The sequence below is a fragment of the Paenibacillus sp. JNUCC-31 genome, assembly GCF_014844075.1.
Taxonomy (GTDB): domain Bacteria; phylum Bacillota; class Bacilli; order Paenibacillales; family Paenibacillaceae; genus Paenibacillus.
On record NZ_CP062165.1, the window covers coordinates 6,168,714 to 6,399,399 of the forward strand.

General features: G+C 45.5%; 236 protein-coding genes and 1 pseudogene (2 of these 237 only partly in view). 207 read left to right on the forward strand and 30 right to left on the reverse strand.

Annotated features, from left to right (window positions below):
- From fliR to JNUCC31_RS27545, 74 genes are all read left to right on the forward strand, one after another.
- Positions 1 to 334, forward strand: partial view of a flagellar biosynthetic protein FliR gene (gene fliR, locus JNUCC31_RS27180; RefSeq protein ID WP_192266306.1) — the end only. The gene continues 455 nt to the left of window position 1, outside the view; the window shows 334 of its 789 coding nt (coding positions 456-789); its start codon lies off the left edge, out of view; it ends in the stop codon at positions 332 to 334.
- A gap of 23 nt (positions 335 to 357) precedes the next feature.
- Positions 358 to 1,440, forward strand: a complete 1,083-nt coding sequence (gene flhB / locus JNUCC31_RS27185) for a flagellar biosynthesis protein FlhB (protein ID WP_192266308.1) — start codon at positions 358 to 360, stop codon at positions 1,438 to 1,440.
- Positions 1,441 to 1,465: 25 nt separating this feature from the next.
- Positions 1,466 to 3,499 (forward strand): flagellar biosynthesis protein FlhA, encoded by a 2,034-nt coding sequence (flhA, locus tag JNUCC31_RS27190; protein ID WP_192266310.1) that lies wholly within the window; start codon positions 1,466 to 1,468, stop codon positions 3,497 to 3,499.
- Positions 3,496 to 4,842, forward strand: a complete 1,347-nt coding sequence (gene flhF / locus JNUCC31_RS27195; RefSeq protein ID WP_192266312.1) for a flagellar biosynthesis GTPase FlhF — start codon at positions 3,496 to 3,498, stop codon at positions 4,840 to 4,842. Before flhA ends, flhF begins: the two co-directional genes overlap by 4 nt.
- Positions 4,839 to 5,726 (forward strand): MinD/ParA family protein, encoded by an 888-nt coding sequence (locus tag JNUCC31_RS27200; protein ID WP_192266314.1) that lies wholly within the window; start codon positions 4,839 to 4,841, stop codon positions 5,724 to 5,726. The genes flhF and JNUCC31_RS27200 overlap by 4 nt, the downstream gene beginning before the upstream one ends.
- Positions 5,727 to 5,759: 33 nt before the next feature.
- Positions 5,760 to 7,199, forward strand: a complete 1,440-nt coding sequence (locus JNUCC31_RS27205; RefSeq protein ID WP_192266316.1) for a chemotaxis protein CheB — start codon at positions 5,760 to 5,762, stop codon at positions 7,197 to 7,199.
- A gap of 33 nt (positions 7,200 to 7,232) precedes the next feature.
- On the forward strand, positions 7,233 to 9,305 hold the full coding sequence (locus tag JNUCC31_RS27210) for a chemotaxis protein CheA (RefSeq protein WP_192266318.1): 2,073 nt from the start codon (positions 7,233 to 7,235) through the stop codon (positions 9,303 to 9,305).
- A gap of 42 nt (positions 9,306 to 9,347) precedes the next feature.
- Positions 9,348 to 9,809, forward strand: a complete 462-nt coding sequence (locus JNUCC31_RS27215; RefSeq protein WP_192266321.1) for a chemotaxis protein CheW — start codon at positions 9,348 to 9,350, stop codon at positions 9,807 to 9,809.
- Positions 9,810 to 9,846: 37 nt separating this feature from the next.
- Positions 9,847 to 10,440, forward strand: coding sequence for a chemotaxis protein CheC (locus tag JNUCC31_RS27220; protein ID WP_157284312.1), 594 nt, complete (start codon positions 9,847 to 9,849; stop codon positions 10,438 to 10,440).
- A complete protein-coding gene (locus JNUCC31_RS27225) occupies positions 10,433 to 10,930 on the forward strand; it encodes a chemotaxis protein CheD (RefSeq protein WP_192266323.1) in 498 nt (165 codons plus the stop codon). The genes JNUCC31_RS27220 and JNUCC31_RS27225 overlap by 8 nt, the downstream gene beginning before the upstream one ends.
- Positions 10,931 to 10,934: 4 nt before the next feature.
- Complete coding sequence (locus JNUCC31_RS27230) at positions 10,935 to 11,378, forward strand: hypothetical protein (RefSeq protein ID WP_192266325.1); 444 nt, start codon at positions 10,935 to 10,937, stop codon at positions 11,376 to 11,378.
- A 15-nt stretch (positions 11,379 to 11,393) separates the two neighbouring features.
- Positions 11,394 to 12,182: a FliA/WhiG family RNA polymerase sigma factor gene (locus JNUCC31_RS27235; RefSeq protein WP_192266328.1), complete on the forward strand. Its 789-nt coding sequence runs from the start codon at positions 11,394 to 11,396 to the stop codon at positions 12,180 to 12,182.
- A gap of 67 nt (positions 12,183 to 12,249) precedes the next feature.
- Positions 12,250 to 13,656 (forward strand): flagellar assembly protein A, encoded by a 1,407-nt coding sequence (locus tag JNUCC31_RS27240; RefSeq protein ID WP_192266330.1) that lies wholly within the window; start codon positions 12,250 to 12,252, stop codon positions 13,654 to 13,656.
- Positions 13,657 to 13,708: 52 nt separating this feature from the next.
- The gene (locus JNUCC31_RS27245; RefSeq protein ID WP_192266332.1) at positions 13,709 to 14,023 is read left to right on the forward strand and encodes a hypothetical protein; all 315 of its coding nucleotides are present in this window, start codon (positions 13,709 to 13,711) and stop codon (positions 14,021 to 14,023) included.
- 64 nt (positions 14,024 to 14,087) lie between these two features.
- The gene (locus JNUCC31_RS27250; protein ID WP_192266334.1) at positions 14,088 to 14,660 is read left to right on the forward strand and encodes a hypothetical protein; all 573 of its coding nucleotides are present in this window, start codon (positions 14,088 to 14,090) and stop codon (positions 14,658 to 14,660) included.
- A 3-nt stretch (positions 14,661 to 14,663) separates the two neighbouring features.
- Entirely contained in the window at positions 14,664 to 15,293 is a 630-nt protein-coding gene (locus JNUCC31_RS27255; protein ID WP_192266336.1) for an endolytic transglycosylase MltG, read from the forward strand.
- Between the two features lie 275 nt (positions 15,294 to 15,568).
- Positions 15,569 to 16,267, forward strand: coding sequence for a 30S ribosomal protein S2 (gene rpsB, locus JNUCC31_RS27260; protein WP_047842496.1), 699 nt, complete (start codon positions 15,569 to 15,571; stop codon positions 16,265 to 16,267).
- A 118-nt stretch (positions 16,268 to 16,385) separates the two neighbouring features.
- Positions 16,386 to 17,036 (forward strand): translation elongation factor Ts, encoded by a 651-nt coding sequence (gene tsf, locus JNUCC31_RS27265; protein WP_062326078.1) that lies wholly within the window; start codon positions 16,386 to 16,388, stop codon positions 17,034 to 17,036.
- Between the two features lie 229 nt (positions 17,037 to 17,265).
- Positions 17,266 to 17,994, forward strand: a complete 729-nt coding sequence (pyrH, locus tag JNUCC31_RS27270) for a UMP kinase (RefSeq protein ID WP_024630245.1) — start codon at positions 17,266 to 17,268, stop codon at positions 17,992 to 17,994.
- Positions 17,994 to 18,548 (forward strand): ribosome recycling factor, encoded by a 555-nt coding sequence (gene frr / locus JNUCC31_RS27275; RefSeq protein ID WP_192266339.1) that lies wholly within the window; start codon positions 17,994 to 17,996, stop codon positions 18,546 to 18,548. Before pyrH ends, frr begins: the two co-directional genes overlap by 1 nt.
- A gap of 88 nt (positions 18,549 to 18,636) precedes the next feature.
- Positions 18,637 to 19,404 (forward strand): undecaprenyl pyrophosphate synthase, encoded by a 768-nt coding sequence (uppS, locus tag JNUCC31_RS27280; protein ID WP_192266341.1) that lies wholly within the window; start codon positions 18,637 to 18,639, stop codon positions 19,402 to 19,404.
- A 16-nt stretch (positions 19,405 to 19,420) separates the two neighbouring features.
- The gene (locus tag JNUCC31_RS27285; protein WP_192266343.1) at positions 19,421 to 20,215 is read left to right on the forward strand and encodes a phosphatidate cytidylyltransferase; all 795 of its coding nucleotides are present in this window, start codon (positions 19,421 to 19,423) and stop codon (positions 20,213 to 20,215) included.
- Positions 20,216 to 20,282: 67 nt separating this feature from the next.
- Positions 20,283 to 21,422 carry a 1-deoxy-D-xylulose-5-phosphate reductoisomerase gene (locus tag JNUCC31_RS27290; RefSeq protein ID WP_192266346.1) on the forward strand — a complete coding sequence of 380 codons (1,140 nt, stop codon included), beginning with the start codon at positions 20,283 to 20,285 and terminating at the stop codon, positions 21,420 to 21,422.
- 113 nt (positions 21,423 to 21,535) lie between these two features.
- A complete protein-coding gene (gene rseP / locus JNUCC31_RS27295; RefSeq protein WP_192266348.1) occupies positions 21,536 to 22,807 on the forward strand; it encodes an RIP metalloprotease RseP in 1,272 nt (423 codons plus the stop codon).
- A 62-nt stretch (positions 22,808 to 22,869) separates the two neighbouring features.
- Entirely contained in the window at positions 22,870 to 24,324 is a 1,455-nt protein-coding gene (proS, locus tag JNUCC31_RS27300) for a proline--tRNA ligase (RefSeq protein WP_192266351.1), read from the forward strand.
- Positions 24,325 to 24,477: 153 nt separating this feature from the next.
- The gene (locus JNUCC31_RS27305; protein WP_192266353.1) at positions 24,478 to 28,797 is read left to right on the forward strand and encodes a PolC-type DNA polymerase III; all 4,320 of its coding nucleotides are present in this window, start codon (positions 24,478 to 24,480) and stop codon (positions 28,795 to 28,797) included.
- A gap of 257 nt (positions 28,798 to 29,054) precedes the next feature.
- Positions 29,055 to 29,516, forward strand: coding sequence for a ribosome maturation factor RimP (rimP, locus tag JNUCC31_RS27310; protein WP_062326086.1), 462 nt, complete (start codon positions 29,055 to 29,057; stop codon positions 29,514 to 29,516).
- A gap of 123 nt (positions 29,517 to 29,639) precedes the next feature.
- Positions 29,640 to 30,737, forward strand: coding sequence for a transcription termination factor NusA (gene nusA, locus JNUCC31_RS27315; protein WP_062326087.1), 1,098 nt, complete (start codon positions 29,640 to 29,642; stop codon positions 30,735 to 30,737).
- 26 nt (positions 30,738 to 30,763) lie between these two features.
- The gene (gene rnpM, locus JNUCC31_RS27320) at positions 30,764 to 31,072 is read left to right on the forward strand and encodes an RNase P modulator RnpM (RefSeq protein ID WP_192266356.1); all 309 of its coding nucleotides are present in this window, start codon (positions 30,764 to 30,766) and stop codon (positions 31,070 to 31,072) included.
- Positions 31,062 to 31,391 carry a L7Ae/L30e/S12e/Gadd45 family ribosomal protein gene (locus tag JNUCC31_RS27325; RefSeq protein ID WP_379378510.1) on the forward strand — a complete coding sequence of 110 codons (330 nt, stop codon included), beginning with the start codon at positions 31,062 to 31,064 and terminating at the stop codon, positions 31,389 to 31,391. The genes rnpM and JNUCC31_RS27325 overlap by 11 nt, the downstream gene beginning before the upstream one ends.
- Positions 31,384 to 33,963, forward strand: a complete 2,580-nt coding sequence (gene infB, locus JNUCC31_RS27330) for a translation initiation factor IF-2 (RefSeq protein WP_192266358.1) — start codon at positions 31,384 to 31,386, stop codon at positions 33,961 to 33,963. Before JNUCC31_RS27325 ends, infB begins: the two co-directional genes overlap by 8 nt.
- Positions 33,964 to 33,988: 25 nt before the next feature.
- Positions 33,989 to 34,348, forward strand: a complete 360-nt coding sequence (gene rbfA / locus JNUCC31_RS27335) for a 30S ribosome-binding factor RbfA (RefSeq protein ID WP_079346932.1) — start codon at positions 33,989 to 33,991, stop codon at positions 34,346 to 34,348.
- A gap of 19 nt (positions 34,349 to 34,367) precedes the next feature.
- A complete protein-coding gene (locus JNUCC31_RS27340) occupies positions 34,368 to 35,345 on the forward strand; it encodes a DHH family phosphoesterase (RefSeq protein WP_192266360.1) in 978 nt (325 codons plus the stop codon).
- Entirely contained in the window at positions 35,339 to 36,262 is a 924-nt protein-coding gene (gene truB, locus JNUCC31_RS27345; RefSeq protein ID WP_192266363.1) for a tRNA pseudouridine(55) synthase TruB, read from the forward strand. The genes JNUCC31_RS27340 and truB overlap by 7 nt, the downstream gene beginning before the upstream one ends.
- Before the next feature lie 68 nt (positions 36,263 to 36,330).
- On the forward strand, positions 36,331 to 37,269 hold the full coding sequence (locus JNUCC31_RS27350; protein WP_416234333.1) for a bifunctional riboflavin kinase/FAD synthetase: 939 nt from the start codon (positions 36,331 to 36,333) through the stop codon (positions 37,267 to 37,269).
- Between the two features lie 159 nt (positions 37,270 to 37,428).
- Positions 37,429 to 37,698, forward strand: coding sequence for a 30S ribosomal protein S15 (rpsO, locus tag JNUCC31_RS27355; RefSeq protein ID WP_056700672.1), 270 nt, complete (start codon positions 37,429 to 37,431; stop codon positions 37,696 to 37,698).
- Between the two features lie 256 nt (positions 37,699 to 37,954).
- A complete protein-coding gene (gene pnp, locus JNUCC31_RS27360; protein WP_192266365.1) occupies positions 37,955 to 40,057 on the forward strand; it encodes a polyribonucleotide nucleotidyltransferase in 2,103 nt (700 codons plus the stop codon).
- A gap of 222 nt (positions 40,058 to 40,279) precedes the next feature.
- Positions 40,280 to 41,275, forward strand: coding sequence for a polysaccharide deacetylase family protein (locus JNUCC31_RS27365; RefSeq protein ID WP_192266367.1), 996 nt, complete (start codon positions 40,280 to 40,282; stop codon positions 41,273 to 41,275).
- 98 nt (positions 41,276 to 41,373) lie between these two features.
- Complete coding sequence (locus tag JNUCC31_RS27370; protein WP_192266369.1) at positions 41,374 to 42,657, forward strand: M16 family metallopeptidase; 1,284 nt, start codon at positions 41,374 to 41,376, stop codon at positions 42,655 to 42,657.
- A complete protein-coding gene (gene dut / locus JNUCC31_RS27375) occupies positions 42,617 to 43,063 on the forward strand; it encodes a dUTP diphosphatase (RefSeq protein ID WP_192266371.1) in 447 nt (148 codons plus the stop codon). The genes JNUCC31_RS27370 and dut overlap by 41 nt, the downstream gene beginning before the upstream one ends.
- 228 nt (positions 43,064 to 43,291) lie before the next feature.
- Positions 43,292 to 44,191 carry a dipicolinate synthase subunit DpsA gene (gene dpsA, locus JNUCC31_RS27380; RefSeq protein ID WP_192266373.1) on the forward strand — a complete coding sequence of 300 codons (900 nt, stop codon included), beginning with the start codon at positions 43,292 to 43,294 and terminating at the stop codon, positions 44,189 to 44,191.
- A complete protein-coding gene (locus tag JNUCC31_RS27385) occupies positions 44,188 to 44,784 on the forward strand; it encodes a dipicolinate synthase subunit B (protein ID WP_192266375.1) in 597 nt (198 codons plus the stop codon). Before dpsA ends, JNUCC31_RS27385 begins: the two co-directional genes overlap by 4 nt.
- Before the next feature lie 418 nt (positions 44,785 to 45,202).
- Positions 45,203 to 46,420, forward strand: a complete 1,218-nt coding sequence (dapG, locus tag JNUCC31_RS27390; protein WP_192266377.1) for an aspartate kinase — start codon at positions 45,203 to 45,205, stop codon at positions 46,418 to 46,420.
- A gap of 47 nt (positions 46,421 to 46,467) precedes the next feature.
- On the forward strand, positions 46,468 to 47,343 hold the full coding sequence (gene dapA / locus JNUCC31_RS27395) for a 4-hydroxy-tetrahydrodipicolinate synthase (protein ID WP_192266380.1): 876 nt from the start codon (positions 46,468 to 46,470) through the stop codon (positions 47,341 to 47,343).
- Between the two features lie 476 nt (positions 47,344 to 47,819).
- On the forward strand, positions 47,820 to 49,499 hold the full coding sequence (locus tag JNUCC31_RS27400; protein ID WP_024630273.1) for a ribonuclease J: 1,680 nt from the start codon (positions 47,820 to 47,822) through the stop codon (positions 49,497 to 49,499).
- Positions 49,500 to 49,725: 226 nt separating this feature from the next.
- Complete coding sequence (locus JNUCC31_RS27405) at positions 49,726 to 50,487, forward strand: ClpP family protease (RefSeq protein ID WP_192273378.1); 762 nt, start codon at positions 49,726 to 49,728, stop codon at positions 50,485 to 50,487.
- A complete protein-coding gene (locus JNUCC31_RS27410) occupies positions 50,484 to 50,714 on the forward strand; it encodes a YlzJ-like family protein (RefSeq protein ID WP_192266382.1) in 231 nt (76 codons plus the stop codon). Before JNUCC31_RS27405 ends, JNUCC31_RS27410 begins: the two co-directional genes overlap by 4 nt.
- A 90-nt stretch (positions 50,715 to 50,804) precedes the next feature.
- Positions 50,805 to 53,543 carry an FtsK/SpoIIIE family DNA translocase gene (locus JNUCC31_RS27415; RefSeq protein WP_192266384.1) on the forward strand — a complete coding sequence of 913 codons (2,739 nt, stop codon included), beginning with the start codon at positions 50,805 to 50,807 and terminating at the stop codon, positions 53,541 to 53,543.
- A 189-nt stretch (positions 53,544 to 53,732) separates the two neighbouring features.
- A complete protein-coding gene (gene sleB / locus JNUCC31_RS27420; protein WP_192266386.1) occupies positions 53,733 to 54,563 on the forward strand; it encodes a spore cortex-lytic enzyme in 831 nt (276 codons plus the stop codon).
- Between the two features lie 128 nt (positions 54,564 to 54,691).
- Positions 54,692 to 55,972: an EF-P 5-aminopentanol modification-associated protein YfmF gene (yfmF, locus tag JNUCC31_RS27425; protein ID WP_192266388.1), complete on the forward strand. Its 1,281-nt coding sequence runs from the start codon at positions 54,692 to 54,694 to the stop codon at positions 55,970 to 55,972.
- 3 nt (positions 55,973 to 55,975) lie between these two features.
- On the forward strand, positions 55,976 to 57,256 hold the full coding sequence (gene yfmH, locus JNUCC31_RS27430; RefSeq protein WP_192266390.1) for an EF-P 5-aminopentanol modification-associated protein YfmH: 1,281 nt from the start codon (positions 55,976 to 55,978) through the stop codon (positions 57,254 to 57,256).
- 1 nt (position 57,257) lies between these two features.
- The gene (ymfI, locus tag JNUCC31_RS27435; protein WP_192266391.1) at positions 57,258 to 58,028 is read left to right on the forward strand and encodes an elongation factor P 5-aminopentanone reductase; all 771 of its coding nucleotides are present in this window, start codon (positions 57,258 to 57,260) and stop codon (positions 58,026 to 58,028) included.
- Between the two features lie 120 nt (positions 58,029 to 58,148).
- Entirely contained in the window at positions 58,149 to 58,412 is a 264-nt protein-coding gene (locus tag JNUCC31_RS27440; RefSeq protein ID WP_024630281.1) for a DUF3243 domain-containing protein, read from the forward strand.
- A gap of 198 nt (positions 58,413 to 58,610) precedes the next feature.
- Entirely contained in the window at positions 58,611 to 59,378 is a 768-nt protein-coding gene (locus JNUCC31_RS27445; RefSeq protein WP_062326108.1) for a DUF3388 domain-containing protein, read from the forward strand.
- Positions 59,379 to 59,444: 66 nt separating this feature from the next.
- On the forward strand, positions 59,445 to 60,518 hold the full coding sequence (locus JNUCC31_RS27450) for a helix-turn-helix domain-containing protein (RefSeq protein ID WP_192266392.1): 1,074 nt from the start codon (positions 59,445 to 59,447) through the stop codon (positions 60,516 to 60,518).
- Positions 60,519 to 60,555: 37 nt separating this feature from the next.
- A complete protein-coding gene (locus JNUCC31_RS27455; RefSeq protein ID WP_228469813.1) occupies positions 60,556 to 60,756 on the forward strand; it encodes a hypothetical protein in 201 nt (66 codons plus the stop codon).
- A gap of 153 nt (positions 60,757 to 60,909) precedes the next feature.
- Positions 60,910 to 61,401 (forward strand): YajQ family cyclic di-GMP-binding protein, encoded by a 492-nt coding sequence (locus tag JNUCC31_RS27460; RefSeq protein WP_017689115.1) that lies wholly within the window; start codon positions 60,910 to 60,912, stop codon positions 61,399 to 61,401.
- 322 nt (positions 61,402 to 61,723) lie between these two features.
- Positions 61,724 to 62,311, forward strand: a complete 588-nt coding sequence (gene pgsA / locus JNUCC31_RS27465; RefSeq protein WP_192266393.1) for a CDP-diacylglycerol--glycerol-3-phosphate 3-phosphatidyltransferase — start codon at positions 61,724 to 61,726, stop codon at positions 62,309 to 62,311.
- Positions 62,312 to 62,417: 106 nt separating this feature from the next.
- The gene (locus JNUCC31_RS27470; RefSeq protein WP_192266394.1) at positions 62,418 to 63,674 is read left to right on the forward strand and encodes a competence/damage-inducible protein A; all 1,257 of its coding nucleotides are present in this window, start codon (positions 62,418 to 62,420) and stop codon (positions 63,672 to 63,674) included.
- Positions 63,675 to 63,910: 236 nt separating this feature from the next.
- Positions 63,911 to 64,975, forward strand: a complete 1,065-nt coding sequence (gene recA / locus JNUCC31_RS27475; RefSeq protein WP_062326113.1) for a recombinase RecA — start codon at positions 63,911 to 63,913, stop codon at positions 64,973 to 64,975.
- A gap of 323 nt (positions 64,976 to 65,298) precedes the next feature.
- A complete protein-coding gene (locus JNUCC31_RS27480) occupies positions 65,299 to 66,036 on the forward strand; it encodes a regulatory protein RecX (protein ID WP_192266395.1) in 738 nt (245 codons plus the stop codon).
- Between the two features lie 310 nt (positions 66,037 to 66,346).
- Entirely contained in the window at positions 66,347 to 67,888 is a 1,542-nt protein-coding gene (gene rny, locus JNUCC31_RS27485) for a ribonuclease Y (protein WP_062326115.1), read from the forward strand.
- Between the two features lie 169 nt (positions 67,889 to 68,057).
- Positions 68,058 to 68,852: a TIGR00282 family metallophosphoesterase gene (locus JNUCC31_RS27490; RefSeq protein ID WP_024630289.1), complete on the forward strand. Its 795-nt coding sequence runs from the start codon at positions 68,058 to 68,060 to the stop codon at positions 68,850 to 68,852.
- A gap of 117 nt (positions 68,853 to 68,969) precedes the next feature.
- On the forward strand, positions 68,970 to 69,230 hold the full coding sequence (locus tag JNUCC31_RS27495) for a stage V sporulation protein S (protein WP_019005392.1): 261 nt from the start codon (positions 68,970 to 68,972) through the stop codon (positions 69,228 to 69,230).
- Positions 69,231 to 69,321: 91 nt separating this feature from the next.
- The gene (locus tag JNUCC31_RS27500) at positions 69,322 to 70,308 is read left to right on the forward strand and encodes a dipeptidase (protein WP_192266396.1); all 987 of its coding nucleotides are present in this window, start codon (positions 69,322 to 69,324) and stop codon (positions 70,306 to 70,308) included.
- 224 nt (positions 70,309 to 70,532) lie between these two features.
- Entirely contained in the window at positions 70,533 to 71,105 is a 573-nt protein-coding gene (gene pduL / locus JNUCC31_RS27505) for a phosphate propanoyltransferase (protein WP_062326117.1), read from the forward strand.
- 311 nt (positions 71,106 to 71,416) lie between these two features.
- Positions 71,417 to 72,973, forward strand: coding sequence for a tRNA (N6-isopentenyl adenosine(37)-C2)-methylthiotransferase MiaB (gene miaB, locus JNUCC31_RS27510; RefSeq protein WP_192266397.1), 1,557 nt, complete (start codon positions 71,417 to 71,419; stop codon positions 72,971 to 72,973).
- 258 nt (positions 72,974 to 73,231) lie between these two features.
- Positions 73,232 to 73,696, forward strand: coding sequence for a YlbF/YmcA family competence regulator (locus JNUCC31_RS27515; RefSeq protein ID WP_379378566.1), 465 nt, complete (start codon positions 73,232 to 73,234; stop codon positions 73,694 to 73,696).
- Between the two features lie 412 nt (positions 73,697 to 74,108).
- Complete coding sequence (locus JNUCC31_RS27520) at positions 74,109 to 74,534, forward strand: PaaI family thioesterase (RefSeq protein WP_192266399.1); 426 nt, start codon at positions 74,109 to 74,111, stop codon at positions 74,532 to 74,534.
- Between the two features lie 58 nt (positions 74,535 to 74,592).
- Complete coding sequence (locus JNUCC31_RS27525) at positions 74,593 to 75,396, forward strand: NUDIX hydrolase (protein WP_192266401.1); 804 nt, start codon at positions 74,593 to 74,595, stop codon at positions 75,394 to 75,396.
- 63 nt (positions 75,397 to 75,459) lie between these two features.
- Positions 75,460 to 76,029, forward strand: a complete 570-nt coding sequence (locus tag JNUCC31_RS27530) for a cysteine hydrolase family protein (RefSeq protein ID WP_192266404.1) — start codon at positions 75,460 to 75,462, stop codon at positions 76,027 to 76,029.
- A gap of 193 nt (positions 76,030 to 76,222) precedes the next feature.
- Positions 76,223 to 77,677 carry a nicotinate phosphoribosyltransferase gene (locus JNUCC31_RS27535; RefSeq protein WP_192266406.1) on the forward strand — a complete coding sequence of 485 codons (1,455 nt, stop codon included), beginning with the start codon at positions 76,223 to 76,225 and terminating at the stop codon, positions 77,675 to 77,677.
- A 422-nt stretch (positions 77,678 to 78,099) separates the two neighbouring features.
- Positions 78,100 to 79,119 (forward strand): acrylyl-CoA reductase family protein, encoded by a 1,020-nt coding sequence (locus JNUCC31_RS27540; protein WP_192266408.1) that lies wholly within the window; start codon positions 78,100 to 78,102, stop codon positions 79,117 to 79,119.
- A gap of 125 nt (positions 79,120 to 79,244) precedes the next feature.
- Positions 79,245 to 79,748, forward strand: a complete 504-nt coding sequence (locus JNUCC31_RS27545) for a hypothetical protein (RefSeq protein WP_228469267.1) — start codon at positions 79,245 to 79,247, stop codon at positions 79,746 to 79,748.
- A 41-nt stretch (positions 79,749 to 79,789) separates the two neighbouring features.
- On the opposite strand, the gene JNUCC31_RS27550 is transcribed toward JNUCC31_RS27545, so the two are convergent.
- A complete protein-coding gene (locus JNUCC31_RS27550; RefSeq protein ID WP_192266413.1) occupies positions 79,790 to 80,308 on the reverse strand; it encodes a MogA/MoaB family molybdenum cofactor biosynthesis protein in 519 nt (172 codons plus the stop codon).
- 169 nt (positions 80,309 to 80,477) lie between these two features.
- Between JNUCC31_RS27550 and JNUCC31_RS27555 the strand changes: the two genes are divergently transcribed.
- Complete coding sequence (locus tag JNUCC31_RS27555; RefSeq protein ID WP_192273380.1) at positions 80,478 to 81,614, forward strand: CobW family GTP-binding protein; 1,137 nt, start codon at positions 80,478 to 80,480, stop codon at positions 81,612 to 81,614.
- A 68-nt stretch (positions 81,615 to 81,682) separates the two neighbouring features.
- A complete protein-coding gene (locus tag JNUCC31_RS27560) occupies positions 81,683 to 82,018 on the forward strand; it encodes a four-helix bundle copper-binding protein (protein WP_192266416.1) in 336 nt (111 codons plus the stop codon).
- A gap of 136 nt (positions 82,019 to 82,154) precedes the next feature.
- On the opposite strand, the gene JNUCC31_RS33570 is transcribed toward JNUCC31_RS27560, so the two are convergent.
- Positions 82,155 to 82,331 carry a hypothetical protein gene (locus JNUCC31_RS33570; protein WP_228469268.1) on the reverse strand — a complete coding sequence of 59 codons (177 nt, stop codon included), beginning with the start codon at positions 82,329 to 82,331 and terminating at the stop codon, positions 82,155 to 82,157.
- 48 nt (positions 82,332 to 82,379) lie between these two features.
- On the opposite strand from JNUCC31_RS33570, the gene JNUCC31_RS33575 reads away from it, so the two are divergent.
- The 6 genes from JNUCC31_RS33575 to JNUCC31_RS27585 all read left to right on the forward strand — a co-directional run bounded on the left by JNUCC31_RS33575 (position 82,380) and on the right by JNUCC31_RS27585 (position 87,437).
- On the forward strand, positions 82,380 to 82,541 hold the full coding sequence (locus JNUCC31_RS33575; protein ID WP_228469269.1) for a hypothetical protein: 162 nt from the start codon (positions 82,380 to 82,382) through the stop codon (positions 82,539 to 82,541).
- A 111-nt stretch (positions 82,542 to 82,652) separates the two neighbouring features.
- The gene (gene argS / locus JNUCC31_RS27565) at positions 82,653 to 84,383 is read left to right on the forward strand and encodes an arginine--tRNA ligase (RefSeq protein WP_192266418.1); all 1,731 of its coding nucleotides are present in this window, start codon (positions 82,653 to 82,655) and stop codon (positions 84,381 to 84,383) included.
- A gap of 4 nt (positions 84,384 to 84,387) precedes the next feature.
- Entirely contained in the window at positions 84,388 to 85,446 is a 1,059-nt protein-coding gene (locus tag JNUCC31_RS27570; protein ID WP_192266421.1) for an ATP-binding cassette domain-containing protein, read from the forward strand.
- Entirely contained in the window at positions 85,443 to 86,153 is a 711-nt protein-coding gene (locus JNUCC31_RS27575; protein ID WP_192266422.1) for a hypothetical protein, read from the forward strand. The genes JNUCC31_RS27570 and JNUCC31_RS27575 overlap by 4 nt, the downstream gene beginning before the upstream one ends.
- Before the next feature lie 103 nt (positions 86,154 to 86,256).
- Positions 86,257 to 86,808 (forward strand): hypothetical protein, encoded by a 552-nt coding sequence (locus JNUCC31_RS27580; RefSeq protein WP_192266423.1) that lies wholly within the window; start codon positions 86,257 to 86,259, stop codon positions 86,806 to 86,808.
- Positions 86,808 to 87,437 (forward strand): YdcF family protein, encoded by a 630-nt coding sequence (locus tag JNUCC31_RS27585; protein ID WP_228469786.1) that lies wholly within the window; start codon positions 86,808 to 86,810, stop codon positions 87,435 to 87,437. The genes JNUCC31_RS27580 and JNUCC31_RS27585 overlap by 1 nt, the downstream gene beginning before the upstream one ends.
- Before the next feature lie 72 nt (positions 87,438 to 87,509).
- On the opposite strand, the gene JNUCC31_RS27590 is transcribed toward JNUCC31_RS27585, so the two are convergent.
- From JNUCC31_RS27590 to JNUCC31_RS27610, 5 genes are all read right to left on the reverse strand, one after another.
- On the reverse strand, positions 87,510 to 87,683 hold the full coding sequence (locus tag JNUCC31_RS27590; protein ID WP_192266425.1) for a hypothetical protein: 174 nt from the start codon (positions 87,681 to 87,683) through the stop codon (positions 87,510 to 87,512).
- 25 nt (positions 87,684 to 87,708) lie between these two features.
- Positions 87,709 to 88,473, reverse strand: a complete 765-nt coding sequence (locus JNUCC31_RS27595; protein ID WP_228469270.1) for a DUF4097 family beta strand repeat-containing protein — start codon at positions 88,471 to 88,473, stop codon at positions 87,709 to 87,711.
- Positions 88,474 to 88,496: 23 nt separating this feature from the next.
- Entirely contained in the window at positions 88,497 to 89,183 is a 687-nt protein-coding gene (locus tag JNUCC31_RS27600; protein ID WP_192266427.1) for a TetR/AcrR family transcriptional regulator, read from the reverse strand.
- Positions 89,184 to 89,366: 183 nt separating this feature from the next.
- Positions 89,367 to 91,463, reverse strand: a complete 2,097-nt coding sequence (locus JNUCC31_RS27605; protein WP_192266428.1) for an ABC transporter ATP-binding protein — start codon at positions 91,461 to 91,463, stop codon at positions 89,367 to 89,369.
- A gap of 12 nt (positions 91,464 to 91,475) precedes the next feature.
- Positions 91,476 to 93,221: an ABC transporter ATP-binding protein gene (locus JNUCC31_RS27610; protein ID WP_192266429.1), complete on the reverse strand. Its 1,746-nt coding sequence runs from the start codon at positions 93,219 to 93,221 to the stop codon at positions 91,476 to 91,478.
- Between the two features lie 530 nt (positions 93,222 to 93,751).
- On the opposite strand from JNUCC31_RS27610, the gene JNUCC31_RS27615 reads away from it, so the two are divergent.
- Together JNUCC31_RS27615 and JNUCC31_RS27620 are read left to right on the forward strand one after the other, a co-directional pair.
- The gene (locus JNUCC31_RS27615) at positions 93,752 to 94,048 is read left to right on the forward strand and encodes a HesB/YadR/YfhF family protein (protein ID WP_192266431.1); all 297 of its coding nucleotides are present in this window, start codon (positions 93,752 to 93,754) and stop codon (positions 94,046 to 94,048) included.
- 71 nt (positions 94,049 to 94,119) lie between these two features.
- Positions 94,120 to 94,569, forward strand: a complete 450-nt coding sequence (locus JNUCC31_RS27620; protein WP_192266433.1) for an NUDIX domain-containing protein — start codon at positions 94,120 to 94,122, stop codon at positions 94,567 to 94,569.
- A 125-nt stretch (positions 94,570 to 94,694) separates the two neighbouring features.
- Here JNUCC31_RS27620 and JNUCC31_RS27625 read toward each other — a convergent pair whose 3' ends face one another.
- The 3 genes from JNUCC31_RS27625 to JNUCC31_RS27635 all read right to left on the reverse strand — a co-directional run bounded on the left by JNUCC31_RS27625 (position 94,695) and on the right by JNUCC31_RS27635 (position 96,846).
- Positions 94,695 to 95,210 (reverse strand): ADP-heptose synthase, encoded by a 516-nt coding sequence (locus JNUCC31_RS27625; RefSeq protein WP_192266435.1) that lies wholly within the window; start codon positions 95,208 to 95,210, stop codon positions 94,695 to 94,697.
- Positions 95,211 to 95,398: 188 nt separating this feature from the next.
- On the reverse strand, positions 95,399 to 95,842 hold the full coding sequence (locus tag JNUCC31_RS27630; protein WP_192266437.1) for a DUF441 domain-containing protein: 444 nt from the start codon (positions 95,840 to 95,842) through the stop codon (positions 95,399 to 95,401).
- 5 nt (positions 95,843 to 95,847) lie between these two features.
- Positions 95,848 to 96,846 (reverse strand): YpdA family putative bacillithiol disulfide reductase, encoded by a 999-nt coding sequence (locus JNUCC31_RS27635; protein WP_192266439.1) that lies wholly within the window; start codon positions 96,844 to 96,846, stop codon positions 95,848 to 95,850.
- Positions 96,847 to 97,024: 178 nt separating this feature from the next.
- On the opposite strand from JNUCC31_RS27635, the gene JNUCC31_RS27640 reads away from it, so the two are divergent.
- The 5 genes from JNUCC31_RS27640 to JNUCC31_RS27660 all read left to right on the forward strand — a co-directional run bounded on the left by JNUCC31_RS27640 (position 97,025) and on the right by JNUCC31_RS27660 (position 100,823).
- Positions 97,025 to 97,618 (forward strand): DUF2087 domain-containing protein, encoded by a 594-nt coding sequence (locus tag JNUCC31_RS27640; RefSeq protein WP_192266441.1) that lies wholly within the window; start codon positions 97,025 to 97,027, stop codon positions 97,616 to 97,618.
- Positions 97,619 to 98,168: 550 nt separating this feature from the next.
- Positions 98,169 to 99,194, forward strand: coding sequence for a ribosome small subunit-dependent GTPase A (gene rsgA, locus JNUCC31_RS27645; protein ID WP_416234464.1), 1,026 nt, complete (start codon positions 98,169 to 98,171; stop codon positions 99,192 to 99,194).
- Positions 99,195 to 99,250: 56 nt separating this feature from the next.
- On the forward strand, positions 99,251 to 99,589 hold the full coding sequence (locus JNUCC31_RS27650; RefSeq protein WP_079346840.1) for a L,D-transpeptidase: 339 nt from the start codon (positions 99,251 to 99,253) through the stop codon (positions 99,587 to 99,589).
- A gap of 187 nt (positions 99,590 to 99,776) precedes the next feature.
- Positions 99,777 to 100,316: a GNAT family N-acetyltransferase gene (locus JNUCC31_RS27655; protein WP_192266444.1), complete on the forward strand. Its 540-nt coding sequence runs from the start codon at positions 99,777 to 99,779 to the stop codon at positions 100,314 to 100,316.
- A gap of 354 nt (positions 100,317 to 100,670) precedes the next feature.
- The gene (locus JNUCC31_RS27660; RefSeq protein WP_192266446.1) at positions 100,671 to 100,823 is read left to right on the forward strand and encodes a hypothetical protein; all 153 of its coding nucleotides are present in this window, start codon (positions 100,671 to 100,673) and stop codon (positions 100,821 to 100,823) included.
- Positions 100,824 to 100,946: 123 nt separating this feature from the next.
- Here JNUCC31_RS27660 and JNUCC31_RS33580 read toward each other — a convergent pair whose 3' ends face one another.
- Positions 100,947 to 101,186: a hypothetical protein gene (locus tag JNUCC31_RS33580; protein ID WP_024630323.1), complete on the reverse strand. Its 240-nt coding sequence runs from the start codon at positions 101,184 to 101,186 to the stop codon at positions 100,947 to 100,949.
- Between the two features lie 423 nt (positions 101,187 to 101,609).
- Between JNUCC31_RS33580 and JNUCC31_RS27665 the strand changes: the two genes are divergently transcribed.
- From JNUCC31_RS27665 to JNUCC31_RS27720, 12 genes are all read left to right on the forward strand, one after another.
- Positions 101,610 to 101,930, forward strand: coding sequence for a hypothetical protein (locus tag JNUCC31_RS27665; protein WP_192266449.1), 321 nt, complete (start codon positions 101,610 to 101,612; stop codon positions 101,928 to 101,930).
- 55 nt (positions 101,931 to 101,985) lie between these two features.
- Positions 101,986 to 105,990, forward strand: coding sequence for a type VII secretion protein EssC (essC, locus tag JNUCC31_RS27670; RefSeq protein WP_192266451.1), 4,005 nt, complete (start codon positions 101,986 to 101,988; stop codon positions 105,988 to 105,990).
- A 16-nt stretch (positions 105,991 to 106,006) separates the two neighbouring features.
- Positions 106,007 to 106,837 carry a hypothetical protein gene (locus JNUCC31_RS27675; RefSeq protein WP_192266453.1) on the forward strand — a complete coding sequence of 277 codons (831 nt, stop codon included), beginning with the start codon at positions 106,007 to 106,009 and terminating at the stop codon, positions 106,835 to 106,837.
- A gap of 6 nt (positions 106,838 to 106,843) precedes the next feature.
- On the forward strand, positions 106,844 to 107,392 hold the full coding sequence (locus tag JNUCC31_RS27680) for a WXG100 family type VII secretion target (protein ID WP_192266456.1): 549 nt from the start codon (positions 106,844 to 106,846) through the stop codon (positions 107,390 to 107,392).
- A gap of 195 nt (positions 107,393 to 107,587) precedes the next feature.
- The gene (locus tag JNUCC31_RS27685) at positions 107,588 to 107,863 is read left to right on the forward strand and encodes a WXG100 family type VII secretion target (protein ID WP_017689071.1); all 276 of its coding nucleotides are present in this window, start codon (positions 107,588 to 107,590) and stop codon (positions 107,861 to 107,863) included.
- A gap of 156 nt (positions 107,864 to 108,019) precedes the next feature.
- Positions 108,020 to 110,110: a serine/threonine-protein kinase gene (locus JNUCC31_RS27690; RefSeq protein ID WP_192266458.1), complete on the forward strand. Its 2,091-nt coding sequence runs from the start codon at positions 108,020 to 108,022 to the stop codon at positions 110,108 to 110,110.
- A 33-nt stretch (positions 110,111 to 110,143) separates the two neighbouring features.
- The gene (locus JNUCC31_RS27695; protein ID WP_062326150.1) at positions 110,144 to 110,896 is read left to right on the forward strand and encodes a vWA domain-containing protein; all 753 of its coding nucleotides are present in this window, start codon (positions 110,144 to 110,146) and stop codon (positions 110,894 to 110,896) included.
- A gap of 10 nt (positions 110,897 to 110,906) precedes the next feature.
- Positions 110,907 to 111,749: a hypothetical protein gene (locus JNUCC31_RS27700; protein ID WP_192266461.1), complete on the forward strand. Its 843-nt coding sequence runs from the start codon at positions 110,907 to 110,909 to the stop codon at positions 111,747 to 111,749.
- Positions 111,750 to 111,940: 191 nt separating this feature from the next.
- Positions 111,941 to 112,747, forward strand: coding sequence for an SDR family oxidoreductase (locus tag JNUCC31_RS27705; protein ID WP_192266464.1), 807 nt, complete (start codon positions 111,941 to 111,943; stop codon positions 112,745 to 112,747).
- Positions 112,748 to 113,185: 438 nt separating this feature from the next.
- On the forward strand, positions 113,186 to 114,364 hold the full coding sequence (locus tag JNUCC31_RS27710) for an IS110 family RNA-guided transposase (protein WP_192266466.1): 1,179 nt from the start codon (positions 113,186 to 113,188) through the stop codon (positions 114,362 to 114,364).
- Between the two features lie 177 nt (positions 114,365 to 114,541).
- Complete coding sequence (gene hrpB, locus JNUCC31_RS27715) at positions 114,542 to 117,058, forward strand: ATP-dependent helicase HrpB (protein ID WP_192266468.1); 2,517 nt, start codon at positions 114,542 to 114,544, stop codon at positions 117,056 to 117,058.
- A 711-nt stretch (positions 117,059 to 117,769) separates the two neighbouring features.
- A complete protein-coding gene (locus tag JNUCC31_RS27720; protein WP_192266470.1) occupies positions 117,770 to 118,372 on the forward strand; it encodes a general stress protein in 603 nt (200 codons plus the stop codon).
- Between the two features lie 137 nt (positions 118,373 to 118,509).
- Here JNUCC31_RS27720 and JNUCC31_RS27725 read toward each other — a convergent pair whose 3' ends face one another.
- On the reverse strand, positions 118,510 to 118,920 hold the full coding sequence (locus JNUCC31_RS27725; RefSeq protein ID WP_192266472.1) for a YidH family protein: 411 nt from the start codon (positions 118,918 to 118,920) through the stop codon (positions 118,510 to 118,512).
- Between the two features lie 65 nt (positions 118,921 to 118,985).
- Between JNUCC31_RS27725 and JNUCC31_RS27730 the strand changes: the two genes are divergently transcribed.
- From JNUCC31_RS27730 to JNUCC31_RS27750, 5 genes are all read left to right on the forward strand, one after another.
- Positions 118,986 to 120,140: an acyltransferase gene (locus JNUCC31_RS27730; protein WP_192266474.1), complete on the forward strand. Its 1,155-nt coding sequence runs from the start codon at positions 118,986 to 118,988 to the stop codon at positions 120,138 to 120,140.
- Between the two features lie 315 nt (positions 120,141 to 120,455).
- On the forward strand, positions 120,456 to 120,830 hold the full coding sequence (locus JNUCC31_RS27735) for a replication termination protein (protein ID WP_192266476.1): 375 nt from the start codon (positions 120,456 to 120,458) through the stop codon (positions 120,828 to 120,830).
- A gap of 2 nt (positions 120,831 to 120,832) precedes the next feature.
- The gene (locus JNUCC31_RS27740) at positions 120,833 to 121,840 is read left to right on the forward strand and encodes a Gfo/Idh/MocA family protein (protein WP_192266478.1); all 1,008 of its coding nucleotides are present in this window, start codon (positions 120,833 to 120,835) and stop codon (positions 121,838 to 121,840) included.
- Between the two features lie 530 nt (positions 121,841 to 122,370).
- Positions 122,371 to 123,657 (forward strand): MFS transporter, encoded by a 1,287-nt coding sequence (locus JNUCC31_RS27745; RefSeq protein ID WP_192266480.1) that lies wholly within the window; start codon positions 122,371 to 122,373, stop codon positions 123,655 to 123,657.
- Positions 123,658 to 123,767: 110 nt separating this feature from the next.
- On the forward strand, positions 123,768 to 124,451 hold the full coding sequence (locus tag JNUCC31_RS27750) for an ArsR/SmtB family transcription factor (protein WP_192266482.1): 684 nt from the start codon (positions 123,768 to 123,770) through the stop codon (positions 124,449 to 124,451).
- 158 nt (positions 124,452 to 124,609) lie between these two features.
- On the opposite strand, the gene JNUCC31_RS27755 is transcribed toward JNUCC31_RS27750, so the two are convergent.
- Positions 124,610 to 125,176 (reverse strand): TraR/DksA C4-type zinc finger protein, encoded by a 567-nt coding sequence (locus JNUCC31_RS27755; protein ID WP_192266484.1) that lies wholly within the window; start codon positions 125,174 to 125,176, stop codon positions 124,610 to 124,612.
- A 206-nt stretch (positions 125,177 to 125,382) separates the two neighbouring features.
- On the opposite strand from JNUCC31_RS27755, the gene JNUCC31_RS27760 reads away from it, so the two are divergent.
- The 11 genes from JNUCC31_RS27760 to JNUCC31_RS27810 all read left to right on the forward strand — a co-directional run bounded on the left by JNUCC31_RS27760 (position 125,383) and on the right by JNUCC31_RS27810 (position 133,538).
- A complete protein-coding gene (locus tag JNUCC31_RS27760) occupies positions 125,383 to 125,760 on the forward strand; it encodes a DivIVA domain-containing protein (RefSeq protein ID WP_062326163.1) in 378 nt (125 codons plus the stop codon).
- A 61-nt stretch (positions 125,761 to 125,821) separates the two neighbouring features.
- The gene (locus JNUCC31_RS27765; RefSeq protein ID WP_192266486.1) at positions 125,822 to 126,256 is read left to right on the forward strand and encodes an Rrf2 family transcriptional regulator; all 435 of its coding nucleotides are present in this window, start codon (positions 125,822 to 125,824) and stop codon (positions 126,254 to 126,256) included.
- 35 nt (positions 126,257 to 126,291) lie between these two features.
- Entirely contained in the window at positions 126,292 to 126,789 is a 498-nt protein-coding gene (locus JNUCC31_RS27770) for a metallophosphoesterase family protein (protein ID WP_192266488.1), read from the forward strand.
- 231 nt (positions 126,790 to 127,020) lie between these two features.
- Positions 127,021 to 127,935 carry a sugar phosphate isomerase/epimerase family protein gene (locus tag JNUCC31_RS27775; protein ID WP_192266490.1) on the forward strand — a complete coding sequence of 305 codons (915 nt, stop codon included), beginning with the start codon at positions 127,021 to 127,023 and terminating at the stop codon, positions 127,933 to 127,935.
- Positions 127,932 to 129,104 (forward strand): Gfo/Idh/MocA family protein, encoded by a 1,173-nt coding sequence (locus JNUCC31_RS27780; protein ID WP_192266492.1) that lies wholly within the window; start codon positions 127,932 to 127,934, stop codon positions 129,102 to 129,104. The genes JNUCC31_RS27775 and JNUCC31_RS27780 overlap by 4 nt, the downstream gene beginning before the upstream one ends.
- Positions 129,105 to 129,202: 98 nt before the next feature.
- Positions 129,203 to 130,300 carry a Gfo/Idh/MocA family protein gene (locus tag JNUCC31_RS27785; protein WP_192266494.1) on the forward strand — a complete coding sequence of 366 codons (1,098 nt, stop codon included), beginning with the start codon at positions 129,203 to 129,205 and terminating at the stop codon, positions 130,298 to 130,300.
- A gap of 264 nt (positions 130,301 to 130,564) precedes the next feature.
- Positions 130,565 to 130,819, forward strand: a complete 255-nt coding sequence (locus JNUCC31_RS27790; protein WP_228469273.1) for a hypothetical protein — start codon at positions 130,565 to 130,567, stop codon at positions 130,817 to 130,819.
- Between the two features lie 259 nt (positions 130,820 to 131,078).
- Complete coding sequence (locus JNUCC31_RS27795) at positions 131,079 to 131,597, forward strand: P-loop NTPase family protein (protein WP_192266499.1); 519 nt, start codon at positions 131,079 to 131,081, stop codon at positions 131,595 to 131,597.
- A gap of 224 nt (positions 131,598 to 131,821) precedes the next feature.
- On the forward strand, positions 131,822 to 132,058 hold the full coding sequence (locus tag JNUCC31_RS27800; RefSeq protein WP_192266501.1) for a DUF3977 family protein: 237 nt from the start codon (positions 131,822 to 131,824) through the stop codon (positions 132,056 to 132,058).
- A 228-nt stretch (positions 132,059 to 132,286) separates the two neighbouring features.
- Positions 132,287 to 132,892: a hypothetical protein gene (locus JNUCC31_RS27805; RefSeq protein WP_192266503.1), complete on the forward strand. Its 606-nt coding sequence runs from the start codon at positions 132,287 to 132,289 to the stop codon at positions 132,890 to 132,892.
- Between the two features lie 139 nt (positions 132,893 to 133,031).
- Complete coding sequence (locus JNUCC31_RS27810) at positions 133,032 to 133,538, forward strand: HIT family protein (protein ID WP_091033306.1); 507 nt, start codon at positions 133,032 to 133,034, stop codon at positions 133,536 to 133,538.
- Between the two features lie 374 nt (positions 133,539 to 133,912).
- Here the strand turns inward: JNUCC31_RS27810 and JNUCC31_RS27815 are convergent, their stop codons facing one another.
- Positions 133,913 to 134,338: an exosporium protein C gene (locus tag JNUCC31_RS27815; protein WP_192265041.1), complete on the reverse strand. Its 426-nt coding sequence runs from the start codon at positions 134,336 to 134,338 to the stop codon at positions 133,913 to 133,915.
- Positions 134,339 to 134,834: 496 nt separating this feature from the next.
- Here JNUCC31_RS27815 and JNUCC31_RS27820 point away from each other — a divergent pair, with 496 nt between their 5' ends.
- Both JNUCC31_RS27820 and JNUCC31_RS27825 read left to right on the forward strand, forming a co-directional pair.
- Complete coding sequence (locus tag JNUCC31_RS27820; RefSeq protein WP_192266505.1) at positions 134,835 to 135,707, forward strand: DUF6602 domain-containing protein; 873 nt, start codon at positions 134,835 to 134,837, stop codon at positions 135,705 to 135,707.
- A gap of 638 nt (positions 135,708 to 136,345) precedes the next feature.
- Entirely contained in the window at positions 136,346 to 136,864 is a 519-nt protein-coding gene (locus JNUCC31_RS27825; protein ID WP_192266507.1) for a hypothetical protein, read from the forward strand.
- Here the strand turns inward: JNUCC31_RS27825 and JNUCC31_RS27830 are convergent.
- Together JNUCC31_RS27830 and JNUCC31_RS27835 are read right to left on the reverse strand one after the other, a co-directional pair.
- A protein-coding gene (locus JNUCC31_RS27830; RefSeq protein ID WP_416234334.1) for an IS5 family transposase occupies positions 136,795 to 137,558 on the reverse strand; the annotation gives its coding sequence in 2 pieces (ribosomal slippage) (positions 136,795 to 137,214 and positions 137,217 to 137,558; 762 coding nt in all). The genes JNUCC31_RS27825 and JNUCC31_RS27830 overlap by 70 nt on opposite strands.
- Positions 137,559 to 137,976: 418 nt before the next feature.
- Positions 137,977 to 138,740, reverse strand: a protein-coding gene (locus JNUCC31_RS27835; protein ID WP_416234334.1) for an IS5 family transposase whose coding sequence is annotated in 2 segments (ribosomal slippage) — positions 137,977 to 138,396 and positions 138,399 to 138,740 — 762 coding nt in all. Because the reading frame shifts where the segments join, the coding sequence is not laid out codon by codon here.
- 94 nt (positions 138,741 to 138,834) lie between these two features.
- Between JNUCC31_RS27835 and JNUCC31_RS27840 the strand changes: the two genes are divergently transcribed.
- The 3 genes from JNUCC31_RS27840 to JNUCC31_RS27850 all read left to right on the forward strand — a co-directional run bounded on the left by JNUCC31_RS27840 (position 138,835) and on the right by JNUCC31_RS27850 (position 141,277).
- Positions 138,835 to 139,161 (forward strand): helix-hairpin-helix domain-containing protein, encoded by a 327-nt coding sequence (locus JNUCC31_RS27840; RefSeq protein WP_192266509.1) that lies wholly within the window; start codon positions 138,835 to 138,837, stop codon positions 139,159 to 139,161.
- A 271-nt stretch (positions 139,162 to 139,432) separates the two neighbouring features.
- Entirely contained in the window at positions 139,433 to 139,975 is a 543-nt protein-coding gene (locus JNUCC31_RS27845; RefSeq protein ID WP_192266512.1) for a GrpB family protein, read from the forward strand.
- A gap of 342 nt (positions 139,976 to 140,317) precedes the next feature.
- On the forward strand, positions 140,318 to 141,277 hold the full coding sequence (locus JNUCC31_RS27850; protein WP_192266514.1) for an IS30 family transposase: 960 nt from the start codon (positions 140,318 to 140,320) through the stop codon (positions 141,275 to 141,277).
- Between the two features lie 53 nt (positions 141,278 to 141,330).
- Here JNUCC31_RS27850 and JNUCC31_RS27855 read toward each other — a convergent pair whose 3' ends face one another.
- A complete protein-coding gene (locus tag JNUCC31_RS27855; RefSeq protein ID WP_192266516.1) occupies positions 141,331 to 142,644 on the reverse strand; it encodes a transcriptional regulator in 1,314 nt (437 codons plus the stop codon).
- A gap of 224 nt (positions 142,645 to 142,868) precedes the next feature.
- Between JNUCC31_RS27855 and JNUCC31_RS27860 the strand changes: the two genes are divergently transcribed.
- The 4 genes from JNUCC31_RS27860 to JNUCC31_RS27875 all read left to right on the forward strand — a co-directional run bounded on the left by JNUCC31_RS27860 (position 142,869) and on the right by JNUCC31_RS27875 (position 147,061).
- Positions 142,869 to 144,095, forward strand: coding sequence for a M20 metallopeptidase family protein (locus JNUCC31_RS27860; protein ID WP_192266518.1), 1,227 nt, complete (start codon positions 142,869 to 142,871; stop codon positions 144,093 to 144,095).
- Between the two features lie 29 nt (positions 144,096 to 144,124).
- Entirely contained in the window at positions 144,125 to 144,964 is an 840-nt protein-coding gene (locus JNUCC31_RS27865) for an enoyl-CoA hydratase/isomerase family protein (protein ID WP_192266521.1), read from the forward strand.
- The gene (locus JNUCC31_RS27870) at positions 144,954 to 145,790 is read left to right on the forward strand and encodes an enoyl-CoA hydratase/isomerase family protein (RefSeq protein ID WP_192266523.1); all 837 of its coding nucleotides are present in this window, start codon (positions 144,954 to 144,956) and stop codon (positions 145,788 to 145,790) included. Before JNUCC31_RS27865 ends, JNUCC31_RS27870 begins: the two co-directional genes overlap by 11 nt.
- A gap of 62 nt (positions 145,791 to 145,852) precedes the next feature.
- Complete coding sequence (locus tag JNUCC31_RS27875; protein ID WP_192266525.1) at positions 145,853 to 147,061, forward strand: L-serine ammonia-lyase, iron-sulfur-dependent, subunit alpha; 1,209 nt, start codon at positions 145,853 to 145,855, stop codon at positions 147,059 to 147,061.
- A gap of 322 nt (positions 147,062 to 147,383) precedes the next feature.
- On the opposite strand, the gene JNUCC31_RS27880 is transcribed toward JNUCC31_RS27875, so the two are convergent.
- The 3 genes from JNUCC31_RS27880 to JNUCC31_RS27890 form a co-directional block, all read right to left on the reverse strand.
- Positions 147,384 to 148,013 (reverse strand): IS3 family transposase, encoded by a 630-nt coding sequence (locus JNUCC31_RS27880; RefSeq protein ID WP_228469275.1) that lies wholly within the window; start codon positions 148,011 to 148,013, stop codon positions 147,384 to 147,386.
- Between the two features lie 1,075 nt (positions 148,014 to 149,088).
- Complete coding sequence (locus JNUCC31_RS27885) at positions 149,089 to 149,790, reverse strand: ABC transporter permease (protein ID WP_192266529.1); 702 nt, start codon at positions 149,788 to 149,790, stop codon at positions 149,089 to 149,091.
- Positions 149,787 to 150,740, reverse strand: coding sequence for an ABC transporter ATP-binding protein (locus JNUCC31_RS27890; protein ID WP_192266532.1), 954 nt, complete (start codon positions 150,738 to 150,740; stop codon positions 149,787 to 149,789). Before JNUCC31_RS27890 ends, JNUCC31_RS27885 begins: the two co-directional genes overlap by 4 nt.
- 142 nt (positions 150,741 to 150,882) lie before the next feature.
- Here JNUCC31_RS27890 and JNUCC31_RS27895 point away from each other — a divergent pair, with 142 nt between their 5' ends.
- A complete protein-coding gene (locus JNUCC31_RS27895; RefSeq protein WP_192266534.1) occupies positions 150,883 to 151,557 on the forward strand; it encodes a response regulator transcription factor in 675 nt (224 codons plus the stop codon).
- Positions 151,558 to 151,571: 14 nt separating this feature from the next.
- Positions 151,572 to 152,636: a HAMP domain-containing sensor histidine kinase gene (locus JNUCC31_RS27900; RefSeq protein ID WP_192266536.1), complete on the forward strand. Its 1,065-nt coding sequence runs from the start codon at positions 151,572 to 151,574 to the stop codon at positions 152,634 to 152,636.
- A gap of 210 nt (positions 152,637 to 152,846) precedes the next feature.
- Here JNUCC31_RS27900 and JNUCC31_RS27905 read toward each other — a convergent pair whose 3' ends face one another.
- From JNUCC31_RS27905 to JNUCC31_RS33590, 3 genes are read right to left on the reverse strand one after another with little or no spacing between them, the layout of a single operon-like run.
- On the reverse strand, positions 152,847 to 153,818 hold the full coding sequence (locus JNUCC31_RS27905; RefSeq protein ID WP_192266539.1) for a tyrosine-type recombinase/integrase: 972 nt from the start codon (positions 153,816 to 153,818) through the stop codon (positions 152,847 to 152,849).
- Positions 153,815 to 154,327, reverse strand: coding sequence for a tyrosine-type recombinase/integrase (locus tag JNUCC31_RS33585; protein ID WP_323374400.1), 513 nt, complete (start codon positions 154,325 to 154,327; stop codon positions 153,815 to 153,817). The genes JNUCC31_RS27905 and JNUCC31_RS33585 overlap by 4 nt, the downstream gene beginning before the upstream one ends.
- Entirely contained in the window at positions 154,213 to 154,473 is a 261-nt protein-coding gene (locus tag JNUCC31_RS33590; RefSeq protein ID WP_228469276.1) for a hypothetical protein, read from the reverse strand. Before JNUCC31_RS33590 ends, JNUCC31_RS33585 begins: the two co-directional genes overlap by 115 nt.
- Before the next feature lie 340 nt (positions 154,474 to 154,813).
- On the opposite strand from JNUCC31_RS33590, the gene JNUCC31_RS27915 reads away from it, so the two are divergent.
- From JNUCC31_RS27915 to JNUCC31_RS28150, 49 genes and pseudogenes are all read left to right on the forward strand, one after another.
- Positions 154,814 to 155,467, forward strand: a complete 654-nt coding sequence (locus tag JNUCC31_RS27915) for a lysozyme inhibitor LprI family protein (RefSeq protein WP_192266541.1) — start codon at positions 154,814 to 154,816, stop codon at positions 155,465 to 155,467.
- Positions 155,468 to 155,677: 210 nt separating this feature from the next.
- On the forward strand, positions 155,678 to 156,055 hold the full coding sequence (locus JNUCC31_RS27920; RefSeq protein ID WP_192266543.1) for a hypothetical protein: 378 nt from the start codon (positions 155,678 to 155,680) through the stop codon (positions 156,053 to 156,055).
- 362 nt (positions 156,056 to 156,417) lie between these two features.
- Complete coding sequence (locus JNUCC31_RS27925) at positions 156,418 to 157,551, forward strand: DUF3626 domain-containing protein (RefSeq protein WP_192266545.1); 1,134 nt, start codon at positions 156,418 to 156,420, stop codon at positions 157,549 to 157,551.
- A gap of 190 nt (positions 157,552 to 157,741) precedes the next feature.
- On the forward strand, positions 157,742 to 158,257 hold the full coding sequence (locus tag JNUCC31_RS27930; protein ID WP_192266546.1) for a phosphotransferase-like protein: 516 nt from the start codon (positions 157,742 to 157,744) through the stop codon (positions 158,255 to 158,257).
- Between the two features lie 115 nt (positions 158,258 to 158,372).
- On the forward strand, positions 158,373 to 159,014 hold the full coding sequence (locus JNUCC31_RS27935; RefSeq protein WP_192266548.1) for a hypothetical protein: 642 nt from the start codon (positions 158,373 to 158,375) through the stop codon (positions 159,012 to 159,014).
- 582 nt (positions 159,015 to 159,596) lie between these two features.
- Entirely contained in the window at positions 159,597 to 160,064 is a 468-nt protein-coding gene (locus JNUCC31_RS27940; protein ID WP_192266550.1) for a hypothetical protein, read from the forward strand.
- A gap of 65 nt (positions 160,065 to 160,129) precedes the next feature.
- The gene (locus JNUCC31_RS27945) at positions 160,130 to 160,432 is read left to right on the forward strand and encodes a hypothetical protein (RefSeq protein ID WP_192266551.1); all 303 of its coding nucleotides are present in this window, start codon (positions 160,130 to 160,132) and stop codon (positions 160,430 to 160,432) included.
- Complete coding sequence (locus JNUCC31_RS27950) at positions 160,429 to 160,623, forward strand: transcription initiation factor TFIIIB (RefSeq protein ID WP_079413157.1); 195 nt, start codon at positions 160,429 to 160,431, stop codon at positions 160,621 to 160,623. Before JNUCC31_RS27945 ends, JNUCC31_RS27950 begins: the two co-directional genes overlap by 4 nt.
- Positions 160,624 to 160,826: 203 nt before the next feature.
- The gene (locus JNUCC31_RS27955) at positions 160,827 to 161,390 is read left to right on the forward strand and encodes a phosphotransferase family protein (protein ID WP_192266553.1); all 564 of its coding nucleotides are present in this window, start codon (positions 160,827 to 160,829) and stop codon (positions 161,388 to 161,390) included.
- 382 nt (positions 161,391 to 161,772) lie between these two features.
- Positions 161,773 to 161,898 (forward strand): annotated as a pseudogene (locus JNUCC31_RS33595) (GNAT family N-acetyltransferase); the annotation flags it as partial.
- A 202-nt stretch (positions 161,899 to 162,100) separates the two neighbouring features.
- On the forward strand, positions 162,101 to 163,186 hold the full coding sequence (locus JNUCC31_RS27965; protein ID WP_228469277.1) for a CHAP domain-containing protein: 1,086 nt from the start codon (positions 162,101 to 162,103) through the stop codon (positions 163,184 to 163,186).
- Positions 163,187 to 163,249: 63 nt separating this feature from the next.
- On the forward strand, positions 163,250 to 163,822 hold the full coding sequence (locus JNUCC31_RS27970) for a hypothetical protein (protein ID WP_192266556.1): 573 nt from the start codon (positions 163,250 to 163,252) through the stop codon (positions 163,820 to 163,822).
- A 125-nt stretch (positions 163,823 to 163,947) separates the two neighbouring features.
- Positions 163,948 to 164,943, forward strand: coding sequence for a serine hydrolase domain-containing protein (locus JNUCC31_RS27975; RefSeq protein WP_192266557.1), 996 nt, complete (start codon positions 163,948 to 163,950; stop codon positions 164,941 to 164,943).
- 209 nt (positions 164,944 to 165,152) lie between these two features.
- Positions 165,153 to 165,683, forward strand: coding sequence for a GNAT family N-acetyltransferase (locus JNUCC31_RS27980; protein WP_192266559.1), 531 nt, complete (start codon positions 165,153 to 165,155; stop codon positions 165,681 to 165,683).
- Between the two features lie 49 nt (positions 165,684 to 165,732).
- On the forward strand, positions 165,733 to 166,236 hold the full coding sequence (locus tag JNUCC31_RS27985) for a GNAT family N-acetyltransferase (protein WP_192266560.1): 504 nt from the start codon (positions 165,733 to 165,735) through the stop codon (positions 166,234 to 166,236).
- 37 nt (positions 166,237 to 166,273) lie between these two features.
- Entirely contained in the window at positions 166,274 to 166,696 is a 423-nt protein-coding gene (locus tag JNUCC31_RS27990; RefSeq protein ID WP_192266562.1) for an NUDIX hydrolase, read from the forward strand.
- A gap of 311 nt (positions 166,697 to 167,007) precedes the next feature.
- Positions 167,008 to 167,235: a hypothetical protein gene (locus JNUCC31_RS27995; protein WP_192266564.1), complete on the forward strand. Its 228-nt coding sequence runs from the start codon at positions 167,008 to 167,010 to the stop codon at positions 167,233 to 167,235.
- 45 nt (positions 167,236 to 167,280) lie between these two features.
- Complete coding sequence (locus JNUCC31_RS28000; protein ID WP_192266566.1) at positions 167,281 to 167,754, forward strand: GNAT family N-acetyltransferase; 474 nt, start codon at positions 167,281 to 167,283, stop codon at positions 167,752 to 167,754.
- A gap of 49 nt (positions 167,755 to 167,803) precedes the next feature.
- Positions 167,804 to 168,583, forward strand: coding sequence for a class I SAM-dependent methyltransferase (locus JNUCC31_RS28005; RefSeq protein WP_192266567.1), 780 nt, complete (start codon positions 167,804 to 167,806; stop codon positions 168,581 to 168,583).
- A 71-nt stretch (positions 168,584 to 168,654) separates the two neighbouring features.
- The gene (locus tag JNUCC31_RS28010; RefSeq protein ID WP_192266569.1) at positions 168,655 to 169,140 is read left to right on the forward strand and encodes an NUDIX hydrolase; all 486 of its coding nucleotides are present in this window, start codon (positions 168,655 to 168,657) and stop codon (positions 169,138 to 169,140) included.
- Between the two features lie 15 nt (positions 169,141 to 169,155).
- Positions 169,156 to 169,578, forward strand: a complete 423-nt coding sequence (locus JNUCC31_RS28015) for a GNAT family N-acetyltransferase (RefSeq protein WP_192266571.1) — start codon at positions 169,156 to 169,158, stop codon at positions 169,576 to 169,578.
- 32 nt (positions 169,579 to 169,610) lie between these two features.
- Entirely contained in the window at positions 169,611 to 169,808 is a 198-nt protein-coding gene (locus JNUCC31_RS33600; RefSeq protein WP_228469278.1) for a hypothetical protein, read from the forward strand.
- Between the two features lie 15 nt (positions 169,809 to 169,823).
- Positions 169,824 to 170,246 carry a DUF1801 domain-containing protein gene (locus JNUCC31_RS28020; protein ID WP_192266573.1) on the forward strand — a complete coding sequence of 141 codons (423 nt, stop codon included), beginning with the start codon at positions 169,824 to 169,826 and terminating at the stop codon, positions 170,244 to 170,246.
- Positions 170,247 to 170,278: 32 nt separating this feature from the next.
- On the forward strand, positions 170,279 to 170,710 hold the full coding sequence (locus JNUCC31_RS28025) for a GNAT family N-acetyltransferase (protein WP_192266575.1): 432 nt from the start codon (positions 170,279 to 170,281) through the stop codon (positions 170,708 to 170,710).
- Between the two features lie 231 nt (positions 170,711 to 170,941).
- Positions 170,942 to 171,343 carry an NUDIX hydrolase gene (locus JNUCC31_RS28030; RefSeq protein ID WP_192266577.1) on the forward strand — a complete coding sequence of 134 codons (402 nt, stop codon included), beginning with the start codon at positions 170,942 to 170,944 and terminating at the stop codon, positions 171,341 to 171,343.
- Positions 171,344 to 171,506: 163 nt separating this feature from the next.
- The gene (locus JNUCC31_RS28035; RefSeq protein ID WP_192266579.1) at positions 171,507 to 172,061 is read left to right on the forward strand and encodes a GNAT family N-acetyltransferase; all 555 of its coding nucleotides are present in this window, start codon (positions 171,507 to 171,509) and stop codon (positions 172,059 to 172,061) included.
- A gap of 29 nt (positions 172,062 to 172,090) precedes the next feature.
- Positions 172,091 to 172,963, forward strand: a complete 873-nt coding sequence (locus JNUCC31_RS28040; protein ID WP_192266582.1) for a hypothetical protein — start codon at positions 172,091 to 172,093, stop codon at positions 172,961 to 172,963.
- 56 nt (positions 172,964 to 173,019) lie between these two features.
- The gene (locus tag JNUCC31_RS28045) at positions 173,020 to 173,826 is read left to right on the forward strand and encodes a GNAT family N-acetyltransferase (protein WP_192266584.1); all 807 of its coding nucleotides are present in this window, start codon (positions 173,020 to 173,022) and stop codon (positions 173,824 to 173,826) included.
- 27 nt (positions 173,827 to 173,853) lie between these two features.
- Positions 173,854 to 174,132 (forward strand): hypothetical protein, encoded by a 279-nt coding sequence (locus JNUCC31_RS28050; RefSeq protein ID WP_192266586.1) that lies wholly within the window; start codon positions 173,854 to 173,856, stop codon positions 174,130 to 174,132.
- A gap of 542 nt (positions 174,133 to 174,674) precedes the next feature.
- Entirely contained in the window at positions 174,675 to 175,739 is a 1,065-nt protein-coding gene (locus JNUCC31_RS28055) for a polysaccharide deacetylase family protein (protein WP_192266588.1), read from the forward strand.
- Positions 175,740 to 175,965: 226 nt separating this feature from the next.
- Positions 175,966 to 176,763 carry a phosphotransferase gene (locus tag JNUCC31_RS28060; RefSeq protein WP_192266591.1) on the forward strand — a complete coding sequence of 266 codons (798 nt, stop codon included), beginning with the start codon at positions 175,966 to 175,968 and terminating at the stop codon, positions 176,761 to 176,763.
- A 29-nt stretch (positions 176,764 to 176,792) separates the two neighbouring features.
- The gene (locus JNUCC31_RS28065) at positions 176,793 to 177,254 is read left to right on the forward strand and encodes a GNAT family N-acetyltransferase (protein WP_192273384.1); all 462 of its coding nucleotides are present in this window, start codon (positions 176,793 to 176,795) and stop codon (positions 177,252 to 177,254) included.
- Between the two features lie 21 nt (positions 177,255 to 177,275).
- Positions 177,276 to 177,644 carry an NIPSNAP family protein gene (locus tag JNUCC31_RS28070; protein ID WP_192266593.1) on the forward strand — a complete coding sequence of 123 codons (369 nt, stop codon included), beginning with the start codon at positions 177,276 to 177,278 and terminating at the stop codon, positions 177,642 to 177,644.
- 74 nt (positions 177,645 to 177,718) lie between these two features.
- Positions 177,719 to 178,378: a DUF4367 domain-containing protein gene (locus JNUCC31_RS28075; RefSeq protein WP_192266595.1), complete on the forward strand. Its 660-nt coding sequence runs from the start codon at positions 177,719 to 177,721 to the stop codon at positions 178,376 to 178,378.
- 229 nt (positions 178,379 to 178,607) lie between these two features.
- Positions 178,608 to 179,144 (forward strand): GNAT family N-acetyltransferase, encoded by a 537-nt coding sequence (locus JNUCC31_RS28080; protein WP_192266599.1) that lies wholly within the window; start codon positions 178,608 to 178,610, stop codon positions 179,142 to 179,144.
- 218 nt (positions 179,145 to 179,362) lie between these two features.
- Positions 179,363 to 179,917, forward strand: a complete 555-nt coding sequence (locus tag JNUCC31_RS28085) for a GNAT family N-acetyltransferase (RefSeq protein ID WP_192266602.1) — start codon at positions 179,363 to 179,365, stop codon at positions 179,915 to 179,917.
- Between the two features lie 61 nt (positions 179,918 to 179,978).
- Positions 179,979 to 180,455 (forward strand): GNAT family N-acetyltransferase, encoded by a 477-nt coding sequence (locus tag JNUCC31_RS28090; RefSeq protein WP_163760404.1) that lies wholly within the window; start codon positions 179,979 to 179,981, stop codon positions 180,453 to 180,455.
- Positions 180,456 to 180,626: 171 nt separating this feature from the next.
- Positions 180,627 to 181,562, forward strand: coding sequence for a cysteine synthase A (cysK, locus tag JNUCC31_RS28095; RefSeq protein ID WP_192266604.1), 936 nt, complete (start codon positions 180,627 to 180,629; stop codon positions 181,560 to 181,562).
- A gap of 71 nt (positions 181,563 to 181,633) precedes the next feature.
- Positions 181,634 to 182,692 (forward strand): alpha/beta hydrolase, encoded by a 1,059-nt coding sequence (locus tag JNUCC31_RS28100; RefSeq protein ID WP_192266606.1) that lies wholly within the window; start codon positions 181,634 to 181,636, stop codon positions 182,690 to 182,692.
- A gap of 79 nt (positions 182,693 to 182,771) precedes the next feature.
- The gene (locus JNUCC31_RS28105; RefSeq protein ID WP_192266608.1) at positions 182,772 to 183,725 is read left to right on the forward strand and encodes a GNAT family N-acetyltransferase; all 954 of its coding nucleotides are present in this window, start codon (positions 182,772 to 182,774) and stop codon (positions 183,723 to 183,725) included.
- Positions 183,726 to 183,747: 22 nt separating this feature from the next.
- Entirely contained in the window at positions 183,748 to 184,272 is a 525-nt protein-coding gene (locus JNUCC31_RS28110) for a DinB family protein (protein WP_192266610.1), read from the forward strand.
- Positions 184,273 to 184,656: 384 nt separating this feature from the next.
- Positions 184,657 to 185,115: a DUF1648 domain-containing protein gene (locus JNUCC31_RS28115; protein WP_228469279.1), complete on the forward strand. Its 459-nt coding sequence runs from the start codon at positions 184,657 to 184,659 to the stop codon at positions 185,113 to 185,115.
- Between the two features lie 120 nt (positions 185,116 to 185,235).
- Entirely contained in the window at positions 185,236 to 185,871 is a 636-nt protein-coding gene (locus JNUCC31_RS28120) for a hypothetical protein (RefSeq protein WP_192266615.1), read from the forward strand.
- A gap of 61 nt (positions 185,872 to 185,932) precedes the next feature.
- Positions 185,933 to 186,412: a GNAT family N-acetyltransferase gene (locus JNUCC31_RS28125; protein ID WP_228469280.1), complete on the forward strand. Its 480-nt coding sequence runs from the start codon at positions 185,933 to 185,935 to the stop codon at positions 186,410 to 186,412.
- Positions 186,413 to 186,461: 49 nt separating this feature from the next.
- Positions 186,462 to 186,974 (forward strand): DUF6886 family protein, encoded by a 513-nt coding sequence (locus JNUCC31_RS28130; RefSeq protein ID WP_192266618.1) that lies wholly within the window; start codon positions 186,462 to 186,464, stop codon positions 186,972 to 186,974.
- 47 nt (positions 186,975 to 187,021) lie between these two features.
- Complete coding sequence (locus tag JNUCC31_RS28135) at positions 187,022 to 187,786, forward strand: HAD family hydrolase (protein ID WP_267132532.1); 765 nt, start codon at positions 187,022 to 187,024, stop codon at positions 187,784 to 187,786.
- Positions 187,787 to 187,959: 173 nt separating this feature from the next.
- Entirely contained in the window at positions 187,960 to 188,508 is a 549-nt protein-coding gene (locus JNUCC31_RS28140) for a glutathione peroxidase (RefSeq protein ID WP_192266620.1), read from the forward strand.
- A 167-nt stretch (positions 188,509 to 188,675) separates the two neighbouring features.
- Positions 188,676 to 189,536: an AraC family transcriptional regulator gene (locus JNUCC31_RS28145; RefSeq protein ID WP_192266621.1), complete on the forward strand. Its 861-nt coding sequence runs from the start codon at positions 188,676 to 188,678 to the stop codon at positions 189,534 to 189,536.
- Positions 189,537 to 189,593: 57 nt separating this feature from the next.
- Positions 189,594 to 190,382, forward strand: a complete 789-nt coding sequence (locus JNUCC31_RS28150; RefSeq protein ID WP_192266622.1) for an acyl-[acyl-carrier-protein] thioesterase — start codon at positions 189,594 to 189,596, stop codon at positions 190,380 to 190,382.
- Positions 190,383 to 190,473: 91 nt separating this feature from the next.
- On the opposite strand, the gene JNUCC31_RS28155 is transcribed toward JNUCC31_RS28150, so the two are convergent.
- Positions 190,474 to 192,750 carry an FAD-dependent oxidoreductase gene (locus JNUCC31_RS28155; protein WP_192266623.1) on the reverse strand — a complete coding sequence of 759 codons (2,277 nt, stop codon included), beginning with the start codon at positions 192,748 to 192,750 and terminating at the stop codon, positions 190,474 to 190,476.
- Between the two features lie 145 nt (positions 192,751 to 192,895).
- On the opposite strand from JNUCC31_RS28155, the gene JNUCC31_RS28160 reads away from it, so the two are divergent.
- The 11 genes from JNUCC31_RS28160 (at position 192,896) to JNUCC31_RS28210 (ending at position 206,028) form a co-directional block, all read left to right on the forward strand.
- Entirely contained in the window at positions 192,896 to 193,663 is a 768-nt protein-coding gene (locus tag JNUCC31_RS28160; protein WP_192266624.1) for a helix-turn-helix domain-containing protein, read from the forward strand.
- A 204-nt stretch (positions 193,664 to 193,867) separates the two neighbouring features.
- Positions 193,868 to 195,661 (forward strand): sensor histidine kinase, encoded by a 1,794-nt coding sequence (locus tag JNUCC31_RS28165; protein ID WP_228469281.1) that lies wholly within the window; start codon positions 193,868 to 193,870, stop codon positions 195,659 to 195,661.
- Positions 195,662 to 195,845: 184 nt separating this feature from the next.
- Entirely contained in the window at positions 195,846 to 196,697 is an 852-nt protein-coding gene (locus JNUCC31_RS28170) for a response regulator transcription factor (protein WP_192266628.1), read from the forward strand.
- A gap of 172 nt (positions 196,698 to 196,869) precedes the next feature.
- Positions 196,870 to 198,186, forward strand: coding sequence for an ABC transporter substrate-binding protein (locus tag JNUCC31_RS28175; RefSeq protein WP_192266630.1), 1,317 nt, complete (start codon positions 196,870 to 196,872; stop codon positions 198,184 to 198,186).
- A gap of 267 nt (positions 198,187 to 198,453) precedes the next feature.
- Positions 198,454 to 199,335, forward strand: a complete 882-nt coding sequence (locus tag JNUCC31_RS28180; RefSeq protein WP_192266632.1) for a carbohydrate ABC transporter permease — start codon at positions 198,454 to 198,456, stop codon at positions 199,333 to 199,335.
- A 17-nt stretch (positions 199,336 to 199,352) separates the two neighbouring features.
- A complete protein-coding gene (locus JNUCC31_RS28185; RefSeq protein ID WP_228469282.1) occupies positions 199,353 to 200,249 on the forward strand; it encodes a carbohydrate ABC transporter permease in 897 nt (298 codons plus the stop codon).
- Between the two features lie 443 nt (positions 200,250 to 200,692).
- A complete protein-coding gene (locus JNUCC31_RS28190; RefSeq protein ID WP_192266634.1) occupies positions 200,693 to 201,871 on the forward strand; it encodes an IS110 family RNA-guided transposase in 1,179 nt (392 codons plus the stop codon).
- Positions 201,872 to 202,083: 212 nt separating this feature from the next.
- The gene (locus JNUCC31_RS28195; protein WP_192266636.1) at positions 202,084 to 202,329 is read left to right on the forward strand and encodes a hypothetical protein; all 246 of its coding nucleotides are present in this window, start codon (positions 202,084 to 202,086) and stop codon (positions 202,327 to 202,329) included.
- A 159-nt stretch (positions 202,330 to 202,488) separates the two neighbouring features.
- Positions 202,489 to 203,088: a nitroreductase family protein gene (locus JNUCC31_RS28200; protein ID WP_192266638.1), complete on the forward strand. Its 600-nt coding sequence runs from the start codon at positions 202,489 to 202,491 to the stop codon at positions 203,086 to 203,088.
- Positions 203,089 to 203,237: 149 nt separating this feature from the next.
- Positions 203,238 to 204,869 (forward strand): S-layer homology domain-containing protein, encoded by a 1,632-nt coding sequence (locus tag JNUCC31_RS28205; RefSeq protein WP_228469283.1) that lies wholly within the window; start codon positions 203,238 to 203,240, stop codon positions 204,867 to 204,869.
- Positions 204,870 to 205,062: 193 nt separating this feature from the next.
- Positions 205,063 to 206,028 (forward strand): NAD(P)/FAD-dependent oxidoreductase, encoded by a 966-nt coding sequence (locus JNUCC31_RS28210; protein WP_192266640.1) that lies wholly within the window; start codon positions 205,063 to 205,065, stop codon positions 206,026 to 206,028.
- Between the two features lie 97 nt (positions 206,029 to 206,125).
- Here JNUCC31_RS28210 and JNUCC31_RS28215 read toward each other — a convergent pair whose 3' ends face one another.
- Positions 206,126 to 206,317 carry a hypothetical protein gene (locus JNUCC31_RS28215; RefSeq protein WP_192266642.1) on the reverse strand — a complete coding sequence of 64 codons (192 nt, stop codon included), beginning with the start codon at positions 206,315 to 206,317 and terminating at the stop codon, positions 206,126 to 206,128.
- 173 nt (positions 206,318 to 206,490) lie between these two features.
- Between JNUCC31_RS28215 and JNUCC31_RS28220 the strand changes: the two genes are divergently transcribed.
- The 6 genes from JNUCC31_RS28220 (at position 206,491) to JNUCC31_RS28245 (ending at position 211,461) form a co-directional block, all read left to right on the forward strand.
- Positions 206,491 to 207,891 (forward strand): FAD-binding oxidoreductase, encoded by a 1,401-nt coding sequence (locus JNUCC31_RS28220; protein ID WP_228469284.1) that lies wholly within the window; start codon positions 206,491 to 206,493, stop codon positions 207,889 to 207,891.
- Entirely contained in the window at positions 207,888 to 208,448 is a 561-nt protein-coding gene (locus JNUCC31_RS28225; protein WP_192266646.1) for an MFS transporter, read from the forward strand. Before JNUCC31_RS28220 ends, JNUCC31_RS28225 begins: the two co-directional genes overlap by 4 nt.
- A gap of 107 nt (positions 208,449 to 208,555) precedes the next feature.
- Complete coding sequence (locus tag JNUCC31_RS28230; protein WP_192266648.1) at positions 208,556 to 208,909, forward strand: DUF3243 domain-containing protein; 354 nt, start codon at positions 208,556 to 208,558, stop codon at positions 208,907 to 208,909.
- Between the two features lie 280 nt (positions 208,910 to 209,189).
- A complete protein-coding gene (locus JNUCC31_RS28235) occupies positions 209,190 to 209,756 on the forward strand; it encodes a hypothetical protein (protein WP_192266650.1) in 567 nt (188 codons plus the stop codon).
- 156 nt (positions 209,757 to 209,912) lie between these two features.
- Entirely contained in the window at positions 209,913 to 210,770 is an 858-nt protein-coding gene (cyoE, locus tag JNUCC31_RS28240; protein WP_192266652.1) for a heme o synthase, read from the forward strand.
- Between the two features lie 208 nt (positions 210,771 to 210,978).
- Entirely contained in the window at positions 210,979 to 211,461 is a 483-nt protein-coding gene (locus JNUCC31_RS28245; protein ID WP_192266653.1) for a tetratricopeptide repeat protein, read from the forward strand.
- Positions 211,462 to 211,495: 34 nt separating this feature from the next.
- On the opposite strand, the gene JNUCC31_RS28250 is transcribed toward JNUCC31_RS28245, so the two are convergent.
- Complete coding sequence (locus tag JNUCC31_RS28250; RefSeq protein WP_192266654.1) at positions 211,496 to 212,371, reverse strand: LysR family transcriptional regulator; 876 nt, start codon at positions 212,369 to 212,371, stop codon at positions 211,496 to 211,498.
- A gap of 164 nt (positions 212,372 to 212,535) precedes the next feature.
- On the opposite strand from JNUCC31_RS28250, the gene JNUCC31_RS28255 reads away from it, so the two are divergent.
- The 3 genes from JNUCC31_RS28255 (at position 212,536) to JNUCC31_RS28265 (ending at position 217,510) form a co-directional block, all read left to right on the forward strand.
- On the forward strand, positions 212,536 to 213,483 hold the full coding sequence (locus JNUCC31_RS28255; protein ID WP_192266655.1) for a DMT family transporter: 948 nt from the start codon (positions 212,536 to 212,538) through the stop codon (positions 213,481 to 213,483).
- Positions 213,484 to 213,682: 199 nt separating this feature from the next.
- Positions 213,683 to 214,708 carry a substrate-binding domain-containing protein gene (locus JNUCC31_RS28260; protein WP_192266656.1) on the forward strand — a complete coding sequence of 342 codons (1,026 nt, stop codon included), beginning with the start codon at positions 213,683 to 213,685 and terminating at the stop codon, positions 214,706 to 214,708.
- A 255-nt stretch (positions 214,709 to 214,963) separates the two neighbouring features.
- Positions 214,964 to 217,510, forward strand: coding sequence for a beta-mannosidase (locus tag JNUCC31_RS28265; RefSeq protein WP_192266657.1), 2,547 nt, complete (start codon positions 214,964 to 214,966; stop codon positions 217,508 to 217,510).
- Positions 217,511 to 217,710: 200 nt separating this feature from the next.
- Here the strand turns inward: JNUCC31_RS28265 and JNUCC31_RS28270 are convergent, their stop codons facing one another.
- On the reverse strand, positions 217,711 to 219,705 hold the full coding sequence (locus JNUCC31_RS28270) for a beta-galactosidase (protein WP_192266658.1): 1,995 nt from the start codon (positions 219,703 to 219,705) through the stop codon (positions 217,711 to 217,713).
- A 193-nt stretch (positions 219,706 to 219,898) separates the two neighbouring features.
- Here JNUCC31_RS28270 and JNUCC31_RS28275 point away from each other — a divergent pair, with 193 nt between their 5' ends.
- Positions 219,899 to 220,750, forward strand: a complete 852-nt coding sequence (locus JNUCC31_RS28275; protein WP_192266659.1) for a helix-turn-helix transcriptional regulator — start codon at positions 219,899 to 219,901, stop codon at positions 220,748 to 220,750.
- 161 nt (positions 220,751 to 220,911) lie between these two features.
- On the opposite strand, the gene JNUCC31_RS28280 is transcribed toward JNUCC31_RS28275, so the two are convergent.
- Both JNUCC31_RS28280 and JNUCC31_RS28285 read right to left on the reverse strand, forming a co-directional pair.
- Positions 220,912 to 221,586: a hypothetical protein gene (locus JNUCC31_RS28280; RefSeq protein ID WP_192266660.1), complete on the reverse strand. Its 675-nt coding sequence runs from the start codon at positions 221,584 to 221,586 to the stop codon at positions 220,912 to 220,914.
- A 42-nt stretch (positions 221,587 to 221,628) separates the two neighbouring features.
- A complete protein-coding gene (locus JNUCC31_RS28285) occupies positions 221,629 to 222,150 on the reverse strand; it encodes a zinc metalloprotease (protein WP_192266661.1) in 522 nt (173 codons plus the stop codon).
- Between the two features lie 227 nt (positions 222,151 to 222,377).
- Between JNUCC31_RS28285 and JNUCC31_RS28290 the strand changes: the two genes are divergently transcribed.
- From JNUCC31_RS28290 to JNUCC31_RS28310, 5 genes are all read left to right on the forward strand, one after another.
- A complete protein-coding gene (locus JNUCC31_RS28290; protein ID WP_192266662.1) occupies positions 222,378 to 223,055 on the forward strand; it encodes an SOS response-associated peptidase in 678 nt (225 codons plus the stop codon).
- Positions 223,056 to 223,237: 182 nt separating this feature from the next.
- Positions 223,238 to 224,368, forward strand: a complete 1,131-nt coding sequence (locus tag JNUCC31_RS28295) for an NADH-dependent flavin oxidoreductase (RefSeq protein WP_192266663.1) — start codon at positions 223,238 to 223,240, stop codon at positions 224,366 to 224,368.
- A gap of 159 nt (positions 224,369 to 224,527) precedes the next feature.
- Entirely contained in the window at positions 224,528 to 225,295 is a 768-nt protein-coding gene (locus tag JNUCC31_RS28300; protein ID WP_192266664.1) for a DeoR/GlpR family DNA-binding transcription regulator, read from the forward strand.
- A gap of 19 nt (positions 225,296 to 225,314) precedes the next feature.
- Complete coding sequence (locus JNUCC31_RS28305) at positions 225,315 to 225,773, forward strand: OsmC family protein (protein WP_192266665.1); 459 nt, start codon at positions 225,315 to 225,317, stop codon at positions 225,771 to 225,773.
- Positions 225,774 to 225,831: 58 nt separating this feature from the next.
- The gene (locus tag JNUCC31_RS28310) at positions 225,832 to 226,422 is read left to right on the forward strand and encodes a DUF2062 domain-containing protein (protein ID WP_076289671.1); all 591 of its coding nucleotides are present in this window, start codon (positions 225,832 to 225,834) and stop codon (positions 226,420 to 226,422) included.
- Here the strand turns inward: JNUCC31_RS28310 and JNUCC31_RS28315 are convergent.
- The gene (locus JNUCC31_RS28315; protein WP_192266666.1) at positions 226,400 to 227,329 is read right to left on the reverse strand and encodes an AEC family transporter; all 930 of its coding nucleotides are present in this window, start codon (positions 227,327 to 227,329) and stop codon (positions 226,400 to 226,402) included. The two genes, JNUCC31_RS28310 and JNUCC31_RS28315, sit on opposite strands and share 23 nt — an antisense overlap.
- A 214-nt stretch (positions 227,330 to 227,543) precedes the next feature.
- Here JNUCC31_RS28315 and JNUCC31_RS28320 point away from each other — a divergent pair, with 214 nt between their 5' ends.
- The 4 genes from JNUCC31_RS28320 to JNUCC31_RS28335 all read left to right on the forward strand — a co-directional run.
- On the forward strand, positions 227,544 to 228,626 hold the full coding sequence (locus JNUCC31_RS28320) for a lactonase family protein (RefSeq protein WP_192266667.1): 1,083 nt from the start codon (positions 227,544 to 227,546) through the stop codon (positions 228,624 to 228,626).
- A 423-nt stretch (positions 228,627 to 229,049) separates the two neighbouring features.
- On the forward strand, positions 229,050 to 229,682 hold the full coding sequence (gene hxlA / locus JNUCC31_RS28325) for a 3-hexulose-6-phosphate synthase (protein ID WP_192266668.1): 633 nt from the start codon (positions 229,050 to 229,052) through the stop codon (positions 229,680 to 229,682).
- A gap of 4 nt (positions 229,683 to 229,686) precedes the next feature.
- Entirely contained in the window at positions 229,687 to 230,250 is a 564-nt protein-coding gene (gene hxlB, locus JNUCC31_RS28330) for a 6-phospho-3-hexuloisomerase (protein ID WP_192266669.1), read from the forward strand.
- Between the two features lie 287 nt (positions 230,251 to 230,537).
- On the forward strand, positions 230,538 to 230,686 hold the beginning of the coding sequence (locus JNUCC31_RS28335) for a winged helix-turn-helix transcriptional regulator (protein WP_192266670.1). 211 nt of this gene lie beyond the right edge of the window; only the first 149 of its 360 coding nucleotides appear in the window; its start codon is at positions 230,538 to 230,540; its stop codon lies beyond the right edge, outside the window.

Consider the following 230,686-nt stretch of genomic DNA (forward strand, 5'->3'; position numbering starts at 1 on the left):
TCCGTTGTCGAATGCATTTTTTCTGCGATTGGCGGATGGGAGTATTGCTGAATTTTTGGTGCGTACATTGGGTGAATCTTTTATGTTGGCTTTTCAGATGTCTGCACCGATTGTAGTTGCCTTATTTTTGACGGATGTTGGATTGGGATTCTTGGCGAAGACAGCTCCACAATTCAATGTCTTTGCCGTCGGAATGCCGCTTAAGGTACTTGTTGGGCTTGCTATTTTGCTTTTGCTGGTTCCCAGTTTCGCCTTTGTGTTTAGTCAATTGTTCGAAGTGATGTTCAGATCCATGGAAAAATTGCTTGGGACCATTGGACAAAGGCCGGGCTGAGTGAAACGGAGGACAAGATTCAAATGAAATATCAACTCGACCTCCAGATGTTCGCAGGGGAAAAGACAGAGAAGGCTACACCGAAAAAGAGACAGGATACGCGAAAAAAAGGACAGGTTGTCAAAAGTATGGAGCTGTCCGGTGCATCCATTCTGCTATTCACATTTTTGATTATGATGATGTTCAGTGACTTTTATAAAGAACGAATGGTTCGACTGTTTACAGATATCTTCATTAATCGGCTGAGTATGGAGGTCACCGGGGAGAACGTTGTGGCATTAATGATGCGTTATGGCATCGAAGTGATGCTGTTGTTAGCTCCTGTTTTGCTCGGTGCGGCACTTGTTGCATTAATCGTCAATTACATGCAGGTTGGCTTTCTGCTTGTGGGAGAGGGTTTGAAGCCGAAACTGGAAAAGTTGGATCCGATCAAAGGGTTTAAAAACATTTTTTCACTTCGCTCGTTGGTGGAGTTTGCTAAATCCATTATGAAAATGTCGATTATTGGATACCTCGTTTATAGCACAATTCGAGGAGCACAGTCTGATATAGCAGCTCTGTCTCATTTTTCACTGGATGCCATATTGCACTTTGCAGCTTCGCTGACATTGAATTTGGGCATCAAGATCGCGGTAGCTCTGTTGGTGCTTGCTGTACTTGATTATATGTATCAGAAGTACGATTACGAGAAAAACATCCGTATGTCCAAGCAAGACATCAAGGACGAATACAAAAAAATGGAAGGTGACCCGCTGATTAAAGGCAAGATCAGGGAGCGTCAGCGTCGTATGGCTGTTCAGCGGATGATGCAGGAAGTTCCCAAAGCGGATGTAATCATTACGAACCCGACACACTTTGCCGTTGCGCTTAAGTATGAAGGGTCCGAGATGGAAGCACCGCAGATTATAGCCAAAGGTCAGGATTATGTTGCCTTGCGTATTAAGGAAATTGCCAAAGAGCACGGTGTCATTACGATGGAAAACAAGCCGCTGGCACGGGCATTGTTCCAGAGAGCCGAGATTGGCGACGCCATACCGGCTGATTTGTTTCAAGCGGTAGCTGAAGTGCTGGCTTATGTATATAAATTAAAGGGCAGAACGAAATAACAAGGGATCGGAGGCCGTACATTCATTGAAAACAAAAGATATTGCTGTCCTTGCGGGTATCATCGGCATCGTGTTGATGATGATTCTCCCGATCCCAACCTGGTTGTTGGACATGCTGCTCGTCATCAATATTTCACTTGCACTGATGATACTGCTTGTTGCAATGAACAGCAAAGAAGCATTGCAATTTTCCATCTTTCCTGCATTATTGCTGATCACGACGTTGTTTCGATTAGCACTAAACATATCGACAACGAAACTGATTCTGGGACAAGGAAATGCAGGATCTGTTGTGGCCACCTTTGGTAGCTGGATTGCCGGTGGGCAGATTGCAATCGGATTTATTGTGTTCCTGATTCTCGTCGTTGTTCAATTTATCGTTATAACAAAGGGTTCTGAGCGTGTAGCTGAAGTAGCCGCACGATTCACCCTTGATGCGATGCCTGGTAAACAGATGAGTATCGACGCCGATTTGAATGCTGGTCTGATTAATGAGCAGCAGGCGCGTGAACGTCGTTCCAAAATTGAACGTGAAGCAGATTTTTACGGAGCCATGGACGGTGCGAGTAAGTTTGTAAAAGGAGACGCTATAGCGAGTATCATTATTCTCCTAATCAATCTGGTTGGCGGCTTTATTATCGGAATGACAGTTCATGGTCTTGCTTTTGCCGATGCGCTGTCCACCTATTCCGTGTTAACCATCGGGGATGGATTAGTAAGCCAGATTCCTGCACTCCTCATATCTACAGCAGCAGGTCTTATTGTAACAAGAGCATCATCGGAAGGGAATTTGGCCGATGACATTACGGGGCAATTGTTTACATACCCGATGCTCCTTTATATTGTAGCTTTTGTAATAGCAATGCTTGGATTTTTCACACCGATCCATGTCATTACAACGTTGCCCCTTGCAGGTGTGCTGGCCTTTTCTGGGTGGAGGATGCAGAACAACCTGAATCAGAAGCAAGTGGCAGAGGAACAGATGGAAGAGGAGCAGCAGATTGAAGAAGTGAGAAGTCCAGAGAGTGTAATTAATCTGTTACAAGTTGACCCTATTGAGTTTGAATTTGGTTATGGTTTAATTCCTCTGGCTGACAATCAGCAGGGCGGAGACTTATTGGATCGGATCATTATGATCCGCAGACAGTGCGCTCTTGAACTGGGGTTAGTTGTCCCAGTTATCCGAATTCGGGATAACATCCAATTAAGACCGAATGAATATGTCATCAAAATCAAGGGTAATGTTGTTGGTGGCGGGGAACTGTTGTTAAATCATTATCTGGCCATGAGCCCAGGATATGAAGAAGAATCAGTTACAGGGATCGAAACGACAGAGCCAGCTTTTGGACTTCCTGCCTTATGGATTGACGAGGTAACCAAAGATAGAGCTGAACTTGCAGGATATACGGTCGTCGATCCGCCTTCCGTTGTAGCAACGCATCTGACTGAATTGATTAAGAAGCATGCCCATGAGTTACTTGGCAGACAAGAAACCAAAGCACTTGTGGATAATCTCAGAGAGAACTATGCGGCGCTTGTGGATGAACTGATCCCTTCTGTTCTGTCCATCGGTGATATACAGAAAGTGTTGGCCAAGCTGTTGCGTGAGAAAGTTTCCATTCGTGATATGGTTACTATCTTTGAGACATTGGCTGACTACGGAACGTATACCAAGGACCCCGATGTACTGACGGAATACGTGAGACAATCCCTGTCTCGTCAGATTACCCAGCAGTTCTCCCAAAAAGGTGAGACACTTAGAGTGATTACTGTTGGACCAGGGCTGGAGAAGAAGATCGCTGAGAGTGTGCAGCAATCTGATCAAGGAAGTTATCTTGCACTGGACCCAGCTTCAACACAAAGTGTATATCAAAAATTGACTGAACAGGTCAACCGACTGATTCAGTCGGGCCAACAGCCTGTTGTATTAACTTCTCCAACCATTCGTATGTATCTGCGTCAGGTGATTGAACGTACCATGCAGGATATACCAGTGCTTTCCTATAGTGAGTTGGAACCGAATGTTGAAATCCAAAGTGTCGGGGTGGTGAACTTATGAGAGTAAAACAATACGTTGTTGAGACCATGCCCGAAGCTATGCTTCAAATTCGCAAAGACCTGGGAAGTGATGCCGTCATTCTGTCCACCAAGGAAATTAAGGTGGGCGGTATGTTGGGAATGTTCCGCAAAAAAAGGATTGAAGTTGTCGCAGCAGTGGACAAGGAAGAAAAGAAACAACCAACGAAGCAAGTGCAAAACCAATTTACTCCGGTCCCTCGCGCTTTTGTTCCTGAAGCCTATCGACAAACGGCTCGTTCGTTTGTCGCTGCTTCTGACGATTCGGTTGAGAATATCGCTGATAAAAAAGTGCAAGAGGAACCTAAGGATGCCTCAGCCGTGTCTGAATTAAGTAAAATCAGTTCAGACACGAGCAACGGCATGTCTTCTTCGAGCTTCGAGCATAAACCGCGACCGCAAGGGGCGGATTTTTCGGGTTCATCTGCCGCGGGGCAGCAAGGGGCCAATTCGCAACAAGAGCAGCTGATGTCTGAACTTCAGGACCTCAAATTGATGATGACCAAGCTATCCAGACAAGGCGCTTCCACTGACCCATTACCCGAAGAGTTTCATGTGCTGAGACAACGGTTGACAGAACAGGACGTATGGACAGAAGTGTGGGAATCCTGGTTTGATGCTGTCCAGATGCAATTCTCTGAACAAGGGTTAAACGAAGTAGAAGCATATCAAGCAATTCAGCGCGAAATATCACATTTTTTGGAACAACGGATTGAGGCAGGCATTATGCCGACCACACGTATTGTGTATGTTGCAGGTCCTACCGGGGTGGGTAAAACAACAACCATTGCCAAGCTGGCTGCTGAACAGATGTTCAACAAGCAGCGCAAGGTAGGGTTTATAACCTCAGATACGTATCGTATATCTGCGGTAGAACAACTTAGAACCTACGCATCCATCTTAAATGTACCGCTTGAGGTCGTACAATCCCCTGGGGACACACAACGTGCAATTTCCCGGCTTCAGGAATGTGATCTGATCTTCATGGATACCGCCGGAAGAAACTACAGGAACGAATTACTTGTTTCAGAATTGCAAAGCCTGCTTGCTCCTGTTGAAAATAGTGAAACCTTTTTGGTCTTGAGCATGACCTCCAAAAGTGCCGATATGATTCAAATTACCGAACATTTCAGCAAGTATGGACTGGACAAGGTGATTTTCACGAAGATGGATGAGACAGGAAGTTGTGGTCCGATGTTTAACTTATTACATCGTTTTCCACTCAAGCTTGCTTATGTGGCTAATGGACAAAATGTGCCGGATGATCTTCTTAAGCCTGATGCAGAATCATTGACCAGACAGTTACTGGGAGAATATGCACAATGAAGGACCAGGCAGCCTCACTCAGAAATATGGTCTCTATGCCTAACGCAGCGAATGAGATGCAACGTGATCAACGCTCTTCCAAAATCATAACCGTTGCCAGTGGAAAGGGCGGGGTTGGTAAATCCAATTTCACACTGAATTTTGCACTGACTTTGCAGGCGCTGGGGCAAAAGGTACTCGTATTTGATGCGGATATAGGGATGGCTAATATCGATGTTCTTATGGGAACTTCTTCTTCCTATAATCTGTACCATTTGTTATACCGACAGAAATCCATACAGGAAATCATACAACTTGGTGCAAGTGGGTTGCCCTATATCGCCGGAGGTTCGGGGATGAAAGAATTGTTCTCATTATCAGATCGTGATCTGGAATTCTTCGCGGAACAAGTAGAAGAGATTGCTCAGGAGATGGATTATGTCATTTTTGACACGGGAGCCGGACTTTCCAGAGAAAACATGAAATTTATCGGTGCAGCCGATGAGTGCCTAATCATAACCACACCTGAACCGACTTCAATAACCGATGCTTATGCTTTAGTCAAAGTTATGCATGGCCAGGAGAATGCTACACCCTTTCGGATGATCGTTAACCGGGTTGAAGACCAGCAGGAGGCGGAACGGGTTGCGGATAAAATAGCTGGAGTGGCAAAAAGGTTCTTGCAGACCGATATCCCGCTACTTGGATATATTTCTGAAGATGCTCAGGTTGTAAAGGCAGTCAAAAGGCAAGTGCCATATAGTCTGGCCTATCCGAATGCCAAAGCGTCCAAGGATATAGAGAAACTCGCACTTCGCTATTTGGCTGCACCTTCTACTACGGGATCCGGAACCTTAACAGGAATCAGAGGGTTTATGAAAAAATGGCTAAAACGAACAACATGATTTCTGAATAAAGGAAGCAGGGGTGGAAACAACATGGCGGTGTATCAAGTATTGGTTGTCGATGATTCCGCTTTTATGCGTAAAATCGTTTCAGATTTAATTGAAGCGGATTCGGAGTTTAAAGTTACGGCAACAGCATCAAACGGCAGGGAAGCGATTCAAAAAGTCATAGATTTGAAGCCTGATATCATCACAATGGACGTAGAAATGCCAGAAATGAACGGGTTGGACGCCTTAAAATCGATCATGAAACAGTCTTTCGTTCCGGTAATTATGCTTTCGGGTATCAATGAACAGGGCATGAAAGAGACGATCATGGCACTTGAGGCTGGTGCATTTGACTTCATTCGTAAGCCATCGATTGTGCATGATCAGGATATTGCACAAGTAGGTAAAGCTCTGGTGGAACGGATGCGGGCGGCTATGGATGAAATCAAGCGAAAAGCTGAGCGTGAAGCATCCCTGAAGAAGCGGGATGAATCGCAAAGTAACTTGATGCATCCGTCTAAAGGAATACAGGCAGAGATACCAGCATCAGACCGACAAATGAATAGGAAAAAAACGATAGAACCGGGTCTGCCGAGCACACGACTTGGGAATGGCAAAACAGAACCTTTGCCAGCTAGAACGAAGCAGATGAGTCCACCTCCGACGAACCAAAGTGCGGGCCGTCCGGATAAGAAGCTGGAACCCTTGCGCAATGCAAAACGAGCAGCGGATACTAACGCAGAGAAACTAGAAAAGCCAAGCAAGCCTGTGCAACTTCCCAAAGAAAAAAGTTTTCCCAATATATCAAGATTGGCAGAACATGAGACAGCCGCAACTTCTTCGTTACCATCCAAAGAGATTGCCAAAGCAAGTCCGTCTCATAAGGGAGCAGGAGGAACGGATGGATCATTTAACAAACTTGTGGCCATTGGTTGTTCAACTGGGGGGCCAAGAGCGCTCAAGACTTTGCTGGAGCAACTACCAGGTGATTTACCGGCGCCGGTCATTATTGTTCAGCATATGCCGCCCAATTTTACCCGATCGCTTGCGCAACGACTGAATACGTTCAGTGAATTGCACGTCGTAGAGGCAGAGGAAGGCATGGTTCTCCGAAAAGGAACGGCCTACATTGCCCCTGGTGGTTTTCATATCAAAGTCAGTAAAACAGCAGATGGTAGGTTTACCGTAAAGCTGACGGAAGAAGAACCGGTAAATGGACACAGGCCTTCGGTGGATACAATGTTTGAGTCACTGTTGCCATATACATCATTGCAGAGACATCTGGTTTTACTGACAGGTATGGGCAGTGATGGTGCTCGTATGATGAAAAAATTGTATGAAGCAGGTGTCACATCTACCTTTGCCGAGAATGAAGAAACTTGTGTCGTGTATGGTATGCCGCGCTCTGCTGTGGAATTGCAATGCGTGCGCCATCTTCTGCCACTGCAGGAGATTGCGCCTAAACTTGTTCAAGCTGTCAAATAAACGGAGTGTAACTTATGGAGGAGGTGCCTCACAATGGACATGAATCAGTATTTATCTATGTTTATTGATGAGTCTAATGATCATCTGCAGTCCCTTAACGAAAATATGCTTCAACTCGAAGGCAATCCGGAGGATCTGGGAATTGTTCAGGTCATTTTCCGTTCAGCTCATACGTTGAAAGGTATGGCTGCTACAATGGGCTTTGAGGATCTGGCATCACTGACACACAAAATGGAAAATGTACTGGATTTAGTACGTAACGAAAAGTTGAAAATGCAGGATTTCATATTTGATACTCTGTTCAAGAGTTTGGATGCTTTGGAAACAATGGTTCAGGATATTACTGGAGGTGGAGAGGGTAAAGCGGATGTCTCCTCCATTGTTGCTTCGCTCCAAGCCATTGAGAATGGTGAATGGACGGGGGGGAACGCTCCAGCAGCAGATGCAAACCAATCACCAAACACATCAACCCCAAGCGCGGTTGAATTGGACGAGTTCCAGTACTCCGTATTGGATCAATCCATAGCTGAAGGCCACCGTGTGCTCTATATTGAGGTTCTTGTCAGCGAGCAGAGCCAATTAAAGGGTGTACGTGCATATATGGTCTTTGATCTGTTAGAACGATCAGGAGAAGTGGTCAAATCGTTCCCAACAGTTCAGGATATTGAGCAAGAGAAGTTCGAGCGCAGTTTTTCGTTGTATTACATAACGACCAAAGAGGCGCAGGAACTTGAAAAAGGTATTATGAGCATCTCTGAAATTGAAAGTGCCAAAGTCATTCAACTGGATCAAGAAACTCTACAGCAGATGACTAATCAGGCCGCTGCAGCAGTTGAAGTAGCAGATGCACCTGTTCCTGCACCAGAAGCTGTATCACTGAATACGAAAGATTCATCAAAAGATGAAGCAAAGCCGGTAGCTTCCAAACCAGCGCCACCTAAACAAGCAGCGGCACCTTCACGCACCATTCGCGTGGATATTGAACGTCTGGATGTACTGATGAACTTGTTCAGCGAACTACTAATCGATCGTTCCCGTCTGGAGCAATTGGCCAGTGAGACAGGCAACAATGATTTATCGGATACGGTAGCTCATCTGAGCAGAGTCAGTACGGATTTGCAAAATATTGTACTGAAATTGCGGATGGTTCCCGTGGATACCGTATTCAACCGTTTCCCGCGCATGATTCGTGATCTGGCCAAAACACTCGATAAAAAGATTGATCTGGTAATTACAGGTGCCGAAACGGAACTTGATCGCACCGTTATTGATGAGATTGGTGATCCACTGGTTCATTTACTTCGTAACGCCGTTGACCATGGTGTGGAATCGATCGCTGAGCGCGTAGCAGCAGGCAAACCAGAGATGGGAACAGTTAACCTTCGTGCCTTCCATAGCGGAAACCATGTATTTATTGAGATTGAAGATGACGGTAAAGGAATTTATCGGGACAATCTTTTGAAAACAGCCGTCAAGCGTGGAGTCGTAACTGAAGAACAAGGTGCCAAGATGAGCGACGATGAAGTAAACCAGTTGTTGTTCGCACCAGGATTCAGTACTGCAGACAAAATCTCGGATATCTCTGGCCGTGGAGTAGGCTTGGATGTTGTAAAATCCAAAATTACATCCCTTGGTGGTAATGTAACCATTCATTCGACACCAGGTAAGGGTACCAACTTCTCGGTTCAGCTTCCATTGACGCTGTCCATTATTGCTGCGATGCTTGTTCGTCTTGGATCTGAAAAATACGCTGTTCCGTTGTCCTCCATTGTGGAGACAGCTATTGTTCAGCGACAACAAGTGCGCAACATTCATGGAAACAAAATGATCACATTCCGTGAATCATTAATTCCATACTTGTCCTTGAGTGAAGTTTTCGGAGTGCCTGATTTCAATGATGCAGATGAGCAAGAAACCGAAATTGTCGTGATTCGCAAAGGTGAACGTCTTGCAGCTGTTGCAGTTGAAGAATTTATCGGGCAAAGTGAGATCGTGCTTAAATCAATGGGTACTTATCTTCCTTCCATTGAGGGGATTTCTGGAGCAACCATTCTAGGAGATGGACAAGTCGCTCTGATTCTTGATCCTAATGCATTTATTAAATAAGCATGCAAGCTAAGACTTACATTTAATAGGGAGGTTTTTTACATGGAAGAAGAGTTGAAAGTCATTGTCTTTAAATTAGGTTCCGAAGAGTATGGTATTGAGGTAGACAAGGTTCAGACCATTGAACGCATGATGCCCATTACCCGTGTTCCCAAAACCCTTTCCTTTGTAAAAGGAGTTATTAATTTACGTGGTGTAGTTATACCTGTAATTGATTTGCGTGGTCGCTTCTCTTTGCCAGAATCAGAATACACGGATCAAACTCGTATCGTCATTGTAGGTGTAGATGATATGCAAGTTGGCTTTATCGTTGACTCTGCCAATGATGTCATTGACATCAAGCGTGATGCTATTGATACCCCCCCTGAAGTGGTGGGTGGAGTTAAAGCAAGATACCTGCGTGGGGTTGCCAAGCTGGAGGATTCACGCTTGTTGATTATGCTGAACTTGCACGAAGTATTAAATAAAAGCGAGATTGTTCAGCTGGAAAGCATTGAGGGCTAACACCGTGGAACTGTTCAACCGATTTGAGGGATTCCAAATGGATGTGCTCAAAGAGGTCGGTAACATTGGGGCAGGCAACGCTGCAACGGCGTTGTCTCAGCTTCTCAATAGACCGATTGATATGGGTGTACCAACAGTACAAATGCTCCCTTTTGAAGAAGTGGCTGAAACAGTCGGTGGAGATGAACGCATCGTTGTTACTGTATTTCTTCGTGTAGAAGGCGAAGCACCAGGTAATCTGTTCTTTATGATGACACCTGAGGCTGCCAGAATGCTGCTGAACCGTCTTGCTGGTTTTGATCTGAAGGAAGGCCTCACCTTCACTGATATGGAACAATCGGCTTTATCTGAAATCGGAAATATTTTGGCGGGATCGTACCTTTCTTCCTTGGCTGATTTCACGAAGTTATCCATGTATCCGACCGTTCCTGGACTTGCGATCGATATGGCAGGTGCTATTCTCAGTTATGGTTTGCTGCAGTTTGGGGAAATGGGCGACGATGCATTATTGATTGACACTTCTTTCTTTGAAGGCGAAGATCAGGTAGAGGGTCAATTTTTCCTGATTCCGGATCCGCCGTCATTTGCAAAGATATTTGAATCTTTAGGGGTGCCACTAAATCATGATTGAGGACAAAAGCGTCGTTAAAGTCGGTATGGCGGATTTGAACATTGCTCATCTTCCCGGCGTAATCCGTACGACTGGCTTAGGCTCTTGTGTAGGATTAACCATGTATGATCCGCACTTAAAGCTTGCCGGAATGGCGCATGTGATGCTCCCCACTTCAGAGATTGCCCGGGAAGGGAATTTGAACAAAGCCAAATATGCAGATACAGCATTGCCGGAATTGTTACAAAGAATGATACAGCTGGGTGCATCTCGTTCACGTATTGTGTCTAAAATGGCTGGAGGTTCTCAGATGTTTGCCTTCTCCGGGGCAGGGGACACGATGCGGATCGGACCAAGGAATGCGGACTCTTGTCGGGAATGGTTAGGAAAGCTGGGAATTCCTCTTCTTGCCGAAGATACGGGTGGGAATTATGGAAGAACCATTGAAATGGACTGTGAAACTGGACTTTTGACTATTCGAAGTGTCCAAATGGGTGTAAAGGAACTATAAGACGATGATAGGAAACTACCGCATTAATCTTGGAGCAGGCATAGTCGGATTTATTCTGACTTTTTTTGTAGCATACAGCAGCAATGTGTTGACGACCAGTTTAATTCGCGGGTTAATCGGCTTTGTAGCCTGGTTTGTCCTTGCTTATGGTTTACGCTGGGGACTGGGATTGCTGCTGAACCCTTCATCAGAGGGGAATGGATATGGTTATGATTCACCGGGCGCTCAAGAACTAAGAGGTTCACAGGTGGACATCAAACTCGAAGACGATGGACAAGAGCTGAACGACTTGCTCAAGAGTGGACAGAACGCCTCCTCTGGGGATACGCTTCCACCATCTGAGACGAAAGCTCCAACGGGATTCGCCCCTTTGGATCCGCCTAAACTTGTCCGGACCAAAGATCCGGAGGAGTTGGCGCAGGCCGTTCGTCACCTGACAGACAAATAAGGAGGGTGAAAGCAATTGAACGAGCGTAAAGCTTCACATTTGAACCACGCCGATTTGTGGGAAAAGTGGAAAGAACATGGAGATCTGGAAGCCAAGAAAAGTTTGATCGAAAAGTATTTGCATATTGTAAATTATGTATCCGGGCGTTTAGCTGTTGGTCTGCCCAAAAATGTTCCCAAAGATGATCTTGAGAGCAACGGAGTTATGGGCTTGATTGATGCTCTGGAGAAATTTGATTATGAACGCGGTTTGCAATTTGAAACGTATGCATCCTGGCGGGTACGTGGGGCAATTCTTGATGGCTTGCGTCAGGGAGACTGGGTGCCTCGTTCCGTACGGGAGAAAGCAAAACGGATTGAAGATGCGTACCAGCAGTTGGAGCAGACCTATTTACGTTCCGTTAGTGACGAAGAAATGAGTCAGTATCTGGACGTATCCACAAAAGATTTTCAACATATGCTTCAGGAAGTAGCTGTCATGTCACTTTGTTCCCTGGAAGACCCGATCCGCGAAGAAGAGTCTGAAACCCGACTCTCATTAATGATCGATGAGAAAGCCAAAAATCCGGATCATAAAGTGAATGAATTTTATTTGAAGGAAGCTTTAGTGCAGGGACTTGATAAATTGACAGTCAAAGAGCGAACAGTAGTTTCTCTTTTATATTATGAGGATCTGTCTCTAAGTGAAATCGCCGAGGTTATGTCCCTATCTCCGTCACGTATTTCTCAATTGCACTCGAAGGCAATCTTGCGGTTACGTGGAACGCTGGATAAACAGAAAGACTTACTTATGCGTAAAGATTAATAGATGAATAGAGAGCTTTAATATACGGATTTTGGGGAGTGGAAAGTCTAAAGGAGGAAGAAATGCATTGACACAACAAACTGTTTTGGAACAGTGTTTGAGCATTGTTTTATCAGATGATAAAAGTACGGCCTACCTTGAATTTTCCAAACAGGAAGAAGATTTTACCTGCACACTGGATGAGCTCGAACAATATATGGGGAGCCAGGGGATTAAGTATGGTATGTTGCGCGATGCAATGCTCGCTTTTGTAAGTCATCCAGAAGCATATGTAAAGGCTCAGTACAAAATTGCCGAAGGGATTAAACCAGTGCAGGGAACGGATGGATTTATCAAGGTACTGGTAGGGATGAATGACAATGAACGGCGGCCTTTGGAAGCTGAAGATGGAAAAGTCGACTACAAAGAAGTAACCCGCTTAAACAATGTTCGATCAGGCCAGATTATTGCGGAACGGATTCCTCCAGTAGATGGTACGGTAGGCAGGGCTGTCACAGGAGAAGAGATTCCATTTCGGCCTGGGAAAGAAGCCCGCTTCAAGGTTGGGAAAAATGTTGTAGTTGACCCTGAAGGATCTGCAATGTATGCCGCTCTGGATGGATTGGTGACCAAGACAGATGGCAACAAATTGAATGTCTTTCCCGTATATGAAATCAATGGCGATGTCGATTATAACATTGGCAACATTGATTTTGTGGGTACGGTTGTCATACGTGGTAATGTACTTACCGGATTTAAGATAAAAGCAGCGGGCGATATCCGTGTAGTCGGCGGTGTCGAGGGAGCGGAGCTGGAAGCAGGTGGCTCTGTCGAAATTTCCGGCGGCATTATTGGCTATAACAAAGGGTTAGTACAAGCTGGACATAACGTGAAGTGTACCTTTATACAAGAAGGCAATGTCGATGCCTCTGAAAATGTTATCGTCTCCCAAAGCATTATGCATTCCACTATTCGTGCAGGAAATGCAGTGATTTGTGAAGGTACAAAAGGACTTATCGTCGGCGGGTCGATTCAGGCTGGCGAAAACGTCTCAGCACGCGTTGTCGGCAACAGCATGTCTACTGTGACTTCCATTGAAGTAGGAGTATTGCCAAAACTCCGTAATGAGCTGACCGACTTGCGCAAGGAAGTCAGGGAGCAAATGGATGCCTTGGATAAAACGAAGAAAGCATTGACATTGCTGGATCAGCTAGCTGCAGCAGGGCAATTGAGTCCGGACAAAATGTCCATGCGCATCAAGCTGAGTGCTACACAAAAATCTGCGCTTCGTCTTAGTGAGGAGACGAAAACACGTATCTTTGAAATCGAGAAGGTACTTGAAGATACAAGCAGGGCTCGTGTTGATATTCATAAGATGATTTATGGTGGCTCTAAAATAGTTATCGGCAGATACACCAAATTTATTAAAGATCCGGTAAGTCGAATATCTTTTTATTATCATGATGGGGATATAACGATGGTCCCGTTCATTTAAGTACAGCATTCAAGCACATGAAGAAATCCATCCGATACCGTGAGGTGAGCGTATGAGTTTCAAAGCGGTTGAGTTGCAGATTGCCGTACCTAGAACAAGTGAGGCAGGGCGTTATCAGAGTGAAACCCAGCAGAGACCGGTTACGGACCAGAGCTTGCTTGCAGAACAAACAGCCAAAGAAGCAAATGAGGCAAGGCAGCGAAGCGAGGCGCTGGATGAAACAGCACACACTAATGTACGCGATGGTCAATCCAAAAACAAAGAGCAGCAGAACGGCTCCAATGAGGCTGAATCTGCTTTAGTGCAGGAGACTATCAAACCTGCCGAACATCCATACAAAGGAAAACATATTGATCTGTCGTTGTAATGGATGAATTGTGACTGACATGAAATCTTGAGCACGACGGCTGCATTAAAGGAGAGAACCCAATTTGTCACCATGGATCATTATTGTCATATTAGGAGCCTGCGCAATCGCATATGCACTTATCATGCCCAAGAAAGACAAGGTGCAGGGGCCTGGGCAACACCTGGTGCAAGAGATGGAGTCCACGCTTGAGCATTATATGGCTGAGATAGAAAACGACAATGATGCGCTAATCCAGCGTGTTGCTGAAATGAAGGGCGAAGCCGCTGCAGCAGATCAGCGAATGCAAACTCAGCTTCAGGAATTACAGCAGAGATTGGCTGAACTGGAAAACAGAAAAATGATAGAAGCGGAAATGCATGCCAATGCCGCTTCGATTCACAATTCAAGCGGGTTGCAAGCCCAAGCGCTTGTAGATAGTGTAAGATTTGAGTCCGCACCAGAGGTTGCAGAAGCAAATTTGCAGGTTGTTGAGCCAGAGTCTCCCCCTGTACGTGACTCTATTAAGGAACGTTATGCAGATCTGTTTAATTTATACGCCGAAGGTAAATCTGTGGATTCCATTGCCAAGCAGACAGGCATACAACGTGGGGAAGTGCAGCTGATCTTACAGCTGGCAGAACGGGAGGAGAGCTAACAGATGGACAAACGCTCTCTATGGATTGGACTTGGAAGTGGCATGATTGTTGGAGCAGTGCTGCTACAGCTTGCAACGGTGGGGCAGAATGCGTTGTCTGAGAGCAATCTCGATCCGGAGGAAGTCACAGCCAATCTGACGAAGGAACAGCTTGAAATGGCTGCGAAGAGTATGGATATGAAGTTGGTAGGTACAGAAGATGAGCTGTATACCGAAACAGAGTGGGTAGAGAAGAAAAAGCAGGAAAGCAGCGAACTGCAGGGAAAAACGGCAACAACACCCGAGGCGGCAAAGTCGGCTGAGAAACCAGAGCAACCGGAGAAGCCGCAGCAACCAGCCGCTAACGAAGATGACGCACAGAGCAAAGTTAGTCAGCCAAAGACAACGGAACCGTCGACACCAAGCAGTCCTCAATTGGAAAAAGTGTCCTTCAAAGTCCGTCCAGGCAATAGTCTAGCCATAGTGGCAGGGAATTTGGAGAAAGCCGGTATTGTTGATAACGCTGAGGCTTTTATAAAGGCAGGCAGGGCAGAGCGAATTAACACTAAAATACAAGTAGGCACATATGCGTTGGAAAAGGGTGAAAGCTTCCAATCGATTATCGCCAAGATTACAAAAGAACCGTCAAGCTGAGTACGCTCAGGCAGGACGGTTTTTTATATCGTTCGTGACAAGCCTTGCGGGTCTTCAAGGAACATGAATGTAGTCCTTACAGTTAACTTTCAGGTGCATGGTATTTTAGTTTGAAAGATTGTTGCATCAGGCATTCACTTATGCTATATTAGATAACGGTGTTAAAACACACGCATGTGCTAATTTTGTTGAGGGTGCTTTCCTGATGGAGAGTCTTGGCGAAAAATGATGCCGGCGGAGGACACAATAAAAACCATATTAGGAGGTGTGTGAAGATGGCAGTAATCTCCATGAAGCAGCTTCTTGAAGCTGGGGTACACTTCGGTCACCAAACTCGTCGTTGGAACCCAAAAATGGATCGTTATATCTTCACTGAAAGAAACGGAATTTATATCATTGACTTGCAAAAGACAGTGAAAAAAGTCGAAGAGGCTTACAACTTCGTTAAAGGAATCGCAGGAGAGAATGGTACAATTCTTTTCGTGGGTACGAAAAAACAAGCTCAAGATTCCGTTAAAGAAGAAGCTGAACGCGCTGGTCAATTCTACATTAACCAACGTTGGCTCGGCGGTACCCTGACTAACTTCCAAACAATTCAAAAACGTATCGATCGTTTGAAACAATTGGAAGCTTGGGAAGAAGACGGTACATTCGCTGTATTGCCTAAAAAAGAAGTAATCTTGCTTCGCAAAGAGAAAGATCGTCTGGAGAAATTCCTCGGCGGTATTAAAAATATGAAAGGCCTGCCAAGCGCCCTCTTCATTATCGATCCACGCAAAGAGCGTATCGCTGTTGCTGAAGCTCGCAAATTGGGTATCCCAATTGTAGGTATCGTTGATACCAACTGCGATCCGGACGAGATCGATTATGTTATCCCGGGTAATGACGACGCGATCCGCGCTGTTAAATTGCTGACAGGTAAAATGGCTGACGCTGTAATCGAAGCTAACCAAGGCGAAGAAACTTCCGCTTAATAGATTCGAACATAACGAATGAAATTAAATGAAAAGGGTGGTTGGTAGGTGGATAACCTCTCACTGCCCTTTTTTTAGAGTGTACGTACAATTACTTATTTTTTGGAGGGAATTAATAATGGCAGTTAATGCGAGTGCAGTAAAAGAACTCCGTGAAAAAACGGGCGCAGGTATGCTCGATTGCAAAAAAGCATTGGAAGAAGCAAACGGTGACATCACGAAAGCAGCTGAACTGCTGCGTGAAAAAGGTCTGTCAGCAGCAGCTAGCAAAGCTGGCCGTGCAGCAACTGAAGGCGTTGTAGAATCTTACATCCACGCAGGTGGACGTATCGGTGTATTGGTAGAAGTGAACTGCGAAACTGACTTCGTAGGTAAAACAGACCAATTCAAAGATTTCGTTAAGGACATTGCTATGCAAATCGCAGCAGCGAGCCCGAAATTTGTTACTCGTGAAGAAGTTCCTACAGAAGAGCTGGAAAAAGAGAAAGAAATCTTGAAAGCTCAAGCTTTGAACGAAGGCAAACCAGAAAAAATCGTTGAGAAAATGGTTGAAGGTCGTATCGGTAAATATTACGAAGAATTCTGCCTGTTGGAGCAAACCTTTGTTAAAGATCCTGACAAAACAATCTCCCAACTGTTGAACGAAAAAATCAGCCAAATTGGTGAAAATATCTCCATCCGTCGTTTCGTTCGTTATGAACTGGGTGAAGGTCTTGAGAAAAAAGTAGACAACTTCGTAGAAGAAGTTATGTCCCAAGTAAACAAATAAGACGGTTTTCAAACCGGCAAGCAGGAATGATTTTCGAAGATATAAGAATGATGAAACTTCGAAGCGCTACTCCCTTATATCCCAGGAAAACATTGCCTTACCGGATGAACGTTTTTCCTAAAAGAGCGGAACACAGCTGTGTTCCTTTCTTTTTAAGCAGGAGGCCATGCGCGAGAAGTTTTGTTGGTTGAACGCCGAAGGTGTTCAATTCAAAGTGGAGGGTGAACAATTGGAACAGCCAGTATTTAAACGTGTTGTCTTGAAAGTCAGCGGAGAGTCTCTTTCCGGTCAAAACGGCTACGGTATTGATGCAGAGACGATCTCGTCGATTGCCCAGCAGGTAAAAGAAGTGGTTGAACTTGGTGTACAGGTTGCTATCGTATGTGGCGGGGGAAACATTTGGCGCGGAATTGCTGGTAGCGAAAACGGCATTGATAGAGCAACTGCGGATTATATGGGCATGCTGGCGACGGTAATGAACTCGCTCGCACTGCAAGATGCACTGGAACAGATCGAAGTGCCTACACGCGTACAGACATCAATTGCCATGCAACAAATTGCAGAGCCTTATATTCGTCGTAGAGCTATTCGTCATCTGGAGAAAGGCCGGGTCGTTATTTTTGCAGCAGGTACAGGTAACCCGTTCTTCTCCACCGATACAACAGCAGCACTGCGCGCAGCAGAGATCGAAGCAGAAGTCATTTTGATGGCCAAAAATAAAGTCGATGGTGTATACTCAGCAGATCCGTTTAAAGACAGCACCGCTGTCAAGTTTGATCAGTTGACTTACATGGATATACTTAACAAAGATCTTGGTGTAATGGACTCAACGGCGTCCTCGCTTTGTAAGGACAACAACATTCCGTTGATCGTATTTGCCATTACAGAACAAGGTAACATCAAACGTGTTGTTCTTGGTGAACGCATCGGGACAATCGTTAAAGGGAGTGTAGATTAATGCCACAAGCGGTTAAAAAACATGCCGAAGAACGTATGGATAAAGCGATTCAAGCGTTACGACGTGATCTTGCCACTTTGCGTGCAGGTCGTGCAACTCCGGCTCTTCTCGACCGGATTCAAGTGGAGTATTACGGTGCAATGACTCCGCTCAACCAATTGGCTAATATCAGTACACCGGATTCCCGGACATTGATGATCCAGCCGTGGGATAAATCCTCCATGGGGGACATTGAGCGTGCAATTATGAAATCCGATCTTGGCCTAACGCCAGCGAACGACGGAACTATGATTCGTCTGTCCATTCCAGCACTTACGGAAGAACGCAGACAAGAACTTGTGAAGTTGACGAAAAAGTTCGGTGAAGAAGGTAAAGTAGCGATTCGTAATATTCGCCGTGATGCGAATGATGATATCAAAAAAATGGAGAAGTCAGACATTTCCGAGGATGAGTCCCGGAGACATCAGGATGATATCCAAAAATCGACCGACAAGTATATTGCTGAAGTCGACAAGGTACTCGCTGCCAAAGAAAAAGAAATTATGGAAGTGTAAGACAAGCGCAGCCCCTCCAATACGGTGGGGTTTTGTCTCTTTTTCAAGCTTCAGGTGAAGAAACTTCAGGGATTTTGGAGGAACAGGAATGATCAAACGGGTTCGGTCGTGGTGGAATGGGGCTGACAAGCAGGAAACGCTGACTATATCCGAGGATAATATCCCGCAGCACGTCGCCATCATCATGGACGGCAATGGACGATGGGCCAAACGTTTGGGCCTCCCACGAATAGCTGGTCACCAGAATGGGATGAAGGCGGTCAAACGTGCGACCATCGCGGCGGATGAACTGGGCATCAAATATCTGACGATGTACGCTTTTTCAACAGAAAACTGGACACGTCCAAAAGAAGAAGTGGATTTTCTGATGCGACTTCCGCAAGAATTTCTGGCGATAGAGCTGGATGAACTTATAGAAAAAAATGTACGTATTCGCATGATGGGGCAAGAAGAGCATTTGCCTTCTCATACCATTAATGCCTTGCGTGAAGCAATCCGTCTAACGGAACATAACACAGGGCTTGTTTTGAATTTTGCAATGAATTATGGAAGTCGCCATGAAATGACAGACTGTGTCAAACAGATCGCTCTGCAGGTAAAGTCGGGGAACTTATCGGCAGAGGACATTACACCTGAGCTCATTGACAGACATATGTTGACTGCCAATATGCCTGATCCGGATTTGCTGATTCGGACGAGTGGAGAGTTAAGGCTGAGTAATTTCATGCTTTGGCAGCTTGCATACAGCGAATTATGGTTTACGGATATATACTGGCCCGAATTTGGCAAAAAGCATCTGCTTGAAGCAGTAGCCGAATATCAGCGCAGAACAAGGCGTTACGGCGGTTTGAAATAGATGGAGGATGAAGCCGTTGAAACAGCGATTAACGACAGGAATCATAGCAGGTGTGTTGTTTTTGGGTTTTTGCATGCTGGGCGGACCCTGGTACCACGGCCTGGTATTGCTTATGGCTCTCATCGGTTATTATGAATTTGTAAAAATGACTGGGGTACAGCCTTTTTCGGGTGTAGCCCTGATCGGATATGCTGGCATTTTTGCGATTGTGTTTCCTTGGGAAATGGTATGGGAAGCAAGGCCTTTAACGATGTTCCAGATCGGCTGGCTTGTGATGCTTTTATTGATGACGGCCTCTGTAGTCACTAAAAATAAAATTCCTGTAAATACAGTAGCTATGCTGTTTCTGGGAGTATTGTATATAGGCATTGGTTTTTATTACATTGCAGAATCCAGACATTTGCATCACGGATTGTTCTGGACATTTCTTCTACTGGGCTCCATATGGGCAAGCGATGCGGGTGCCTACTTTGTAGGGAAACTCATCGGGAAAAACAAGTTGTGGCCCTCAATCAGTCCGAACAAAACAGTGGAGGGTGCAATAGGTGGCATTGTCATTGCGATTGTGACTTCTGTTGTTTTTGCATGGGTGTCAGACGGCTTGTTAACTTGGCAAAGGGCAATATGGATTGGTCTAGCATGCGCCGTGGTGGGACAGATGGGAGATCTGATTCAATCTGCTTACAAGCGTGTGTACAACATCAAGGATTCCGGTACCCTGCTCCCGGGGCATGGTGGCATTCTGGATCGGTGCGACAGCTGGATCGTTGTTTTTCCATTCGTACATATACTAATGCTTCTGCCCTATTAAAGATAATTGCAAGCCAATGTCGAGTGATTTGTCACAGGCATTCGGATAAATAAAGATGAGGTGCAGCATGAAAAAAATTTCGATTCTCGGGTCAACCGGTTCCATTGGAACCCAGACACTGGATGTAGTCGATATGCATCCTGAACGCTTCCAAGTAGAAGGATTGGCTGCTGGTGGCAATATAGATCTGCTGATTGAGCAAGCGAAGCTCTACAAGCCCAAAAAGGTGTCCGTTGGCTCGAAAGAGCTGGCAGAGACGGTAGCTCCGCACTTGCCTGCTGGAACGCAACTTTTTTATGGCAAAGAAGGACTAGTGGAAGTTGCTGCTGGAACGGATGCAGATACAGTTGTTACTGCTGTAATGGGGAGTATCGGGCTTGAATCGACCTTGGCTGCAATCGATGCGGGCAAACAGATCGGGTTGGCTAACAAGGAGACGCTGATTACAGCGGGACATATTGTTACTGCGAGAGCCAATGCAAAGGGAGTTCCCATTTTACCGGTAGATAGTGAGCACTCGGCTATTTTTCAATGTTTAAATGGAGAACCGCGTGAACGCTTGATGGGCATTACACTTACAGCCTCTGGTGGATCATTTCGTGATCTGACTCGCGAGCAGTTAAAGGAAGTTACGGTGGAAGACGCACTCAAACATCCCAACTGGTCCATGGGCTCCAAAATCACGATTGATTCAGCAACGATGGTGAACAAAGGTCTCGAAGTCATTGAAGCGCACTGGCTGTTCGGTCTTTCTTATGATCAGATTAATGTACTGCTTCATCCGGAAAGTATTATTCATTCCTACGTGGAGTTCAAGGATACGAGTATTATTGCGCAGCTTGGCAATCCGGACATGCGTGTTCCCATCCAGTATGCATTGACCTATCCAGACCGCTTGCCATCTCCTGCACAGCGTCTGTCTTTGGCACAAGCGGGCAAATTACACTTCGGTGAAATGGATATGGAGCGGTTCCCTTGTTTAAGAATGGCATACGAGTGTGGTAAAATGGGTGGGACCGCGACAACAGCTTTTAATGCAGCCAACGAGGTTGCCGTAGCCCGTTTCTTGCGTAAAGAGATTTCATTCCTTAAAATAGAGGATATTATTGCTTCTGTGCTGGAAGCACACCGCAATGTAGACGAGCCTGATTTGGCTGAAATTGCAAGATGTGATCAGGAGAGTCGTCAACTTGCGTCTCGTCTGTAATCTCTTTTTTCGAAACAAAATGGAAGAAGTGATTCTCTTGTGCGGCATCAGAGAATAATGATAATCTAAAGGGACAGACTGCGGTTCGTGCCGTGAAGGAGGATGGATAGGGATTGGAAACCATACAAGTGGTATTTCTAACGGTGCTCATGTTCTTTGTCATCGTGACGGTTCATGAATGGGGGCATTATTATTTTGCCAAGCGCGCCGGTATTCTTGTACGGGAATTTGCGATCGGTTTTGGTCCCAAATTATTCTCATATAAAAGAAACGAGACCCAGTTCACACTGCGCTTGCTGCCATTTGGCGGATATGCACGTATGGCAGGGGAAGATCCGGAACTGGTAGAGATTCAGGAAGGTCAGACTATTGCCGTAAGATCGGCTGATGACCAAGTGAAATTGATCTACCTTGATCAGTTGGATAACCGTAAAAATGTTATTCGTGGTGAAGTGATCTCCATCGATATGGAGAATGCATTAAAACTGCAACTTGATGTGGATGGCGAAGTTCAGCAATATCGGATACACCCGCAAGCCATGCTGGTAAGTCGTGGCAAGCAAACCCAGATCGCACCGAAAGATCGCCAATTTGGCAGTAAAACGGTGGGTCAACGGGCAATGGCCATTTTTGCTGGACCACTCATGAATTTTATTTTGGCATTTGTATTGTTTGCGGTCTATGCCCAAATGGCTGGAGTTCCGGTTGAAAATCCGAAAAATCTGGAAATTGGTGAAGTGCTCGAAGGTGGAGCTGCCTACCAGGCGAACCTGCAAAAGGGAGATATCATTGAAACCATTAATGGTACTGCTATTGGTACAGATTCGCAAAAAATGGTGACGATGATTGCTGATTCCAAAGACAAGCCAATGGAATGGACATTGCGTCGGGGGAATGAAACGTTTAATATAACGATCACCCCTCGTGCCGTAGAAGGTCAAGAGGGTGGTAAGGTCGGAATTGTACCCACATTGCCAACCCGATCTGTTGGATTTGTGGAAACCTTTAAGGTTTCGGGAATTGCGATGGTCGATACCACCAAAGTGATCTTTGAAGGCTTTAAACATCTGATTAATCAGTTCAACATGGATGACATAGGTGGCCCGGTTCGTACATTTGAGGTCACAGGCCAAATCGCGAAGCAGGGGATTGAACAGTTGACAAGATGGGCAGCAATCTTGAGCCTGTATCTTGGTATTTTCAACCTGTTACCGATTCCGGCGCTGGATGGTAGCCGTCTTGTATTCCTTGGTATTGAAGGATTGCGGGGCAGACCGGTTGATCCGAACCGGGAAGGCATGGTCCATTTTGTTGGATTCGCCATGCTGTTTGTACTGATGCTGGCTGTAACATACAATGATATACTACGTTTGATTAACGGATAATTATGGTTTGACTACGCTCTGATCGTTCAGAGATAGTCGTTATGGGAGGACGCTGGAGTCTTATGTCAAAGGAAAATGATAAACAGTTCGTGACTGAAATTACACCTCAGGGTGAAGATTTCTCACGCTGGTACATTGATGTTATTAAAAAAGCTGATCTCATGGACTATTCACCCGTGCGCGGATGTATTGTTTTCAAACCAGACGGCTTCGAAATTTGGGAGCATATCAAAGATGAGATGGACCGCCGTTTCCGAGAAACAGGTCATCGTAATGCCTACTTCCCAATGTTCATTCCCGAGAGCTTTTTCCAAAAAGAAAAAGAGCATGTGGAAGGATTCAATCCTGAACTGCCTTGGGTAACAGAAGCGGGCGGTGAGAAGCTGGAAGAGCGTCTGGCGATTCGTCCAACTTCGGAAACCATCATTGGTCACATGTACTCCAAGTGGATTCAGTCCTATCGTGACTTGCCGGTGCTTATCAACCAGTGGGCTAACGTGGTACGCTGGGAGAAGAGAACCTTGCCATTCCTTCGTACGAGTGAGTTCCTGTGGCAAGAGGGGCATACGGCGCATGAGACAGAGGAAGAAGCACGTGAAGAGACGATGAAAATGCTGGAAATCTACCGCGAAGTGGTGGAAGAATATCTGGCGATTCCCGTCATTACAGGTCAGAAAACAAAATCAGAGAAATTTGCGGGTGCTGTAGATACTTTCTCCATCGAAGCGATGATGAAGGACGGACGTGCAGTTCAGGCCGGAACTTCTCATTATATGGGTACGAATTTTGCAAAAGCATTTGAGATCCAGTATCTTAGTCGCAACAACGTGTTGGAACTGGCTCACACCACTTCATGGGGAACAAGCACGCGTCTAATCGGTGCGTTAATCATGGTTCACGGAGATGACCGTGGTCTTGTGCTTCCTCCTAAAGTTGCACCAACACAAGTGGTTATGATTCCGATTGGCCCGCCAAAAACACGTGATGCTGTTGTAGGTCGTGCGGATGAATTGTTCGGTGAACTGAAACAAGCAGGAATTCGTGTGAAAATGGATGATCGCAGTGATGTTCGCCCAGGCTGGAAATTCAACGAATACGAGATGCGAGGTGTTCCGATCCGTCTCGAAATCGGTCCGCGTGATATGGAAAACGGTGTATGTGTACTCGTTTCCCGGATCACAGGAGAGAAGAAAGTCGTAGAACAAGCCAATCTGGTGGAAGAAATCCAGGCGATGCTTACTCAAGTTCAGGCGGATATGCTGCAACGGGCTCGCACCTTTATGTCGGACAACTTCTACTCGGTGGATACACTGGATGAGATGAAAGAACTGATGGAAAATAAACGCGGGTTCACACTGGCTGGCTGGTGCGGTTCAGAAACTTGCGAAGATAAAGTAAGAGAAGTAACAGGTGCAACAAGCCGGAACATTCCGTTCCAGCCTGCGGAAGAAAAGCATACGTGCCTGGCTTGTGGTGAACAAGCGAAACACACGGTAGTGTTTGCAAGAGCGTACTAAGTCAGGAAGACTTGACTAACAGCACTTATTCACCGTAAGACGTAAGAAATGGAGAGCTTCTGTCGGATAAAATGAGTCGGTGCGGGTTCGGATCGGGGACATTTTTGAATGCAGAGGCTTTTTCTGTTTTAAGGGGGTTTAAGGAGGAACACGATGAGTGGATTCGAGGAGAAGAGAAAACGGTTTGAGTTGTTGATGAAACAGACAGAGCTTCCGGCTGGCCTAGTAGAGCCCTACTTTTTGGATGGATGGATTGAACGGGTGGAGACAAGTCGCAGCAACCGTGACTGGACGATAGTAATTGCAAAGGATACCTTGGTTCCTGCTCCAATCTATCGCACATTTTGCCTGCACATCCAGGAGAAAATGAATCATATTTCCAAGATTACGTTTGGTTTTAAATATAATGAGCAGGTCGAGATTAGTGATATTGTCAGCGAGTATTGGAACTTGTTCCTTGAATGGGTTACCCGGGAGATCCCGTCTGTTAACGGTTGGATGAATCGTACGAAGTTTGAATGTGAGGCGGATCTGCTTCAATTGACCATGAGTGATACCATGTCGCTCGAGCTTGCGAAGAAGAAACAGATCGATCAGGCTATAACCGCCTTTTATGACAAGTATTTCCAACTGCCCTTGCGCGTCAAAATGCTGGTTGGTGAGGTTGGAAGCAACAAAGAGGCGATGGAGCAATTCCAGCTCAAGAAACGGGAAGAAGAGCTTCAAGTCATCGAACAGATGATGAGTGAAGTGGACTCGGAAATACCTGAAGAGGAAGATCAGGGCGATGTTCGCTTGCAAATGGGATATGAGATTAAGGAACCACCTGTACCCATGCAGGAAATTCAGGATGAAGAGAAAAAAGTTACTTTACAGGGTACGGTCTTTGGTCTGGATCGCAAGGAATTGCGGAACGGGAATACCTTGTTTACTTTTTATCTGACGGATTTCACCGATTCCATGCAAATGAAGATGTTTGCCAAAACGAAAGAGGATGTCAAAATCCTAAGCCTGTTGGCTAATGGTAAATGGGTGAAAGTGCGTGGCCGTGTAGAGTATGATCGGTTCATGCAAATCCCGGAACTCGCCATGATTCCGTCGGATTTGGTGGAAGTAAAAGCACCCCCATCCCGCAAGGATAATGCAGCTGAGAAACGGGTTGAATTCCATCTGCACTCCACTATGAGTACAATGGACGCTGTAACTTCGATCGACAAATATGTAAAGACTGCAGCGGAATGGGGACACAAAGCTATCGCGGTAAGTGATCATGGCGGTGTGCAGGTGTATCCGGAGGCGTCCAAAGCGGCCAAGAAAAACGGAATTAAAATGATCTACGGCCTTGAGGCCAATGTGGTGAACGATTCGGTTGCTGTTGTTATGGCACCGCAGCCGTTGGAACTTAAGTCGGCGACATATATCGTCTTTGATATCGAGACCACAGGTCTGTCAGTGACCCAGAACAAGATTATCGAGATTGCGGCAGTGAAGATGGAAGACGGTAAAGAGGTAGACCGTTTTGCTACGTTTGTAAATCCGCATGAGCGCATTCCATATAACATTCAGCAGTTGACTAACATTAATGATGAAATGGTGAAGGATGCACCTGAGCTGGAACCGGTTATCCGTGATTTTGTACAGTTTGCCGGAGATGGCGTATTGGTTGCGCATAATGCGCGATTCGATATGGGATTTATTCAGGCGTCGCTAAAACAGCTTGGTATGCCTGAGCTTCCAAATCCTGTCCTTGATACGTTGGAACTGGCGCGGTTGTTATATCCAAAAATGAAGAACCACCGTCTGAATACGCTGGCGGATAAATATAAAGTAGCACTGGAAAGTCATCACCGGGCAATTGATGATACGATCGCGCTCGCAGGCATACTGAATGGATTGGTTAATGATGCTGCCCAGCTGAAAGGTTTGACCATGCTGGATCGGCTGAACGATTACGTCGGCGTTGATCTTTCGAATACGCGTCCGTTCCATTGCGGAATCTATGCTTTGAACGATGTCGGCAAAAAGAATCTCTATAAACTGGTATCACTTTCTCATACGGAGCATTTCAAACGGGTGCCTTGTATTCCAAAATCGAAGCTGATCAATTTGCGAGAAGGTCTCATTATTTTATCCGGTTGTGAAAAAGGTGAGTTTTTCGAGGCTGTGCTCAACAAATCACTTGAAGAGGCGGAAGAAATAGCTCATTTCTATGACATTCTGGAGATCCAGCCTCTGACGATGTATATGCATTTGGTGGACAAAGGGCTGGTGGCTACACCTGAAGAGTTGAAGCTCGCTGTTCGTAAAGTCGTCGACATTGGTGAAAAATTGGGGAAACCGGTCATAGCCACAGGGAACGTGCATTATCTGGAGCCGCGCGACAAGCTATATCGGGATATCACCATTCACGGAATTACAGGATTCAGCCCGCTCAAAGATCAACGCAAACCGGATGCTCACCTAAGAACGACGGATGAAATGCTGGAAGAGTTCCAGTACCTGGGCCAAGAGAAAGCCTACGAAGTTGTCGTTACGAATACGGTGGAATTGGCTGATCGATTTGAAGAAATTAAACTGTTCCCGGACAAGCTGTTTACCCCGATTCTGGAAGGCGCGGACGATGAAATCCGTAATACCTGCTATAATACCGCCAAGTCGATTTATGGTGAAGAACTGCCGGAAGTCATTGTGGCACGACTGGAAAAAGAATTGAAGCCAATTATCAAATACGGTTTTTCTGCCAACTATCTGATCTCGGAACGTTTGGTTAAAAAATCGAATCAGGATGGCTATCTTGTCGGCTCCCGGGGTTCAGTAGGTTCGTCTGTAGTTGCTACTTTTCTGGGTATTTCCGAAGTTAACCCGTTGCCAGCACACTATATTTGTGTGAATCCGGAGTGCAAGCACAGTGAATGGTTCCTGGACGGCAGTGTGCCGAGTGGATTTGACCTTCCTGAGAAAGAATGTCCTGATTGTGGAGGCCGATTAAAAGGCGAAGGGCAAGATATTCCGTTTGAGACCTTCCTTGGTTTTAAAGGGGACAAGGTTCCCGATATTGACTTGAATTTCTCGGGTGATTATCAGCCACATGCCCATAACTATACGAAGGTGCTTTTCAGTGAAAAGAGTGTATTCCGTGCGGGGACGATTGGTACGGTCGCTGAGAAAACGGCGTTTGGTTTTGCCAAGAAATATGAGGAAGAACATCATAAGAAATGGCGCGGGGCTGAGCTAAACCGTCTGGCTTCGGGTTGTACCGGGGTTAAACGTAGTACAGGACAGCATCCCGGTGGTATTGTCGTTGTGCCGGATTATATTGAAGTGGAAGATGTAACACCTGTACAGTTCCCGGCTGATGACGTAAACGCGGAGTGGAAGACAACACATTTTGACTATCACGCCTTCGAAGAGAACTTGCTGAAACTCGATATTTTGGGTCATGATGATCCTACTATGATGCGGATGCTGCAAGATTTGACGGGTGTCGATCCAACCACCATTCCGATGAATGATCCTAAAGTCATGAGTATGTTCAACTCGACGGAGGCGCTGGGGGTTACGCCGGAGCAGATTCGTTCGCCAGTTGCCACTTTTGGTGTACCGGAGATGGGGACGAAATTCGTACGTCAGATGCTTGTTGAATCCCAGCCTTCATCTTTTGCCGATCTACTCCAGATCTCCGGTTTGTCTCACGGTACGGGGGTATGGCTCGGTAATGCACAAGATTTAATCAAAAATGGAACATGTAACATCAAAACGGTGATTGGTTGCCGGGATGATATCATGTTGTTCCTGATTTATAAGGCCGGTATGGACGCCAGTCTTGCCTTTAAAATTACGGAGAGTGTGCGTAAGGGTCGTGGTTTGCCGCAAGAATGGATTGATGAGATGAAAAATTGCAAGGTGCCGCAATGGTACATTGATTCCTGTCTGAAAATCCAGTACATGTTTCCGAAGGCCCACGCGGCCGCATATGTTATCTCGGCAGTACGCACAGCGTACTTTAAGCTGTATCACCCGATTGAATATTATGCGACATATTTCACAGTCCGTGCGGATGAGTTTGACATTGAACTGGTATGTCAGGGATATGAGCCCATCTATCGGAAGATCGTAGAGATTGAGCAATTAGGTTTCCAGGCACCACCAAAAGAAAAAAATATGCTGCCTGTTCTTGAGATGGCTCTGGAAATGGCAGCACGCGGATTCTCGCTCAAGCCGATTGATCTGTATCGTTCGGAAGCGACCAAGTTTATTGTTGATGGAAATTCACTGATTCCTCCTTTTTCAGCATTGGGAGGAATCGGAGATAATGCTGCACGCAATATCGCAGCAGCAAGGGAGCATGGCGAATTCCTGTCGATCGAAGATTTCCAACAGAAGTCCAAAGCGAGTAAAACGATTGTGGAGCTGTTAACAGGCATGGGATGCTTCCGTGGTTTGCCGGAAAGCAATCAATTATCACTGTTCTAAAATGGCAATTGGAGCATCCAGTCAAGGTTTGTCATCTGAATACGTAAATTTTTCTTCATTAGTGGTTAAAATAGCAGAGTGATCGCTTACTTGTCACTATTACCAGACTATGTTATAATTTTTGAAGTGAACGAGATAGTACGAATTTCTAAAGAGTGGGGAAACCCACTCTTTAGTCTTTGGTATACAAGAATCTTGGGTAATGAAGAAATTGCCAGTCATTTTGCTGGTGTAACCTAAGTTGGAGGTTATCGGTTTTGAGCACAACGAACATTAAATCTACCGTGGAAGAAATGATCCAACCCTACTTGAATGAACAAGGCTTCGAGCTGGTTGACATCGAATACGTCAAAGAAGGCAGCAACTGGTTTTTACGGGTGTATGTCGACAAAGAGGGTGGCATCGACATCGATGATTGCGTCTTGATCAGCGAAAAGCTGAGTGCCAAGCTGGATGAGAACGATCCGATTCCGACCATCTATTTCCTTGAAGTGTCTTCTCCCGGTGCGGAGCGTCCACTGAAAAAACCGGAGGATGTTGCCAAATCCGTAGGCAAAAACGTATTTGTTACAACCTACGAGCCGGTAAATGGAATAAAGGAATTTGAAGGCAAGCTGCTTTCTTTTGATGACGGGGAACTTGTGATCGAAGCAGGCAAGAAACAGCATGCCATTCTTTATGACAAGGTAGCGAGTGCGCGCCTGGCCATACTGTTTTAAGTGCCTTGTTCACTTTATTAATGAAAAAGACACATCTCACGATAACGGCAAAGTGCTCATGAGTTCAGAGCCTTTCGCCGTTTTACGTATGAGATGCCATGTTTGAAAGGGGGATCAACATTCATGAGTATGGATTTTATTGAAGCAATGAATGAATTGGAGCGGGAAAAAGGGATCAGCAAGGATGTGCTGTTTGAAGCGATCGAGGCGGCATTAATCTCCAGCTACAAGCGTAATTTCAACACCGCCCAGAATGTGCGTGTTGATATGAACCGTAATACGGGAGTGATTCGTGTATATGCCCGTAAATTGATTGTGGAAGAAGTCCTGGATTCACGTACCGAAATTTCATTGCCTGCTGCACGGGAAATCAACCCACACTTCCAGCTGGAAGATATTGCGGAGATTGAAGTTACGCCGCGTGATTTCGGACGTATCGCAGCACAAACTGCCAAACAGGTAGTTACCCAGCGGATTCGTGAAGCCGAACGCGGCCTGATCTACAACGCTTTCGTAGATAAGGAAGAAGACATCGTTACGGGAGTGGTGCAGCGTCAGGATTTGCGCAATATCTACATCGATCTGGGCAAAATCGAAGCGGCTTTGCCGCTGACCGAATTGATGCCGAACGAGAAGTTTGTTCATGGTGACCGCATTAAGGCGTACATCACCAAGGTCGAGAATACGACCAAAGGGCCGCAAATCATTTTGTCCCGTACTCATCCGGGCTTGTTGAAACGTCTCTTTGAACTGGAAGTACCTGAGATTTTTGACGGTGTAGTTGAGATTCGCTCCGTCGCACGTGAAGCGGGTTTCCGCTCCAAGATTGCCGTTCATTCCCGCAATGAGGAAGTCGATCCGGTTGGATCGTGTGTAGGTCCGAAGGGAATGCGCGTGCAGACCATTGTGGGTGAGCTGCGCGGTGAAAAAATTGACATCGTTCGTTTTTCCGACCAGGTAGACGAATATGTGGCTAATGCACTTAGTCCTTCCAAAGTGTTGGAAGTTCAAGTATTCGAGGAAGAAAAGATGGCTCGGGTAATCGTTCCCGACTATCAGCTGTCCCTCGCCATTGGGATCAAAGGCCAAAATGCCCGATTGGCAGCCAAATTGACCGGCTGGAAAATCGACATTAAGAGCGAGAGCCAGGCGGAACAGGAATTCGGCAGAGAGAAAGATTCTTCTTCGGAAATGCATCAAGATTCCGTCTCCGTCGACTAAAGTAAAGCACGGGGGGGCGCTAATGTATGAAAACAAAAAAAGTGCCGTTACGCAAATGTGTGGCGTGTCAGGAAATGATGCCCAAAAAGCAGCTGATCCGTATCGTTAAAACGCCAGATGATGAAGTGCTGATCGATTTGTCTGGCAAAAAATCCGGACGTGGCGCTTATTTATGCGGCAAAGAGTCCTGTTTTAAACTTTCACTCAAAAACCGGTCTCTGGATCGAGCGCTAAAGGGCAAGGTTTCACCGGAAATTTACGAGCAATTGGCAGCTGATTTCGTCGCAGTAGAGGATGAATTCATAGCCGCACAGGAGGGAGAACATGATGAATGATAAAACGCTGTCTTATCTGGGACTCTCCATGCGTGCAGGCAAACTTGTAACAGGTGAAGAAATTGTGCTTAAAGCGATCCGTTCTTCCGAAGCTAAAATGGTTATTGTTGCGGGTGACGCCTCGGCCAATACACAGAAGAAATTTCGCGACAAATGCGGGACATATAAAGTTCCACTGGTGATCGGATTTGACCGGGATAGTCTAGGTTCAAGTATCGGTAAAGAAACGCGGGTTGTTCTTGCAGTAACGGATCGAGGGTTTGCAAAAATGATCTCCAAGCAAGTCGGTATAATGTCGGAGGTGGAGTATATTGAGTAAACAGGAAAACAAGGATAAATTGCGGGTTTATGAATATGCGAAGTCCCTTAATATGAGTAGTAAAGAAATTATAACCATTCTTAAAAAGCTGGATATTCCCGTAAACAATCATATGAGTGTCATGGAGAATGGTTCAGTCGGTAAGGTGGAACAATTTTTTAAAGATATAAAATCCACTGCCGCTTCCAAACAAAGCAACGAAGCAAAATCCGTTGCTACTTCGTCAGTGCGCAGTGACAAAACAGTGGACAGCAACAAACCGGCCGGCGGAGTGAACACGCCGAAAAGCAATAACACATCCGGTAGTCCCGTACAAACAAAAATACAACAGGAAAAGCAGGTAGGTATGAACAATAGACCAAATTCCAACAATAACAACGGCTCCCAAAGACCTAGCGGCCAAGACAGCCGCAACAGAACAAACTCTTCCCAAGGCTCAAGCCAAGGAGGACAATCCAGTAATCGCCCAAGACCAGCTCAAGGTGGACAAAGCAGTACAGCATCCCGTCCGCAAAGTACGGGTCAGCGTCCAGCGAACAGCGGTGGCGGACAAACAAGAAGTGCAGGCCCGAACAATGGTGGAAACACTGGCACTGGCGGCAACCGTACTGGTGCCCAAGGACAGAGCTCGGGACAAGGCCAACGCAGAGGCGGCCAAGGCAATTCCGGCAACAACAACAGTGGCAACCGTTCGAACAGCGGTGGCGGTGGACGTCGTTATGACGACAACCGTGGCGGCAACTTCCGCGGTAATCGTGGTGGCAAGAACAATCGCAACAGAAATCAACAACAGTACCAACAACGCGAGAAAATTGATAACACACCTAAGAAAATCATCGTACGTGGTGACATGACGGTTGGTGAAACAGCGAAATTGCTTCATAAAGATGCTTCCGAAGTAATCAAAAAACTCATCGCAATGGGTGTTATGGCGACGATTAACCAAGAGCTTGATATCGAAACCATTCTGCTGCTTGCTGGAGAATTCGGTGTTGAGGTCGAAGTGAAAATTGTCCTTGAAGATGACCGCTTCGAAACACTGGAAGAGAATGATGATCCTGCTGACTTGCAAGCTCGTCCACCGGTAGTTACGATCATGGGTCACGTTGACCATGGTAAAACAACATTGCTCGATGCGATTCGTTCAACGAATGTAACGGGCGGAGAAGCAGGCGGTATTACACAACATATCGGTGCTTATCAAGTTGAAATTAACAATAAAAAGATCACGTTCCTGGACACACCGGGTCACGAAGCATTTACCGCTATGCGTGCACGTGGAGCACAGGTTACGGATATTACAATTATTGTTGTAGCGGCAGATGACGGTGTTATGCCACAAACCGTTGAGGCGATTAACCATGCCAAAGCAGCGGGGCTGCCAATTATCGTAGCTGTCAACAAAATCGACAAGCCGGGTGCAGATCCGGATAAAGTAAAACAGGAATTGACAAACTATGAACTCGTTCCCGAAGAGTGGGGTGGAGATACCATCTTTGTTAACGTTTCGGCGAAGCAAAGAATGGGTCTGGAAGGTCTGCTTGAAATGATTCTGCTCGTTGCAGAAGTGAACGAGTACAAAGCGAACCCGGACAAACGTGCCCGTGGTACAGTGATCGAAGCCGAGCTGGATAAAGGACGTGGCCCAGTTGCCCGTATTCTCGTACAGCACGGTACACTGAAAGTCGGAGATGCTTTTGTTGCAGGTAACTGCTTCGGTCGCGTACGTGCGATGGTGAACGACAAAGGTCGCCGTTTAAAAGAAGCTGGACCTTCAACACCTGTAGAAATTACGGGTCTGACTGAGGTTCCAGGGGCGGGAGATCCGTTTATGGTGTTTGAAGATGAGCGTAAAGCGCGTTCCATCGCAGACAAACGTGCCATCACACAACGTGAATCCGATCTGGGTACAAACACACGTGTGACACTGGATGATCTGTTCCAACACATCAAAGACGGTGAAATCAAAGACCTGAACGTAATCATCAAAGGTGATGTACAAGGTTCGGTTGAAGCATTGAAAGGTTCCCTTGCGAAGATTGAAGTTGAAGGTGTACGCGTGAAAATCATTCATAGCGGCGCTGGTGCAATTACCGAGTCCGACATCATTTTGGCTGCCGCATCCAATGCCATCGTGATTGGCTTCAACGTTCGTCCTGATAATCAGGCGAAAGCGACTGCAGATCAAGAGCAAGTAGACATTCGTCTGCATCGCGTTATCTACAGTGTTATTGAAGAAATTGAACAAGCAATGAAAGGCATGCTTGATCCGATTTACAAAGAAAAAGTAATCGGTCATGCTGAAGTTCGGAGCACGTTCTCCATCAGTAAAGTGGGTACCATTGCTGGATGTATGGTTACTTCGGGTAAAATTACGCGTTCGGCAGAAGCGCGCCTGATTCGTGATGGCATCGTCCTTTACGAAGGCAAGCTGGATTCCCTGAAACGCTACAAAGATGATGCCAAAGAAGTAGCCCAAGGCTACGAATGTGGTATCACGCTGGATAAATACAATGATCTCAAAGAGGGCGACGTTATTGAAGCCTTCATTATGGAGACCGTACAACGATAAGCAAGGAAGCATGAGGTGAACAACAATGGCTAAGGTTCGTACAGGTAGAGTGAGCGAGCAGATCAAGAAAGAACTAAGTCTGCTCATCCAATCTGAACTGAAAGATCCTCGTATCGGTTTTATTACCGTAACGGGAGTCGAAGTAACAGGCGACTTGTCGCAAGCCAAGGTTTATCTGAGTGTCTTCGGTGAACAGGAACAAAAGGATAACTCGCTTAAAGCGCTGGCAAAAGCAAATGGATTTTTGCGTACCGAACTGGGCAAGCGTATCCGTTTTCGTCATGTTCCCGAGTTGATATTCAAGATCGATGAATCCATCGCTTATGGCAGTCGGATTGAGAAGCTGCTTGGCGATATCGGTACCGACAAGAACGAATCCGAGTAACAGAATAAAGGAGACGGCAATGCACACTTATGAACAGGCGCTTCAGGACGGAAAGCAATTTCTGCTGGAGCATGATGATTACCTGGTCGTGTCGCATGTACAGCCGGACGGTGACGCAGTCAGCTCGACGGTAACGGTGGGCTGGCTGCTGTCATGTCTGGGCAAGACATTCACGATGATTAATGAAGGTGAAATTCCACAACGCATGCATTTTTTGTGGGAAGCTGGCAAGATCGTGAACATGACCGAACAACCACCGGAGCGGAAATATAAAGCGATAATCTGTGTGGATTGTGCAGACTTTTCCAGAGTAGGTCTGACTCGTCGTTATTTCGAAGAAGATGCTGTCATTTTAAATATTGATCATCATCCGACGAATGACGCGTATGGCACAGTAAACATCATTAAGCCAGACGCTGCAGCAACGGCCGAAATTCTGTTTGATTTCCTCAACCTTTTCCCAGTGAAATGGAACAAGGATGTGGCTACAGCAGTCTATACGGGATTGTTAACAGACACAGGTGGATTCCGATATGCCAATACGAGTCCTAATGTGATGACCACCGCATCCAAATTACTTGAACATGGTGTAGATGGACCTTATCTCGCACAGATTTTGCTTGAACAGGTTACACTTCCCCAAGTCCGTATATTGAATCAGGCACTCTCAAGTCTGCAAATGACGGACGATGGCAAGATTGCTTGGGTAGTCATTACACCAGAAGACATGATCGCTTGTGGTGCAGCCAATGAAGATCTTGAAGGGGTAGTCAATTACCCGCGTAACATTCAAGGTGTGGAAGTGGGCATCTTTTTTAAAGTGATCAATAACAATGCGGTGAAAGTATCTCTTCGGTCAGCTGGCAAGGTTGATGTTGCCGCGCTCGCACAGAACTTTGGTGGAGGCGGACATGTCCTCGCTGCCGGATGTCGCGTGGAAGGTAAGTTGGAAGATATCGTCGCACTAGTGCTGAAGCAGGTGAATACTCAATGGTAAAACCATTTGAAGGCGTACTTCCGGTGTACAAACCAGCGGGATTTACGTCTCATGATGTTGTGGCCAAAATGCGTCGCATTCTCAAAATGAAACGTATTGGTCATACAGGCACATTGGACCCGCAAGTTACTGGCGTACTTCCACTCTGCCTTGGACGGGCAACACGTGTGGTGGAGTACATGCAGGAGCTCCCCAAGGAATATCTGGCAACGCTGCGACTGGGTCTGTCTACAGACACCGAGGATATGACGGGTGAGGTTATTGAGCGGTCAGAGAAGGCTGTTGAGGTAACACAGGAGCAGGTTCAGCAGGTGCTGGAACAATTCCTGGGCACCATTTCTCAGGTTCCACCTATGTATTCGGCGGTCAAAGTGGATGGGAAACGTCTCTACGAGCTTGCTCGTGAAGGGAAAACGGTAGAACGCAAGAGTCGTGAAGTTACGATCTATGAACTGGAATTGACAGGAATTGAGAAACAAGGCGACACCACAGATATATCGTTTCGTGCTCTATGTTCCAAAGGGACGTATATTCGAACCTTATGTGTGGATATCGGTAGAAGATTGGGTTATCCGTCCACAATGCTACAATTGGAGCGCACGATATCGGCTGGTATTTCCGCTGATCACTGCCTCCGCTTTGAAGAAGTGGAACAACGCATGATGGATGGAACGTTAGCCGAGGTGCTGATTCCGGTTGATGAAGCCATCGCTTCGATTCCGGCACATACGGTTGGGGCTGATCAGACGAAGGGAGCGCTTCAGGGCCAGAAATTGTCGGCTCGTTTGCTCGAACCGCCTGCCGAGCAACCTGGTCTACTGCGTTTATATGCTCAGGACGGAACATTCCTGGGAATATTTGAGCGGGATGACTTGAAAGCAACGGTGAGAGCTGTTAAAGTCTTTTTGCCGGAATAAAGAGGTCCCGGGTTTGAGTGGTGTTGGTGCTCAGCTTGGCCTATCAAGTGAAATGCAGGTGAATGATTGTGAAAACCGTAATGCTAACCTATCCGCAGACGTTGCATTCGGCTGATCTGAGCACACGACCTCAAGTGCTCGCGATTGGTCAATTTGACGGGCTGCATCTCGGACATGCGAGTGTCATTTTGTCAGCTGTCCGCATTGCACGCGAAACAGGCATGCAGTCAGCGGTGATGACCTTTCATCCTCATCCGAAGGAAGTTATGCGCAAAGGGGATTACGAGGGTTATTTGACTCCCTTGAGAGATAAAGAAGACATCCTTGCAGGAATGGGTGTAGACGTACTTTATGTGGTGGAATTCAATAAGGAGTTCTCTAAATTGACTCCGCAGCAATTTGTACATGATCTGTTGCTTCCGCTTCAGACTCGAACCGCAGTAGTCGGTTTTGACTTCCGCTTCGGTCACAAGGGAGCAGGAGATGAACAGCTTCTTCGCACATTGGGAGAAGGCGAAATGACAGTAGAGACCGTTCCCCCATTCCTGTTAAATGGTGAAAAGGTGAGCAGTTCTCTCATTCGTGGTTTATTGAAGCGTGGGGAGATGGACGAAGCCAGTCAGTGGCTTGGAAGACCGTACAGTATCAGAGGAACTGTTATTCACGGCGAGAAACGTGGACGGACCATTGGTTTTCCAACCGCCAATCTTGAACTCACAGATCATTACGTAACGCCAGCGAAAGGCGTTTACGCTGTAAGGGTTCAATATGGGGAACAGGAGCTGTGTGGGGTCATGAATCTTGGTGTGAAGCCTACCTTTCACGAAAACGGGATGAAGCCTACGTTTGAGGTGCACTTGCTTGATTTTGATGGACAGATATATGATGAGGAATTAAAGGTTGAGCTCGTTCACTATATTCGTGCAGAACGGAAATTTGACTCGATTGATGCATTGATCAGCCAGATTCGTGAAGATGCTTTAACTGCAGCTCGCCTGTTATCTTGAGGCTCAGGATAAAATACAGGTTTACATTTACTTTGTCTGGGCAATTATGATATAATGTACTACGTTGTCGTTTGAGACAACACATAACCTTGGCTTGGTTGCTTGCTCTCACCGGCGGTGACGAGGCTAATGGCGATTATAATGAAGGAGGTGAATAGGATGGCATTGACTCAAGAACGTAAACAACAACTGATCGACGAGCACAAAACTCATGAGTCCGATACTGGATCACCTGAGGTGCAAGTTGCTATCCTTACGGAAAACATCAGAAGTTTGACAGACCACTTGCGTACGCATAAGAAAGATCACCACTCACGTCGTGGACTTTTGAAAATGGTAGGTCAACGTCGTAAGCTTTTGGCTTACGTGAAAAACAAAGATGTTAAACGTTACAGCGCACTGATCGAAAAACTCGGATTGCGTCGTTAATTATCGTACATGTTTTCAAAATCAACCTGGCTGTTATCCGTCGTTCTTTTGTCTAAAAGGACAAGCGGAGCTTACAGCCGGGTTGTTTTGTAGATGAACATGTTGCCATATATTTGTAGATGATAGCTCCGCAAGGAGCTTTTGTTTTGCGAGTTAGCATGTTGCAAGATACATAGCTAATGAATGCTGGACAAGCAGGAAATACTGTGAAAATGCAGAATCCATTGTGTTAGGAACGAAAAAAAGGAGGGATTTCATGGAACAGCGTGTTGAAATGCAGCTTGGTGGAAGAACGCTTACGTTTGAAACAGGGCGTTTGGCCAAGCAGGCCAATGCTGCCGTTAAGGTAACATACGGGGATACCGTTGTATTGTGTACCGTTACTGCATCGAGTGAGCCAAAAGATCTGGACTTTTTCCCATTAACGGTGAACTATGAAGAAAGATTGTACGCCGTAGGTAAAATCCCGGGTGGATTTATCAAACGTGAAGGTAGACCGAGCGAGAAAGCAATTCTTTCGAGCCGTTTGACCGACCGTCCAATTCGTCCATTGTTCCCGGAAGGCTTTCGGAATGATGTACAAGTTCTGAATATCGTTATGAGTGTGGACCAGGACTGTGAACCGCAAATCGCTGCAATGATCGGTACATCAGCTGCACTGAGCATCTCGGATGTTCCATTCAGCGGACCGATTGGTGGCGTGAAAGTTGGACGTATTAATGGTGAGTTCATCATTAACCCAACGATTGCACAGCTTGAAGTAAGTGAGCTTGAGCTGGTAGTTGCAGGGACCAAGGATGCCATCATGATGGTTGAGGCTGAAGCTAACGAATTACCAGAAGAAGTAATGCTTGAAGCCATTATGTTCGGACATGACGAGATTAAAAACATTGTTGCTGTAATTGAACAACTCGTACAAGTAGCCGGCAAAGAAAAAATGGCTGTGAAACTGCATGCCGTGAATGCTGAAGTCAACAGCAGTGTACGCGAATTCGCGAGCGCTCGTCTGATTGAGGCAGTTAAAATTGCTGAGAAGCATGCTCGTCAGGATGCCATTGATGCTGTGAATGACGAAACGGTTGCTCACTTCGAAGAGAAGTATATTGAGACTCCTGAACTGCTCAAAGACGTGAAGGAAGTCCTGCACGATATCGTCAAAGAAGAAGTGCGTCGTCTTATTACGCATGACAAAGTTCGTCCCGATGGACGTGGACTCGCTGAGATCCGTCCAATTGAATGTGATACATCCCTGCTGCCACGTACTCACGGTTCTGGTCTGTTCACTCGTGGTCAAACACAGGCCCTCAGCGTTTGTACACTGGGTGCACTGGGTGATGTTCAAATTTTGGACGGAATCAGTTTGGAAGAAACCAAACGTTTCATGCATCATTACAACTTCCCTCCGTTTAGCGTAGGTGAAGCTCGTCCACTGCGTGCGCCAGGCCGTCGCGAAATCGGTCACGGTGCTTTGGGTGAGCGTGCGCTTTCCAAAGTTATTCCTTCCGAAACGGACTTCCCATACACGATTCGTCTGGTATCTGAAGTACTGGAATCTAACGGTTCCACGTCCCAGGCAAGTATTTGTGCAAGCACGCTGGCAATGATGGATGCAGGTGTACCGATCAAAGCTCCAGTAGCAGGTGTAGCTATGGGTCTGATCAAAGATGGGGATCATGTATCCATTCTGAGTGACATTCAAGGGATGGAAGATCATCTGGGCGATATGGACTTCAAAGTTGCAGGAACACCTGATGGTGTAACCGCTATTCAGATGGACATCAAAATTGATGGTATTGATCGTCAAATCTTGTCCGAAGCTCTGGCTCAAGCCAAAGAAGGTCGTATGCACATCTTGGGCAAAATGACCGAAGTGATGAAAACTCCACGTGAGCAGTTGTCCCAATACGCACCTAAAATTACAACGATGCATATCAATCCGGACAAAATCCGTGATGTTATCGGTGCAGGTGGTAAAATTATCAATAAAATCATCGAGGAAACCGGTGTTAAAATTGATATTGAGCAGGATGGACGTGTCTTTATCGCTTCTTCCAACCAGGAAATGAATGATAAAGCTAAATCAATCATCGAAGGCATCGTGCGTGAAGTACTGGTCGGCGAGATTTATGTAGGTAAAGTAAAACGTGTGGAGAAGTTTGGTGCTTTCGTTGAAGTACTGCCGAACAAAGAAGGTCTGGTACACATCTCACAATTGTCCACCGAACGTGTTGCCAAAGTGGAAGATGTAGTTGCCATTGGTGATTCCATTACGGTAAAAGTAACGGAAATCGATCCACAAGGCCGTATCAACTTGTCCCGCAAAGCCGTATTGACTGCCGAAGCTCCGGCTCAATCCTAGGCTCCATACTACAGTGTTTTTGAAAAGCTATATTGAATGAAGAGACAGAATGTGAATTTCTGGCTCTTTTTTTAACGTTTAAATATCGAGGTTAATTTGCTGGTCTATCCCTTAAAGCCTCAAATCCAGTTTTGAAGATACTTCACATGGAAAGCTTGTTTTATTCATATTCTTGCCCTTGTCCTCATATGATGGGGACAAAGACGGCGGGAGGATGGAGCTGTGGGAAACCAATCCAAAAAACTGGCGGCTGTTCTTGTGGGTGTGGCAGCAGTCATACTGGTAGGACAAGTGGGCAGTGTACGTACATACATTACGGAAATCCGTGATGGGCCAGGCACGCAAAATGCATTTGATATGTTCAAAGAGGCAACCGGAGAAGAACAGCTATTGTCGGCGATCCGGGATAAAGCGGTCGAAACGAAAATCGCTCCGATAAATGCCAGAGTAGATCGGGTCTGGAAAGCGATACCCGGGTATAACGGAATAGAGATTGATGTGGAAGCCACGTATCGCAAAGCGCTTGGTGGGACGTTGAATACCAAGATAGCGTATGTGTATCGGCAGACTGAACCTGAGATCCAGCTCAAAGATCTGGGTGCACATCCGATTTACCGGGGAAATGCCGAAAAGCCAATGGTCTCTTTTATGATTAATGTAGCCTGGGGTAATGAGTATATTATCCCGATGCTAGATACGCTGGATGCTGAAAAGGTCAAAGCAACGTTTTTTCTGGATGGAAGCTGGTTAAGCAAAAACGAGGAACTGGCCAAGGAAATCCAAAAGCGCGGACATGAGTTGTCAAATCATGCTTACTCCCATCCGAACATGAGTCGGTTGAGTACCGAGCGGGCCAAGCTGGAGATCAGTAAAACCCAGGACTTGCTCAAAGAAAAGTTGGGAGTTGAAAATCACTGGTTTGCTCCACCTTCCGGCGATTTTAACCAGCAAACAGTAGATATTGCTTCCCGCATGGGGCTGCAAACCGTGCTGTGGACACTGGATACGGTTGATTGGCGCAAACCGAGTTCTGAATCGGTTGTAGTGAAAATTGCCAAAAATGTGGAGGCCGGTACATTAATTCTGATGCATCCAACGGCTGCTTCCTCTGGAGCCCTAAAAGGAATGATTGATTCTATACGCGCCAAGGGTTTGATGCTGGGAACAGTAAGTGAAACCCTGTCATCCGAGCGTGTAAAGGCTTCAGCGGTTGAGTAACCGATGTTTTTTTGTTAATATCAAACAGTTGGAACCAAATGTCGATTTCAATTTCGTTTTGAGATCAGGGCAATTATAGAGATGTAGGAGGGCCAACCGTGAAAAAAATTCAGCTGGGCAATGGCCTCAGAGTTGTCATGGAACAGATTCCGACCTGTCGTTCCGTGTCATTCGGTATATGGGTCAAGACAGGTTCTCGTAATGAGCAGCCTGCAAGCAACGGGGTGTCACATTTTATTGAACATATGCTGTTCAAGGGAACGGATCGTTACGATGCCAAGGCGATTGCGGAGCAGTTCGATGCGATCGGTGGTAACGTAAACGCGTTCACTTCGAAAGAATACACATGTTATTACGCCAAAGTATTGGATGAACATCTGCCAATAGCTGTTGATGTATTATCCGATATGTTTTTCCGCTCCAAAATGGATGATGGTGAACTGGTCAAGGAGAAGAACGTCATTCTGGAAGAAATATCAATGTATGAAGATACGCCGGATGACATGGTCCATGATCTTATGGCCTTGGCCGCCTATGGTGAGCATCCGCTCGCTTATCCGATTCTGGGTACAGAAGAGCGTCTCAAGGCGATGGATTCAAGCCATCTGCGTGCATATATGAAGGAGCACTATACGATTGAAAACACGGTTATTAGTATTGCAGGTAACATTGATGACAGTGTGATCGATTTGATGGAAAAGCATTTTGGTGCGTTTGATGTTAACGGTGTGACTGAGAAGGTCACGATGCCTGCATTCCAGAGTGGGCAGCTCTTCCATAAGAAGAAAACGGAACAGAATCATATCTGTATCTCGTTCCCGGGCTGTAAGATTGGAGATCCGCTCCAGTTCGCCATGGTTGTGTTGAATAACGCCATTGGTGGAGGAATGAGCTCCAGGCTGTTCCAGGAAATTCGGGAAAAACGTGGTTTGGCTTACTCTGTTTATTCTTATCATAGTTCCCATGCGGATAGCGGACTCTTCACTATATACGCAGGTACAGCGCCTAAACAGACGAAGGAAGTACTGGACTTGACCAAAGAGGTTCTGCACGACCTGGCGGTAAACGGACTGTCTGAGGATGAGCTGCGCAAAGGTAAAGAACAGCTGAAAGGCAGTCTGATCCTCAGTTTGGAAAGCACGGGCAGCCGGATGAATCGCCTGGGCAAAAACGAGCTGATGCTGGGCAGACATCATACGCTGGACGAAATGATTGCGAAAATTGAAGAAGTGACGATGGACGATGTCGATGCTGTGCTGGATCTGATGTTTGCCGAGCCGTTTGCGCTCGCCATGGTCGGTGCTTCGGATCGTACGATCGCTGGATTAAGAAGGGATGATTTTGTTGCATTACGTTCAAATTCAAAAGTTACCGGGCAATGAGGATATCAAGTTGCCTCAAAAAATGTCAGAGCTGGCCTCCGGCTTTGATGTAGTTGCGGCAATTCAGGAAGAAGTTGTATTGCAGCCGGGACAGCGTACGTTGATTCCTACCGGACTCGCAATGGCTATGCCAGCTGGACTGGAGGCACAGGTTCGCCCTCGCAGCGGTCTGGCTTTCAAGCATGGGATTACATGTCTGAACACACCAGGTACCATTGATGCCGATTATCGTGGTGAGGTTAAGGTTCTGCTGATCAATCTGGGTCAGGAGCCGTTTACGATTGTGCGTGGAGAGCGCATCGCCCAAATCGTGTTTCAAACTGTTCCGGCAGTCGAATTAACAGAGGTAAGTGAACTATCGGAAACTGTGCGTGGAGAAGGCGGGTTTGGTCATACTGGTAAATAACAGATTCATTTCCGTAGCAAGCTGTGTTAGCATCCTCTGTAATCGAAGGTTTAATCATTAATTACTGAGTATGTTCTCCAAGAGTCGTCCCCATGGGACGGCTCTTTTTTATATTTCAGGGGGGGAACATCAAAATTTCAAAAGATGAAGGAAAATCAAATTGTTTCACCCCCTTGTAGGCCACTGCATACGATAAGGCATACATGTGGTGAAAGGAGTGACGTCCCGATGCTGACCGGTGTCCGGATTATAGTCATGGGCGGAGATGCGCGGCAGCTTGAAGTCATTCAAAAATGCGCAGAGCTGGATGCTACGGTAAGTGTGGTGGGTTTCGACAAGTTGCAGCGCTCCATTCCGGGTATCGAACATCAGGAATTGGAGGATGAATTGTTCGCCTCGACAGATGTATTGGTGCTCCCCGTGGTTGGGTGTGACGATCAGGGGAAAGTGAGTACATCGTTCAGTGATACACCGATCTTTTTAAAAAAAGAACATGTTGCAGCATTGCCGGAACATTGTACGGTGTTCACTGGCATGGCGAAGCCGTTTTTACGCGATCTTTGCAAGGAAAATGGTCTAAGGCTTGTTGAAGTACTTGATCGTGATGATATCGCACTTTACAACTCCATTCCGACAGCTGAGGGGGCTATAGCCATGGCTATTCGGGAGACGGACTTCACGATCCACGGTTCGGAATGCATTGTGCTTGGCTTGGGTCGAACAGGGTTTACAATGGCCAAAACGCTCCAGGGACTTGGGGCAAATGTACGGGTAGGAATCAGGCGCGATGAGGATGCTGCGCGTGCTGCCATCATGGGCTGGAAGCCTTTCATGACAACGGATTTGGCCGCTCAAACCGGGGAAGTTGACTTGCTTTTTAATACAATACCGACTATGATAATCACAGCACAAATCCTGTCCAGAATGCCGCAAAAAGCAGTGATAATCGACCTCGCATCCGCTCCTGGCGGCTGTGATTTCAGGTATGCCGAAAAACGCGGTATCAAAGCGCTGCTTGCACCTGGCCTTCCCGGCATTGTTGCTCCCAAAACGGCTGGCGGCATTATTGCCGACGCGTTAATCCGTTTGCTTTTGGAAGAACAAAACGCACGGGAGGTTGAACAATGAACTGGCAGGGAAAAACGGTGGGTTATGCAATTACAGGTTCGCATTGTACGTTTGAAGAGGTTATGCCGGTGATTAGTCGATTTGTGGCTGAAGGTGCCAATGTCGTCCCGATTATTTCCAATTCGGTTCTGACTACGGATACACGCTTCGGGACTGCGCAAAATTGGCAAAAACAGTTGAAAGATATAACGGGGAATGATATCATTTCTACAATTGTTGAGGCAGAGCCGTTAGGACCTTCCAAGCTGCTCGATGTGCTCGTTATCGCTCCATGCACAGGCAACACGACGAGCAAGCTGGCTAACGCGATGACCGACAGTCCTGTTTTAATGGCAGCCAAAGCACAGATGCGTAATCAGCGTCCGTTGGTGCTCGCCATTTCTACAAATGACGGTCTGGGGTTGAATGCTGCGAATATTGCCAAACTGCTGGTGGCCAAATATTTGTATTTTGTGCCGTTTGGGCAGGATGATCCGGTAAAAAAACCAAACTCGTTAGTCGCCAAAATGGAGTTGATTCCCGAGGCATGTTGGAGTGCGCTTGAAGGAAAGCAGTTGCAGCCAATGATTGTGCAGCGTTTTACACAGGCTTGATATTTTTGAGCTTTGTCAATCATCAGGTTGTATGTTCAGATAAGGTACTGCAATAGCTTAGAATAGGATAACGGTTACACGCTTGAAGAATGAATATGGTTGGAGAGACAAAGAAAATCATGGGGACGATATGCTGGGATAAACAGCTTACCTGTGTCCGTGTTCCTTTCATTAAAGGACACTCCTGCTTGCAACGAAAGGCCTGGCAAGCGGGACGTGTGGATGGGGGAACGTGTGCGTCGTGATCTCGATAACAACCGCGGTCTTTATTGGGATTGTTCGGTACAGTCTTCAAAAGGAGCGGCATGAAATGCCGTATACATTGCTGAAATTATCGCATCGGAACGCTCCCTAGGTAATCCATTTGTTGATTTAACCTGTGTCCAGTCTTCTTGCGTACACAAATGGAGGAATAAAGATGCGCATCATGGTACAGAAATTTGGAGGCACGTCTCTCTCCACCGTTCAGGCGAGAGAGCATGTGCTCCGTCATGTTAAACGTGAACTTGAAGCAGGATTAAGTCTGGTCGTCGTTGTGTCAGCGATGGGACGCCGCGGTGAGCCATATGCGACCGATACGTTGCTGGACTGGACTGCACAGAACGGAAATGCACTATCTGCACGGGAAAAGGATTTACTGCTGTGCTGCGGTGAAATTATATCTGCAACGACTTTGAGCAGTTTGCTCGAGCATGAAGGCATTCCAACTACAGTGCTGACCGGTGCACAAGCGGGTTTTGTGACGGACGACAATTTCGGGAATGCCCGAATATTGGATGTCCGTCCTATTCGTGTGCTGGAACAGCTGCAGAACGGGCGTGTAGTCATTGTTACAGGGTTCCAGGGTCAGACCGAGAACGGTGACTTTACGACGCTTGGTCGTGGGGGAAGTGATACGTCAGCGACAGCTCTTGGTGCAGCATTACACGCTGAAATGGTGGACATATACACGGATGTGAATGGGATATTAACGGCAGATCCACGCATCGTGGAGGATGCTCGTCCGCTGACTGTTGTGAGTTATGCCGAGATATGCAACATGGCCCATCAAGGGGCCAAGGTTATTCATCCCCGTGCTGTCGAGATTGCGATGCAATCCCAGATTCCAGTGCGTGTAAGGTCTACCTTCGATGAGAGTGAAGGGACGTTGGTCACGCATCCAGAAGGATTCCAGGATGTGCAGACAGGCATTGTTGATCGATATGTAACCGGAATCGCCTATGTAAGTAATGTTACGCAAATAACGGTGGAAGTGCCGGGTGGTGCAGATCGGTTGCAGCTGAAAGTGTTTAAAACGATGGCTGAAAATTCGATTAGCGTGGATTTTATAAATGTTACCCCCTCGGGAGTTGTTTATACCGTTTTCGACAGTGATTCCGAGAAAGCCATACAAGTATTGCAGGAGATTGGTCTCAAACCGCAAAGTCTTTCCGGCTGTGCCAAGGTTTCCGTCATCGGTGGAGGCATCAACGGAGTGCCAGGTATTATGGCACGGATCGTGGAATCCTTGACACTGGCGGACATCCAGATCCTGCAATCTGCAGATTCCAATACAACGATTTGGGTACTTGTAAAAAAAGAAGATATGGTTCAAGCTCTGAGGGCGCTTCACGCCTCTTTCGAACTTCATTTGTAGCAAGTTGAAGTCAGCGGAGCCGGACCTGTTTTGAAGGAGGAATCGAATTGGACTTTGGAAGATTGATTACAGCAATGGTCACTCCGTTCAACGAGCAAGGGGGGATTCATTGGGAGGCAACTGCACGTCTGATAGACTATCTGATTGTAGATCAAAAGTCTGAGACACTTGTTGTGTCTGGAACAACAGGAGAATCTCCCACGCTTAGTGACAAAGAAAAAGTAGAACTATTCGAATTCGCAGTGAAACATGCGGCGGGACGTTGCAAAATTATTGCCGGAACAGGCAGCAATAATACCGCCCACTCTATCCATCTGACTCAGGACGCTGAACGTGCTGGTGTAGATGGCGTTTTGCTGGTTGTTCCTTATTACAACAAACCAAGCCAAGAAGGAATGTTCAGACATTTTGAAGCAATTGCGAGTGCGACGAAATTGCCGGTTATGTTGTATAACGTTCCTGGGCGTACGGCAGCCAGTCTTTCGGCTGCAACAACGCTCCGTTTGGCACAGATTCCTAACATTGTAGCTACAAAGGAATGTGTATCGTTGGAGCAAGTCACACAGATTTCGGCAGGTGCACCGGAACATTTCAGGGTGTATTCCGGTGACGATGCATCTGGCTTGCCTGCTATTGCAGTTGGTGCTTATGGTATCGTTAGCGTTGCAAGCCATGTCGTAGGCGCTGAGATGAAACAAATGATCGATGCCTTTTTCAATGGTATGCCTGTACAGGCATCTCAGATACATCAGCAGCTGTTTCCGGTATTCAAAGGTCTGTTCGAGTGTCCGCAGCCTCTGCCGAACCCTGTAGCGGTAAAATATGCTCTAACATTGCGTGGACTGGACGTAGGATCTGTGCGCTTACCTCTGATCCCCCCAACAGAGGAGGAGCAAACGTTTATTCGCGGCTTGTTTAGCTAATAACATACGAATATGGAATTGTATTGTTAACTTTTATAAACCCATAGAAATTGCAGAAGAATCGCTCCTCGACTAAGAGGATGCGATTCTTTTTTTAACGGTGGTTGTAAGGTTTCTTTTCACAACAGACAGGGAAACGTACAGGTTAACGAGAGAGTGACTTGTTTTTTTTGTTTTTAATCATGTATAATGATGTCAAGTGACTGGGTGCGGTATTTTTTTGAAATTGAAAGCGACATCGTTTCTCGGTGTGGCTTTATGGTGAAAAAGGAAGGAACGGCTAAGAAGGATCATTTCAAGTCCAACTAGTTGGAAAAGGGGAATAACTTCGAAGAACTTCTTCCAAATATCGTGAATAAAGGTGCTCTTTTGCATTCATCCCTATATACGGGCATGGGTGTAATGGACTGCTTTTCTTAACTTACAATAAAATAATAAGGTACGACGTCCAACTACCATAGGAGGTTTAGATTCATTTGTCTAAGAAAAATAACAACGATAAACTGATGATTTTTGCTTTGGGCGGCGTAGGCGAGATTGGTAAAAATATGTACGTCATCCAATACGCTAACGACATTGTAGTCGTAGATGCTGGTCTTAAATTCCCGGAAGAAGATATGCTTGGAATCGACATTGTCATTCCTGACATTTCTTACTTGACTGAAAACCGTGACAAAGTAAGAGGAATTATTTTGACTCACGGACATGAGGATCATATTGGTGGTTTGCCATATGTTCTCAAACACCTGAATGTTCCCGTTTACGGAACAAGACTTACGCTCGGACTTGTAGAGAACAAGCTGAAAGAAGCCAATTTGCTGGGTGAAACAAAACGCATCCTGATTGATGCGGATTCCGAGATCCAACTTGGCTCTGTATTAAAAGCAACGTTCTTCGCTACTAACCATAGTATTCCGGATTCCGTCGGCGTATGTGTCGAAACACCAGAAGGAGCAGTTGTTCATACAGGTGACTTCAAATTTGACCACACTCCAGTCAATGGTCAGTATGCAGATCTCCAGCGTATGGCCCAGATCGGAACGAATGGCGTACTCGCTCTCTTGTCCGATAGTACCAACGCAGAGAAACCTGGATTTACGCCTTCGGAGAAAAATGTGGGTATCGTTCTGGAAGACATCTTCCGCAAAGCAAGCCAACGTGTCGTTGTAGCAACATTCGCTTCCAACGTACACCGGATTCAGCAGGTTATCAATGCAGCTGAAGTGACTGGACGTAAAGTCGCAGTTATTGGGCGCAGTATGGTAAATGTGGTGGGTATTGCTTCTGAACTGGGTTACCTTGAGATTCCAGACGGTATGATCATTGAGCCGGAAGAAGTAGGCAAAATGGCTGCTGACCGTGTAGTAATTCTCTGCACAGGTAGCCAAGGCGAGCCGATGTCAGCATTGACACGTATGGCTCGTTCTACTCACCGTAAGGTAGATATTTTGCCAGGTGATACAGTAATTATCGCAGCAACACCAGTTCCGGGTAATGAAAAATATGTAGGCCGTACGATTGATGAACTGTTCCGTTTGGGTGCCAATGTACATTATAGCGGTGCAAACAGCGGTGTTCACGTATCGGGTCACGGTAGCCAGGAAGAGCTGAAACTGATGCTTAACCTGATGAAACCGAAATACTTCCTGCCGATTCACGGTGAATTCCGTATGCAGCGCCGTCACGCGGTACTGGCTGAATCTGTAGGTATTGATCCGGACAACATCTTCATTACGGATATCGGTGAAGTGGTAGAGATTCAAGGCGGAGCAGCACGTAAGGCAGGTAAAGTGACTGCAGGTAACGTGTTGATTGACGGTTTGGGTGTAGGCGATGTAGGTAACATCGTATTGCGTGATCGTAAGTTGTTGTCACAGGATGGTATTCTGGTTGTCGTGGTAACACTGAGCAAACAGGATGGCAAAATTGTTTCCGGTCCGGACATCATCTCCCGTGGATTTGTCTACGTACGCGAATCGGAAGGACTGCTTGATGAAGCCAATCGCATCGTCAGCAGCACATTGCAGAAGTTGATGAGTGAAAACGTTAACGAATGGGCTTCACTCAAAACCAATGTTAAAGATGCACTCGGACGCTTCTTGTATGAGCAAACTCGTCGCAGACCGATGATTTTGCCAATCATTATGGAAGTTTAAAATAAATCAAACAAAAACATAAATTCAGGCACACAGTCGCCCCTTCTCTACGAGTAATATTGGACGGTTCCTCGTAGAGAAGGGGCTTTTTTGTTGTTTTCTGGCCCTGCACCAGATTATGGAGAAATTGATGAGTATTCGGGTATAAGGCAGCTGGAACATTCCCCATACTAAGGAAATACATTAAATGTTTCTGGAGAAGGGGATAAATGGAATGAATGAACACATGAGTAACAAACAGACATCGAAATCGAATCAGCCGGAAGTAGAAGCACCGGATATGCCTGCACAGGAAGAAAAGGCGATGTCTCCGGTGACAGAGGCGATCCAGCAATTTGGACAAACACAATCCCCGGCAGGGGAATCAAACATCTTCTGTATGACCATTATCGGTCAGGTGGAAGGGCATTTAATTTTACCTCCGCAAAATAAAACAACAAAGTACGAACACATCATTCCACAACTGGTTGCTGCTGAGCAGAACCAGAGGATTGAAGGCATTCTGATTATTTTGAACACAGTGGGAGGAGATGTGGAGGCAGGTTTGGCTATTGCCGAAATGATTGCTTCGCTTAGCAAACCAACGGTTACGGTCGTTATTGGAGGTGGTCACAGCATCGGGGTTCCGATTGCGGTAGCCTCTACCTATTCTCTGATCGCGGGGAGTGCAACCATGACCATTCATCCCATTCGTATGAACGGGCTAGTAATCGGTGTACCACAGACTTTTGAATACATGGAGAAGATGCAGGAACGGGTTGTAAGATTTGTGACTTCACATTCGAATATTTCCGAGGATATGTTCAAGGAACTAATGTTTAAAACAGGTGAACTCAACCGGGATATCGGAACTGCTGTGGGAAGTGCAGATGCGGTTAAATACGGATTAATGGATGCCGTAGGCGGGATTGGGCAGGCCATCGCCCAGTTGAATCAGCTTATTGGGGACAAAAGACAGACGCTGCAGGCAGGAGGTTATACCCAATGACACTCTATACTGTGATGCCACCTGAACAATTGTGGTCAGGGATGTGGAAAGAGGCAGAAGACACACGGGAGATCAAGATAAACGGATTATTGATGCAGGTCAGACCTGTAAATGAAAATGAAGCTGTCATTGTTCGCTTGCTCGATTGCCCACTGCAAGCTTATCTGAATCCTGCAAATATGCCCGGTTCTACTGTTCCTCTTTCAGGTAACGCGGGGCCAGCATAACGTGACGAAATAAGACAAATTGAGCAGAAAAAGAACATATGTACGGATTATATTTGTATGGTATAATATTCTTCTGGGGGTGACCTGATTTTGGCCAGAAGAAAAAAGAGGAAAAAAAAGGGCGCAGCATTTAGCGGCGTTTTAAAATATGAAATATACGGGATTGTGCTTATTACCCTTGCCGTTATTGCCTTGTCGGGTGAAGCAACCGTAGGACGTTCGCTGTCCAAGATGTTTGGATTGATGCTTGGCAAGTTCTATTTTGCGATTCCGCTTATAGGAATTTACTATGGTCTAATGGTGATGATTCATCGGAAATGGCCAAGCGGTTGGACAACGCGGAAGACAGGACTTGTATTGCTGGTGTTTGCCCTGACCATGATGAGCACGGTCTCAGCCATGCACCAGAAGCTTATTCCGGTCGGAGCGCTTGAGCCTGGTGCCGTAATTACGCAGATACATAATGATATGCAAACCGAGTTGCTCACGCCTGCCGTGCCAGGAGAACGGGATTCCATGCTCAATAAGGACATCAGCGGCGGTTATATCGGAGCAGCGCAGTTTGCCTTGTTCCTGTGGCTGTTTGGCAGCTTGGGGGCACGGTTGATTATGATCGTCATGTTCATTATCAGTTTCATGCTGGTTACCAACCTTTCTTATGTCGATCTGATTCGCATATTCCGAACCAAGGTATGGGATGCGGGAAGTGCCATGTACAAGAAGCTGGAGTCTAGACCGGCATCACGCACTGTATCTGGTTCTGCGGGCAAGAAGAACGGAAACACCCGTAAAGTGGTCCCTGTTCCGGTGGATGATTATGAAGAGGATGAAGAGGACATGCCAGATCAGCAGCTACCCAAACGGAAAGCGCCAATTTTCTTCCAGCTTTTCGGAAAGTGGGGTTCTGATCGGGAACAGGCAAAAGCGGAACGGGAATTGGGTCAGGAAAATGATCCTTTGCACTCTGAGCAGGTCGTATATCGCGCTGACCAAGATAAGCTCGCTGATTCATGGCATGATGAGCCGATTGTCGCATCCGATGCACCGGCTCCCGCAGCAATTCCTGTACAATCGAGGCCCAATTCGGCTCCAATTATCCGTGATTTCTTTGAACATGTCAGAGCTGAGGATTCAAGCAAAGAGGATGATTTGGACGATGCCTATCCTTTTCCGGATGATCTGACGGATAATATGCATGGAGACGAGCCTCTGATCAAGGTTTCAGATGAACTGGTGGATACCAATGAGTGGTCTGGAGCGGGACATACCGGAACAGATGTGATGGACGCTATCGATGGTGCTATGGATGAAGAGTCCACACGGAGCAATGCCGCTAAAGAAGCAGGCATTCCGGATGCGGAGGGGCAGGAAGTACTGCCTGTTAAGCCACCGCCACCACCTCCCAAACCTTATAAGCTCCCGTCGTTCCGCCTGCTTTCCAAGCCGAACACTGGAGGCAAGGGAGGGGACCAAAAGGATTATATGCAGACTGCACGCAAGCTGGAAGCGACGCTCGAGAGCTTCGGTGTTCGCGCCAAAGTGCTTGAAGTAGTTAGAGGTCCTGCGGTTACACGTTATGAAATCCAACCTGATATTGGTGTGAAGGTTAGCAGGATCGTAAGTTTGACAGACGATATTGCATTAGCCTTGGCGGCAAAAGATATTCGGATGGAAGCGCCGATTCCTGGTAAATCTGCTATCGGTATCGAAGTGCCCAATGGAGAGGTGTCCGTTGTAACAATGCGGGAAGTCATGGAGACGGCCACATTCCAGGATGCGGAGTCCAAAGTAACCATTGCATTTGGACGAGATATCTCTGGGCAGACGATCATCGGTAATTTGGCTCGTATGCCCCATTTGCTGGTAGCTGGTGCTACGGGTTCAGGTAAATCCGTTTGTATCAACGGTATTATTACCAGCATCCTTTACAAAGCGAAGCCGGATGAAGTGAAATTCCTGATGGTCGATCCCAAAATGGTCGAACTTAACGTATATAATGGGATTCCGCATCTGATGGCACCTGTCGTAACTGATCCCAAAAGAGCTTCGTTGGCTCTCAAAAAGATCGTTGTTGAGATGGAGAAAAGATATGAGTTGTTCTCCAAATCGGGTACACGTAATGTGGAAGGTTACAACAACTTGATGAAAGATAACCCAGCGGCGCTTTTGCCTTATATCGTTGTTATCGTGGACGAGTTGGCCGATCTTATGATGGTCGCGGCAGGTGATGTGGAAGATGCCATCGCTCGTTTGGCTCAGATGGCGCGTGCAGCCGGCATCCATCTGATCATTGCCACACAGCGCCCTTCGGTGGACGTTATTACCGGCGTAATTAAAGCTAATATTCCTTCCCGAATTGCCTTCGGCGTATCATCACAAGTCGATTCTCGAACCATTCTGGATATGGGTGGGGCCGAGAAACTGTTGGGTCGTGGGGATATGTTGTTCATGCCAATGGGAGCTTCGAAACCTGTTCGTGTTCAGGGAGCTTTCATGAGTGATGAGGAAGTTGAAAATATTGTAAATTATGTGCGTGGACAAGGGGAAGCACAGTATGACGAATCCATCGTGCCTGAGGTGGATGATTCCATTCAAGCGGCAGATGAAGTACAGGATGAGTTATATGAACAGGCGGTACAGATTATTTTGGAGGCCAAACAAGCTTCGGTTTCTCTGCTTCAACGTCGAATGCGAGTCGGTTATACACGTGCAGCGCGTCTGATTGACTCTATGGAAGCCAGAGGCGTGATTGGTCCTTACGAGGGCAGCAAACCTAGGGAGGTACTGGTTTCCTTGGAGCAGTATCAGCAGAACAAAATAAGCTCTTAATACACATGTATATGCACAAGATTGAGCCCTCAACCATATTGGTTGAGGGCTTTTTTTGCATGCCAGAGGACTGAAGTTTTACCATGATGTCCAATGATCGGCTGATTTGGTGCATAGGAACGAAGCGTGCTTGTCATAATAACGTTAGCGATTCTGTTAATCCCACAAGAGAAAGGTAGAGCACAGTCGATGCGAAAAATAAACATATGGCTTTTCACTGCTATTTTGCTGATGTCCGCATTGGGAATTCGTTATTTGCTTCCTGGAAATACAGCAACTGAAAGTCCGAACCAGAATACCCCGCAGGTTGAGGAAAAGTCCCTGCCCACGTTTAGTACCAACGCTGTGAAATACGGAAGTTACGGTCAGGATGTATATGAGTTGCAAGGACGGCTGAAGTACTTGGGATTTTACAATGGTAAAATCGATAGCAATTTCGGCAGCAGCACACTGAAATCGGTAAAATGGTTTCAATCTGAATTTGGCATGAAGGTAGATGGAGTGGTTGGAGCCAAAACCAAGCTGAAACTGTACAATGCTTCCAAACAGTGGTCGCCAACAGAAACACCGTTGCACAAGGATCAGGCTTCAGGAGATAGCGGTGACAATAACAATACTGCAGACAAAGAGCAAGATAACATGGGTTCAGCGAATTCTATGGGTTTGTCTGAGAACGAAATCAAAATTATGGCCAATGCCGTATATGGTGAATCTCGCGGAGAACCATTTGAAGGCCAAGTGGCAGTTGCTGCAGTTATTCTGAATCGCGTTAAATCGCCAAGTTTCCCCAATACACCTTCAGGCGTTATCTTCCAGCCCGGTGCATTTACAGCTGTTGCAGACGGCCAGATCTATTTGGAGCCAAATGCACAGGCCAAAAAAGCAGTTGAACAGGCAATGAATGGTTGGGACCCATCCGGTGGTTGCCTCTATTATTTTAATCCGAAGACTGCAACATCCAAATGGATCTGGACACGTCCTCAGGTAAAAACAATCGGGCAGCATATATTCTGTATGTGATGATCTTGGAAGCAACCAGAAGGCGTGACTTTGGTTGCTTCTTGCCTTTTGATTGGGTTAAAATGGTTGTTACGTTTAAGCTTCACCATTATCGCATGATAAATGACGCCGTAAAGGGGTTTTGACTTTTGAATACATCAGGATTCGAACGAGGCAGCCGAAAAGAGTTCCGCATACATGTTCTTCCTACGAAACGCTTTAAGACATTTGCAATATCACTTTACGCAGGGGTTCCCCTGCAGGAAGATACGGTTACCAAAGTAGCCTTAACGCCTTTTGTGCTTCGACGTGGGACCGAATCGTATCCGGAAACAACACAATTTCGAGAACAACTGGAACATTTGTATGGGGCGGGTTTTGGTTTTGATGTCTATAAGCGCGGTGATTACCAAATCGTTCAGTTCCGTATGGATACCATCAATGATTCGTTTGTTGGCGGGGACGAGCAATTATTGGATCGCTCTTTTGCCTTTTTGGGAGAAGTGCTGACACGTCCTGCACAGGAGGATGGACATTTCCGGACGTCTTATGTACAAGCTGAGCGGGAAACTGTCCGCAAAAAGCTTGAATCCGTCGTAAATGATAAAATGCGCTATGCAGCCGAACGCAGTATTGAGGAAATGTGCAAAAGCGAACCTTACCGCTTACACCCATTGGGTGAGCGCAAGGAATTACCAAGTATTGAACCAGATACACTGACAGCTTCGTATCAGGAGTGGTTGCAGCAGGCGAGTATGGACCTGTATGTGGTGGGTGACACCACACTGGAAGAGGTAGAAGATCTGGTTCAACGCTATTTTGATGTGGATCGTGTTTCTGCTGTCAATTATCAGACCCAGAAAGCCATTCGCGGAGACAAAGAAGTGGAAACAGTCGTGGAACGTTTGAATGTTAGCCAGGGTAAGCTTAACATGGGATTGCGTACGTCGATCACTTATGGCGACCCGCAATATGCGGCTGCACTAATGTATAACGGTATTCTTGGGGGATATCCTCATTCGAAGCTATTTGTTAATGTTCGTGAGAAAGAAAGTCTGGCGTATTACGCTTCCTCACGTTATGACGGCCACAAGGGAATTGCGACCATCCAATCCGGTATTGAAATTCCTAATTACGAAAAAGCCGTCAAGATCATCAAGCAGCAGCTGGATGAAATGAAAAATGGCACGATCAGTGATCTTGAGATGTCCCAGACCAAAGCGATGATTCGTAATTTGCTTAAGGAAATGCAGGATTCTGCATTTGAGATGATCGCTTATGATTTTAACCGACAGTTATCTGGCAAAGAGCGGACGGCCGAAGAACTGCTGGCTCAGGTTGAACAAATCAGCAAAGAAAATGTTCGTGAGGCGGCAGAACAATTCCGTCTGGATACGATTTATTTCTTGCGTGACGAGAAGGAGGAATAATCGGTGGAGAGCATAAAATACGATCGTTTGCAAGAAACGCTGTATTATGAAGTGATGGATAACGGGCTGCATGTTTATATTTTGCCAAAACCGGGATTCCAGAAAACATATGCTACATTTGCAACCAAATACGGATCAGTCGATAATCATTTTCAGGTTGAAGGGCAGGAAGAAGTTAAGGTTCCCGACGGTATTGCCCATTTCCTGGAACACAAAATGTTTGAAGAACCGACAGGCGATATATTCGCCACGTTTGCTTCTCATGGTGCATCTGCCAATGCATTTACCAGTTTTGATCAGACCGTTTATTTGTTTTCAGCAACGGAATTTGTGAATGAAAATATACAAACATTAGTTGACTTTGTGCAAAATCCGTACTTCACAGATCAGAATGTGGAAAAGGAAAAAGGGATTATTGCTCAGGAAATTAATATGTATGCTGATAATCCGGATTGGCGTGTTTACTTTGGTCTGATCGAAGCGATGTATCAGAAACATCCAGTGCACATTGATATCGCTGGTACTGTTGAATCCATTGGCACCATTACCAAAGAAACGTTGTATTCGTGCTATAACTCTTTTTATCATCCGAGCAACATGCTTCTGTTCGTCGTGGGAGGAGTAGATCCGCAGGAAATCATGGATATGGTTCGTTTGAACCAGGCGAAGAAAAATTATGAGCCTCAAGGGCAAATCAAGCGGATATTTGAACCGGAACCCGAGCAAGTGGGAGAAGCCAGACGTGAAGCAAAGTTGGCAGTTTCCCTTCCAAAATGTCTGTTTGGTTTCAAAGAAACGGATGTGGGACTTACCGGAGAAGACCTGTTACGCCGGGATATAACAACCAAGCTAATGATGGACTTGCTATTTGGTTCCAGTACCCCGTTGTTTCAAAAACTGTATGATGAAGATCTGATTTCGGACAGCTTTGGACATGAGTATAATAGTTCGCCTCAATATGCTTTTTCTGCAATTGGCGGCGACACCAAAGACCCGGATCAATTACTTGCCCGCATCCGAGAAGAAGTGGATGCTATGGTCGAAAAAGGATTTGATGTAACTGACTTTGAGCGCGCACGCAAAAAGAAAATAGGTGGATACTTGCGTATGCTCAATTCTCCGGAAAATATTGCGCATGAATTCACACGTCAACAATTCCGTGGTGGTGATTTTTTCAACATGCTCCCGTTGTACGAGTCGCTTACACTGGAAGAAGTAAATCGCAGATTAAAAGAGCATATTCGCTGGGATCAGCTGGCAATATCGCTTGTCGTGAGTCCTTGATATGGAGAGGGGAACGGGACAATTGAAGCCAATTGGGGAAATGACAGTACTTGTGACGGGCGCGAGTGGAGGCATTGGAGCAGCCATTGCTGAGCGCTTTGCGAAGGTAGGCATGAATGTAGTCATCCACTATATGAAATCGCATGAAGCAGCCAATGAGGCAGCGAGAAGATGCATGGAACAAGGCAGCGGTAAAGTGATGACGGTGTCCGCTGATCTGCGCAGTCGGGAACAAATTGAACGTATGCGTGAGAAGCTGGAATCCCATGAGCTCATGCCGGATATTCTGGTAAACAATGCGGGAATTTCACATTATGGGATGCTGTCTGATGTTACGGAAGAAATTTGGGATGAAGTGATGGCGATCAACCTGAAAGGCATGTTCATGTGTACACAGGAAATGATGCCACACATGATCTCCCAAAGATACGGTCGAATCATTAATGTTTCATCAATCTGGGGGTTGTCTGGTGCTTCCTGTGAAGTGCTGTACTCTACGACCAAGGGCGGTGTAAATGCATTCACCAAAGCTCTTGCCAAAGAGCTGGCTCCGTCTGGTGTAACGGTAAATGCTGTTGCTCCCGGTGCAGTCCAGACGTCCATGTTGAACCATTTGGATCAAAGTGAACTAAAAATGCTGGAAGAGGAAATTCCGGCAGGAAGACTAGCCCAGCCTGATGAAATATCTTCACTGGTTTACTTTCTTGCACTGCCCGAGTCCGGGTACATTAATGGCCAGATCATAAGCCCAAATGGTGGTTGGCTCACTTAATAAATTTTGGTTACAGTTAATCGTCAATTACTTCAAAATTGCTCGTATATAAAATGTCCAGAAAGCACATATTACAACTGTTGATTTTAAATCTCATGCGTCAGCTAAGGAGGATTTATCATGTCAACAGAAAAAACAGTGCTCTCAAGTTTTGACACATGGAAGAAGTTTTTGGGTGACCGCGTAAAGCAAGCAGAAAAGATGGGGATGAATGAAGAAACCATCAACAAACTTGCATACGAAATCGGTGACTTCCTGGATGAGAAAGTCGATCCGGCGAACCATTCCAACCGGGCATTGAAAGAATTATGGGATGTCGGCGATGCAGATGAGCGTCGTACGATTGCGTGCCTGATGGTCAAATTGGCCAAACAAAACGCATAAGAGTTTCAGATGGAAAGCTCCCGCAAGGGGGCTTTTCTCTAATGATTACAAACGGATTACAGAGCTGTTCTTGTAATTCATTTTCATTTTATATATCATTAACGTGACCCATTTTTAGAAGATGTCTCAGATTGACGTCCAGTGGATGCGTTCTGTTGCTGTCGAATAATGTGGAATAATGCTTTACGGGGTGTTGAAATGGAATCTAAACAATGGTATATGGAATATAAAATACATAAGAACAGACCCGGTCTGTTAGGGGATATTGCCTCTATGCTGGGGATGCTTGAAGTGAATATATTGACCATTAACGGTGTTGAGGGCAAAACCCGGGGAATGCTGCTGGAATCGGATGATGATGAGAAGATCCGTCTGCTGGGTGAAATGCTCGGCAAAGTGAACAGCATAACCGTGTCTGCTTTGCGCCAACCAAAACTGGTAGATATTTTGGCTGTTCGGCATGGTCGCTATATTGACCGTGATTCGGACGACCGCAAGACATTCCGTTTTACACGGGACGAACTTGGGTTACTTGTGGACTTTTTGGGTGAAGTATTTAAAAGGGAAGGCAATCAGGTAATCGGATTGCGGGGAATGCCGCGTGTCGGCAAAACGGAATCCATTATTGCGGGTAGCGTATGTGCGATGAAACGCTGGACATTTGTTTCTTCCACACTACTTCGTCAGACCATTAGGAGCCAACTATCCGAGGACGAATTGAACCCAAACAATGTGTTTATCATTGATGGAATTGTTAGTACCATTCGTTCAAGTGAACGGCATTATAATCTGTTACAGGATATTATGACGATGCCTAGTACCAAAGTCATTGAACATCCGGATATTTTTGTCCAGGAGTCCGAATATGATTTTAACGACTTTGACATTATTATCGAACTTCGCAACAATCCAAATGAAGAAATTATTTATGATACGTTTACGGGTAGCTACACCGACGAACTGTAATGCTCCGTACGGAATCATGGAATAGATAAGCAACAACTTAAGAGATAAACATAAGGAGGAGATGGCATGTCTGAACTGGGTCAGCAGTTAAGAGAGGCCCGGCTGCAAAAAGGGATGAGTCTTGACGATGTACAGGAAATGACTAAAATTCGCAAGAGGTATTTGGAGGCCATAGAAGCAGGAGACTACAAAGTGCTGCCTGGCAGCTTCTATGTGCGTGCTTTCATCAAAACCTATGCGGAAACGGTGGGACTGAATCCTGATGAGCTGCTGGAGGGACATAAGAAAGATGTACCTGCAGAAGAAACGGAAGCAACAATGGAACCGGTTATTCAGAAGCGTTCAAGTCGTCCGGTTGAACGCAGTAACCGTTGGATGTCCGTTGCACTGATGTGGACATTTCCGGTTTTAATTCTTGTGCTGTTGTATGTGTATGTAGTGATGAACAAGGATGATTCGGATACACAAGGGCTGGATGAGACCAAGATTACAGACAGCCAGCAGCAACCTCAGGATAAACCGGATAAGCCTGTAGATAATGGCCAGGCTTCTAATCCTCCAGCTGATGAATCAGACAGCGGGCAAACCGATGAAGGTAAGGCCGGCGGTAACGGTGGGGGAACTACAGAAGGACAGACAGATGGGCAAACAGACGGACAAACCGACGGACAAACGGACGGAGGAACGCCGGATGAGAATGAAGAGAACCCGACGGATAACCCGTCATCTGTTGTAACCGTCGCTGAAGACGGAAAATCAGGCAACATTACGAACTTTAAAGTGAACGGCAGTGCGGGTAAGCCTGTAACGGTTACGATTAAAGCAACAGGAAATAGCTGGCTGGAAGTATATAAAGGCGAAAACTCTAGCGGAGAGAAGTTGGAGTATGGCAATACCGCTGACGGTGACAGCTATACGTTTGAATTGGACAGTACAGGAATGTACATTAAGTCCGGTTACGCTGCAGCGACCACCATTGAGGTTGGTGGTCAGGTCGTAACAGATGGTAAGGCGACGAACCGAATCCGTTTAAAACTTGGGGATGACACAGGAAGTACTGCTACTTCCACTGGACTTGAAGGCAATACTGATAATAGCACAGAAGGAGCAGCCGACGGCTCCACCACTGGCGGCGAATAACCAAGTCGACTGTGGGAGACAATAATTTTGTCTTAACTTGCAGTCAACTTTTGGTGAAGTGAGGTGGATGGCTGTGACAGTCAGCTGGATCGTAACAGGTTTAGGGATCATTGTCAGCCTCCTGGGTTATTACTTGACCCCATCTGCCTGGGGTTACGGAATTTTGGGCTTTGGGCTTGCGCATATCCTTCTGGGTGTGCTCGATATGTTTAGACAACCCAATCGCAGCCGTTATTAGAAAGGCAGTTGTATGACGAGCATTTTTGGCAACCACTTGGAGTGGCGCCAAAAATGCTTTTTTATTTTGAAATACCTCGTAAAATTAGACTTTTGCTTGATGTATCCTCTATAATGTTACAGTACATACGATTAACTGAAAGGGTGACTGGTTTTGAGTTCAGAAAATTCATTTGATATCGTGTCCAAAATGGACTTGCAAGAACTGACAAATGCCGTTACACAAACGGAAAAGGAAATTGGCACGCGTTATGACTTCAAGGGCAGCAAGAGCAGTCTGAAACTGGATAAGGATGCGTTAACGATCGTATCTGATGATGAGACCAAACTCAAGGCTGTCATTGACGTACTGCAATCCAAAATGGCTAAGCGGGGCTTACCTTTAAAAAACATTGATTATGCAAAAGTAGAGCCGGCTTCTTCAGGTACAGTCCGCCAGCGTTTGAATTTCAAACAGGGGATTGATCAGGATATCGCCAAAAAAATCAATATTTTGATTCGCGACTCCAAGATGAAAGTAAAAAGTCAGATTCAGGGAGATCAGCTCCGGGTAACAGGTAAAAGTAAAAATGATTTGCAAGCAGTCATGCAGCTGTTAAACGGTGCGAATTTGCCACTGGATTTGCAATATACAAATTTCAAGTAATATGGCTTTTTGTAGCTAAGCTTGTTTTTTGACACTGCAATTGGCGTATATTATACTAAGTGTGCATTGCTGGCAGATAAGCATCAAAGCCCAGTCATCATCGTTTGCTGACTTTGTGAAAAGCAGTACATCTTCTGGAAGTCACCGGAACGTTTTAAACGGGTTTTGCGTTTGAGCGGTTGACTTTATTTTTTGCGTTTTTACATAGTGAGAGCACTGTAGTGCTGATTGACGGCAAAAACTGTAAATTCATGTTCCGGATGATGAATACGGGATTAAGATGAATGTTTGGAGTATTGGAGGATAAGAGGGAGGGCGTCTTGTGAATTTACCCAACCGGATTACGCTTGCACGAATTTGCTTAATCCCTTTTTTAATGGTGTTCCTGCTCGTTGATTTTCCGTTTTATCCAGAACCGTTGCAATTGGGAAGCTTCTCGCTTCCATATAATCAATTGATTGCTGCTGTTATTTTTATCATTGCAGCCAGCACAGATGGAATTGATGGGTATCTGGCTCGGAAAAATAATATGGTCACCAACCTGGGGAAATTGCTTGATCCGCTGGCTGACAAGTTGTTGGTTACGGCGGTGCTGATTTCACTTGTGGAAATGGGCAAGCTGGATTCCTGGATTGCTGTCGTAATTATAAGTCGTGAGTTTGCGGTTACCGGATTGCGTCAAATTGCACTATTAGATGGGTCGGTTGTCGCAGCAAGTGCCTGGGGCAAGTTGAAGACTGTCGTGCAAATTGTAGCTATTGTGCTGCTATTACTGAATAATTTCCCGTTCTCATTCACGGGTGTTCACGTAGACGTTATCGCCGTTTGGGCTGCAGCAATTATTACCATCTGGTCAGGCATTGATTACTTTATCAAAAACAAAAGTTTGTTGCATATATCAAAAGCGTAACTGTTTGATGTAAAAAGGGTAATCATGAAGGAATCATTTGCACAAAGGGCAATAGGAAACCATCCTATTGCCCTTTGATCACTCACCATGTACAGGAGGATGTTGAATGAAGGCAGAAATCATTGCAGTTGGCACAGAGCTGCTACTTGGACAAATTGTGAATACCAATGCCAGATATCTATCCCGTGAGTTGGCTGCGATCGGGATTGATGTATATTTCCAAACGGTGGTTGGTGATAATCTGAATCGACTTAGTGAAGCCATTCGCATCGCTCAAGGACGTGCAGACGTCATTTTATTTTCCGGGGGCATCGGTCCTACACAGGATGATCTGACCAAGGATGCAATCGCGGAGGTTTTGAATCGGAAGCTGCATATAGATCGAATGGCCATGGACAAAATTGAGAGCTTCTTCCGAGACCGCAATGTGGACATGACAGAAAATAATCGTCGTCAGGCGATTGTAATAGAGGGCGGGACACCGCTGGCAAACGAAACAGGTCTTGCAGCAGGAAATGCGATATCTGACAATGGCAAACATTATGTGGTAATGCCTGGTCCACCAAAAGAGCTCATTCCCATGTTCGAACAGGAAGTCAAACCATGGTTGTTCCAGCATGTACTTACAAAAGAAATGCCGATCTATTCGAAAATGTTGAAGTTTGCAGGGATTGGCGAATCAGCATTGGAAGACCGACTCCTTGATCTTATAGATGCACAGACGGACCCTACGATTGCCCCCTATGCAAGTGAGGGAGAAGTTACAGTACGGGTATCGACCAAGGCTCCGAGTGAAAGTGAGGCCAAGCTGAAGCTGGATGCCATGGAAGTTCAGATTCGGGAACGATTGCCAGAACATCTCTACGCGAACGAGGATGTGCCTATAGAGTACACTATTGTAACGATGATGTCTGATATGGGTTTGTCTCTTAGCGCGGCGGAGAGCTGCACAGGAGGGCTTGTCATGCAGAGTCTGACTTCCATTCCTGGCAGTGCATCCATGCTTAAGGGCGGAATTGTTTGTTATTCCAATGAGATCAAGGAAAAGTTGCTCAATGTCCCGCATGACTATCTGGAAGGTGAAGATGCACCTGGTGCAGTAAGCCCGGAAGTTGCCAAAGTGCTTGCAGAGCAGATCCGCATGATCGGGGATGCAGATTTCGGTCTGTCTGTTACAGGTGTCGCTGGGCCTGGTTATTCGGAACGGAAACCGCCAGGACTTGTTTTTATTGCGTTGGCTGAACGTGGAAAAGAAACAGAAGTTCATGAACTGCGTATTAATGGAAATCGGGAGACGGTTCGCATCCGTTCAGCAAAAGCGATTCTCTACCGTTTGTGGCGTAAACTTGTGGAAATGGACTAAGCACCTCGGATTGCATTTGCAGGTGGAAGCAAGTATACTTAAAGAAGACGGAAGAACCGTAGAATCAGGCTTTAGAGCCTTGTTTACGGTTCTTTTTTCTGTTTAATGGAAAGTTTCCCTGAGGAAGAGGCGCCTCGGCCTTCACAAAAAAAACGAATGTATGTTCGAAAAAAAGCTTGGCAAACGTGTAAAAACAAGGTATCATTATCTTATAAACAGTAAAGGGTGTGAGCTTATTGTCAGACCGTCGTGCCGCGCTTGATATGGCGCTCCGTCAAATAGAGAAGCAATTTGGTAAAGGATCCATCATGAAACTGGGTGAGTCGACTCACATGAATGTGGAAATTATACCCAGCGGTTCCTTGGCTTTGGATATTGCATTAGGAACAGGCGGCTTGCCTAAAGGCCGTATTGTTGAAATATATGGACCGGAATCCTCTGGTAAAACAACCGTAGCATTGCATGCGATTGCTGAAGTACAACGAGTGGGTGGACAAGCTGCATTTATTGATGCCGAGCATGCTCTTGACCCACAATATGCAAGTAAACTTGGGGTTAACATTGATGAATTGCTTTTGTCTCAGCCAGATACGGGTGAGCAAGGTCTTGAAATTGCAGAAGCTCTTGTACGTAGTGGCGCTGTGGATATTGTCGTTATTGACTCTGTGGCTGCACTGGTACCAAAAGCAGAAATCGAAGGTGAAATGGGTGATTCCCATGTCGGTTTGCAAGCGCGTTTGATGTCTCAGGCGCTACGTAAGTTGTCTGGTGCAATCAGCAAATCCAAAACAATTGCAATCTTTATCAACCAACTTCGTGAAAAAGTCGGTGTAATGTTTGGTAACCCAGAGACGACACCAGGTGGCCGTGCTCTGAAATTTTATTCCACGGTACGTCTGGATGTGCGTCGTATTGAGAGTATCAAATCAGGAAATGACATGATTGGTAACCGTACGCGTATTAAAGTCGTGAAAAACAAAGTAGCACCTCCGTTTAAACAAGCGGAAGTAGATATCATGTACGGTGAAGGCATTTCGAGAGAAGGCAGTATCATTGACATTGGTACAGAGCTGGATATCGTTAACAAAAGTGGTGCATGGTATTCTTACGAAGGCGAGCGTTTAGGCCAAGGCCGTGAGAACGCGAAGCAGTTCATGAAAGAGCATAAAGAGATTGCTGAAATCATTGAACAAAAAATTCGTGAAGCCAGCAACCTGACAACTGCTGTTCCTGCGCCAACGACTGAAGATCAACAAAAAGAAGCGGCAGAAGAACAAGAATTATTTGAAATTAACGAGTAACCCTCTGGCCTCCGAAGCTTGTTTAATTGAGCCTGGCTTGATTTAGATGCTAAAGTGACTGGGTGTGTACTCGCGCGTCCAACAGCCTCTGTCCGAATGGACAGGGGCTGTTGGCACGCTTATTGTTAGTGAGAGGCCGGACACTGTTTCCGGCCTTTTATATTAGCTGGATGTCATTTGTGGATACGTTAAGCGTGCTTTAGTGACGCTGCGTTGTCTCAAGGAAGATGTGCTATGTTTATTTGAAGAAGTCTTTGTTTTGCTGTGTGCTTTAAGACAGATCATGCAGTTCAGCACAAAACGATGTGGAAGGGGAGAGCTGAATGGATCAACATGATGAGGATTTATATGAAGAAGCAGAGCTTGAAGGAATCTCACAATTCCCGGATAACGAAGAACTTACCATCTCACGGGTTGAACGTACAAAGAGCAGGGAAGCTCGTTACCGAATTACTTTTGGTTTACACTCAATCACGGTTCTTGAAGATGTGATGATTAAATATCGGATGACCCGAGGCAATACGTTTATGAAGAAGGACTTGGAAGATATCATTGTAGCTGACGAGCGACAACGGACGTATGTGCAGTCTTTGCGATATCTGGAGCATAAACCACGCACACGCCATGAATTAAGTCAGAAGCTTCGTCAGAAAGAGTTTGCTGCACCCTTGATTGAAGAGGCACTGGACCGGCTTGAGAGGGAGGATTTGGTTGATGATGAACAGTTCGCGAAGGAATGGACCAGGCAGCGTATGGAGGGCCAGCGGAAGGGAAAACTGTGGATAAGGCAAGAGCTGCGTCAGAAGGGCATTGCCAATGAACTTATTGCGGAAGCGCTGGAAGGTATAAGTGCGGATGCGGAATTTGAGACGGCTTTAACCGCTGGACGCAAAAAGTGGAATCAGGTCAAAGGAGACATCAAGGAGAAGAAACGTAAAACGCTTCCCTTCTTGATGCGGCGGGGTTTTTCCATGGATATGGTGCGCCGGGTCGTGAATTGTTTAATTGAAGAAGATGAGGCGGGGGACCCCGAAGAAGACGAAGCGTTGTTATGGGATTAGCAGAGAGGACTCACTATACTGCATTCTCTTGACAATTTCTTTCGTCAAATACTAAAATGGACATGAGTCTGTAAGAAATGGACAACCCTTTTTCCTTCCAAAAAAGCGGTTTCTGTTTTTAAAGATTTAAACCATTCATGATTATGGGTTCGCTGGAAACGGTGAATAGTACATGGAAGCATGTACATGTGAAATGAAAATCGGCGGGGGATCGCCGTGAGTATTCGTTATTCCCAAACATATGTAAGGCTTGAAAACAACAAATTGACCCAAGGAGTGCCTTGGAGGAACCAACGAGGAGGTGAACAGTATGGACATCGTAATCACGATCGTTCTCGTTGTGGCCGCGCTCGTTATTGGGTTCGGAGTAGGGTATTTTATTCGCAAATCTCTTGCAGAGGCTAAAATCTCCAGTGCGGAACAAGCTGCCGTGCAAATCGTGGAGAACGCGAAGAAAGAGGCAGAGGCACTGAAGAAAGAAACGGTGCTGGAAGCGAAGGACGAGATTCATCGCATTCGCGCCGAAGCTGAAAAAGACACTCGTGAACGTCGGAACGAAATTCAACGACAAGAAAGACGATTGTTGCAAAAAGAAGAGTCGCTGGATAAAAAATTGGAATCACTCGAACGTAAAGAAGAGCAAGTGGCTAACAAAGAGAAACGAATTGATGAGACACAGCAGCAGATCGAGATGATCTACAAAAACCAGGTGACGGAGCTGGAGCGCATATCCAACCTCACCATGGAAGACGCACGCAGTATCATACTGTCCAACGTAGAACAGGAAGTTCGTCATGAGACGGCTCAAATGATTAAGGACATTGAACAGCAAGCGAAGGAAGAAGCGGACAAAAAGTCCCGCGAGATTATTACACTCGCCATCCAACGCTGTGCGGCTGATCACGTGGCGGAGACAACCGTATCCGTTGTTACTTTGCCAAATGAAGAAATGAAAGGCCGGATTATCGGTCGTGAAGGACGTAACATCCGTGCGCTTGAAACCCTTACTGGGATTGACCTCATTATCGATGATACGCCAGAAGCTGTTATTCTGTCGGGCTTTGACCCGATTCGCCGTGAAATCGCCCGTACTGCCCTCGAGAAATTGGTGGCTGATGGACGTATTCACCCGGCACGGATTGAAGAGATGGTGGAGAAATCCCGCAAAGAAGTGGACGAGCGTATCCGTGAATACGGTGAGCAAGCTACCTTTGAAGTGGGCGTGCATGGTCTGCATCCGGACTTGATTAAAATTCTGGGCCGGTTGAAGTTCCGTACAAGCTATGGTCAAAACGTCTTGAAACATTCGATGGAAGTCGCTTATCTGGCTGGATTGATGGCTGGCGAACTCGGAGAAGACGTAACCCTGGCAAGACGTGCAGGTCTATTGCATGACATTGGTAAAGCGCTGGATCACGAAGTGGAAGGATCACACGTCGAAATCGGCGTGGAACTGGCGAAGAAATACAAAGAACATCCGGTTGTAATCAACAGTATCGCGTCCCATCACGGGGATTGCGAAGCGACTTCGGTTATTGCGATGTTGGTCGGCGCAGCAGATGCGCTCTCCGCAGCAAGACCAGGCGCACGCCGCGAAACGCTGGAAACGTATATCAAACGACTGGAGAAGCTGGAAGAGATTTCAGAGTCGTTCGAAGGTGTCGAGAAATCGTACGCCATTCAGGCAGGACGCGAAGTTCGCGTTATGGTACAGCCTGAGAAAATCGACGATGCAGAAGCATTCCGCCTCGCACGTGACATCACGAAGATGATCGAGAACGAACTCGATTATCCGGGTCACATTAAGGTCACCGTCATCCGGGAAACCCGTGCGGTTGAATACGCAAAATAGAGTATTACGGAAAAGTGGCCGCAGTAGCGGGCCACTTTTCCTGTTGATAGCCTGAATAAAGGTATTTTTATAACAAACAAACACATCTTGAACATGTGATAGAGGTCCTGCGAAGCTTTGGATGCTTTGAAGAAGGCTGCGCTTGGTAGGGATTAAGGAGGCAGTAACAATGAAAGTTTTGTTTATTGGTGATATTGTGGGTAACGTGGGGCGCAAGGCATTAAAGGAAAACCTTCCCTACCTGAAAACGAAGTATAAGCCACATGTGGTCATTGTAAATGGAGAAAATGCAGCAGCAGGCCGAGGAATTACTGGCGCAATAGCGAATGAATTTTTCAACTGGGGTGTACATGGGATCACCCTTGGTAACCATACCTGGGATAATAAAGACATATTTGATTTTATAGATGATGAACCACGCATGATTCGTCCTGCGAACTTTCCACCAGGAACACCAGGCCGAGGATACACGGTAGTCAAAGGTGAAGGCAAGGAGCTGGCCATTGTCAATCTGCAAGGACGGACGTTCCTGCCTGCTTTGGATTGTCCGTTTCGCGTTGCCGATGAAATTGTGGACGAGCTGCGTCAAGACCATAAATGCATTCTGGTCGATATGCATGCTGAAGCAACGTCAGAGAAGATTGCCATGGGCTGGCATCTGGATGGGCGTGCATCGCTGGTCGTAGGTACACATACACATGTGCAAAGCAACGATGATCGTATTTTGCCTGGAGGAACAGCTTATTTAACCGATGCTGGCATGGTAGGACCGCGTGACGGCATATTGGGCATGGAGCGTGAAGCGGTGCTTCGCAAGTTCTACACTCAGCTTCCAGTACGATTTGTTGTTGATGATGGCAAGTGGCATTTCCACGGTGTATTTGTGGAGATTGATGAAGCCACAGGTGCTGCAACACGCATTGAGAAGATTCGTCTGATGGAGGACGAGTGGCGCATGGAATAGGGGTATTGTCCCATTTTGATGGGAAACCCCTCTAAAAAGAAGGAATTTTTTTGCCTCCCGCGAATAACATCTAGTAAGTGGAAACAAACATTCAACATTCCCAGGGAGGTACTTACCATGGAAGTATTAAAAGTTTCAGCAAAGTCCAATCCCAATTCCGTAGCCGGCGCTCTTGCAGGTGTTCTTCGTGAACGTGGAAATGCTGAACTGCAGGCAATCGGAGCGGGAGCACTGAACCAAGCCATTAAAGCGGTAGCGATAGCCCGGGGATTTGTAGCACCAAGCGGAGTTGACTTGATTTGTATTCCAGCTTTTACAGACATTGTGATCGACGGCGAGGACCGAACGGCCATTAAGCTGATTGTGGAGCCCAGATAATACATGCACTTATGCATTGAACCTGTTTACGAAGTAGACAGGTTTTTTTGCGTTTTATTGCATAATATAACGTGTAGAAGGAGAGATTGTGATGCACAACTGGCGAATAGCCGATTTTCATTGTGATGCCTTAAGTAAAATGCTGATGGACCCTGCCCTTCCTTTTGAAAATGCACCAAAGCTGGATGTGAACCTGGAGCGCATGAGCGAGGGCGGCCTTGGTTTACAGGCCTTTGCGATTTATTTGCCCGAGGTGCTGGGCAGAGGCAAGTTTGAACATGTGATGGGACAGTTGGATATCTACCGCAAGCGAGTTCAGGTAAGCAACGATCGCTCTGAAGGCATACATACACTATTATGGCGAGAACAGCTCACACAGGTGGGGCAGATGGGCAAAACCTGGGGACTGCTTACACTGGAAGGAGTCGATGGACTGGAGAGCAATCTCTTTTATCTTGAGTTGTGTTATCAAATGGGTGTGAGGATCGTTGGGCTTACCTGGAACTATGCCAATTGGGCAGCAGATGGTGTGCTCGAAAAACGCGGGGCTGGTCTGACGGAAAAAGGCAGGGAACTGGTTCACCTGTGTAACCAAATCGGCATGTTGCTGGATGTTTCACATCTCACCGAAAAGGGTTTTTGGGAACTGGCCGATCTGAGCGAACGTCCGTTTATCGCTTCGCATTCCAACAGTTATACGGTTTGCCCGCATGTGCGAAATCTGAAGGATGATCAGATTCGAGCCATTATTGCCCGGAAAGGGCGTATCGGATTGACGTTTGTCCCCTGGTTTGTGAAACAGGATGGTGAAGTCCATATCGAAGATCTGTTGCCTCATATTGAGCAGGTTTGCGCCCTGGGTGGGGAGCGGCATCTGATGATGGGTTCTGATTTTGACGGAATATCTACGTATATCCATGAGCTTGAACATACCGGGCAGTATCCAAAGCTGATAAATACGCTCCTCAAGCACTACGATGAATCACTGGTTCGTGGTTGGATGTGGGGGAATGCGATGAGTTATTTAGGAGAAAATCTGCCGGAGAACGATATGAAAACAGAACATGTAAAATCATAAAAATCTTGATTCCTGAAGAGTCGCCTGAAGTAAACGTGATGGAAGCGGAACTCGACCATGTTCAGATGGAATTACCAAATGTAGGGGATACATGATTGAAAAATAAGTGTATTTCATGAATTTTCAGCAGTTCGTTTTCATTTCACTTCAAAAAGGGGTATAATACCATAGGATTGTTAAGAGCCTGGCTACAGGCCATAGATAAACAAGGAGTGAAATTCACAATGAGCAAAACAGTATCTGTGGGCGTATCTGCCCGTCACATTCATGTATCTCAAGAGCACGTTGAAATTTTGTTTGGCAAAGGCTACGAATTGACTGAGTTTAAACCTCTGTCCCAACCTGGGCAATATGCTGCTAATGAAACCGTAGCGGTGATTGGTTCGAAAGGACAGTTTGATAAAGTGCGTATTCTTGGACCTGTTCGTCCGGAAACACAACTTGAAATCTCGATGACAGACTCTTTCGCCATTGGTGTTAAGGCACCTGTACGTGAGTCCGGAAGCATTGAAGGCACCCCAGGTATCACAATTAAAGGACCTGCTGGTGAAGTAACGATTGATAAAGGTGTTATCGTTGCTGCCCGTCACATCCATTTCCATACGTCTGATGCTGCCAAATGGGGCATTGAGGACAAACAAATGCTGAAAGTTCGTCTGGGTGGAGATCGTGGTCTGGTTCTGGAAAATGTACTGGCTCGTGTATCGGATTCTTTTGCACTGGACATGCATATTGATACGGATGAAGCTAACGCAGCAGGCGCTCGTAACGGCGATACTGCAGAAATCATCGACTAATTACAGGTAATCATCATCAGCCGTGATCCTGGCGGTTTGAATGATCGTATAAACCTGAGTATATCCACAGCGTCGCTACATTCGACCTGAGGGTAAGCTCAGGTTTTTGTATGTTTTCGGCTTACTTAGCAGACCTGCTTCAGATTTCGGGATAGGCGAAGGGGCTGCGGCTTTGGATGTGGAACTACAGCCCAATTCATGTTATAATTTGCTGTAATGCTCTTTTGATGTATAAAGCGTGCAAATCACGTGAAACAAGATGAAATAACGAAATTTTTATTAATAGAGGCTGTAAGGAGTGACCGAAGGAAATGGCTAAAGACTCAAAAAAGGATTACTCCCAATATTTTGATTTCTCCGATGCCAAAGTAATTTCGCAAGATGAATTCAGCAAAAAGATAAGAATACGGGGCCGGGAGATTAATATCAAGTCGGAACCCAATCATCGTCAGGAGAAACAACGGGGCAAGGAAGACGTCCAGGTGCTATACGAAACGGCTGTACCCGATGAACTGAAAAATGTGGGTAAAGGCAAACACTATATCGTATACACGTATGGATGCCAGATGAACGAGCATGATTCGGAGACCATCAAGGGACTGCTTGAATCGATGGGATATCAGGCTACCGAAGATCGCAAAGAAGCAGATATCATTCTGTTAAACACGTGTGCAATTCGGGAAAATGCGGAAGATAAAGTGTTTGGTGAGCTCGGTCATCTGAAAACCTTGAAAACCGAGCGTCCAGGCTTGTTACTGGGTGTATGTGGCTGTATGTCACAAGAAGAAGGTGTCGTGAATCGGATTATGCAGAAGCATGGCTTTGTGGATATGATTTTTGGTACGCACAACGTGCATCGGCTGCCACATCTGATTCAGGAAGCGCTGTTCAGTAAAGAAATGGTTGTTGAGGTATGGTCCAAGGAAGGCGACATCATTGAGAACCTGCCGAAAAAACGTGAGGGCATGCGCGGCTGGGTGAACATTATGTATGGTTGCGACAAGTTCTGTACATATTGCATTGTTCCGTTCACCAGGGGAAAAGAGCGCAGTCGTCGTCCAGAGGACGTCATTGCTGAAGTTCGTGAGCTAGCCAGACAAGGTTTTAAGGAAATTACATTGCTCGGTCAGAATGTGAATGCCTATGGCAAAGACTTTACGGATCTGAAGTACACCTTCGGCGACCTGATGGATGAAATTCGCAAAATCGATATTCCGCGGGTCCGGTTTACAACGAGTCATCCACGTGACTTCGATGATCATCTGATTGAGGTGCTTGCGAAGGGCGGGAACCTGGTGGAACATATCCATCTACCAGTGCAGTCCGGTAGCACGGAAGTGCTAAAACGTATGAGCCGCAAGTACAGTCGGGAACACTATTTGAAGCTCGCTGACAAAATTAAAACGGCAATCCCCGATGTCGTGTTAACCACTGATATTATCGTTGGTTTTCCGGGCGAAACGGATGAACAGTTTGAAGATACGTTATCACTGGTCAGGGAAGTCGGCTACGACTTTGCCTATACATTCATCTACTCTCCGCGTGAAGGTACACCTGCTGCGGTGATGGAGGATAACGTGCCGATGGACGTGAAGAAGGAACGTTTGAAACGCTTGAACGAGACGATCAACGCATACAGTCATAGCAGCAATGAAAAGCAGCGCGGCAAGGTCGTTGAAGTGCTTGTCGAAGGCGAAAGTAAACGGAATTCCAATGTTCTGGCGGGGCGTACACGCAGCAACAAGCTGGTACACTTTGAAGGACCTAAAGAATTGATCGGTACTTTTGTACAAGTGGAAATCACCGATCCGATGACTTTTTATATTCGGGGCAATCTGCTCTCAGAGCCAGTAGCCGCCAATCAGTAATACACAAACCTAATAAGATGAATTTTGGTGGCTTAATATAAAGGTTTGGACATACAGCGCAAGTAGCGAAGGGAACGGAATCGATTCTGTAGAAGCGAAGCGTTCGCCTTTGTCTCCGAATTTTAAACCTTTGAAAAATATAATCAAGAAAATTTGGAGACAACAGCGATCAAAAGAACGATCCGTAACCGTAGCGCTCATGGAGCAATCGTCTGAATTTATATGGAGCCAGGTTTTCATCTTATATCATCTCATAGAATGGAGCGATTTCGAGTGGCGCAGGAAGAAGTGCAATATAACCATTATGGAATGCCTACCTACGATACGCGCAATCTGGTCATACGCGACGACATTATGGGAAAAGCCAAAGAATTGGCTGAGATGCTTGGAACGAGTGAGGAAGTGAAACAGTTCCAACAGGCGGAATCCAAAATTCGTGATCATGAACGCATCCAGCAATTAATTGCAACGATCAAGAAAAAGCAAAAAGAGATCGTTGCTTTTGAAAGCTTCAAAAATGCAGAGATGGTCAGCAAAATTGAACAAGAAATTGAAGATCTGCAGGACGAGCTGGACAGCATTCCACTGGTTACGGAATTCCAGCAAAGTCAAAGTGATATCAATTATTTGCTCCAGCTTGTGATCTCTGTAATTCGGGATACGGTCTCCGAGAAAGTGAACGTGGAGGCAGGTACGGATTCACCTCCGACCAGCTGCGGGTAAAAACGGAAGGGTGCGGACGCAGTCCGCGCCTTTTTTGCTCATCTCCGAAAGGTTAAGCTTCGGAGTTTTACCTATCTGGTAAAGAAAACATCGATCCTATGCATCTGGCCTTCTAATCATGCCTATAAGCGTTTTTCGTACCTAACCTTTACCATACGTAGCTTTATTAATCAGGAACTTGCCCTCCAACTAGGAGGATACGCTCGTATGGCAAGCTCCACATTGTGGGGTTATTTTGTGTGGTGGTCTGTTCATCACAACTTTACTGGATAAGACCTGGTCCGTAAGAGCAGGCTTAATATAATAACGAGGCACTTTAGATCATCTACGAAAAGAACCAATGCTGGGAAAATCACATCAACAACATACATCATGGCTTTATACTTAAAGTGCACTAAAGGGGAAATCAATAATGAGTATCTTGGACAAAATGGTTGCAGAAGGAAACGGGAGATTTTGGGGTTTTCTCGGTTGTCGTTTTATTAAAGGCAACGGAAAAGAAGTACAGATTGCACTGACAGCTGAGGAACATCACACCAATTCCATGGGAATTATTCACGGCGGTGTGCTAACCTCCCTGATGGATCAGGCGATGGGTATGGTGGCTACAGCGGCAATGGAAGTAGACAGTTGTGTGACGACCAATCTGAATGTACATTTTCTCGCACCCATGAAGCAAGGGGAGTTAATCGTGACGTCAACGATCTTGCATCAAGCTGGGCGTAGTGTAACGGCACAATCCGAGGTGCGTGATGCATCTGGCACGCTGGGGTGCGTGGCAACAGCTACCTTCCGTATAGCGCGAGTAAAAACGCAAAGCACAGAATCCCAAGGTTGACAAAAGATATTATTATGTCATAATGAAAATATCAAAATGAGAATAGTCGGTGGTGCCCATGAGCGAAAACTACGAACAATTCAATGCTGAAAGCGATGAGCAGGCAGCACGTGCCTATAGTTCCAAGAAATATCGTACGCCCGATGGTGTTCCCGCGGATATCGTCATGTTCACCTTGACCAAGCGGGAGCGCAAGACGGTAACCAAGACCCTCCCCATCCGGGAGTTGAAGGTGATGCTGATCAAACGCAAAGGGTGGCCTTTTGCAGGAAGATGGGCGTTGCCAGGTGGTTTTTGTCAGGAAAATGAATCCATCTATGGTGCTGCAAAGCGCGAATTGATGGAGGAGACAGGTGTCGACGGTGGGCATCTGGAGTATTTAAATGTATATAGTCAACCTGGGCGTGACCCCAGAGGATGGATTATCTCACATGCATTTTTTGCACTTGTAGAAGAGTGGATGTTGGAACACCGTCAGGCGGCAGATGATGCTGAGGATGTTGGATTGTTTACGATTCAGGAAGCCTTGCAAGAGCTCGAGCTTGCCTTTGATCACCGCACGATTATAGAAGATGCGTACCAGCGTATTCAGCAGCAAATGCTGGAGACGACAATTGCACGACAATTCCTGCCTCGTGATTTTACACTAAGCGAGTTATACCAAGTGATTCAGAGTGTAGTACCTGACTTCGAAGAACCGAACTTTATTCGGAAGATCACTTCGACCCGCAGCCGCAAAGGCATTGTAGAAGAGGTTCGGGATGAGGAGGGCAATTTGCTAAGCTCCAATCAGTACTCACAGCGTCCGGCTCAGCTTTATCGTTTCACGGAGCTGGTCCCTCGTTTATCCATCTATACGTAATGCGCAAGCGGAACATCATGGATTGAATCAGTATCAACCTATTCTCATAAGGGAGTGTGGACGATGAAAGCACTGATTGTAATTGATTTTACACGTGATTTTGTGACAGGTTCGTTGCCAGTAGGCCAGCCTGCTGTGGAGATTGATGAGACGATTGCAGCAATAACGGAAGCTTATTGCAATAACAAGCATGATGTTATTATGGCTGTGGATTTGCATGAAGAGAGTGATCCATATCACCCGGAAACTGCCCTTTTTCCGCCACATAATATCAGGGATTCTGAAGGAAGACAGCTATACGGCCGTCTGGCTCAGGTCATGGAAGAACGGGAATCACAAATTCGGTGGATGGATAAAACAAGATACAGCGCATTCTGCGGCACAGATCTGGAGCTGCGGCTCCGTGAACGTGGAATAACAGACATTGCACTGATCGGTGTATGTACGGATATTTGCGTACTGCATACAGCAGTGGATGCTTATAATAAAGGTTTTCATATTACGGTATATGAAGATGCTGTAGCGAGCTTCAATCAAGCAGGCCATGAGTGGGCACTAGGTCACTTTCGTTCCAGTCTTGGAGCTCAGGTAATCAAAGCGAGCGATACCGTTCTCACAGGCTTGAATCTGTAAACGAACCAGTGATCATATCCTGCTCAATGAGTGTTATGTTTGCTGGGGAATATGGTGAATAGGAATAAACCGGAGACTTATGCAATGGTACGTTTACCAGAATAATGAATCATGAGCGATGAGTCTCCACATGTTGACCCGTGTCTGCAGGCTTGATCTGCGGCACAAGCGGAAGTCAGAGAGGATGAGACAAATGCAGACGACTAGCCTGGCTTTACATACGGATAAATATCAAATCAATATGATGTACGCCCACTGGGTGAATGGAACTCATAAGCGGAAAGCAGTATTTGAAGCTTATTTCCGCAAGCTTCCTTTCGGCAACGGATATGCCGTATTTGCCGGTTTGGAGCGGATTGTGAATTACATCAGCCAGCTTCGTTTCACGATGGAGGACATCAAATATTTATCCAAACAAGAGGAAAATTACGATCCGGTCTTTCTCGAAGAGTTGCTCCAGTTTTCATTTCAGGGGACAATTCACTCCATGAAGGAAGGGGCAGTTGTTTTTCCTGACGAACCGCTCATTCGGGTAGAAGGCTCCATTATGGAGACGCAACTGGTGGAGACGGCGATACTTAACTTCATGAATTATCAGACGTTAATTGCCACGAAAGCATCGCGAATCAAACAGGTGGCGAGTCAGGACACTTTACTCGAATTCGGAACAAGACGGGCGCAGGAAGCGGATGCGGCCATTTGGGGCGCACGTGCCTCGTATGTGGCAGGATTCCATGCAACGTCCAATATGCTGGCTGGAGAGCGATTTGGGATTCCGACAGCAGGGACACATGCCCATTCATGGGTGCAGAGCTTTATGAGTGAGCAAGAGGCGTTTGACGTCTATGCCAAAGTGCTGCCCGATCAAGTGACACTATTGGTGGATACCTTTGATACGTTGAACAGTGGTGTCCCCCATGCTATCAAAACGGCCAAGAAGCTGGAAAGCCAAGGCAAAAAGATGAACGCCATTCGATTGGATAGCGGGGACCTTGCATATCTATCCATTCAAGCCCGGCAGATGTTGGACGATGCCGGACTGGACTATGTCAAGATCGTAGCTTCCAACGACCTGGATGAAAATACGATTTTCAACCTTAAGGCGCAAGGTGCTCGCATCGATATATGGGGAGTGGGCACACAGCTAATTACCGCTTCCGACCAACCCTCTTTGGGTGGTGTGTACAAGTTGGTGGAGCGCGAAGTGGACGGTGTCATGCTGCCTACGATCAAAATTTCGGCCAATCCCGAAAAAGTGTCCACACCAGGTAAAAAAGAAGTTTTCCGGATTATTGATCCGAAACATGGCAAGGCGATTGCAGATTACATCTGTTATCCAGGAGAAGAGCAGCCGCTACAGGGCGGGCCGCTCAAGCTGTTCAACCCGCTACACCCGTATCTGAAGAAGACGGTAACCCGCTACGAAGCAGTGAACATGCTGGAACCGATCTTTGTGAACGGGCGTAAAGTGTATGAACTGCCTACCTTGGATGAAATTCGCAGTTATCATCTTGAGCAAATGGATCTGTTTTGGCCGGAATACCTGCGTAAACTCAACCCTGAGATTTACCGTGTAAATATCAGCCCTGCGGCGTGGAATATGAAGCAGAAGCTCATTGCTGAACATGTGCAATCTGCCGAAGATTAATGAAATAAAAGGGACATAACCGGGAAGCAAACATCCCGTGTTATGCCTTTTTGTTCTCTCCTCTTTGCTGTCATATGTTGTCCAGGACAACCGACAGTGTGTGAAACATCATGGACAGATCGCCTGAGCAACGCGGTATACTGAATCTTTAACAGCTGTGGATCACAGAGGTTTGAAAACAATTATTTCTCGGGAAAGCGCAGGAGACGCCAAATCCCGCATCTTTCCGAGTTTCTTTTTCGACATGATCCATTACGGATACTGTTTCAATTGCACATTGCGCGGGGATGAAAGTAAGAGGAGATACAAGCATGGCCTGACTGGATGCCAAATGCATTACTTATGAGATGTTAAGGTGATAAACGAACACTCATCGGATAAATTTAAATAACATGTAACTTATAATAAGGAGAGGATATCGGATGGAAAATACGTTTCCTGCCTATGTCGTGCGTAAAGAAGAACAGGGTGGCGTGAAGGCTGCCATGGAGCAGCTAAAGAAAGAGGATTTGCCTAACGGTGACGTAACCGTACAGGTTCATTATTCAAGTGTGAATTATAAAGACGGACTCGCCACCCTAGAAAAGGGCGGTGTAGTTCGGGAGTATCCCATCGTACCAGGGATCGACCTTGCAGGAATTGTAGAGGAATCCGTGAGTGGGCGATTTGCACCTGGGGATCGAGTGATCAGCACAGGCTTCGAACCAGGCGTATCTCATTTTGGCGGGTATAGTCAATATGCTCGTCTGCGCAGCGAATGGCTTGTCCCTCTGCCACATGGACTTAGTGAGAAGGAAGCGATGGCGATCGGAACCGCAGGATTCACGGCTGCCCTCTCGGTAGATGCTTTGCTTCGGGCTGGCGTGACTCCGGAGATGGGCAGCATTCTGGTTACAGGAGCAACCGGAGGGGTAGGCAGTATGGCGGTAGCTATTCTGGCGAAACTGGGTTTTGAAGTAACGGCAAGTACAGGCAAAAAGGATCAACAGGAGCAGCTGCTTCGAGATTTGGGCGCCTCAGATGTCATTTCACGCGAAGAAGCGGATGCGCCTGCCAAGGGGCCGATGGGCAAACAGCTTTGGGCAGGTGTTATTGATCCAGCAGCAGGTCAGGCACTTGGCGAACGTCTGAAACAGATCCAATACGGAGGTGCTGTTGCCGTATCAGGCTTAACCGGAGGGGCTGCGTTCGAGTCCACCGTATTTCCGTTTATTTTGCGGGGGATTCAATTAATTGGGATTGATTCTGTCTATTGTCCGATGGAACGGCGGGAACGGATATGGCAGTTGCTTGGCGGCGAATGGAAGCCTGATCGGGCATTGCAGCTCGGGATTCAGGAAATTTCATGGGCGCAACTGCCTCAGACACTGGAAACGATCCTCAAGGGAGGTGCCGTAGGTCGTACAGTCGTCAACACGATGTCTGAAGTGCCTGCCGAATAAGATTCTTTTCTCCTAGACATGCTAACTCTACCTGAGAGCGTCACAGTGCATGTGGCGAGAAAGGAAGGAAGAGTATGCGTGTTGGCGGAAAAGGATTGCATCTTAGATCTGGACGTATGAAGTCTGTGTTGGTCAGTATGATCATGGCGTTGTGTGTATTATCCCAAGTGGCTTGTTCAGCATCATCAGTTGATCAGGAGCGGAAAATATATACGCGACAAGCGACGGATGAAGGCATAGTTCGGGCAAAGAGTCAGGGCCACGGGTTAAACGGTCCACTGATTCAGGAGTTGGATGGCGGTTTTGCTGCAAAAGGCATCAAGTTGATGAACAATATGTCTGCTGATGATGGTGAGGGCGGAATCTCTTATATGTACTTGTTGAATGGAAGTGGCAGACATATTGTCAAAGTCCACATTTTCAGCGATGATCGCACACGAGTAGCCCGGATGAACGAAATGTATGGTAATGATGGCGATCAGGCTGTGATGGAAAATGGACTTGGCAAAACTACGATTCGCAGTAAAGCATACGTATCACTGGTTTATACGGCTTCAGGTGGAGAGAAGGATGACTATGAAGAGGACGTCATGCAAGTGTTCCAGCATGTACTTAAGCAATTGAAGTAACGGTCTCGCCTAAAATAAAGCCGAAAAACCCGTCTGATTCTTCAGACGGGTTTATATATTTCACGCATAACATGCCTCAGCTCTGGCAAAATGAGCTTTTCCATGGCCAATTTGACAGCACCCTTGGAGCCTGGCATGGAGAATACGGCTGTACGCCCGATCGTTCCGGCTACCGCCCGGCTAAGAATGGCAGCAGAACCGATATCCTCGGTATAACTGAGGAAGCGGAAGATTTCACCAAAGCCCGGCAACTCCTTGTCGAGCAGAGAGGATACTGCTTCATATGTCGTATCACGGGGTGCGATTCCGGTACCTCCGCTGAGCAGCACGGCTTCGATATCGTCACGAACTGCTGCATCCTGCAGGATGCTTCGAATGGTTTCGGTCTCATCCGGTGTAATGATATATTCGACAATCTGATATCCTGATTCTGTCAGCAGCTTGTGCATGAGTTGTCCACTTGTATCGGTGTCCTTGGTGCGGGTATCCGATACGGTTACAATCATGCAGGATACCGTGTCAGGGGCTTCCTGACGATGTTGCTCCACTGAATTGGTCATAACATTTCTCCTCCAATCAACATGTCCTCATAGCATAGATCATTCAGTAGAATGAGGCAATAACTGTAGAGGAGAGAAGGTCAGGATTGCGCAATGAATACAGGATGGTGTACACTCGCTAGGATAGAGATAGACCCGTTTTATTGGACAAACAGAGAGGTGAACCATGATGAGTGAATTAAAAGTAAATGAATCATCCATACCTGTATATATTTTGTCAGGCTTTCTGGGGAGTGGCAAAACGACACTGCTTGTTCAACTGATTGAACATTGGCAACAACAAGGTCTCCGGCCCGCAGTGGTCATGAATGAATTGGGTGAAGTTAATTTGGATGGTCAGATTGTGGATGCTTCCGTGCCAATGACTGAAATGTTAGGAGGGTGCATCTGCTGTACCGTGCGAGGTGACTTGGGGCTGCAGCTAGCTGATCTCGTGCAGGAGGAATCGCCTGATGTCATTATCATCGAAGCAACGGGAGCGGCAAACCCGATGGAGATTCTGGATGCAGTAACGGAAACGTCCCTCTATATGCGACTGGAACTGAAAAGCTTGATAACTGTGGTAGATGCCGCACATCTGTCAGGGCTGTATCAGGAGCAGAAGGGGCAAACCTTCAAGCTGATGCAGGAACAGATTCGCTGTGCGTCTGTACTTCTCCTGAACAAAACGGACCGGGTGAATGAGCAGCAGTTGGCAGATCTGCGGGACCTGTTGGAACGCTGGAATGGTTTCGCTCCCGTAATGCCTACGGTGAAGTGTGAAGTCGACATGGATGTGCTGCTTCGTAGCGGAGACAATGTCCATGCCTATCAATCTGTTGAAGAAACAAGTAAACACGCGGAGAAGCAACACGTGCATGCCGAAGCCTGTACTGAGCATGGATGCAGCCATGTTCATGAACATGATGAGCATATGGAGCATGATTCCGGAGCGCATCAACATTCTCAGGGGAATATCGATGGTCACCCTCAGGATCACGACCATAATCATAATCATGCCGATCCCCATGCTTCACATGAACATGTTATGGTGTACACGCACTATTTCACCCAGCCGGTGAACAGTGAGGCATTTGAACGTTTAATATCTGAATTACCAAGAGACGTGTACCGGGCAAAAGGGATTTTATCCTTTAGCGACACGTCCAGTCGGTTCTGGTTCCAATATGCTTACCGGGAATCGGATTATATGAAGATCACGCCTCAGGGGGATGTGCCTAACGTAGCTGTGTTTATAGGTGAGCATTTCGATCAGTCGGTCATTCGCGACCAATTGCTGGAATTAGAAGCGATAAATGAGGCTTAAATGATTCAAGGTTCCTCCAGACAGGGTATTAAGAAGCATAGCAAACTTAGTCTGGGAGGTAACTTTAAATGACACAACAACAATATCAACAATGTATCGATGCTTGCCTGGAGTGTATGAATGCTTGCAACGTATGTTACATATCGAGTCTGAAGGAATATGATCTGGCGATGTTGCGTGATTGCATTCGTTTGGATCGGGAATGTGCCGAAATCTGTAGTTTTGCTGCTCAAGCCATGACGCGTGGAAGTGATTTCATCGCCGAAATTTGCGAACTGTGTGTGAAAGCATGTGAAGCTTGTGCTGCTGAGTGTGGCAAACATCAACATGATCACTGCCAGGCTTGCGCAGAAGCTTGCCGCAAATGTGCAGAGGCTTGCCGTATGATGGCCGCAGTAGCGTAAATATAACTCCATTGGATTGAAAATAAAAAGCCTGGGTAATGTACATGATGCTGATAGGCTGGTCCCCTCACAGGAGACAACGAAAGAAGACATCCGATAAGATGTACGCCAACGTTGTCTGCTGGAGGGGATTTTTTTATGGATACGGCATAGCAATGTTCTTCGCCATCAGGTGATGAGAACCTCTATCGCTAGCAGGTGTTCCATTGGCAAATGCATGTAACAGGTTGCCAAAGCTAAGCGTGATCTGTATAATGATGGCAATGAATTGAAACGATGAATATCCGTGATCGGGAGAGTAGCCAGAATCCATGTATGACAGCGAGCCGGGGCAGGTGGAAGCCGGTATGACATGATCTGAGTGAAGCGCACCCGTGAGATGGTTGTCCGAAGGCATGCGTACATCTGTGAAAAGGTGCAGAGAGTATGGACTGTAGGGCAATCCGGCATGCGGCCGTTACTCGCACCGAGCGGAACAGGCTGGACTGTACATGGAATGTACAATCGTAACTTGTTCACTTAGAGTGGTACCGCGGGAACTGTGAAGATCAGCTCTCGTCTCTGATATAGAGACGAGGGCTTTTTTGTTTTTTTATATCATCGCTAAATACGATAATGACGAGGAGTGTTCAAGATGTTGATGAAGCAGGCAGCAGCACATATAGCTCCCCTAACTGGGCTGGAGCAAGAAGAGGTGTTGAATGTATTGGAGGTCCCGCCACAGGCTGAAATGGGAGACTCGGCGTTTCCCTGTTTTATGCTGGCCAAGTCATTAAAGAAAGCACCTGCGGCCATAGCGGCTGATATCGCTTCTGGATTGCAGGCAAAAGGGCTGAACGCTTCACCAGCAGGGCCTTATGTGAATATACGTTTCAATCGGGAAGATCTGGCGCCAAAGATGCTGCAAGAGCTGGAGCATAAAGAATTTGGAAAGCTGCAACTGGGTGCAGGTTCACGTGTCGTGATCGACATGTCGTCGCCTAATATTGCCAAGCCATTCGGAATCGGTCATCTGCGCTCCACCGTGATTGGGGCAGCGTTGTATCGGTTATATAACGAGGCAGGCTATACTTCGGTCAGCGTGAATCATCTGGGCGATTGGGGAACACAGTTCGGCAAACAGATTGCAGCCTACAAGCGTTGGGGCAATGATGAAGCGCTACAAGCTGAGCCGATTCGGACATCATTGGAACTGTATGTGCGATTTCACGATGAGGCTGAGAATGATCCATCTCTGGAGATGGAGGCACGGGATTGGTTCCGCAAGCTGGAGCAAGGGGATGAAGAGGCGCAGCGGTTATGGGCCTTTTTTGTAGAAGTGAGTATGAAAGAATTCGACCGGATGTATGAGCGTCTGAATGTACAGTTTGACCATACGTTGGGTGAGAGCTTTTATAATGACAAGATGGGTGCGGTCGTTGAAGAACTGAAATCCAAAGGATTGCTCGAAGAGAGTGAAGGGGCATTGGTGGTACGTTTGGAGGAGGAGAATATGCCGCCTTGCCTGATTATCAAAAAGGATGGAACAACCATCTACCCGACGCGGGATTTGGCAACAGCGGTGTATCGTCATGATGTGATGAAGGCGGATAAAATGTTGTATGTGGTCGGGGGTGAGCAGAAGCTTCATTTCCGTCAGGTATTTGCGGTATTATCCCGGATGGGGTACGCGTGGTCTGAGATTTGTGAACATATCCCGTTTGGCTTGATGCGTTTTGAGGGACGGAAGATGTCGACCCGTCGGGGTAAAGTCGTCTTCTTGCAGGAGGTACTGGATGAGGCGGTTGCTCGGGCGTTACAGATTATTCAGGAGAAAAATCCGAACCTGCCAAATCCGCAAGAGGTTGCAGAAGCAGTTGGTGTAGGTGCGATTGTATTCGGTGATCTGCGCAATAACCGGTTGAACGATGTCGATTTCTCGCTCGAAGATGCGGTGAGCTTTGAAGGGGAGACAGGACCTTATGTGCAATATACACATGCCCGGATTAACAGTGTGCTCGCAAAGGCAGCAGAGGTGGAACGCGTGGAAAATGAAAACCATCTGGAACAGGTTAACAACACAAATGGTAGAGCCAACACAGAGAATAAGCCAGTCATCGTCGGTGACACTTCATGGGCATTGCTGAAACTGCTGGCGGACTATCCGCAGCATCTGGAAAAAGCAATTCTTCGCAACGAGCCTTCGGTGATTGCCAAATATGCGATCGATGTTGCCCAAGCATTCAACCGCTTCTATCATGCAGAACGGATTGCGGACGCGCCAGCTGACGTGAAACCCTTCCGGGTGGCGTTAACAGAGCGTACAGCGGAGCGTCTGGCCTACAGCCTATATTTACTAGGGGTCCAGGCTCCTGAGCGGATGTGATTCCATGGGATGGAGCGCAAGGTCAAGAGTAAGTCGATTCTTCGATAAAGCAGGAAAGGCAGCAGCAAACTCAAACGGACGAATCATATCGCTTCAAGGGGTGAGCAAACGACTTAGGGATGTGCAGGTACTGAATGATATTGATTTGGAGATTGCACAGGGAGAATGCATCGTCCTGGTGGGCAGAAATGGTTCAGGCAAAAGCACATTGTTGCGTGTGCTGGCGGGCATGTTACTGCCTGACTCAGGCTCCCTGCGCAAGCCCAGGCATGGTCGGATTATGTATGCACTGGATGGACTGTCACGCTTGCCCTTCACATCAAGAGAGTACCTGTGGGAGATGGGACGCATTCGTGGCATGCGTCCTGAAATATTGCGTCAACGGATTAGTGAACTGAGTGAGCTGTTGTTCCTGGGGAAGGCGATTGATCAGAAACTGTCACAGCTATCCAAGGGTACATTGCAGAAAGTAAATTTGATTCAGGCTTTAATGCCTGGACCCGGTGGGTTATTGTTGCTTGATGAACCATTGTCCGGTCTGGACGTTCCGGCGCAGAAAGCAATCGTAGTTTTGCTCAGACAGTGGAAAAAGGAAGGAAGCCAGATCGTTACTGCTTGCCATGAGCCATTGCTGATTGAACTTCTCGCGGATCAGGTCATCGTATTACACAAGGGAACAGTGCTTCGTCGCTGGAATAAGGAAGATTTGCAGCAAGCTGGGGAGCCCGCTGTGAGCATCCAAAGTGTGATTGAAGGACGGGAACAGTCCGTTATTGATACACTACTTGTTGAACACCAAGGAGTCATTGCATGCCATCGCAGCGTAGTTCATCAGGATTATGGACGACGCGAAGTATGGGATTGGAGGGTGTCACGCAGTTCGGCAGATCGGATCATTGGAATGATTCTGGCTGTGGGCGGTTCCATCCTTTCCGTGCATCCGGAAGAAAGCCGATTAAATATGGAAGGATTGATGGAGGGAAGGCATCCCGGTGGATCAGCTCCTAGGGACAGAACCGACCAAGATTCCTGCCTGTCTCCTGAAGGAGGCGACCTCCAATGATCCACTTGACTCGTTATTTGTTAAAACATTACATACGTTCACAGAAATATGTTGCGCCGGTTATCTTTTATATTATTACGATGCTGCTCATCTATTCCTACAAACCTAATCCGGTTGCGGACAGTTACAGCGTTACGGCCATGCTGCTCTTTTTTGGCGCGGCTTGGCTAGGTTTAACGGTAATGAATACGGAATCTGCGGGGCAGTATCAATTGCTCGTTATCCATTCAGGAAGCAAACGCAAGGTTGCCTTTGCACAATTGATCTGTGCGTTAATTATGCAATTCGGCCTGACAGCAATTACCGTCTTATACCCGATTGTTACGGGCATGTTTGGAAGGCTGCCGAGTGCTGGGGAGTGGAGCATGGCTTGGGCCGGACATCTGGCGTTGTCGCTGCTGGGTCTGGGGCTCAGTGTTTTCTTTCAAAAATCATACATTTCCATGCTGAGTCGCAGTATGCCGCTGTTCATTGTTGTACTGTTAGTATCGTTAGTACAAGGTTCATTAAGCGAACGTTTGCCCGAATCCGTGCAATGGCTTGTCAAGATTCTGCCTCCAGCATTTTATCTGGTTCGTGAGATGATGTTATTTGAAGCATCGAAGATGGGGGCTGTTGTTTCGACAACGGTGTGGGCTGTACTCTATGCCACAGTTCTACTCATCATTCATATATGGTTATCTGGAAGAAGGGACTTACGGAGCTAGAGGTCATTATTGTCCATAACTTGAATGTTGGTCTGCGTTTCGGTACCATAGAGGGACGTTGGAACCCGAAAGTATGGTACGGAGATAAAGGGGGCGCTCGCTTATGCAAAATACAGACATGCAGCATGGTGACATGCTGGACAGCGAACACTCCAGGGAATTGTTTGCCTATTACGGATTGGCTGTATATTATGGACAGGCGCTTGAACAGCAACTGGTCAATCTGATTTTATTAATGAAAATGTCTCAGGGTAAGGCTGTGTCCGAAGAAGATCTGGAAGATCTGTACGAACGGAAGATGAGCAGTTCACTTGGGCAACTCATTCATGAGGTGCGTCATCATTTTACCTTTTCCGAAGAAGAGACTCGTCAGTTGAATGAATTATGGAAGCAGCGTAACAGTATTGTACATCATTATTTCAAGGAACGAATTCATGAGACATTCAGTCCAGAAGGGCGATCACGAATGATCAAGGAACTGGAAGATTTCAAAGACCGTGCACAGGAACTGGAGATTAGTCTCCAGCAGTACACAGGTGCCTGGATTGCGGAGCTGGGGTTGGATGCCGAATCCGCGGCAGCGTTACAGACACTCGAACGTATGCATGCAGAGAGTATGCACGTCCGGGCACTGGAAGAGGATGAATCATTGTGATGGAAAGCAAGTCCCGAATACGTAAAATAAAAAGAAGACACTGGTTGGTAATCTCCATTGCATCGCTCGTGTTGATTGGGCTCATATGGACTATAACTACGGCGTTGCTCATCTGGGCTTACAGTGACGAAGAATCCCCGAGACAGAGTGATGCAGCCATTATACTCGGTGCAGCCGTAGAAGGGGATAACCCTTCACCCGTATTTCGTGAACGTATTAAGCATGGCATTATATTATATCGGCAGGGAACGGTAAGCCATCTGATCTTTACGGGTGGTACAGGCAGTGCAGGAGAGCGTGCTGAGGCTGAAGTTGGACGAGATTACGCAGTCGCACATGGCGTTGATCCGGCAGATATCCAATTGGAGTTGGAATCCAGAATTACAGAGGAGAATCTGGTGAATTCAATTCGTGTTGGGGAACAAGCCGGGTTTCGCACCTACATGATTGTAAGTGACCCGTTGCATATGAAACGGGCGATGAAACTGGCCAGCGGGCTTGGCATGGACGCTGTTCCGTCCCCGACACAAACGACGGCTTATCAGACTTGGCGCAGTCAATTTCCTTTTCTGGCAAGAGAAACGATATTATATATGGGATATATGGTCAAAGGATGGATAGACAAATAGACAATCTGCAGCAGCACGGAGAGTGACTGAACTGCGAGATTGTCTTTTTTTGCTCATGTTGACCCGATGTTTCTATGTTCCGGGATAATTGATCGTAGCACTAACTAGGGCAGCCACTCCAAAGCCGATAAACCACCAAGGCCAGCGCCGATGAATGTTTTTACGTATACCGATGAACAAACTGATAATCCCTGCAAGTAATACCACAGTAGCTAAACTGCTACCAACGATCCAGCCGATGCTCATATGTTGACCTCCTCGATGTGGAATGTTAAGAAGAGCTACCTATGGTGAGCTTCCCGCCTCTGACCTCTGCTTGAAATAAATAAGTACCGTTACGATACGTATGTTGATTATGATTGGATTGAAGTGGGAGATCACTCCTGAGTCGGCCCCCAGCCTGCTTGAAGTCTAACTTGAATCCATCATTTTCTGGTGGGATGCGCACTTCAACGCTACACCCTGTCGAGCGACTATCCAGAGATTGAAGCATCGTTGAGGAGTTTATGCTAAGTTGGCCACCTGTCACTCTGGATTGAATATGGGAGAACTGACCGGATAACTGGATAGGTGAAGAAGTGGCTTTTAGTTGGATATGGTTTGCACAAAGGTCTGTTGCTGTAACCCGACTGCCAACAGCTTGTAGACGGATATTCTGGCCATAGCCAGATAAGGTGAGATTGCCGGATGTACAGTGACAATCCCAGTGTTCGGAAGAAACGTTATCCACAACAAAGCGGGAACCCACCCCGTTGATCGACAGTCTTTGCAATATCGTAGGCGGCAGTACAATGTGGAGCGATGTGCGATGGAAGTTTATACCCAGGGGAAAAGCTTGTTTTCGTCCATCGATGAGATGTAATAAACCATTACTGACCTTAGCTTCAAAACATCGAGTTCTTGGGAAACGAGCGGAGCCCCGTTGAGTAACATGGATAACCGCTTCTGTACCCTGGCTAATATGTACTTCGCCTTGCATCCATTCCAGAGAAAGAGCATGAATGGAGTCTTCAGATAACCATTCTTTGCAAATCATATGTCCATTAGGTTTCAAAACAGCTATCCCTCGTTTCTGTCATCGTCATGATCATCCATCTTAGGATAAGCGCCCACCGCAGCATGTTGTTCAAGAATACGCTCAATGAGCGATTCGCTCACAATATCGGCACCGAGCATATTCATCAACCGCTGTAAAAAATAAAGACGCTGCTTCGTTTCGCTGGGATTGCGGCCGAACAGTGTGGGATTAATCCATATGTTGACCAGCATCATGAATACTTCTGCACAAGCTTCGGGATCTTCAGTATGGATAGACCCATCTGCAATGCCTTCTCGCAAAATCGTTGTAATCACCGGAGCATCTATTCGCACGGCCTGTTGAATACCGCGTACAATAAATACCGGATTTTTGATCTGGGTCTGAAGTACGCGATCCAGAGAATGGGCCTGCTGATCAGAGACGACATGCTCCAGAATCTGAATTAACTTCTCACGTGCTGACGTGGCTGTTGTGTTTGTAACTAATTGATCCATCATCTGAGCCGAATAGCTGAATTGTTGTTCCATAACCGCGTCCAATATTTCCTCTTTGGATCTAAAGTGATGATACACAGCTCCCTTGGACATGCCTAGGGCAATAATGATGTCCTGAATACTCGTCTTTTCAAATCCTTTGTCTGTGAATAACTGGGTAGCAACGTTCAGAATCTGCTGTACCGTTTGTTCGGGGTGTTTGTTCCTGGCCATAATGGCCCTCCTTTGTTGTTTTATAAATACCGACCGTTGGTATGTATGATACTGAGAGATGTATCTGATGTCAATAAGAAGAAATTGAAGGTGGGGTATAGATGAAGGGGAAAATAAAACCGATCTGCCGTAGACCCATAGGACTAAAGACAAATCGGTTTGAGAGTTTCATATCAGTTATACTTACACGCTGCCTCCGGCAAAGGAGGATGTGGTTGTGGTTCGAAGGGGGTCGCCCAGTGGGTTGTTTCCACTCGTATCCGTAGCTGCTTGAGCACCTTGCTGCAACTGATACATCTGATAATAGCGACCCTGAAGCTGCATTAGTTCATCATGTGAACCTTGTTCAACAATACGTCCGCGATGCAGGACCAGAATCTGGTCTGCTGAACGAATGGTGGACAGACGGTGAGCGATGATGAAGGTGGTGCGTCCTTTTTTGAGGACTTCGAGTGCATTTTGAATGAGTGCTTCCGTTTCGGTATCAATGTTCGCCGTAGCTTCGTCGAGAATCAGGATGGCCGGATCGAATGCCAGCGCTCGGGCGAAGGAGATCAACTGCCGTTGTCCGGCAGATAACGTGCTTCCTTTTTCGATAACCGGCTCGTCGAATCCTTGGGGAAGATGGGCGAGAATCCGCTCTGCACCCACGTCACGAAGCGCCTGTTCAATCTGTGCACGAGTAATTTTCTCATCGCCAAGACTGACATTGGACGCCACGGTACCTGTGAACAGGTACGGATCTTGCAATACGATGCCCATATGTTCGCGAATCCACTGTTTAGGCAGATCCTTCACGTTCTGACCGTCGATCGTAATCTTGCCTTTCTGTGGATCATAGAACCGGAAGAGCAGATTGATGATGGAGCTTTTGCCGGAACCGGTATGGCCCACGAGGGCGACCGTTTGACCTTGTGATGCTTTGAACGAGATGTTGTTCAGCACATAATCTTTTTTATAAGCAAAGGATACATCGTCAAACACGACATTCCCCTTGTATCTCGGCATCGACCCATCGGTTACCGGTTCACCTGGTTCATCCATCAGTTCAAATACACGTCCAGCGGATACCAGGGATGAATCCAGGTTCGCGAGTTGGTTCACCATACCCGTAATAGGCTGGAACAAACGCCCGAGAACGTCAACGAATGCATATAACACACCCAGCGAGATAATACTCGTGCCGTCCAGCACACTGGAGCCGAAGTACCACAGAACAACTGCAAAAGCCATATTCCGTAATACGTTAACCAGGTTGTGTGAGGTGAAAGCGTTCAGGTTGAGCATTTTGTTTTGGTGTTTCATATAATCATCATTCAGATCCTCGAATTCCTGCTTGGTCTGTTTCTGATGACGGAATACCCGGATAATGGACATCCCCTGAATGGATTCGTTAATAATCGCATTAATTTCGCTCAGGCGTGAACGAATAATGGTATTGTAACGAGTAGCGATTTTGCGATAGAGCACAATCCAGAGAACGAGCATCGGAACAACGAAGAGCGAAATCAATCCGAGGCGGAAATCCAGCAGGAAGAGCGCAACATACACTCCCGTAATCGTAATGATGCCTGAGAAAAAGTTGGACAGAACCGCAACGAACAGATCCTTGACAGCTTCGGTATCGTTGGTGACCCGGGAGACCACTTTACCTGCGGGCAGGTTGTCGAAAAAGTGTACCGGCAATCGCTGGATGTGCGCATACACATCGTTACGCAGTCTTTGAATGACTTTGTTGGCAGAAGATTGCAGCCAGTACGTTTTACCAAATTCCATAATGACCGAGATGACCAGAAAGATCATGTAATACACAATCAATTGATAGATGCTTGGCATTTCCGGTTTGTAAAAGGCAAAGAGTTCACCAGCGGATAAGGGTACCGCTGCATATTGGCCCGTCACTTCGCCTGCGCGTGTTACCGTCAGTGTTCCATCCGCATAGGTTCGATCCCCATCGGGGGCACTAACGGGTTCATTCACAAAATAAAAACTTTTTCCGGCTTGCAGTACGCGTACCTCGGTACCCTTCGTTTCATCCGCTTCAAATCGGCCTTCGCGTTTATAGTTCTTTCCATTGTAGACTGCCGCTTCGCTTGAAGCGGTGGTCTCATAGAAAGGCTGCTCAATGGCGAGCAGATGATTGTCGATCATGGACTTGGCGATGAAAGGGCCGGCCAGTTCAGCCGCAACTCCAATTGTAAGCATAATTAAAGCGGCAATAAACGTGCCTTTGGCTTTTAGGGCATATTGAAGCAGCCGTTTGCCTGTATTAGACTTCAAAGCGTTAACCTCCTACGTGGACAAATTGGACTCCACCTGCTGCCGTTCATACTGTTCACGGTACCAGCCGTTCATAGCAAGCAGTTCCTGATGGGTTCCTTCTTCCGTTATTTTTCCGTGCTCCAGTACGATGATTCGGTCAGCGTGTTCAATAGCGGACAGGCGGTGAGTCGAGATCAGCGTTGTTTTGCCAGAGCGTTTGTTGCGTATATTTTCAATAATTTTGGCTTCGGTTCGTGCATCAACGGCAGATAGAGCATCATCCAGAATCAAAATGTCCGGATCGGCGATAAAGGCACGCGCCAGCGATACCCGCTGTTTCTGTCCTCCGGACAGCGCAATTCCTTTTTCACCAACGAGGGTGTCCAGACCATCGGACAATGTGACCAGATCTCCATCAAAGGCTGCGGTACGAATCGCTTCCATAATCACGCTATCATCCGCACCCGGCTTGCCGAATTGAATGTTCTGACGGACCGATTTGGAGAACAGCACCTGTTCCTGCGGAACATATCCAATCCAGCTATGCAAGTCATCTTTGGCAATATCCTGAATCGGATGACCGGAGATGCTTAACTTGCCTGTTCCCGCAGGGTATTCATGCAGCAATTGCTTAAGCAGGGTGGACTTGCCGCTACCTGTGCGTCCCACGATACCCAATGTCTGCCCGCGACGAAGCGAGAAGCTGACATGACTGAGATTGTCGACGGTAGAACTAGGATAACGGAAGGTGACATCCTGCATCGCGATCTCTTCCGGGTTGGCAATGTGAGCAGGCTGCTCAATATCTTTTACAGCAGGTTCTACAGATAAAGTCTCATTAACACGATCCAGTGAGGCACTACCACGCTGCATCAGGTTTATCAGTTCACCGATGGCAAACATCGGCCAGATCATCATCCCCAGGTACATATTGAACGATACGAGATCCCCCAGGGTAATTTCATTATGGAACACAAGATAAATACCATAGGCAAGTGCAATGACATAACTGAGTCCTACACATAACCGGATCGTGGGTTCGAACAGTGCGTCCATCTTGGCAACGGCCAGATTTTTGCGGTATACATCTTCCGTGACATCGGCGAACCGTTTTTGGTCCATACGTTCCTGAACGTAGGCACGCACGACTCGAATACCGGCAATAGATTCAAGCACCTGGTCATTCATGTCTCCGAATGCATCCTGGGCCAGTGTATATCGTTGATGCACAGCTTTACCATAGATCATCATGGCGATGGCGATAAAAGGCAGTGGGAGGATTGCAGCCAGGGTCAATTTCCAGCTAACCAGGAATCCCATGGCGAATAATACAGTTGCCAGAAAAGCGGTGGAGTCGGTTAACGTCAGCATGCCGAAGCCTGCTGTGGTGGCAATGGAACGAAGGTCATTCGTGGCACGTGCCATCAGATCGCCCGTTCTGTTCTTCTCAAAAAAAGGCGGGGTCATTCGCAGTAAATGGTCCATAAAGCGCGACCGCAGCAAGCGTTCAACCAGATTGGCACCGCCAAACAGTTTGTGCATCCATATGTACGTGGTCAGATAAATAATGATGACCGATCCAAGGATAAGTAAAATGTAACGTGTGAGTGAAGCGCCAGTAATGGAACCGCGTACAATCTCGTCAATGGCATTGCCAAGAAGACGAGGTGGCAGTAGTTCGATGATGCCTACCAGAATAAGCAGGGTGACACCGATAAGGTATCGTTTGCGTTCCAGCCGGAAAAACCAGGCCAGGTTTTTAAGTACAGAGAACAAGTGGTATCCCTTCCTTTCAAGTTCGTGAAATGCATGTTCCATTCATGTGCAGCCGTTTGAACCCACAAAAAAAGACATACCGCACGCAGGCGGTATGTCTTGGGTATCATTCATACGGCAGCATGGCTCCGAGAGCAGAGCCACCACCGCAGATAAAGTTCGATTGTGAGAAGCAAAACAGCAAACCTATTTAGAGGCTTCTGTGATGCGGACTTATGAACGGAATAACGATTTCATGGGTGCTCCGGTATTTAGTTGTGTGCTGAGTTGATGTAGATCGTCATTGTTAAACACCGTAACCACCCTTTCTTTTTTGGTAATAAATTGAATGTGGATCTCGTATGTTTGCATCTTAACACCGACTTTTACAATCTGTCAAACGTTTTTCCAAAACGAAATATCTAACGATTGGTAGTGGGATCATTCCGTTTTGATGAACTTTTATTACATATTTGCGGTGTGGAAGGTTTGTAATCGAGCGATTGTAGCGATATGATGTAACATATATATAGAGAAGGAGTTGACACCAAATGAGTACCATACATGTATCTGACCGGGCTGCTCGCTGGTATAAGGAAGAACTGAATTTGAACGAAGGAGACAGCGTACGATTCTTCGCCCGTTATAGCTCCGGCGGAGGACTTCATCCCGGTTTCTCACTGGGAATCGCTGTGGAGGAACCGAGACATCCTGCTGACCAAACGAAGGTATCAGGTATTCAATTTTTTATGGAAGATCATGATTACTGGTATCTGAAGGGTCATCAACTTCATGTCGATGTTGTTGAAGAAGGTCAGGATATCGAATATCGCTACACTGAGATTTAACGGGATACATCTGCGTATATAGAATGTCTCATCACCGGTCGCACCGATTTTCGAACAGGAGGAGATACGAAGTGAATCCGCCAGCCCGAGATTTGGCCCAGTATATCGCGAACCGCTCTCATATTGTTGTAAAGGCGGCGGTTCGGGCCGAGAATGAACAAGGTGAATTGTTATTGATTCAGCATGCTGAACACGGTCATTGGCGTATTCCTGTGGGACAGATGCGCCCGGGAGAAGCCATTGAGGACACCGCGCACAGAGAACTCTGGGAGGAGACGGGGTGGACTACCCATCATATGACACTTGAAGGTTTGCATTCCGGTCCGAATATGAGACATTTACATGCCAGTGGGGATGAAGAATATTACGTCATAGCCATGTTTAGAGCCCAGATCATTCAGGATTCGCTCGTAGAGTCGCGGGTGAATAGTGAAGCAGGGCTGAAGTTTTTTGATCCGAAATCATTGCCCAGGCTGAACGATCTTAGCCGGATATTGCTAAAGTATCCAGGAATGGAATAAATAAATCACGAAAAGAAGAAGCCTTTCCGGCCGGAAGGCTTCTTCTTTTCGTGATTTATACGAGATGGGCCCATGTTCAAAGCAGGATTGTTGTCCCCAATAAATGACGGGTTCTGACAATTAGACTAGACTTGATCAAGAGGTTCTTCATCGTCCATTGCAAAATCAAAGTCGTCAATATCGAATACCTGCACAGGAGATGCCGATTCGATAATGCGTGCAATTAATTCAACCTGATCGGTCAGGATAGGGATATCCAGACGCTGTGAAGTGAGCAGCAGTTCAGTCTCAATTGGATCAAAATATTCACCGTATTGAGCGGTATCAACCGCATTAATGATGGCGATGGATACCTGATCCCCAAACAGTATGGACGGACTTTTGGCCCAGGGGATAGCCAGGGCACGTTCTATTTTTTTCTTATTCAGCGGTTCTTCAAAATAAGAAATGATTTCGTTGATTTTGGATTTCACATGTTGGTCATCTGCTGGATTATCCATCAAAGGGTCAGGGCTGGTCTGAAATTCATATAACTCAAGGATGGTGGTATAAGGAACAATATATTCAACAGGCGCCGGGGGCGCGAGTAATTGACCGTAAATTGCCACCATCACGGCTTCGGTAACAAACTGACGTGACATGGGTCCTGAATCCTCCTGCGGCCATTTAATAGTTGCGAGGTGAATCAATGATTTGGACTAATAAGATCATCCCATTGATTCCTCTGCTATGGACTTGACTTGATGCTTGAATTGCATGAATAGAAGTATATCATACAACGGTGGGAAAAACAGCCAGTCAGCAGAAGGATGTCAAGTCCCAACTTTGATCATGATTTTCCGAGCAGTAAGGACAAAATTCCTGCGGCAATCAGAGGACCGACCGGTACTCCCTTGAACAAGGCAACCCCAAGTACCGTACCTATAAGCAGCCCGGCAACAACGGTAGGCTGTGTACTCATGAGCGTAGCACCACGTCCTCCCAAATGGGCGACGAGTAATCCTACACCAATGGCGAGCAGTGATTTCCAGTGCAGGAAAGACTCACCGATGGTCTGCAAGCTGATTTTTCCGCTGGCGAGCGGTGCCATAACACCAATCGTCAGGATGATAATACCGATCGTAAGTCCGTACTTTTCCAGCCAGGGAAAGGCCTGATTCAGGTTCAGTACCCGCAGCAACAATAGAAATATCATGGCTACGGTTACGGGTGTATTACTGCTGATAATACCTAGCGCGGCAAACACAAGCAACAGCAGTGAGGTCATATCCATTGATTTCATTCCCCTTCGGTCTGCCCGCGATGACGACTTACGATATGTTCTGCAATATATCTTCCATGCCAGCGTCCGGATTCAATAAATACTTCATTGGCATTGCGCCCTGAAGCGATAACTCCTCCAACGTATACGCCTGGCACACTGCTTTCCATGGTTTGCGGATCATATACCGGTTTATCCATATCCTCGGACATTTCCACACCGACGGACGAAAGCAGCTTGCGGTCAGGACGGAAACCCGTCAAGGCCAGCACAAAGTCATTGTCGATTTCACTGGTTGATCCATCAGAATGAAGCAAACGAACAGAATCGTCCAATATTTCATTTACACGTGAGCCCAGATGAAGTGAGATTCTGCCTTTCTGCACCAGGCTTTCAAACAATGGACGAACCCAAGGTTTAATGTGTTCCGAAACGCCATTCCCACGATAAACCATATCAATGTGCGCACCCACACGAACCAGTTCCATAGCGGCATCGACGGCTGAATTGCTTCCTCCAATGATGGCGACACGTGTGCGGGTGTATGGATGAGCTTCCCGGAAATAATGGGTGACTTTATCCTTGTCTTCTCCAGGAATGCCAAGATAGTTGGGATGGTCGAAATAACCTGTAGCCACAACGACATTTCGTCCTTCATGAACGATTGCTTGCCCACGCCGATTGACCGTATGTACCTCGAACGTGCCATCGTCCTTGCGTTTGATTTCTTTGGCTTCCTCATAGTTATGAACCCGCAGGCCGAAATGTTCGGCTACCTTGCGATAATAGGCGAGTGCCTCGTAACGAAAAGGTTTGTCGTTCGGTGTACTAAACGGAACATTCCCAATCTCAAGCAATTCCGCTGTACTGAAAAACTGCATATGGGTTGGATACAGATAAATAGATTGGACGATATTATACTTCTCAACAATTACAGCTGACAGTCCCAGCCGCTCGCATTCAATGGCAGCAGACAGACCGCATGGGCCGCCGCCGATAATAATGACATCTTCCATGTTCTTAATCCTCCTTATTTCAAGCACTATAATCCTACCGTAAATACGGGCCCAATGCCAGTTCAAGAAGGAGTCTGACATCAAGAAATCAATGCCGATTCCGGAAATTTGACTTGGAAGAGAGAAAAGATTAATATCAAATTAGATGATTATCTAAACGAAAGCGAGCTGAGTGATAATGCAATTGGAGAAGATTGTGGCCTACCACAAGGCTCTGGCTGATCCGACGCGGCTTCGGATGTTGCTGCTGTTGTCCCAGGGAGAACTTCATGGTCAAGCGCTTGCAGAAAAACTTAATCTGTCACAACCAACCGTTACACATCATGCATCCAAGCTTAGAGAAGCGGCGCTGATCAAGGAACGCAGAGAGAAAAATACGGTGTTTTTTACGCTTAATCCTTCTTTTATTCGAGAGCATGCGCAGGCCTCCGTTGATTTTATTTTTAAAAGAGAGGAGATTGCCGATATGAGTGATGTAAATGAGACGCTGAAAGCATCCGTAATGCGAAATTTTTTCTCCAAAGATGGGCGATTGCGTCAGATCCCGGCTCAGTACAAGAAAAAGCTGATTGTACTTGGTCATCTGGTCGAGCAGCTTGAATTTGGACGGAAGTATACGGAGAAGGAAATCAATACATTTATTCAAACCTATCATGAGGATTTTGCCACCATTCGTCGAGAGTTCATCATGCACCAGTTCATGTACCGGGAAGATGGAATCTATGAACTGAATCCGAAGGAAATGTGGACACGTTGGGATCAAGTGAAATAAGTTTTTGGAAAATGACTTGACAAAAGTAGATGAAGCTGTGTAACATGATGGATAATTCTACAAGGGAGGCGATGTTAAATGACAAATCTAATGGCAGTATACGTTAATTTGAATATAAACAGCGTCTCCGGAACGGATCAAAGCATGTGATTTTACGGCAGCTGGACAGTATGGTTCGCAATATTGTCCATATGTACGTAGATTAGAGTAACATGCACAGATGAAGCCACGGGTGACGTACCCGTGGCTTTTTTGTATGCCGAAAATGGGTTGTTTTTCTGGATCATGAATATCGGATCAGTGGAATGATGTATCCGATATGAATACCATTCAAACAATCATTCATTCGGCTAACTTCTTATTGCCGCGGGTGAGTAGTGCTGCTCGTGGCTTATTTGGTTTGATGCCGGATCGGAGCGCTCATAGGGATCGTTGTCAATGTCAAAGAAGGATAACACACCATTTATCGGGAGGAATTTTTATTTTGAATAGCACATTGGAGAAGTACGGCTGGTCTGCAAAATGGCAGGAGCTGTGGAATCAGTCTGGAATGGAAGAACAGTTAAGAAAACCCGCAAGAATTATTGCGGATCATGGACAATTGCTTCGCCTGATTACGGATGAGGGAGAATGTTGGGGACGGGTATCCGGGCGGATGCGTCATGATCATGTGGAGACGGGTATTGTACCAGCGGTTGGGGATTGGGTCGCCGTTACGGGGCAAGCTGGCGAAGAAGCCATAATTCACAGCATTGTGCAGCGTCAGAGCAGGGTATCCAGACAAGCTGCTGGTTCGGTGACCAAAGAGCAATTGATCGCGGCAAATGTGGATACTTTGCTGATCGTTGCCGCGCTCAATCATGATTTTAATCTGAGACGTCTGGAAAGGTACATTATGATGGCCTGGAATGGTGGAGTCAGACCGGTCATCATTTTGAGCAAAAGTGATCTGTGTGAGAATGTGGAAGAACAAATTTCGCTGGTGGAAGGCACTGCTCCTGGGATTGAAGTGTTGGCAATATCGGCTGTTCAGGACCGGGGCAAATCTTTACTTGAAAAATTTCTGTCTCCGGGCACAACGGTTGCCCTGACGGGTTCTTCCGGTAGTGGCAAGTCTACCCTGGTCAACTGGATGATGGGAGAGAGTGTACAGCTCACTCAGGCCGTTCGTGAGGACGACAGCCGTGGACGACATACAACCACACATCGGGAGATGTTTGTCTTGCCGCAGGGAGCGGTATTAATTGATACGCCGGGAATGCGTGAACTTAATCTGTGGGATGAAGGTCAGGATGGTTTGTCACATGCCTTTGGTGAAATTGAGCAACTCTCTGCGGGATGCAGGTTCCAGGATTGCACGCATACCCGAGAGGCCGGTTGCGCAGTGAAGGAGGCCATTCAGGATGGTTCATTGGATGAAAAAAGGCTGGGCAACTACTTGAAAATGCAGAAGGAACTGAAATTTCAGCAGCGCAAGGAAGAGGCCTCATCCAAACGACGGACCGCTTCAAGCAAACCCGTCAGTTCCCGCAAACCGAAACATGTCCGCAGTACAAAAGACTGGGAAGAGGCCTGAGATTAGGTGGGCATCCCTCTATATCCTGCATAGGATAGGTCAGGAGGGATTTCATCATGCCAGATTACAGCATCATCGTAGACCTGTCGGATCATATGTTATATCTTTTGGATGGCTCGCAGGTGGTTAAGGGCTATCCTGTCGCTATCGGCAAGATGCTCACGCAGACGCCTAACGGCGTGTTTACGATTATTAACAAACAAGAGAATCCTGGAGGGCCATTTGGTGTTCTGTGGATGGGGTTGTCAGCGCCGCATTATGGGATTCATGGAACCAATGATCCTTCTTCCATTGGCAAGTCTGTTTCCCATGGATGCATACGCATGTACAACTCGGATGTGCTGGACCTGTCTTCCAAAGTATCTGTAGGCACACAGGTAACGATCCGGCCCTAGGGGCCGGATTTTTACGCCAACAGTAGGACATGAGCGCTCAGCAAAATCTAAAGAGCAAATCAAGTTTTCCATTGATCAAGAAAAGTGTAATTTAAATATGGTCCAAGTGGATGGATTTAGAATTCATACGTATTGCACGTATACTATTGTAAAGTCGTCGAAATGACGAGAGAAAAGGAGTGATGACATGCGGATTAGACCAGCTTGTGAAGGGGATGCCGAAGCCATAGCTCATGTACATACAGAGAGTTGGAAGACGACATATAGAGGTATCGTGCCTGATGATTTTTTGGATAATTTGACTAAGGAATCAAGGTTGTCCCAATGGGAGCGAAATATTCGCTCTGACGAGAAGGATCAGATATTGGTGGTGGCTGAAGAGGCAGACGGGGAAATTGTCGGATTTGCCTGCGGTGGAAAGGAACGTGAAGGCAAGTTGCCTTACGACGCTGAGCTGTATGCCATTTATTTACTGAAAGAAGTGCAACAAACAGGTATCGGCCAGCAACTGGCAAGACATGTCGTTCGTTATCTCCACTCCCTGGACATGAGGAACCTGTTGATCTGGGCACTGGAGCAAAATTCAGCCTGTCGTTTCTATGAAAAGATGGGGGGAGTCCCTGTCCACACACAGCAAATCCGGATTGGCGGCCAAGATCTGATTGAGGTTGCTTATGGCTGGCAGGACTTGAGGCTTTTTGGAGATAAGATCCCACCCAGCAGTTGAATGAATGCAAGTTTGTGCAATCCTTAAAAAGGTTAGGGTGTGACATTAAATCAATCTTGATTGGGAGGCGTATTCAGATGTACATGCTGTAAAATCAGATCAGGATATCGTGAGAGAACGTGGATTCGGAATAATTCAGTTTTATAATCAGATAAACTTCGGGAAAGAATGACAAAGATTGCGATGAGTCCGCCTCAATCTGGATGGGGCGGGCTTTTGCATGTTTTTACATCCTGTAAAAATAGGCGAGGGAATGATGTGGAAAAGCTGTTTGGTGCACCTGTAATCTGGTTATTTATGGATACACGGGCAGAACAGATACCGTAAATCCAATAGGTAAAGGGGCTGAACTTCATGTCCATTGACCGTTTTATTCTAAGGAAGCTGAATACTTGTCAGGAAGAAAAGACACGTGATAATCTGGTTCGGTTGTTTGTCATTCGAATCCAAAAGGCTGAGATGGAAGAAGAGCATGAGACTGCCTATGTTGTCAGCAGAGTGCATTAGAATAGATATAGGGATTAGGTACAAAAAAAAGGAAGCTTGTCCTTAACGGCAAGCTTCCTTTTCCTTATGTTCGCGAATGAATGAATTCGCCGTTTCCATGTTGAAGTAAACAACTGACCCATCTTAATAAAGGGATAAGGCGAGGGAGTCATTTTCGCTACGGCTGTGAAGAATGGCTTCACCACCGACAATCTCAATACTAATCAATGATTGCAGACATTTCTGTAAAGCGCGTTTACCATTGCTAATCTTATGCTCAAGGGCACTGCTAAGCAATCGTAGTGTCTTTTGCACAGGTTGTTTGTTTTCTTGATTGAAATATACAGGGATTGATTTGTTTTGAAAAGTTATTAGTGTTCTCACTAGAAATCACCTCACGAGAGTTATTTCTTACTCGCTATATTAAGTTCCAATGCTTAAAATTACCTTAAAATCAGCTTATGAAAACATAAAGGTGGGCAATGTTTGAAAAGTGTTCACAATTCAATTGTGGGCGAAGCAATGAAAAGTCCCGAAAAGGTAGTTTGTAACTTCCATTTATATGGAATAAATCCGCGTAGTTTCGCATCCTCGCAATCATTAATGTGACTACTGGCTCGAAAGTTCTGAGTCAAATGGACGATATTTTAATATATACGTGGGTCATATGTAACGAAAGTGCAGGTTGTACATTGCAAACAGGGTGTTTATGTAAGAAAATAGGGTAAGAATAGCGTTTCATCTACTATTTTTTGATTTAATCTGACACTAGGACAATTTACATATGAGACCATGGGAGGGATTATATTGATTCTTACCGTGTATTCCGGCCGGGAGGAAGGCGAGTGGTTCGACATCGAGGTCCCGGATGAATGTACAGTTGAACATTTGAAGACCTTGCTGGGGGTCCGCATTTTTGGACAGGCACCGGGTGAGGGCATTCAGTACATCCTTGAAGCCAAGTTTCCGGAAGGATTGTGGTTCTCGCCACAGAATACGCAACAACTAATGGAAACAGGGCTGCGTCAAGGCAGCTGCGTACGGGTCCAGCGAGCGTTCTCCACCACTTCGGAAGAAGCGCCCGTGTATGGAAGACGTTCATTGTTTCAACAGGACAGCAACAAATGAGTGATCCGAACGTATATACTCATTACGGAAATGAATTAAAGGAGGTCTTCTCTTCGTGAATGTGTTATATCAGCGTTCTCCAAGAATGACACCGGTTCTCAAGGAAGAAAGGCTGGAGATTCTCAGGCCTCCGACAGAACCCAACAAACCTACTTTTTCAATGATATCCATTATTGTACCGATCATGATGACGATGGTTAGCATCGGCTTCTACGTATATATCAATATGAGCGGCAAAATGAACAATAGCAATTATATGATGTTCCAGATGATGACCGTTATGATGATGCTTACTTCATACACCATTCCGTTTTTTGTGTATCTGAGCAACAAGAAATCATACCGCAAAAAGCTGGAAGAGCGCACTGCCATGTATCGTGCACAATTGGAGAAGCATCGGGAAGAGCTGAAGGAAGCCCAAGCCGAACAAGTGAAGAGTCTGTATGAAATTCATGGTGATCCCAATGTATGTCTTCAATTGGTGAAGAATCGCAACAGTTCATTATGGGAACGTTCTCCGGAAGATGATGACTTCTTGCAAGTTCGAATTGGAACGGGCGAAATCCCGTTTCGGATCAAACTCCAGGTGCCTCGTGTGGACGGGTATGAAAAGGATGAGCTGATTGAAGCGGCTCATGAACTGGCAGCTGAATTCGAGACCGTGCCTGATGCGTCGATTACGTTACCGCTATTTCAGTCGAAAGTGATGGGTCTGGTTGGCAATCGGGAGGAAGTACTCGCTTCACTGCGCGTCATTATTTCACAACTGACGGTCCGTCATTCACCGGATGAATTGAAGATTGCTGCTTTTTATGAAGAAAAGGAAACGAAGGAATGGGATTGGCTGCGCTGGCTGCCCCATATCTGGGATGAAGATCAGGGACAGCGCTATATGGCCGACAGGCACAGCGGTGCGCATCAATTGGCGGACAGCTTGTTTTCCGTGTTGAACAGAAGGCGTAACAATAAGGAAGATCGTTACAAAAAAAGCGTGCAAATCCCATGTTATGTGGTGGTTCTCTCGGACACTCAATTAATAGAAGAAGAACCTTTGCTTCCCCTGTTGCTGGAATCGGCTCAGGAGATCGATGTATGTACCATTATACTGGCCAATCGCAAGGAAGCACTGCCCATGCATTGTCAGTTAATTATGGAGGCTTCGAAAGGCAAAGGGGTTTATATCAAAAAAACCGAAGATGCCGACGTGATCAAGCAAACCTATACACCAGATGTAATTTCCAGAGAGTCCGCAGAGGCGCTTTCGCGTTACATGTCACCGATTCGTCTGAAACGCTCATCCGCTTCAGACATACCCCAGATACTCCCGTTGTTCGATATGCTGAGTACTTCACGAGTGGAAGAATTGGACGTGGTTAACCGCTGGGCCCAGACGCGATACCCTGATACGCTTCCTGTTCCTATGGGCGTGCGAGCAGGCGGCAAGAAAATATCCATTAACCTTCATGATAAAATCGAACGTCAGGGCCATGGCCCGCACGGTCTGATTGCAGGCACAACAGGTTCAGGCAAAAGTGAAGTTATTCAGTCCATAGTGGCCTCTCTGGCTGCAGAGTTCCATCCGCATGATCTCGCCTTTATGTTGATTGACTATAAGGGCGGCGGGATGTCGAACACATTTGTGGGTTTGCCTCATGTCGTTGGCACGATTACCAATCTGGATGGAAATTTGATTGAACGAGCCAATATTTCACTTCGGGCCGAGCTGGTCAGAAGGCAAAAAATATTAAATGATGCCGGCAATCTCCAGCATATTGATGAATATTACAAAATTTTGCGTTCCAGACATGAACAGCCGTTGCCGCATTTAGTTATCATCATCGACGAGTTCGCGCAATTGAAGAGGGATCAGCCGGAGTTCATGGATGAATTAATCAGCATAGCGGCCATCGGCCGGACACTGGGTGTACATCTTATATTGGCAACCCAAAAGCCGGCGGGTGTTGTTGATGATAAAATCTGGAGTAATTCCCGTTTCCGTATCTGTCTTCGCGTTCAAAGCGAAGGGGACAGTCGCGATATGATCAAAATTCCAAATGCGGCCTGGATCACCAAGCCGGGTCGGGGATATTTCCAGGTGGGCAGTGATGAAGTGTTTGAGGAAATGCAATTTGCCTGGAGCGGTGCGCCGTACAATCAGCAGGAAGATACAACCACAGTATTGCCTGTCATGGAGGTGCGTTTAAACGGGAAGCGGGAGCCGCTCTTGACTGGAGAGCGCAGAGCTGTGCTCAAGGGAGAGGATGTGCCCAAGCAGCTCCAGGTGTTCATAGATTATGTGGCGAAAGAAGCAGCAGAGGCAGGGATCACCCGATTACCTGGCCCTTGGTTGCCGCCTTTACCAGAGGTGCTGGAATGGGAAAGCCTTAATAACTGGCAGGAAGAAGAGAACCGCGAGGCATTGCTTGACGGTGGAGCCAGCGGACTGAAACCGCTGGTGGGTCTGCTGGATGATTTGCCTAATCAGCGACAGCAACCACTCGCACTTCCGGTAGATCAGGGACATTTGGTTGTTTATGGTATGCCTGGTCTGGGGAAAACGACGTTTGTGCAAACCTTGCTGATGTCACTGGCCCGTTCGAGTCGAACTGAACCTTGGCATGGCTATATTATTGATATGGGCCGCATGATGAAGGATTTCGCAGGCTTGCCTCAGATCGGTGCAGTAATGATGTCTGAAGAAGAGGATCGGATCAAGCGGTTATTCCGATACATCCTGAAATTGTCTGCACAACGTAAAGACATGATCTCGGAAGCCGGGGTTAAAACGATTTCAGCTTATCGGCGGACGGCTCATGCAGCTGTGCCACAGATTGTGGTTGTTATTGACGGCTATCTTTCTTTCCGTAATGCATATCCAGAGGAGAATGAACTTCTGGAAACGATTCTTCGAGAAGGTGGAAGTTTGGGGATCACATTTATTCTCACGGCTAACCGGGTAACCGATGTATTCGAGAAGTTCAGAAGCAACATTCCTAATGCAGTTTCATTTGAACTATCCGATCCAAGCGATTATTATTACGCAGTGGGACGGCCGTCCAAGGCACCAAGTCAGCTTCCGCCAGGAAGAGGGCTGGTCAAGGGGCAGGTCCCACCACTGATGTTCCAGGCGGCGTTGCCGTCAACCGGAGATGATGAGGGCAAGCGTTCGTCCGCTCTGCGCCATACCATTGCAGAGATTAGGGGCACTTGGAGCGGAGAAGAAGCTCCGCAGATTGCCCCGCTACCGGAAGAAGTCAAGCTTAGAGATGTACTTATTCGCACAGGCACCTTCGGAAAAGTCGGAGGCACATCATCCTTAACAGTACCCGTAGGTTTACTGACCGATGATCTGGAGCCATTCCAGCTTAACCTGCGCGAGGGTCCGCATTTCATGGTTACGAGTCCGATGGAAGGTGGTAAAACGACATTTTTGCTCACATGGATGTTGTCACTTGCTTATCATGCGTCTCCTGAAGACATGCAAATATACACGGTAGATATGCGCTATGGTTCGGGAGGACTGGGTGAAATCAGCAGTTTGCCCCATGTCCATGGACATGTATCCCGTGAAGAACAGCTTGCACCTGTGATCCAACAGTTGTACGATGAAGTTCTAAAAAGAGGCGAGTTAACCGGTGGACCAGAGATTGTTCTCGTCATCGACGATGCGGATACACTAGCCAAACAGTTGAATGATTTTAATGTGAAGGATCAATTGGGAGCGATTGTTCGTCAAGGCAGGGATCGAGGCATACATGTGATTCTGTCAGGTGTTCCTGCAGATTTCCCAACCTTTGGATCTGACTGGGTAAACGATGTGAAGGCTTCCCAGAGCGGATTGCTGTTCGGGACTTTAGACCCTAACGATCTCTCGTTCTTCCGTATACCTTATTCCGAATCCGGGGGGAGCACGAATGGGCTTAAGGTACTGCCCCCGGGTCAAGGTTATTATGTAAAACGTAAATATTCCAGGGTTAAAGGTGCAGTTCCATGTGATGGAAGCTGGAAAATGACCGATTGGATTTCTGAAATTCGTGACCGATGGCATGTTGTAGTTTGAGGGGAGGTGGCTCATAATGTTGACGGTTCATGATTCCAAGCAAAAGGTAGTCACTTTGCAAACAAAAGAACTTTTTTTCCTGGCCGGTATTCTCGGTTCAGACCGATTGCTTGGCGTGGAAGATCCGTTCCGCGGGTATATGGCGGAAGATATTGCTTTGGAGTGGGAGCGTGTCAAAACTTCCCTGCTCGACAAAGGGTATCTGATTCAGGATCAGGACAGTAATGAGCTGATCATGACACCGACCGTTTTCTCCAGGGTAGCCATTGCGGGACTGTCCGACAGGGCTTGCTGGATTCGCTACACGCACAGCGGCAAGTCGTATGAAAGTTATGTGCATTGCACGGATGAACGGGTCGTGGAAGTATCCCGTGTTGCTGACGAACCGGATTCCTTCCGGCTAAGCGATCTTGGGAACGTTCGTGAAGCTATTGATTATCTGATCCAAAGGATGAAATGGAGTGGCCATTCTCCTGCGGAGAAACCGGCGCTAATGTGCTCCAAGAAAAAATTCTATGATGTCATGAACGATCTGAAGAACAAAGAAGTACAGGAAGTGACGGATGAGTTGGTGCAGGAAACGAGTGATCCCGAGGGGTCGCTTGCACTCGCACGCTGTCTGATGAGCAAGGAGTCAGAGGGGGAACTGCGGTTGCTCGTATGGAACGGAGAAGGTTGGAAATCACAGTCTGCAGCTTTCGCAGCAAGCACGGTTTCCAACTGGTTATTCCGAATGAGCACTGCTGCTTCAGATGATTGGCTTGTCGCAGCACTGACGACGAGAGAACAGTTTCACGAGATGCTGCTGGACTGGCTTAAACAGCCTGCAGGGGAAGAGGAAAGGTGATGGTAAATGCGCATTCGTGTGGAACCGGATGTGCTTCGGGCACTGAGCAGGCAGATTCAGTATGCGGCGGAGCAAATACAGCAAAAGATGACAGTATTGGATCAGGCTATTCATTCGCTGGAGTGGGATCTTGAAGCCCGTGCAGCGATTATGAATGAATGGGACCACAGCAAGCGACTCTGCGAGTCTGCGGTACGTCGTTTTATGGACTTGAGCGTACAGCTGGGACGCAAGGCCTTGTTATTCCAGCAGGTGGACATGGAGTATCGTACAGTGTTGAGTCATGTGAACACAGCCTATGGCAATGCGGTCAATATGTTGAATGTTCTTCAGGCGGAGCGTACAGGAGAAATTATGCCTGCGCATTCGCCAACTACTGCTGTTGTATCCGATCCATTTTCCGCGGTAGCAGCCGTGTACCGTGTACAGGATGCCGCACCGCCTGATGGCTCACCAGCGACCCTGATCCAGGCCATGCAGCCTGAGCCTGTAGCGTGGAGATTCACAGATCCCTCCTATCGGGGAAGAAGAGGAACCGAGCCTGTGGTCTCCTGAGTACATGAGATACAAGGCTGAATAAGCAAAACAGCAGAAAGTGAATTTTTTTGTATATAGGCTGTTAGGGGAAGTTTCATTGGCTGAAAATGGGGTAAATAGGATTAGGTCCTTCGGCTTTTGTCCGATCGATTCTTGTATAGTACAATTTGAACAAGACAAAATTTAATTGCACAAACCAAGGAGGAATTTACAATGGCAGGACGTATTTTAGTTACCCCAGAGCAGCTTGATCAGGTTTCCAACCAATTCAAACAAAGCGGTGAGCAAAGTCAGCAAATCGTATCTACATTGACTCAATCCATCACAAGCATGGAAGGACAATGGGAAGGTATGACCAAACAACGCTTCTTCCAGGAATTCCAGGAAGCCAGCAAACAAATGCAATCTTTCGTTCAGACGCTGAATAGCATCAGCGCGGAACTGACGGCTATTGCCAACAAATTCCGTACTGCTGACCAAGCTCGCTAATCTGCGATACATAATTCGGGCAGGTTTGATATCTGAATCGCCCAGAATCAAAGGCAGGCAGCAAGCTGAAGCTTTACAACTACAGCAAAAACCGGGCGTTGTCACAGCACCCGGTTTTTGCTGCACTATGACAGAATGACAGAGAGAGGGATAAGCATGTCTTTTCAACCAAATCCCGGGGATGAAGTGGTGATTAACGACATTGCCTATACGATTGGGCAGCATCCGGCTGCACCCGGATTGGCTTATGCCCAAGCCGGAAGGCAGGGTATTGTCTACCAATTGTTACCCCGTAACGGTTCCATAAGTGGGGCCAAAGCACTAAAAGTATTTTTTCCTAAATTTCGTATCCCGGCTATGGTGTATCAGTCTGAGCATATGGAGTCTTATAGTGAACTGCCAGGTTTGCAGGTATGCAAGCGTGATGTGCTCACTCCGGAAAGAAACGGAGCGCTCATTGGAGAACATCCCGATCTGTTGTATGCGGTGTTGATGCCATGGGTGCAGGGTCTGACCTGGTTCGATGTAATCAGTGATCAGAAACAGCTGACAGCGGAGGAAAGTCTAAAGCTGGCTAGAGCCCTTGCCGGGACTGGTTCGGCCATGGAACAGCGCGGATTGGCCCATTGTGATTTGTCCGCACCCAATGTGATGATTCCGTTTTTTTCCGAAGTGGAGAACCTGAGAGGGGTTTCGGCCGTTGAATTGGTAGACGTAGAGCAGATGTACGGTTCCAGAATGGACCGTCCGGATGCTCTGCTTGCTGGTTCACCTGGTTATGCAGCCCATCGTACAGTGCACAGCGGTTTGTGGAGTGCGTATGCCGACCGTTTTGCCGGAGCAGTCATTATTGCTGAGATGTTAAGCTGGTCTGATGCCACGATTGTGGAAAAGGCATGGGGAGAAAGCTACTTTGATCAACATGAAATGCAGACCGTAAGTGAACGTTATTATGCCATGCGTGAGTCGCTTCAAAAGCGCTGGGGCTCCAAAGTATCCGATCTGTTCATTCGTGCCTGGGAAAGCCATGATCTCAGCAGTTGCCCGACATTTGGTGAGTGGTTTGTAGCGCTGGCATCTGTCGATATTCATCTGGCAGGTGCAGTCGTTGAAGAATCCGAGGCCAAGGATGCAGATCACCCGGATGCGGTAGATACGGGCCAGCTTAAAGGGACGGAATCAGCGATCAGTACTTCGTCGGATAAGCAGGGGGTTCCGGATTCAAGCTTGTCCTACACCCCACTTGCACCAGGTCAGGAAGCAGTTGTAAATCGTCTCTTCCTACAGGCGAGAGCGCTTGAGGACGAAGACAAGCCGGCTGCAGCTCTGGAAGTGTATCGTTCGCTGCATCATTTTATTCCTCACAACAGTGCGATGCAAATGGAAGTTGAGGCGGCGATCCAGGAGCTGGACGACAAGCTTAACCCCAAGGATGATCATGCAGGTCAACCGGCAAAGGTTCCTTTTTATCGCTCCAAAAAGTTTATGATTTCTTCAGCGGTGTTGATTGTACTGTTGGCTGGAAGTGTGCCGACGGTTAAAATATTGGCCGATCAGGCCGAGGTTAAACAAAAGGAACAGGAAGCGGCTGCCAAACAGGCGGAACTCCAGGCGGCGCAGGATGCTGAGTCTGCGAAGGCTGCTGCCTTAAAGCAACAGGAAGAAGAAAAGAAACAAAAAGCGGCAGAGGCAGCGAAGCTTGATGCTGAGAAAAAGAAAAAGCTCGCCGAAGCCGAAAAACAGCAGGCCGAGGCCAAGAAGAAGGAAGAAGAGCGTAAAGCGCTACAGGCCAAGTACGACAAACAGGCGAAATATGAGGCATACCTTGCCAAGCGGAAACAACAGAAGCTTGAAGCAGCCAGGAAGGCAGAACAGGAAAAGTACGACAAACAGGCCAAATATGAAGCCTACCTGGTATGGAAGAAAGAAAACGATGCCAGGATTGCAAAGCAGGAAGCCGAACGTAAGGCAGCAGCCGAGGCACAGCGCAAGCAGGAGGCTGCCCAGAAGGCTGCACTTAAGAAAAAACGTGCCCAGAATGTGGTCACACTGATCGCTCACTACAACAAAACGTATAATGCGCAAAAAGGCAAAAAAATTGAAAATGCCGAATCATACGCGCGTGATTTCAAAAATCTGTACAACACTGATGCGGCTTATTTCAAGGGTGTAGGTAAAGTGGCAGCACGAATGAATGCGATCAATAAATTCCTGAGCAATACCAATTATTCATTACCTAACTTGTAAAATAACGTGAACAACGGAGGTGACTCATCCCAGATGAACTACACGATTCAAGCATCCCAGCGCACACCTGCACTTATTATTTATTTGATTGATATTAGCGCCTCCATGAATATGGTTCTGGAAAACCGTCGGCGGATTGATGTTGTCTATGATGCCTTATCGCTGGCTATTCGCCAAATGGTATTTCGCTCGACGAAGGGAAACCGATTGACACCCCGTTACAGGATTGCCATTCTGGCATACAGCGATGATGTGTATGATCTGTTGAACGGAATTAAGGGCATCGATGAGATTGCGGCGGTGGGTTCATTGCCTGATTTGACACCGAAAAGATTCTCGGATTCAGCGAAGGCTTTTTTGCAGGCAGAGAAGATTTTGCAGGCTGAAATTCCAAACATGCAGGATTGTCCTGCACCGCTGGTCTGTCATATGACTGATGGGGTAGCCACAGGCGAAGATCCAGAGCCGATTGCCAAAAGGATCATGGGCATGAGTGTGCCTGACGGCAATGTACTCGTAGAGAATATTTTTATATCCGATCATCTGCTGGAAGGTCCGATTGCGGAACCGAGAAGATGGAAGGGCATATCCCAGGAGACGGTGCTTCAGGATGAACATGGGGAGAAGCTGCGCAATATGTCCTCGGTTCTGCCGGAAAGTTATCGTGAGATGTTGGTTGAGGCGGATTACTTGCTTTCACCAGGTGCACTGATGATGCTTCCAGGTACATGTGCAGAACTGGTATCGATCGGATTTCAGATGTCTGCTGCTACGCCGGTGAGATAGGAGGGGAATCATGAGAGCGATGCGTTTGGCAACATTGTCTGCTGGAGGTAAGGGAAGCCATGCCAAGCAACATTCGGGCAGCTTTCGCTATGTCAGTGTCCAGACTGGAGAACAGCCGTTGACCCGTTACCAGGGCGCATTCAAGTGTCGTTATGGGTATGGGAGAGCGGCGGAGACGGTAAATCAGGGAGACACGGGACAGGACTTTGCTGCTGTTCGCATGAATGGCAATGTGTGTACCTTCGTATTATGTGATGGGGTTGGCATGAGTTACCTGGGCGATTTTGCTGCACGTTTTCTGGGGAATGCTTTGCTGGAATGGCTGGAAACGGATCAGCACCCTTCTTCAGTGACGATGGAGCGTCTGCTTCAAGACCTGACTGTTCCGGCATCTGAACAGCTGGAGAAGTTGCAGCCTTTGGACAACTCGCCTGTACTGCTGCGGGAAGTGCTGATGGAGAAGCGAAGCAGAGGAAGTCAGGCCATGTACGTGTGTGGACGCATCGAGCTCTCGGGAGGTGCCCGCAAAAGCCGAATGTGGCTTGCCTGGCAGGGTGACTCTCGCATCCGCCTCTGGCGGGGTGGACAGGAGCAGTCGGGAGCTTTCCAGTTACACTGTCGCACGAATGAGCGTTGGTCTACACTGGATGGTCCGGTTGGTGGCAAACCCCATATCTATGAAGCAAAACTGTCTGCAGGTGAACCGATTCGTCTTCAGCTGTATACAGATGGCTTGAATGATCTGGATGCGATCGAGGCTTATATTCCGGATGAACAGATCCAGGTGCTGCTGGATGCCAGACATACCGGAGGGCTTGAAGATGATGCCGCTTTCATTGAGCTGGAGTGGTGAATGTTGCTTGAAAGCATTTCGAGGCGTTCTGATCTCTTTGCTGCGATAGCTGAGGATGATCGGTGAAAAAACTTGCCCGTGTTGATTTAAAAGCCACTCTTTTTGGGTAATCTTGTGAAGAATCTACTGACAGATAGTACATGAACGTACATTCTTACATAATTGCTGAGCGAGAAGGAGTGGAATGGTTAATGACACAGCATAATGGCAAGGCACGGTTCGAAGGCAAAGTTGCAATAATTACGGGGGCTGGCTCCGGGATCGGCAAGGCAGCAGCTCTCAAACTGGCGAGTGAGGGAGCACGTGTGGCACTGCTCGATCTGGTTAATGACCGAATCTCGGAGACGGAAGCAGAAATTAATAAGCTGCATGCAGGGGCGGCAAGAGCCTTCGATGTAGACATCTCCGATCCTGCCCGGGTGGAGAAGGCCGTTTTGGAGACCATCGAATTGTTCGGCGGCCTGGATATCGTTTTTGCCAATGCAGGTATTAACGGCGTATCGGCTCCGATTGAAGAGATTCAGGTTGAGGACTGGCAGCAGATTATGACGACGAATCTAAACGGAACCTTTTTTACGATCAAGTATGCACTTCCTCATCTGAAAAAACGCGGTGGAGGCAGCATCATTATTACCAGCTCCATTAATGGCAATCAGCGTTTCTCCAGCTTTGGCATGTCAGCATACAGTACATCGAAAGCGGGACAGGTTGCTTTTGCGAAGATGGCTGCGCTGGAACTGGCCAAGTTCAAAATTCGTGTCAATGTTATCTGTCCGGGAGCGATTGCGACGAATATTGACCAAAGTACGGTCAAAACGGATGAATTGCAGCAAATCGTTATTCCGATGGAATTTCCAGAAGGACAGCAACCGCTTGCGGACGGGCCGGGTCAGCCTGAGCACGTTGCTGATCTGGTAGCATTCCTGGCTTCTGCGGAATCCAAACACATTACAGGTGCAGAAATCGTCATTGACGGTGCGGAGTCGTTGCTAAGCTAAATGAGCCTTTTGCATCCATCCAAAGAGCGTCTTTCAATCAGCAAGATATAGATCGAAATGTTTCTATTCGTCTATACGTTTATGGATCAGGATGCTTCTTCCTGTCCATATTTTGTACCCGAGAGCGAGTTGAATCGAATGATGCAAAATGCTGAAATAGGATGTATCTATAGTGGTCGTTCCTCTGGAACGGCTTTTCGTATTATTAGGTCAGCCAGAAATTTTCTGGTTGGCCTATTTTTATGGGTGTTTTACGATGGTGGTAGCCGGGAGAACGAGGGCGGCTTAGGGACAAAGAACCCGTACAAAAAACTGTTCTCTCACTACCTTCCAACGACCATGTTTGAGCTGGTTGAGGCTATGACCTCGTATCACAAGCGAAGCTATGGGTTTGGAAACCAGGTGGGAATGCCGGTAAATCGAATTAGGGAGGTTTTTATGCAACCCGTTGTTGGAATTGATGTGGCGAAAGGATGTAGTGTTATTCAGGCCTTCAAAAAGCGTAACGAACCATATGGAAGGATGGAGACCCTTCAGCATAGTGAGGAAGGTTTCGAGCGGCTAGGGGAAGTGCTCAGCATACTGAGAGAGACAAGTGGTGTGGAGCCTGTCGTTGTCTTCGAGGCAACCGGACATTATCATCGAGGTTTGACAGGATATCTGAAACGTAGCGGATGGATTCACTACATCATCAATCCTTTGCAAGCGAAACGATCCAAAGGCACACAACTTCGAAAAGTGAAAACCGATGCAGCAGATGCCTGGCATTTGGCCGAGATGTATTACCGTGGGGATGTTAAAGCGCATCGCGAGTGGGAAGAGTCCTACAGTGAGCTTCAGCACTTGACTAGGCAGCATGAGTTTGTGACCGCTATGTATGTGCAGGCGAAGCTAAACAGCAGAGCATTGCTTGAGCAGGTGTTTCCTGATTTCATCGGAGTCTTTTGCAACTTGTATGCGACAACGTCCCTAAAAGTGCTGCAAAGATGCTTGGAGAATAAGACCGAGAATGTGGAAGGTCTAATTCAGGAATGTGTGGGTAGATCTCATTCGAAGCGATGGATTGCAGAAAAAACGGAACGATTGAGGGAACTTATGGAAGGCTGGAACAGACAAAGAAGAAGCCAATCTCAAACCGTAGCACTGGCCAGCATGGTCGTGTTGCTGCTGGAGTTTGACAAGCAGTTAAGCCATTTGGAACAGCAGATGGAAGCACTGGCGATGGAACTGCCCGAAGTAGGTTTGGTTAAAAGCATACCAGGCATAGGAGGCAAACTGGCCGCTGCCATCGTGGCGGAACTCGGGAATGCAAGTCAATTCCAGGATGCGAAGCAGCTCGTCGCGTATGCAGGGTTGGATCCAGGGATTTACAGCTCAGGGAAGTTTACAGCGACAAGCAGCCGGATTACGAAGCGCGGCTCCAAGAGGCTTCGACGAGCGTTATATCTGGCCGTACAGTGCGGAATTCGAAAAGCAGACAACCGAAGGTTAAAAGAGTATTACGACAAGAAAAGAAAAGAGGGCAAGCCTTACAAGGTGGTCGTGATCGCTTGCGCCAACAAGCTTCTCCATCACGTATACGCCATCTTGAAAAAGGGCGAGCCCTATACACATTAATACCCATAATTATCCAAATAACCTCCACGCCAATGGAGGTTATTTGGGGTACAGAGAAAATTATATCAGTTTCTTGTAGTCCAGCCAAGACAACAAGGCTTGACAAACATTAGCTGGTTTTTTGTTATAATGCTAACATTCGAATAGACGTGTGGCACATCAATTAGGAGAGATGAGATGAAGACGGATTTACCGATACAACAGATTATCCCTGAGCTGAGACAGTTATTTCAGGATGAGGATACAGGTGTGTTAATTGCGGAACCAGGTGCGGGTAAAACAACCGTTGTCCCACTGGCTATGCTGGATGAGCCATGGGTAGGTGGACGAAAAATCATCATGCTGGAACCCCGCAGGCTTGCGGCTCGCTCTGCAGCCGCACGGATGGCGGCTTCACTTGGTGAAAAAGCGGGACAGACCGTAGGATATCGGGTGCGGATGGATACTCGTGTAAGTAAGGCTACTCGCATTGAAGTGGTGACAGAGGGAGTATTAACCCGAATGCTTCAACAGGATCAGGGACTGGAAGATACGGCGATGATTATCTTTGATGAGTTTCATGAGCGGCATTTACATGGCGATCTTGGTTTGGCGCTTGCGCTTGAATCCAGGGCCATGCTGCGTCCAGATTTGAAGCTGCTGGTGATGTCAGCAACGCTGGACCCGGCTCCTGTCTGTGCATTGCTGGGGGAGGGAACCCGATGGATCGATTGCCCGGGGAGGACGTTTCCGGTGGAGACCCGATATATATCCAAACCGGTATCTGCACAGCTGGAGACTTTTACAGCTCAGGCGGTCATAAAGGCACTGTCGGAACAGGAAGGAGATGTGCTGGTTTTCCTTCCAGGTGCAAAAGAAATCCATCGCACAGAACGAGAGTTGTCCAATCTCATGCTCCCTGCTCATGTTGAGATTCATTCCTTATATGGCAGCATGCCGATAGAAAGGCAGGATGAGGCTGTACGCCCTGCAGAAGCAGGCCAACGCAAGGTTGTGCTGTCTACATCCATTGCCGAATCCAGTCTGACCTTGCCAGGTGTCACGGTCGTGGTGGATGCGGGCTTGAGTCGGGCGTCGGTATTCTCGCCTCGGACCGGCATGAGCCGGCTTGTCACCTTGCCGGTGTCCAAGGCATCAGCCGATCAGCGGCGGGGGCGCGCGGGGCGGATTGCACCGGGCGTATGTTACCGGCTATGGAGCGAAGAGGCTCACGGCGCGCTGCCTGATGCAGCAAAGCCGGAGATTGCCTCCGCGGACCTTGCGCCGCTGGCGCTGGAGCTTGCCGTCTGGGGTGTACAGTCCCCTGCTGAGCTGCAGTGGCTGGACACCCCGCCTGATGCCGCCTACGGCCAGGCACAGGCGCTGCTGCGCCAGCTGGGCGGCCTGGACGACGCAGGCCGCATCACGCCCTTCGGGCGGCGGATGAACACGCTTGGCGTGCATCCGCGACTGGCCAGCATGCTGCTCCGCGCGGCGGAGCTTGGGCTGGCCAGCTACGCCAGCATGCTGGCGGCACTGCTGCAGGAGCCTGCCGGCCTCCGCAGCAGTGGCAGTGCTGGCGCGGGCACCGACTTGCGCCCGCGCGTGGAAGCGCTGCTGACCGCGGACAGCAGCGGCATGCCGCAAGCGGCAGCGTCTGTCGCAGACGGCGCTGCCGTGCGGCGCATGCTGCAGGAGAGCCGCCAGCTGCGCGCGGCGCTCGGCCCGGCGGCCGATCCGGTACGGCCGGATGAGGACAGCTGCGGATGGCTGCTGTCCTTTGCCTATCCGGACCGGATCGGGCAACGCAGGGAGGACGGCCGCTATCTGTTGAGCAGTGGCCGCGGGGTACGGCTCGCAGCGACAGAATCGCTGAGCCGTTCAACGTACCTGGTCGCAGCCGAGGCCGATGACCAGGGCGCGGATGCGCGCATCCTGCTGGCTGCGCCAGTGCAGGAGAAGAGATTGCTGGACCTTGGTCCCCATATGCTGCATGAAGAGGTGCAGGTGGCCTGGGACCGCAATACCCGAAGTGTGCGTGCGCATAGAAGGCTGCGGATCGGAGCCATTACGATGAAAGAGAGCAGCATTGCACAACCTCCTGAAGATCAGGTACTGGAAGCATTGCTCTCAGGAATACGCATGGAAGGGCTGGATAGTCTGCCTTGGACGAAATCTTCGCGGCAGTTGGCAGACAGGATGCGTTTTTTGCATCATCATTTGCCGGAATGGCCGGGTCTCATCGAGGATCATCTGACCGAAGAACTGGCAGATCAACTCCGTCCGTTTCTGACAGGCATGCGATCTGCTGCGGATCTCAAGCGATTGTCGATGCAGGATGTGTTGCTCGGTGGACTGAGCTGGGAAGAGCGACAGCAGTTGGATCGTGAAGCGCCTACACATATTCAGGTACCCAGCGGCTCGCGTATTCCGGTGGATTACAGCCGTCCTGATGACCCCACGCTCGCGGTTAGACTACAGGAGATGTTTGGACAGCAAGAGACCCCGCGTATTGGCGGTGGCCGAGTACCTTTGACCATGCATTTGCTGTCCCCGGCGCAGCGGCCTGTACAGGTCACGCGAGATCTGGCCAATTTTTGGCGGGAGACTTATTTTGAGGTCAAGAAAGATTTGAAAGGCCGTTATCCGAAGCATTATTGGCCGGATGATCCGCTCGAAGCGATAGCGACTAACCGCACCAAGCCGCGAATATAGCTAGAATGTGTCTTCAAACCTCAGTCTGAAAGTTGGGCCTGAACGTGCGAGTGTGCGACCAGATTAGGCGGTGGAGAGCTAACGAACCTGAGACGTGTTATACAGGAGTTTGAAGTGTCTGTAGAAGGATAACGAACCTGAGACGTGTTATGCAGGAGTTTGAAGTGTCTGTAGGAAGGATAACGAACCTGAGACGTGTTATACAGGGGCTTGAAGCGCCTGCAGAAGTGTAGCGAACCTGAGACACGTTATATCAGAATTAAGGGCTGTTTATGGCGTTTTTTAGGGCGTTTTAGGGGAATAACATGTCTGGCGTTCCTTACGTTTGAAAATTAGAGCATAAGATCCAAATAAGACGTCCTATGTTCTTTAAAAAAAGTAAGCCAATCCCACTTTGTCCTCCTGCCCGATTGCTCTGGAAAAAAGTAAGCCAATCCCACTTGGACCCTCATGCCCGGGTGCTTCGGCATAGGAGTTAACATCAACATCAGATCAGGCTTGGCATATCAACGGTTACTTGCCTTTGTTCAACTTCGTTTCACAACGAGTGCAGATCCCGCCTTGTTACATGCATGGTTACTTGTTGATATTTCGGTTTTCGGTGCTGTTCCGTGGCCTCTATGGATGTAATATGTCGATTAAAGCGTTTGAAAGAAAACAAGGCGGGTAATAACATAGCGAACCACTCAATTACATGAGGAGGAATCCACTATGCAGAAGAAAATCGTAGGTGTGTTTAATACAGAACGTGAGGCATCATCGGCCATCGAGGGACTGAAAGCGCAAGGTTTCACTTCAGACGAAATTTCGGTGGTCACACAGGACCGGGATGAACTGAAGGCGATTCGCGAAGAGACAGGCACGAAAGCGCCTGAAGGTGTAGCTGCAGGTGCGGCAACAGGTGGCGTGCTCGGCGGAGTAGCTGGTTTGCTCGCAGGTATCGGGGCACTCGCGATTCCGGGTATAGGTCCTATACTGGCAGCTGGCCCCATTGCCGCAGCCTTTACGGGTGCTGCTGTGGGCGCAGGAGCAGGCGGACTGGTAGGAGGACTCGTAGGTCTCGGTATCCCGGAAGAGGATGCCAGACAGTATGAGGAATACGTGCAAAATGGCAAAATCCTGCTGCTCGTGGACTCCACGGATCGAGACACGGATGTTTATCATGTGTTCAGCACGAACAGTGATTTGAACCGGGACAGCATGGGTGTCCACCGAGAAGAGGTGGCAGCTGAGCGCCCGGATCTGGATATGGAAGAGCGGAGAATGGAAGCCCAGAATAAGGCGGCTCGATTTGGCAACAATACTTTTCTATAATTTGTATGACCAAGGACAGGTTATCTAACTGGAATGATATATTTGATCCATCAGTATGGTCATCAGCCGGTTTCCTTAGAGGAAGCCGGCTTTTGTACCTGTGTTTCATTTTTAAATGAACGCTAGTGCGTCAGGTGTTAATTCTGCCAGGCAGGGAATAACAATACATACAGTAATACGGCAAGAGCCAATCCGATCACCAGCAGCATCAGTGTCAGGAACCGGATTAATCCGGTGGAAGCCTGGAACGTCTGTGAATTGATCTGATTGCGTTTTCGGTGGTAAGCGGAAGCGGAGTACAGGATGATCGACATACCGCTGACCAGGGAGGTAATACCGATGATGATTGCCGCAATATGAGCCATCCGGTCATATGCTGTGGAACTGAAGCCGAATCCGGCTGCAAGAAAGCCGACCCCGATCATGGCAATGCCGGTACGTACCCAAGCCAGAAAGGTCCGCTCGTTAGCCAGATGCTGTTGTACATATTTGGAGTCAATGGTGGTTAGATCTTGGTCTCTGTCTGAGATGTGAATCACCTCGTTCATCAATATATATGATTTTATTGTACGTCGTTTTCATGGCAAAACCAAGAAAGGAGGCTGTTTGTGATATGCCTCGTAAAGAACGAATTGCTGAAATTGAAAGTCTGAGGGGAATTGCTTTTGCAGCAGTTGTCCTTCAGCATTCCATAGCTCATTATTCTCTGGTTCCTGAAGCTGGACTGCAAGACGGTGTATTGTTCGCGATCCTGCTGATGCTGTCCAAATTTGCTGTCCCGCTGTTTATTTTTATCACAGGCATGGTACTTTTCTACAATACAGGAGACAAGCTGCACTATGGACGCTTCATGCAAAAGCGATTAACGGACGTTATCGTCCCATATATCATCTGGTCACTGATCTATTTTACACTCTCGCCTCGCGGCTGGAACGGATTTGGTTGGGGAAATATCCCTGACCTTGGTTTAAAATTAATCACGGGTAAAACGACCTCACATTTTTGGTACATCATCATGCTAATTCAGTTTTATCTGTTGTTTCCCCTGTTTTTGCGGGCAATTCGATATGTATACAATCGGTACGAGGCTAGGGGGCGCATGATCGCTCTTCTGATCTCCGGTGTGGTGTATCTTGTTCTCGCGGATCAATTGAGAAATATCGCCAAGGTTATGGAAGGGTTGAATATCCCGGTGCTGACGGATGTCTTTACGACTTATGCAGATCGAAATTTTCTGTATTTCTTTTTTTATTTTGTGCTTGGTGCGGCAGCCGGGCTATCGGTCCAACGCTGGAATGAATGGATTCATCGTTTACGCTGGGTTTATTGGTCCGTGTTTATTGTTCTTGGTCTACGGTTTATATATATGTTAATGCTTGAATTCCAGAAGCCGGAGGGCATACAGATTACGTTCTATACCGTCAGTCTTATCCGTCCGGATATGATCGTATTCCTGATCGCTTCCATCATGGTGATGTACCAGCTGGCAGGCAAGCTCCATCATGTCAGGGGAACACGATTGCTGGCGTGGATTGGCGGGGTTTCGTACGGGGGTTACCTGATGCATATGCTTATGTTGCGTTATAGTTATATTCCAGATGAACAGTTTTATGTGGCACTGGGGTTAAACCCGGTAGTCCGGCTGATCATCACCTGGTTGCTGGCTCTTGCATTATCCTGTGTACTTACATGGCTCATCTCCCGCACAAGCTGGGGCAAGTGGATTGTCGGAACGGTACCTAAATCAAAGTCGAAGTCTACTGGATGAGTGAATACATCATTATATGAAAAATTCACAACAGTTAACGCAAATGTATGCAAAAATATCACCACTTTCACCGTATTAATTTGTGCAGTCAATTGAAATGTACACTTGTAGAATATATTTCAAAATTTCATTACATGAAAAGTTCACAACAGCAACCTCAAATCCTGCTCTTGCTTACGTTCCCGTTACCCATTCATTTTCGCTCTAGCTCTCCTACGCCCAGGGATTAAAGGAAGAAAGACGGATAAAGATGGCAGAAGGGGAACATAAGTTTTATAATACTAGATATACAGGGCTGACAGGAGGGGATAGAGCGTGGCTTTTATGATTGCGCAGCGGGCATTTATTAAGCTGTATCTGATTACGATGGTCGAACAACATAGGGGATATGGCTATGAAATGCTGGAGGCAATGAAGCAGGAATTCAAAGCCTACGGTTATGTACCACCCCAGAGCGAAATATACCGGGCGCTGCACGAATTGGTTCAACAGGGTGTCTTTTACCGTACGAAGAAGTTGAAGGGCAATGATCCCAAAGTCGATTTTCAGGAAATTGTTTTATATCACTTCACGGATGATGGTGCGGAGAAAGCCGAATTATATAAAAAACAGGTCAAAGCCGATCTTGATCGTTGTCTCGGGATGTTGCACAAGGCAGAAGAGGACAATTACGGAGCGAAAGGAAGATAAGCATGAACAGACACTTACAGTGGGGCGTACTTGGTACATCCACAATCGCGAAAAATGCAGTCATTCCGGCGATCCAGCAATCCGAGCGTGGTGAGGTCCTGGCGATAGCCAGTCGCAGCAAGGAGAAGGCTGAAGCTCTTGCGAGTGAACTCGATATCGCGAGAGCCTATGGCAGCTATGATGAACTTATTGCTGATCCGGATATTGAAGCCGTCTATATTCCTCTGCCGAACCACATGCACAAGGAGTGGACGATCAAGGCAGCACAGGCTGGAAAGCATGTTTTATGTGAAAAACCGGCAGCCTTAAATGCGGAAGAAGCAGCAGAAATGATTGAGGCATGTCAACAGCATGGCGTTCTTTTTGCAGAAGCGATTATGTATCGGTATCATCCGAAGCATAGACGCGTACAAGAGATTATAGCCAGTGGGGAGATTGGTGCTGTGAGAGCCATCCATGGCAATTTCACCTGTAATACCGCTGATGACAAAGACAATGTGAGATTTAAAAGAGAGATGGGCGGAGGATCATTATTTGATCTTGGCGTATATCCGATCTCGGCAGCCCGTATGTATCTGGGACAGGAGCCGGAAGCTGTAACGGTACACGCTCTATTCTCGGAAGAGCATGATGGTGTCGATATGATGGCTTCAGGACTTGTGGAATTTCCGAATTCGGTAGCGTTAACCTTTGACTGCGGCATGTGGGCCTCTGGACGAGCCGAGATGGAGATCCTCGGTACCGATGGACGGATTGAACTGCCCAAAGTGTTCGGCTGGGAGAACAGTGATATTCCACCGCAAATTATTGTACATACCGATTCCGTCAGCCGTGAGGAACGTGTATCGGTGTCTAACTCCTATGTTTTGCAGGCGGAGACCTTTGCAGCCGCGGTGCTTGAAGGAGAAACGTTACCGTTCAGTCCGCAAAATACGATTCAGAATATGCGTGTCATAGATGCTTGCCTGGAATCGGCCCGAACTCGTCAACGGGTGCAACTGGTTGATTAGATAGGACATGAATCAGACAGGGTTGAAATGATAGACTCCATCCTCCGGGATGTGAGTCTTCTTCTGTGTTTATATGTTATATTTACATATTTTTACAAAAATAACGGTTGGATTTGATATTTCCTCCAAAATAATATGGCATGTATAGTCAATGGATAGATTTTTAACTACAATATGGCAGAACGTAATCTTGGCAGATTGCACACCTCACATCGCTTACATAGTGGCAAGGTTCATCCATTTTGAGCTATTGGAAGGCTCCGGCTTCCGTCATTCTGACCGCATTCTAGAGGGGAGGACTAGCAGAGCAATAGAGTAATAAGACAGGTTCATATGAAGACTAAACAAAGCAGACCCATAAGGGAGTCTGTTTTTTTCTTTTTTTTCAAACAAACGTAATGTTAAAGAAACGATAGGGATTGAAATTTCAAACGTTAAAAATATTTTCACGAAAGGGTTGATTTTCGCATACCATACGTTAAAATAAAATTAATGTTAAAATTATTTTCACGTTGAGAGGTGGAGTATTCATGAGCGAAGGTACAGTTGCAGGTAAGCAAGGGATCGGAGAATTAATTCGGATCAGGCCTTATGTACAGTTTATGCTGAGCAAGGTTGTATCCAGATTCGGCGATTCGATTGATTCCATAGCCTATAGCTGGATGGTGTACATTCTGACTGGTTCAAAGCTATTAATGGGAACTCTGCTGGCGGTGAATTTTTTGCCAAGTATTTTTTTGGGGTTATTTGTCGGCGCACTGGTGGATCGCATGTCACCGAAAAAAGTAATTGTGCTCACCAATACTGGTCGTGGATTGTTCGTTGGCATTACAGCACTTTTGTTTGGTCTGGGTGAGCTGCAAGTCTGGCATCTGTTTGTCATCACCGTTCTGAATTCCCTCCTGGAGTGTTTCGCGTCACCAGCTGAGGTATCCAGTGTACCGCGTTTGCTTCCCAAGTCGATGCTCCTGTCGGGTAATGCCATGGCCTCATCTGCAACCCGGGTTGCGGAACTCGCAGGACTTGCAGTGGCAGGTACGTTAATTGCAACGGCAGGGATCACATGGACGATTCTGATCGATGCGGGTTTGTTTGCCTTAAGTGCACTCCTTATGAGCCGTGTAGGTTACCCGAATGTTTTAACATCATCTAACAATGAAAATACGTCATCACATTCACCGGATTCTCCTCCGGCAAGAAAAAGCATATTCTCTGAAATGACGGAAGCCTTTCATTTTATGCGTAAACATGTGTTGTTACTGATCGTCTCCATTCTGTTTGCCTTCGTTAACTTCTGTCTGATGCCGTTCAATGTCCTTCGCACGCCATATGTCATTGAAACGTTGCACGCCGGAGCGGGAGGACTAAGTCTGCTCAGCGGACTGATCGTGGGAGGCATGGTACTTAGCGGCTTGTGGCTGTCACATCGAGGGTCTAATTACCGAAAAAGTGTACTGGTCGTTGCCGGGATTGTCATGGTGGGGCTCAGTTATGCGATGACTGCACTCCCCGCTTACATGACGTCTTATCAGCTTCCTGTTGCTGCTGTCTTTTGTCTGATGATGGGTATGGGAATTCCGCTCGCAACCACACCCCTTGCATCCTATCTCATGGAAGTTACGCCCTCCGAAATGCTCGGCAGGGTGTATGCTCTTCAAAGTATGCTGGTCGTGAGTGTATCCCCAATTGGGAGCTTGGTTTCAGGAGCTCTTGCAGATTGGGTGGCATTACCGATTCTGTTTATCGTGTTTGGTGTCTTGCTGGCGATGTCAGCCGCTTTAGTGCTTTTGAGCAAGACGTTTCGCACTGTTTTATAATTAGGCAGCCTGAATCCTGTTATCTCCGGTCTGTTTTGACCGAAACCCTGTCCGGACGGTATAATATACACATGATGGGCAACAGGTACCCCGGAAATGAGGATACAGGTATGCAGCGCAAAGTACTTTCAACGATTGAAGAAATCAAGGTCTACTCCGATCCGTATCGGATACAGATCATGAATATGTTTAACAAACAGGGCAGACCCTCTACGGTCAAAGAGATCGCCGACCAGATGGGCGAGGTACCAGCCAAGGTACATTATCATGTGAAAAAACTGGAGAAAATCGGTCTGCTCACCATCGTATCCACTCGTGAAATTAATGGAATCATCGCCAAATATTATGAACCCTTCAAGGGAGAAATTCAGCTCCGTAACGAAGATGAAGAGAATTCACCTTTGAAGGAGGTATTTCGTTCCGAAACCTTCAAATTGTTAAATGAAATGTATGAGCAGAGCCGTCGGCGATTTATGAATCAGGCGGAGAACGGGGACCGCATGTTCATCACGGATATGACGTTGTATGCTAGCCGGGAAGAAGTAGAGCAGCTGTACAACAATATTACGAAGATGTGTGAACCCTATTTAACGAAAGATAAGCATAGTACGGACCAGGAGGCCTTTCATTTATTCAGTTCCTTATCCAAAGATACGGTGAATAAGCCCGTTTCGGAAACAGATGTGAAATTGAAAAAGAAGGTTTCACCCGATAAGGGCAGGTCTGTTGCAAAGGCGTCAAAACCTGCTAAAAAGCAGAAGAAATCCTCGTCTGGTGGTCAGGCGGAAGAGTAATTGAAGCATATTCATCGGCTTTATTGAAGTTTCGTCTGGGTAAAGATGATATGCTCTACCAAGAAAAAAGCCGCCATTGGCGGCTTTTTCATGCGTAATTTGGGATGATGGAAGACATGTACTTATATTAGCTTAAACGATCTTAATTCGTTCATAAACTACATGTTTTCATCATAATCTTTCACGTCACGTTTGGCTGCGGTTGCGGGGGAGTTCGATGTGCCATACTCCTCGACGGCTTCCCAGGCGTCAGCGTTATCGAACTTGCCAGCATTGCGCTGTCTTACTTCTCCGGCACCGGTTGGCGGCATCGTCATGACCTCCTCTTCAACCGGCCGTTCGTTGCTTAACTCGCGGTTAGGCGTATCATCGATACAGTAGGCTGTGTAAGGGATTGCCTCAAGTCGTTCGAAGGGAATATCTTTACCACAGGTCACACAGGTGCCATACGTTCCCTGATCGATTCGCTCCAACGCTTCGTTTACCTGATTGAACTCGTCGGTTAACGTATCATCGATCGCCAAATCACGGCTTCGCTCAAACGTTTCCGTACCGGCGTCTGCCGGGTGATTATCGTATGATGACAGTTCGCCTGTTGAATCTTTCAGGGATTCGGCGGGAGCACCGTCTTCCATGCTGGATTCAAAATGGCGCTGTAGGTTTTCGCGTTGTTCCAAAAGAACGTTTTTTAGTTGTTGAAGTTGAGCTTTGTTTAATGTACTCATAAGAACATGCTCCTTTCCCGCAATGGGGTTGTAGTCAGTCCTTACCCGAATTTCACAAAAAGCAATCAGTTTCGCGTATAAAGAGGGGCGTACGATTTTATATCTGACGGATAATGTGTTATAAAAAATAGAGAGAGAAAATGCGGCGGTATCTGCGATCCTACCGATGCATACCGCGGCGCGTTTGATAATGGAGGGTTGCCAATATGGATGAGCATATGAAACGAAGATTGGACAAACAAAGACAATTATTCAAGCAATTGGGCGTGCAGCTCGACGCCTTATCCATTCATGAAAAACAATTCAACTATAAACTTCGTGGTTATGATCCGGATGAGGTGGATGCCTATCTGGATTTGGTTATTAAGGATTACGAACGTTTCTATGCCAATATAGCGGATCTGATGGACAAGTGGCAAGAACAGCAGTTAACGATTCGGGATCTGAAATCAACGGCGAAGCCTGTAGAAGATCCAACGAAGATTGATCGCAAACAGCTGGATGATATTGTGAAACAACTGGAATACAGTGTTCGGCAATTAAAAATTAGGGCCCGCCCTGAGCAGGACCTGTTCTCGGAGTAAACTGCACATCTGGGATGAGATAAAATCAGCATTTTAATGCTCAACTAAAAGGTGGTTAATCATGAGTACTCATTTTTCGGTCAGTGTGCATTGTTTGTTGTTGTTGTCTTTCAGCGCGCCTGAGCGAGTCACTTCGGCACTGATTGCTGGTAGTGTGAATACGAACCCTGTCGTGGTCAGACGTATTCTGGGCGGGTTGAAAAAGGCAGGACTTGTTGACTCCTCACCAGGAACAAGAGGATTCTATCTTGCCAAGCCTTCAAGCGAAATCACATTAGCGATGATCTATCAGGCTGCCAAGGATGAAGGCCCGTTGTTTCCGATTCACGGTAACTGCAATCCGAATTGTGATGTGGGCCTTCGGATCGATAGTCTTCTGACCAATCTCTACCAGGTTGCCGAATCCAAGGTGGAACAGTTCTTCGCATCCATTACCCTTGAAGATATGGAGCGTTCCTGTTCCCAGTTGGAAGTTCTTCCATCACATGCTGAATAAAGCGTAATGTAGGGAAAGGGAAGGTGTGCTGTACTATGAAAATTATTGTCATCTCGGACACTCATTTGCCTCGAAAAGCACGTACGTTACCCGCTCCCCTGGTTGAGGCGCTATCCGATGCCGATCTGATTCTCCATGCGGGGGACTGGTCGGACTGGAGTGTATACAAGCTGCTCAGCGCTTATGCACCCGTTGAAGGTGTTGCAGGCAATACGGACCCGCCTGAAATAGGTCAAAAACTAGGGTTCTCCCGCATCGTTGAGGCGGACGGTTTGCGTTTTGGTCTTGTACATGGTCATCTTGGAACGAAGTCTACCGAGCAGAATGCGATCCATACCTTTGCAGGGCAGCAGGTGGATGCTGTGATATTCGGACACTCGCACATCCCGGTGATGCATACGGTTAATGATGTGCTGATATTTAATCCGGGTTCTCCTACGGATCGGCGACGCCAATCGCAGTATTCTTTTGGTATCATGACGACACAGATGGGGAAATTGCAGGCGGAACATGTTTTTTTTGATGCAAAATAGAAGTTGAAAACCAGGCATCTCGAATCAGAAGGATCTTCTGTTATTCGAGGTGCTTTTTGCTATGTGTATGTTCAAAAGAGAACTTGCAAGTTATCTCTGAATGGGGAATATGGTCTGCTGTTTATCTGTCGTTCATCTCTTCGCGTTGACCTCTATGGAGGCATTCGTATGAATGATACAATGCGTTTACAACCATAAATTGAATACGTTTACATAAGGAGATGAATGTTGATGAAGTTATCTGTATTCACTGTAGCCACACCGGACTTGACGGCAGATGAATTGGCTTCTGCTGCAGCCGCAGCTGGCATCGAAGGGATTGAATGGAGATATCGCGGAATACCGACTGATGCTCTGTCAGAAGAACCTTCCTATTGGAGACATAATCGTTGCTCGATCGATCCGGACCAGTGGGAGGAACAGGTACCAGCATTCCGTGAAGCGGCAAAAAAGCATGGCAGGCAATCGATTGCATTGGTGCCGTATCTGAGCTGTGGAGATCTGCTTGCTACAGAGCAGGCGTTTCAAGCGGCTAAGGCCTTAGGCGCATCCATGATGCGTGTAGGGGTTCCGGGCTATGATCGCACAACCAGCTATCCTGAATTGTACAAACAAGCCGTGCATTACCTGAGTGAAGTTCAGGAGATGGCCCAACAGTATAAGGTAAAGGCAGTAGTAGAAACCCATCATCTAACGATTGCACCCACTGCATCACTGGCTTATCGGCTTGTGCAATCGCTGGACTCACAGCATGTGGGCGTTTTGTACGATCCAGGCAACATGGTCCATGAAGGATATGAGAACCATCGTATGGGACTGGAATTGCTGGGACCTTATCTGGCACATGTGCATGTGAAAAATGCGGGCTGGTTCAAGGATGCATCGAACATGAATTCGAAATCCAGTGTAAATGAAGAGAATACAAAAATCTCGATAGCATCGGCCTGGCATTGCCAGTGGACCCCCTTGACCGAAGGCGTGGTGAACTGGTTGCAAGTATTCCGCGACCTGAAATCCGTTGGATATGACGGGTATTACGGCATTGAGGATTTTAGCGGAGTTTTGGAATCGAAGGCGATGTTACAGCATTTTGCAGATGTGTTTGCCGAAATTGAGCGTCGAGTTGACGAGGAGGTACAGGTATGAGTTTGGTTCGAGTAGCGGTCATTGGAATTGGAAATATGGGCGCAGCGCATGCCAGAACGTTGGTGGCTGGAGAAGTACCAGGTGCAGAACTGGTGGCTGTGTGTGATGTGAGACAAGAAATGGAGAGCTGGGTATCCAGCAACCTTCCGGCTTCAGTCACCTATTGGCAGGATGCGGAGCAGATGATGTCATCAGGGACGATTGATGCGGTCATTATAGCCACTCCGCATTATGACCATCCCGAAAAGGCCGTTCAGGCTTTTCAGTATGGTTTGCATGTCATGATCGAGAAACCTGCCGGAGTATACACCAAACAAGTACGCGAGATGAATGAAGCGGCGGCTGCCAGCGGTAAAGTGTTTTCCATGATGTATAACCAGCGAACCAACCCTTTATATATCAAGTTAAGGGATCTGATTGCCTCGGGAGAACTGGGTGAGGTACGGCGCACCAACTGGATTATTACGAACTGGTATCGCTCCCAGAGCTATTATGATTCGGGCGGTTGGCGGGCAACCTGGGCTGGTGAAGGAGGCGGAGTCCTGATCAACCAGGACCCTCACCAACTGGACCTGTGGCAATGGACCATCGGCATGATGCCCGTTCGTGTGCGGGCCTTCTGTTCATTCGGCAAATACCGGAACATTGAAGTGGAGGATGATGTAACGGCATATGTAGAGTATGAAAATGGAGCCACAGGTGTATTCGTGACCACGACGGGTGAAGCACCGGGCACCAACCGATTCGAGGTCAATGGGGATCGCGGCAAAATTGTCATTGAAGATGGTCAGTTGACCTTCTGGCGTCTTCGTGAACCTGAGCCGGAATTCAATCAGAGATTTACCGGAGGATTTGGGCAGCCGGAATGCTGGAAGTGCGAGGTGCCGATTACTGGTGTGGAAACCGGACATCCCGGTCTGATTCGCAACTGGATCGATGCCATCCTGAACGGGACTCCGCTCATTGCTCCGGGAGAAGAGGGTATCCATGGTTTAACATTGTCCAATGCCATGCTGCTGTCGACCTGGACGGATAACTGGGTGGATCTGTCGATTGATGAGGATTTGTTCTATGAGCATTTACAGCAGCGGATTGCCAGTTCAAATACAAAGAAAGACAAGGCAGGAAGCAGCAGTCAGCCTGCTGATCTGTCACAGACATTTAAGTAGTGTTCATTTGCACAAATGCAGGGTCCAGGGACTCACTTTCAATACGTAATCAGATGAGGCACTAATTGAAATGCCCATAAGGGAAGGATGGATAAGACATGGCAAAAGACGGAATGTTCTATGCTCCAAAGAGTGTGAAAAAAGAGGTAGTATGCGGCCCTGGGGAATTTGTCATCGGGGCAGTTGCACTGGATCACGGGCACATCTATGGCATGGTTGGCGGTCTGGTGGAGGCTGGGGCAACGCTCAAATGGGTATATGATCCTGACCCGGCTAAAGTCGAGGCTTTTCGGAAACAGTTCCCGCAGGCACAGATCGCTGCAACGGAAGCGGATGTACTTGCAGACGATGAAGTGCAGCTCATAGCTGGAGCAGCCATCACATCGGAACGTGCGCCACTCGGCATGAGAGTCATGGCCGCAGGCAAAGATTATTTTACGGACAAAGCCCCCTTTACCACACTGGATCAACTGGCCCTTGCGCGTGAAGAGGTCAAACGCACTGGGAAGAAGTATATGGTCTACTATAGTGAGCGTCTTCACGTTGAAAGTGCGATCTATGCCGGACAACTGATCGAACAGGGAGCCATCGGCAAGGTTGTACAGGTTATGGGGACGGGGCCGCATCGATTGAATGCGGGTGGTCGGCCTGAATGGTTCTTCCAGCATGAAAAGTATGGCGGCATCCTCTGTGATATTGGAAGTCATCAGATCGAGCAGTTTCTGACCTTTGCTTCGTGTACGGATGCAGAGGTAGGGTTCAGCAGGGTGCACAACTTCAATCATCCACAATTCCCGGAACTTGAGGACTTTGGCGAAGCATCACTGATCGGTAACAATGGCGCTTCCGGTTACTTCCGGGTGGACTGGTTTACACCGGATGGTTTGGGTACCTGGGGAGATGGGCGAACGGTTATTTTGGGAACAGATGGTTACATTGAACTGCGTAAGTATATCGACGTGGCGAGAGAGCGTGAAGGCGATCAGGTGTACCTGGTTAACCATGAAGGAGAATATCGCTATAGCGTCAAAGGACAGGTCGGTTATCCGTTCTTCGGAGAACTCATCCGGGATTGTCTGAATCGAACAGAGATCGCGATGACACAGGAGCATGCGTTTAAGGCGGCAGAACTCTGTTTGATTGCGCAGCATAAGGCAATGAGCGAGAGAGTGGTATGGAGTAGTGGTGTGAAGTGAACGGTTTTATGTAAAATAAAATAGTAATTATATTGGAGGGCGGCCTGATGTAAAGGCTGCCCTTTGGTTTGTTGTCGGCACTTCGCAAATGGAACAATATGGTTTATTATGTATGTAGTTCAGAAATTAAGTTGAATGTGTGGAGTTTGCGAAGTACATAAATTAGATGTTATATGAAAGATCGGAAAAACAAGTAATTCAATAAAATTAAAGAAATAGAGGATGAATTCTGTGGCAATCTGTATTAAATTCAAGTTATATAGAATGGATGATAACAAAGCAGTATATGCGTATGGGGATTGTTCAGAAAACTTGGAGGGACTATTTGAACTAGATTTAGAAAAATTAATATCAGGCGAGATTCCAAGTGATACGGATATGAGGGAAGTAGTGAAAGTAATTAAACCATGCATAAGTGATATAGATTACCAACATAAAGCAAACAGGGCATTTAGTAAAATCTATAAACATTATAAAGAGGCAAGAACTTATTTATTAGAAGGCGGTTATTATGCATAGATTTTACTGATTAACACAATGAATAAACACAAAGTTGTGGAAGTAGTTCAAGATGCCCGATCCATCATATAACACATTATCTACGCTGCGGGCTCTGCCCTTGGTTCGCAAGATGGAGTAGTCAGAGAAGTGGAATCAGCTCACAACCCTACGAGGCTAAGTCCGTTGGACCCGGCGTGCGCGCCTTAAGCCTCTCGGGTTCGTAGATACACAAACGTTATGTGAAATCACTTGAAATCCATTAAATAAAGGAGAAGCTATGACCGAATTGCCAAGAAGAATACACATCATTGGCTCTACTGGAAGTGGTAAAACATATCTAGCTAAAAATTTATCTAAACAATTGGACATTCCTCACTATGAACTAGACAAGGTAATGTGGAGTAGTTCAGTAGAAATGGCAGGGAAAAATTCTCCTGAAGTTCGTGACAAACTATTAAATGAAATAATAGTAAAAGACTCTTGGATTGTTGAAGGAGTTTATTACAAGTGGCTGGCTGAGAGTTTCGATTTAGCGGACAAAATTATATTTTTAACACCAAACACTTTTGTAAGAGACTTAAGAATAATTAATAGATTTATTAAACAAAGAATAGATATTGAAAAGTCTAATTATAGACAAACACTAAAAGGACTATTGGAAATGATTAAATGGAATCATGGATTTGAAGCGCAGAAAAAGAAGGAGATCTTAGAAATATTAAAACCGTATGATTACAAATTAGAAATATTAAAGAATAATAATGCAAAATCAATGAGAGTAATTCAAAGAAGCTGAGTGACCTCACATAACATAATATTCAAGCAGCGGCTCCTTTGGAGCCTTGGTCTTCAAGGTGGATTTCGAAGAGGCATTTCAGTAGACAACCCCTTCGGGTTCATGAATACAGAAACGTTATGTGAAACTTCTGTAATGCGTATTAGGTCAAATGCATGTAATCAGAATTAAAGAAAGTGAAGATAAGTATATTCTATTTTTATTGCTTGAAGAAGGAGATTTAAATGAAATTCATTGAAATTGGAATAGGTAACAAATGGTTTGTTAGAACTGAAACTGAATTAAATGATGGAACTGAATTTGAAACTAAAGGTATAGTAAGACCAATTCAATGCCAGTCTATTTATTTGCGAGTTTGGATAGGAAAAAAAGTATATATCTATGACTCAAAAGAGGGGTTTAAAAAGACAGAAAAGAATAGGAATGAAATTAAAATAATATTCGGAATAAAAAGTCTTTAAAAAGTACAAAAATGTGTAAAGAACATCAAAGATCTGAAGAATTATTGAAACTAATTTAAATGAGGATATAAGAAGTTTGATTGAATAATCGAAGAGGACAGAAGCTTCGCATAACATAATATTCACGCTGCGGACATCCGTCCTTGGTCTGGCATTCGCCAGACACCCAGCATACGCTAGGTCGTGAATACAGGAACGTTATCGTAAATTCCATAAGGAGCGAAAATCATGGACAATCTAGTAAGAAATATAATTTATTCATCAATCAAAAATTTTTTTGAGAATGAAAGTGACTTCTTTGATTATACAAGTCAAACAGGAATGACAGAATGGAATCTGACTCATCATTTGTGCAACGAACTTAGTAAGTATTTTCTTTGGTTGAATAAAGAAGTAGATGTAGCAAAAAGAAATTACGACAATAAAAGGCCTGATATTATTTTTCATAAAAGAAGAACGAATAAGTTCAATTTCTTAGTTGTTGAAGCTAAGAAAAATCCTAATGACAAGCAACTGGATATAATCAAGCTCAAAAACAATTGGATGGTGAGACCGCTTAATTACCGCTTTGGAGTATACATTAATATTTGGGGGAAAGGTGAATTTGAGGCGATCTTAATTACAAGAGATGGTTCAGAAATAAAAATTGATGAAACTACTAGTAAATACATACCACCTACAATCATAAGCCAACAATTTGTAGATAGTATTAAAAAAACTATAGATGAGATAGGTATAGAACCAAGAGATGAACCTTTAAATAGATCCTTAGAAGAAAAATTGGACAATGAAATTTTGAGAGGGTTTTCGTTAGAAGAATGGAACATCCGATAACATAATATTCATGCTGTGGGCATATGCCCTTGGTCCGACATGCGTCGGACACCCAGCATACGCTGGGTCGTGAATACAGGAAAGTTAGATGAAATTACGATGCAAGTTCTTATCAAAATCAAAAACTATGAGGTGCATAATGCCAAGACTAATTACATTGGCTGATGGAAGATCAGTAGAAGTTGAATGTGTAAGCTGCGCATTGACAAGTGGTTTGATTTCTTCAACAGGTGGAGTAATTTTTGAATCAAGCAACTTTCATGTCCATCAGGATATTGCTTATCCAATTAAAGGGTTAGTTATATTGGCTTCAAAGAGGCATTTTTACTGCATGGATGAATTAACAGATGAAGAGCGATTAGAATTTATTTCGTTAATCCATAAGCTCAGAAGTGAACAAAGAAAACGATTGGGAATTGATAAGGTCTATTATTTTTATAATGAAGATACAACACATCACTTTCATTTATGGATGGTTCCTAGATATGAATGGATGTACCAATTTGGAAATTCAGTAGAATCATTAAGACCGGCATTATTACATGCAAGGAATAATATGAATGACGATGAGAATATGAAGAGTGTAGAAGAAGGGGTTAGCATGCTAAGAGAGGGCATGAGGGATTTTGTGAGTAGCTCAAGGTAACTCCATCTAACAACGTATTCACGCATCGGGGCATTCGCCCCTCGGTTCGGCCGCGGATTTTCGGGGAAGCGGAATCAGCCGGACAACCCTGCGAGCCTAAGTCTGACGACCCGTTCCCTACGGTCACTTAAGCCTCTCGGGTTCGTGAATGCGTAAAACGTTATAGGAAATCAGCGCAAGAAATTAATTGATGAATTAACCTAAAGGGCAGTTATGCTTAGTGGAAATGAGCAAAAGCAGCTTATCCTCTGACGAGGAACGAGCTGCTTTTTACTCTTCTATCTTTTTTTCCATTTTGAAGTACCCATTCCCTCAAAATAGAGGTTTTTGCAGGGCTCTCTATTCAGGTGCGAAAAATTATTGCCAATACGGTATTAGGTTCTCGTTTTAACGGCTAACCCACTAAACGATATCGGCCCAACAACATCGGCTCTTGTATTTGTAGTAAGATTTTCTGCTGTGACTGTGTAAACATGGGTACCAGCTATTACATTTCTATCTTCCGCCTGGAACGTAACAGCATAATTTTGTTCAGAGCCAGCAGATTCGATACCTTGTTGTGTGTTGAAAATCTCTCTTCCATCGCGGAAGATTCTAAAGAGTATTTGTGCAATACCAGTGACACCTCGAACACCCACGGTTGCTACCAAATCTACCCGATTACGTTGAGAATTGACTGGAATCCGTATAGTGATTGTTGCAAGGCGAGATCTTGCTGGTGAACGACGGATAATAAATGAGTTTGCTAAGTTGAATCTACGGCGCGGCTGGACGGCAGCTTTATCGAGAATACGTACCAAAATATCAACTCCTTTTATTTGATATCTCCAAGATATGTTGAACAAAAAGAGAATGATTGGACAATTATGTAAGATGCTTTAATTTGATTCAAATAGATTATGAACAATGGTAAAGAGCATATTACAGGTGGTGGTGAATAAGGGACGTACAAGAAATCCTAACCATTCAACGTATTTCACGACTGTAATGTTACTAACTAAATAATTGTTATCCACCAGGAGCGCCTCAGCGGACACGGAATGAGTTGAGTTAACGGGAAGCGATAGTTAAGAAACAATGATTTTGTATTTCGAAGAAGGCGCTGGCATCCTATAACACAATATTCGCGCTGCGGGCCGTTGGCCCTTGATCTGCCAGGAGTTTTTTCGAAGAAGAGGAGACAGGCAGATACATCCATTCCCCTAAGATAGGAGCTATCTAGGGGAATGGACGTCGCTAATACAAGAATGTTATACGTAATTAGAAGACCACGTAATTAAAAGAGGAGCGAAAAAATTGAGTAATAGCATATTTGTTGCTTTATTGAATAGAAGAATAGAGAGCTTTGTTTCAACCTACATAGAAGATAGTAGGTCTTTATTCTTTAAACAAGACTCTTTATATCATCCAGGTGAATACGGTAGATACAGAGAGCAAACTTTTAAAGAACTATTAAAACACGTTATTAATTCGAATTATGATATATCTGAAGGTTTTGTTATAACTAGTAAAGATCATATTAGCACGCAATGTGACGTTGTGGTTTATGAAGGGGAAGATACTCCGCTATTGCGAAATGATATTTCACAATTCTTTACAATTGAGAGTGTTTTGTCTATAGGTGAAATTAAATCAGATTTGAGTAAAGCTCAGTTTAAAGATGCTTTGAAAAAATTAGCTATAAATAAAATGTTAAGAAATGATGCCTCTAGCACCATTAAAGCAAAGAGAGGATCATTTATAGAGTATGAGCAGTTAGTATCCTTCTTGGTATGTAAAAAGCTTAATTTCGATATAAGCACTATCGACTTTGATGAATTGTATAATGGTATAGAACATCAGTATCGTCACAATGCAATTCTTAGTTTAGAGCAAGGCGTTTGGACATATATACTTCGATTTAAAGATTTTCCAGAACCTATGAGAAGTCATACAGAATCGATTGGTATCAAAATGGATTCTTCTGTTATATATGAACATCCTATACATGGAGAGAATGACTCAATATACTTTTGCGAAAATTCATTCTTTAATTATGATGAAATGAATATTTATAATCATATTAGAAAATTTTTATTGATTATAGGTACTGCCATTGAAAGAACTAATTTATACAATTCAGAAATGCTGTTGTATTTAGATGAACTTACAGATGAAATTTTTATTTAGGTTAATATCTACAACATAAATAAGGTTAATCTTGTTGCAATATACTCGCTCCAAATCAGATCTGCATCATTCATGATGATTTTTTTTAAGTACAACATGTTTGGGGTCGAAGATTTAGAAGACTTATTCATCCACACTGATGATAAAGTTAGTCAAGTTACTTATGCTTATGACAAAATTCATGATGAATAAGATGTATAGCATTCTGTTTCATTTCAGTATTATAAATAATAGGAATTTAATGATTTTATCAGTAATTATAAGTATTTAGATGGGGTTTGGGATTGCTTATCTCCAATACTGCATGATATGTACGCAACTTATAGTAATTGGGATGAAGTCTCAGTTTTTAGCGAATTAGCCCAAACAGTGAGAAAACTATGGGAAAACGTTGGTATAAGTATTGAGAATTCAGGATACCAATTGAAAGTAACAATAAAATAGAAGCTTGGGACTGAAGATTAAGAATATTTAGAAGCAAATACTGACATCTGATAACATAATATTCAAGCAGCGGCTCCTTCTGAGCATGGGTCTGCGGATGGACTTCGAGGAGGAATTTCAGCAGACAACCCCTTTGGGGTTCATGAATACAGGAACGTTATCGTAAATTCCATAAGAAGCGAGGAGCGAAAATCATGGACAATCTGGTAAGAAATATAATTTACTCATCAATCAAAAATTTTTTTGAGAATGAAAGTGACTTCTTTGATTATACAAGTCAAACAGGAATGACAGAATGGAATCTGACTCATCATTTGTGCAACGAACTTAGTAAGTATTTTCTTTGGTTGAATAAAGAAGTAGATGTAGCAAAAAGAAATTACGACAATAAAAGGCCTGATATTATTTTTCATAAAAGAAGAACGAATAAGTTCAATTTCTTAGTTGTTGAAGCTAAGAAAAATCCTAATGACAAGCAACTGGATATAATCAAGCTCAAAAACAATTGGATGGTGAGACCGCTTAATTACCGCTTTGGAGAATACATTAATATTTGGGGGAAAGGTGAATTTGAGGCGATCTTAATTACAAGAGATGGTTCAGAAATAAAAATTGATGAAACTACTAGGGTGTGTCTTCAAACTCAGGCAAGCCACACCATGATGGATGCCAGAGTCAAAAAAGCCTTGAACGTACACGCTAATTTATCGTAGCGAGTCGCTAGACGACGATAGTTTTTCACTTTATTGAAGAAGCATTCCACTAAATGACGTTCTTTATAGATATCTCGATCATGTGGCTGAATCTCTCGGCGATTTTTCTTGCTTGGAATCACTGTAATCGCCTGTTGCTCGTCCAAAAGTGTCCGAATCGCATTCGTATCATACGCTCGATCGGCTAACACTTGCTTCATCTTCAGTTTCATGGCTTGAAGAAGCTCATAGCCCTGAACGGAGTCATGAGCTTCACCACCCGTTAATTCAAAACGAAGTGGATTTCCTAACGCATCGACCAAGGCATGAATTTTGGTGCTTAGTCCACCACGGGAACGTCCGATCGCTTGCTTGCTTTGCCCCCTTTTGCGCCCGATCCATGCTGATGAACGCGCACGATCGTGGCATCAATCATGATGCTTTCCTCGTCAGCATCCAGGGAGACATGCTTCAGCACCTCATCCCAAATCCCCGCTTTCTGCCAGCGTCGAAAGCGGGTGTAGACGGATTTCCAATGGGGAAAGTGGTCAGGTAGATCACGCCATGGGGCGCCTGAACGTGCAACCCAAAGCATTGCATTTAACATGATTCGGTTGTCCCATGCGGGGCGTCCTCCTTGTGGTTTTCGTTCAGGTGGAAACAGGTCTTGAACTCGCTGCCATTGTGTCTCTTTTATTTCGTATCGAGTATTCATCTAAACTATTTAACCCATGTATTACCATTCAAACAGTTTGAAGACACGCCCTAGTAAATACATACCACCTACAATCATAAGCCAACAATTTGTAGATAGTATTAAAAAAACTATAGATGAGATAGGTATAGAACCAAGAGATGAACCTTTAAATAGATCCTTAGAAGAAAAATTGGACAATGCAATTTTGAGAGGGTTTTCGTTAGAAGAATGGAACATCCGATAACATAATATTCATGCTGCGGGCATACGCTGGGTCGTGAATACAGGAACGTTAACGGAAATCATTTGCAAGTATAAAAGCCTCTAAAAGGAGTAAGAGAATGAAAAAGAACAAGTCTCCAATCCTAGAATTAACTACTCAAGAGAGAAAGGAGTTAAGAAAAAATAAAATACTAATTAGGGTGTGTCTTCAAACTCAGGCAAGCCACACCATGATGGATGCCAGAGTCAAAAAAGCCTTGAACGTACACGCTAATTTATCGTAGCGAGTCGCTAGACGACGATAGTTTTTCACTTTATTGAAGAAGCATTCCACTAAATGACGTTCTTTATAGATATCTCGATCATGTGGCTGAATCTCTCGGCGATTTTTCTTGCTTGGAATCACTGTAATCGCCTGTTGCTCGTCCAAAAGTGTCCGAATCGCATTCGTATCATACGCTCGATCGGCTAACACTTGCTTCATCTTCAGTTTCATGGCTTGAAGAAGCTCATAGCCCTGAACGGAGTCATGAGCTTCACCACCCGTTAATTCAAAACGAAGTGGATTTCCTAACGCATCGACCAAGGCATGAATTTTGGTGCTTAGTCCACCACGGGAACGTCCGATCGCTTGCTTGCTTTGCCCCCTTTTGCGCCCGATCCATGCTGATGAACGCGCACGATCGTGGCATCAATCATGATGCTTTCCTCGTCAGCATCCAGGGAGACATGCTTCAGCACCTCATCCCAAATCCCCGCTTTCTGCCAGCGTCGAAAGCGGGTGTAGACGGATTTCCAATGGGGAAAGTGGTCAGGTAGATCACGCCATGGGGCGCCTGAACGTGCAACCCAAAGCATTGCATTTAACATGATTCGGTTGTCCCATGCGGGGCGTCCTCCTTGTGGTTTTCGTTCAGGTGGAAACAGGTCTTGAACTCGCTGCCATTGTGTCTCTTTTATTTCGTATCGAGTATTCATCTAAACTATTTAACCCAGGTATTACCATTCAAACAGTTTGAAGACACGCCCTAGTGAAATTTATAAATTAACAAATAACGAGATTTGCTTAATTATGAATGTTTCAGAAAATAGAGCCAAGGAAATAAAGGCTTTATCTGAGTTTCAAAGTTTACCTTCAATTGGACCTAAATTTGCAAAGGATTTATTAATGTTAGGTTATTATTCATTGAATGAAATAAGAGATAAAGATGGTGCCAGATTATTTGATGATTTAGAACATTTGTATGGGGAAAGAATTGATCCTTGTGTTGAAGATCAATTTAGATTCGTTATATATTGCGCTAATAATAGTTACTGTGGGAACCAATGGTGGGACTTCACCGAGGAAAGAAAACATTACAGGGATACTTATGGATATTCTAAAAAAAGACCTGAATAATGACTATTGAAGTATATAAGAAAATTCGGAGAGGGCATATGACATCTGATAACACCATATTCAAGCTTCGGGGCATCCGCCCCTCGGTCCGGCCGAAGTTAGATGTGGATTCGGAGGGGTATTTCAGTAGCGAGGTAGCGAATTCAGCCGGACACATCCCTCCACCTAACCGCATCGCGGCCGCCCTTTGGGCTTAAGGTAGAGGGACGTCGTGAATACAACAACGTTATCAGAAATCTTTGTAAATAATAATTACGCAAGGAGCATTTCAATGAAGAATCAGAAACCAGTAATTATTGAAGGATACAATAATGAATGGCCAAGAGCGTTCAATATAATAGAATCGATTATATCCAACAAATTAAATAGTCTGGCATTACGAATCGAACACGTTGGAAGTACATCAATCCCGAGTCTTTCAGCCAAACCAATTATTGATATAGATGTAGTAATTGAATCTATGAACTGCCTGCCACAGGCAATTAAAAAGCTGGAAGAATTGGGATATATTTATGAAGGTGATTTGGGGATTAAAAACAGAGAAGCATTTGCAAGAAGGGACGTTTATGTACTCTACACTAGTGAAGGCAATGAGAAGCACGAACATCATCTATACGTATGCAATAGGGAAAGTGAAGAATTGAAAAGACATATAATGTTTAGAGATATACTAAGAAAGCATCCCTTATTAGTAACTGAGTATACGAATTTAAAGTTCCAACTAGCTAATAAATACAGAAACAATCGCCAAGCCTATACTGCTGGAAAGACAGAATTTATTACGAGAATAATGAATGAGTACCAAGATATTTAAGTGTATTTCAGGAAGACGAAGACATCTGATAACAAAGTATCTACGCTGCGGACCATTCGGCCCTTGATTCTCAAGTTGAGGTAACCAGAGAAGCGGATTCAGTTCACAACCCTACATTCAAAACTAACTAAAGGAGTGACCTGAATGATAAAAGGGTGGAGAAATCCATTGTCTTAAATACGGAAGTAAGTATAAAAAAATATGAAGAACTTTTTGAATTAATGAGACGACGGATTGTAATATGAAGTGCGACACCTGCTGGAAATAAATAAAAAATGGCCCATGGCCGGATTCGTGTAGAATGAAGGTTCCTACACCACATTCACACAAGCAGAATCCACCATGAGCTACACACATCTTAGCATAATCGAGCGCAGCAAGCTAGAAATCCTCCACCAGCAAGGGAAAAGTGCCCGAGCCATTGCCAGTGAATTGGGCAGGCATCATGCCACCATTTGCCGAGAACTCCGTCGAAACGAAACGCAGAAGTCCTATCGTGCCGAGCGATCTCAGGAAAGCTATGTCCAGCGACGTAAGTCCTCCGTCCCTGCCGGAAAATGGACACCGCAGCAGTCAGTCCTTATTGAAGAAAAGCTTCAAGCCACGTGGTCTCCCGAGCAGATCGTAGAACGACTCCGTCAAGAGGGACAGCCTGTGGTGGTCTGCTTTAAAACCATCTATCGCTGGCTGTATACAGGCCGTTTGGTGAAAGGGATGCTTGCCGTCCTCCGTCACAAAGGTAAGCGGCAGAAGCCTGCAGAGACACGCGGCAAGTTCGCTTTGGGTAAGACCATCTCTCAGCGCCCGAAAGAGGTTCGTTCCCGGAAAACCTTCGGTCATTGGGAACTCGATACGGTCGTCTCGGGCCGTGGGAAAAGCAAGGGCTGCGTAGCTACATTCATCGAACGCAAGACCCGACTGTACACCGCCATTCCCATGCCTGACCGTACAGCTTTGTCCATGGAAATTGCTTTTGGTGTAGCAGCCTCGCAGTATCCTGTCGGTGCATTTCAAACCGCTACTGCAGATCGTGGCAAGGAGTTCGCCTGTTACGCCAGCCTGGAAGAAGCTCATGGCCTACAGGTGTATTTCGCAGATCCGTATTCTTCCTGGCAACGCGGCTCGAATGAGAATGCCAATGGCCTCTTGCGAGAGTTTTTCCCCAAGGGGACAGATTTCACACAAATCACGGATGAAGCCTTGGAGACCGCTTTGCGCTTGATCAACGACAGACCACGAAAATGCTTGGGTTGGAGAACCGCTCACGAATCCTTTTCAAAGGAGCTGTCGCACTTAGCTTGACAATCCGTCTATTAATTTAAAGTCAAAACGGACGGCAAACGAAACAATGCGTGTCATCTACTTAATTTGCGCCCTTCTTTGTCGAGAAACAACAGTTCGTAGTATTTTTTGGGTCGCCCTTTACTGTTGTCTCGTTTTTCAAATACCGTTTGTACGTATTTACTTTCTTCAATTTTGTTAAGGATACGGTTTGCACCTCTGACGGTCATGGACAGGCACCCAGCAACATCCTCAGAGGATAATTTATTTGTTCTCATGATTTCTGCATAGGACATGATTTTTTGCAGGTTGATGTTGTTTATTCCGATAGTTTTGGCTAACGCAATGATTTCCGGGTCCCCCTGTTCAGAGAACTGTATGACATTCATGCTCCGCATTGGGCCGATAACCTTCTGATCCTCGTTTATAAAAAAGCTGCAGCTGCCCGTAAAGGCTTCCGCCTGTCTGTGAGCTTTGGTGGCGTTAATGTTAGCTTGAAAATATTCATGCCCCGAGCCCCACCCGATCTTCACCTTGTCGCTTATGCGCTCTTCCAGATACTCCAGCAGGGTGCAGTTATGCGCGTTAGTGGTGATTTTCATGAAATTTCCATAGGTGGTGTATAGTCTGACAAAGCCTTCCGAAATTTGGGCTGTGTCTGCCAGATTCACGCTGCGCAGAAACCTGCCGACAAGGACCTTTAGCTCATGAAGCTGCTCTTCAGATGGCGGATCCGCCGTTTTGGTCGATAAGCATGCGACAACTGCCCTCTGACTCTTAAGCATGAGGATGGTAATCTCGTTGATGATCTCTCTTATGGTCTCTTTGACGTTCTCCAAGGTGGGGCGGATTAAGATATATCTGACTCCGTGCTTTTGCAGTTCCGGGACAAAATGGCCGAACGCCGTGATGGACAGATCTATCTTCTCATCTTCCCACAGCGTGATATGGTTCTCCAGCATTGTCTCCACCTGTTCGAGCAGATTTCCACTGTCAATGGGCTTGCCCTCATGAGTCAGGTATTGCTGGAATTCGCTGAAAGACTCGATGATATACGCATAATCCACATAGATCCGGGATATATCAAGCCCAGGTTCTGTGACCAGCAGCCGGAAAAGTTCCCTGTAAAGCAGGTTTTCATCATCCTGCAAAATGTGAACAGGTACTTTTTCATCCAGGCATTCCTTATCGATTGACTCGTAAAGCATCCTGCCACTGATCACAAATCCATCCACCGAATCTAAGTTTTTGAGATAGAGGTCTGTGGTTTCCCGGAAATTGCTGATAGTAAGAAACCGGAACTGGCATAAGGTCTGCATTTCTTCTTCAATGGCGCGGAAATAGTCCATATGGGTCTCTGGCGTGATAATACCCAGCTTGATTTTCATGATAGATTCCTTTCATTTTACAGTTCAATCAAAAGAGTTATATCACAATAAATGTGATATTTCAATGTTCCGGCAGTCTACAAAATAATGTTCTTAAAATGTCTTAATATATCTTGACAGCGCATGAAAATGCGAGTACGATGAAAGTGTTCTTAAAAAGTCTTAAAATATAAAGGGGGAATATCCGCTCTGTTTTTACGTTCAATTATTTTGTGTTTCGGGAGATGTTCATTGTGATTGAAGAAGCCGGAGACTTATTGAGTATGGCCCAGCAGTTGCAGGACAAAATGGTCACGTACAGGCATCATCTTCATGCGATTCCGGAGCTTGATTTAAGTCTGCCCAAGACAACGGCCTACGTAAAAGAGATGTTGGAGTCGATGGGGCTTAATCCCGCTCCTGTAGGGGAATCAGGGCTGACAGTTACTATTGGCGGGCAGCATGAAGGGAAGGTGGTTCTGATCCGTGCGGATATGGACGCTTTGCCCATTCAAGAAGAGACTGAGCTTTCTTACGCGTCGTTGAACGGAAACATGCACGCATGTGGTCATGACATGCATACTTCCATGCTGCTCGGAGCAGCAGAGATCCTGAAGGCTAACGAAGATGAGCTTCAAGGCACGGTTAAGCTTATGTTTCAGCCGGGTGAGGAGACGCTGCACGGGGCAAAGATGATGCTGGAGAATGGGATTCTCGACAACCCTAAAGTGGATGCAGCCATGATGCTTCACGTATTGACCGGAATGCCGCTTCCTGCCGGACAATTTGTAGTACCTGAGGAAGGTGGCGCGATTTCAGCTTCGTCGGATTGGTTCGAAATCATCATCCGCGGCAGGGGCTCACATGGCGCAATGCCCGAGGCGGCAGTGGACCCTTTGAATGTGGCTGCTCATCTTCATCTGTCACTGCAGGGTATCCTCAGCCGGGAAATTTCTCCGATTGAACATGCAGTCCTTACCATTGGCGTGATGGAAGGCGGAACTACGAACAACGTGATTCCCGATACGGCCAGATTGAAAGGAAGCGTACGCACATTTGACGCTGCATTGCGGGATAAAGTGGAAGCCCGTATCCGCGAAATTAGTGCAGGGATCGGAGATACTTTTCAGGCCAAGGTGGAAGTGATCTATACCAGGGGTTGTCCTGAAGTGAAAACGGATGGCGGACTTAATGAGCAAATGAGGGCTTCGATTGCAAATACCTTTGGCGACGGCTCCTATATCGGTATAACTGAGCTGGTACCCGGCGGTAAATTAATGGGATCGGAAGACTTCGCATTTGTATCACAGGCGGTGCCAAGTACCACAGTGTTCCTTAACGCAGGCAATGCCGAGGAAGGTTATAGTTACCCTGTACACCATCCAAAGACGAGGTTCTCGGATGAGGTGCTTCATAGAGGGGCTGCGGCTTACGCAGCTTTTGCCAGAGATTGGCTTGAAAGTAACAGATAAGTTCTAAACCAAACTTAGGAGGAATTACAATGACAGAGAGACGTATGATTGGACCGACCAAATTTGAAGAGTACTCGGAGAAATACAAGGAATTCCTGTTAATGACCCGCCGTGACGGAATCATCGAAGTGCGGCTTCACACCGACGGAGGTCCGTACACGCACAATTGGGAAGCCCATACCGCCTGGTCTCATGCCTGGTCAGATATTGGCCGCGACCCTGAGAATGAAGTCATGATTATTTCAGGCACAGGGGATAAATGGTTAATCGGGGACCCTGAGGTCTGGAATACGAAATTCATGGACTGGCCGAAGCAGAAGAAGCTCGAACAGTATCACGAATCGCTGAGACTGCTTGAAAATCTGATCTTCTGCATCGACATTCCGACCATCGGGGCGGTCAACGGGCCGGGAACGCACTGTGAACTCGCAACGCTCTGTGATATTACCATTTGTACGGAAGACGCTGACTTTTTCGATCCGCATTATCTGGGAGGCACGCCTCCAGGAGATGGAATGCTGCTCACGCTGCAGAACATGATCGGTTTCAAAAAAGCAGCCTACTACGCATACACCGGCAAGAAAATCAATGGTCAGACCGCCTTGGAGCTGGGTATTGTCAGTGAAGTCCTGCCCCGTGAGCAGCTTCTTCCCCGCGCTTGGGAGCTTGCGGAGATGATCATGCAGGCACCGCGTTCAACGAGACATCTGTCTCACTCCATTATCTCCCGTCCTTGGAAGCAGGCTCTTGTCGCCGATCAAGGATTCCAGCTGGCCCATCAGATGTACGACATGGCTATTGATGAAGAAGGAGCGCTGGAGCGGCTGAAGAAAATGCAGGGACGCCTGATGGGCAAAGATGTTCAATAGAAAGATGACGGGACCTGCACGGTTCGAAGAGTACTCCGAGAAGTACAAGGACTTATTTCTCATGACCCGCCGCGGCGGCATACTCGAAGTGCGTATGCACACTAACGGGGGACCTTTACAATTCGACTGGCCGGTCCAAGCAGCCTATGGTCATGTATGGTCAGATATTGGCCGTGATCCTGAGAATGAGGTCATGATCCTTACAGGGACAGGAGAGTTGTGGCAGACAGGCAATCCTGAAGTATGGACAACCAAATTCAGGGATTGGCCGAATCGCCGGAAGCTGGAAATGTACCATGAGTCACTCCGAATGATTGAAAATATGGTTCATTGCCTTGACATCCCCACGATTGGGGCGATTAATGGCACAGGCGCACACTGGCAGCTGGGGACGCTGTGTGATATTACCATTTGTACGGAAGACACAGCGTTCTTCGATGCCCATTATCTTGGCGGTGTACCGCCTGGAGACGGAATTGTTCTGGCACTTCAAAAGATACTGGGAAGCAAAAAAGCAGCATACTACGCATACACGGGAATGAACATTACTGCACAAGAGGCATTAGACCTCGGTCTGGTCAGTGAGGTACTGCCTCGTGAACAGCTTCTTCCACGGGCATGGGAGCTGGCAGAGATGATCATGCAGGCACCCCGCTCTACAAGACATCTAACTCATTCGATTGTGTCGCACCCTTGGAAACAAGCTTTTTCGGAGAATCAAGGTCTTCAGCTTACCCACCAATTGAACGACATGGCCATTGATGAAGAGGGGATTTATGAGCGGCTGATGAAGCTCAAGGAACGTTTTCAGAGGAATGGGCGATAAGGCCGGTCAAGCCGCAGGATGAAGATCTTAGCCAAACACAACTGAGAAGGGATGAGGGTGCTATGAGATCGTTGACTGAGCTATTTAAGATTGGCAGCGGACCGTCCAGCTCCCATACCATGGGGCCGGAGAAAGCGGCCAGAATCTTCAGATCAGAGAATGAAGACGCAGACCAGTTCAAGGCGTTGATCTATGGTTCCCTTGCCAAAACAGGCAAAGGCCATATGACGGATAAGGCCATTATTCGGGCATTGTCACCCGCTCCAGCGGAGGTTCAATTTGCTCCACAGCCTGACTTTGTTCTGCCCCATCCCAATACCATGGACTTGTTCGCTTACAAAGACGGGCGGCAAATCGCATTTATGCGTGCTGCCAGTATCGGCGGCGGGGATATCGTAATTGAGGGGCGGGAGGAGACGCATGGGCCTGATGTTTACCCGGAGAACAGCTTTGCAGAGATCAGTGCCTTTTGTAAAGCGAATCATATCCGTCTAAGCGATTACGTCGAACAGCGTGAAGGCAAACAGATCTGGGATTTCCTCCAAGGCATCTGGGAAGCAATGAAGCGTTCAATCGACGAGGGGCTATCCGTCACAGGTATTCTGGAAGGCGGTCTTCATGTCGAACGCAAGGCGAAATATCTCTATCATCAGGGGCATGTGGATGAGAGCCCTGAGACACGTGAGAACCGGATCGTCAGCGCGTACGCTTTCGCCGTCAACGAACAGAATGCCGCCGCCGGCACAGTCGTAACGGCCCCGACCTGTGGAGCCAGTGGTGTTGTGCCTGCTTCGCTCCGTTATATGCAGGAGAAGATGCAGGTCCCGGACGCACGGATCCTCCGGGCTCTGGCCGTTGGCGGGCTCATTGGCAATCTGGTCAAGCAGAACGCCTCGATCAGCGGCGCTCAGTGCGGCTGTCAGGCGGAGGTGGGCACGGCTTGCTCTATGGCAGCGGCTGCACTGGCTGAATTGTCAGGTATGGAGATCGACCAGATAGAGTATGCGGCGGAGGTTGCGATGGAGCACCACTTGGGGTTAACCTGTGATCCAATTAACGGACTGGTTCAGATCCCTTGCATTGAGCGGAATGCTGTCGGTGCGATGCGGGCGATCAATGCGCTGAGCCTAGCTAAATTCTTGTCTGGTACCCGTAAAATATCTTTTGATCTGGTTGTGCAGACCATGTATGAGACAGGCCAGGATATGAATAGCCGTTACCGTGAAACGGCAGAAGGCGGGCTCGCTAAGCTCTACAAAATTGACAGTTAAATGATACTATCATAATGATGGGGCATTAATTCCATACTTGTGTAATGACGAAGAACATCCCTTGTTGCCGGTTGGCAGAAGGGACGTTCTTTTTTGGAAGGCTATGTAAGGCGTGCTACTGCGGTCTCAGCATGGTCGAGCCGGGTAGTTTGACTAAGGCAGAGTTGGTCGCCCGGCAAGAAGTCATTAGACGGGGCACAACTGGGATGAGAAATGTATGCGTGTACACGCAGAAGTGAATTAAGTAAAGGACCACGAATGAAACATTGGAGTTGTCAAGAAAAGTGCAGTTTGAAAACACACTCATGAAGAAATCTTGTTGCTAAGCTGCTTGTGACAGCATTCTTTCACGATAAATCGTTGGGGGCCAGCCCCCTGGATACGTGGTGTAGATCCGCTGCCTGTTGTAGTAGACCATGATGTATCGGAAGATGATCGATTTGACATGCGCCATCGGATAGTGCTCGGTTTTGATCTTATATAACTTTTCTTTCTTCAGCGTAGCAAAGATGCTTTCCATTCTTGCATTGTCATAGCAGCGCCCTGTGCCGCTCATGCTCTGAATGGCACCGCATTTTGCCAGACACGCTCGGTATGCCAGCACCGCGGACAGATAGATCTTGCCGTCTGAGCAAGGGATCTCCGTGATATCCGATAGCCACTTCCGGTTCGGTGCTGAAGCGCTGAAGTCTCGCTGGATCAGGTTCTCGCTCTTTTGAGCTGCGGCATCCTCGCGTGTAATACCGCTTGGATGATGCTTCACTTTCTGCAGTAGGCCGTGCTTCTTCATGATGCGGTAGACAGTGCTGTAGCTGGTCGTGATCTCTATTTGTGACAGCGCCAGCAGAATACGGCGGACACCGTAATTCGTGTTGTCTTCATGTTCTCCGATGATTTCTTTAATTTTGACCAGAAGGCGTTGTTGCCACTCCCGTTTGGGTGTGGGCTTCAAGCTACGGTAATAGCCTGATTCGCTGACAGCAAGTCCTTCGCACATCTCCTTGACGGTCCATGGATCTCGTCGTTCATGGATGTAAGCATAGAGCTGGCATGCCTTTACCGCTTCCGGTCTTTTGCGAAAAAACCGAGTGCATCCTTAAGAATTTCATTTGCACGACGTAACTCGCCTATTTCTTTTTCTAATTTGATTTCACGCGCGGACTTATCGGCAGATGCATAAGCGCGTCCGCTCCCGATATGCGCTCCGTCGCCGTGCAGGGTTCTTTGTTTTCTCCATCCCTGTAACGTATGGTAAGACACCTAATTGATCGGTGGCTTTCTTTGGACCAATCTCATCACTTAGTCGTACCGCTTCTTCATTGAATATGTTGTCGTATTGATTCATTGTCTCTCGTCCCCTCGTCTGCTTTCATTTGATTTCATATGAGGGTGTTTTTCGACTGCATTTTTATCGTAGCACTCCACATCTACGCATTGGAGTGATAGGTTATAAATTCATGGGCAAGGCCCACAGCAATGCGTACCGCAGTCTGCCGATGTTCTTCCAGGACTTATTTCGACCGGATTTATTTTTATCATACTACATAGTAATGTGCTGGGTAGTTGTTTTTAACTGTTTAGGTAGTGACTGTTATCAATGCAAATTTTCAATATAGATGATCATATATTCGGACAAAAGAGTCACATGGCTATACTAGGATGTGAGAATCTAATTATGATGTGATTCCCATTCCTAGGCAATATGAGGTAGAAGGATGCGATGCCATTATAAAATTGTATATGAATACGATGAGTAAGGGAGATTGAATATAAGAAACTCTAATAATGTTAGAATTTACGACAACACGCTCCAATCGAGAAAATGGAAAAAACGACAACCCTTCTCGTGATTAAGGCGGAAGTGAAAACCGTCAAGCTTTTTTGAAAGAAAAGTATCTACAGTTTCCCAGCGTGCAATAGGTAAGGACATGAAAAACCCTCCTACAACGTAGGAGGGTGCACGATGCTTCAAGGAAAACCCTGTCTCGGCGAATACCGAAAGGCTATACTGTTCCAAAGCAGGGCTGTTACTTATTCTCGGCAAATCGCCACCAAGCCACCGTTCCGGCGAATCCTGCTAGTCCTGTGGCAGCAAGTATCGCCATGCTGCTCCAGTGGAGCTCGGCTCCGGTTAGCAGCAGGACTGGAATCGTCCATGGGAAATAAGGTCCGAAGCCCAACTGCACGACTACATTGGAGACGATGACAATGACAAAGGTGACTCCAATCGGTGCGAGGTAGCCTCGGGTGAGATTGGCGATGAAAGCGCTCGTCGTGCTGACGAGCATGATCAGCAGGCTGGCGGCCATGAATGGCCAGAAAACATGCAAGACTGCGGATATGGATCCTCCGCCGACGCCAATCAGGGAACCCGCGCCCGCGATGACCGCAAAGGTGAAAATAGCCATTCCTGTATTCCAGATCGCGATGGCGATAAATTTCGCCAATACCGTATAGGTCTTGGGGACCGGCTTCACAAGGATGTCCTTGATGGTATTGTTCGTGTACTCCACTCCAAAAACCCAGGCGGAAGTGAATGAAAATCCTACGACGAGCAAGGCACCTATGGAGCCGAGCAGCTCTGCGAAGTAGGCGTCCCAGTGCGCTGTGGAACTGTTGAACATAGCAATCATCAGGGGCAATGCCGTAAAGGCCCCGAGCATAACCCAAAAGACGACAGAACGCCATATTTTACGAGCTTCGTTGTGAAGGAGTGAAAGGAGCTTCATGCCTGCTTCCTCCCCTCTGTACGGATCATGCGCAAGAAATAACCTTCCAGATCTTCCGTCACGACGCTCAGATGAGTCGGCGGCTGGCCCATTCGCACTAAAATTTCTGCGATTTTCTCCGGCTGCGTGATCGCTCGGCCTTCTGCCAAGGCCAAGCGCCCGTCCGCGGCTTCTTCATAGCTGTACCCATGCTCTGTAAGAATACGCATCAGGGCAACGCGATTGCGTCCGTCCAGGATGACGCTTTTTTGCAGGGCTTGCTCCATTTGGCTTACCTTCATATCCTGGATGAGCTGCCCTTTGTGCATGATGCTTATACGGTCCACCAGCTTGGATAATTCCTCTAACAGGTGGCTGGAGATGAGGATGGTGACGCCTTGATTGCGCGACAAGTCGAGCAGCAACTCCCGGATTTCGACAACACTGGCAGGGTCAAGTCCGTTGATCGGCTCGTCCAGTATCAATACCTCCGGGTTGTGGAGCATAGCCTTTGCCAATCCTAACCGTTGTTTGTTACCGAGGGATAGCGTTCTGGCCTTCTTGTCCTTATGAGCTCCCAGATCAAGTTGCTCGATGACGCGAGCAATGGAATTGCGGTCTGAGATCAGGTGCATCCTGCGGGCAATGTCCAGATTTTCCGTAACCGTAAGTTCTGGATAAAAGATGGCTTCCTCCAAATAGCCAACCTTCTCCCATAGCTTGTAATTGCCGGCGTCTACCTTGCTCCCAAGCATGTAGATGCTGCCGGATGATGGCCTCAGTAACGAAAGCAGCATTTTGATGGTCGTTGTCTTGCCGGCTCCGTTCAACCCAAGGAAGCCGATTACCTCCCCGCGATTCACCTCCAATGAAAGATTGTGCACGGCTTGGTAATTGCCAAAGCTCTTGCTGACATTCTCAAGCTGGATGACGTTGGTATTGCCCATGGTGTCTCTTCTGATTGTTCTCATTCTATAACCTCTCTCTATTTGGGATAACCAGTACTTTAGTCGCTCCATATCAACTGAACCTCAAGTGAGGCTGCGAATCGAGGTTGATGTTCGGTTTACTTTGAGACAGTATAATAAGGCTATGGGGAGGGAGGGGTGCACCGTGTTTAATATACTTGTGGTCGAAGATGATGCCAATACGCAAAAGCTGCTCTGCGCTGTGCTCAAGCATGGAGGGTTTAATGCCTATCCGGTTAAGAATGGGCTCGAGGCGCTGAGCAGGATGGAGGGGCAGCGCTTTGACTTGATTGTGTTGGACCTGATGATGCCGGAGATGGATGGTTATCAATTATGCAAGGAATTGCGCAGCGTTGGGGACCATATCCCGATCCTGATGGTGACGGCTATGCATGATATCACGGATAAGCACCAAGGCTTCCTTGCGGGGACGGACGATTACCTGACGAAGCCGTTCGACGAGCAGGAACTGCTGTTTCGTATTAAGGCACTGCTGCGCAGAGCGCAGGCTGCCAGCGAGCACAAGCTCGTGTTGGGAGAGACCACAATGGATTACAACGCGCTAACGGTTACGAGAGGAGCGGAGCAAACTTTTTTGCCCCAAAAGGAGTTTTACTTGCTGTTCAAGCTGATGAGCTATCCTGACAAAATATTTACTAGATTGCATTTAATGGAAGTGATTTGGGGGCAGGATACCGAGATAGATAGCCATACCTTGAATGTCCATATCAATCGATTGCGCGACAAATTCAGGGGCAATCCGGATTTTGAGATCGTGACGGTGCGCGGGTTGGGATACAAGATCGCGAAGCGCGTGTGAAAGGGGTGAGAAGGATGCCAAGCAGGCATAGAATTGTTCCACAAAAAATCAGTCTGGCGTTTTCCTTGGTAGCGTTGGTATTTGTGGTCATGGTGCTATCGATTGGTTCCGCAGGCTTGCTTGCTTTTTTGCTTTATCGGGCAGGTCTGCTCGACATGAATCAGCCGGCGCCGATGCGCGGGGTGTATGTGTTGTTATATATCAGCTTGTTCCTGGGGGTGGTGATCGCCGCGCTGTTGAGCCGATGCTCGGTGAGGCCGATCCGGGATATGATGGAAGCCACGAGTAAGGTGGCGAAGGGGGATTTTTCCGCTGAGGTGACGGCGAAGGGAAGCATTGTTTTTGAGCTGGATGCACTCGCGGCGAGCTTTAACAAGATGGTGCAGGAGTTGAAGGGGATTGAGTCGTTACGCAGTGATTTCGTGCGGAATTTCTCCCATGAATTCAAGACTCCGATCGCCTCGATCAGCGGCTTCGCCAAATTGCTGAAGAAGGGTGGCCTCAGCGAGGAAGACAAACAGGAATATCTGGACAGCATTATTCAGGAATCCGAACGATTGGTCGGTTTATCGACCAGTATTCTCAACCTGTCGAAGGTCGAGAATATTGAGATCGTGAGCGAAAAGTCCGTCTATCGCCTGGACGAGCAAGTCAGGCTGGCGATCCTGATACTGGAGCCGAAGTGGAGTGCCCGCAACCTCCAGTTGGAGCTTGCCTTGGACGACGAGATCGAGATATGTGGCAATAAACATTTGATTCAGCAGGTGTGGATCAATGTGTTGGATAATGCGATTAAGCATTCGAGCGGTGGCGGGGCGCTAAAGGTTGGCTTATGGCAACGCGGTGGGGCGGTGGTATTTCGTCTTGAGGATCAAGGATGCGGGATGAGCCAAGAGACGATGCGGCGGATGTTTGACAAATTTTATCAAGGCGATGCTTCTCGTACAATGGTGGGGAACGGACTCGGATTAACGTTGGTAAAGCGCATCGTCGAATTGTGCGAAGGATCGATTGAGGTGGAAAGTGAGCTTAATCGAGGTTCAATTTTTACAATCAGGCTACCTTTGAGGGCAGAATAGAAATTGAAGCTCAGGAAATAGTAAATGTTAAAGTTATCTATTTGCTAAATATCCTCTCTAAATTTTGCCCAAAGGGTGTAAAACCCAGTGTGAGAGCAAATGAAACTGGAGAAATTGGGTCATGAAACCGATTTGGAATAAGGAAGAAGCCGCCAATTTTTCCAGAGGAATCTCAAAAAACCAGCCGATGAAAGGGCAGATAATGCTAGATTATAAGATGCGTTTCATATTTTCCACGGGACTAAATTTCTTGTGTTGCTGCTTGATATCGCTGCTGAACAACTCGACATAGTAGTCAACCATTTTTAGCGAAGCGTGCCCCAAGATACGTCTAAGTGTAAACGGATCTCCACCGTTCAAAATATAAAATTTAGCCATTGTATGCCGGAACGTGTGTGGGGAGACTCTGACGCCGGTAATGCCTGACACGCTACCATAGGTCTGCATTTTGTCTTGCAAGGCGCGTGTACTAATTTGTTCGTTGTCCATGTTGACGAATAAGGCATCGGTCTCCATGTCTCCTCGTATGTCCATGTATTTACGAATGATTTTCCCGCAGGTTTGTTGGAACGGCACTCTGCGTGCCCGTCCACCTTTTCCCTTCGTGATCCGAATCTCCAATTCTTTGAAAAAGATGTCACTCGTCTTCAAATTGCATAGCTCCCCGATTCTCATCCCCGTTTCAAGCAACACCATCATCATTGTAAAATCTCGATAACCAGTAAACGTTTTTTGATACGGTTGCTCAAAGATGGAGACCACCTGCTCTTTCGTAAACGTTTGAATCATCAGTTTCTTGGCTTTGACCGCATGGAGATCTTTTGCAATGTTCTCTGTCAGCCAGCCTTCTTCAAATAAGTACTTGAAAAATTGTTTTATGGCCTTGATTCGTCCGTTTACCGTATTGTCCGACCTGCCTTGATCAAACAGATAGGCAATAAAATGATTCTTGATTTCGCGAATCGATACCGAATAGATATCAAACGGTACTTGCTGCACCAGAAATGCGCCTTTCATCTGCTTGGCGCTGTCTTGGTAAAATAGAAGTGTCAATGGCGAAAGGTTTTTGGCCTTGCAATCGAGAATAAAGGAATGAAGCAGATCTTCAAAACTGAGTTGTTGTTTCGCTTGGCTTGAATTTTCTACGTGTTCCAGCTTGTTTTGTCGACGACCAACATTCATTTACTCTTCACCTCGCTCTCGGGTAGCAGGTGAAGAACTTCGGCTAAATGTTCGATGGGACTGAACTTCTCATGCTGGGCTTGCAAATCGCTGGCAAATAATTCAACATACATTTCAGTCGTCTCGATTTGGGCGTGCCCCATTATGCTCTTGAGCGTGAAGACGTCGCCGCCATTTAATAAGTATTTCTTGGCATATGTATGTCGAAAGGTATAGCAGGAGCATTGAATGTCATCAATTTTGGCGGTTTGGCAGTAGCGGGCAATCATCGTGCGAATGCCGCCAGGCAAAAAGGGCTGATTATCCAAGTTGACCCAAAGGGCATTATGCTCCAGATTGCCACGTTCCAGCAAATAGTGCTTCAATTCACCCGCGGCAATTCGTTCAATCGGAACTAAACGTGACTTCCTTCCTTTCCCATGGTTAACTCGCAGGGAACCTTCATCCAGTAAGACATCAGTGCAAGCAGTTGGAATAGATGCTCGTCGGTAAACGTGTGGGCAGAAGATGGTTGTAGTTGAAACGGCTTGATATCTGCGCCAAAGGGCTCGTCAAGCAGGCTGGGCAGCACTTGCTTTTTGAAGACGGCAGGTGAGAGATCTCGTAGTTGCAGTTCCAAAGCATTGAGGTGCTGCTGAAAGTTTTTCCAAGCCATTGCGATAACGGCGAATGCTCTCCTACTGAAGTTCCTAACTTTTCAATCTTGAATAAATAACTGTACAGCATCGTTCCAGCCTGAGTTTAATTTAAAGCTTTTCTTGTTCGGCACTTCGCATTTCCTCCCTATGGAGTTATGCGAACCAAAGCGGATATGCGAAGGAGGGGAGTGGGATTCGTATAACATAATATTCAAGCAGCGGCTCCTAACGGAGCCTTGGTCTGCTAGAAAAATTTGGAGGAGTATTGCAACAAGACAACCCTTCGGGTTCATAAATACAGGAAAGTTATGCGCCATTACCGGTAAATATTAAAGATAATATTTAAGGAGATCATTTATGAAAGGTAAGATACTCTTCTTATTTTTTATTACGATAATGTTTTCATCTTGTCAAAATAGTAGTCAATCGACTACTTTGAACAGCGAAACTAATTCAATAATGAATTCTGAACTGCCTCCTGATGTAGTGAGTACAGGTAATGGAACAGAATCGAAAGAAATAACTGAAGGTCGATCAGATGCTTCTAACAATGAAGTGTTAACCATGAGCATTGGGAACCTTGATTTGAAAGGAGAATTTTATGATGAAATGCTTCGAAATCCTATAGATCATGATTATGAAGTGGAATTTAATGAATTTCAAAATTCCAAAGAGATTATTACAACATTGGGATGGGGGGCTTTGGAAAGCAAATATACAGAGATTTGGGATAAAGAGTTGAATCAAATATATAAAAAGCTTCTTTCTAAGTTGGATAGAGAACCAAGAGAAGCACTAATTGAATCGCAGAAAGAATGGTTACAGTATCACTTAAAAGAAACAAAATTTGTAGAGAAGACATTTATTAATAATGGTTACCTTGGATCAAAAGGATCGGTAAGCCTAGGCACGGTTATACGGGAGAGAATTAGGGAAAGAACAATGCAATTATTTGAATATCGATATTTGCTAGATGGTGAAGTTGAGTTTGTATACCAAAGTGAAAAATAGAGATGGAATCTTGACCAAAGGTTTTAGGTAATACTTTGAAGACAGTAATGGCGCATAACAATGTATTCATGTTGCGGGGCTACCACCCCTTGATTTTCAGATGTATAATCATGGAAGAACGCTTAGACAACAAACGACCCAGCCTAAGATAAGAGCTATCTAAGGGAAAACGTTAGATGAATGGTTTGAAAGGCGGTGAAGTTCTCAATCATGAAACCAGAAATGAAGTATAAATTAATGATATTTCTTTCAAGTATAGGTTTCCTCACAACCATGCTTGGAATTCTATATTTGATCGGCGTGCCATTCTCAGAGCCAGCCATTATTGGAGTCGTAATTGGTACAGTCTTTGGATCATTCGCGAAAACAATTGATTATAAGAGCAGAGATAAATATATAGGATTAATTGCTGTAATTGCATTGATAACTATTCTTCTTTTAATAAATAAAAATGATACTGAGATGGTATGGAAAGTATTATTGATATCTCCATTATTATTTTTGATTATTTTAGTAAATGACTATTTTAATAAGCAATTGTATTTTAGGTATTTAAAGAATATAGAGAATCAGAATAATGTTATGTAATTTAATGGAAGTCAGCCCCATCATCTAACACTATATCCACGCATCGGCCCTCGGTTCAGAAGGAGCCATATGTGGTTCGATGAGGCATTTCACAATGGGGAAGCAGAAGCAGCCGGACACATCCGCACACATCCGCGAAAAAATATTAATTTTTATTAAGCCCGATCAAGATTACTCGGCATTTAAGATATATATTAATTAAAGAGATGTTATTGTTTCATAGAAGGCGTATGAAGGGACGTCATGAATATAGGAACGTAAGACGAAATATATGCAATTTAAAGTCTATTCAAAAACTATATTAAAACAATACGAGTATAGAGTAGATTGAAATATCAATTTTGAGAAGGTTGGTGTTTCTTGTGTCGAACAACAGACAACTTACAACATCTCAGAACGCTGCAATTGAATACATAAGTCATTGCGCGAGATCCCAAAAGAAAGAGGCTCAAGCATCACTCAAAGAAATTTTTCAGTTATCCAATATTCCTTGGAATACCTTTGAAGAAGCAGTTCATAAGCTTAGATCCCATGCAAGGGTGGCTTTGCATTTTCATCCTGATCGTCCGGTTGTAGAGTTGAAAAGTGTGGCCCAATCATTATTTGAGCAGGGGATCTATAAAAGTCAGTTCGAGACTCTCATATCCAATGGGAGCGTATCGGCTTATTCAGGTGGTCCAAGGGATCTTTGGGAAGAAAAACTATTTGGCGGAGCTTATCAGTTAGAGGGTGTAACCAACTTTGAAAGGCCAAAGTATGGGGCTCTTCATTTGTTGTTGCATCCGGATGGGCCGTCTCCACGATTCGGATCTTGTTATTTTCTTTTAAAACCGAATGTTTCACACCGCTGTACGTTCACTTTCGGTGGCTCTCAAGATGATCCGAAGGAAAAGGGGACGGTTGAGGAATTAGACGATATTTTATCTGCGCTTTTTACGGATGCTTTCTTTCGGGATTATGCTATTGGAGAAAAAGATCTGACTCCTAAAAAATTGATAGAGCAGCTATTGTATAATCTGGAACGTCCGTTAGAGGACCCATCAAAACTGGCTCCATATCGGAATCTTAACCATTTTATCGAAACTCAAATTCATGGAGATATCGTTCTTGAAGATGATGTGGAAATTTTAGTGGCTGACCCATCGTTCAAAGGAACAGAAATAGGGAATTACTTAGAGCAAATCTGCATCAAATATTCCATTGAACTATTTTGGCATATGGGATTTGCGATGCGTGCGGAGGAAGTGCCCTCTGATTTTAGGGGTCCAACCATGCCATCATTAGCGAAGCGGATTGCAAGCAATGGTAACATTGACGCAAGTGTGATCGGGAATGCTGTCAACGATTTGAAACGCAATCCTGATCTCTGGTCTGACAGAGGTAACTACGAAGAAGTGCTTCAGGAATTAAAATACATGTGGCACATACTCGTTCGATATGGTAATTCGATGGATTCCATTCTCAGTAATAGCATCAGCGATCAGAAAAACCTCTAGAAATTCTTATAAGTTCAACTTAATTGATTTAATAATGCATCTATTTAGTGGATTAATAACAATATTATTCTTAGCAATGAACATGGAATAGATCTATTCTTTTCGAACGAGTCATTACAGGTCTAGGTATTTTGCAATTCGAAGAAGTGGTAGACACACAAGCATAACCCATGCAAAGGATGACGAGAAAATGGATAAAGGGAAAATAATATTTCTGAATGGCGTAACCAGTTCATGTAAAACTTCAATCGTAGAAGCGATGCAAGATTACTCTGAACCCTTTTTTTATGTTGTGGCCAATGATCTTTTTGAAAATACGATTGGTGATAAACATTTGCAAACAGACTACTGGAAGTATTTAAGTGAAGCCATCATTATGATGTATCATACAGCAAAATTATTTTCGGATCATGGAAAGAATGTTTTAATCGATGGGATACTTGTTGAAAGACCGGAATTAAAGCCGCATTATGATAAAGTCCAAGATATATTTGCTGGATATCCTTTGGATATGATTGAGGTGTACTGCCCGTTAGACCTTTGTCGTAAGCGAAATATAGAACGTGGTGACAGAAGAGAAGATCAATCCGATGAGCAAAATAAAATAATGTCCCAACACATCCGTTATAGCTGCTCAGTCGATACGAGTTTGAATACGCCGGAAGAATGTGCAGAAATGATTATCACATCAGTATTCAAAAAATAATGATTGAAAGTATCAGTAATAAGAAAAGGAGGATTATATTATGTGTTTTAACTGTTATAGAAAACCGATAAGAATCCGTAACCTCCCTCAATATTAAAAATTGAGGAGGATTAAAATGAGAATAAATTACAATTATTTAAAAGAACAATTAAAGCATGTGTATTGGTTAAATGGTGGTTGTTGCGCGGGGAAGACAACGATGACAAAGAAATTTGTAGCAGAGTTAGGATTTCAAACGTTGAGCGACGATATCTTGAAGTATAGACCCTTCACTAGTCCAACTGAATATCCTGCTCTTCAATATCCTCATCCCGGTTTAGACTGGGAGGAGTGGTTTAATAGGCCTACTGATGTGCAATTTCGGTGGCTTTGTGAAATCGTTGTAGAGATGATGGAATTTTTCGCTATTGATTTATTGAAAATGCCAACGGATAGACCAATTATTATAGATTTAGGAATAATGCCTCAACACATCCTACCCTTTATTCCTAAAGAAAGAATAATGTGTCTTTATACATCTGATGAAGAAATAGAAAGACTATATTACTTTAGAGAAGACCATAAGATGATTTTGGATGTTATTAAGCTTACATCAAAACCAGCAGAAACGATTAAACATGGCAACAAAACTATGGTGAAATTCTCCCATGAAATTAGAAATGCTTGCGTTAATAATTGTATCAAAACACTTGAAAGAACACCTAACATGAGTATCGAAGAACAATTCAGATTAGTTCGTGAGCATTTCGAATTATGATATGAGCATCCTTTGTTAATTTCATATGTCATACGGGGCAGGCTACCTATATAGGTAGCCTGTTTAAATAACGAGACATGATAGTTTGGTTATAGTGAAATATAAAACTGATGTGGCCGACGTCCCGTCTGTATACGATAGTGAGTTGATCAAGTAGATAAAAATATTTTTACATAATGTAAAACTTAAGATATATAAGGAGCAGCAAATGAAAAAATGTTTTCTGTTTATATTATTCATATGTCGCGAGACATGAATATAGTTCCATACAAAGTCGCTATATTAGCGGTTTTTTGTTTTATTTCGAATTAGGTAATTATCTAAATAGAATCATGATGGAGACCTTGTGGCGAGAAAAGTACATGAATTTAAGAATTCGCATGAATAACGATTTTTTTTGTATCAGGAATTAGTTTTTTTCGATCAAAGGTAAGGACTAGTTCATCGTTGAAACGTTTAAGAACTTGGTACCAGTGTTGATAAGAATCTTTATCTATTTCATTAAGCTAACGGGCAGATTAACTCAATCAAGCATGTTAAAATGGAGTTACATATTTAAAGTAAAAGTAAAGGAAATGACTAATGAATAAAAAAGCTTTGCTTGCTTGGGAAAGTCAACATAATGCAATAAAACGAACTGTAGATGGCTTTTGGGAGTGCTTTAGAAAATGGCGTGAAGAAGAGAAAGACGATTATCACAACACATTTCAAGGTAAGCTGTATGAAGAATATTTAAGTGTTCAAGAACGCTCTATTTATCTTAAGTATTCTTTCAATGTCGCAGAAGCAGTTATATTTTGTTCAGTCGATATATTTTATTTGGAAGAAGATATAGGTAGTTATGACATTGAATTTAATTTAGATGGCGAGATTACTGATGACTGTTTGGATTTTAGCGATACTTTGTTAAAGGGTACAATCTCAAAAATTAAATATAATTTAAAAATTGCCCGTAACGCCCTAAAAGAGGGAATTGATATAGGAACAATTTCCAAAATTACTGGAATTGATGTGAAGTATGTACAGATTTTAAAGGAGAAATATTGTTGAATGTCGGGGGACAAGACATAGTCCCATTATATGCTTAGCAGGCTGCTATAAGTTAATTTTCTATTTTGAAGAAGGAAGGGGATGACCTTGCAGGAGTACTACCTGACGCCTATAGAAATAGTAGCGATCCGTTGGCTTGTAGCACATTTCTTAAGGTAGTTCCTTTGTTTCATGACAGTCTAATTGAAATGGGGATTAAAGAAAGTGTGACTCATATTACTGGTGATATAGTTTCAGATGATACGATTTCACACGATGATCTAATAGCCGTTTACAAAAAAATGGGCTTTACAGTTGATAATGGAAAGTTACATAAGGACTATATAGAAGTAATGAAAAGATTAATTTCAGAAGGAGGTTCGAGATGAGAAACGAAGAATGTTGTCCTGAATGTGGAGGAACAAAATTTGGGGAGGGCAAGTCGCACGGCGAAGCTAGGGTATATCCTATGAAAAAGATGCTAACATTAGGATCAGATGTTACTCATGTAATTTGTATAACGTGTGGATTTATTTTAAAAAGTTTTGTTAAAGAGCCACATAAATTTGAGGATAAATAAAATGGATATCAACATTTATGAATGCATGGATACTGTGAACACATAATATATTTTCGAAAGCAGATGTTTTCCATTTGAACTGATGTCGAAGGACAGGAATATACTCCCACCATAACTTAGATGTACAAGATCCTTCTTAAGCCTCTCGGATTCGTGAATGTAGGGAACGCTCTCTAAAAGTGAATAATTGTGAGAAAGGATGAATGCATGAATATTCAGGACCTCCCAATTCAAATAATAGAACAAATCGGAAAAGTCCAATTGATGGAATAAGTTTAAGAGAATTTCTATCTAAAGAGCCCGATCTCAAAGATAAAGAAAAAGCTATTTTTAACTTTGGACGTTGTTTGAAGAAAATACATGAATGTTCTTGCCCTATTGAATTATTAAAAAATGATCATCCTTGGTTAGATACAATGCTTGATAAAGCAGAATATAATCTAACTCACTTTGCTGTAGACGGATCAGAAGAACGACTTAAAGGGCTGAAAGAAGTAAGACCCAGACCAATAGATAACACTTTGATTCATGGCGATTTTACTATAGATAATGTATTAGTTAATGAATGCAATATAGTTGGAGTTATTGACTGGTCAGGAGCTGCGTACGGGGATCCAAGATATGATGTAGCATTGGCCATTAGACCAAAATATAATGCTTTTGATAATGAAAGAGATAAAGAAATATTTTTTAACGCATACGGCAAGTTACGAATAACGGATGAAGAATATGACTATTTTGAAGACGGAATATATAGCTTCTTTTAGTATCGCTTCGGAGTGTGCTTCATCAGATAGCACTATATTTACTTTCATACTGACTAACCGCATCGAGGCTAGGCAGCTACCCCTTAAGTCGGTGGTGAGTTCATGAATACAGAATCGTTATAAGACCACACATATTAGGAGGTCAACCATGTTAGATCATAAAGAAATCTTACCGATTATTAGAAGGTTTGAAGAGAATGAATTAACTTATTCACTTGGTGGAAGTGGATTGTTATATTATTTGAATTTATCAAATACAGTGAATGATTGGGATCTCATAGTTGATTGTCCAAAAGATATGCTGCTTAAAGTTATAGATGGATATGATTGGATAGAACAAGATAGTGGTGACTACCCTTTTGCAAGTGAATACAGGATACATAAAATTGAGATAGGTGCAGCTACAAATAATTTAAAGAGCCGTGCAATTCCTGAGAAATTAGGGTTTAAACGTGAAGGTGAACTACGAGATTACGAATTTATCAATGGAAGGTTTCTAGACGAATAATCTATGGATTGAAAGCTAATGAATGGAGAACGGAATAATACTTTTTATAAAAAACATATGACATCATCTGAGATTAAATTCTTACAAGGTCTAAGCGCCCTTGTCGTTCAATGTATAATCTGGGAAGTTGACTCTGACGACACGTGAGCCGACCTAAGATAGTAGCTATCTAAACCTAATTTTAGGGATAGGAGGCGAAAGTTTGATTTCTGAGAAAAAGTCTAAACGGGTTGAATCTGTTCGTGCTCTTGTTCTTGAAATGCTACTTGCTACAGAGAATAGCACCAAGAAAGTGGAAGCATTGGTTAATCTTTTCGGGGTTTCCAGCTTCGCTTCTTTACTTGCCATACGAAGAGAACAAAGTTCGGAAATTGCTGCGATCGCAGGGTTGCTCCATAATTTTTATTTCTATAAGACTGGATTGAAATACTTCCCTGGTCCTAACAGTGCAGATACGGTAAGACCGATTTTGCACAGCACCCAAATCTTTACCGACGAAGAGTTATCGCTCATTCTTCGATCCATCTTTTATCAAGACGATGTACATCAAGTCCATGGACCGTATGAAGAAATTATTAAAGACGCGATACTTATACAGATGTATGTTCTGCATCCAGGGGATCATTTTAATAAAGATGAGATAAATAGACTACAAAAAGGTTTTGTTGAATTAGGGATTCCATTTAAACAGGTAGAGGCGAACTGCAAGGATAGTCTCGATAAGATAAATAAAAGAACTGAAGATAGACGTCTCAAGTTAGCTGATTTTGCGGAAGCGCTTGCAGGTCAAGGAATCTTAGGAATTCCAGAAAATGAACACTATCGGGAAATATGCAAGTATTGGCCGGACTCGGATATCTATAAAGTACTGGAAGCAAATTGGTGTGCCGCATTCGTCTATCATTGCTGCATGCAGGCTGGCATCATACTCCCTATACGATACCCGAATCACAGTTATCGATTAGCTGGGGTTGGCGCGTGGTTGGAATGGGCTCAGCTACCTGAAACGAATTTTTTATATCAGGATGGATATCATGGTCTTATACCAAAGCGTGGTGATATTGTCATTTTTGAAAAGCTTCTATCTGATAATTCTCATGATCATATTGGAATTGTTTTGGCATGCGAGGGGAACCAATTATTGGTTGCAGAAGGTAACAAAGACAATAAAAACTTCTCCAGCGTTTGTTACAGGGATAGAGGACATTGTATTTACGGATATATACGTATAGATGACAGTTATCAATTTCATTTTGATGGGGAATACAAACCAATCGTGTCTAATTAATATCAATGAAAATAGCAATAAAAGTTATATTAGCTTAAACGTTGTTTGAAAGGAGTGAATTAAATGTATAATTCTTGGACCATTTGTATTTCAGGAGAATATAACTTGAATTTTCTTATGTTTGTGGCTAGTGCACATGGACTATTAACAGATGAATTCGAAGAAGGTGTCTGGCCAAGTAGCCAATTTTTAAATATTGAGCAAAGTAATGAACAACTTAAAGAGCAATGGAAAGAGCTATGGAGTCAATGCATCTATAAAAAAGGGGAGCAGAAAAGGGGGAATCACCAATCTTTAATTATAGATCCTCCTGATTTTTCAATGATTAAAGAAGAAGACTTAAAGGCCGTGCTGATTAATATGTGGCCGTCATTTATTAAATGGTGGAACATGCCTGCTGGCGGTCAAATGGCAATGCCTTACTGGGAATCAAGTCCAGATCTTTTAGCTTTTGTGCAGGAATTCGAAAGTCAAGTCGGAAGAAAAATTAAGCCATTTAGGTTAGATATCGATCTAGTATATACAGGCTTAAGAGAACCTATTGAAGTAAATGAACAATTTATAATCATGCCAATTAAACCTGAGTATTTATTGAAGAAGGATTGGTGGATCAAGAGATTTAAGGAGTATTATTGAGTTTTTCCATTTCGAGTAAGAGGAGAACGTCGTATAACAATCTCATGCTGCGGAGCGGTGAGAGTCCGAGAATATGAGAACGTTATCTTAAATAAATAAAAATAGTGAAGAAGGTGTACTTTCCATTGCTTAACCTTAAAATATCAAAAAATAAATCATTCATTGAACTGAATGATTATGTCTCGCACGTAAAGAATATAATATCTGCTACCGCTGCTGCGACCTACATTATTCATCATGATCGTATCGTGAATGAATGGTATTCAGGAGTACATGACAATTCTAAAGATAGTCGATTAGTTGATAAGGAATCACAGTTTAATATTGCTTCAGTTCGAAAGACATTTTTAGGGTTTGCTATTAGTTTTGCATTACATGAGGGTAAGGTCAGAAGCATAGATGATCTTGTTGTGGACTACTTGAATGATTTAGATAGGGAGGCATTAAGCTATATAACAATACGACATTTGTTAACCCACACTCATGGTTTAGATGATCTGCATAATAGATTGTTTCTTCAGGGGACTGACTGGAAGTACAACAATATTGGTGTTAATCTGCTCATTGAGATTATTCGAAAACTATATAAGATGCCTTTGTCACACTTACTCGAAGAGCGTGTATTCTCGCCTATGGGTTTTAGCCAAACTGGATGGAGAAAGGAATATAATGAAAAATTAGTATGGCTTAATGAACAATATAAAGATGATCAAGGCAATCAAGCCAACTTATTTATGAGCACAAAGGAACTGGCATATTGGGGTTATTTGCATTTGAACAGGGGAGCCGTAAACGGGAAGCAGATACTTCCTAAAGAAATATTTGAGCAAACAACCACTATTATTAGTCCTCCTGATCTGGAACAACAATTGCCGAGAAACGGTTTTTTTTGGTTTGTGCAAGATGAACCGCGGTCCTTTACAGAATTAGGTGATAAGCTACCATACGGTTCTTTTCAGTCTCTGGGTGCCACTGGATGTGCCTGTCTTGTCATTCCTGAGTGTAAAACTGTAGCGGTAAGAATGTATAATCAGACCAGGCAAAATCCATTAGGATACGATTATCTTGAGGATATCAAAACATTTGGGTACTTGGTCTGTAAGTACTTAGAAGATCTATAAACCGTGAACTTGGCTTAAATGATGTTAGTTATTAAGTAGTTTCATCCGCACCGACTAATCGTATCGTGGATTGGCATCCGGGGAAATTAAGTGATAATGATAAATTTCTACTGAATGGGAATATATGTTCTGGTACAATTGGACTGAGAATAGTAAATCTCGTTTATCTAAATTTGATCAGGAATAAAAACAGTGGGGTGAGTGACAAGATGGAACAAAGGAATGCGCCAGAGGTAAGAATTGAACTTTGGGACGAAGGAGATCTAGGTTTGCTTCGCCAATTAAATTCGCCTGAGATGACAGTACACTTCGGAGGATCAGAGACTGAGGAGAAAATCCTAGCTCGTCATAAGCGCTATTATGAAATCGCTCAAAATGGAACAGGGAAAATGTTTAAGATCCTCTTGCTTCCGCATCTTGAAGTCGTTGGTAGTGTAGGATATTGGAATCAGACTTGGAAAGAAGAATCTGTTTACGAAATAGGGTGGAGTGTTTTGCCGGAATTTCAAGGTAGAGGAATAGCGACAGAAGCAACAGCGAAGGCCCTAGCTTCTATCCATTCTAAAAAGAAGAAACATAAATTTATTCACGCTTTTCCTAAAACCAATAATCCCGCTTCGAATGCCATTTGCCGCAAGCTGGGCTTTTCGTATATTGGTGAGTGTGATTTTGAATACCCGGTTGGGACTATCATAAGATGTAATGACTGGAGGTTGTCAGTTGGGGGAGAAGGACGTTAAGCGAAACCGCTGAAGAGCAAATAAAATATAACGAAAGAAGGATGACCAGATGATTACAATTCGATTTGTTTCAAATGGGGATATCCCACATATTCAAGCTATAGCTCATGAAACATGGAATTATACTTATAAAGACATATACTCTGAAGCTTACATTCAAAATTTTCTAAGTAGAGCATATTCAACTGAGAATTTATGTCGAACTGTCGAGAAAGACCTTCAAAGTGCTAAACGGAGTTTTTTAATCGCTGAATTTAATGACGAAGTCGTTGGATATGCTCAAACAAGACAAGTGAAAGAAGAAGAATACGAATTACTAAGAATCTATATTCGACCTGAATATCACAAAATGGGAATAGGTAAAGAATTCATTCGGAAATTCACTCAAGTTTTAAAGCGAATAAATAAACTGTTTGCTTGGGTAGGAAAAGAGAATCAAATAGGAAGGGCATTTTATGAGAAGAGTGGATTTAAAGAAGTAGAAGAAAAAATTGAAACAATAGAAGGTCATAGTAAAACGCAAGTTAAATATGAATTGGAAATCTATATGTGAATGATATGCAGCTCAAATTCAGAAAGGAGAAAGGACAATGAAACGAGTCGACGTAACATACGCTCTAATTACAGACGAATCAAAATCGAAAGTCCTAATGGTCAAAAATGTAGGCCGTTCGAGTTGGTCTTTACCAGGAGGAGCAGTAGAACCAGATGAATCATTAGAGCAAGCGGCTATCCGAGAAGCAAAAGAAGAAACCGGATTTGATGTTAAAATCTATGGCATCGTAGCTATAAATGAATGTAAATTTGAAAATTTAAATGAACATGCAATTTTTATAGTCTTCAGGGCTGAAATTATCGGAGGTACTGAAGAAATTGTAAGACCTGATGAAATCTCCGAAATTGCTTGGAAGGATATAGAGGAGGCAGATCAATTAATGCCCTTTTATAAAGGGGGGATAAGGAACTTACTTATCGGTAATGAAATAACATATTTAAATCAAGGAACCAAGTGACATGTAAAAGGGAAGTGAATTGGGGGTGTCGTATATTACATATAATGTTACATGAGATGGGGGAAATACTATTATTAAAAAATGAAAACGCTCATTATCACAATAGTACTTCTTCTTGTAGCATATTATTCTTATCAATATCTCAATCAAGAAAATGAACAGCTAAATAAAGAAGAGATTTCAATTGATCAGATTAAAAGTACCCAAATGACAAAGCAGTCTATTCGTACGAAACAACTCCTGACATTACATTTGTGGATATTCAATAGACACATGAACAAATTAATAAAATTGTTGGCTGGATTAATTCTGTGCCTGATTCCTCAATTATTGAACTTCAAGAGACACCTTCAAATATCAGTGCTGGAATAGCATTTCGACTTCATTCAAGAAAAGATATTACAATCCAATATGATCTTGAGAAAATTTATATTACAAGAACAGACCTATCTATTTCTATGAATCCACCTAAGCATATTGTTTCAGCGGCAGCGATTGTAATGAATGAGAATAATGAACTAGTGAAAGCAAGAGATTAAACAAACAAAATACAAATTAGCTTCAATAACGGAGGATGCTATGAAATGGAAATCTCATTATCCAAAGCAGGTTTTAAAGAAGCTTCAATCATTCACGAAATGCAAATAAAAGCATTCATGCCTCTATTAAATAAATATAAAGACTATGAAACAAGCCCAGCCAATCAAACGGTGGAACAAATAGAAGATCGAATAAATCAAAGCTATACAGATTATTACCTAATAAGAGAAGCAAATATTCCTGTGGGGGCCATTAGAATAGTAAAAAAAGAGAATCAAATCTATCGAGTAAGCCCTGTATTTATTTTACCTGATTACCAAGGGAGAGGGATTGCACAAAAAGTATTTTCAATGATTGAAGGTAGATATAGCGATGCGAAAATATGGGAGTTGGCTACAATCTTAGAAGAGCAGAGGAATTGTTACCTTTATGAAAAATTAGGATATAGACAGAAGGGAGATGCAAAACAGATTAACGACAAAATGACAATTGTGCTTTATGAAAAACGCATGACTTAGGTAAACGTTATAGGAAATAACCAAAATCATAATAAAGGGAGCATAACCAGTGGAGAGTAAAGAGACGTTTAATTGTATTGCTAGCGAATATGAAAAATATAGACCCACCTATCCAGATGAAATGTTTGACGATATTTTTAATTATTCAAATGCAGTAAAAGAAGATAAAATCCTTGAAATCGGTTGCGGAACTGGACAAGCAACAAGGGGATTAGTTAATAAAGAATATAAAAATATTACATGTATTGAATTGGGGGATAAATTAGCCCAGCTCGCTGCAGAAAAATTCAAATCCTATACATCTCTTAAAGTGATCAATACATCGTTCGAAGAGTGGGACGGTGAAGGTAGTCCATTTAAATTAGCAGTTTCGGGTACTGCATTTCATTTTATTGATCCTCAGTTTGGTTATCGCAGGGTGTGGGAGTTACTTGAGGATTCAGGTGCAATTGGTTTCTTCTGGACCATTCATGTGCCAATGTACGATGAGATCCATAATGAAATACGATCTCACTATAAAGAGATTGCACCACATTTAGACGATTCCAAATTACAAACGCCTGAAGAAACCATAAATGAAAGAAAAGCGATTACTGAGGGAACAGGTAATTTTACAAGAATAGAAGTCAAAGAATATAGCCAAATTCTTTCATACACAAGCAGCGATTATATTTCTTTGCTTAATACCAATTCAAAGCATAGGCAACTGTCTGAACCGGACAGAAACAATTTGTTAAATAGAATCAAAAATTCAATTGATAGATCAGGTGGATATATTTTTAAAGATCATAGAGTTGCTTTGTTTTTAGGAAAGAAGATGAAGTACTGAAGTGTTCATTTCAAATATGACAACGATATAAACACTAAAGAAAATTTAAACCTAATAAAGGACTGGTTTGGATGTTCTATGTTAATTCAAGAGCGATCATTGAAAGAATTAATAATGAAGCTATCGAAGTCGTTATACAAAGAAGAACAAAGACTGACTCTTCTTTTCAGTTTGAACTTCCTGGAGGTAGAATTGAACCGTTTGAATCGTTGGTCCAAGCTCTGGTAAGAGAGGTTAAAGAAGAAACTGGATTAACTATTTATGAAATAGAAGGAACTGAAACAAGAATTGATACGACTGGAATTAATCCTGAATTTGAAGTGGAGTGTCTTCGACCGTTCGCTGCTTATCAAACTATTAAGGGACCAATTGATTCCGTTGGATATTATTTTAGATGTAAGGCAAGTGGAGGTCTGTTAGAAGCTGGTGACGAAACAATAGATATTCAATGGATTGATATTAAGGAACTAAATAAATTATTTATGGAGAACCCATTAGATTTTTTCGATGTTGATCGTGCTGGAATCAAGTATTACTTGAATTATCAAGGATTTTGAGAGGAGATGGGATTGATGGATTTTATATATGGAGAATACCTCATCAGCGATAACAAAGAAATGCTGGACATCCATGTGGTAAAGGGTTTCTTATCTAGAAGCTATTGGGCCAATAAGAGATCCGATGAAAAAATTGAAAAGTCTATCCATTCATCTATATGTTTTGGGATTTATAAAGAAGAAGTTCAAGTTGGTTTTGCAAGGGTTGTCACAGATGATGCGACAATGTATTGGCTTTGTGATGTTTTTATTCATGAGGAATATAGAGGCAAAGGACTTGGTAAGAAACTAATTGAAGTAATAACACAATCGGACCGTTTTAAAGATTTAATGGGGTTACTCGGAACCTTAGATGCACATGAATTATATGAACAATATCAATTTAATAGAAATAGTGAACGCTTCATGATAAGACTTCCTGATTATTTGAGGGTGTGATGACTTTGAAGAGATCTGTTTATTTTCTTTCTTTGATCATCGGGATAGTTTTTATAGCCCTTGGAGTAGTGCCAGCTATTGTTGACTATCCCTACAGTGATGAACCAAACTCCGGGCCGGCAAGCTTTTGGGAACTGATTCTGATCCTTAGTTACGAACAATGGGTATTGTTTCTGGTTGTTGGTCTGATATTAAGTCTTTTCCTTGTGTTAAAGGTACGAAAGACATGAAGGGCGGTGTTACCAATGTACAAACTTAAAACAAAACAAACAGACAATAGTGTCATTGAATTTATTGAAAGTGTTGATAATCCTAAAAAACGTGAAGACGCGTATCAACTATTAGATATTTTTACTGAAACAACAGGATATAAAGCAAAGATGTGGGGACCGAGTATTATTGGATTCGGTGCCTATCATTATAAATATGAATCGGGTCACGAAGGCGATGCACCATTGGTAGGCTTTTCTCCCCGAAAAGCAAAAATCAGTTTGTATTTCGCGACTGGTGACATTGAGCGAGAGAATCTGTTAAAAGACTTTGGAAAACATACGACAGGAAAAGCATGTGTATACATCAATAAAGTTGCAGATATCAATCCAGATGTATTACAAGCTTTGATTAACCAATCCATCAAATTCTTGAATGAAACCTATCCAAATCATTAATTCCTTTGACTGATATTATTGGAGGTTACGCGATGAAAGAAAAGAACATTGAAATAAGATGGGCAAACGCAAATGACGCAGAGGATCTTCTAAAGCTTAATGAAGCTTTTAATGGAGTAGGTACATCCATAGAGGAAGTAAAAGATAGCCTTGCTTTATCGGATGAGCTGATTGCTCTAGCTGTTATTTGCGGGCAGGCAGTAGGATTTGCTTGTGCTCAATATTTTAAATCTCTTTGTTATCGAGGTCTCCATGGGGAAATCACTGAAATGTATATTACTGAAGTTGCCCGGAGAAGAGGATTGGCTACGTTGTTAATTGCTTTTATAGAAGATGAACTCCGCGCACGAGGTGTTACCAGTGTGAAGATTCTGACAGGCCAAAGAAATGAAATGGCAATACAGACATACGAAAAATCAAACTATGCCAGAACGGAAGAAGTACTGCTTCAAAAGAAACTATGAACCAATAAACGTCTTGCATACATGGACTCTGCCAGAAAAAACATTCTCTATCACTCACTGAAAGAATAAGGTATAGGCTAGGACTCTGGTGATTCAGTAGAGTACTCAAATGCTTATCCAATCGGGGATTAACCCAAAATGAAGCAAAGGCACAGTATGAAGCAGAATTAACATTTTCCAAAGTATTCGATGAAAAATATAAAATCTAAAACATAAAAAGGAGGAATTTGAATGAAATTTATCGTGTCTGCAAGTGTGATTGTCCTTAATGAGAACAATGAAATCTTACTTATGAAAGGACGGAGAGGCTGGGAAATGCCGCAAGGCTGTGTGGAAGAAGGCGAGACCATTAGTCAAGCAGCTATTCGAGAAGTGAAGGAAGAGACTGGCATTGGTATTGAACTTATTAAGTTTTGTGGCTTATATCAGAATACTACCCGGGGAGTATGTAACAATATATTCACTGGAAGACCGATCGGAGGAACTCTAACGACAAGTATTGAAAGTGATGAGGTTGGGTTCTTTACACTAGAACAAGCCGATGAAATGATAACCTGGGGGAATTTTAAGGAGAGGATTCACAAAGCGTTGGATGAGAGCACTCATCCCATTTTAGTTGAGTTTTCTGAATGACCTATGGGTGAAGGTACTTGGAAAATAATATCGTTGTTGTGGTTAAGGGAGTCATTGAAAATAAAGGCCGGGTATTGATATTAAAACGTTTAGCTGCAGATGAAGTTGCCGCGGGAAGATTGATTATTTAATGATCCCTTTCAATAAGATAAGGTGGGATAGTATGGTGTACGACAATACCAATAGAACGATGACAACTGAGAGGTTACTGTTAAGATTATTCACAGAAGCAGATGCTGAAACCGTTACCAGACTGTGTAATGACTACAACATATATAAGAGCACACTCACATTACCCTATCCATATACTTTAGATTGTGCTTTGTCATGGATAGAACATCATAATCAAAACTTTAACGCGGATAAATTATATGAATTTGCTATCTGTGATAGGGAAACAGGTGCTTTATACGGGGCAATCGCATTATCTAATCAACAACGTTACGATAACGGGGAGTTGTCTTATTGGGTGGGTCAGCCGTTTTGGGGAAAAGGGTATGCGACGGAAGCTGCTAAAGCCATGTTAGACTTCGCATTTAATGTGAAAAAATATCATAAGGTATATGCGCGACACTTTGCTTCTAACCCGGCATCCGGACAAGTAATACAGAAGATTGGCATGAACAAAGAAGGAGTACTGATGGATCATGTTAAGAAAGAAGACCGTTATGAGGATCTGATCTACTACGGAATAGTGAGAAATAAAGTGAAAGATTAAAGTTCAAACCGAACATGGAGGAATACATATTGAAAATTAAACCGGATGAAAAAGTTTTGTTTTCATGGATGAATTGTTATGTACCGGAAAAAGATTTGTTTTTCCTATCCAAAGAACATCTTGATTACGGAATTGACTTTACCGATGTACTATTAATGCCAAAAGAGGAGTTCTATAACCACAGCACATATAGGCAAGTGAATTATGTGAATGGTTATGAGTACTGGAATATAAAGAATGCTGATTTCGTAATTATTGCTGAAAAAGAATGGATAGAAACCATTCCTAAAGATATGAAACGATTTTTATTAAATGCACAACTGCAAATGGGAAGAGGGCTTGTTTTCCCACTTTCAGTTGTAGATGATTTGGCGGATATACCTGATAGCTATTTGATGGATGGACATGTTGTCCTTCAACGCTTCATGTGGGAAAAGCTGGACAAATCATGTAAAGCACAGATCCTTACGACAGTGGTTTACGAATGGTGGGATAAAGGGGAATGTGAGAAGCCGCCTGAATCGCTACCTGATTTTCTAAAGCCACATGCCAATTCGTTTGCCCATTCCCAAGGTGCAAATTGCCTCGCAGCAGTTTTGTTTGCAATCTCCAACGGAAAACAGGAATGGTTTATCTATGAATGGCTACATCAAAAAACATTCCTTGAGAAATTAAAACTGTATCATTACGAGGAGTTAATAACGGAGGATCTGCATCAAGGGGACGTTGTCACCTGGACAGATGAGAATGGGATCATTCAACATGCAGCGTATCACCTGGGAGAAGAACTATATTTCAATAAAGATGGGCAAACGATATTCAACCCGTGGAAGATACTCTCTAAAGAGCAATTGTATAGGGAGTGGGGGCATCTAACCATTATTAAGTATAGGCAAATGTAATGAAGTATTTGGAGTGACTTTAAATGAAATTCCCGTACTTTATTGGAGGTAAAGATATGAATACACTAATTCCATCCTTAGATTTGATTAAAGAAATTGAACTCTCGGAAATCGAGTATATGACAGATCGGATGCTTGCTATACAAGGTCGGGACAACAATCCGGAAGGCATTGAGATTCAGCAATTTGGAAATGCCATCTGTTATTACAGTAAGACCATGCCGTGGCCTGCTTTTAATACGGTGAAGGGCTTAACAAATAATGATCTGGAACTCATAGATGCCATCACCGATTTTTATAGACAGCGAGATCGAAAGGTTCAGTTCGAAGTCATTCCATCTGTGGTGGATCAGAACTTCTTGAAACGATTAACCGACTTAGGCATGTATGCATCAGGATTTCATTCATCTCTGATCATCAAACCGGAAGAAAAAAAGAATCACTCAGATCATATCCGAATTCAAGAGCTTGAAGAGGATCAATTCGAGCTATATGCAACCATCCATTGCAGAGGGACCGGTTTGTCGGATGACGGTATCCCTTATGTCGCCCAGAATAATCAAGTTCTTTATCATCGTCCAGGGTGGAAGTTTTACATTGCATATGTCGATGATATCCCAGCAGCGGTAAGTGTTCTGTTTATTAAAAATCAAAAGGCATCCTTAACCTTTGCAGCAACATTACCTGAGTTTAGGAAACAAGGTGTACATCAGCAGCTTTTGAATAGAAGAATAACGGAAGCCTTGAATAAGGAGTGTAATCTGGTGGTAGGGCAATGCTCATTTTTATCTCAAAGCCATCGGAATATGGAGCATGTTGGAATGAAGTTGGGATATATCCGAACAACGTGGTCTGAAAAATAAGAACCAGATTGGAATAGGAGGCAGCACATGAACAATACAAATAAAATCCTGGGTGCGGTTCTCATGATTAGCAGTATTTTTATTTCAACTCTAGATAGAATCTCGGTGAGAATATCCACAACCATAGTGGAAGCGGGTTATGCTTCAGGTGGGAAGGCACGTGAGTTACTACCAGCGAGTGATAATGGTTTCTCGGGTTTTCTCGTATATTTCTTATTTTTCATCGGATTTGTACTATTGATTGCTGGATTCCCAGGGAGTTCCAAAAAGGATAAAACAAATAGGTACCCACAAAATCGATCATAGGGGGACTTGTTTATCCGGAAGGATAGTTATACCTAGTCAGATCAACGAATTAGAACAGATTTTATATGGAATATAGTACCTTATATTCATAATAAGTTATTATTTTGATAGCGAAAGGTTATTTTTTGCTTGAATATTCCTGCAATCCATAAGGAATTTCTGGTGAGGAATGACCTTGCTACCTTTCTATCCGTCATGGGAACTGGCAGATAGGAGTTGATCATTTATTACGATCCACAATAAGGGCTTCCTTGAGGTATCCAGGCGGTATGAATTGCATGAATGAATAGAATAATTTGGATTAAATTCAATTTACTTTAAGTGAATATATCGTTTACACTGGATTCACCTGGAAGAAAATGCTTTCATTCTACGTAAAAGGAAAATAGCACTCATGTTCATGAAAGCGCTTTTTTAAAGGGGTGGAAAATAGAAAGAGAGGAGGCCAAATTCAAATTCCCTAGGGTAGTTGAGAGAGTTGAAGCGGCTGGGAGTGCCGCGGACAACGATACTGGCATGATATTGAAGAGGAGGTATTTATAATGTTCAAAGCAAAACTTGTAAAGGCAGTAATGTCTGTTGCGCTCTTAAGTACGTTGTTCACTATCCCGATCCTGCCTTCCGCCAACGCGGCCGATGCCAGTTGTCCAAACGGTTATGTAGGTTTGACTTTCGATGATGGTCCAAGCAACAACACAACAAACGTGCTCAATGCATTGAAGCAGGCGGGCTTGCGTGCAACGATGTTCAATGTGGGACAAAACGCGCAAAACAATCAATCTCTGGTTAGTGCGCAGGTGGCCGCGGGCATGTGGATTGGTAACCATTCCTACACGCATCCTAATATGACAACATTGAGCAGCTCCCAGATGTCTTCGGAAATCACTCGGACACAGCAGACGATCCAGTCGATTACCGGAACTTCACCGAAGCTGTTCAGACCGCCTTACGGCGCAACCAACGCAACCTTGAAATCCGTTATCAGTCAGAACGGTCTTACCGAAGTGCTGTGGAACGTGGATTCCCAGGACTGGAATGGCGCCACCACCGCCCAGATCGTAGCCGCAGTGAACAGGATGCAAAGTGGTGACGTTATTCTGATGCATGATCAATACCAGACGACACTGCAAGCGATTCCGCAGATTGCGCAAAATCTGAAGAGTCGCGGCCTTTGCTCCGGCATGATCTCTTCGAGTACGGGACGGGCGGTTGCCCCTGATGGAGGCACGACTAATCCTCCAAGTACCGGAACAAAAGTGGAAGCCGAGAATATGACCAAAGGCGGCCAGTATACCGGCAATATCAGCTCGCCATTTAACGGAGTTGTTCTGTATGCTAATAACGATTTGGTCAAATACACGCAGTATTTTGCAATCGGCACCCACAATTTTTCACTCCGCGGGGCATCAAGTAATTCCAACATGGCCAGAGTCGATTTGAAGATCGGCGGCCAGACGAAGGGAACCTTTTACTTCGGCGGAAGCAGTCCTGCGGTCTACACCCTTAACAATATCAGTCATGGGACCGGAAACCAGGAGATTCAGCTTATTGTGACAGCGGATGACGGGACATGGGATGTTTACCTCGATTATTTGGAGATAAATTAAAAACCCGAAGTGGTTATTTGAATGTTAATGAATGGTTTGAATGAAATTATGCCAATGCTTTAGAAAAAAATCCCGTCGAGGCTTATCTTGGCGGGATTTTTATGCAGGAATAGGGAGAAGGAAATCGAAAAAGTTATCCATAATGATGTTTTATTTGAAACCCTAGATATTTACTTTAAAGGCCAAGCTAGAATGGATACAGATTACCGATCAAGGAGGTGTACAATTGTCAGAACATGAGGAACTTTTGGATGGAGGCAATGTGAACAAGGTTACTAAAGTTGGAAATACAGTTCGCCGTGATGCTAAACCGAATCCGTATGTATATGAATTGCTTGTGAACCTTGAAAAGGTGGGTTATGCGCATTCCCCTAGATATTTGGGAGTAGATGAGCAGGGTAGAGAGATCCTTTCTTACCTGGATGGTGTGGTTTCGGGAAATGACTATCCTGAGATTGCAAGTTATATGTGGTCTGATGAGTCTTTAGACAAAGTAGCGAAGCTTTTAAGAAGCTATCATGATGCGACAGAGGATTTTGTTACAACTACGGTTTCTTTGAATAAATGCCCAAAGATACCTTCAAAGGAAGAAGTAATCTGTCATAATGATTTTGCATTGTATAACGTTGTATTTAAAGATCGGCTTCCTGTCGGAATCATCGATTTTGACATGGCAGGGCCAGGCCCGCGTCTATGGGATATCGTATATACGTTGTATACAGCCGTCCCGCTTGCAGGCTTTTCACCGGGTAAAGATGAAAGAGAAGTCGTTCCCTATCATAAACAGGATCATGTATCTGAGCGGAAAAGACGTATAGCGTTATTTTTTAAAGCTTATGGTATGGACGTGCCGACAGATTTGAAGGAGTGGGTGATTTCTCGAATTCAATTCATGTGTACTACACTATCTGATCGGGCGGCGTCTGGAGAAATAGCTTTTATCAAAATGATTGAAGAGGGTCATTTGGCTCATTATGAGAAGGAAGTAAGGTTCCTTGAGAAGCATTTCGACGACTGGAGTTAATTGAAATAAAAAACGAAACGAGTGATACTATTTTGATCAGATTAATACCTACTACAAGAGAGAACTGGAAAGATGCATTAAACTTACAAGTTCAAGCCAATCAAAATCATTATGTTCCATCAGTAGCCGTGTCCCTAGCGAAAGTACACATTCGTCCAGATGGAGATGAGTACAAGTATCTGCCATTTTGCATATATAATACGGAGGATATGTTAGTGGGTTTTGTCATGATCACAGTCGATGAAACAACCGCTTGGTCCTATTGGTTAAATGGTTTTATGATCGATGTAAGCTATCAAGGCAAGGGATATGGAAGAGCAACGATAGATTCGGTAATTAGCTATATTAAAGAGAACTATGTCCATAGCAAGTGTTTGAATTTAACGGTATGTGCAGAGAATGAAGTTGCCAGAAAACTTTATGAAAAAATGGGGTTTGCTGAGACCGGAGACGTATATGATGACGAAATTGTATATCGATTCGTTTTTTAATTTAACGAGAGAGGTGCAGTGATGATATATCGGAGGAAGCCCTATGTTGTAGCATCTTCATTCGTAGAAGAGTTTAATGCTTTATTTAATGATATTTTATTACCTTCACAACTCAAGTACGGAGCGAGATTGATTGGAAGATGGCATCAGCATATGGATGATGAAACCAGTGAGATCTTTGCGATGTGGGAATATGATACGTTTGAACAGTATGAAGAGATAGAACACAAGATCAAATCTGACAACGAACATATAATTCGAGTACAAGAACGTTTTGATCAAATTGGAAGAAATAGATACAAGGAAGTATTTCGAAAAGATATTAAGCAAGATTTCTTCGAATCGACCGTTGCCAGAGAGAAGACAATTTTAAAGACATTGTGTAACTAATACGGAAAAAATCGCCCCCATCTGGTATGACCAAGTTCCTTGCAAGAAACACTTTGAAAAGAGGAGTTGAAGGCATGAATATTAAAAACAAGAGTGGAGATGTAATTGGGAAAATTCAGTTTCAGACTAGTGAAGATGAGGGCATGGTACATCAAATTATTATGGATCTGAAGCCAGGTGATGGAAAAGGCATTTATATCTCTAACGCCGAGGACAACAAATTTTCTCAACAAACGAGTTATGCAGCCAGAGATTGGGAGGGAGATTTAGACGCCTTGAGAGAAAAGCTGCACCCTTGGCAACCGCGTTTTCCAACGTGCTCGGTTGTGCAAGATATTAAAGTATTTCACGGCTTCGATAACCTGTCCGACCAAGAAATAAATGAAATGATTGAAGAAAGCGAAAGGACCGGAAGCAATGTCGTGATAAGAGATTTAAAACCTAATCATGTTATTACAGGCATCAACATCACATATCAATCGGATCGGGGAGTGTTTAAGCTTCACGTTTTTGGCACTACCAAGAGCCGAATTCATGTACCGGATACGGAATCATTCAAAATCGAGAAACTGGATGTGCGCGGTCATGAGGCGTATTATATTTCGAATGCTGAGAACAGACAATTGATATGGATCGAAGAAGATGCGGGTGGTAAGGCATTGCAATATGAGATCGTAGGAAGCGATATGTCGCAAAAATGGGTACTGAATATCGCTGAATCCATGATCGAATAACAAACAAACCTGAAACGATCAAGTAGCAAGCGGATACTGTCCTTAGTTGGCATGCTAATTTCTTTAAACGATATGGGAAAAAAATGATGTGTTTATGCATGTAATCTGGAAAACATTTCTATGATGAATTTTACATAAAAGCAATGTAGAATTCATTAAATTCCACAAGTCCTTTTATATACTTAGTTTGTTTGGCTCAGCGAACTAAAAGGACTAGGTGGTTGTTAATATGTTGAAAAAACGAGACTTGCACGAATGCCACTCCCTGTATGATTTGATGGTGGACTCCGCTGTTTATCCATACGTTCGTCATAAGTGCCAATCTTATGATGAATATGTATTTGCGACCAAACAGGTGATTGATGAAGAAGAACAATACACATGTATTTCCAGAACAATCCTTAATGAGCTGGGACATCCCATCGGAACCATCGATTTATATCACATTGAACATAAGACAGGTTTTCTTGCGACATGGATCGGGGCTCCTTATTTTGGAAAAGGGTATAATCAAAGAGCAAAAGAAGCCTTTTTTGCCGAGTTGTTTCTTCAACATGAAATTGAAACGGTATTTCTTAAAATTCGGAAACAAAACATTCGATCCAAGAAAGCGGTTGGAAAATTGCAGTATATCAGACTAGCAAATGAGATATACCGCGAAGTTTATACGTCAATAAACAATACGGAACTAATTTATGATTTGTATTACGTGAATCGTTCTGACTTCATAGCAATTGAAGAGATGCATCATGTGGTTGCTACGTAACAACTAAAACGGTTTTTGATATGTATTCAAATGAAATCCCGCCAGGCTTGTCCTGTCGGGATTATTATTATTTTCTTTGATATTCCATAATTATGTTGATAGGAAACAATAAGTAGGGGTGCAGGAATATGGAAATTAAGGTCGAAAGAAGAGATATAAGCAAGAGTTCAACAGCACTATAAGCAAGTCGCAAAGTAATTTAATTCTGGGGTGATGTAATGGAGATCAAAAAAATAGAGAATCTATCCAATGAAGATTGGCTTCAACTTGGAAGCTTTGGTTATAAATCCACTCAAAAATATGAGCTTACCAAAAAGGAGACACAAGGTTCCTTTAGTATGCATTTAACGTTAATAAATCTGGATGACATCTACGAAAAAGAAGAATTGAACAGTACAGATGATTTGGAACGATATGAAGAAATCATACAACTGGGATTTTCTTATGGAATATATATAGATGGGAAAATCATAGCGCTCGCCATTTCCGAACCACAAGCTTGGAATAATACGCTGATGATATGGCATCTTCAGGTGAATGAAAAATACATAAGAAAAGGATACGGGAGAATGTTGATCAATAAAGTGAAGGAGATTGCCCAGGAACAAGGTTTCAGAGCAATCACGTTAGAAACCCAGAATACGAATGTTCCTGCCATTCATTTTTACAAGCAATGTGGTTATCAAATTGAAGGAATTGATGTATCACTGTATTCAAATAATCATAACCAAAAGGAAGAAATTGCTTTGTATATGAGAAAGAAGATCCAATAAGAGTAACTGGGTATTACCTTGAAACCGCTTAAATCTATGATGTTTGGTGAGGAGAGTCTGCATGATAACGCTCAGAAAAATAACACTAGATAACCGACGATCTATATTTAACTTGGAAGTTTCAGAAGAGCAGCGTCAATATGTTGCATCAAACCTTTCAAGTGTAGCATCATGTTATGTTCTTGCAACCAATGGCGGCTCACCGTTTCCACTTGCGATTTACGCAGATGAGCAACCTGTAGGTTTTGTAATGATAACTTACGGAATCACTGGTTATGATCTTCCTGTTATTGCTGACAATAGCTATTGTATTTTGCGACTGATGATTGACAAACAGCACCAGAGCAGGGGCTATGGCCGGGAAGCATTAAAGAAAATATTGGAGTTTATTCGTACTTTCCCAGCTGGTCCTGCACGTTATTGTTGGATTCCATATAGTCCTGATAACTTGGCTGCCAAAAAGCTATATGAGAGCTTTGGATTCCATGAAAACGGTGAAGTGTGCCATGACGAGCTCATAACAGTATTGGAACTTTGATCTCTATTTTTAGATGAGAATTTTATAACAAAGGTTTCACGCTCAGTTTAATAACTCTTGCTTTCCTATGTTATAAAGTAGAAGTTCAATAGTTGTATTTTTTTACCATACATGATAACGTGATATTAAAACCAACTATTTTAGTTGGAAATGTATTTTGGAGGTATAATTATGACTAATATTGCGAAGAATCTCACAGATCTGATTGGTAATACACCACTTTTGGAGCTTTCTAATTTTGCGAGAAAGTATCAAGTTGAGGCGAAGATCATTGCTAAATTGGAATACTTTAATCCAGCAGGTAGTGTAAAAGATAGAATCGGATATGGAATGATTAAAGATGCTGAAGAGAAGGGGTTAATTAACCAAAATTCAGTGATAATAGAACCGACGAGCGGAAATACAGGTGTTGGGCTTGCTTTTGCAGCTGCAGCATTAGGATACAGATTAATCATAACACTTCCTGAGAGTTTCAGTGTAGAACGTAGGAAGCTGTTGATCGCTCTGGGAGCAGAACTAGTTCTTACACCTGCCACAGAAGGAATGTCTGGAGCCATCAAAAAGGCTGAAGAAATTGCGGCTACAATCCCTAACTCATTTATACCTCAACAGTTTAAAAATCCAGCAAATCCACAAGTACATAAGGTAACAACCGCAGAAGAGATTTGGAGAGATACCGAAGGCGAAGTGGATATTTTTATTGGTGGAGTTGGTACAGGTGGGACCATATCTGGAGTTGGCGAAGCACTTAAACAAAGAAAAGAAGATGTGAAAATTATAGCTGTAGAGCCTTCAGATTCCCCGGTACTTTCTGGAGGAACTAAAGGCGTGCATACCATTCAAGGAATTGGTGCCGGTTTTGTTCCCGACAATTTTAATAGAACTGTCGTTGATGAGATCGTACAGGTAAGAAATGAAGATGCATTTGAAACAGCTCGTTTTTTAGCTAAATCCGAAGGATTATTAGTTGGTATTTCGTCAGGAGCAGCAGCATACGCCGCTTTACAGATTGCAAAGAGACCAGAAAACAAAAATAAAAATATAGTTGTTCTATTCCCGGATACAGGAGAACGTTATTTATCAACAGACCTTTATCCAGAAGCATAAGATGCACGTTATAAGCCGCCGTCACCACTTATGCGTTGTGGTGACGGAAAAATAGTATAAGGGTGAATGCAATGACTGTTGGAAGAAAGGTTGTTGGTTTAAAGGATGAATCACGTATGGATCCGATAAGTAAGGAAACCAGAGAAGTGCTCATTAGTATATACTATCCTTCCAATTCCGTGGAACATGAGTCGAAATATATTTCGTTATTTGAACCTAATAGCACTTTAGCTATTGATATGCTCTCTAGTATGGGAGTGGAAAAGGATTATATTTGTAATCTGGATACAAAAATACATAATGATGAGAGTGTTGATATTACTGCTAAAAACTGTCCCATTATTTTTGTAGCTCCGGCTTTTGGTGTCGTTAGAGATATGTATTCCTTTTGTGTAGAGCATTTAGTGGAGTGCGGATTTGTTGTCATTACCATAGGAGCCACTTATGAATCTATATTTTCCATTTTTCCTGACGGTCGCTTTGTCCAGCAATCCAAAGAGATATCCGAAATAGACAGTTTAGATATTCATTCTTGGAAACAATTATTGAAGCTTAGAGTTGAAGATATCAGTTGGGTTTTGAAAAATGTAGATAAGGTCTTGGATTCAGATAAGGATCTTAGGGCCATAGTCGATATGAATGAAATGGGGATCATTGGTCATTCATTAGGTGGGGCTGCTGCTTATGAATTGCTAAAAAGAGAAAAGAGAATTAAGGCTAGTATTCTATTAGATCCTAGTTTCCATTTAATGACGAAGAGTAAGGAAGAGAGAGTATCTGTTCCGTTATTGGTAGCTCGGCAAGAGAAATGCTCGTTTGAAGAACTGGAAAATGAACTCTCTCCAGACCTATTACCTTTGTTACTGAGTGGGTATGAGGCGTTGTTTGACTCGGGTCCTCTGAATAGTTCATTTATTAAACTAAACGGTGCTCATCATATGACTTTTAGCGATATTCCGATACATTACAACGAAGATGGGATAGAACACAAGCATTCCACTATTAATAAATTTATCTCTGCTTTCCTTGAGGAGCATTTAAAGAAGGAAGAAAATAAATTTCATGAGCTGCTGAAAAATAAGATTAATGATGGAATTGATCAAGTAAATAGTAAAGGACATGTTATTTAAGGAGGGGACTAGAAATGTCCAGATAACATATACCTTAAATATTTTATAGGTAGTTAACATCAATGAGGAGGAATGACGCGTGGAATTAAATCATTGGTCTGAGGAACTTCATTCGTATGATTTATCGAATGAATATTCCATTCAAAAGGCTGATCCGGAAGAATGGGGAGTATACTGTTCTGTCTATTATAATATGGCTTATACTGGATTTTTTAGAGAGGAAGGCTACTTCAATGTTTCGCGGAATAACTCTTTTTGGATTTATAAAGGAGAGTCAAAAATCGGTGGGGTAAGGATGGCACCCAATACGTTATATCATCTATTCTTTATGCCCCCATTCAATGATTCATTTGAGGTACTGAAACTTCTTAAAAGAATACTCATAAAATGGTCTGATGCAACTCAACGTATCAAGATATATGAAATCCTCCCCGATCAAGTACATTTATTTACGAGGGCTGGATTCTGGCCAGATGAGTTCAGATGTCGCTGGATGCAGCGCCCGACAGATCATTTCAATGTGCGTTGGGATCATGATTTTATAGTTAAGAGCCCCAAAATTATCGAGAATGAAACGGGTGCTAAGCAATACATTAATGAAGATGAAATTGCTCAGTGTGACTTTGAAAGCTTTGTAGGCGGTTTCGAAGCCTTACGCAGAAAGAAAACATCCCTTGAAGACTTTATCCCGAACGAAGAAATTTATTACACCAATGAGAACCTAACTCAGGCTTCTACTCTGGTATATGATAAGGCTACTGGACAGCTCGTAGCCAACTGTCGGCTTTGTTTGCAGGACAATCAAGCAGCAGTATACAGCATCGGAGTCAACCCCGCTTACAGAGGAAAAGGACTTGCTACACGCATGTTACAAAGAGCCCTGTCTGAACTTAAAGACAAATATCCAGTTCTAAGGTTATATGTCATGGAAGGCAACGACGCCGAATCGGTCTATTATAATCTTGGATTTGTTCCTGGTGTTCAAGAGATACAAACGATGTATATTCCTGCAAATGATAAGTTACCATCCTGATTGTATGAAAGGAGGAGTTACGGTGCTTTACGACTTAAAAGGCGAAGCCAATATGGCCCCTGTTGTTGGTATGTTATATTCTGCGGTTAAAGAAAACAGCCAACGACTCCAACGAATTACTGACGGTATGTCGCTAGAAGAAATTGATTATAAAGGACCTAATCACAATTTCAATAGTACCGCTCAATTAATAAAACATATCACCTACGTCGATCTGAATTGGGTTTATCGAATAAATGGCCTACCTCAGACCTTAAAAGAGCAACATGGGCCCATGATTGATGAACATGGCAGACTTCCGATGGTTCAAGGAGTATCTTGGAGTATACTTATGTCGACGTATGAAGGTGTCATAGCTATGCTGAAGGATGCGTGTACACAATTAACGGATGATGATTTAGCGAGGATTGTCACTTTTGGGCATGAGAATGAGAAGCAAGCGACCATACGCTGGGGCATATGGCATATCGCTGACCACAGTCGTTATCATCAAGCTCACATTAATCAACTTCGAAGATGGTATAATGCCGCTGTTGAACACCCATGAGAGCCCATGTCCCGATCGAAGGACAGTATATCGGTATTGAGGGAGAATACGCCGATACACAAGAAGGATGATTGCCTATTCTACGATTGGTCAACACGTATGTATGGAGACGAGACCCTGATGTAATATGTAATCACAGTATCACCAATACAGAATCGCTGGAGAAGTTCATTCTCTCCGTTCGTAAATAACGTTATAACAAGTAAAGGGCTGCCTGTAAAGGTGGCCTTTTTTGCTTATGTTTTCATTCCTTACGGCTGTTCAGAAATCATTGGAAAAAGAGGCTAATCCTTGTTAACATGTAATTATACTACGTATAACCAGAGAAGAGGTGGGAAATTGGAAATCAAAGATCGTCCGAAGATAACAATTTCCAGAACATTAATGGAGAAAACGTTAGACATCTTAACTATCCTTTTATTTATTATTGGAACGGTATACTGCTTCCAACAATGGGTGACCTTACCGGATCAGATACCGATTCATTTTAATATGAAGGGGGAACCTGATGGCTGGGGAGGAAAGTGGGGAGTATGGTTGCCCTTAGTGATTGGCCTTGTATTATGGGTTGGGCTTTCGCAGCTGGAAAAGTATCCTCATACGTATAACTATCTGAATTTAAATTTGGAGAATGCGCAGAGGCAATATAAAAATGCACGAATCATGATTAATCTGATGAAGACGGAGATATCCATACTTTTCATTTATATCAGTTGGATGATCATTGGCTTTTCAGGTGTGGACAAAATCAGTCATAATCATTGGCTGCCCATTGTTGTATTCATTATCATTTTGTTTAGTTCCATAGGTTTCTTTATATACAGGTCATTTAAGCTCAAATAACGTGGGGACTATGCTCTGATTCAAAAGTGAAGATGAATACCCCGAAGGGATTATTCAGTATTTCTTGAAGAAAAGATTGTAGACTTACATAGGGAATCTCACATACAAAGGAGAAATGATATGACGGTCGTTGGAATCTTGGGAACGATTCATAATCAAGAATTAAGAGAAAAGTATGGAACGACTCTTGCTCTTTATAGAGATCTTATTACAGAATTCAACCCGGATATGATCTGTGGTGAGGTGCATCCCCTAAGTTGGATGAAATACATTAAGGATAAACAGGATAAGGGATACTGGGGGGAGCCAGCCAGTGAGTATTGGGAGCTTATCTTTCCATTATGCGAAGAACGGAATATCGAGTTTGTGCCAATTGACTGGTTTGAGTTGGATGTCTGGAATGATTTTGATCCATTTAACGGCTTCTCAGAAGAGCAGCGTAAAGCGTTGGAGAAGATCGATGATGAATGGTTTGCTAAACAAATGAATACACATGACGTTGGATTGATTCCCTTTAATTCGGATGCATTTGATGAAATGACTAAACAAAAATATGAATGGTTGGATCAGATTAATCCAAAAGCAAATAACTTTAGATGGATCGTACGAAATCAGATCATGATTCAACGCGTGAAAAACACTTATCATTCGAATCCAGGTAAGAGAATTCTATGTATTGTGGGAGCAGATCATAATTATATGTTCAAAGAGGAACTGATAAATGAACCTATTGAATTAATATATCCCCTACGGTAGTCCAATTTACTAAACTATGAACCTTCAGGAGGCGTATGCCATGATCAGATTGTGCAGCAATATGGATACGGATGCAATATATGAGATCATTAATGATGCAGCAAAGGCATACCAGGGTGTAATTCCCGAGGATCGCTATCATGAACCTTATATGTCATTGGAAGAATTGAACCAGGAAATCGGTGATGGCGTCGTGTTTTGGGGTTTTGAAGATCATCATAGATTATGGGGTGTCATGGGAATTCAGGATAAAGGTGATGTTGCTTTAATCAGGCACGCTTATGTAAGGACTCATCAACGCGGTAGCGGAATAGGGACAAAACTGTTGGCTCATCTGGTGGCATCCACCGACAAACCGATATTAATAGGAACCTGGGATTCCGCAGAATGGGCTATACAATTTTATTTGAAAAATGGCTTTACACTCGTTTCATCGGATGAAAAGAAGCAGTTATTAACTCGATACTGGAACGTTCCCGAAAGACAAATTGAGACCTCTGTTGTTTTATGTGATGGGAAAAGGAACATTTCTGAAATGTAAAAGCATGTTTTCGAGGCTTAAGAATCACTAAATGAAGAGAGGTGATTGTATGCTTTATCATTTTAGCGAGGTTTCAGATATCCAAGTCTTTATTCCGCGGGAGAAACAAAACAGACCTGATTTTCCAGCAGTGGTGTGGGCCATTGATGAAGAGCATGAATATTCATATTACTTTCCAAGAGATTGCCCGAGAATCGTCTGTAAGAAGACTGACACGATAAGTGATGAGAATAACGAGAAGTTTTTCAAACATTCTAATGCAAATATTATCGTTACGGTTGAAAGTTCATGGTATTCGAGGATGAAGAATCAGATCATGTACAGGTATCATTTCGATGACACCAATTTTGAACTCTTTGATCTAACGGCGGGATACTATATTTCTTATCAGGTTACAAAGCCTCTACATATAGACCGAATGGATGGTTTAATAGATAGATTATTTAAGAAAGGAATCGAACTCCGATTTACTCCCAATCTGTATCCTCTAAGAGAAGCGATACTTCAATCAGACTTCAAGGAATTTGGGGTACATAGGTTCAGCAATGCAACGGAAGTATAGCGTGAATTTAAGTATCATAGGGGGGAATTTCTATAAAATATCCAATAATAGTATTAGATCTGGATGGAACATTGCTCAATGCAGATAAACAAATTTCGAAACGAAATTATGAGGCAATGATGACATGCTCTAAACAAGGGATCAGGTTTATCTATGCTACAGCACGCCCGCCAAGATCAGTAAGGTTGCTTTTACCTGAGGAATTGCTCCATAGCGGTTCTTTTATATATTACAATGGAGGCTATATCCACTGCAATTACACGGGTATTCAACAATATGAACACATAGACCCTGCGATCACTACTGAGTTAATAAATTATGGCATGGAGATTAACAATGAACTGGGTTTAAGCCTTGAAGTGGAGGATCAATGGTTTAGTTTAAAAGAATATGATTATACAACGCTTATGAGAGTAAATGAAAACCCAACGATAAAATCATTAGAAGAGCTCAAAGGTATTGCTGCAACAAAAATACTTTTTACGGGATTCAAGGATATAGATTTTCTCAGAGAGAAGTTTGCATCCAGAATAAATGTTTTGATAACTGACGGTGGTAATCTTGTTCAAATCTCTTCAATAAAAGCCTCCAAAGAAAATGCATTGAGAATTTTATGTAAGGCAATGAAAATAAAACTTGAAGATGTAATGGTTTTTGGTGATGATTTTAATGATATCGGGCTATTTGAAATATGTGGCTGGTCGGTAGCCATGGATAATGCAATTGAAGAGTTGAAGATTCTCTCGAAAGAGATCACCGATACGAATGATTCTGACGGAGTTGCGAGAGTGTTGGAACGAATGTTGATTTGAATAATTTTAAAATTTGGGATGAAAGTTATCAATCCGATAATTAGATGGATGTACTTGTTAACGCTATGGTAGTTATCCGGCTTTTTTTAAGATACAGAATCTTCTATTTCGTATATAATAGAAATTCATATAAGTCTGTACAACTACATAACATCGCGAGGTGCACCAATCTTATGCCAACCATCTATGACTTTAACGTAACCAAAACGAGTGGAGAACGATTCCCGCTCTATCAATACGAAGGAAAACCAGTGCTGATCGTAAATACAGCGAGCAAGTGTAAGTACACGCATCAATTTGACGACATGCAGAAGCTTTATGACCGATATAAAGAGCAGGGGCTTCAGATCATTGGTTTCCCGTGTAACCAGTTTGCCGAACAAGAACCGGGAAGCAGCGAAGAGGCGGAATCCTTTTGTCAGATTAACTATGGCGTGAAATTTCCCATGTTCTCCAAAATGGATGTCAATGGGGAAACGGCACACCCGCTGTATGACTTCCTGAAGAAATCAGGCCCTTTTGCAGGCTTTGATGAGACGGATGTGCAAGCAAAGTTGTTGAAGCTGATGGTGGCGGACAAAGCACCGGAATGGTTGCATGGGGATGCAATCAAGTGGAACTTTACGAAGTTTCTGATTGATGCTAATGGGCATGTGGTAAAACGTTTTGAACCTGTTGACTCGATTGACGAGATCCAGGCGAGTATTGAACAGCTTCTTTAGATATCATTTACTGTAATCATTCTTTTACAATCCCAAAGGGCCATGACATGTACCGTACAAACGGAGACATGCATGGCCCTCTATATTTCAGACAGTAGAGTACTATCCGAGCCGACGTGAAACAGGTAAAATGGAAAGAACTTCTCCAGAACAGGAGGTGCTTGGATATGCCCAGTATGATGCAATTTAGTGCTCCACTGGAATATAGCTACCGCTCTACCAGCACATATGAGCCTGGAGTATCTTACGGATTTCATTCGCATCCCCATTACGAGGTGTATTATTTTCATGATGGAGAGTGCACATATCTTATTGGGGATCGAGTATACAATCTTGAACCGGGTGATCTGGTCCTGATGCATGGGATGACCCTACATCGTCCGCATCCACTGCCAGGCAGGCCTTATGTGCGAACAACATTGCATTTTGACCCCTCGGCCCTTCGCAGCAGCCTGCACCCGGATCGGATCAATGATGTGCTGAAGCCGTTCGAAGAATTAAGAAATTGCCGAATCAATCTGACGGGGAATGTCCGCTCTGAATTTGAAGCATTGCTGCTGGATCTTCATCAGCTTACGGTAAATCCGGGGGAGTTCAAAGAGGAACGGATGAACGTTCGTTTATGTGATCTGTTGTATGTTATCGCCGGGATTTGCCAAGGCAGTGTGAAGGAACACAGCCCTTCTTCCGAGAAGGAGCGACATGTACAGCATATCATTGGGTATGTCGAGACCCATTATATGAAGGATATTGGCCTGGATGATCTGGCAAGTGAGCTTCATCTGTCCAAGCCTTATTTGGCAGGACTTTTCAAAGAAATGACGGGCAGCACCATATTTAAATATGTGTATGATCGTCGCATTAATCAGGCCAAGCTGTTATTCCAGTTCCAGCCGGATATCAGCGTGACAGAAGCCAGCCGGTCGGCAGGGTTCAAACGTTTGTCCCATTTCAGTCGAATGTTCAAACAAAGTGTAGGGTGCACACCTGATCAGTATCGCAGTCGTATACATCGAACGCATGATTAATGTGGGGTTACGGATCAGAAATTTTACAAGTTGCCCAGCCTGAGGAGGTTTACTCACATGCAATCTGAACAACCATTCAAGCTTCATTACCGGATTGGATCAGCCGATGCAGACTACCGATCACAATGTCGCCCATCGGCCTTACTAGAACATATGCAGTTGGCAGCAGACCGCGATTTTGCTGGCATGGGCGTTACCGTGTCGCAGATGCTGGATCAGGGGTTAGGTTGGATGCTGTTAACAACAGATGTCACGATGATGCGTCCAGCCCGATTGGAAGAAGAAGTATCCTTGCAGACATGGCACAAAGAAAATAAAGGTGTGACATGGTTAAGGGATTATATTCTTACAGATCGGGAGGGAACACATCTGGCTGAGGCTCGCACGGCTTGGGCTTTGGTCGATCTGAAGAGACGCAGAGTCGTCAGACCATCAGCTCTTCCTTTTGAAGTGAAATCGCATCCTGATATATCATTAGGTGAACCGCCTGCCAAAGTGACGGTTCCCTCTGAACTCAGCTTGCAGGAACAATATCGTTTAACTGTACAATACAGCAGCACGGACAGTAATGGGCACATGAACAATGCTCGGTATGCTGACGTATGTTGTGATGCATTAACATTGAATGAACTGGCAGCAGGTATGATACGTCTGCAAATTTCATATCATCGTGAGATTCGCATGCAGGAGAAGATGATCGTCGAGCGTTCAGCTGTTACGGACGGAGCTGTGTGGGTCCGAGGTAGATTGGCTGCGGAGCATGAAAGTACTATTTTTGAGGCGAAATTGAGTCTTGGGGATTTCTCCACTCCGCCCGTTGAGGAATTAAATGAATTAACTACCTAAATTTAAATTCGGAGAATGCTGAACGACAATTAAATATAACCCCCTAGAATTCATGGGAAATTTCAGGGGGTTATTCCATTGCTTTTTGCGTTCAGCTCTTGCCTGTCACTGTTGGCTCCCCATACGCCCGAATCTCAATCAACTCCGCGTACCTGCTGCCATTGGTGGCATCAATGATTACCTTAAGCGCCTGTGCATACACAGGTGTATCTAAGGAATGAATGACTTTTCTTCTGCGGTTTTCCGTTACGTTTATAATCTCGATCCACTCGCCAGACAGAGCGAGTACCTCGACTCGATAATCGCGCACAAGTTCAGGCATGACCCGGAATGTCGTGTGATGGTGATGCAGATTAACCAGATCCTCGTTCACATCATCATTGAAGGTCAAGTGCAGTTCAGCCAAGGTTTGTGGCTCTTCCCAGGTCAGCTGCACCCATTCCGGCTTGCCAGACTGCATCGGCTGCGACATCCACTGCTGTGGCCCACCGTAAGGGCGATGGTAACCGTTGACTGTGTTGTCCGCCGAGTAAGCACCGCTAATGGAGAGGGTACGACAGCAGAATGGCTGACGCGCCAACCCTTGCATGGACCACAATACGACAGGCTGATCCGTGGCATGATCCTCCAGATTCTTGGACACATGGTTCTCTTCTGTTCTGAAGAAGATCAGTACCCCGCTGTGTGCTTCCGTGGAATGGTAGAGGGAGATAGTTTCATTCGCCCGGATGATCATAAAAGCATTCTGCGGTTCTTCCGGTCGCCATTCGAGCGGAAGCTCCACCCACTGCGCATTTCCTTTTGTAACGTTAACAGTCGCCGTAACTTGTAACGTATGCGGGACGTAGTTCTCCTTACGCCCCGTATCCCACAGCTCTACCGTCAGCGCGGTATCGCTGGATGCATCCAGCAGCAGCTCCAAGCCGCTGAGCATTGGATGCACGGGCAGCAGCAGGGCGGCATCCGTACCCAGCGGGTACGTCTCGCCAGGCTGCTCAAGAGCGATGCCCGTCAGCGTGCTGGAGGCTGTAGCCTTGGCACGCCGGGCCAGATCCAGCTCATCCTGGCTGCGCACCCCGATGATGGAAGCGTCCTGTCGCAGCAACGTCTGCTGCAGTACCGCCAGATGTCTCGCGTGCAGCTCGCGCGGCGACACCCCCATGGCCGCGCAGAGCGCCGCGCCCGTACCCGCGGCTTCGCCGATGACCGCGCATGTGGCCATGACGCGGGTCGTGCCGAAGGCGACATGTGATGCGCTAATGTCGCGCCCGGCCATGAGCATATTCCGCACATTGGCGGAATACAACGAGCGGAACGGCACGTGATACACGCCGTCGGCATGCATATGCCTCGAGCCGCTCGCTTCGGCGTACATGCCCTGCGGGGGATGCAGGTCAATGGACCAGCCGCCAAAAGCAACGGCATCCGGGAACTCCCGCTGGCTGATAATATCGTTCTGGGTGAGCACATAGTCACCCGTGAAGCGGCGGTACTCCCTTTTACCAGGCAGAGAACCGATCCACTCCAGCGTCATATGGTCTGCATCGAACTTGCCGGAGTTCTTGATATAGTCCCAGATCCCGTAGATCACGGACCACAGTTCATCACGGATCAGCTCATTGTCATGAACGGTGTCATGTTCACCGCCCCATTCAATCCACCAGTAATGACAACCGGAATCCCCGCTGCGAATGACCCGGCGAATCGGAATGCTGGTCTGTGTAATATCCTTGGCAAAAGAAGGCGGGATATAACGGACAGGTGCACCAGCATCCTTGGTATAAAAAAGGAGCGTACTGCCCAGCGTGATTTGATCAGCCACCTCTGGTGCCCACTCTTCACCATATTCGCTGCGGGCTTCCCGGCCGAGTGCGAACTTGGCACCTGCCAGAAAGCCAACCAGTCCATCGCCCGTACAGTCCAGATAGATCTGACTTTCAAATCGGATTTTGCGTTCAGATCCCATCATCCACCCGGTAACAGAGGTGATCATGCGTTCCTCTCCATCCCCGGTGGCCTCCACTTCATGGACATCCGTGTTCAGGTACAGGCTGATGTTGGATTCAGCTCGAACGGCTTCCAGAATGATCAAATCCCACAGATAGGGATTACCCTCCGGATTACGATACTGATTCTCTACAAATAGTTCCCCCATGATGCCAGTCTCGCGAGCATAGCGATTAATTCCGTGGGCGGTAGCGCCACAGACCCACACACGTACTTCACTGCTGGAATTGCCGCCGAGCACGGGACGATTCTGCACCAGAGCGACCTGTTGGCCCAGGCGGGCTGCAGATATGGCCGCACACACGCCAGCTAGTCCGCCTCCGATAACGGTGATATCCGGTTTAACGAGTTCGTGCTTCATACGAACACCTCTCTCATTGAAAATGGATGAGCCTAAGCTCCTATTTCATATCTATAATTTCATATTAGTTTTATATATTTACTTTTCAAATGCACTATATTATCATCGAGCATATACTTTATTTCACAACAAAGGCAGGTGTATCATGGACCTCCTTAATCACATCTACTGGAAGAAGAAAGCTGAATTTGCTCTGACAGAAGATATCTACGATGCTTGGGTGGTCTTTGCCGTTGAAGAGGGCGTATTTCGGTATGAGATAGGTGGACAGACAGGAGAGGCGGGTTTTGCTGATCTGGTGTTATGTCCGCCCCGCGTTCCTTTTCGCAGAGAGACGGTAACCCCACTGACGTTTCACTATATGCAGTTCAGTTGTAACGCCGCAGAGGATGAGGATATTTTGCCGCCGATTGGAAAATCCCTCATCAATGATACGAAGCGTCTGGCTTCAACATATGCCTATCTGCGTCAGGCGAGCGAGGACAACGATGAGGCTACAACAGGATGGAAGACCCATCTGATGATGGATTTGTGGCGGCTGTATAATTGGGAGCGCAGACAGAGCAGGCTGATGGAACGGAAGTTCACGGAGGATGCTCTCATGGCTGAAGCGGCAGTTTTGTTGGAGGAATGGGCAGGAGAGGCGGTCAGTCTCCGAGCATTGGCCGAACATTTGGCTTTGAGTCCAGTTCAGCTCACCCGAAGGTTCCGTGAGGCCTTTCAGGAAACACCATCCGATTATCTGAAAGCGATTCGTCTCAAAAAGGCAAAAGCCTTGCTGGCAGATAGCCGTCTGACCCTTACGCAAATTGCGGAGAGATGTGGGTATGAGAACGGATTTTATCTGAGCCGCGTATTTTCATCCACATTGGGGATTAGCCCCTCGGAATACCGAAGACGACATCAAGTATGAGATAAGGGCCCATCCATCCATTCATTTCTTTCTTACACCAATAGATCATATCTGTGCATTTCTCTTGAATGCAGGCAACGAATATCACATATCCATGCAAATCATTCGACTCCGGCTGTAAATGGCAGGCAGGTGCTATAATGGGTTCATTAATTGTAGGGGAGCGAGCATAAAGGAATGAAGAAGCCAAACTGGAAGAGTTGGTTGCCACAGCGACTGAGGTACCGCCTGTTCGGTGCGTTTGTGGTGTTGATTCTTTTGCCGTTCAGTGCATTGAATGTCTACAATTATCAGCAGATTGAATCGCTGGTCGAGCAGAAAATCAGTGAGCAGAGTCATGAGCAGATGGTACAGATGTACCGCTCTCTGGAGGACCAGATGAGCATCGCTTTCAAAACACTCATTTTTCTGGAACAGGATTCTGCGGTAAGAAGTGTGCTAACTTCCCCGGACAATCGTACGCCGCTTGAGAACAAGTCGTTGGTGGAAGAGAAGTTTAAAATGATCAACAACAGTTTCTTTCTATATAATCCTTCCGTGTATTTTACCTTGCTGGATTTTCATGATAGCGTTTACACTTCGTATTTGCCCAAAAAAGCACTGGCGTACGGCCCCTATCTGGAACAATTCCGCGAGCGTCTGGGGGAAATAACCATTCCAAAAGGCGGTGCGGATTCACATTCGCTTCAACCGGAAGAACTTTTTTATCGCTGGGATGCCAGAGATACTAACCCTTTGCTCAGGGAGTTATCCTCCAGCCCGTACCTCTTGTCACTGTATGCATACATGAAAGATAGCGGCGGCAAGCGATACGGACTGGCACGAATTAGCATTGATTATTCCTACTGGTTCCAGACCATGTTGAAGGATTCACAGAGTAACCAGGAGTATTATCTTATTACGGGTAGTGGGGAGACTATTGCCCGTTCATCCCAAACTGCTGCCCTCTCCCCGGAGGTTACGCGTGAAATAGCTCTACATCCGGCAGAGGCTTATCTGACCGATCCAGCTTCGGATACGCTGATTAACTACGTATATATCGAATCACTGGACTGGTATATGGTGAATCGGATTCCGCTATCGATCCTCTTTACAGAGATATCCGAACTCAAACAGCGTTACTTTCTGACCTTTTTTGGTTTCACAGGAGCATTTGTAGTGATGGCTTTTATGATCTCGGCTACGTTCACGCGCCCTTTGTCGCATCTACAGAGACAGATGAAGGAGGTTGTCCGCAAAAACCTCAAGATTCGTATTCCTGAGGGCCACAGCCGTGGCGAAGTGCTGGAACTGACACGTACGTTCAATACGATGCTGGACGATGCCAATCAGATGATTGCCAGACTCAAGACGGAGGAACGCCAGAAGGAAGCGGTACATTTTCATATGCTCCTGGCTCAGATGAATCCTCACTTTCTCCTGAATACATTGAATACAATGAAATGGAGTGCGATCCGCAGCGGGAATGAGGAGATCTCCGAGATGTGTGTTTCCTTGGGCAAATTACTGGAGGTCAGCCTGAATTCACAGGTCGAATTGGTATATCTGAAAGATGAGATCGAGTTGGTCCAAGCCTACCTTCATATCCAGCGGATTCGTTACCGCGATAGCTTTGAAGTGACCTGTGACTTTGATGATAAGCTGGAGTATGCGCTGGTGCCCAAGCTGAGCTTGCAGCCACTGGTGGAGAATGCAATTCACCACGGTGTCGGGCCACTGGAGCAGCTTGGGCAGATCCGTATCAGAATTTATAGGCAAGACACAGGAACACTGATGCTGGAGGTGGCAGACAACGGAATCGGAATGGAGGAATCTCGACGTTTGCAGGTAACCCGGACACGTCCGGGGATCGGCCTGTCCAACCTCAGGGAACGATTGCGGTTATTGTTCAAAGGTCAAAGTAAACTTGAAGTGATCGATACCAAGCCGGGGACATTAGTTAGGTTCAGCATTCCTTTTTTATTGTCGACGCCTTATGTACAGAAGCGGTCTGACTAGGGCGTGTCTGAAAACTCCGAAGGAAGCAGATTTTGCTGAATTTTCGTTCCAAGCAAGGAAGTTTTCCGCAGGCGTGCCGGGGCACGTCAAGGGGAAGTGACGCAGCATGGGGCGAAAAGGCGGTAAAAGATGCACTTCGCGAGTTTTGAGACACGTCCTACACGACTGGAGAGGGGAATCTGGCATGTGGAAAGTATTGCTTGTAGAGGATGAGGTATTCGTACGAGAGTCGGTACGAGAGATTATTTCATGGGAGGAGCTGGGCTTCACGGTCATCGGAGAATCCGGTAATGGAACCGAAGCGCTGGCGATGATCATACGGGATACACCGGATCTGGTGCTGACCGATATTGTCATGCCGGGTATGAATGGTCTTGAATTACTCAAACAGACCCGCCAGGCCGGGTTAAAAACCAAGTTTGTCATGCTCACCTGTATGGGGGAGTTCGAATATGTACGTCGTGCGATGGAATACGGGGCTTCGAATTATATTCTGAAGCTGTCCATGAGTGTGAATTCACTGCGTGATACACTACGTAAAATAAGTGCGGAACTAGGAGCTTCGGCTGAAGCCAGGACAGAGACAGATCATCATGAAGTGCCGCCTTCTACACCGATTCTCACATCAACACCTGATTCGCCTACTTCACTGACGGTCTCTTCTGCGCCCCCGTCTGAGACTGAGCTTCCGTTCACACCTGTTCGTGAACTGGTGGTGAAGCATCCGGAGATTAGCAAAATTATCGAGTACATCGGACAGCATTACGACCAGGACATTACCGTCAAATCCATGTCACGATATGTGATGATGGGAGAGAATTATGTTAGCGCTTTGTTCAAAAAGAAAACCGGATATACCCTGATTCATTATTTGCATGGGGTACGGATGGAGAAAGCGGCTAAATACTTGCGTGAAACGGATCTTCCTGTACAAGAGATTGGTTACCGGGTGGGATTTGGAAGCGATAATTATTTCATTAAAATATTCAAGCGTTGGACCGGTTGCACGCCCAGTCAGTATCGCCACCGCTCGTGACTCACAGGATGAATAGAAGGAATATGTGTACCGAGTGCTCAGGCAAGTAAGGGTAAATCCGTATTTTTGTTCAATTCGAATCATGGATATGTATCTTATGAACCCAGGAAAACCCCTGCTACGATGTAACGGAAGGTACATTCACTTCAATTCAGGGAGGTCATGTGACCAGATGAGAATCAAAAGAGGATTAACCGGATTAATCGTGGGTGCGCTGATGCTGGGCTTGCTTGCTGGCTGTGTTGGTAAAAATGAGACGAACGGTGGAGATAACGGAGGTGGAGCGGCTGCGGGAAAAGTGAAGCTCACGATGTGGGGCGCGGTGCCGCCCGAGAATGGTCCGCAGGAAGTGGTGGATACCTGGAATGCGAAGAATCCCGACATTCAGGTGGAATATGTGCGGTTTGTGAATGATGATGATGGCAACCTGAAGTTGGATACGGCGCTGTCCACCGGACAAAACGTTGACCTGTATGTCAACTACACCCTCACGAACCTCGATAAACGCATCAAGGGTGGGACAGCACTGGACCTGGGCGAGTTCACCGACTACAACATTGATGAGAAAATGGGTGAAGATGCGGCTTCCTGGAAAGTGGACGGCAAATATTACGGGATGCCGACCAAGAAAAATGCTGCCTTCTTCGCCTTAAATATGAAAGCGCTTGATCAAGCGGGACTGAGTGTACCCACAGCCTGGACTTGGGATGAAGCCCGTGAGTATGCACTCAAGCTGAAGGCTACTGGCTTCAAGTACGGATTGGTGCAGCATACCGCTTCCTATGTGGACCCGCTCGATTCCGTTCTGGTGAAGAACGGCTATGTTAAGGCAGACGGTACGTCCAACCTCGATGATCCGCTCGTTACCAAATGGCTGGAGACGTTGAACGGAATGATGAAGGAGGACGCAACCACGCCGCCGCTCGGAGAGCAGCTGACTTCCAAAATGCCGGTGGAAAACATGTTCCTTGGCGGTGAATCTGCCATGATTAATATCGGCGAATGGCTGATCCGCACATCGAACAACATGACCGAGTTCCCTCGGGATTGGAAAATCGCCTTTGCCCCTGTACCAAGACTGGCTGCACAAGAAGCAGATATGGTGAAGAGCGGAGGACTGGGTGACTTTATTGCCATCAATTCCAAGTCGAAAAATAAAGAAGCCGCATGGGAGTTCCTGAAATGGTACGCCGATGGAGGAATGATGCCGATGGCTGCGGGTGGACGTTTGCCTTCCTCGAATGCGGTCGATCAGCAGACAGCCATTGATCATCTGCTTGGCGATTATGCCGATTCCTATGATAAGGAGTCACTGGAGTTCGTATTGTATGGTGACGAGACACCTACGTTTGTCCGCAGCATTGCGCAAGAGGTGGTGGATCTGCGTGCCCAGGAGTATGAAAAGTTTTTCCTTGGTAACCAGACTGCCGAAGTTACGGTTCAAAACATGGTCAAACGCCACAATGATTGGCTGAAGCAGAATCAATAGAATGTAAAATCACTGAGAATGAAGGCCGTCCCCAATGGGGCGGTTTTTTCTATTTAAGCAATAGATTCATAGAGCATTAGATGCATGGTATTAGCCAGGGCTTTCCGGACTAAAGGAAATAGAACAATTCCATGTTATTCGCCTCTCGAAAGGCACTGCTAAAATGCATATATCTGTGATATCAGGTATAGGGTTATGTTCCTTAAATGTGAGAGGACATCTTGTTATGCTTAATTCCAGAACAGATGTTAAGGAGTGGGGGAGCATATGCATAAATCCTGGATGAAACGGCAGAGCAGGCTCGGGTATCTGTTTATTGGGCCCAATATGATTGGTGTACTGTTATTCTTTATTATACCGGCTGTCTATTCGTTCTATCTCATGTTCACCGATTACAAATTCATGAGCCCGGAGACACATTTCGTGGGGCTGGACAATATCCGCCGAATGTTGAATGATGATCTGTTTGGGGTGGCGATGCGAAATACATTTGTATTTCTGTTAGCGGTTCCGGTATCGATGGGTTTGGCATTTATCGTGGCTGTGGCATTGAACAAGTCGGTGTACTGGCAAAAAACACTGCGTGCCCTCTATTTCATGCCCTATATCACCAGCGGCGTTGCCATCGCCTTTGTCTGGATGCTGCTGTTCCAGCCAACGTCGGGGCCGATTAACGGTTTTTTACGGGGTATCGGTATCACGAACCCACCCGGCTGGTTATCGACAACCGAATGGTCCATGGTTGCGATTGATATCATCTGGATTTGGTTCATGCTGGGTTACAACATGATTATTTATCTGGCCGCTTTGCAGGAAATCCCGGAGGAATTGATAGAAGCTGCACGGATTGATGGAGCCCGCCCCTGGCAGACGATACGCCAAGTGATCTGGCCGCTTGTGAGTCCAACGACCTTTTTGCTGCTGATTACAGGTCTGATTATGACGATCAAAAACTTTGGTATTATTCAAGCGATTACCCAGGGTGGGCCAGGGAACAGTACAACTGTGCTGTCGCTTTTTATCTACCAGAATGCCTTCCGATATTACGAGATGGGCTACGCTGCTGCCATTAGCTGGGCACTCTTTGCCATTATCATGATCTTCACTGTATTGCAGTGGCTTGGTCAGAAACGTTGGGTTCACTATTAAGGAGGGGAGGGACCGTTATGGAGAAAATAAATGCTGCGAACGCGAAGCCCACATTTCCGCATTCACCTAAAGTTAAAGTTCGCATGGAGTATTTGACCCAGATTCGGAAAATCATACTGACACTTCTGATGGCCGGTTTTGCTTTACTGATGATTATGCCGTTTATCTGGATGATCAGCACGTCATTCAAATCTCCTGCGGACGTATTCACCTATCCCATCCAGTGGATACCCTCCAGCCTGAACTGGGAGCATCACATTAAGGTCTGGAGCGGAGCGAATACCTTTGCTACGTATTATCTGAACTCGTTGAAAATATCGCTAATTAGCACGATTGGAGCTGTATTTCTCTCGGCGTTTGCAGCCTATGGCTTCGCACGGATTCAATTCAAAGGTCGGGAGACGCTGTTCCTGATCTATCTCTCGATGATGATGGTGCCTCCGCAGGTGCTCTTTGTACCGAAGTTTCTCATGTTTGAATGGGTCGGCATATATAATACTCATTGGGCCTTGATCCTGCCTGGAATGTTCACAATCTTTGGCGTGTTTATGCTGCGGCAATTCTTTCTCTCGGTGCCTTCAGAGATCTCGGAAGCGGCGTTTATCGATGGTGCCGGTCACCTGCGCATATTTTTCAGGCTGATTCTACCCTTGGCGAAGCCTGCGCTTGCTACATTGGCGATTATTGATTTCTCCTGGCACTGGAATGACTATGAAAATGCGCTCGTGTTCCTGATCGACAAAGACCTGTACACCGTGCCGCTCGGACTGCAGAACTTTATTCTGGAGAACAATGTGGACTACAACGGCATGATGGCCGCTGCCACGGCAGGCATTATTCCGATGATCATCATCTTCCTCGTGGGACAGCATTATATCATTCAGGGAGTGGCTGGTAGCGCCGTGAAGGGTTAAAGCTGCGATCCCAGCGATCCCATAATATAACCCTTTTGCTGAAGGATGAGATTTCGCAGCAGAAGGGTTTTCTGTTGAAAAGGAGAATAAATCCATGATCTGAGCTTATATGGATGCAATTCTCATACAAATGAAAGTCATCACATTGCCCGCTTTTCACGTTGTAGGTTCGAGCCAACCAGCTTGTCTGGTTGGTTTTTCGTATTATCAGGTTAGCCAGTAATTACTGGTTGGCCTTTTTTTGCGGTCGTTTTACGATGGGGGAGCCGGGAGAACGAGGTGGTTTTAGGGGCTAGGACCCCGTAACAAAAACTGTTCTCCCACGACCTCCAAAAGACCATGTTTGAGCTGGTTGGGGCAGTCGACCCCGTATAACAAGCGAAGCTATGGGTTTGGAACCATCGTGGAAAGGGCCGGCGTAACGAAAGATAGGGAGTGAAGAAATGGAACCTGTTGTGGGTGTAGACGTCGCTAAAGGCTCAAGTGTGGTTCAGGCGTTTCGAAAACGAAATGAGCCGTTTGGCAAAGCCATAGACATTGTGCATGAACCAAGCGGATTCGACCAATTCACGGAGATGTTAGGCGCGCTTCAAGCCGAAACAGGCGTTGCTCCAGTGGTCGTTTTGGAAGCGACAGGGCATTATCATCGTGCCTTGGTGTGCTGTCTGGATCAGAGTGGATACACCTATTACATTGTGAATCCCTTGCAATCCAAGCGAGCCAGGGGAGCGCAGTTACGCAAAGTGAAAACGGATGCAACGGATGCCTGGCATTTGGCTGAGATGTACTACCGAGGCGATGTGAAGGCACACCGAACTTGGGATGAGACGTTTACGGAACTGCAGCATTTGACCCGGCAGCATGAATTTGTTACAGGAATCTTTGTACAGGCCAAACTGAACAGCAGAGCCTTACTTGAGCAAGTGTTTCCGGAGTACGAAGGGTTATTTTCGAATGTATTTTCCGCAACGTCATTAACGGTACTGGCTTGTTGTTTAGAAGAAGGTACAGCGGATTGGATTGAAGTGATTCAGGGTAGCGCAGGAAAGTCTCGTTCCAAGCAATGGGTCATTGAAAAAGTCAGAAAACTGGAGGAAGTGCTGGGTGACTGGAGAGAAGCTCGGCGTAGCCCATCACAACGCCAAGCACTGCTGGGGATGGTTAAGTTATTGCTGACGATGATCCGGCAATTGGACGAGCTGGAAAAGCAAATGGAGGACATCGCGACCAATCTACCTGAAGTCGAACTCGTGAAAAGCATCCCGGGAATCGGAATGAAACTAGCTGCAGCCATAGTAGCTGAAATAGGTGATGTCAGGCAGTTTAGGGACGCTAAGCAACTCGTGGCGTTTGCGGGTCTTGATCCGGGAATTTTCAGTTCAGGGAAGTTTACAGCAACAGGCACACGAATAACGAAACGAGGCTCTAAAAGGCTCAGACGTTCGCTATATTTAGCGGTACAATGCGGAATGCGAAAGAATGTGAATGCAAAAATTGGTTCGTATTACGAGAAAAAAAGAAAAGAGGGCAAGCCCTACAAGGTGGTCGTGATCGCCTGCGCAAACAAGCTGTTGCATCACATTTTCGCCATCTTGCAGAAGAGCCAGCCCTACCAATCGTAACCCATATTTAACCAAAACCTCCATAGCAGTGGAGGTTATTCGTGTTGGTCGGAAAAAGTATACCACGAAAAGAGAACTCACCCAACAAGAAATGCTTGACAAACATTAGCTGGTTTTTGTTCCTTTTCGTTCAGTTAATCGACATTACTGTGTTTAGAAGATATACAGAACAGGTAAAGAAAGGGTAATGAAATCAGAGGAGGCGATCATGAATGAAAGAGCGCACACCGGATCAAAATAACAACGATACCCATCCGAAACGTTCCCACGATAATCCAGAGCAATATCCAACAGAGCAGGAGAGTTTGCTTGATATGCATGAAGAAGAGCAGACAGTGGACCCGATTCCAATGGAGGATTTGAATATGGAGAAGCAGGAAGAGAAGAGCAAAGATCAGACCAAGAGCAACTCTTCGTCGGAAGAAAAATATCGGGCAGATTATCGCGAGTCCAACTAACAGGGTTCGTCGTATCGTAAAGATGGAATACCCAACCACGTTTGTTTTTTAAAAGTGCGTTCAGTGAAAAATAAATAGTTTGTTGACTAATGTATGTTACTATATTATAGTTACTATGTTGGCAATGAGGAAAATGACCATTTTGGGAGGCGAATATTAATGTCTACTTTTTTTGAAGCGTTGAAAAACAGAAGATCTTATTATGGAATCAGCAAGGAATCCACGATCTCGGATGCTAAAATCCAGGAAATCGTTGAAGAAGCGGTGAAATACACTCCGACTTCATTCAATTCACAAACATCTCGTGCTGTAGTTTTGCTCGGTGAGCAACATGACAAACTATGGAATCACACGGAAGAAATCTTGCGTGAAGTGGTTGGTAATGCAGAAGCATTCCAATCAACAGCCGAGAAAATGGCCGGATTCCGCAGCGGATACGGTACAGTGCTTTTCTTCGAAGACAACAATGTGATCGCACAGCTTCAACAAAACTTTGCATCGTATGCGGATAACTTCCCGATCTGGGCGAACCAATCCAATGGTATGTTGCAACTGGTCATCTGGACTGCACTGGAGCAAGAAGGTCTGGGTGCTTCCCTGCAGCACTATAACCCGCTGATTGATGAGAAGGTCAAACAAGAATGGAATATTCCAGAGAACTGGAGACTGATCGCTCAGATGCCATTCGGCAAACCAACAGTAACACCAGGCGAGAAAGAATTCCAACCGATTGAACAACGTGTTAAAGTACACAAGTAAGACTATCGCCAGAACCTGAGTATGGCCTCGACTCATAAAAAATTTAGGTCAGCGCTTCAGCGGATTTCCCAATATTTAACCACATACGGCCTTGCTTCAATTTGATACGATGATGTAGATCGTACTCCATTGAAGTGAGGCTTTTTGATGTGAATAATAGAATAACGAAACGTACCCGTCGCAAGCTATGGAATGTTGTTTTGTGCGGTGTACTGGCAATAGGATCAATCTCGATCGGTCAATCCACTGCTCAAGCAGCATCGACTCAGCAGGTGTTCCAGGATACAACCACCAGTTATGCCAAGGATGCCATTGCACATCTGGTTAAGGTGGGAATTGCTGCCGGCACCTCCGAGAATAGGTTTGAACCCAAAAAGGCGGTCACTCGTGCTCAATTTGCAACATTTGCTGTGAGACTGCTAGGGTTGAAGCCTGTTAAAAACAACATTAACCCCTATAACGATGTCAGCATGAGCGCATGGTATTACGGCAACGTTGCAGCCATGACCAATCTTTCCATTCTGGAAGGGAAGAGTCAGGGCGTGTTCCAGCCGAATGCCTCCATCACTCGGGAAGAAGTGGCAGCACTGTTGGTGAGAATGTTGAAACAATCCTCCAAATCAACGAATCTCCTGTCATCCACGTATGGCGATGCAGCTCAGATATCGGACTGGGCGCGTCCTTATGTGCAGACTGTATATCAACTTGGGCTGATGCGCGGCAGTAACGGCATGTTTCGTCCACATGACCAGGTGACCAGAGAAGAGGCAGCAGTGATGCTGGATGCCATATTACAAAAGAAAACCTGGTCAGGTCAGCTGAAAAGCGAGGATCAGCTCGGTATTCAGCTTGGATGGCAATATAACGCCTCCACTGCTGAGTTCAAGAAACAGATCGAACAGTCGGAAGCAAACACACTGGTTCCCCGCTGGTTTTTCCTGAACAGCAGTATGAAAGTCACGGATCTCACGGACACGTCCCTGTTATCCTGGGCAGCTGCTACAGACAGACAGGTATGGCCGCTGCTTGGCAATCGTTCAAACCCGGATCTTACTCACCAGATGTTAGCTAGTTCAGCTAACCGGGCAGCTGTGATCTCGCAGGTCACATCTTTTGTGAAAACATATCAACTGGATGGCATTAACGTGGATTTCGAGAACGTACTGCCAGCTGATCGTGAAGGAATGACCGCATTTATCACCTCACTGACAACGGCTCTGCATGCCCTGGGGGCCGTTGTATCCGTGGATGTATCCCCCGATCTGGGGACAGACTGGACCGATGCATTTGATTATGCCCAATTGGGTGCCATATCGGATTACATGGTACTGATGGGGTATGAGGAACATTGGAACGGCGATCCGCAAGCAGGATCTGTGGCCTCTCTTCCTTGGGTTGAAAAGGCTCTGGATACGATGCTCTCTGAGGTGGTGCGTGCCAAAACGATTTTGGCTCTGCCTTTGTATACACGTGATTGGTCATCTGTGAATCCGGCAGCCAGTTCATGGGACATTACCCTGGCAGAACAGGGAACACGTGCACGAGCTTCAGGTTCTGTAAGACGGTGGGATACATCTCTGGTCCAATATGTCATTGGATACAACAGTAACGGTACGCCAAGATATATATGGGCAGAGGACAGTCGTTCCTTATCCGCAAAAGTAATGATGAGCGGAGAGCGTAACATTGCTGGGTTGGCCTACTGGTATATGGGCGGCGAGACGGCAGATGTATGGAATGCCATTTCGAACGCATCACGATTTGAATCATACATTTTCTGAATCCGGAATAATACCTTTTCTTCAATCGACCCAACCGAACCGTTATTCAGACGGATGGTTTGGGTTATTTTATTTTGGTAAAAGCTAAGTGTAACGGATAACGTTTGATTTTGGTTGAACGGTGTAAATGGATAGAGGATAGTGAACTGTCCAATAACTTATAAGAGATGGAAGCATAGGAGGGAGATGGAGCATGCGAGAGTATGATTGCATTATCGTAGGAGGAGGACTCGCAGGACTTCAGGCAGCCATTCAGATGGGGCGTTACACGGTCCATCGGGTGCTGGTAGTGGATGCAGGGGAAGGCAGATCAACGCTGTGCCGAACCTATCATAATATTCTTGGCTTTCCCGACGGTGTATCCGGTGAAGAGCTGCGCTCCAAAGGCAGAATGCAGGCAGAGCGGACCGGCGTGTCATTTGAGAAAGACTATATCATTAAAGCAGGACGCCGGGGAGAACAGATACAACTGTTCGGCTCTTCCGGCTCTGAATATATGGCCAAAACAGTCTTACTGGCAACTGGACTAACGGACAGGATGCCGGCCATTCCGGGATTAAGGCCTACGTTGGGACGAACGGTATATGTGTGCCCGGATTGTGATGGATATGAAATTCAGAATCAGCGAACGATATTGCTGGGTGCAGGCGAAGCGGGTGCAAACATGGCTATGGTTTTGATTCAACGTACCAATGAGTTGTTGTACATTAACCATGAGCAGTCGCCAATCTCCGCTGAGCTTCATCGAAGCATGAAAGAGGCAGGAGTTCGTTACCTTGAGGCGGCCGTCCAAGAAGTGCAACAAATGGAGGATGGCCATATTACGGGTGTACTGACGGAAGATGGACAGATTTATGAGTCGGAACGGGGTTTTATCGCTTTTGGAGGCAATCGTGTGCATTATGAATTGGCGGAGCAGCTTGGAGCTGTTATCGCGGATAATAACCATGTGAAAGCCGACCCGCGCAGCATGCAAGCGGCACCTAATGTGTGGATTGCAGGGGATTTGGGCCTGCACGCGGAACAGGCGACCGTCGCCATGGGTGAGGGATCAATTGCTGCGATCTGGATTCATAAGGCGTTGCAGCAGATGAAAAAGGAAAACCAAAGTGAAACAAATATAGATGCCCATGGTGAACAGACCCGTTTATCGCTATAAAAATGAAACAAATCCAAAGTCACCCGACCGTTGTTACTGAGGTTGGGGGACTTTTTGCGTTGTAATGCAAAATGGGCTGTCAGACGAATGTTGAAGCTTAATTTTTGGTTTTGTTGGGGTCATCGGTCTTCTTTTTGCCTTTGATGGGGTGGGTAATGTTGTCTACGATCTCTCCTACAGCTTCCTCAATCATGTCCGTTGGCCCGGGATTATAGGGATCGGGGTGCAGAACGGTATTGACACCAGGCTCAAGATCCTTGTTTTTTCGCTCTTTTTTATGTTCATTCATGGAAAATCCCTCCTTATTCAGGTATGTTTAAGGTGTTCCTTAACATATCCAATCTCTTTAATGTGTATGTAAACGATTAACCAATGGGATTAAATTGAAACGTAGAATGTAAGGGAGGAGGAGTTCAGCTGGTCAAAAAAATGAGCGTGCTCCTATTACTTCTATTTTTATGTGTGTGGACATATGAGAGAACCAATAGCGATGATCAGAATCCATATCTGATTACCGACTACAGTCGACTTCACCCGGTTAAGGTTGAACGTGTTGTGAAGGGTCATGAAGAGCAGCAGCTCGTTGAACTGCTTCAGGATGCCCGAAAGCGTAATATGACGGTATCCATTGCCGGACAACGTCATAGTCAGGGAGGCCACACCTACTATAAGGATGGCATAGTTATTGATATGACCTCCTATAACAAAGTGTTTGAAGTCAATACCGCTGACAAAAAGGTGCGTGTGCAGGCTGGTGCGACCTGGGCTGACGTACAGCGAGCCATTAATCCATATGGATTGTCCATCAAAAATATGCAGTCCCAGAATATTTTTACGGTAGGCGGGTCCATCAGTGTAAATGCCCATGGTCGGGAGCTTCATCAGGGTTCCTTGATTCAAAGTGTGGATTCTTTTCGTCTCTTGACAGCAAATGGTCAGGTTCGGCACGTGAGCCGCACCGAGAATGCCGAACTTTTCCCGCTTGTGCTTGGAGGTTATGGACTTTTTGGCCTGATTCTGGACGTTACCTTGACATTAACGGATGATGAAGTCTACCGTCTTACGACGGAGCAGGTGCAGGCTAGGGACTACCCATCTTATTTTCAAAAGAATGTCCTTGGAGACCCGATGAACCGAATGCATCTGGCCCGAATTTCAGTTCAGCCCGGTGAAGGCTACTTTCGTGAGATGTACGCACTGAATTATGCGCTTGATCCAGATGCTTCACTAGAGGATTATAATCATCTGGATGAACGCGAAAGGGGCGTACTTCCCAGCAAACTCTTGTTCAACCTGAACCGTGAATTCGAATGGGGCCGGTCGTGGTTTTGGCCTCTGCAACTGCGGTACTTCGAGTCGCAGGATGGCAAGAGGCTTAGCCGCAACAATGCCATGGCTTCAGCGTCGGCTTTCATGGAGTATCATCAGCCGGGCGAAAATGATCTGTTGCAAGAATATTTTATTCCGGTGAATGCCTTCCCGGCATTTGTTCAGGAGATGGGAGAGATTGTTTCCCAGGAGCAATTGGATCTGCTTAACATTACAGTCAGGTATGTGAAACATGATGAAGAGGCTGTGCTTTCATATGCAACGCAAGATATGTTCGGTCTTGTCTGTTTATTTCACGCTTCATTGTCCGAGACAGAACAAGGAAAGTTCAAGAACAGCATGCAGCAATTAATGGATGCCGTCCTTCGATATAATGGAACATATTACCTGCCCTATGCAGGTTATGCGACTTCAGAGCAATTTGAACAGGCCTATCCTCGAATGAATGAGTTTTTTGCAGCTAAAGAAAAGTTTGACCCCAATCATCTCTTTATGAACTATTTTATGGAGGAATATGGAGGAAATCATCCATGAATATCAAGTGGCTTGTTCGATCTCAAAGTATTGTTACCCTCGCTTCGGGTATGATTTATCCCTATTATCTGTTGTTTCTCAAAAATCTGGGCAACAGCTTCTCCAAATACGGGCTTGCCTTTGCCGTATTTACGATTAGCTCGGCAGCTGCTTCGCAATGGCTCGCTCCCCGGATGGATCGACAAGCCAAACAGTGGCTCATCGTAAGTGCAGTGGGGATGGCTGCGGCCATGATTGCATTTCCATGGGTCATATCCTACATCTGGGTCCTTCTGCTGCAAATCATTATGGGGATATGTAATGCGATGCAACGGATGAGTGAACGGGTGCTGCTCGCCGATTATACGGTAGCCGGACAACGGGGCCCAGCTGTCGGCAATTATCATTTTTGGACATCTGCCGCTTCCGGATTTGCCGTCATTGTAGGCGGTGTGTTGATCGATTGGCTGACGATTGATGTTTTATTCTATCTGAGTGCCATACTGTACATGTGGGGGGCTCTGGCTGTGTGGCGATTACGAAGCAAGCCTGAGGAGCAATCAATGGCTAAAGGATAGAAATGTCTGATTAATCTCCAGCGAGAGGTTTATATTATAAATAACCTGGTATGTTTAAGTATTTTGCTTGAACTCCACAAAGCACATATCTCAAGGAGGTTTATCAGATGAATGAACAAAATCATGTCATCCATAAAGATGGCCAAGTTGCTACCGACAAGGTAGATAATGCGATCGAAAAGATTGCACCGGAGAAAAGAGAACATATTTTACAGAACTTTGATGCATTCAAAGGATACTTGGGCAAACGAATTGCAATGGGTGAATCCATTGGACTGGGCGAGGAACAAATGGCCAAAATTGCCGAGAAGGTAGCTGATTATTTGGCAGCCCGGGAAGAGCCGCGTAACCGTGAAGAGAAGTTGCTGCAGGAATTGTGGAATGTTGGTAAAGAGGAAGAACGTCATATGCTGGCTCATATGCTTGTGCGTCTGGCACAAGGTTCAACCCCGAATCACTGAGATTGAGCTAAAACGAAAAGGTGAGTGAAAAGAGACCTTGGATGCCATGGCATCCAGGGTTTCTTTTTGGTTTAGGTTGCTCTTCTTTTGTTAAGATGCTCCGTAAAGAACTGATGACATGTATTGTAACTATTTTTCATCTGGCTGATACTTTTATAATTGGCAAACCCATTATGATAGGGAGAGTAGAAAACAGAATTAAATATTTCATATGAGCGTTTGAAGGGGAAGCCTTCCGGTTAAGGAATACTAACGTTCATAATAAGGAGAGATGCTGCCTATGAAGAACGCGGCGAAACAATGGAAATTACGATTGCTGGGTGCGGCTGTTGCATTGCTTGGCATGATTGTGCTTGCTACATATTTGCTTACACCAGCGAACGCTGAGGAGAGTACGGATTCTGTACAGGTTTCTGCCAAAGGTTCACAGGCTGCCAACTCCGAGCTGTTTACAGCTTATGTGGATGACTTACAGCAAGAGAATGGGAAACTGTACCTGGTTGTAGACAAGATTGGCTGGTACCAGGGGACAGAAGCGGACCAAATTTTTGAACAACGCAACCCGAACTCCGGTATAGATGGTGCCCCTGATGGATATTATATTGTTAATGACAGCAAAGAGCAGGAAAAGGTTGAAGTAAGTCCGAATGCTGAAGTACTGATGCAATTGTACGATCATGATGGTACAGTCGAAGGAACTAACATTCAATGGAATGAGCCGGTGACGCTCAGCAAGTTCGAATCATTGTATGATAATACCCATATTCTTGATCTGTCGGTATTCCCGTATCACCTGACTGTGCAGGATGGCAAAGTGATCAAAATAGTGCAGCAGTACATTCCATAAAACGACATTAAATGCAACGTTTAAGCATTCCTCCGGGTCCATTTAACCGTGAGGGATGCTTTTTGTTATGACAAATCCATGAAGAAGATTGTAATTGATGGAAGCTACATGTATCATTATAGGAATGGTGTTTTTACATAGTTCAGGAGGCTTCCCATGCTTAAAGACATGATTGCATTAACGAAACCAGGACTTTTGCGGCTAAATGTTTTTGCGGTGGCGGTAGGGTTCTGGGTCGCTTCAAAATGGGATATCTCATGGATATCCCTCCTCATGGTGTTAATTGGATCAACTCTGGTCATCGCATCAGCTTGTGTGATTAACAACTACTGGGATCGTGAATTGGACCAGAAGATGGAGCGTACCAAAAAACGGATTGATTACATCAACCATCTCAAGCCCAAGTTTGTACTCGGATATGGCCTTGGTCTTGGTGTAGCCGGGGTGGCGATGCTGTACTTCCTGGTTAATCCACTGTCCGCATGGATGGCATTGCTCGGGTGGTTCGCTTATATCGTGATTTACACGATGTGGCTCAAACGCAGTTCAACCTGGAGCACTTCACTTGGCGGAATTGCTGGTGCAATGCCACCTGTAATCGGTTATTGCGCAGTTACTAATCAGATTGACGTGGGTGCCTGGTTGCTCTTTGCGCTGTTATTTCTATGGCAGCCGCCTCACTTCTGGTCTCTCGGGATTCGTAAAGTGGAGGAATATCGTGCAGCAGGTTTCCCCCTTTTACCCGTAGTCAAGGGCGTCAAACGTACCAAGTTTCAGATGATTCCTTACGTTTTTCTGTTGCTTCCTGCTGTATTTCTACTGTATTACTATAACTACGTTGGGCTTGTATTCCTGCTTGTTTCCGGTATTGGAAGCCTCATCTGGTTTGTACACACCCTAAGCGGACTCAAAACACAGGATGACGAAAAATGGGCAAAGGTTAACTTTTTGATCTCTGTCAATTATCTGATGGTTGTATTTATAGTGATGGTAGCGAATACGACCTGGTCATGATCGAATCATTCATTTTGTAATTACTGAAATGGATGATGTCACGGTGGTTGGCTTTCTTACGCAAATTACGAAATGAAAAAGCACGCTGTGGAATACGCTTGGACAACCTCTGGTTATTCCTGCATATTTCCCGGGGTGTTTTTTTTGTTATAATGAATGAACGATTTCTACAAATGGAACAAATGATGAATGAACGGGAAGTGGGAGTATGGGTGATTTGAAGCAGGCTATTCTCTGGCGACAAGAGGGGAAGGTGCAGGAGGCGATCGAGCTGTTGCAGAAACTGGCCTTGCAAGAACCGGAGAATGCACAGGTATGGTATCAGCTGGCTTGGGCGCATGATTCACTTGGATTGGAGCGGGAAGCAGTACCGCATTATGAGAAGTCCTTAAGTCTAGCGCTATCTGATGAGGACAGGGCGGGTGCCATCCTTGGACTAGGCAGCACGTACCGGACTTTGGGACAATACGAGCAGGCGAAGTCCTGGTTTGAAAAGGGGTTAAGTGAATTCCCGGAGAACCGGGAATTTGAAGTTTTTCTAGCCATGGTGCTCTACAATCTGGGCGAGCACGAGGAGGCAATGAAACGGCTGCTGCTGCAATTGGCAGATACATCAAATGATAAGGGAATAACCGATTACAGCAGAGCCATCCGATTCTACGCAGATCAGCTGGACCGGATATGGGAGTAAACATTGGTATTATACAATTTGTAAGTAACGTCAATTAGAGCGAGAGAAGCAGCCATTTCTGTACCGCTTCAATGAAACGACGCGAAGCAGGGGACAGATTGGTGAGAGACGGGCAGGCAATGCCAATGGTACGATAAGGATCTCCAGTGAGGGGGACGAGAGCGAGATTGTTTATATGGTTTTGCAGAACCATTTCAGGTAAAAGGCTAATACCAAGACCGTTTCGAACCATCGCCATAATGGCTTGGTCCTCTGCAACTTCATAGACCACATTCAGCTTGGCTGCATGCTGTCGAATCAATCGTTCAATTTCGTTGTCACCGCCCCATTTGGGCAGAATAAAGGGCTGTTCCAGCAATACATCAAATGAGACAGAATTCTCCGTAGCAAGTGGATGTTCCAAAGGCAGGATGCACATCATCCTGTCTTTTTGCAATGGAATCGTCTCAAAAGGCGAAGCATCCCCCAGGGACAGAAAGCCGAGATCGATGGCGCCTCCGGCCAGCCAACCTTCAATTTCGGCATAGTCCCCCTCCCAAAGCTTAATTTCGATTCCGGGATGATGCAGGCGAAATTGCTTCAGGATGCCAGGCAGCCACTGTGTGGATACACTGGCGAATGTGCCGATGCGCACGGTTCCAATCTCGGCGCCGCGAATCAACGAAATCTCCTGGTTCATCCGTTCCGTCCAGCGCAGAATTTCACGAGTAAAGCCCAGAATGCGTTCCCCTTCGGCAGTAAGTCGTACACCGGAGCGACCGCGATTCAGCAGCGAAAAACCGCACTCGGTCTCCAGACTGGCGATGGCATGACTGACCGCCGATTGGGTAATATTCTGTGCTTCCGCTGCTTTCGTAAGGCTGCCGTATTCCACTACGGCATTCAAAATTTCGTATTTGACCAATGACATGAAAGATCCCGTTCCTCTCTTCATTTCATACATGAGGTAATTTCATATTAACTATTATAATTATTCATTTTTATAATGCAAAGAGATCGTTTATACTTGCCAAGGCGAGTTAGTTCGACAGAGCCTCGGATAGATATAATACATAGAATGAAGGTAGAAGCAAGATGAACGGAGTACGTGCACCACAAGGTCAGGCAACAAGAAGAGCGGATTTGCAGATGCTGCTCGCAACGGTAATATGGGGATCATCCTATCTGTTTATGAAATCCGGACTGGAGTCCATGCAGGAACTGAATTTGGTCGCTTTCCGGTTTGGAATTGCCTTTATCGCAGCGGCTGTCCTTTTCCATCGGCGATTGTTCAGAATGGATCGAAGAACGCTTGTCGCAGGGGCAATCATGGGAACAGCGTTATTCGCGGCCTTTGTATTGATCACTTATGGAGTACAGCGCACGACGGCTTCCCAGGCGGGATTCCTAATCAGTTTGGCAGTGATCTTTGTGCCCATTCTGACGACAATTCTGCATCGGCGAATGCCAGACTTGCGGTTAACCCTAAGTATTCTCGTGGCGGTAACCGGGCTTGCATTGCTGACACTTCAACATGAGCTCAGTCTGCATATGGGGGATATCCTTTGCATTCTCGCAGCATTAATGTACGCGATCTACATTATGATTGCTGGCAAGTATACGCCGAAGCATGATCCGCTAACCCTGGGAACGGTTCAACTGGGCGTTGCAGCCCTGTGGGGGTTGGCTGCTACTTTTATGTTGGAGACACCGCGTCTGCCTGACACACCTCAATCTTGGGCAGCCATTCTGGGTCTTGGTGTACTGTGCAGCGGCATGGGGTACATTTTGCAGACTCTTGCCCAGCGGCATGCTTCACCAACAAGAACGAGTCTGATCTTTTCACTCGAACCGTTGTTTGCCGCAGCATTTGCGTTTACCTTTCAAGGGGAGTCTCTTACACTGCAAGGGTATGCGGGTGCAGCGCTGATGCTTTTTGGTGTTCTAATTACAGAGATCAGAGTTCCTTATCCATGGCTTTCGCGCAGAAAGGGAGCGGCATTACAGACCGAACTGGGAGATCAGGGAGCATCGGGCATATAATTTAGAACTAAAGGAAGGGTTCATCCATCATCTTCATCGTGAAGGTGGTGGATGAACTTTTTTTGTTATGTTATCCAGATGATGTGTTGAATGACGTGGATATTAACCTAACAAAACGGTTTTTTTCATAACATGTTTGGTGGGAACTCTTTTTTTATGCTACACTAAATGAAAAATAAAGGAAAAACGGGTGAGAAGGATGGGCAAAAGAGTAACCATGCAGCAAATTGCCGATGCTGCGGGGGTATCCAAATTCGCAGTCTCTCGTGCGTTGACAGGCAAACCCGGTGTCAGTGAACATACCCGGGAGATGATTGTGAGGACGGCAGGACAGCTCGGATATTTCAAAGCTGAACCGAAGCGTTATCTCGTGGAAACTCCTGCAGAACAGGAGTTGAAGTCAGAGCGACAGGGGACGATTTTGATTTTGTTTCCCAATATCCGTTCACAGAATCGCTCCTCTCTATACTGGGGCCCCATCTTTGACGGAATATCTGCACGTTTGAATGAGAAGGGCATGGACATCCTGACCTTAACCGAGCCTTCTTCGGATCGCATGTTTTCAGTTCTTAATCCTGAAGCCATCAGCGGGATTATTACCGTTGGTTCCATCTCCACATCCGTACTGCTCGAAATCTACCGACTTCACATTCCGCTTGTGATGGTTGATCATGAAGACCCGGCAATCCATGGAGATACGGTGTTTACAGACAACATGAAATGCATGAAGGAACTGGTGCTGATGCTTGTTGGAAAGGGCTACAGGCGGCTACAGTTTGCCGGAGAACTTCCTGATGCAGCCAGTTTCAGAGAGCGATGGCTCGGCTATCGTTCGGTACTGGAAGAGATGCAGCTGCAGTCCTCGCAGCAAGCAGATTTGTTGGGACCCGATCTGAACCACATTCGGGAATCTATTATCGCCATGAAGATGGAAGACATCCCAGAAGTGATGGTATGTGCCAATGATCACATGGCTGTGGTTGCGATTGGTGCACTTCAAAGAAGAGGCATTGCAGTCCCTGAACGATGTGCAGTAACCGGGTTCGATAATACGCGTTCAGAAGAACCTATTCTCGCTACAGTTCATATTAACAAGGAAAATCTGGGAATACGGGCAGTGGACCAGTTATTGTGGCGCATGGAACATCCGGACAGGCCTTTTGAAAGAAAGCTGATCTATTCGGAATTAATCATCCGTGATGAGTACAATGCAATCTTACAATGAAGTGAACGAACGTTAATCCGAAATTTCGAGAAGGAAACAGGCAAGTCATATCAAAAGATTTGGTGAAAAGACATGGAGAGAGAGGGCTTCATGTCTTTTTTGTTTAGTGAAAAAGGACTTTAAGAAATAAATTACAAAACAGATTGACTGAATTGTGCTTATCATGTTAATTTTGTTTTGTAAGTTATTTATTTTTATGATAACAAAACCTAACAAATTGTTTTTTTAACTACTTTAACGATAACGGAGGCTGTTATGAGCAAAGTACATTCGCAGACTTTTCAGAATTGGACGTTCAAGGCTTGTGAGGATCAAGAATGGATGCCGGCTCACGTACCCGGCTGTGTGCATACGGATTTGCTGAAACTGGGTAAAATTCCGGACCCTTTCTATGGAACGAACGAAAAAGACGTTCAATGGATCGACAAGATAGACTGGGAGTATCGCACTGAATTTGAAATTAATGAAGCACTGCTGTCGCAAGAACATCTGGAGCTGGTCTTTGATGGTCTGGATACGTATGCAGATGTGTACGTGAATGAACAACATGTGTTGTCGGCAGACAATATGTTCCGGGTGTGGAGAGCTAATGTGAAATCGGTTGTAAAGGCAAGTGGCAACGTTCTTCGAATACGTTTTCGGTCTCCGATACAGGAAGATCTGCCGAAGCTGGAGAAGCTCGGATATGCTCTTCCTGCATCGAACGATCAATCTGATGTGGGTGGACTAGGCGACAAAAGAGTAAGTATTTTTGCACGGAAAGCCCCGTATCATTATGGTTGGGACTGGGGTCCGCGTTTTGTGACCAGCGGAATCTGGCGTGAAGCACGTCTGGAAGGCTGGACCGACGTACGGATTAATGATGTATTCATTCAGCAAAATGAAGTAACCGCTGCTTCCGCCTCCCTGACTGCGGTCGTGGAAGTAGAGTCTGCGCAACCAATAGAAACGGTTATTCGGGTAGGAACGGATGGACAGAGCTGGGAGCAGGCTGTAACCCTGAAACCGGGTGTCCAGACTGTTGAGGTTCCAATCTCGATTGATGAGCCGAAGCTGTGGTGGAGTCGCGGACTGGGTGAACCGCATAGGTATTCATTCGTTACGGAAGTGATTCAGGGTGAGCAGGTTGTGGCTGAGTCCACGGTCAAAACGGGTATACGTTCGATTCGTCTGGTTCGTGATCAAGATGAAGCGGGAGCATCCTTTTATTTTGAACTGAACGGAGTTGCCGTTTTTGCCAAAGGTGCGAACCACATTCCCAATGACAGCTTCATAACCGAAGTGACACGTGAGCGTTATCTGCATGAAATAGTGTCTGCTGCCGAGTCCAACATGAATATGCTTCGCGTATGGGGTGGTGGCTTCTATGAAGAAGACGTGTTTTACGAGTTGTGTGACGAATACGGTTTGCTCGTATGGCAGGACTTTATGTTTGCTTGCAGCATGTATCCTGGAGACGAGGCTTTCCTGAACAGTGTGAAACATGAGGCAATTGATAATGTAAAACGTCTGCGTAATCATCCAAGTATCGTGCTGTGGTGCGGCAATAACGAGATTGATTCGGCATGGGCACAATACATTGAGGATGGTGGATGGGGCTGGAAAAAAGATTACAACGCCGAGCAAAGAGAACGCATTTGGGCGGATTACGAAGCCATTTTCCATGATCTTTTGCCGGAAGTGGTTGAAGCGTATGCCCCAGGTGTGGATTACTGGCCTTCTTCGCCACTCGTATCCCTGTCGGGAGACGAGAAACAACATGCTCACCCATCCACGTCAGAGGGGGATATTCACTATTGGGGTGTGTGGCACAATGTGGAGCCATTTGAGAACTACAATGTTCATGTTGGCCGCTTCATGAGTGAGTATGGCTTCCAGTCCTTCCCTGAATATGATTCGGTTCGCAAGTATGCGGAGGAAGAGGACCTGGCACTGGAGTCTGAAGTGATGCTGGCCCATCAGAAGAACGGTGCGGGCAATCGACTGATCAAGCAATATATGGACATGTACATGCATGAACCAAAGGATTTCCCATCTTTCCTCTATATGAGCCAGGTGCTTCAGGCTGAAGCCATGAAAACAGCCATTGAGGCTCACCGTCGCCGCAAACCGTTCTGTATGGGAACGCTCTACTGGCAGATGAACGATTGCTGGCCGGTGGCTTCCTGGGCGGGTATGGATTACTTTGGACGCTGGAAAGCATTGCAATATTACGCCAAACGCAGCTTCAGCGATGTCTTGGTATCTGTAGACGGCACGAAGGAAGATGTGATCGATATTTATCTGATCTCGGATCAGCTTGAACCTGTGAAAGGCAAACTGCAGCTGCGCTTGATCGGCTTTGATGGCACGGTATACCGTGAAGAGGAGCATGAAGTCGCTCTGGCATCCAACTCCGGTCAACAGGTACTGTCATTAAGCCAGGCGGAATGGCTGGAAGGTCGCGATGCGGCAACAACATTGCTGCGCATTGATCTGAAGCAGGATGGGGCAGCCGATATTGTACAGGAGCATTATTTTGCACCATCCAAGGACATTGCACTGCAACCAGCGCAGATTAAGGTAACCGAAGTGACCGAGAACGATGGCGTACATTGGGTCCTGGAAAGTGATGTACTTGCCAAACAAGTGTGGATTTCTACTGAGGCAGAAGGAGTATTCTCGGACAATTTCTTCGACCTCATTCCTGGCATTCCGGTGAAGGTCAAGTTTACTTCCAGAGCTGGATTACAGGATGCTGATGCCGTATCCAAAGCGGGAGACATTCAGGTTCGTTCCATGGCTGACTTTATTAAATTGTAATTATAAGCTAAACAGCATAATCGTTGAGATCTTCCTCTGGGGGATTTCAACGATTTTTTATTTTGTGAGTGCGGAAACAAAAGCGGACTTCAAAGATAAGTCCAACCGCTGCTTCTGCCCATTGTTAAAGGCCCGAGTGCACTTGTGCATCCCCGGGCCTTTTCATATTTTCATTTTGTGATAAGCTGCATAGTTGCTGCTTATTGAATCTCCAAGATCTCGATTTCATATGGGCCAAGTTCCAAATGAGTGCTTTTATTATTTCCGTCCAGTGCACTCTTGTATGAGGAATGTAACGGAATGGAGACGGGTTCAGGACTTAAATTCAGGATAAAACGAAATGTACCATTCGGCCCTGAGCGGGTTGTAACTTGGACACCGTCTGGCAGGGATTGAATTCCGGACAGGCCACAATGTTCAGCGATGTTTCGCAATAACTGGCTCAAATAAGCTTCATCCGGCTGGGTCGCCACATAATAGACTGCACCTTTACCCCAGTTGTTTTGGGTGACAGCCGCACTTTCGGCATAAAATTGATCTGCATAAACTGCGATTGGCTGTGCCGTGTCCAGTTCCAATACATCAGCCCATTGTGTAGCAGCATACATGTTGCCTTGTTCATCCCGAATTTGAATTCGGTCACTACCGACAGGGTCATATTCGGTCACGCGCACGCCAGAACAAGCAGATAACAAACCTGGAAGCGGAGCCATGACACAGACATTGTTATTGTTTTTGACACCCGAGCGATGCGTCAGGATCAATATACCGCCATCCGCTGCAAAAGCTTGCAAACGTTCTGCTGTGTTCTCGTCCAGCAAATACAGGTGTGGTGCAATGATGATTTTGTAGCCATCCAGCGTATTCGTAGTGTGTATGACATCTGTACCGAGGCCGAGTTTGGTCAGGGCACGATGCCATACTTTTATATTTTCGTAGTACTCCAGCCCTTCGGCCTGCGGCTGAATCCGAAGGGCATTTAATTGATCATGCGAATGCAGGATGGCGACTTCGTTCTGCAACGTGGAGCCCTGCAGGCGTTCACCGAGACGGTTCACTTCGGTACATAGTTGTTGAAACTCCTTGAACCGTCGCCCTGGAACATTGCTGTGATCAATCAGGCCATGCCAGAACTGTTCTGCTCCTATCGTGGCGCTGCGCCAGCGGAAATGTACGACCGCATCCGCTCCGCGAGCAATGGTCTGCCAGGAGTAAGCACGCAGGAAGCCGGGCTGGGGTGTACGCCACATCGGAAACCAGCATCCCGGAGGTCCGCTAAGCTGCTCCATGATCCAGAAATTGCGGCGTTTGATGCCTCGTGTCAGATCTAACGACAAAGCGCCACTGTAAGGTGCGGTGTCCGTTTTGTTCGGTGAAGGGTTCGGATAGTAGTCAAAGGAAGCGAAATCCAGATCCTGACCGATTTTATATTGATCTGCTTTTTGCGGATAGCTGTGAAAATTATGAGTGACAAAATGATCGGGACAGTTATGCCGAATGATCTCGATTTGGATGCTTTGAAAAGCCACAATGGAATCCGACTGAAAACGGGAGTAGTCCAGCAGAAAAGAAGGATTCTGAAACGGAGAGCCGCCATATGGTGGCTCCACCTGTTCCCAATCGCTGTATTCTCCACTCCAGACAACAGTACCCCAAGCCTGGTTGAGCTGCCCTAGTGTATTGTACCGGGCACGAACCCACTCGCGAAAAGCCTCTGAACAAGCAGTACACTGACAATCCGTGAAACTGAATTCATTATCGGTCTGCCAGCCAATGACGGCCGGATGTCCTGCATATCGCTCGGTGAGCTTCTGTACAATTCGTGCACTGTACGTTCTCATGTTCGGACTGTTATAACAGCGGTGGCCGCGGACTCCTCCATGGTACAGCTGTCCACTTGGCAGCACCGGCAGAATATCAGGACATTTTTCAGTGAGCCAACGTGGCGGTGTCATTGTTGGTGTACCGATTACTACCTGAAGCCCATTATGATGAAGGGTATCCAGTGATTGATCAAGCCATGTCCAATCGAATTGTCCATCGGCAGGCTCCATGCGGCTCCAGGCAAATTCACCCACACGTACAATTCGTACTCCACTATCAGCCATTAGACGGGCATCCTGTTCCCACAGATCAGGGTCCCAATGTTCTGGATAATAATCAACGCCCATTTGTATAGGTTGGTTTTGGTTCATATAGGCTGCTCTCCTCTGGTCTGAAAAATAAGAATTTTCATGCAATGTCAATCCTGCGGTTAATTGATTTGGCATTATCATCTTGTGAAACAACTTAGAGTCTGTTTCATTTTATAATGGATAATGACAAGGGAATATAATAACATGTTGCGATAAGGTATCATGATCTTGCTATATGGAGAGGGTGAAACATATGCGAACACATTGGTTTATGCCGGAACCCGGACATGCAGGGTATGCATGTTATCCGGTGGCTTATGGAAGATATATCGATCCAGAGCATGGGGAACATCGTCCACACGGCATACGGGAGTACAATCTGCATCTGGTTTTCAGCGGACAGGGCAAAGTCAGAACTGATCAGGGGAACGTCCGATTAACGGCTGGACAAGGTTTTCTATATGCACCGGGACAGGCACAGCAGTATCATGCCAACCCATCCGATCCTTGGGATATCAGGTGGATTCATCTGCAAGCACATGATCTGGAACGGCTGCTGCGATTGCGGAATCCGGATAAAGTTTGGCTCTTTTCATTCTCTGGAGAGGACCGTTTCGAGGATTTGCATGAACAATTATGCCAGCTCGGTGCAGGTTATGAGAGTGTGCTTGAACCCAAATTGTCGGCTGTGCTGTATGAGCTGCTAGCTGAACTAGCGCGGAATTCGGAGTCCATCGAAGGTACGTCATTATTGAGCCATCAGGATACAATCCGCTCAACGGCCGATTATATTCGTCGTCAATGCACACAGCCGCTAAGTCTTGCCGAAATGGCAGAAACCGCGGGATACAGCGTGTATTATTTTAATCGCATGTTCAAGAGCATCATGGGCGTTCCGCCCGGCAGGTATTTGCTGGATTGCCGCATTCTGGTTGCCAAGAGAATGCTCGCAGACTCGGAACTGTCCGTGAAACAAATTGCTTCTCAGTGCGGATTTACGCACAGCAGTTATTTTATTCGCATGTTTCGGACGTATATCGGAATGACCCCTCAACAATTCAGATTATTGTACAGTCCGGGAAGCGGAGGAGTAAGAGGGACATAAGTAAAGAACCAAATATATCTATGAATAAGTTTTCACGTACCAAACAGGCATAGTCTGCCATCAATAATCAAAAAAACGTGCTGCCCAGTTTCTACGGAGCGGCACGTTTTTGCTATATGACTGAACAGTAGAGGGGAGGAACCAGAGTTTGTCCAACGAGGTTATTTGTTCTGCTCTTCGCTCTGGATTTCTTGCAACTCGTCGATGCTTAAGGTGAGATCATTCTCGGGATTCGCGCTTATAATCACTTCGGGCTTTGCTTGCTGCTCCCCTGGTTGAGTGGATTTGGCTGCGGGTTTGATCACATACAAGCTTTGCACGGAATTCAGCAGGCTCGCCGGGGTGTCTTCATACGTTTCCAGGAAGAGTACATAATCTTTGGTAGGAATGAATTGGATATTGTCATCGTTAATAATCTCGGTATTGCCCAGTTGTCCGCCAAGCTGTTTCACTTCAATGGTGTCCCCGGCAGCATGAGTTCCTTTGAAAGTTTCAGCAACCTTTATGGTATAAATCGTATAGATTTTATCAAAAGGAACAAGTTCTTCACCGCCCGGGTTACTTTGCTCATCCATAGCGCTTTCATTTACTGCAGGGGCTTGTACCATGTCATTCAATGCTTCCACTCGTGTTTGAATGACACTGCCTCTAACGATGGTGTTTGCTCTCTCGGAGAGGTCGCCGATGCTTGAGTAACTTGGGAAGTCCTCAGAAGCAATCATCGTAATGGGTGCATCTTTGGTGGCAGCTGTCTTTGTGGTAGCTGAGGAGCAGCCTAGAGCCGACAAAATGAAAATGGAAGAGGCCAGCATCGTCAATACTCGAATTTTTTTCATGGACAGGAATCCTCCTTGGATTTAGGGGTTTGAGAATAGCGGTTAGTACTTGGATCTGACGTTGTTGATATCGAAGGTTTGAGGCTTTGTCATGGTGTTCCGGTTACGGGAGTAGAGCATGATGGAAGGGCTGGTGGTGGATGGGTTGTCCCCGAGCCAAATGGAGTGTCCGAGCTCATGAACGAATACACTTTGAATAAAGTTGGATAAGTTGGTTGCATCAGCCGTAATGGTGGTTGCATTCAATTCAATGCGGAAGCTTACGACCTGACTGCCAGACACCGAGGCGTAGTTGACACCATATGCCGTGTTATTGAAGTTTCCGGCAGTAATGGTGTTGGGGGAATTGCTTGTTTTGGTAAACTTTACTTTGGCGCCGGCGTTGTTCCAATTGCTGAGAGAGGCATCCATGGGGGTTTGCCATGCGGAGGCATAGTTGTATGTACGAATCGGGATGGTGGAACTTGAGTAGCCGTAGGTTAGAAAAGTTGCCGCATAGATGGTACTGCCGAACATCGCGATGGCCGAAAACAACATGATGCTCATGAGGAACTTCCTTTTCATACTTAAAACCTCCAATAAATGTATTTTTTCTCTATTATAGTAACAAGGAATAGAGCGATTGAAATGAGTCTTAAGTCTTTGTTTTCGTGTTAAAAACAAAGGACTTTGCTGGATTAGACCTTATTTCCGTCTGAAAAAGTCGATTGCTGTCCATTGGTGTATGCATAATTTCCCTGCAATAACAAACAATACATTCAAATCCACGCAGGGAAAGGAAGTGCCTGAACATGTGCAACCGTTTTTCATTGGCAGCCGATTTGGATGAGGTCAGGGATCATTTCAAGATTGAACGAGTCATGTATTATTACAAAAACCGTTATAATATCAGCCCTACCCAGCACACACCGATTATTTTGCATCAGGACGGAGAGCGGATATTGGACGAATTCCGGTGGGGATTCATTCCGTTCTGGGGACGTGATGCTGTCAACGCCAATCTCATGACGGTGCATGAGAATCCAGCCTACTACAAGCTGGTAGAGACGAAGCGTTGTGTTATCCCATGCAATGGTTTGTATTACTGGCGTCAGGAAGGCAAGAAAAGCTATGCGGTACGTGTGGTTATGCCGGATCGCGGATTGTTTGGCATTGCGGGCTTATACGAGGTATGGAAAGATACGCGCAAACAGCCGCTGCGTACCTGCACGATGCTGATGGCGGGGGCGAATATGGTTACACGGGAGTTTGGCAGCAAAATGCCGGCAATTCTGTCCGAAGAAGAGATCAATACCTGGCTTGATCCGGCCAACACCCGGGTGACTCAGTTGCTTCCACTTTTGAAATCGTACAACAGCACAGAAATGAATCTGTATCCGGTTACTCCGATGGTAGCGAATGATGAGCATGACTGTTATGAATGTGTAGAAGAGATGGATCAGAAGCTGGCATACGTGCGCAGTTTCTAAGCTGAGCAAGCAGTCTGATGAGGCGGAGCGTACAGTACACTCCGTCTTTTTGGGTTGAGCTGGAAAAAAAGTCTAATGAAAAGTTGCAATGTGAGTGAAACGTAACTATAATCATTACAGTAAGTGGACGCACATATTCATATATCTATTAAAAGAGATGTTTAATCAGGAGGGAACCACGAATGAATCCAAAGTTTAACAAGATGTTTGAACACGTTTCACTGCCAAATGGCATTACGTTGAAAAACCGGATCGTGCTCGCTCCCATGACTCATATGTCCTCGAATCCGGATGGCACTGTATCCGACGCGGAACTTGCCTATTATGCACGACGTACCGGCGGAGCTGGTATGTCTGTTACGGCTGTAACTCATGTCACTCCGAACGGGATTGGTTTTCCGGCTCAGTTCGGCAGTTATGACGACAGCTTTATTCCCGGTCTTAAACGTTTGGCCGATACGATTAAACAGCAGGGCTCGAAAGCCGTCCTGCAAATTTTCCATGCAGGTCGTCTCACGCCAGAACAAGCGGTACCAGCGGGGGAAGTCGCTGCTCCAAGCGCTATTGCCAGTGAGCGTCCGGGATCTCCTGTACCAAGAGAGTTGTCTGATGACGAAATTACATCCATCATCAACGACTTTGGGGAAGCAACTCGTCGTGCCATTGAAGCCGGATTCGATGGTGTTGAGATTCATGGTGCGAACGGTTATCTGATCCAGCAGTTCTTCTCTCCGCATTCCAACCGACGTGAAGATCGCTGGGGTGGAAGCATTGAGAAGCGCCTGACATTCCCGCTGGCAGTTGTGGATGAAGTACAGAAAGTGGTAGCAGAACATACAAAACTGCCGTTTATTGTGGGATACCGTTTCTCACCGGAAGAGCCGGAAACACCGGGATTGACCATGGAAGAGACATATGCACTGGTCGATGCACTGAAAGATAAAAATTTGGATTACCTGCATGTATCCGTCAACGAGTTCTGGTCCAAGCCAAGACGAGGTGAAGCAGACACGCGTTCCAGAATTGAATTTATCCTTGATCGTGTTGGTGGCAAATTGCCTGTCATTGGTGTAGGTTCCATTCATACAGCAGATGAGGCAGCCGAAGCGCTTGAGAGCGGCGTGCCCTTGCTGGCGATTGGCCGTGAGCTGATTATCGAGCCGGATTGGGTCGAGAAAATCGAAAGTGGACGTGAAGAAGATATCGAGACCATTCTGACCAAAGCGGATCAGGAGCGTCTGGTGATCCCTGACGGATTGTGGAATGCCATTATACACACACCGGGCTGGTTCCCTATGGCTGACGATAAATAAGACATGATCTCATAGGAAATGGAGGGAGCTTGCGCTTAAAGCAAGCCCCTCTTTTTTGCACTCACTGCACCTTGATGAAATTCTACTTCCGGGGGCGCTGTGGTATGATGAGATGAACAGGATTCATCTTGGATAATCAACGGTTTGGAGTGAATGAAGATGCTCGTGGCTGAACGTTATGAGAAAATAGTGGAATGGGTGGATGCGCAGGGAAGCATGCGCGTAACCGAGCTTAGTGAACGCTGCGGCGTGACGGAAGAGACGATCCGTCGTGATCTGGACAAGTTGGAGCAGGCGGGAAGGCTCAGACGTTCCCATGGCGGGGCTGTCAGCGTAAAATATAAAGAAGAGGGGCAGTCGGAAATCCCTTATCCGGAGCGGGCTGTAACTCATGCAGAAGAGAAACGAAGAATTGCGGACGAGGCGGTGAAAATGGTAGAGCCTGGGGACCGGATTGCGTTGGATGCCAGTACAACGGCATGGTACATGGCTTCAGGACTGCCAAACATACCACTCACCGTGTTAACCAACTCCATAAAAGTCGCGGCGGAGCTGAGCAACAAGGAACAGATCCGTGTGATCGCCACAGGCGGGCAGCTTGCTTCGAAGTCCTTGTCGTTTGTAGGGCCGCTTGCTGAACGTTCACTTGATGCTTATCATGTGGATAAAGTTTTCTTATCCTGCAAAGGTGTACATCTGACCAAGGGTATCAGCGAGTCGAATGAATTGCAGGCACTGGTGAAGCAGAAGATGATCAGCATAGCCGATGAATTTATTTTGCTGGCGGATTCGAGCAAGTTTGGCGTACAGGCTTTTACAAGAGTGGCGGAACTCAGCAGTGTGGCCAAAGTAATAACTGATCTGGGCTTAGATGAAGAGCAGGTTAGCGCACTGAATGAACACTCCATTGCATGTGTCCGGGTCTAACTAGAAAGGAATGAATACAATGAAACATCCTTTTCACCTGAAAGCTGTTTGGAATGGTGGACGTAACAGTGAAGGGCATATTGATGCAGGCGGGTTAAAAACGGTCATTTCGATTCCACAGGAGATGGGTGGTCCGGGTACCGGAACCAATCCCGATGAGATGCTGCTAGGCGCAGCTTCCACCTGTTATTTGATTACACTGGCAGCAATGCTGGAGCGATCGGATATTACACCGGATGAGCTGACACTGGAGTCCGAAGCGACGGTTGATGTCACCAATAATGTATTTACGTATGAGCAGATCGTACACAGACCCCGCATTGTGCTCAAAGCAGATGTATCTGAGGCAGATTTGACGAAAGCGGAGCGACTGGCATATAAAGCAGAAGAGTCCTGCATGATCTCCAGAGCTGTGGCTGGTAACGTCGCCATCAAGACACGGCCTGTGATTATAAAAGCAGGCGTTAACGCGGTGTGATATACTGAAAAATAGGCGGCTCGAGCCGTCATTTGTGTAAGATAAGGGGAAGTTCGGGATGAACCTACAGAAAAGCAAAAACTCACGATTTGCGCGTTTAACACGTGCCTTGAAGCTTAATTTTCTTAAATTATTACGTGCTCCCGGCGGAGCACATAAAGTGTCTACCGGATTTGCTTTGGGATTTGGCCTGGAACTGATCGTCATATCGACAGCATCACTCGTTTATCTTGTGTTCTATCCGATTGTACGTTTGTCGGGTGGTTCACTGCCAGCAGCCATTGTGGGCAACGTGGTCGGCAAGCTCACATTCCTGCCCATCATATTGATGCCGCTTGCCAAGCAAATTGGTTCCTGGATATTGCCGGCGCACAGCATGGGGCAGGGGCTTGTTCATGAGAGTGCCTTTATGGAGCTGTTTCGTGGCAACTGGTCCGCGCTAAGTGAACTTTTGCTGGGTGGTCTGGATATTTTGGCAGGCATGTCCGTCTTTGGAGTCATCCTGGGTGTGATTTCTTACTTTGTCGTCAAGTTCTTCTATGTCAGAGCACTCAACCGTCGCTTTGAACGCCGATTGGAGAAACGCAAGCAGGCAGCGATGTCTCCAACTTCGGCTTCCGTGTTAATCAGGAAGACATCACAATCATAATTGGCAGAATGACCATGGAGGCAGCGGTTGTCCATAGAATACAGCGGGAAACAAACTGCGGAGAGGCATTGAATTGCTCGGCCAAAATGACTGCGTTCACTGCGGTTGGCATGGACGCCAAGATCAGCAGCACACTGAATAACGTTCCTTCTATCTGAAGTGCGGTTAGGATCAGATACGAAAGTACTGGTGCTGCGGCAAGCCGTACTACAAGTCCAGTCCAGAATGCTCGGCGGACATTAGGTTTCCAAGGTTCGACCGAACCACGTGGTCTTAACATCTGTGCACCGAGAATGGCCAGTACGACAGGGGAATAACCGGCTGCGAGCATGGAGATACCTCCATCCAGTGCCACTGGCAAGTTCAGATTGGATGCACGTAGGATGATGGCTATCGCAGCAGCATAGATGGAAGGCATACGGAAGACGGACAGCATCGCATTTTTGACCGTGAATTCGGATCTGGCAGCAAAAAAGATACCTACTGTGTTTACAATAATCATCTGTCCGATGACATATACCGAAGCCTTATCCAATCCAAGCTGTCCAAAGGCAAGCAACACAAGCGGGAGCCCATAATTCACGCAGTTCGTAAACGTGGAGACAAGGGTGAGTCCCGCTTTTTCGCTTGCGCCAAGATGGAATACTCGGCTCAGCAGTTCAGCTAGTGCCCACAGGGCAATCAGATTTATGATGGAGAACCAGAACGTGCCCGTTACGTCCGTCCATGTAATCTCGGCGTGCAGCAGCGTATCAAAAATGAGCGCAGGACTCAAAATATAAAGGGAAAAGGTCGACAGCGGCCGGGTATCCCAATGTTTGAACTGTTTTAGCAGAATGCCTCCAATGACCGGAAGGGATATGGGCAGAAATACATGATATAACGTGAGCAGAAATGAATTAAACAACCGAATTCAGTCCTTTCTGGGTGAAAAACCTATTTTATCATAGCAGAAGTTAATCTTTGTCGGGAATGGATTCTGTCGTGTCTTGCGTATTGAGCATATGTTGAGGCAGCTACTTTCATGGATGGGCAGGGACGTTCGATTGCTATTTTGATATGGCAGATTTATTATAGAAGAGGTGCAACGAGATTACATACACATAGAGGAGGAAACTGTAATGAGTGAATCAAAACGCTTGCTCGTATTGGTCGGCTCTTATGCCGAAGCGGAAAATGAGGGCATTTACGCATATGAATTGAATGAGGATACAGGTAACCTCTCCAAGCTTGACGGCATCTCGGGCGTAAAAAACCCAACGTTTGTCAACGTGGATGCTGAAGGTAATAAACTGTATGCGATCGGTGAAACGGTGTCTGCCGAAGGCAATAAAATGTCTGAAGCCGTGGCTCTGAGTATTGATCCTTCTACAGGAAAATTGTCATTGCTGAATCGTCATGACTCGATTTCGGCTCCACCATGCCATATCCAACGTGATCCTTCCGGACGGTACTTGATCCTGTCCAGCTACCATGGTGGTCTGGTAGGACTGCAAGCCTTGACGGATAACGGTGAAGTTGGAGCGCTTCTGGACGAGAAGAAACATGAAGGCAAAGGTGCGCATCCGGAGCGTCAGGACAAGCCGCATGTGCATTCCGCGTTCTTCAGCCCGGATGGCAAATACATGATGGTACAGGATCTGGGTGCGGACAAAATCGCAATCTACTCCATTGATGCAGACAAGAACGAACTCGTGCTGCACAGTGAAACCAAAACACATCCGGGTGCAGGGCCGCGTCATCTGGCATTTCATCCGAATGGTCAATTCGCTTATGTCATTAACGAAGTGGATTCCTCCATTACGTCTTTCCGTTATGATGCAGCAGCAGGCACGTTGACAGAGGTTTCCACCGTGTCTACATTGCCTGACGGTTATGACGGCAGTGAAAACACAACAGCTGAAATCGCAGTATCCAACGATGGTCGTTTCGTATACGGTTCGAACCGCGGGCATGACAGCATTGTGGTATTTGCAGTAGACGCTGAAACAGGACATCTGACACTGGTTGAGCATGTATCTGCTGAGGGTGAACACCCGCGTCACTTTGCATTGACGCCGAATGGCAAAATGCTGATTGCAGCTAACCGTGATACGAACAATATCGTTTCCTTTACTGTCGATCAGGAGAGCGGACGTCTGAAATACACAGGTCATAGCACGGGTGTATCGAAGCCCGTATGTGTGAAACCTGTTTATCTGTAAATCCGGAATTAGTGATAAATTAGCCTGAGGCTCAAATTGATTTCAGGATCAATATGGGATGATCTTGCTGACTTGAAACGTGGAAAAGACCCTGCCTTGTATCTTGTGGCAGGGTCTTTTTTGGTTAAGGCAAGCTTAGGAAATCGCGAATGATTACATATGTAGCTTAGCTTGTGAAACCATACCGTAATCTATTTGTTCTGTTTAACTTCGGATAACAGTATGTTTTACACAATAGTATCGTGCAGGTAACTACCTGACTTCAAAGTGCGTACTTCCAGAATGGATAGTCAGGATCTACAATGAATGAGCAGCCATGACAAACATTGCATGCATCTAAGCAGGCTGAACGGTGCAGGCTAAATATTTTAACCATCCTTTACAGGACATACTCATATTCGAACAACAAAGGAGAAATGAATCGTGAAATTGCAATTGGCATTGGACTTGGTCAACATCCCTGAAGGTATAGCACTTGTTAAAGAAGTTGAACCATATATCGATATCGTTGAGATTGGCACGCCAATCGTTATTAATGAAGGGTTGCATGCGGTTAAGGCGATGAAAGAAGCCTTTCCTAACTTGCAAGTACTCGCCGATCTGAAAATCATGGACGCGGGTGGCTACGAAATCATGAAAGCGGCTGAAGCTGGCGCGGACTTGGTAACGGTCCTTGGTGTAAGCAACGACATGACGATCAAAGGCGCTGTTGAAGAAGCGAAAAAACAAAATAAACTCGTGCTGGTTGATATGATCAACGTGTCTGATATCGAAACACGTGCACGTGAAGTGGATGCCCTTGGCGTAGATTACATCTGTGTACACACTGGTTATGATCTGCAAGCAGTTGGACAAAGCCCGTTCGAAGATCTGCAAACGATCAAACGTGCGGTAAAAAATGCGAAGACTGCTGTTGCTGGTGGAATTAAACTAGAAACATTGCCTGAAGTGATCAAAGCAAAACCGGATCTGGTCATTGTGGGTGGCGGTATCACTGGACAAGCAGATAAAGCTAAAGTTGCAGCTGAGATGCAACGTTTGGTTCAACAAGGGTAACTGCATGAGCAGCCGACAATATGCAGCTGACATCTTGCAGGAGCTGGAACGTACGCTGAGCCAGATCGACGACACGGAGATGCAGACCATGGCGGAACATATTCTGGCTGCCGAACAGGTTTTTGTGGCAGGCGCAGGCCGATCAGGTCTGATGGGAAAGGCTTTTGCCATGAGATTGATGCAGATGGGTCTTCGGGTTTATGTAGTCGGGGAGACCGTTACGCCAGGGATCTCTCCGAAAGACTTCCTTTTGTTATGCTCAGGCTCAGGAGAGACAGGCAGTCTGGCGGCGATGGCCCAGAAGGCCAGTAAAGCAGGTGCTCCTGTGGGTCTGATCACAATTAAACCAGAGTCCACCATTGGACAGCTGTCAGATACCGTGGTTCGTCTTCAGGCCTCCGCCAAAGAGGATACAGCGAACGCCGGAGCGGCAGTCACCATTCAGCCGATGGGCTCTCTGTTTGAACAGGGGCTACTGCTGAGCATGGACGCACTGGTGCTCACTATGATGGAAATGAAGAGTATGACTGGAACAGACATGTTTGGGCGTCATGCCAATCTGGAATAGTCCATATGTCATAGACTTCATGTATTAGAATAGATGGAAGACCGGAATTCCCTTAAACAAGTGGGAGTTCCGGTCTTTTCTGCTATCGTTGCCCCTGTAGTCTTATTCGGGGTTTGCTTAACATCAGGGTCGTGCTGTAGTAGAATGAATACAAGCTGTATCGAACCAATGAACCCGTTATATGATACAAGGGAGCGGCAAGTTCTCCTGCTGCGGAGTGTTCTTGTGATATGCGTATTGCATTTTAGCGATATAAGATTGATTGGAAGAAAAGGAGGCTCGGAGTCATGGCGGTGGAAGTCAAGGAACGGATTAATTTGAAAGAGATCAACTGTGAGAAAGAATTGACCCTTGCTGTGATTGGCGGCAAATGGAAACTGATTATTTTATGGCATTTGGGTCTGGAAGGCACCAAACGTTTCAGTGAGCTGAAACG

Excerpts from the sequence above, each read along its gene's own strand:
- flhB (WP_192266308.1), top strand. The coding sequence starts at position 358 with ATGAAATATCAACTCGACCTCCAGATGTTCGCAGGGGAAAAGACAGAG.
- flhF (WP_192266312.1), top strand. The coding sequence starts at position 3,496 with ATGAGAGTAAAACAATACGTTGTTGAGACCATGCCCGAAGCTATGCTT.
- JNUCC31_RS27200 (WP_192266314.1), top strand. The coding sequence starts at position 4,839 with ATGAAGGACCAGGCAGCCTCACTCAGAAATATGGTCTCTATGCCTAAC.
- JNUCC31_RS27205 (WP_192266316.1), top strand. The coding sequence starts at position 5,760 with ATGGCGGTGTATCAAGTATTGGTTGTCGATGATTCCGCTTTTATGCGT.
- JNUCC31_RS27210 (WP_192266318.1), top strand. The coding sequence starts at position 7,233 with ATGGACATGAATCAGTATTTATCTATGTTTATTGATGAGTCTAATGAT.
- JNUCC31_RS27215 (WP_192266321.1), top strand. The coding sequence starts at position 9,348 with ATGGAAGAAGAGTTGAAAGTCATTGTCTTTAAATTAGGTTCCGAAGAG.
- JNUCC31_RS27220 (WP_157284312.1), top strand. The coding sequence starts at position 9,847 with ATGGATGTGCTCAAAGAGGTCGGTAACATTGGGGCAGGCAACGCTGCA.
- JNUCC31_RS27225 (WP_192266323.1), top strand. The coding sequence starts at position 10,433 with ATGATTGAGGACAAAAGCGTCGTTAAAGTCGGTATGGCGGATTTGAAC.
- JNUCC31_RS27230 (WP_192266325.1), top strand. The coding sequence starts at position 10,935 with ATGATAGGAAACTACCGCATTAATCTTGGAGCAGGCATAGTCGGATTT.
- JNUCC31_RS27245 (WP_192266332.1), top strand. The coding sequence starts at position 13,709 with ATGAGTTTCAAAGCGGTTGAGTTGCAGATTGCCGTACCTAGAACAAGT.
- JNUCC31_RS27255 (WP_192266336.1), top strand. The coding sequence starts at position 14,664 with ATGGACAAACGCTCTCTATGGATTGGACTTGGAAGTGGCATGATTGTT.
- rpsB (WP_047842496.1), top strand. The coding sequence starts at position 15,569 with ATGGCAGTAATCTCCATGAAGCAGCTTCTTGAAGCTGGGGTACACTTC.
- tsf (WP_062326078.1), top strand. The coding sequence starts at position 16,386 with ATGGCAGTTAATGCGAGTGCAGTAAAAGAACTCCGTGAAAAAACGGGC.
- frr (WP_192266339.1), top strand. The coding sequence starts at position 17,994 with ATGCCACAAGCGGTTAAAAAACATGCCGAAGAACGTATGGATAAAGCG.
- uppS (WP_192266341.1), top strand. The coding sequence starts at position 18,637 with ATGATCAAACGGGTTCGGTCGTGGTGGAATGGGGCTGACAAGCAGGAA.
- JNUCC31_RS27290 (WP_192266346.1), top strand. The coding sequence starts at position 20,283 with ATGAAAAAAATTTCGATTCTCGGGTCAACCGGTTCCATTGGAACCCAG.
- proS (WP_192266351.1), top strand. The coding sequence starts at position 22,870 with ATGTCAAAGGAAAATGATAAACAGTTCGTGACTGAAATTACACCTCAG.
- JNUCC31_RS27305 (WP_192266353.1), top strand. The coding sequence starts at position 24,478 with ATGAGTGGATTCGAGGAGAAGAGAAAACGGTTTGAGTTGTTGATGAAA.
- nusA (WP_062326087.1), top strand. The coding sequence starts at position 29,640 with ATGAGTATGGATTTTATTGAAGCAATGAATGAATTGGAGCGGGAAAAA.
- rnpM (WP_192266356.1), top strand. The coding sequence starts at position 30,764 with ATGAAAACAAAAAAAGTGCCGTTACGCAAATGTGTGGCGTGTCAGGAA.
- JNUCC31_RS27325 (WP_379378510.1), top strand. The coding sequence starts at position 31,062 with ATGATGAATGATAAAACGCTGTCTTATCTGGGACTCTCCATGCGTGCA.
- rbfA (WP_079346932.1), top strand. The coding sequence starts at position 33,989 with ATGGCTAAGGTTCGTACAGGTAGAGTGAGCGAGCAGATCAAGAAAGAA.
- JNUCC31_RS27340 (WP_192266360.1), top strand. The coding sequence starts at position 34,368 with ATGCACACTTATGAACAGGCGCTTCAGGACGGAAAGCAATTTCTGCTG.
- truB (WP_192266363.1), top strand. The coding sequence starts at position 35,339 with ATGGTAAAACCATTTGAAGGCGTACTTCCGGTGTACAAACCAGCGGGA.
- rpsO (WP_056700672.1), top strand. The coding sequence starts at position 37,429 with ATGGCATTGACTCAAGAACGTAAACAACAACTGATCGACGAGCACAAA.
- pnp (WP_192266365.1), top strand. The coding sequence starts at position 37,955 with ATGGAACAGCGTGTTGAAATGCAGCTTGGTGGAAGAACGCTTACGTTT.
- dpsA (WP_192266373.1), top strand. The coding sequence starts at position 43,292 with ATGCTGACCGGTGTCCGGATTATAGTCATGGGCGGAGATGCGCGGCAG.
- JNUCC31_RS27385 (WP_192266375.1), top strand. The coding sequence starts at position 44,188 with ATGAACTGGCAGGGAAAAACGGTGGGTTATGCAATTACAGGTTCGCAT.
- dapG (WP_192266377.1), top strand. The coding sequence starts at position 45,203 with ATGCGCATCATGGTACAGAAATTTGGAGGCACGTCTCTCTCCACCGTT.
- JNUCC31_RS27405 (WP_192273378.1), top strand. The coding sequence starts at position 49,726 with ATGAGTAACAAACAGACATCGAAATCGAATCAGCCGGAAGTAGAAGCA.
- JNUCC31_RS27410 (WP_192266382.1), top strand. The coding sequence starts at position 50,484 with ATGACACTCTATACTGTGATGCCACCTGAACAATTGTGGTCAGGGATG.
- sleB (WP_192266386.1), top strand. The coding sequence starts at position 53,733 with ATGCGAAAAATAAACATATGGCTTTTCACTGCTATTTTGCTGATGTCC.
- ymfI (WP_192266391.1), top strand. The coding sequence starts at position 57,258 with ATGGAGAGGGGAACGGGACAATTGAAGCCAATTGGGGAAATGACAGTA.
- JNUCC31_RS27440 (WP_024630281.1), top strand. The coding sequence starts at position 58,149 with ATGTCAACAGAAAAAACAGTGCTCTCAAGTTTTGACACATGGAAGAAG.
- JNUCC31_RS27445 (WP_062326108.1), top strand. The coding sequence starts at position 58,611 with ATGGAATCTAAACAATGGTATATGGAATATAAAATACATAAGAACAGA.
- JNUCC31_RS27450 (WP_192266392.1), top strand. The coding sequence starts at position 59,445 with ATGTCTGAACTGGGTCAGCAGTTAAGAGAGGCCCGGCTGCAAAAAGGG.
- JNUCC31_RS27470 (WP_192266394.1), top strand. The coding sequence starts at position 62,418 with ATGAAGGCAGAAATCATTGCAGTTGGCACAGAGCTGCTACTTGGACAA.
- JNUCC31_RS27480 (WP_192266395.1), top strand. The coding sequence starts at position 65,299 with ATGGATCAACATGATGAGGATTTATATGAAGAAGCAGAGCTTGAAGGA.
- rny (WP_062326115.1), top strand. The coding sequence starts at position 66,347 with ATGGACATCGTAATCACGATCGTTCTCGTTGTGGCCGCGCTCGTTATT.
- JNUCC31_RS27490 (WP_024630289.1), top strand. The coding sequence starts at position 68,058 with ATGAAAGTTTTGTTTATTGGTGATATTGTGGGTAACGTGGGGCGCAAG.
- JNUCC31_RS27495 (WP_019005392.1), top strand. The coding sequence starts at position 68,970 with ATGGAAGTATTAAAAGTTTCAGCAAAGTCCAATCCCAATTCCGTAGCC.
- JNUCC31_RS27500 (WP_192266396.1), top strand. The coding sequence starts at position 69,322 with ATGCACAACTGGCGAATAGCCGATTTTCATTGTGATGCCTTAAGTAAA.
- pduL (WP_062326117.1), top strand. The coding sequence starts at position 70,533 with ATGAGCAAAACAGTATCTGTGGGCGTATCTGCCCGTCACATTCATGTA.
- miaB (WP_192266397.1), top strand. The coding sequence starts at position 71,417 with ATGGCTAAAGACTCAAAAAAGGATTACTCCCAATATTTTGATTTCTCC.
- JNUCC31_RS27515 (WP_379378566.1), top strand. The coding sequence starts at position 73,232 with ATGGAGCGATTTCGAGTGGCGCAGGAAGAAGTGCAATATAACCATTAT.
- JNUCC31_RS27520 (WP_192266399.1), top strand. The coding sequence starts at position 74,109 with ATGAGTATCTTGGACAAAATGGTTGCAGAAGGAAACGGGAGATTTTGG.
- JNUCC31_RS27525 (WP_192266401.1), top strand. The coding sequence starts at position 74,593 with ATGAGCGAAAACTACGAACAATTCAATGCTGAAAGCGATGAGCAGGCA.
- JNUCC31_RS27530 (WP_192266404.1), top strand. The coding sequence starts at position 75,460 with ATGAAAGCACTGATTGTAATTGATTTTACACGTGATTTTGTGACAGGT.
- JNUCC31_RS27535 (WP_192266406.1), top strand. The coding sequence starts at position 76,223 with ATGCAGACGACTAGCCTGGCTTTACATACGGATAAATATCAAATCAAT.
- JNUCC31_RS27540 (WP_192266408.1), top strand. The coding sequence starts at position 78,100 with ATGGAAAATACGTTTCCTGCCTATGTCGTGCGTAAAGAAGAACAGGGT.
- JNUCC31_RS27550 (WP_192266413.1), bottom strand. The coding sequence starts at position 80,308 with ATGACCAATTCAGTGGAGCAACATCGTCAGGAAGCCCCTGACACGGTA.
- JNUCC31_RS27555 (WP_192273380.1), top strand. The coding sequence starts at position 80,478 with ATGAGTGAATTAAAAGTAAATGAATCATCCATACCTGTATATATTTTG.
- JNUCC31_RS27560 (WP_192266416.1), top strand. The coding sequence starts at position 81,683 with ATGACACAACAACAATATCAACAATGTATCGATGCTTGCCTGGAGTGT.
- JNUCC31_RS33570 (WP_228469268.1), bottom strand. The coding sequence starts at position 82,331 with ATGGATTCTGGCTACTCTCCCGATCACGGATATTCATCGTTTCAATTC.
- argS (WP_192266418.1), top strand. The coding sequence starts at position 82,653 with ATGTTGATGAAGCAGGCAGCAGCACATATAGCTCCCCTAACTGGGCTG.
- JNUCC31_RS27570 (WP_192266421.1), top strand. The coding sequence starts at position 84,388 with ATGGGATGGAGCGCAAGGTCAAGAGTAAGTCGATTCTTCGATAAAGCA.
- JNUCC31_RS27575 (WP_192266422.1), top strand. The coding sequence starts at position 85,443 with ATGATCCACTTGACTCGTTATTTGTTAAAACATTACATACGTTCACAG.
- JNUCC31_RS27580 (WP_192266423.1), top strand. The coding sequence starts at position 86,257 with ATGCAAAATACAGACATGCAGCATGGTGACATGCTGGACAGCGAACAC.
- JNUCC31_RS27585 (WP_228469786.1), top strand. The coding sequence starts at position 86,808 with ATGGAAAGCAAGTCCCGAATACGTAAAATAAAAAGAAGACACTGGTTG.
- JNUCC31_RS27590 (WP_192266425.1), bottom strand. The coding sequence starts at position 87,683 with ATGAGCATCGGCTGGATCGTTGGTAGCAGTTTAGCTACTGTGGTATTA.
- JNUCC31_RS27595 (WP_228469270.1), bottom strand. The coding sequence starts at position 88,473 with ATGATTTGCAAAGAATGGTTATCTGAAGACTCCATTCATGCTCTTTCT.
- JNUCC31_RS27600 (WP_192266427.1), bottom strand. The coding sequence starts at position 89,183 with ATGGCCAGGAACAAACACCCCGAACAAACGGTACAGCAGATTCTGAAC.
- JNUCC31_RS27615 (WP_192266431.1), top strand. The coding sequence starts at position 93,752 with ATGAGTACCATACATGTATCTGACCGGGCTGCTCGCTGGTATAAGGAA.
- JNUCC31_RS27625 (WP_192266435.1), bottom strand. The coding sequence starts at position 95,210 with ATGTCACGTCAGTTTGTTACCGAAGCCGTGATGGTGGCAATTTACGGT.
- JNUCC31_RS27630 (WP_192266437.1), bottom strand. The coding sequence starts at position 95,842 with ATGGATATGACCTCACTGCTGTTGCTTGTGTTTGCCGCGCTAGGTATT.
- JNUCC31_RS27635 (WP_192266439.1), bottom strand. The coding sequence starts at position 96,846 with ATGGAAGATGTCATTATTATCGGCGGCGGCCCATGCGGTCTGTCTGCT.
- JNUCC31_RS27640 (WP_192266441.1), top strand. The coding sequence starts at position 97,025 with ATGCAATTGGAGAAGATTGTGGCCTACCACAAGGCTCTGGCTGATCCG.
- rsgA (WP_416234464.1), top strand. The coding sequence starts at position 98,169 with ATGGAAGAACAGTTAAGAAAACCCGCAAGAATTATTGCGGATCATGGA.
- JNUCC31_RS27650 (WP_079346840.1), top strand. The coding sequence starts at position 99,251 with ATGCCAGATTACAGCATCATCGTAGACCTGTCGGATCATATGTTATAT.
- JNUCC31_RS27655 (WP_192266444.1), top strand. The coding sequence starts at position 99,777 with ATGCGGATTAGACCAGCTTGTGAAGGGGATGCCGAAGCCATAGCTCAT.
- JNUCC31_RS27660 (WP_192266446.1), top strand. The coding sequence starts at position 100,671 with ATGTCCATTGACCGTTTTATTCTAAGGAAGCTGAATACTTGTCAGGAA.
- JNUCC31_RS27675 (WP_192266453.1), top strand. The coding sequence starts at position 106,007 with ATGTTGACGGTTCATGATTCCAAGCAAAAGGTAGTCACTTTGCAAACA.
- JNUCC31_RS27680 (WP_192266456.1), top strand. The coding sequence starts at position 106,844 with ATGCGCATTCGTGTGGAACCGGATGTGCTTCGGGCACTGAGCAGGCAG.
- JNUCC31_RS27685 (WP_017689071.1), top strand. The coding sequence starts at position 107,588 with ATGGCAGGACGTATTTTAGTTACCCCAGAGCAGCTTGATCAGGTTTCC.
- JNUCC31_RS27690 (WP_192266458.1), top strand. The coding sequence starts at position 108,020 with ATGTCTTTTCAACCAAATCCCGGGGATGAAGTGGTGATTAACGACATT.
- JNUCC31_RS27695 (WP_062326150.1), top strand. The coding sequence starts at position 110,144 with ATGAACTACACGATTCAAGCATCCCAGCGCACACCTGCACTTATTATT.
- JNUCC31_RS27700 (WP_192266461.1), top strand. The coding sequence starts at position 110,907 with ATGAGAGCGATGCGTTTGGCAACATTGTCTGCTGGAGGTAAGGGAAGC.
- JNUCC31_RS27705 (WP_192266464.1), top strand. The coding sequence starts at position 111,941 with ATGACACAGCATAATGGCAAGGCACGGTTCGAAGGCAAAGTTGCAATA.
- JNUCC31_RS27710 (WP_192266466.1), top strand. The coding sequence starts at position 113,186 with ATGCAACCCGTTGTTGGAATTGATGTGGCGAAAGGATGTAGTGTTATT.
- hrpB (WP_192266468.1), top strand. The coding sequence starts at position 114,542 with ATGAAGACGGATTTACCGATACAACAGATTATCCCTGAGCTGAGACAG.
- JNUCC31_RS27720 (WP_192266470.1), top strand. The coding sequence starts at position 117,770 with ATGCAGAAGAAAATCGTAGGTGTGTTTAATACAGAACGTGAGGCATCA.
- JNUCC31_RS27725 (WP_192266472.1), bottom strand. The coding sequence starts at position 118,920 with ATGAACGAGGTGATTCACATCTCAGACAGAGACCAAGATCTAACCACC.
- JNUCC31_RS27730 (WP_192266474.1), top strand. The coding sequence starts at position 118,986 with ATGCCTCGTAAAGAACGAATTGCTGAAATTGAAAGTCTGAGGGGAATT.
- JNUCC31_RS27740 (WP_192266478.1), top strand. The coding sequence starts at position 120,833 with ATGAACAGACACTTACAGTGGGGCGTACTTGGTACATCCACAATCGCG.
- JNUCC31_RS27745 (WP_192266480.1), top strand. The coding sequence starts at position 122,371 with ATGAGCGAAGGTACAGTTGCAGGTAAGCAAGGGATCGGAGAATTAATT.
- JNUCC31_RS27750 (WP_192266482.1), top strand. The coding sequence starts at position 123,768 with ATGCAGCGCAAAGTACTTTCAACGATTGAAGAAATCAAGGTCTACTCC.
- JNUCC31_RS27755 (WP_192266484.1), bottom strand. The coding sequence starts at position 125,176 with ATGAGTACATTAAACAAAGCTCAACTTCAACAACTAAAAAACGTTCTT.
- JNUCC31_RS27760 (WP_062326163.1), top strand. The coding sequence starts at position 125,383 with ATGGATGAGCATATGAAACGAAGATTGGACAAACAAAGACAATTATTC.
- JNUCC31_RS27765 (WP_192266486.1), top strand. The coding sequence starts at position 125,822 with ATGAGTACTCATTTTTCGGTCAGTGTGCATTGTTTGTTGTTGTTGTCT.
- JNUCC31_RS27770 (WP_192266488.1), top strand. The coding sequence starts at position 126,292 with ATGAAAATTATTGTCATCTCGGACACTCATTTGCCTCGAAAAGCACGT.
- JNUCC31_RS27775 (WP_192266490.1), top strand. The coding sequence starts at position 127,021 with ATGAAGTTATCTGTATTCACTGTAGCCACACCGGACTTGACGGCAGAT.
- JNUCC31_RS27780 (WP_192266492.1), top strand. The coding sequence starts at position 127,932 with ATGAGTTTGGTTCGAGTAGCGGTCATTGGAATTGGAAATATGGGCGCA.
- JNUCC31_RS27785 (WP_192266494.1), top strand. The coding sequence starts at position 129,203 with ATGGCAAAAGACGGAATGTTCTATGCTCCAAAGAGTGTGAAAAAAGAG.
- JNUCC31_RS27790 (WP_228469273.1), top strand. The coding sequence starts at position 130,565 with ATGGATGATAACAAAGCAGTATATGCGTATGGGGATTGTTCAGAAAAC.
- JNUCC31_RS27795 (WP_192266499.1), top strand. The coding sequence starts at position 131,079 with ATGACCGAATTGCCAAGAAGAATACACATCATTGGCTCTACTGGAAGT.
- JNUCC31_RS27800 (WP_192266501.1), top strand. The coding sequence starts at position 131,822 with ATGAAATTCATTGAAATTGGAATAGGTAACAAATGGTTTGTTAGAACT.
- JNUCC31_RS27805 (WP_192266503.1), top strand. The coding sequence starts at position 132,287 with ATGGACAATCTAGTAAGAAATATAATTTATTCATCAATCAAAAATTTT.
- JNUCC31_RS27810 (WP_091033306.1), top strand. The coding sequence starts at position 133,032 with ATGCCAAGACTAATTACATTGGCTGATGGAAGATCAGTAGAAGTTGAA.
- JNUCC31_RS27825 (WP_192266507.1), top strand. The coding sequence starts at position 136,346 with ATGGACAATCTGGTAAGAAATATAATTTACTCATCAATCAAAAATTTT.
- JNUCC31_RS27840 (WP_192266509.1), top strand. The coding sequence starts at position 138,835 with ATGAATGTTTCAGAAAATAGAGCCAAGGAAATAAAGGCTTTATCTGAG.
- JNUCC31_RS27845 (WP_192266512.1), top strand. The coding sequence starts at position 139,433 with ATGAAGAATCAGAAACCAGTAATTATTGAAGGATACAATAATGAATGG.
- JNUCC31_RS27850 (WP_192266514.1), top strand. The coding sequence starts at position 140,318 with ATGAGCTACACACATCTTAGCATAATCGAGCGCAGCAAGCTAGAAATC.
- JNUCC31_RS27855 (WP_192266516.1), bottom strand. The coding sequence starts at position 142,644 with ATGAAAATCAAGCTGGGTATTATCACGCCAGAGACCCATATGGACTAT.
- JNUCC31_RS27860 (WP_192266518.1), top strand. The coding sequence starts at position 142,869 with ATGTTCATTGTGATTGAAGAAGCCGGAGACTTATTGAGTATGGCCCAG.
- JNUCC31_RS27865 (WP_192266521.1), top strand. The coding sequence starts at position 144,125 with ATGACAGAGAGACGTATGATTGGACCGACCAAATTTGAAGAGTACTCG.
- JNUCC31_RS27870 (WP_192266523.1), top strand. The coding sequence starts at position 144,954 with ATGTTCAATAGAAAGATGACGGGACCTGCACGGTTCGAAGAGTACTCC.
- JNUCC31_RS27875 (WP_192266525.1), top strand. The coding sequence starts at position 145,853 with ATGAGATCGTTGACTGAGCTATTTAAGATTGGCAGCGGACCGTCCAGC.
- JNUCC31_RS27885 (WP_192266529.1), bottom strand. The coding sequence starts at position 149,790 with ATGAAGCTCCTTTCACTCCTTCACAACGAAGCTCGTAAAATATGGCGT.
- JNUCC31_RS27890 (WP_192266532.1), bottom strand. The coding sequence starts at position 150,740 with ATGAGAACAATCAGAAGAGACACCATGGGCAATACCAACGTCATCCAG.
- JNUCC31_RS27900 (WP_192266536.1), top strand. The coding sequence starts at position 151,572 with ATGCCAAGCAGGCATAGAATTGTTCCACAAAAAATCAGTCTGGCGTTT.
- JNUCC31_RS27905 (WP_192266539.1), bottom strand. The coding sequence starts at position 153,818 with ATGAATGTTGGTCGTCGACAAAACAAGCTGGAACACGTAGAAAATTCA.
- JNUCC31_RS33590 (WP_228469276.1), bottom strand. The coding sequence starts at position 154,473 with ATGGCTTGGAAAAACTTTCAGCAGCACCTCAATGCTTTGGAACTGCAA.
- JNUCC31_RS27915 (WP_192266541.1), top strand. The coding sequence starts at position 154,814 with ATGAAAGGTAAGATACTCTTCTTATTTTTTATTACGATAATGTTTTCA.
- JNUCC31_RS27920 (WP_192266543.1), top strand. The coding sequence starts at position 155,678 with ATGAAACCAGAAATGAAGTATAAATTAATGATATTTCTTTCAAGTATA.
- JNUCC31_RS27930 (WP_192266546.1), top strand. The coding sequence starts at position 157,742 with ATGGATAAAGGGAAAATAATATTTCTGAATGGCGTAACCAGTTCATGT.
- JNUCC31_RS27935 (WP_192266548.1), top strand. The coding sequence starts at position 158,373 with ATGAGAATAAATTACAATTATTTAAAAGAACAATTAAAGCATGTGTAT.
- JNUCC31_RS27940 (WP_192266550.1), top strand. The coding sequence starts at position 159,597 with ATGAATAAAAAAGCTTTGCTTGCTTGGGAAAGTCAACATAATGCAATA.
- JNUCC31_RS27950 (WP_079413157.1), top strand. The coding sequence starts at position 160,429 with ATGAGAAACGAAGAATGTTGTCCTGAATGTGGAGGAACAAAATTTGGG.
- JNUCC31_RS27955 (WP_192266553.1), top strand. The coding sequence starts at position 160,827 with ATGCATGAATATTCAGGACCTCCCAATTCAAATAATAGAACAAATCGG.
- JNUCC31_RS27970 (WP_192266556.1), top strand. The coding sequence starts at position 163,250 with ATGTATAATTCTTGGACCATTTGTATTTCAGGAGAATATAACTTGAAT.
- JNUCC31_RS27980 (WP_192266559.1), top strand. The coding sequence starts at position 165,153 with ATGGAACAAAGGAATGCGCCAGAGGTAAGAATTGAACTTTGGGACGAA.
- JNUCC31_RS27985 (WP_192266560.1), top strand. The coding sequence starts at position 165,733 with ATGATTACAATTCGATTTGTTTCAAATGGGGATATCCCACATATTCAA.
- JNUCC31_RS27990 (WP_192266562.1), top strand. The coding sequence starts at position 166,274 with ATGAAACGAGTCGACGTAACATACGCTCTAATTACAGACGAATCAAAA.
- JNUCC31_RS28000 (WP_192266566.1), top strand. The coding sequence starts at position 167,281 with ATGGAAATCTCATTATCCAAAGCAGGTTTTAAAGAAGCTTCAATCATT.
- JNUCC31_RS28010 (WP_192266569.1), top strand. The coding sequence starts at position 168,655 with ATGTTCTATGTTAATTCAAGAGCGATCATTGAAAGAATTAATAATGAA.
- JNUCC31_RS28015 (WP_192266571.1), top strand. The coding sequence starts at position 169,156 with ATGGATTTTATATATGGAGAATACCTCATCAGCGATAACAAAGAAATG.
- JNUCC31_RS28020 (WP_192266573.1), top strand. The coding sequence starts at position 169,824 with ATGTACAAACTTAAAACAAAACAAACAGACAATAGTGTCATTGAATTT.
- JNUCC31_RS28025 (WP_192266575.1), top strand. The coding sequence starts at position 170,279 with ATGAAAGAAAAGAACATTGAAATAAGATGGGCAAACGCAAATGACGCA.
- JNUCC31_RS28030 (WP_192266577.1), top strand. The coding sequence starts at position 170,942 with ATGAAATTTATCGTGTCTGCAAGTGTGATTGTCCTTAATGAGAACAAT.
- JNUCC31_RS28035 (WP_192266579.1), top strand. The coding sequence starts at position 171,507 with ATGGTGTACGACAATACCAATAGAACGATGACAACTGAGAGGTTACTG.
- JNUCC31_RS28045 (WP_192266584.1), top strand. The coding sequence starts at position 173,020 with ATGAATACACTAATTCCATCCTTAGATTTGATTAAAGAAATTGAACTC.
- JNUCC31_RS28050 (WP_192266586.1), top strand. The coding sequence starts at position 173,854 with ATGAACAATACAAATAAAATCCTGGGTGCGGTTCTCATGATTAGCAGT.
- JNUCC31_RS28055 (WP_192266588.1), top strand. The coding sequence starts at position 174,675 with ATGTTCAAAGCAAAACTTGTAAAGGCAGTAATGTCTGTTGCGCTCTTA.
- JNUCC31_RS28070 (WP_192266593.1), top strand. The coding sequence starts at position 177,276 with ATGATATATCGGAGGAAGCCCTATGTTGTAGCATCTTCATTCGTAGAA.
- JNUCC31_RS28075 (WP_192266595.1), top strand. The coding sequence starts at position 177,719 with ATGAATATTAAAAACAAGAGTGGAGATGTAATTGGGAAAATTCAGTTT.
- JNUCC31_RS28080 (WP_192266599.1), top strand. The coding sequence starts at position 178,608 with ATGTTGAAAAAACGAGACTTGCACGAATGCCACTCCCTGTATGATTTG.
- JNUCC31_RS28085 (WP_192266602.1), top strand. The coding sequence starts at position 179,363 with ATGGAGATCAAAAAAATAGAGAATCTATCCAATGAAGATTGGCTTCAA.
- JNUCC31_RS28090 (WP_163760404.1), top strand. The coding sequence starts at position 179,979 with ATGATAACGCTCAGAAAAATAACACTAGATAACCGACGATCTATATTT.
- cysK (WP_192266604.1), top strand. The coding sequence starts at position 180,627 with ATGACTAATATTGCGAAGAATCTCACAGATCTGATTGGTAATACACCA.
- JNUCC31_RS28100 (WP_192266606.1), top strand. The coding sequence starts at position 181,634 with ATGACTGTTGGAAGAAAGGTTGTTGGTTTAAAGGATGAATCACGTATG.
- JNUCC31_RS28115 (WP_228469279.1), top strand. The coding sequence starts at position 184,657 with ATGGAGAAAACGTTAGACATCTTAACTATCCTTTTATTTATTATTGGA.
- JNUCC31_RS28120 (WP_192266615.1), top strand. The coding sequence starts at position 185,236 with ATGACGGTCGTTGGAATCTTGGGAACGATTCATAATCAAGAATTAAGA.
- JNUCC31_RS28125 (WP_228469280.1), top strand. The coding sequence starts at position 185,933 with ATGGATACGGATGCAATATATGAGATCATTAATGATGCAGCAAAGGCA.
- JNUCC31_RS28130 (WP_192266618.1), top strand. The coding sequence starts at position 186,462 with ATGCTTTATCATTTTAGCGAGGTTTCAGATATCCAAGTCTTTATTCCG.
- JNUCC31_RS28140 (WP_192266620.1), top strand. The coding sequence starts at position 187,960 with ATGCCAACCATCTATGACTTTAACGTAACCAAAACGAGTGGAGAACGA.
- JNUCC31_RS28145 (WP_192266621.1), top strand. The coding sequence starts at position 188,676 with ATGCCCAGTATGATGCAATTTAGTGCTCCACTGGAATATAGCTACCGC.
- JNUCC31_RS28150 (WP_192266622.1), top strand. The coding sequence starts at position 189,594 with ATGCAATCTGAACAACCATTCAAGCTTCATTACCGGATTGGATCAGCC.
- JNUCC31_RS28155 (WP_192266623.1), bottom strand. The coding sequence starts at position 192,750 with ATGAAGCACGAACTCGTTAAACCGGATATCACCGTTATCGGAGGCGGA.
- JNUCC31_RS28160 (WP_192266624.1), top strand. The coding sequence starts at position 192,896 with ATGGACCTCCTTAATCACATCTACTGGAAGAAGAAAGCTGAATTTGCT.
- JNUCC31_RS28170 (WP_192266628.1), top strand. The coding sequence starts at position 195,846 with ATGTGGAAAGTATTGCTTGTAGAGGATGAGGTATTCGTACGAGAGTCG.
- JNUCC31_RS28175 (WP_192266630.1), top strand. The coding sequence starts at position 196,870 with ATGAGAATCAAAAGAGGATTAACCGGATTAATCGTGGGTGCGCTGATG.
- JNUCC31_RS28180 (WP_192266632.1), top strand. The coding sequence starts at position 198,454 with ATGCATAAATCCTGGATGAAACGGCAGAGCAGGCTCGGGTATCTGTTT.
- JNUCC31_RS28185 (WP_228469282.1), top strand. The coding sequence starts at position 199,353 with ATGGAGAAAATAAATGCTGCGAACGCGAAGCCCACATTTCCGCATTCA.
- JNUCC31_RS28190 (WP_192266634.1), top strand. The coding sequence starts at position 200,693 with ATGGAACCTGTTGTGGGTGTAGACGTCGCTAAAGGCTCAAGTGTGGTT.
- JNUCC31_RS28195 (WP_192266636.1), top strand. The coding sequence starts at position 202,084 with ATGAAAGAGCGCACACCGGATCAAAATAACAACGATACCCATCCGAAA.
- JNUCC31_RS28200 (WP_192266638.1), top strand. The coding sequence starts at position 202,489 with ATGTCTACTTTTTTTGAAGCGTTGAAAAACAGAAGATCTTATTATGGA.
- JNUCC31_RS28210 (WP_192266640.1), top strand. The coding sequence starts at position 205,063 with ATGCGAGAGTATGATTGCATTATCGTAGGAGGAGGACTCGCAGGACTT.
- JNUCC31_RS28215 (WP_192266642.1), bottom strand. The coding sequence starts at position 206,317 with ATGAATGAACATAAAAAAGAGCGAAAAAACAAGGATCTTGAGCCTGGT.
- JNUCC31_RS28225 (WP_192266646.1), top strand. The coding sequence starts at position 207,888 with ATGAATATCAAGTGGCTTGTTCGATCTCAAAGTATTGTTACCCTCGCT.
- JNUCC31_RS28230 (WP_192266648.1), top strand. The coding sequence starts at position 208,556 with ATGAATGAACAAAATCATGTCATCCATAAAGATGGCCAAGTTGCTACC.
- JNUCC31_RS28235 (WP_192266650.1), top strand. The coding sequence starts at position 209,190 with ATGAAGAACGCGGCGAAACAATGGAAATTACGATTGCTGGGTGCGGCT.
- cyoE (WP_192266652.1), top strand. The coding sequence starts at position 209,913 with ATGCTTAAAGACATGATTGCATTAACGAAACCAGGACTTTTGCGGCTA.
- JNUCC31_RS28245 (WP_192266653.1), top strand. The coding sequence starts at position 210,979 with ATGGGTGATTTGAAGCAGGCTATTCTCTGGCGACAAGAGGGGAAGGTG.
- JNUCC31_RS28250 (WP_192266654.1), bottom strand. The coding sequence starts at position 212,371 with ATGTCATTGGTCAAATACGAAATTTTGAATGCCGTAGTGGAATACGGC.
- JNUCC31_RS28255 (WP_192266655.1), top strand. The coding sequence starts at position 212,536 with ATGAACGGAGTACGTGCACCACAAGGTCAGGCAACAAGAAGAGCGGAT.
- JNUCC31_RS28260 (WP_192266656.1), top strand. The coding sequence starts at position 213,683 with ATGGGCAAAAGAGTAACCATGCAGCAAATTGCCGATGCTGCGGGGGTA.
- JNUCC31_RS28265 (WP_192266657.1), top strand. The coding sequence starts at position 214,964 with ATGAGCAAAGTACATTCGCAGACTTTTCAGAATTGGACGTTCAAGGCT.
- JNUCC31_RS28270 (WP_192266658.1), bottom strand. The coding sequence starts at position 219,705 with ATGAACCAAAACCAACCTATACAAATGGGCGTTGATTATTATCCAGAA.
- JNUCC31_RS28275 (WP_192266659.1), top strand. The coding sequence starts at position 219,899 with ATGCGAACACATTGGTTTATGCCGGAACCCGGACATGCAGGGTATGCA.
- JNUCC31_RS28280 (WP_192266660.1), bottom strand. The coding sequence starts at position 221,586 with ATGAAAAAAATTCGAGTATTGACGATGCTGGCCTCTTCCATTTTCATT.
- JNUCC31_RS28285 (WP_192266661.1), bottom strand. The coding sequence starts at position 222,150 with ATGAAAAGGAAGTTCCTCATGAGCATCATGTTGTTTTCGGCCATCGCG.
- JNUCC31_RS28290 (WP_192266662.1), top strand. The coding sequence starts at position 222,378 with ATGTGCAACCGTTTTTCATTGGCAGCCGATTTGGATGAGGTCAGGGAT.
- JNUCC31_RS28295 (WP_192266663.1), top strand. The coding sequence starts at position 223,238 with ATGAATCCAAAGTTTAACAAGATGTTTGAACACGTTTCACTGCCAAAT.
- JNUCC31_RS28300 (WP_192266664.1), top strand. The coding sequence starts at position 224,528 with ATGCTCGTGGCTGAACGTTATGAGAAAATAGTGGAATGGGTGGATGCG.
- JNUCC31_RS28305 (WP_192266665.1), top strand. The coding sequence starts at position 225,315 with ATGAAACATCCTTTTCACCTGAAAGCTGTTTGGAATGGTGGACGTAAC.
- JNUCC31_RS28310 (WP_076289671.1), top strand. The coding sequence starts at position 225,832 with ATGAACCTACAGAAAAGCAAAAACTCACGATTTGCGCGTTTAACACGT.
- JNUCC31_RS28320 (WP_192266667.1), top strand. The coding sequence starts at position 227,544 with ATGAGTGAATCAAAACGCTTGCTCGTATTGGTCGGCTCTTATGCCGAA.
- hxlB (WP_192266669.1), top strand. The coding sequence starts at position 229,687 with ATGAGCAGCCGACAATATGCAGCTGACATCTTGCAGGAGCTGGAACGT.